This is a genomic window from Pseudoalteromonas neustonica (assembly GCF_001653135.1).
GTDB lineage: Bacteria > Pseudomonadota > Gammaproteobacteria > Enterobacterales > Alteromonadaceae > Pseudoalteromonas > Pseudoalteromonas neustonica.
Genome location: NZ_BDDS01000001.1, coordinates 115,343 through 346,028 on the forward strand (window position 1 = coordinate 115,343; position 230,686 = coordinate 346,028).

Annotated in this window: 194 protein-coding genes, 1 tRNA gene and 1 other RNA gene (1 of these 196 only partly in view); 122 read left to right on the forward strand and 74 right to left on the reverse strand. The window is 39.9% G+C overall.

Annotation, left to right across the window (positions count from 1 at the left end; genetic code table 11):
* On the forward strand, positions 1–139 hold the end of the coding sequence (locus A7967_RS00525) for a CinA family protein (protein ID WP_064435246.1). Its footprint begins 353 nt before the window's first position; only the last 139 of its 492 coding nucleotides appear in the window; its start codon lies beyond the left edge, outside the window; its stop codon occupies positions 137–139.
* A 65-nt stretch (positions 140–204) separates the two neighbouring features.
* Complete coding sequence (gene recA, locus A7967_RS00530) at positions 205–1,248, forward strand: recombinase RecA (protein ID WP_054204279.1); 1,044 nt, start codon at positions 205–207, stop codon at positions 1,246–1,248.
* Positions 1,249–1,648: 400 nt separating this feature from the next.
* On the opposite strand, the gene A7967_RS00535 is transcribed toward recA, so the two are convergent.
* Together A7967_RS00535 and A7967_RS00540 are read right to left on the reverse strand one after the other, a co-directional pair.
* Positions 1,649–3,778 (reverse strand): TonB-dependent siderophore receptor, encoded by a 2,130-nt coding sequence (locus tag A7967_RS00535; protein WP_054204278.1) that lies wholly within the window; start codon positions 3,776–3,778, stop codon positions 1,649–1,651.
* 156 nt (positions 3,779–3,934) lie between these two features.
* A complete protein-coding gene (locus A7967_RS00540) occupies positions 3,935–5,101 on the reverse strand; it encodes a DcaP family trimeric outer membrane transporter (protein ID WP_054204277.1) in 1,167 nt (388 codons plus the stop codon).
* A 298-nt stretch (positions 5,102–5,399) separates the two neighbouring features.
* Between A7967_RS00540 and acs the strand changes: the two genes are divergently transcribed.
* Together acs and A7967_RS00550 are read left to right on the forward strand one after the other, a co-directional pair.
* A complete protein-coding gene (gene acs, locus A7967_RS00545; protein WP_054204276.1) occupies positions 5,400–7,340 on the forward strand; it encodes an acetate--CoA ligase in 1,941 nt (646 codons plus the stop codon).
* Between the two features lie 97 nt (positions 7,341–7,437).
* A complete protein-coding gene (locus tag A7967_RS00550) occupies positions 7,438–8,091 on the forward strand; it encodes a response regulator transcription factor (RefSeq protein ID WP_054204275.1) in 654 nt (217 codons plus the stop codon).
* Between the two features lie 81 nt (positions 8,092–8,172).
* Here A7967_RS00550 and purU read toward each other — a convergent pair whose 3' ends face one another.
* The 3 genes from purU to A7967_RS00565 form a co-directional block, all read right to left on the reverse strand.
* Positions 8,173–9,003, reverse strand: coding sequence for a formyltetrahydrofolate deformylase (gene purU, locus A7967_RS00555; RefSeq protein ID WP_054204274.1), 831 nt, complete (start codon positions 9,001–9,003; stop codon positions 8,173–8,175).
* 469 nt (positions 9,004–9,472) lie between these two features.
* Positions 9,473–10,492: a helix-turn-helix domain-containing protein gene (locus A7967_RS00560; protein ID WP_054204273.1), complete on the reverse strand. Its 1,020-nt coding sequence runs from the start codon at positions 10,490–10,492 to the stop codon at positions 9,473–9,475.
* On the reverse strand, positions 10,489–11,409 hold the full coding sequence (locus tag A7967_RS00565) for a GGDEF domain-containing protein (RefSeq protein WP_054204272.1): 921 nt from the start codon (positions 11,407–11,409) through the stop codon (positions 10,489–10,491). Before A7967_RS00565 ends, A7967_RS00560 begins: the two co-directional genes overlap by 4 nt.
* A 325-nt stretch (positions 11,410–11,734) precedes the next feature.
* On the opposite strand from A7967_RS00565, the gene A7967_RS00570 reads away from it, so the two are divergent.
* The 4 genes from A7967_RS00570 (at position 11,735) to A7967_RS00585 (ending at position 20,248) form a co-directional block, all read left to right on the forward strand.
* Entirely contained in the window at positions 11,735–14,521 is a 2,787-nt protein-coding gene (locus A7967_RS00570) for a TonB-dependent receptor (protein WP_054204271.1), read from the forward strand.
* Positions 14,522–14,568: 47 nt separating this feature from the next.
* Positions 14,569–15,876 (forward strand): metallophosphoesterase, encoded by a 1,308-nt coding sequence (locus A7967_RS00575; RefSeq protein ID WP_054204270.1) that lies wholly within the window; start codon positions 14,569–14,571, stop codon positions 15,874–15,876.
* A gap of 164 nt (positions 15,877–16,040) precedes the next feature.
* Entirely contained in the window at positions 16,041–17,405 is a 1,365-nt protein-coding gene (locus A7967_RS00580) for a hypothetical protein (protein ID WP_054204269.1), read from the forward strand.
* A 110-nt stretch (positions 17,406–17,515) separates the two neighbouring features.
* Positions 17,516–20,248 (forward strand): DUF2339 domain-containing protein, encoded by a 2,733-nt coding sequence (locus A7967_RS00585; protein WP_054204268.1) that lies wholly within the window; start codon positions 17,516–17,518, stop codon positions 20,246–20,248.
* Between the two features lie 198 nt (positions 20,249–20,446).
* Here the strand turns inward: A7967_RS00585 and A7967_RS00590 are convergent, their stop codons facing one another.
* The gene (locus A7967_RS00590; protein WP_054204267.1) at positions 20,447–21,220 is read right to left on the reverse strand and encodes a hypothetical protein; all 774 of its coding nucleotides are present in this window, start codon (positions 21,218–21,220) and stop codon (positions 20,447–20,449) included.
* A gap of 245 nt (positions 21,221–21,465) precedes the next feature.
* Here A7967_RS00590 and A7967_RS00595 point away from each other — a divergent pair, with 245 nt between their 5' ends.
* Positions 21,466–22,068, forward strand: coding sequence for an alpha-ketoglutarate-dependent dioxygenase AlkB (locus A7967_RS00595; RefSeq protein ID WP_054454910.1), 603 nt, complete (start codon positions 21,466–21,468; stop codon positions 22,066–22,068).
* Between the two features lie 92 nt (positions 22,069–22,160).
* Here the strand turns inward: A7967_RS00595 and A7967_RS00600 are convergent, their stop codons facing one another.
* Positions 22,161–22,538 (reverse strand): hypothetical protein, encoded by a 378-nt coding sequence (locus tag A7967_RS00600; RefSeq protein WP_054204265.1) that lies wholly within the window; start codon positions 22,536–22,538, stop codon positions 22,161–22,163.
* 148 nt (positions 22,539–22,686) lie between these two features.
* Positions 22,687–26,127 (reverse strand): PAS domain-containing hybrid sensor histidine kinase/response regulator, encoded by a 3,441-nt coding sequence (locus tag A7967_RS00605; protein ID WP_064435247.1) that lies wholly within the window; start codon positions 26,125–26,127, stop codon positions 22,687–22,689.
* Between the two features lie 389 nt (positions 26,128–26,516).
* Between A7967_RS00605 and A7967_RS00610 the strand changes: the two genes are divergently transcribed.
* From A7967_RS00610 to A7967_RS00670, 13 genes are all read left to right on the forward strand, one after another.
* Entirely contained in the window at positions 26,517–26,780 is a 264-nt protein-coding gene (locus tag A7967_RS00610) for a DUF4212 domain-containing protein (protein WP_004586074.1), read from the forward strand.
* Between the two features lie 10 nt (positions 26,781–26,790).
* On the forward strand, positions 26,791–28,515 hold the full coding sequence (locus A7967_RS00615; RefSeq protein ID WP_054204263.1) for a sodium:solute symporter family protein: 1,725 nt from the start codon (positions 26,791–26,793) through the stop codon (positions 28,513–28,515).
* Positions 28,516–28,787: 272 nt separating this feature from the next.
* The gene (cspE, locus tag A7967_RS00620) at positions 28,788–29,000 is read left to right on the forward strand and encodes a transcription antiterminator/RNA stability regulator CspE (RefSeq protein WP_054204262.1); all 213 of its coding nucleotides are present in this window, start codon (positions 28,788–28,790) and stop codon (positions 28,998–29,000) included.
* A 108-nt stretch (positions 29,001–29,108) separates the two neighbouring features.
* Positions 29,109–30,947 carry a DUF294 nucleotidyltransferase-like domain-containing protein gene (locus A7967_RS00625; RefSeq protein WP_054204377.1) on the forward strand — a complete coding sequence of 613 codons (1,839 nt, stop codon included), beginning with the start codon at positions 29,109–29,111 and terminating at the stop codon, positions 30,945–30,947.
* A 33-nt stretch (positions 30,948–30,980) separates the two neighbouring features.
* Entirely contained in the window at positions 30,981–31,604 is a 624-nt protein-coding gene (locus A7967_RS00630; RefSeq protein WP_054204261.1) for a 3'-5' exonuclease, read from the forward strand.
* Positions 31,605–31,804: 200 nt separating this feature from the next.
* Entirely contained in the window at positions 31,805–32,065 is a 261-nt protein-coding gene (locus A7967_RS00635) for a hypothetical protein (RefSeq protein ID WP_064435248.1), read from the forward strand.
* A 159-nt stretch (positions 32,066–32,224) separates the two neighbouring features.
* Positions 32,225–33,241, forward strand: a complete 1,017-nt coding sequence (gene epd, locus A7967_RS00640; protein WP_054204259.1) for an erythrose-4-phosphate dehydrogenase — start codon at positions 32,225–32,227, stop codon at positions 33,239–33,241.
* A gap of 55 nt (positions 33,242–33,296) precedes the next feature.
* Positions 33,297–34,472 (forward strand): phosphoglycerate kinase, encoded by a 1,176-nt coding sequence (locus tag A7967_RS00645; RefSeq protein ID WP_054204258.1) that lies wholly within the window; start codon positions 33,297–33,299, stop codon positions 34,470–34,472.
* A 213-nt stretch (positions 34,473–34,685) separates the two neighbouring features.
* Positions 34,686–35,750 (forward strand): class II fructose-bisphosphate aldolase, encoded by a 1,065-nt coding sequence (gene fba / locus A7967_RS00650; protein ID WP_054204257.1) that lies wholly within the window; start codon positions 34,686–34,688, stop codon positions 35,748–35,750.
* 393 nt (positions 35,751–36,143) lie between these two features.
* Positions 36,144–37,076: a porin gene (locus A7967_RS00655; protein WP_054204256.1), complete on the forward strand. Its 933-nt coding sequence runs from the start codon at positions 36,144–36,146 to the stop codon at positions 37,074–37,076.
* Between the two features lie 279 nt (positions 37,077–37,355).
* Positions 37,356–38,045: a phosphate regulon transcriptional regulator PhoB gene (gene phoB, locus A7967_RS00660; protein ID WP_054204255.1), complete on the forward strand. Its 690-nt coding sequence runs from the start codon at positions 37,356–37,358 to the stop codon at positions 38,043–38,045.
* A gap of 70 nt (positions 38,046–38,115) precedes the next feature.
* Positions 38,116–39,435, forward strand: a complete 1,320-nt coding sequence (gene phoR, locus A7967_RS00665; protein WP_054204254.1) for a phosphate regulon sensor histidine kinase PhoR — start codon at positions 38,116–38,118, stop codon at positions 39,433–39,435.
* Between the two features lie 91 nt (positions 39,436–39,526).
* Complete coding sequence (locus A7967_RS00670; protein WP_054204253.1) at positions 39,527–40,495, forward strand: PstS family phosphate ABC transporter substrate-binding protein; 969 nt, start codon at positions 39,527–39,529, stop codon at positions 40,493–40,495.
* Positions 40,496–40,738: 243 nt separating this feature from the next.
* Here the strand turns inward: A7967_RS00670 and A7967_RS00675 are convergent, their stop codons facing one another.
* The 8 genes from A7967_RS00675 to sfsA all read right to left on the reverse strand — a co-directional run bounded on the left by A7967_RS00675 (position 40,739) and on the right by sfsA (position 47,365).
* A complete protein-coding gene (locus A7967_RS00675; RefSeq protein ID WP_054204252.1) occupies positions 40,739–40,978 on the reverse strand; it encodes a hypothetical protein in 240 nt (79 codons plus the stop codon).
* Between the two features lie 18 nt (positions 40,979–40,996).
* Positions 40,997–41,848 (reverse strand): pantoate--beta-alanine ligase, encoded by an 852-nt coding sequence (gene panC / locus A7967_RS00680; protein WP_054204251.1) that lies wholly within the window; start codon positions 41,846–41,848, stop codon positions 40,997–40,999.
* On the reverse strand, positions 41,848–42,642 hold the full coding sequence (panB, locus tag A7967_RS00685) for a 3-methyl-2-oxobutanoate hydroxymethyltransferase (protein WP_054204250.1): 795 nt from the start codon (positions 42,640–42,642) through the stop codon (positions 41,848–41,850). Before panB ends, panC begins: the two co-directional genes overlap by 1 nt.
* A 31-nt stretch (positions 42,643–42,673) precedes the next feature.
* Positions 42,674–43,159 (reverse strand): 2-amino-4-hydroxy-6-hydroxymethyldihydropteridine diphosphokinase, encoded by a 486-nt coding sequence (gene folK / locus A7967_RS00690; protein ID WP_054204249.1) that lies wholly within the window; start codon positions 43,157–43,159, stop codon positions 42,674–42,676.
* Positions 43,160–43,163: 4 nt separating this feature from the next.
* On the reverse strand, positions 43,164–44,516 hold the full coding sequence (gene pcnB, locus A7967_RS00695) for a polynucleotide adenylyltransferase PcnB (RefSeq protein WP_054204248.1): 1,353 nt from the start codon (positions 44,514–44,516) through the stop codon (positions 43,164–43,166).
* A gap of 507 nt (positions 44,517–45,023) precedes the next feature.
* A complete protein-coding gene (gene gluQRS / locus A7967_RS00700) occupies positions 45,024–45,962 on the reverse strand; it encodes a tRNA glutamyl-Q(34) synthetase GluQRS (RefSeq protein WP_054204247.1) in 939 nt (312 codons plus the stop codon).
* An 18-nt stretch (positions 45,963–45,980) separates the two neighbouring features.
* Entirely contained in the window at positions 45,981–46,424 is a 444-nt protein-coding gene (gene dksA / locus A7967_RS00705) for an RNA polymerase-binding protein DksA (RefSeq protein WP_054204246.1), read from the reverse strand.
* 224 nt (positions 46,425–46,648) lie between these two features.
* On the reverse strand, positions 46,649–47,365 hold the full coding sequence (sfsA, locus tag A7967_RS00710) for a DNA/RNA nuclease SfsA (protein ID WP_054204245.1): 717 nt from the start codon (positions 47,363–47,365) through the stop codon (positions 46,649–46,651).
* A gap of 90 nt (positions 47,366–47,455) precedes the next feature.
* Here sfsA and pepB point away from each other — a divergent pair, with 90 nt between their 5' ends.
* Complete coding sequence (gene pepB / locus A7967_RS00715) at positions 47,456–48,751, forward strand: aminopeptidase PepB (protein ID WP_054204244.1); 1,296 nt, start codon at positions 47,456–47,458, stop codon at positions 48,749–48,751.
* Positions 48,752–49,086: 335 nt separating this feature from the next.
* Positions 49,087–49,653 (forward strand): phosphoribosyltransferase, encoded by a 567-nt coding sequence (locus A7967_RS00720; RefSeq protein ID WP_054204243.1) that lies wholly within the window; start codon positions 49,087–49,089, stop codon positions 49,651–49,653.
* A gap of 73 nt (positions 49,654–49,726) precedes the next feature.
* Here the strand turns inward: A7967_RS00720 and A7967_RS00725 are convergent, their stop codons facing one another.
* The 3 genes from A7967_RS00725 to A7967_RS00735 all read right to left on the reverse strand — a co-directional run bounded on the left by A7967_RS00725 (position 49,727) and on the right by A7967_RS00735 (position 54,789).
* Positions 49,727–51,877: a YjbH domain-containing protein gene (locus tag A7967_RS00725; RefSeq protein WP_054204376.1), complete on the reverse strand. Its 2,151-nt coding sequence runs from the start codon at positions 51,875–51,877 to the stop codon at positions 49,727–49,729.
* Positions 51,878–52,039: 162 nt separating this feature from the next.
* Positions 52,040–53,653: a hypothetical protein gene (locus A7967_RS00730; RefSeq protein WP_054204242.1), complete on the reverse strand. Its 1,614-nt coding sequence runs from the start codon at positions 53,651–53,653 to the stop codon at positions 52,040–52,042.
* Between the two features lie 479 nt (positions 53,654–54,132).
* Positions 54,133–54,789, reverse strand: coding sequence for a Crp/Fnr family transcriptional regulator (locus A7967_RS00735; RefSeq protein WP_054204241.1), 657 nt, complete (start codon positions 54,787–54,789; stop codon positions 54,133–54,135).
* Between the two features lie 268 nt (positions 54,790–55,057).
* Between A7967_RS00735 and A7967_RS00740 the strand changes: the two genes are divergently transcribed.
* Positions 55,058–55,297, forward strand: a complete 240-nt coding sequence (locus A7967_RS00740) for a YgjV family protein (RefSeq protein ID WP_054454886.1) — start codon at positions 55,058–55,060, stop codon at positions 55,295–55,297.
* 6 nt (positions 55,298–55,303) lie between these two features.
* On the opposite strand, the gene A7967_RS00745 is transcribed toward A7967_RS00740, so the two are convergent.
* From A7967_RS00745 to A7967_RS00765, 5 genes are all read right to left on the reverse strand, one after another.
* The gene (locus A7967_RS00745) at positions 55,304–56,962 is read right to left on the reverse strand and encodes an amidohydrolase (RefSeq protein WP_064435249.1); all 1,659 of its coding nucleotides are present in this window, start codon (positions 56,960–56,962) and stop codon (positions 55,304–55,306) included.
* Between the two features lie 115 nt (positions 56,963–57,077).
* A complete protein-coding gene (locus A7967_RS00750) occupies positions 57,078–57,314 on the reverse strand; it encodes an EF-hand domain-containing protein (protein ID WP_054454883.1) in 237 nt (78 codons plus the stop codon).
* 9 nt (positions 57,315–57,323) lie between these two features.
* Positions 57,324–57,560, reverse strand: a complete 237-nt coding sequence (locus A7967_RS00755; protein WP_064435250.1) for an EF-hand domain-containing protein — start codon at positions 57,558–57,560, stop codon at positions 57,324–57,326.
* Positions 57,561–57,673: 113 nt separating this feature from the next.
* Positions 57,674–57,901, reverse strand: a complete 228-nt coding sequence (locus A7967_RS00760; protein WP_054204236.1) for a hypothetical protein — start codon at positions 57,899–57,901, stop codon at positions 57,674–57,676.
* 20 nt (positions 57,902–57,921) lie between these two features.
* Positions 57,922–58,149, reverse strand: coding sequence for an EF-hand domain-containing protein (locus A7967_RS00765; protein ID WP_054204235.1), 228 nt, complete (start codon positions 58,147–58,149; stop codon positions 57,922–57,924).
* A 327-nt stretch (positions 58,150–58,476) separates the two neighbouring features.
* Here A7967_RS00765 and A7967_RS00770 point away from each other — a divergent pair, with 327 nt between their 5' ends.
* From A7967_RS00770 to A7967_RS00785, 4 genes are read left to right on the forward strand one after another with little or no spacing between them, the layout of a single operon-like run.
* Positions 58,477–59,934, forward strand: coding sequence for a sensor histidine kinase (locus tag A7967_RS00770; protein ID WP_054204234.1), 1,458 nt, complete (start codon positions 58,477–58,479; stop codon positions 59,932–59,934).
* 1 nt (position 59,935) lies between these two features.
* Positions 59,936–60,448 (forward strand): hypothetical protein, encoded by a 513-nt coding sequence (locus tag A7967_RS00775; RefSeq protein ID WP_054204233.1) that lies wholly within the window; start codon positions 59,936–59,938, stop codon positions 60,446–60,448.
* Positions 60,449–60,450: 2 nt separating this feature from the next.
* Positions 60,451–61,800: a sigma 54-interacting transcriptional regulator gene (locus tag A7967_RS00780; RefSeq protein WP_054204232.1), complete on the forward strand. Its 1,350-nt coding sequence runs from the start codon at positions 60,451–60,453 to the stop codon at positions 61,798–61,800.
* Positions 61,801–61,821: 21 nt separating this feature from the next.
* Entirely contained in the window at positions 61,822–62,322 is a 501-nt protein-coding gene (locus tag A7967_RS00785; protein WP_064435251.1) for a DUF1543 domain-containing protein, read from the forward strand.
* Between the two features lie 30 nt (positions 62,323–62,352).
* On the opposite strand, the gene A7967_RS00790 is transcribed toward A7967_RS00785, so the two are convergent.
* Both A7967_RS00790 and A7967_RS00795 read right to left on the reverse strand, forming a co-directional pair.
* Complete coding sequence (locus A7967_RS00790; RefSeq protein ID WP_054454874.1) at positions 62,353–62,586, reverse strand: hypothetical protein; 234 nt, start codon at positions 62,584–62,586, stop codon at positions 62,353–62,355.
* Between the two features lie 266 nt (positions 62,587–62,852).
* Positions 62,853–63,809 (reverse strand): DMT family transporter, encoded by a 957-nt coding sequence (locus tag A7967_RS00795; RefSeq protein ID WP_054204229.1) that lies wholly within the window; start codon positions 63,807–63,809, stop codon positions 62,853–62,855.
* A gap of 248 nt (positions 63,810–64,057) precedes the next feature.
* Between A7967_RS00795 and proB the strand changes: the two genes are divergently transcribed.
* From proB to A7967_RS00825, 6 genes are all read left to right on the forward strand, one after another.
* Positions 64,058–65,161, forward strand: coding sequence for a glutamate 5-kinase (gene proB, locus A7967_RS00800; RefSeq protein WP_054204228.1), 1,104 nt, complete (start codon positions 64,058–64,060; stop codon positions 65,159–65,161).
* 467 nt (positions 65,162–65,628) lie between these two features.
* Positions 65,629–65,988 carry a glutaredoxin domain-containing protein gene (locus A7967_RS00805; RefSeq protein WP_054204227.1) on the forward strand — a complete coding sequence of 120 codons (360 nt, stop codon included), beginning with the start codon at positions 65,629–65,631 and terminating at the stop codon, positions 65,986–65,988.
* An 82-nt stretch (positions 65,989–66,070) separates the two neighbouring features.
* Positions 66,071–67,555 carry a glutamate--tRNA ligase gene (gltX, locus tag A7967_RS00810; protein WP_064435252.1) on the forward strand — a complete coding sequence of 495 codons (1,485 nt, stop codon included), beginning with the start codon at positions 66,071–66,073 and terminating at the stop codon, positions 67,553–67,555.
* A gap of 322 nt (positions 67,556–67,877) precedes the next feature.
* The gene (locus tag A7967_RS00815) at positions 67,878–68,579 is read left to right on the forward strand and encodes a DUF3581 domain-containing protein (RefSeq protein ID WP_054204225.1); all 702 of its coding nucleotides are present in this window, start codon (positions 67,878–67,880) and stop codon (positions 68,577–68,579) included.
* Between the two features lie 109 nt (positions 68,580–68,688).
* A complete protein-coding gene (locus A7967_RS00820) occupies positions 68,689–69,933 on the forward strand; it encodes a DEAD/DEAH box helicase (protein ID WP_054204224.1) in 1,245 nt (414 codons plus the stop codon).
* 231 nt (positions 69,934–70,164) lie between these two features.
* Complete coding sequence (locus tag A7967_RS00825) at positions 70,165–71,142, forward strand: sensor domain-containing diguanylate cyclase (RefSeq protein WP_054204223.1); 978 nt, start codon at positions 70,165–70,167, stop codon at positions 71,140–71,142.
* Positions 71,143–71,152: 10 nt separating this feature from the next.
* Here the strand turns inward: A7967_RS00825 and A7967_RS00830 are convergent, their stop codons facing one another.
* A complete protein-coding gene (locus tag A7967_RS00830) occupies positions 71,153–72,109 on the reverse strand; it encodes a methylenetetrahydrofolate reductase (protein ID WP_054204222.1) in 957 nt (318 codons plus the stop codon).
* Between the two features lie 247 nt (positions 72,110–72,356).
* Here A7967_RS00830 and A7967_RS00835 point away from each other — a divergent pair, with 247 nt between their 5' ends.
* The 3 genes from A7967_RS00835 (at position 72,357) to A7967_RS00845 (ending at position 77,440) form a co-directional block, all read left to right on the forward strand.
* Complete coding sequence (locus tag A7967_RS00835) at positions 72,357–75,242, forward strand: M16 family metallopeptidase (RefSeq protein WP_054204221.1); 2,886 nt, start codon at positions 72,357–72,359, stop codon at positions 75,240–75,242.
* A 594-nt stretch (positions 75,243–75,836) separates the two neighbouring features.
* Positions 75,837–76,655, forward strand: a complete 819-nt coding sequence (gene cysE, locus A7967_RS00840; RefSeq protein WP_054204220.1) for a serine O-acetyltransferase — start codon at positions 75,837–75,839, stop codon at positions 76,653–76,655.
* A gap of 110 nt (positions 76,656–76,765) precedes the next feature.
* Positions 76,766–77,440, forward strand: coding sequence for a hypothetical protein (locus A7967_RS00845; RefSeq protein WP_054204219.1), 675 nt, complete (start codon positions 76,766–76,768; stop codon positions 77,438–77,440).
* A 36-nt stretch (positions 77,441–77,476) separates the two neighbouring features.
* Here A7967_RS00845 and xseA read toward each other — a convergent pair whose 3' ends face one another.
* The gene (gene xseA / locus A7967_RS00850; RefSeq protein WP_054204218.1) at positions 77,477–78,811 is read right to left on the reverse strand and encodes an exodeoxyribonuclease VII large subunit; all 1,335 of its coding nucleotides are present in this window, start codon (positions 78,809–78,811) and stop codon (positions 77,477–77,479) included.
* A 135-nt stretch (positions 78,812–78,946) separates the two neighbouring features.
* Here xseA and guaB point away from each other — a divergent pair, with 135 nt between their 5' ends.
* The 5 genes from guaB to rimI all read left to right on the forward strand — a co-directional run bounded on the left by guaB (position 78,947) and on the right by rimI (position 83,149).
* A complete protein-coding gene (gene guaB, locus A7967_RS00855; protein ID WP_054204217.1) occupies positions 78,947–80,416 on the forward strand; it encodes an IMP dehydrogenase in 1,470 nt (489 codons plus the stop codon).
* A gap of 102 nt (positions 80,417–80,518) precedes the next feature.
* Positions 80,519–82,096 carry a glutamine-hydrolyzing GMP synthase gene (guaA, locus tag A7967_RS00860; protein WP_054204216.1) on the forward strand — a complete coding sequence of 526 codons (1,578 nt, stop codon included), beginning with the start codon at positions 80,519–80,521 and terminating at the stop codon, positions 82,094–82,096.
* Between the two features lie 154 nt (positions 82,097–82,250).
* Positions 82,251–82,327: transfer RNA gene (locus tag A7967_RS00865), tRNA-Trp, on the forward strand.
* A 65-nt stretch (positions 82,328–82,392) separates the two neighbouring features.
* Positions 82,393–82,701, forward strand: coding sequence for a hypothetical protein (locus tag A7967_RS00870; RefSeq protein WP_054204215.1), 309 nt, complete (start codon positions 82,393–82,395; stop codon positions 82,699–82,701).
* Positions 82,688–83,149: a ribosomal protein S18-alanine N-acetyltransferase gene (gene rimI / locus A7967_RS00875; protein ID WP_054204214.1), complete on the forward strand. Its 462-nt coding sequence runs from the start codon at positions 82,688–82,690 to the stop codon at positions 83,147–83,149. Before A7967_RS00870 ends, rimI begins: the two co-directional genes overlap by 14 nt.
* Here rimI and A7967_RS00880 read toward each other — a convergent pair.
* The gene (locus tag A7967_RS00880) at positions 83,135–85,813 is read right to left on the reverse strand and encodes an ATP-binding protein (RefSeq protein WP_054204213.1); all 2,679 of its coding nucleotides are present in this window, start codon (positions 85,811–85,813) and stop codon (positions 83,135–83,137) included. The two genes, rimI and A7967_RS00880, sit on opposite strands and share 15 nt — an antisense overlap.
* Positions 85,814–86,075: 262 nt before the next feature.
* Here A7967_RS00880 and prfC point away from each other — a divergent pair, with 262 nt between their 5' ends.
* From prfC to A7967_RS00900, 4 genes are all read left to right on the forward strand, one after another.
* Positions 86,076–87,659, forward strand: coding sequence for a peptide chain release factor 3 (gene prfC / locus A7967_RS00885; RefSeq protein WP_054204212.1), 1,584 nt, complete (start codon positions 86,076–86,078; stop codon positions 87,657–87,659).
* Between the two features lie 54 nt (positions 87,660–87,713).
* Positions 87,714–89,456, forward strand: a complete 1,743-nt coding sequence (gene argS, locus A7967_RS00890) for an arginine--tRNA ligase (protein ID WP_054204211.1) — start codon at positions 87,714–87,716, stop codon at positions 89,454–89,456.
* Between the two features lie 442 nt (positions 89,457–89,898).
* Positions 89,899–90,537, forward strand: a complete 639-nt coding sequence (pdxH, locus tag A7967_RS00895; protein WP_054204210.1) for a pyridoxamine 5'-phosphate oxidase — start codon at positions 89,899–89,901, stop codon at positions 90,535–90,537.
* Positions 90,538–90,543: 6 nt separating this feature from the next.
* Positions 90,544–91,317 (forward strand): TatD family hydrolase, encoded by a 774-nt coding sequence (locus tag A7967_RS00900; RefSeq protein WP_054204209.1) that lies wholly within the window; start codon positions 90,544–90,546, stop codon positions 91,315–91,317.
* On the opposite strand, the gene A7967_RS00905 is transcribed toward A7967_RS00900, so the two are convergent.
* The gene (locus tag A7967_RS00905; RefSeq protein WP_054204208.1) at positions 91,284–91,904 is read right to left on the reverse strand and encodes an AhpA/YtjB family protein; all 621 of its coding nucleotides are present in this window, start codon (positions 91,902–91,904) and stop codon (positions 91,284–91,286) included. The genes A7967_RS00900 and A7967_RS00905 overlap by 34 nt on opposite strands.
* A 133-nt stretch (positions 91,905–92,037) precedes the next feature.
* Here A7967_RS00905 and serB point away from each other — a divergent pair, with 133 nt between their 5' ends.
* Complete coding sequence (serB, locus tag A7967_RS00910; RefSeq protein ID WP_054204207.1) at positions 92,038–93,060, forward strand: phosphoserine phosphatase SerB; 1,023 nt, start codon at positions 92,038–92,040, stop codon at positions 93,058–93,060.
* Here serB and A7967_RS00915 read toward each other — a convergent pair.
* A complete protein-coding gene (locus A7967_RS00915; RefSeq protein WP_054204206.1) occupies positions 93,044–95,530 on the reverse strand; it encodes a PilZ domain-containing protein in 2,487 nt (828 codons plus the stop codon). The genes serB and A7967_RS00915 overlap by 17 nt on opposite strands.
* A gap of 379 nt (positions 95,531–95,909) precedes the next feature.
* On the opposite strand from A7967_RS00915, the gene radA reads away from it, so the two are divergent.
* Both radA and A7967_RS00925 read left to right on the forward strand, forming a co-directional pair.
* The gene (gene radA / locus A7967_RS00920) at positions 95,910–97,295 is read left to right on the forward strand and encodes a DNA repair protein RadA (protein WP_054204205.1); all 1,386 of its coding nucleotides are present in this window, start codon (positions 95,910–95,912) and stop codon (positions 97,293–97,295) included.
* Positions 97,296–97,395: 100 nt separating this feature from the next.
* The gene (locus tag A7967_RS00925; protein ID WP_054204204.1) at positions 97,396–98,328 is read left to right on the forward strand and encodes an aq_1923 C-terminal domain; all 933 of its coding nucleotides are present in this window, start codon (positions 97,396–97,398) and stop codon (positions 98,326–98,328) included.
* 138 nt (positions 98,329–98,466) lie between these two features.
* Here the strand turns inward: A7967_RS00925 and A7967_RS00930 are convergent, their stop codons facing one another.
* On the reverse strand, positions 98,467–98,880 hold the full coding sequence (locus tag A7967_RS00930; RefSeq protein ID WP_054204203.1) for a hypothetical protein: 414 nt from the start codon (positions 98,878–98,880) through the stop codon (positions 98,467–98,469).
* Between the two features lie 575 nt (positions 98,881–99,455).
* Between A7967_RS00930 and A7967_RS00935 the strand changes: the two genes are divergently transcribed.
* The 3 genes from A7967_RS00935 (at position 99,456) to A7967_RS23600 (ending at position 100,878) form a co-directional block, all read left to right on the forward strand.
* The gene (locus A7967_RS00935; RefSeq protein ID WP_054204202.1) at positions 99,456–100,151 is read left to right on the forward strand and encodes an aspartate/glutamate racemase family protein; all 696 of its coding nucleotides are present in this window, start codon (positions 99,456–99,458) and stop codon (positions 100,149–100,151) included.
* Between the two features lie 88 nt (positions 100,152–100,239).
* A complete protein-coding gene (locus A7967_RS00940; RefSeq protein ID WP_331458692.1) occupies positions 100,240–100,680 on the forward strand; it encodes a hypothetical protein in 441 nt (146 codons plus the stop codon).
* A gap of 15 nt (positions 100,681–100,695) precedes the next feature.
* Positions 100,696–100,878: a hypothetical protein gene (locus tag A7967_RS23600; protein ID WP_331458691.1), complete on the forward strand. Its 183-nt coding sequence runs from the start codon at positions 100,696–100,698 to the stop codon at positions 100,876–100,878.
* A gap of 130 nt (positions 100,879–101,008) precedes the next feature.
* Here the strand turns inward: A7967_RS23600 and A7967_RS00945 are convergent, their stop codons facing one another.
* Positions 101,009–101,311, reverse strand: coding sequence for a hypothetical protein (locus A7967_RS00945; RefSeq protein ID WP_054204201.1), 303 nt, complete (start codon positions 101,309–101,311; stop codon positions 101,009–101,011).
* Between the two features lie 511 nt (positions 101,312–101,822).
* Here A7967_RS00945 and A7967_RS00950 point away from each other — a divergent pair.
* The gene (locus A7967_RS00950; protein WP_054204200.1) at positions 101,823–102,281 is read left to right on the forward strand and encodes a hypothetical protein; all 459 of its coding nucleotides are present in this window, start codon (positions 101,823–101,825) and stop codon (positions 102,279–102,281) included.
* A gap of 487 nt (positions 102,282–102,768) precedes the next feature.
* Complete coding sequence (locus A7967_RS00955) at positions 102,769–103,419, forward strand: YceI family protein (protein WP_082379012.1); 651 nt, start codon at positions 102,769–102,771, stop codon at positions 103,417–103,419.
* Between the two features lie 217 nt (positions 103,420–103,636).
* Here the strand turns inward: A7967_RS00955 and serA are convergent, their stop codons facing one another.
* The 5 genes from serA to A7967_RS00980 form a co-directional block, all read right to left on the reverse strand.
* On the reverse strand, positions 103,637–104,866 hold the full coding sequence (gene serA / locus A7967_RS00960; protein WP_054204199.1) for a phosphoglycerate dehydrogenase: 1,230 nt from the start codon (positions 104,864–104,866) through the stop codon (positions 103,637–103,639).
* A 13-nt stretch (positions 104,867–104,879) separates the two neighbouring features.
* Complete coding sequence (gene rpiA, locus A7967_RS00965; protein ID WP_054204198.1) at positions 104,880–105,533, reverse strand: ribose-5-phosphate isomerase RpiA; 654 nt, start codon at positions 105,531–105,533, stop codon at positions 104,880–104,882.
* Positions 105,534–105,586: 53 nt separating this feature from the next.
* Positions 105,587–106,183: a 5-formyltetrahydrofolate cyclo-ligase gene (locus A7967_RS00970; protein ID WP_054204197.1), complete on the reverse strand. Its 597-nt coding sequence runs from the start codon at positions 106,181–106,183 to the stop codon at positions 105,587–105,589.
* A 19-nt stretch (positions 106,184–106,202) separates the two neighbouring features.
* Positions 106,203–106,760, reverse strand: coding sequence for a hypothetical protein (locus A7967_RS00975; protein WP_054204196.1), 558 nt, complete (start codon positions 106,758–106,760; stop codon positions 106,203–106,205).
* A 224-nt stretch (positions 106,761–106,984) separates the two neighbouring features.
* Entirely contained in the window at positions 106,985–108,505 is a 1,521-nt protein-coding gene (locus A7967_RS00980; RefSeq protein WP_054204195.1) for a S10 family peptidase, read from the reverse strand.
* Positions 108,506–108,779: 274 nt separating this feature from the next.
* On the opposite strand from A7967_RS00980, the gene A7967_RS00985 reads away from it, so the two are divergent.
* The 5 genes from A7967_RS00985 (at position 108,780) to mrcB (ending at position 114,573) form a co-directional block, all read left to right on the forward strand.
* Positions 108,780–110,012 carry a GGDEF domain-containing response regulator gene (locus A7967_RS00985; RefSeq protein ID WP_054204194.1) on the forward strand — a complete coding sequence of 411 codons (1,233 nt, stop codon included), beginning with the start codon at positions 108,780–108,782 and terminating at the stop codon, positions 110,010–110,012.
* Positions 110,013–110,188: 176 nt separating this feature from the next.
* On the forward strand, positions 110,189–110,527 hold the full coding sequence (locus A7967_RS00990; protein WP_054204193.1) for a P-II family nitrogen regulator: 339 nt from the start codon (positions 110,189–110,191) through the stop codon (positions 110,525–110,527).
* A gap of 9 nt (positions 110,528–110,536) precedes the next feature.
* Complete coding sequence (locus tag A7967_RS00995; protein WP_054204192.1) at positions 110,537–111,766, forward strand: ammonium transporter; 1,230 nt, start codon at positions 110,537–110,539, stop codon at positions 111,764–111,766.
* 177 nt (positions 111,767–111,943) lie between these two features.
* Positions 111,944–112,105: a YqaE/Pmp3 family membrane protein gene (locus tag A7967_RS22145; protein ID WP_082355624.1), complete on the forward strand. Its 162-nt coding sequence runs from the start codon at positions 111,944–111,946 to the stop codon at positions 112,103–112,105.
* An 86-nt stretch (positions 112,106–112,191) separates the two neighbouring features.
* Positions 112,192–114,573, forward strand: a complete 2,382-nt coding sequence (mrcB, locus tag A7967_RS01000) for a penicillin-binding protein 1B (RefSeq protein ID WP_054204191.1) — start codon at positions 112,192–112,194, stop codon at positions 114,571–114,573.
* 48 nt (positions 114,574–114,621) lie between these two features.
* Here mrcB and A7967_RS01005 read toward each other — a convergent pair whose 3' ends face one another.
* The 6 genes from A7967_RS01005 to A7967_RS01030 all read right to left on the reverse strand — a co-directional run bounded on the left by A7967_RS01005 (position 114,622) and on the right by A7967_RS01030 (position 123,531).
* A complete protein-coding gene (locus tag A7967_RS01005; RefSeq protein ID WP_054204190.1) occupies positions 114,622–116,463 on the reverse strand; it encodes a methyl-accepting chemotaxis protein in 1,842 nt (613 codons plus the stop codon).
* Between the two features lie 134 nt (positions 116,464–116,597).
* Positions 116,598–117,878 carry a glutamate-1-semialdehyde 2,1-aminomutase gene (gene hemL, locus A7967_RS01010; RefSeq protein ID WP_064435253.1) on the reverse strand — a complete coding sequence of 427 codons (1,281 nt, stop codon included), beginning with the start codon at positions 117,876–117,878 and terminating at the stop codon, positions 116,598–116,600.
* Between the two features lie 31 nt (positions 117,879–117,909).
* On the reverse strand, positions 117,910–118,926 hold the full coding sequence (locus A7967_RS01015) for an aspartate carbamoyltransferase (protein WP_054205533.1): 1,017 nt from the start codon (positions 118,924–118,926) through the stop codon (positions 117,910–117,912).
* A gap of 84 nt (positions 118,927–119,010) precedes the next feature.
* Positions 119,011–119,445: a CopD family protein gene (locus A7967_RS01020; RefSeq protein ID WP_054205534.1), complete on the reverse strand. Its 435-nt coding sequence runs from the start codon at positions 119,443–119,445 to the stop codon at positions 119,011–119,013.
* Positions 119,446–119,464: 19 nt separating this feature from the next.
* The gene (locus A7967_RS01025; protein WP_054205535.1) at positions 119,465–121,147 is read right to left on the reverse strand and encodes a chloride channel protein; all 1,683 of its coding nucleotides are present in this window, start codon (positions 121,145–121,147) and stop codon (positions 119,465–119,467) included.
* 503 nt (positions 121,148–121,650) lie between these two features.
* The gene (locus tag A7967_RS01030) at positions 121,651–123,531 is read right to left on the reverse strand and encodes a methyl-accepting chemotaxis protein (protein ID WP_054205536.1); all 1,881 of its coding nucleotides are present in this window, start codon (positions 123,529–123,531) and stop codon (positions 121,651–121,653) included.
* 99 nt (positions 123,532–123,630) lie between these two features.
* Between A7967_RS01030 and A7967_RS01035 the strand changes: the two genes are divergently transcribed.
* The 11 genes from A7967_RS01035 (at position 123,631) to A7967_RS01085 (ending at position 135,269) form a co-directional block, all read left to right on the forward strand.
* Entirely contained in the window at positions 123,631–124,824 is a 1,194-nt protein-coding gene (locus A7967_RS01035; protein WP_054205537.1) for a porin, read from the forward strand.
* Positions 124,796–125,617 (forward strand): substrate-binding periplasmic protein, encoded by an 822-nt coding sequence (locus A7967_RS01040; protein WP_054205538.1) that lies wholly within the window; start codon positions 124,796–124,798, stop codon positions 125,615–125,617. The genes A7967_RS01035 and A7967_RS01040 overlap by 29 nt, the downstream gene beginning before the upstream one ends.
* A 187-nt stretch (positions 125,618–125,804) precedes the next feature.
* Positions 125,805–126,638 carry a MipA/OmpV family protein gene (locus A7967_RS01045; RefSeq protein ID WP_054205539.1) on the forward strand — a complete coding sequence of 278 codons (834 nt, stop codon included), beginning with the start codon at positions 125,805–125,807 and terminating at the stop codon, positions 126,636–126,638.
* 11 nt (positions 126,639–126,649) lie between these two features.
* Positions 126,650–127,084, forward strand: coding sequence for a DUF3019 domain-containing protein (locus tag A7967_RS01050; protein WP_082379045.1), 435 nt, complete (start codon positions 126,650–126,652; stop codon positions 127,082–127,084).
* Positions 127,081–127,800: a winged helix-turn-helix domain-containing protein gene (locus A7967_RS01055; protein ID WP_054205540.1), complete on the forward strand. Its 720-nt coding sequence runs from the start codon at positions 127,081–127,083 to the stop codon at positions 127,798–127,800. The genes A7967_RS01050 and A7967_RS01055 overlap by 4 nt, the downstream gene beginning before the upstream one ends.
* A gap of 1 nt (position 127,801) precedes the next feature.
* Positions 127,802–129,094 carry an ATP-binding protein gene (locus A7967_RS01060; RefSeq protein WP_054205541.1) on the forward strand — a complete coding sequence of 431 codons (1,293 nt, stop codon included), beginning with the start codon at positions 127,802–127,804 and terminating at the stop codon, positions 129,092–129,094.
* Positions 129,095–129,401: 307 nt separating this feature from the next.
* The gene (locus tag A7967_RS01065; RefSeq protein ID WP_054205616.1) at positions 129,402–131,081 is read left to right on the forward strand and encodes a phosphoethanolamine transferase; all 1,680 of its coding nucleotides are present in this window, start codon (positions 129,402–129,404) and stop codon (positions 131,079–131,081) included.
* Positions 131,078–132,781 carry a ShlB/FhaC/HecB family hemolysin secretion/activation protein gene (locus tag A7967_RS01070; protein WP_054205542.1) on the forward strand — a complete coding sequence of 568 codons (1,704 nt, stop codon included), beginning with the start codon at positions 131,078–131,080 and terminating at the stop codon, positions 132,779–132,781. Before A7967_RS01065 ends, A7967_RS01070 begins: the two co-directional genes overlap by 4 nt.
* Positions 132,782–132,810: 29 nt before the next feature.
* Positions 132,811–133,209, forward strand: coding sequence for a diacylglycerol kinase (locus tag A7967_RS01075; RefSeq protein ID WP_054205617.1), 399 nt, complete (start codon positions 132,811–132,813; stop codon positions 133,207–133,209).
* 249 nt (positions 133,210–133,458) lie between these two features.
* Entirely contained in the window at positions 133,459–133,797 is a 339-nt protein-coding gene (erpA, locus tag A7967_RS01080) for an iron-sulfur cluster insertion protein ErpA (RefSeq protein WP_054205543.1), read from the forward strand.
* Positions 133,798–135,023: 1,226 nt separating this feature from the next.
* Positions 135,024–135,269 carry a helix-turn-helix domain-containing protein gene (locus A7967_RS01085; RefSeq protein WP_054205544.1) on the forward strand — a complete coding sequence of 82 codons (246 nt, stop codon included), beginning with the start codon at positions 135,024–135,026 and terminating at the stop codon, positions 135,267–135,269.
* A 96-nt stretch (positions 135,270–135,365) separates the two neighbouring features.
* Here the strand turns inward: A7967_RS01085 and A7967_RS01090 are convergent, their stop codons facing one another.
* Genes A7967_RS01090 through A7967_RS01105 form a run of 4 tightly spaced genes read right to left on the reverse strand, consistent with a single transcriptional unit; the run spans position 135,366 to position 139,136 of the window.
* Positions 135,366–136,757, reverse strand: coding sequence for an AmpG family muropeptide MFS transporter (locus A7967_RS01090; protein WP_054205545.1), 1,392 nt, complete (start codon positions 136,755–136,757; stop codon positions 135,366–135,368).
* A 50-nt stretch (positions 136,758–136,807) separates the two neighbouring features.
* Positions 136,808–137,428: a peptidylprolyl isomerase gene (locus A7967_RS01095; protein ID WP_054205546.1), complete on the reverse strand. Its 621-nt coding sequence runs from the start codon at positions 137,426–137,428 to the stop codon at positions 136,808–136,810.
* A 2-nt stretch (positions 137,429–137,430) separates the two neighbouring features.
* On the reverse strand, positions 137,431–137,982 hold the full coding sequence (locus A7967_RS01100) for a YajG family lipoprotein (RefSeq protein WP_212760619.1): 552 nt from the start codon (positions 137,980–137,982) through the stop codon (positions 137,431–137,433).
* Positions 137,983–137,987: 5 nt separating this feature from the next.
* Positions 137,988–139,136 carry a methyltransferase gene (locus tag A7967_RS01105; RefSeq protein WP_054205548.1) on the reverse strand — a complete coding sequence of 383 codons (1,149 nt, stop codon included), beginning with the start codon at positions 139,134–139,136 and terminating at the stop codon, positions 137,988–137,990.
* 42 nt (positions 139,137–139,178) lie between these two features.
* Here A7967_RS01105 and A7967_RS01110 point away from each other — a divergent pair, with 42 nt between their 5' ends.
* From A7967_RS01110 to nqrM, 11 genes are all read left to right on the forward strand, one after another.
* Positions 139,179–139,778, forward strand: coding sequence for an alpha-ketoglutarate-dependent dioxygenase AlkB family protein (locus A7967_RS01110; RefSeq protein WP_054205549.1), 600 nt, complete (start codon positions 139,179–139,181; stop codon positions 139,776–139,778).
* A gap of 59 nt (positions 139,779–139,837) precedes the next feature.
* Positions 139,838–140,149 carry a BolA family protein gene (locus tag A7967_RS01115; protein ID WP_054205550.1) on the forward strand — a complete coding sequence of 104 codons (312 nt, stop codon included), beginning with the start codon at positions 139,838–139,840 and terminating at the stop codon, positions 140,147–140,149.
* A gap of 100 nt (positions 140,150–140,249) precedes the next feature.
* Positions 140,250–141,443: an enoyl-ACP reductase FabV gene (gene fabV / locus A7967_RS01120; protein ID WP_054205551.1), complete on the forward strand. Its 1,194-nt coding sequence runs from the start codon at positions 140,250–140,252 to the stop codon at positions 141,441–141,443.
* A gap of 375 nt (positions 141,444–141,818) precedes the next feature.
* Complete coding sequence (locus A7967_RS01125) at positions 141,819–143,162, forward strand: Na(+)-translocating NADH-quinone reductase subunit A (RefSeq protein WP_054205618.1); 1,344 nt, start codon at positions 141,819–141,821, stop codon at positions 143,160–143,162.
* 3 nt (positions 143,163–143,165) lie between these two features.
* Positions 143,166–144,368: an NADH:ubiquinone reductase (Na(+)-transporting) subunit B gene (locus A7967_RS01130; RefSeq protein WP_054205552.1), complete on the forward strand. Its 1,203-nt coding sequence runs from the start codon at positions 143,166–143,168 to the stop codon at positions 144,366–144,368.
* The gene (locus tag A7967_RS01135; protein WP_054205553.1) at positions 144,361–145,110 is read left to right on the forward strand and encodes a Na(+)-translocating NADH-quinone reductase subunit C; all 750 of its coding nucleotides are present in this window, start codon (positions 144,361–144,363) and stop codon (positions 145,108–145,110) included. Before A7967_RS01130 ends, A7967_RS01135 begins: the two co-directional genes overlap by 8 nt.
* Positions 145,110–145,742 (forward strand): NADH:ubiquinone reductase (Na(+)-transporting) subunit D, encoded by a 633-nt coding sequence (locus A7967_RS01140; protein ID WP_054205554.1) that lies wholly within the window; start codon positions 145,110–145,112, stop codon positions 145,740–145,742. Before A7967_RS01135 ends, A7967_RS01140 begins: the two co-directional genes overlap by 1 nt.
* Before the next feature lie 10 nt (positions 145,743–145,752).
* On the forward strand, positions 145,753–146,361 hold the full coding sequence (nqrE, locus tag A7967_RS01145; RefSeq protein ID WP_054205555.1) for an NADH:ubiquinone reductase (Na(+)-transporting) subunit E: 609 nt from the start codon (positions 145,753–145,755) through the stop codon (positions 146,359–146,361).
* 19 nt (positions 146,362–146,380) lie between these two features.
* Entirely contained in the window at positions 146,381–147,610 is a 1,230-nt protein-coding gene (nqrF, locus tag A7967_RS01150) for an NADH:ubiquinone reductase (Na(+)-transporting) subunit F (RefSeq protein ID WP_054205556.1), read from the forward strand.
* Between the two features lie 102 nt (positions 147,611–147,712).
* Positions 147,713–148,741, forward strand: coding sequence for an FAD:protein FMN transferase (locus A7967_RS01155; RefSeq protein WP_054205557.1), 1,029 nt, complete (start codon positions 147,713–147,715; stop codon positions 148,739–148,741).
* An 82-nt stretch (positions 148,742–148,823) separates the two neighbouring features.
* Positions 148,824–149,036, forward strand: a complete 213-nt coding sequence (gene nqrM, locus A7967_RS01160) for a (Na+)-NQR maturation NqrM (RefSeq protein WP_054205558.1) — start codon at positions 148,824–148,826, stop codon at positions 149,034–149,036.
* 191 nt (positions 149,037–149,227) lie between these two features.
* Here nqrM and A7967_RS01165 read toward each other — a convergent pair whose 3' ends face one another.
* Positions 149,228–149,836: an FMN-binding negative transcriptional regulator gene (locus tag A7967_RS01165; RefSeq protein WP_054205559.1), complete on the reverse strand. Its 609-nt coding sequence runs from the start codon at positions 149,834–149,836 to the stop codon at positions 149,228–149,230.
* Position 149,837: 1 nt separating this feature from the next.
* On the reverse strand, positions 149,838–150,413 hold the full coding sequence (locus A7967_RS01170; RefSeq protein WP_054205560.1) for a GNAT family N-acetyltransferase: 576 nt from the start codon (positions 150,411–150,413) through the stop codon (positions 149,838–149,840).
* Positions 150,414–150,562: 149 nt separating this feature from the next.
* On the opposite strand from A7967_RS01170, the gene pdxR reads away from it, so the two are divergent.
* Positions 150,563–152,029: a MocR-like pyridoxine biosynthesis transcription factor PdxR gene (gene pdxR, locus A7967_RS01175; RefSeq protein WP_064435254.1), complete on the forward strand. Its 1,467-nt coding sequence runs from the start codon at positions 150,563–150,565 to the stop codon at positions 152,027–152,029.
* Positions 152,030–152,128: 99 nt separating this feature from the next.
* Here the strand turns inward: pdxR and A7967_RS01180 are convergent, their stop codons facing one another.
* The 7 genes from A7967_RS01180 to A7967_RS01210 all read right to left on the reverse strand — a co-directional run bounded on the left by A7967_RS01180 (position 152,129) and on the right by A7967_RS01210 (position 159,773).
* Positions 152,129–154,108 (reverse strand): methyl-accepting chemotaxis protein, encoded by a 1,980-nt coding sequence (locus A7967_RS01180; protein ID WP_064435255.1) that lies wholly within the window; start codon positions 154,106–154,108, stop codon positions 152,129–152,131.
* A gap of 207 nt (positions 154,109–154,315) precedes the next feature.
* On the reverse strand, positions 154,316–154,984 hold the full coding sequence (locus A7967_RS01185) for a hypothetical protein (RefSeq protein WP_064435256.1): 669 nt from the start codon (positions 154,982–154,984) through the stop codon (positions 154,316–154,318).
* A gap of 94 nt (positions 154,985–155,078) precedes the next feature.
* Positions 155,079–155,987: a histone deacetylase family protein gene (locus tag A7967_RS01190; RefSeq protein ID WP_064435257.1), complete on the reverse strand. Its 909-nt coding sequence runs from the start codon at positions 155,985–155,987 to the stop codon at positions 155,079–155,081.
* 53 nt (positions 155,988–156,040) lie between these two features.
* Positions 156,041–156,406, reverse strand: a complete 366-nt coding sequence (locus tag A7967_RS01195) for a PilZ domain-containing protein (RefSeq protein WP_054205565.1) — start codon at positions 156,404–156,406, stop codon at positions 156,041–156,043.
* An 88-nt stretch (positions 156,407–156,494) separates the two neighbouring features.
* Positions 156,495–156,980 carry a TlpA disulfide reductase family protein gene (locus A7967_RS01200; protein ID WP_054205566.1) on the reverse strand — a complete coding sequence of 162 codons (486 nt, stop codon included), beginning with the start codon at positions 156,978–156,980 and terminating at the stop codon, positions 156,495–156,497.
* Positions 156,981–157,117: 137 nt separating this feature from the next.
* Positions 157,118–158,791, reverse strand: a complete 1,674-nt coding sequence (gene ettA / locus A7967_RS01205; RefSeq protein ID WP_054205567.1) for an energy-dependent translational throttle protein EttA — start codon at positions 158,789–158,791, stop codon at positions 157,118–157,120.
* Positions 158,792–158,873: 82 nt separating this feature from the next.
* On the reverse strand, positions 158,874–159,773 hold the full coding sequence (locus tag A7967_RS01210) for a DMT family transporter (protein ID WP_064435258.1): 900 nt from the start codon (positions 159,771–159,773) through the stop codon (positions 158,874–158,876).
* Positions 159,774–159,938: 165 nt separating this feature from the next.
* Between A7967_RS01210 and metA the strand changes: the two genes are divergently transcribed.
* The 7 genes from metA to hrpB all read left to right on the forward strand — a co-directional run bounded on the left by metA (position 159,939) and on the right by hrpB (position 170,958).
* Complete coding sequence (gene metA, locus A7967_RS01215; protein ID WP_064435259.1) at positions 159,939–160,886, forward strand: homoserine O-acetyltransferase MetA; 948 nt, start codon at positions 159,939–159,941, stop codon at positions 160,884–160,886.
* Positions 160,876–161,943: a homocysteine S-methyltransferase family protein gene (locus A7967_RS01220; protein WP_054205570.1), complete on the forward strand. Its 1,068-nt coding sequence runs from the start codon at positions 160,876–160,878 to the stop codon at positions 161,941–161,943. Before metA ends, A7967_RS01220 begins: the two co-directional genes overlap by 11 nt.
* Before the next feature lie 10 nt (positions 161,944–161,953).
* Complete coding sequence (gene metH, locus A7967_RS01225) at positions 161,954–164,584, forward strand: methionine synthase (RefSeq protein WP_054205571.1); 2,631 nt, start codon at positions 161,954–161,956, stop codon at positions 164,582–164,584.
* Between the two features lie 292 nt (positions 164,585–164,876).
* Positions 164,877–165,233 (forward strand): hypothetical protein, encoded by a 357-nt coding sequence (locus tag A7967_RS01230; protein ID WP_064435260.1) that lies wholly within the window; start codon positions 164,877–164,879, stop codon positions 165,231–165,233.
* Between the two features lie 491 nt (positions 165,234–165,724).
* Entirely contained in the window at positions 165,725–166,606 is an 882-nt protein-coding gene (locus A7967_RS01235; RefSeq protein ID WP_054205573.1) for a transporter substrate-binding domain-containing protein, read from the forward strand.
* Positions 166,603–168,462: a tetratricopeptide repeat-containing diguanylate cyclase gene (locus tag A7967_RS01240; RefSeq protein WP_054205574.1), complete on the forward strand. Its 1,860-nt coding sequence runs from the start codon at positions 166,603–166,605 to the stop codon at positions 168,460–168,462. The genes A7967_RS01235 and A7967_RS01240 overlap by 4 nt, the downstream gene beginning before the upstream one ends.
* Before the next feature lie 72 nt (positions 168,463–168,534).
* The gene (gene hrpB / locus A7967_RS01245) at positions 168,535–170,958 is read left to right on the forward strand and encodes an ATP-dependent helicase HrpB (RefSeq protein WP_064435261.1); all 2,424 of its coding nucleotides are present in this window, start codon (positions 168,535–168,537) and stop codon (positions 170,956–170,958) included.
* 103 nt (positions 170,959–171,061) lie between these two features.
* Here the strand turns inward: hrpB and A7967_RS01250 are convergent, their stop codons facing one another.
* Positions 171,062–171,619 carry a TetR/AcrR family transcriptional regulator gene (locus A7967_RS01250; protein WP_167349688.1) on the reverse strand — a complete coding sequence of 186 codons (558 nt, stop codon included), beginning with the start codon at positions 171,617–171,619 and terminating at the stop codon, positions 171,062–171,064.
* Positions 171,620–171,850: 231 nt separating this feature from the next.
* On the opposite strand from A7967_RS01250, the gene A7967_RS01255 reads away from it, so the two are divergent.
* The 6 genes from A7967_RS01255 (at position 171,851) to A7967_RS01280 (ending at position 178,121) form a co-directional block, all read left to right on the forward strand.
* Positions 171,851–173,050 (forward strand): DUF1302 domain-containing protein, encoded by a 1,200-nt coding sequence (locus A7967_RS01255; RefSeq protein ID WP_064435263.1) that lies wholly within the window; start codon positions 171,851–171,853, stop codon positions 173,048–173,050.
* A gap of 9 nt (positions 173,051–173,059) precedes the next feature.
* Entirely contained in the window at positions 173,060–173,893 is an 834-nt protein-coding gene (locus tag A7967_RS01260) for an outer membrane lipoprotein-sorting protein (protein ID WP_064435264.1), read from the forward strand.
* Between the two features lie 9 nt (positions 173,894–173,902).
* Positions 173,903–176,533, forward strand: a complete 2,631-nt coding sequence (locus A7967_RS01265; protein WP_064435265.1) for an efflux RND transporter permease subunit — start codon at positions 173,903–173,905, stop codon at positions 176,531–176,533.
* Positions 176,534–176,806: 273 nt separating this feature from the next.
* Entirely contained in the window at positions 176,807–177,166 is a 360-nt protein-coding gene (locus tag A7967_RS01270; RefSeq protein ID WP_064435266.1) for a 5-carboxymethyl-2-hydroxymuconate Delta-isomerase, read from the forward strand.
* Positions 177,167–177,169: 3 nt separating this feature from the next.
* Positions 177,170–177,658: a GNAT family N-acetyltransferase gene (locus A7967_RS01275; RefSeq protein WP_064435267.1), complete on the forward strand. Its 489-nt coding sequence runs from the start codon at positions 177,170–177,172 to the stop codon at positions 177,656–177,658.
* Between the two features lie 49 nt (positions 177,659–177,707).
* Positions 177,708–178,121: a DUF4019 domain-containing protein gene (locus A7967_RS01280; RefSeq protein ID WP_054205582.1), complete on the forward strand. Its 414-nt coding sequence runs from the start codon at positions 177,708–177,710 to the stop codon at positions 178,119–178,121.
* A gap of 132 nt (positions 178,122–178,253) precedes the next feature.
* On the opposite strand, the gene A7967_RS01285 is transcribed toward A7967_RS01280, so the two are convergent.
* Entirely contained in the window at positions 178,254–178,910 is a 657-nt protein-coding gene (locus tag A7967_RS01285) for a hypothetical protein (RefSeq protein WP_054205583.1), read from the reverse strand.
* A 426-nt stretch (positions 178,911–179,336) separates the two neighbouring features.
* Positions 179,337–179,520, reverse strand: a non-coding RNA gene (gene ssrS, locus A7967_RS01290) — 6S RNA.
* A 194-nt stretch (positions 179,521–179,714) separates the two neighbouring features.
* Here ssrS and A7967_RS01295 point away from each other — a divergent pair.
* From A7967_RS01295 to A7967_RS01310, 4 genes are all read left to right on the forward strand, one after another.
* Complete coding sequence (locus A7967_RS01295) at positions 179,715–180,278, forward strand: UPF0149 family protein (protein ID WP_064435268.1); 564 nt, start codon at positions 179,715–179,717, stop codon at positions 180,276–180,278.
* A 65-nt stretch (positions 180,279–180,343) separates the two neighbouring features.
* The gene (gene pepP / locus A7967_RS01300) at positions 180,344–181,675 is read left to right on the forward strand and encodes a Xaa-Pro aminopeptidase (protein WP_064435269.1); all 1,332 of its coding nucleotides are present in this window, start codon (positions 180,344–180,346) and stop codon (positions 181,673–181,675) included.
* 9 nt (positions 181,676–181,684) lie between these two features.
* Positions 181,685–182,884: a 2-octaprenyl-6-methoxyphenyl hydroxylase gene (gene ubiH / locus A7967_RS01305; RefSeq protein WP_064435270.1), complete on the forward strand. Its 1,200-nt coding sequence runs from the start codon at positions 181,685–181,687 to the stop codon at positions 182,882–182,884.
* Positions 182,881–184,047, forward strand: coding sequence for an FAD-dependent monooxygenase (locus A7967_RS01310; protein WP_064435271.1), 1,167 nt, complete (start codon positions 182,881–182,883; stop codon positions 184,045–184,047). The genes ubiH and A7967_RS01310 overlap by 4 nt, the downstream gene beginning before the upstream one ends.
* Before the next feature lie 48 nt (positions 184,048–184,095).
* Here A7967_RS01310 and A7967_RS01315 read toward each other — a convergent pair whose 3' ends face one another.
* Positions 184,096–184,965, reverse strand: coding sequence for a helix-turn-helix domain-containing protein (locus A7967_RS01315; RefSeq protein ID WP_054205588.1), 870 nt, complete (start codon positions 184,963–184,965; stop codon positions 184,096–184,098).
* A gap of 256 nt (positions 184,966–185,221) precedes the next feature.
* Here A7967_RS01315 and A7967_RS01320 point away from each other — a divergent pair, with 256 nt between their 5' ends.
* The 6 genes from A7967_RS01320 (at position 185,222) to nagP (ending at position 195,823) form a co-directional block, all read left to right on the forward strand.
* A complete protein-coding gene (locus tag A7967_RS01320; RefSeq protein WP_064435272.1) occupies positions 185,222–187,858 on the forward strand; it encodes a TonB-dependent receptor in 2,637 nt (878 codons plus the stop codon).
* 44 nt (positions 187,859–187,902) lie between these two features.
* The gene (locus A7967_RS01325) at positions 187,903–189,435 is read left to right on the forward strand and encodes a tryptophan halogenase family protein (RefSeq protein WP_064435273.1); all 1,533 of its coding nucleotides are present in this window, start codon (positions 187,903–187,905) and stop codon (positions 189,433–189,435) included.
* A gap of 173 nt (positions 189,436–189,608) precedes the next feature.
* Positions 189,609–190,868, forward strand: a complete 1,260-nt coding sequence (locus A7967_RS01330; RefSeq protein ID WP_064435274.1) for an MFS transporter — start codon at positions 189,609–189,611, stop codon at positions 190,866–190,868.
* A 27-nt stretch (positions 190,869–190,895) separates the two neighbouring features.
* Positions 190,896–191,774, forward strand: a complete 879-nt coding sequence (locus tag A7967_RS01335; RefSeq protein WP_064435275.1) for an ROK family protein — start codon at positions 190,896–190,898, stop codon at positions 191,772–191,774.
* Positions 191,767–194,304 (forward strand): family 20 glycosylhydrolase, encoded by a 2,538-nt coding sequence (locus A7967_RS01340; protein ID WP_064435276.1) that lies wholly within the window; start codon positions 191,767–191,769, stop codon positions 194,302–194,304. Before A7967_RS01335 ends, A7967_RS01340 begins: the two co-directional genes overlap by 8 nt.
* Before the next feature lie 217 nt (positions 194,305–194,521).
* Positions 194,522–195,823, forward strand: a complete 1,302-nt coding sequence (gene nagP, locus A7967_RS01345) for an N-acetylglucosamine MFS transporter NagP (protein ID WP_054205594.1) — start codon at positions 194,522–194,524, stop codon at positions 195,821–195,823.
* A 568-nt stretch (positions 195,824–196,391) separates the two neighbouring features.
* Here the strand turns inward: nagP and A7967_RS01350 are convergent.
* Positions 196,392–198,542: a TonB-dependent receptor family protein gene (locus A7967_RS01350; protein ID WP_064435277.1), complete on the reverse strand. Its 2,151-nt coding sequence runs from the start codon at positions 198,540–198,542 to the stop codon at positions 196,392–196,394.
* Positions 198,543–198,874: 332 nt separating this feature from the next.
* Here A7967_RS01350 and A7967_RS01355 point away from each other — a divergent pair, with 332 nt between their 5' ends.
* On the forward strand, positions 198,875–199,972 hold the full coding sequence (locus tag A7967_RS01355; protein WP_064435278.1) for an alpha/beta hydrolase-fold protein: 1,098 nt from the start codon (positions 198,875–198,877) through the stop codon (positions 199,970–199,972).
* On the opposite strand, the gene A7967_RS01360 is transcribed toward A7967_RS01355, so the two are convergent.
* Positions 199,964–202,015, reverse strand: coding sequence for a winged helix-turn-helix domain-containing protein (locus A7967_RS01360; RefSeq protein WP_064435279.1), 2,052 nt, complete (start codon positions 202,013–202,015; stop codon positions 199,964–199,966). The genes A7967_RS01355 and A7967_RS01360 overlap by 9 nt on opposite strands.
* 40 nt (positions 202,016–202,055) lie before the next feature.
* Positions 202,056–202,901: a LysR family transcriptional regulator gene (locus A7967_RS01365; RefSeq protein ID WP_064435280.1), complete on the reverse strand. Its 846-nt coding sequence runs from the start codon at positions 202,899–202,901 to the stop codon at positions 202,056–202,058.
* A gap of 126 nt (positions 202,902–203,027) precedes the next feature.
* On the opposite strand from A7967_RS01365, the gene A7967_RS01370 reads away from it, so the two are divergent.
* The 5 genes from A7967_RS01370 (at position 203,028) to A7967_RS01390 (ending at position 209,128) form a co-directional block, all read left to right on the forward strand.
* Positions 203,028–203,627 carry a hypothetical protein gene (locus A7967_RS01370; protein ID WP_054205599.1) on the forward strand — a complete coding sequence of 200 codons (600 nt, stop codon included), beginning with the start codon at positions 203,028–203,030 and terminating at the stop codon, positions 203,625–203,627.
* Positions 203,628–203,813: 186 nt separating this feature from the next.
* Positions 203,814–204,896: a glycine cleavage system aminomethyltransferase GcvT gene (gene gcvT / locus A7967_RS01375; RefSeq protein WP_054205600.1), complete on the forward strand. Its 1,083-nt coding sequence runs from the start codon at positions 203,814–203,816 to the stop codon at positions 204,894–204,896.
* A gap of 217 nt (positions 204,897–205,113) precedes the next feature.
* Positions 205,114–205,503, forward strand: a complete 390-nt coding sequence (gene gcvH / locus A7967_RS01380) for a glycine cleavage system protein GcvH (protein ID WP_054205601.1) — start codon at positions 205,114–205,116, stop codon at positions 205,501–205,503.
* A gap of 175 nt (positions 205,504–205,678) precedes the next feature.
* Complete coding sequence (gene gcvP, locus A7967_RS01385; RefSeq protein WP_064435281.1) at positions 205,679–208,570, forward strand: aminomethyl-transferring glycine dehydrogenase; 2,892 nt, start codon at positions 205,679–205,681, stop codon at positions 208,568–208,570.
* 285 nt (positions 208,571–208,855) lie between these two features.
* Positions 208,856–209,128 (forward strand): hypothetical protein, encoded by a 273-nt coding sequence (locus tag A7967_RS01390; RefSeq protein WP_064435282.1) that lies wholly within the window; start codon positions 208,856–208,858, stop codon positions 209,126–209,128.
* Positions 209,129–209,467: 339 nt separating this feature from the next.
* Here A7967_RS01390 and A7967_RS22950 read toward each other — a convergent pair whose 3' ends face one another.
* A complete protein-coding gene (locus tag A7967_RS22950) occupies positions 209,468–209,716 on the reverse strand; it encodes a hypothetical protein (protein WP_157756397.1) in 249 nt (82 codons plus the stop codon).
* 265 nt (positions 209,717–209,981) lie between these two features.
* Between A7967_RS22950 and A7967_RS01395 the strand changes: the two genes are divergently transcribed.
* The gene (locus A7967_RS01395) at positions 209,982–210,467 is read left to right on the forward strand and encodes a hypothetical protein (protein ID WP_064435283.1); all 486 of its coding nucleotides are present in this window, start codon (positions 209,982–209,984) and stop codon (positions 210,465–210,467) included.
* Between the two features lie 527 nt (positions 210,468–210,994).
* On the forward strand, positions 210,995–211,969 hold the full coding sequence (locus tag A7967_RS01400) for a transposase (protein ID WP_064435284.1): 975 nt from the start codon (positions 210,995–210,997) through the stop codon (positions 211,967–211,969).
* Positions 211,970–212,312: 343 nt separating this feature from the next.
* Here A7967_RS01400 and A7967_RS01405 read toward each other — a convergent pair whose 3' ends face one another.
* From A7967_RS01405 to A7967_RS01415, 3 genes are read right to left on the reverse strand one after another with little or no spacing between them, the layout of a single operon-like run.
* Positions 212,313–213,560 carry a sensor histidine kinase gene (locus A7967_RS01405; RefSeq protein ID WP_054205609.1) on the reverse strand — a complete coding sequence of 416 codons (1,248 nt, stop codon included), beginning with the start codon at positions 213,558–213,560 and terminating at the stop codon, positions 212,313–212,315.
* Between the two features lie 4 nt (positions 213,561–213,564).
* Positions 213,565–214,257, reverse strand: coding sequence for a response regulator transcription factor (locus A7967_RS01410; protein ID WP_064435285.1), 693 nt, complete (start codon positions 214,255–214,257; stop codon positions 213,565–213,567).
* A gap of 3 nt (positions 214,258–214,260) precedes the next feature.
* On the reverse strand, positions 214,261–215,184 hold the full coding sequence (locus tag A7967_RS01415) for a dienelactone hydrolase family protein (RefSeq protein WP_064435286.1): 924 nt from the start codon (positions 215,182–215,184) through the stop codon (positions 214,261–214,263).
* A 451-nt stretch (positions 215,185–215,635) separates the two neighbouring features.
* Between A7967_RS01415 and A7967_RS01420 the strand changes: the two genes are divergently transcribed.
* The 6 genes from A7967_RS01420 to A7967_RS01445 all read left to right on the forward strand — a co-directional run bounded on the left by A7967_RS01420 (position 215,636) and on the right by A7967_RS01445 (position 223,914).
* Positions 215,636–216,334, forward strand: a complete 699-nt coding sequence (locus tag A7967_RS01420; protein WP_054205612.1) for a DUF805 domain-containing protein — start codon at positions 215,636–215,638, stop codon at positions 216,332–216,334.
* A 668-nt stretch (positions 216,335–217,002) separates the two neighbouring features.
* Positions 217,003–217,746, forward strand: a complete 744-nt coding sequence (locus tag A7967_RS01425) for a MipA/OmpV family protein (RefSeq protein WP_064435287.1) — start codon at positions 217,003–217,005, stop codon at positions 217,744–217,746.
* Positions 217,736–218,794, forward strand: coding sequence for an efflux RND transporter periplasmic adaptor subunit (locus A7967_RS01430; protein WP_157756398.1), 1,059 nt, complete (start codon positions 217,736–217,738; stop codon positions 218,792–218,794). The genes A7967_RS01425 and A7967_RS01430 overlap by 11 nt, the downstream gene beginning before the upstream one ends.
* Positions 218,794–221,838 carry an efflux RND transporter permease subunit gene (locus tag A7967_RS01435; protein ID WP_064435289.1) on the forward strand — a complete coding sequence of 1,015 codons (3,045 nt, stop codon included), beginning with the start codon at positions 218,794–218,796 and terminating at the stop codon, positions 221,836–221,838. Before A7967_RS01430 ends, A7967_RS01435 begins: the two co-directional genes overlap by 1 nt.
* Positions 221,838–222,512 (forward strand): response regulator transcription factor, encoded by a 675-nt coding sequence (locus A7967_RS01440; protein WP_064435290.1) that lies wholly within the window; start codon positions 221,838–221,840, stop codon positions 222,510–222,512. Before A7967_RS01435 ends, A7967_RS01440 begins: the two co-directional genes overlap by 1 nt.
* Position 222,513: 1 nt before the next feature.
* Positions 222,514–223,914 carry a sensor histidine kinase gene (locus A7967_RS01445; protein WP_064435383.1) on the forward strand — a complete coding sequence of 467 codons (1,401 nt, stop codon included), beginning with the start codon at positions 222,514–222,516 and terminating at the stop codon, positions 223,912–223,914.
* Between the two features lie 267 nt (positions 223,915–224,181).
* Here the strand turns inward: A7967_RS01445 and A7967_RS01450 are convergent, their stop codons facing one another.
* The 3 genes from A7967_RS01450 to A7967_RS01460 form a co-directional block, all read right to left on the reverse strand.
* On the reverse strand, positions 224,182–224,595 hold the full coding sequence (locus tag A7967_RS01450; protein WP_064435291.1) for a DUF6326 family protein: 414 nt from the start codon (positions 224,593–224,595) through the stop codon (positions 224,182–224,184).
* A 112-nt stretch (positions 224,596–224,707) separates the two neighbouring features.
* Positions 224,708–225,262, reverse strand: a complete 555-nt coding sequence (locus tag A7967_RS01455; RefSeq protein ID WP_064435292.1) for a hypothetical protein — start codon at positions 225,260–225,262, stop codon at positions 224,708–224,710.
* A 300-nt stretch (positions 225,263–225,562) separates the two neighbouring features.
* Entirely contained in the window at positions 225,563–226,366 is an 804-nt protein-coding gene (locus tag A7967_RS01460) for a DUF2306 domain-containing protein (RefSeq protein ID WP_064435293.1), read from the reverse strand.
* 232 nt (positions 226,367–226,598) lie between these two features.
* Between A7967_RS01460 and A7967_RS01465 the strand changes: the two genes are divergently transcribed.
* Together A7967_RS01465 and A7967_RS01470 are read left to right on the forward strand one after the other, a co-directional pair.
* The gene (locus A7967_RS01465) at positions 226,599–227,741 is read left to right on the forward strand and encodes a helix-turn-helix domain-containing protein (protein ID WP_244507082.1); all 1,143 of its coding nucleotides are present in this window, start codon (positions 226,599–226,601) and stop codon (positions 227,739–227,741) included.
* 57 nt (positions 227,742–227,798) lie between these two features.
* The gene (locus A7967_RS01470; RefSeq protein ID WP_064435294.1) at positions 227,799–228,386 is read left to right on the forward strand and encodes an acyl carrier protein phosphodiesterase; all 588 of its coding nucleotides are present in this window, start codon (positions 227,799–227,801) and stop codon (positions 228,384–228,386) included.
* Between the two features lie 134 nt (positions 228,387–228,520).
* Here the strand turns inward: A7967_RS01470 and A7967_RS01475 are convergent, their stop codons facing one another.
* The 3 genes from A7967_RS01475 to A7967_RS01485 all read right to left on the reverse strand — a co-directional run bounded on the left by A7967_RS01475 (position 228,521) and on the right by A7967_RS01485 (position 230,622).
* A complete protein-coding gene (locus A7967_RS01475) occupies positions 228,521–228,829 on the reverse strand; it encodes a hypothetical protein (protein WP_054203467.1) in 309 nt (102 codons plus the stop codon).
* A gap of 612 nt (positions 228,830–229,441) precedes the next feature.
* Positions 229,442–229,630, reverse strand: coding sequence for a hypothetical protein (locus A7967_RS01480; RefSeq protein WP_054203466.1), 189 nt, complete (start codon positions 229,628–229,630; stop codon positions 229,442–229,444).
* Between the two features lie 95 nt (positions 229,631–229,725).
* Positions 229,726–230,622 carry a LysR substrate-binding domain-containing protein gene (locus A7967_RS01485; protein WP_064435295.1) on the reverse strand — a complete coding sequence of 299 codons (897 nt, stop codon included), beginning with the start codon at positions 230,620–230,622 and terminating at the stop codon, positions 229,726–229,728.
* Between the last annotated feature and the right edge of the window lie 64 nt (positions 230,623–230,686).

Below are 230,686 nucleotides of genomic sequence, written 5' to 3' on the forward strand. Positions count from 1 at the left end.
CGGTTTAGTATGGTTTTGTATTAAAATTGGCAATAAAGTGTATTCTAGCCAACAAATATTTGCGGGCGGCAGAGCCGAAGTTAGGTCGCAAGCTATTGTTTATGCATTGAAAAGTGTTATTGAAAAGATAAATTTATAAAATAAGCTTGATACTGTGATTTCATACAGTATACTTGTCTGCATTAGCCGGATTTGGAGAGTAAAATGAACGATAACAAACAAAAAGCATTGGACGCTGCTTTATCTCAAATTGAGCGTCAATTTGGTAAAGGCTCAATTATGAAATTGGGTGATAACAAGGCATTAGACATTGAAGCAATATCAACAGGCTCACTAGGCATTGATATCGCGTTAGGCATAGGTGGTTTACCTATGGGGCGTATTGTTGAAATATACGGTCCTGAGTCATCAGGTAAAACAACGCTGACACTACAAGTTATCGCAGAAGCTCAAAAAGAAGGTAAAACATGTGCCTTTGTTGATGCTGAGCATGCTCTTGATCCAATTTACGCACAGAAACTAGGCGTTAATATTGATGAGTTATTAGTTTCACAACCAGATACCGGTGAGCAAGCACTTGAAATTTGCGACATGCTTGTACGCTCAAGTGCTGTCGATGTAGTCGTTGTCGATTCTGTTGCTGCACTTACACCAAAAGCTGAGATTGAAGGTGACATGGGTGACTCACACATGGGTCTTCAAGCACGTTTAATGTCACAAGCATTACGTAAGCTAACGGGTAATATCAAACGCTCAAACACGTTATGTATCTTTATAAACCAAATTCGTATGAAAATTGGTGTTATGTTTGGCAACCCTGAAACAACAACAGGTGGTAATGCACTTAAGTTTTACGCATCTGTTCGTTTAGATATTCGTCGTATTGGCTCTGTTAAAGAGGGCGATGAAGTCGTTGGTAACGAAACCCGTGTTAAAGTGGTGAAAAATAAAGTTGCACCGCCATTTAAACAGGCTGAGTTTATTATTATGTACGGCCAAGGTATCTCTAAACACGGCGAGCTTATTGATTTAGGCGTTAAACATAAATTGGTTGAAAAAGCCGGTGCATGGTACAGCTACAATGGCAGTAAAGTTGGCCAAGGTAAATCTAACTCAATTAAGTTTTTGAAAGAGAATCCTGAGATTTCAGATGAGATTGAAGGTAAGTTGCGTGATTTATTGCTATTAAAAGCAACCATTAAGCCTGACGATGAAGATGCTCTTTTAGCTGATGATGCAGAGCTTTAAACAGACTCAATAAGCTCGACTTGACCCGCGCTTAATATTAAAAAACCGCTAAATATAATTATTTAGCGGTTTTTTATTTTTACTTTTTGAGTAATGAGCTAGGGCGTGTTGACCTTTCGTGATTGATTTTGCAGCAGTATGTTTGGTATTTAGGCAAGGCAGAGCCTATGTCGTGTGGTTGTTCCCCATAAATAGGCGATAACGCAGTATAAATGCCAAACATGCGCTGCCCAAAGGGTTCTTCCTAGGGGCGATTGACTCTTTGTTGCTCGGTTTTTACTTAGCCCACTAGGTTACAAACCTCGCGCCGCGATTAAATCGCCCCTAGGTTGAACAAATTTCAATCCACAAAGGTCAACACGCCCTAGTGCTTTTTAATAAATAAAAAGCGTGTTAGTCATTATAGTTGCCAATTTACAGAGATGGCGTAACTACGTGGTGCACCGTAATAGCCTTGCGCCCAGTATAGGCTGTTAATGTATTTTTCAGAGGTAACATTATTAATGTTTAAAGTGACCCCTACGTTATCAGTAATTTCGTAAGTGGCCATTAAATCTAGTAGCCCATAAGCGCCTTGCTTTGTTGTAACGAGTGCATTATTGTTGGCATCACGCACTTGTACGCGCTTAGTATCATCTTGCCAGCGGTAATTTAAACCAAAGGTTAGACCTTCAATCGTTGGTACTTGATGAGTAATAGCAAGCTTAAATTGATTCTCAGGGGTGTAATCTTTAACTAAGTCATCACCTTCAATATTTACGCCACTGTAGCTAAAGCTTGCACTTAGATCGTCAGTCAATTTACCGCTGAGCTCTACTTCAAACCCATCACTATTAATGCCGTCAGCGCCATAAAAGCGCGTATCATCTGGCGATGAATTAGGAATAGCTACAGCAAGTCCTACTTGTTTGGCATCAAAGTATGCCAAAGTAATAAATAGATTATCTTCAAGTAATTGAGCTTTTAGGCCAACTTCACTGCTTTTACCTGTAATTGGATCTAAGTAGTCACCGTTAATGTCGCGTTGTGTTTGTGGCACAAAAGTTTCGGTGTAGCTAGCATAACTAGAAATACTCTCGTTGAAGTCATAAACAGCACCGAAGTAAGGCACTGTTTGCTCACTATCTTTCGCTTTATTTACGCCATAAGAAATACCATCAGTTTGCCAGTTAACTTGGCTTATACCTGTTAAGAAGTTAAATGAATCGGTGAGACTAAGTCGTGCTGATATATAAGCCGAGCGTTGTCTGTTTTTTACATCCCCACCACGTAAGCCTGCATTTAAAGTGGGTACTGGCGCTGATCCGTCCCAAGTATTTAAGTGATCAATACTAGGTGCTGGATTAGGGTGCTGCTGGTTTGCATCATATAGCGATGATTCGGTTTTTTTCATATCGGCTTGGTTTACGCCAAATGATAAATCATGCTCACGTGAGAATAAATCAAGTTTACCTGTGGCATATAAATCAAAAATATCATGCTCATCTTTATAATTATAATTGCTTGCTAAGCCAGATAGACCTGTTTGAGTTTCTTTATTTGGTGTGCCGTATACGTAAAATAAAGCCGACTCTTGCTCATTTTCTATATGGGCATAATTCGCTTTTATAAACCAACTAGCAGCAATACTTTGCTCAATAGATACAAATATTTGTTCAGCGGTATTGTTCCAGTATGACCAATCAGCGGCAGTGCTGGTTGATGAGTCATAATTTGTTGCTGTACCGTCAGTGTAATAAAGTGGCAGCGCACCCCATAGAGGACTATCAGCATCCTTTTTTTGATTAACGTAGTTAACAGATAAAAGAGTACTATCGGTTAGCTGTCCTTCGTAGGCTAGGTAATAAATAGTTTTATCTTGTTCATAACGATCTAGGTATGAATCTGTTTTTTGCTTAGTGAATGCGACGCGTACTGCATGGTCATCCGCTAAGGCTGTTGAGGCATCAAGCTCAAAACGTTTGTTATTCCACGAACCATAAGAAGCTGAAGCGCTAACTTTTGTTTGATAAGTCGGCTTTTTAAGCACCATATTAACAGTTGCTGATGGATTACCAGCACCGGTCATTAAACCGTTGGCACCGCGAACAACCTCAATACTTTCAAAAATTGATGTATCAAGCGTACCTTGAATAGAACCTAAATCTTGAGGCAAGCCCATACCATTTATTTGAAAATTTGTAATTTCAAAACCACGAGCTTTAAAATACGTACGATCTGTCTCTATTTGTTCAACGGTTACACCAGGTGTACTCTCTAACACTGCGTTTAAATTATCAAGCGAGAAGTCATCCATGAGTGCGCGCGAGATCACTGAAATAGACTGCGGCGTTTCTTTTATTGTTAAGCCAAGTTTGGTCGCTGATTGTGCATCTTCCGTAATATAGTTTTTGTGGTGTTGTCCATACACCGCGATTTTTTCAATATTCTCATCATTGTCTTTATTTTCAGTGGCTTGGCTGTAACTGCTGAGGGCTAAAGAGGTTAGTACGGCTAACTTAGATAAACGTAAAAATTGCGGGGCAGACATGTAAAGTTCCAAATAGTTCAAAGAAGCGAGTAATTTAATCTAAATGATAGTGATTTGCAATACCTGTTCTGTTTAAGTGGATAGTTAGAGTGGTATGGTTGGCAATAAAAAAGCGGCTAAAGCCGCTTAAAAGGAAGTAACAGGAAATAAATAATATTAAAATGCATATTTAACAGAAAATTGTAAGCGTTCCATATCACCATCAGAGCCGCTTTCTAGTTCGCGTTCGGCAACTTTTAACTCAGCACCAAATGTTAGCTTTTTAACTGGAGAATAAAGAATATTAGCGCTATAGCTTTGACTTGTTTTTGTTGGGTCGCCAGTTATCGCTAGTAAATCTGAGTTATTATCGGCTGAGAAGAATGAGTATAAGAATGTTGAACGCCATTGGTTATTCCATTGCTGTTGATAAGCAATAAAACCAGATGTTGAATCAATCGCATCGAGATCATCGCCATTAAGTACCGCACTATTAGCAACATTTAAACCAATATAGCGCCCTAAACCTTGGCCTTGGGTAAGCATAAATTTAAGATTGTTTTTACCAAAATTAACTTTACCAGAGGCGCTTACACCAAATGATGTTTCGTCTGCGTCAATGCCGTTTTGTTTGTAGCTAAGTTGACGTGCAAGCCCCGCAACCACAATCTCACCCCATTTTGCCTTGTGCGCATAGCGAGCTGTAAAATCAGGTAAAGATGCATCATCAATTGACGCTCTTGAACCACCTTGCATTGTTACTGTGGTTTCAGGGTTTTCTATAGAGAAAGACCAGCTACCCGTTGTGTATTTAACTTGAGCTTGACGAACAAATACAGTGCCCTCTGCTGGGCCTACAAAATCGAGTGTTTCAGGTAATGCCCCTACGTTCTGGAAGTTTGACCATGTTTGGCCAAATAACCAACCATCATAAGTAATAAATGCTTGGCGAACACGCGGGGCGTATGAGTTACTCACGCGCTCATTTCCGCCGGCAGCTGATGCAATAAAATCGATTTCAATTTTAGTTTTTATTTCTTTACCGTCATCTAGCGTTGTTGCAGTACCAAAGAAAAAGCGTGATTGGCGAGCATGCATATCAAATACTGGATCACTATCTACATCAGCACCCACAGGTGTCGTGCCTGGTACGTAAAAGTCACGACCAATGCTTCCGCCAGCTTGTACACCTGATGAGTAGTCACTCCACATAGCATCTAGCTTTACATAACCACCGTAAGTTACATCAGTATTACCAATGGTTGCAGCATGCGCGCTTGCTGATAGTGCGCATAGAACGGCTGTCGCGGTGAGGGTTTTTAATGCTGTTGTTTTTGTTGTCATAGTCAATGTCCTATTCGAGGCTGCTTGTTGCATTTTTGTAATACCACTTTTGATTAAGTACGCTTTTTACTCAATTACCTATTGGTCTATTAGACTAAGGTGGCATTATTACAGAGCATAAAAAGTACAAATTATTAACACACTGTATTAATGGTGTAAAAAGTGCGATAGTTTAGTATCTTTTTAGGTACATATAAACAATTAAAAGGCTCTACAACTAAGGTCTAATACTTTCACCTACGATGCTGGGTGATCCTTGGGGTAGGCCGATGGCAAGTAATTAAAAATGGAGACGACTATGTCACAAAGTATCTATCCAGTTCCTGCACATATCAAGAATGCAGCATTAGTTGATAACGATAAATATAATACACTTTACAAGCAATCTATTGATGACCCAGAAAGCTTCTGGGGTGAACACGGCAAACGCCTTGATTGGTCTACACCTTTCACTAAAGTAAAAAATACTTCTTTTGATAAAGGCCATATCAGTATTAAATGGTATGAAGATGGCGAACTAAATGCGTCATATAACTGTATAGATCGCCATTTGGCGACTAAAGCAGATAAAACAGCACTCATTTGGGAAGGTGATGACCCTTCACAAAGCGAACATATTTCTTATCAGCAACTGCATGATGAAGTTGCTAAGTTTGCCAATGGCTTAAAAAAATTAGGTGTACAAAAAGGCGATCGAATCGCTATATATATGCCAATGTCACCGCAAGCGGTTTACGCAATGCAAGCATGTGCGCGCTTAGGTGCAATTCATTCAGTGGTATTTGGTGGCTTTTCACCTTCAGCCATCGCTGATCGCATTAAAGATTCTGGCGCTAAAATAGTTATTACATCTGATGAAGGCCGCCGAGCAGGTAACACCGTACCGCTTAAAGCAAACGTAGATGAAGCCGTTTCACAACCATCAGTGACGACAATCGAGCACGTCGTCGTGCATCAGCTTACTGGTGGGGAAGTGCAGTGGAATGAACATGATGTTTGGTGGCATGACTTAGTTGCTGATGTACCTGCAGTGTGCGCGCCAGAGCCTATGAACGCAGAAGACCCGCTCTTTATTCTTTACACGTCGGGTTCTACAGGGCAACCAAAAGGCGTGGTTCATACCACCGGTGGTTACTTAGTTTATTCATCGATGACCCACGAATACGTATTTGATTTAAAAGAAGATGATGTTTTTTGGTGTAGCGCTGATGTAGGCTGGATCACCGGCCATAGCTATATTGCTTACGGGCCATTAGTAAACGGTTGTACGCAAGTATTGTTTGAAGGTGTGCCTACTTACCCAACAGCTGGCCGTATGGGTGAAGTCGTTGATAAGCATGGTGTAACAATTTTATATACTGCACCTACGGCAATTCGTGCATTGATGGCTAAAGGCGATGAACCTACAGCCACATCAAATCGCGATACTTTACGTATTCTTGGTTCTGTTGGTGAGCCAATTAACCCAGAAGCATGGACATGGTATTACGAAAGTATTGGTAAGAGTAATTGTCCGATTGTTGACACTTGGTGGCAAACTGAAACCGGCGGCATCATGATCACACCATTACCAGGTGCGATTGACATGAAACCGGGTTCTGCAACGCGTCCATTCTTTGGTATCGCCCCAGCATTATTTGATGCCGAAGGTAATACACTTGAGGGCGCGACTGATGGCAATTTAGTTATTCTTGATAGCTGGCCATCACAGGCTCGTACCGTTTATGGCGACCATGAGCGCTTTGAACAAACGTATTTCTCAGCGTATCCGGGTGTGTACTTTACCGGTGACGGTTGTCGTCGTGATGAAGACGGTTACTACTGGATCACAGGTCGCGTTGATGACGTGCTAAATGTATCAGGACATCGCCTAGGTACAGCAGAGATAGAAAGCGCGTTAGTTGCCCATGCCGCAGTTGCAGAGGCTGCTGTTGTTGGTTACCCGCATGATATTAAAGGCCAAGGTATTTATGTATATCTCACGCCAAACGAAGGCGTTACTGTTAGCGATGAACTGACCAAAGAGGTGCGTAACTGGGTGCGTAAAGAGCTAAGCCCAATTGCATCGCCAGATATGATTCAATGGTCACCTGGTCTACCTAAAACGCGTTCAGGTAAGATTATGCGTCGTATTTTACGTAAGATCGCTGCAAATGAGCATCAACAACTTGGTGATACCTCAACACTTGCAGATCCGGGCGTTGTTGATGAATTAATCGAGAACCGATTAAATCGTTAAATTTGCGTTAAAAACTTGATTAGAAGTTGATTCTAAACGTAGTATATCGGCTGTTGTCTACTTGATAGATAGCAGCCGAATTTATTAGGAGTGAACCATGAGTCAGTTTTTAATAGCGGATGACCACCCGTTATTTCGTGAAGCACTAAAAGGAGCATTAAGTTCAAAGTTTGATGATTTAGACGTTTTTGAATCAGATAGTTTTGATAGCACTTTGCAGGTACTTAGCGAACAAGAAGATTTAGACATCTTACTACTTGACCTACATATGCCAGGAAGCGGCGATTTATACGGCTTAATTCGCATTCGTGAAGACTACCCAAGCTTACCAATTGCAGTTGTATCAGGCAGTGAAGATATACATATTGTTTCAAAAGTCATGAGTTATGGCGCAATGGGGTTTATTCCTAAATCATCATCATCGGATGATATTGCCAGTGCAATTAACCAAATTTTGGATGGTGACGTGTGGTTACCGCTCGAACTAAAAGACAAAGTTGCAACCGTTGAAGGTGAAGATAAAGAGATCGCAGCGCAAGTTGCGTCGTTAACGCCCCAGCAGTACAAAGTATTACAATATCTACACGAAGGTTTACTGAATAAGCAAATTGCCTACGAACTTCATATTTCAGAAGCGACAGTAAAAGCCCACATTACTGCAATTTTCAGAAAACTAGGCGTTTATAACCGTACGCAAGCGGTATTGATTGCAGCAAAATTACAACTAGAACCGATTGAACCTGCACAATAAGTACACATTAATAATAACAAAAATAAAGAGGCGAACAGCCTCTTCATTTTCATTGGCATGCTATTTCCACAAACCAAGAGCTTAACTAAACACCACAGTACGATTACCATTAATAAACAGCTTGTGCTCAGACGCTAATTGTAGTGCCTTACAAAACACTGTTTTCTCGACATCTTTGCCCATCTTAGCCATCATTTCAGCTGTATTCGCATGATTTACATGAGTCACGTCTTGCATGATGATTGGCCCTTCATCAAGCTCATTATTAACAAAATGCGCTGTTGCCCCAATGATTTTTACGCCACGTTCAAATGCTTGATGATACGGTTTTGCACCAATAAACGCAGGCAAAAATGAATGGTGAATATTAATGATTTTACCGTCAAAACGACCAACAAACTCAGGGCTTAAGATTCGCATATATTTGGCAAGGCCAATAATGTCTGGTTTGTAACTAGCAATTAAGTCACCCACTTGCAGGTCGTGTTCAGCGCGTGATAACCCTTCATGGCTGACCACATGAAACGGCACATCAAAGCCCTTCGCCAATGGTGCTAAGTCAGGGTAATTAGCAATTACAGCCAATACTTCAATATTCAGCGCTTGCTCAAACTGCTTTAGCAATACGCCGCCCAAGCAATGCGCTTCTTTAGTGGCAAGCAACACGACTTTGGTTTTTTCGTCAGTATGCAGTGCTAATTGCGCGCCATCGGGTAGCAAAGCCTGTAATTGATTTAAAAAGTCAGGTGCTGGTGCGCCAGTTAATTCAGTACGCATAAAAAAGCGCTGGGCATCTTTATCTACAAATTCATTATTACGTGTAATATTTAAATTATGCTCGTGACAAAGCCCTGTAATTTTGGCAATTAAGCCCACATCATCCGCACATTGCGTTGTAAGTATTGTGTTCATTTCCCTCATTCCAATCCTATGATTAGTCGTTTTATTATTTGTTAATTTATCACGAAAACAAAAGGGGTTATAGCTTGTAAATTTTAGAGTAAATACAATAAGTACGCGGGATTGACGTGGTAGCTGCAATTTTATATCGGGTTAAATGCACCGGGGTTTCGTAAATATGCGAATATTTGGATTGGTACGGGGTAACCCTCTTAAAAACGCGGGGTAAACTCGCTGCTACTTTATATAAATACAACCCCCAATGGAGTAGTCGACGATGTGGCTCACTATGTTTGATCTTAATGGATTTACGACGATATAAGGGACATTGTTTATTAAATCGTTTTCATCACTAATTAGATTATAAACCTTACGCTGCGATTAAATCGCCCCTAAATTGAACGAATTTTAATCCGCAAAGTTCAACAAGCCCTAGTTAGATTTACTTTGCAGTTCTCACTTAAGTGCTTTTTATAATTATTCACAATGACTTAAGCTGGCAACGTAAGTTACTTGGTGTCATGCCTGTCCAGCGTTTAAATGCGCGCCTAAAGTTGGTCAGATCATTAAAGTTAAGCTCTATGGCGAGCGCTTCATTGCTTTGTGCAAGAGTTATGATATTAAACACTGCGGTTTGCCGCTTGATGCAATCTTGTAAAGCGATAAAACGCGTATGATGTTGTTTAAGCTTACGTTTGAAAGTTGCGGGACTCATAGCAAAATAATGCGCTACGGCCTCGAGGTTTTGCTGTGGCTGGGCTGAAATATAGTTACGAACCAATTGCAACCAAGGTGTGGCCGGTGATGTGTGCTGCATTAAGTTTGCTAATGATTGCTGGAGTAAGCTTGGGCAACTATCAATTAAATATTTGTTATAAAGCTCGTCACTTATACTGATCATAAATAATTGCTGCGAGAACTTACACTTTGCTTGCAAATTAACTTGGTATTGCTCTATATATTTGGGCTCAGGGTAAGGGAATGAGAAGCATAAGTCACTGTTATTACCAATGCGTGATTTGCACGTTGTTGCGATAAAGCTGGCAAATAGTTCACAGCAAAATTGTTCTACGGCGGTGTTAATAGCACCAAAGCTGAGGTTAATAATGAAGTGATGACGTCTGTGATGATGTCTATGCTGCGCATTAAATAAATTTAAGCCATGCAATGGAAATTGCAGTAATAATTTTTGTAGGCATTTTAAGCTCGAAGCTTGAGAGAATGCACTGTGTAAAGGGTTGTGGTTAAGTAGCTTACGGCCAAGTAAAAAACTAAGCTCGTGTTGCCAATCTAATTGCTGACAGTTTTCTTGTAAACGATAAAATTGAGCAACACTTACATTACTTTTACCTAGCTCAAAATCTTGATAAAAAAGCTTGGTCCCTTTTAATAATTTGTCTGGATGGATCCCACGGTGTTTGGCCAAGTCGACTAATTGAGCCGCCCAAGATTGTAATCCAGTACATGGTGTATCTATGTCGATTACTTTTTTAAAATTCACGCAGTTTGCTCAAATAAGCGTTTGTTATTTAATAAGCCTTTATGCAGCTTACTGAGTAAGGCAGATGTTGAATCATCGTGTTGCGCTGTAATTAAGCTTCGGTGCACTTTTTGTTTTATGTTGGTTTTTTTTGTACTTCCTTGAAACGAAAATGACTCTAGTGCATTAATAATTGAGCGACTTAATTCATCTGCCATATTTAAAGGCGTGTCAGGCAGTAATACAATAAAGCAGTCACTGGCATAGCGACAAACTAAATCATTCTTGCGTACATTTAGGGTTAATACTTGGGCAAATTCATGAAGTAATTTGTCGCCAGCTTTGGCGCCAAATTGACGGTTGAAACAGTCAAACTGAGCTATATCAAGCATCAATAATGAAAACCCATGCTCGTTATGATGCAGTAAATTGAGCTCTCTATTTATTTGACTTTTCATATAATCGGCGCTGGCTAAGCCACTGATTGCATCGCTGAGCTGGTGTTCTCGGTAAAAGCGCTCTCGGTTTCGTAGTTGCAGGTTTATGCTCATTTGTTCTTGATGCCAATGATATAGAGCAATGCTCATTAAAATCATGCCAAATGGCGCAGGAATAGATTCAATGGTACTCAACCATGCTTGATTTTTATCGTAGTTGACAAATTCATCAATAAAATCAAGAGTCATTGATAGATTCATAATAGCCAAACCTGCAAATAATAGGTTGGTTACTCGCCCTTTCGGTCTACTGAGTAAAATAAAGAAAATCCATAGCAAGGTCATGATTGTAATTCCCCCTTCACCAGCAACATCAAACCAATCAATATTATTATGCCCTTTGTAGTGCCCATAACTGAGGGTGAGTGTCAGTACGCAAATCAACATGGTCGCTAAAATAAATAACAGTGAACGGTGTAATTTTAAAAAGGTTAAATTCATGATGCGCTCATTAGGTTGGGTTTGGACGACAGAGTTTAAATACCACTAGGGTCATATTAGCTCACAGTGATGACATATTTTTTACTGACAGGGTGGGTTTATGCGGTTTTTATTGCAGTTACTGCGATTACCCCGCGTGGTTTGGGGGTCAAATTAGCTCATTTAACAAAAGTAACGGCGTTAAATACATCAAATAATCGCATTTAAAAGTAGTGTAACTAGCACTGACATATTTAGTTCATCTTTTACTTTTAGGGTGTTGCCGGTAGGCCACGTTGTGGCCGCTAACAACATTAAATTATAAGTCGCAATTAAGAGATCAACTATGAACCCCTTTAAATCGTCACCATTTATTAAATCGAGTATCGCTATTGCATGTTGTAGCATTTTATACGCAACACCAGTACTAGCTGATGGCAAAGTACAAGGGCGCATAACGGATGCTAGCCATAGTGTTTATTTTGGCGGGGCAAAAGTTACTGTTAAAGAGCTAAGCCTAAAAACAGTAAGTAGCCGCGATGGTACGTTTTCATTTAATAAACTCCCCGCTGGTAATTACACCTTGGTTATAAATTACATTGGAGCGGAGCGAGTTGAGCAGGCTATTACGGTTGTTGATAACAAAGTATTTGAAAAGCTGTTTGTTATCGGTGAGCAACAAGACGCGATGGATAACATTATTGTTTATGGGCAAAGCGCAGGGCAAGCGGGGGCGATTAACCGTCAAAAAAATGCAAATAATTTAAAGTCGGTGGTGAGTGCTGATTCAATTGGCCAATTTCCAGATCAAAATGCAGCAGAGTCATTACAGCGACTACCCGGTATTTTTATTGCCCGAGATCAAGGTGAAGGCCGCTTTGTTGGGATCCGTGGTATTGATCCTAATTTAAATAATGTCACAGTGAATGGTTTGAATGTCCCTTCGCCTGAGGCGGGTGTGCGTTCTGTAGCAATGGATGTGATCCCAAGTGAGCTCATTCAAAGTTTAGAAGTAAGCAAAACAGTTACGCCAGACATGGACGCCAGTGCCATTGGCGGCTCTATTGAAGTGAAAAGTTTAAGTGCTTTTGATAAAGCAAAGCAGAGCTATAGCTTTACAGCGCATGGGTCATATAACGAGTTAGAATCAAAAGCTAGCCCCAAGCTCTCCGGTAGTTATACCAATATATATGAGCTTGATGGCGGTGTTGATTTAGGTATAGCGACAGCGGTATCTTGGTTTAAACGTGATTTTGGATCACGAAATATAGAAACCGATGGCGGCTGGAGTGAATTTAAAGTTGAAGACGCAGCAACAGGAAATGATCTAACAATTATGGGTGCTGAAGAAATTGAGCAGCGCCATTATCAAATAACTCGAGAGCGTTTAGGCGCTGCGCTTAATGTTGATTTACATACGAGCGCGACGGATAAATATTACTTACGTACTTTGTACAGTGATTTTTCAGATGACGAATACCGCCAGCGAAACGAATATAAATTCAGTGATGGAAAATTACTGCAAAGTAGCGATACCACGGGAAGTTTTACTGGCGCAGAAATGGACCGCGACACGAAAGACAGATACGAAGAGCAAAGCATTTTATCAATGGTGGTAGGGGGTGAAAACCAGCTAAATAATTGGTTTGTTGAATACAATGTAGGTTATTCAAAATCTCAAGAAAAAGAACCAAACCGTCTTGATGTTACCTTTGCAGCAGAGAATATTGATATGGGTTACACCGCGCGTACTGATACGCCAATGCTAACTCAATCAGCTAATGCGCATGATTTAGCGCTGTTTGAAATGGACAAAGTTGAGGTTATTAATAATACTAGCGACGATGAAGAACTGAGCTTTAAGCTTGATTTTACGCGTGATTTTGTTTGGAAAAATAACAATGGCGAGTTTAAGTTTGGCTTTAAACAGCAGCGCCGTGAAAAACGTAACGATGTAAATGTAGCGATTTACGATGGCGATTTTTTAGATGCGATGGGCAATGATTTTGCAACTTTAGCGCCAGACTATGACTTAGGTAAGTTTGGCCCAGGGTTAAGTCGACATGCGATAGCTCAGTTTGTTAGTACAAATAAAGCGACGTTTGATTTAAACAGCAATGAATCTCGTGTTGAATCTGATGGTGAGAGCTATATAAGTAATGAAGATATTACAGCCGCCTATGCAATGATTAGCATGGATATAGATAAGTTACATATAGTGGCTGGTGTACGCTATGAAGCAACTGATTTTGATACTCAAGGTAATCAAGTGGAGTTAATTGCCGATGAAATTAATGACACGGAAAGCGTCACCACAACACCGTGGCAGGTTAGCAAAGATTATGATTATTTTTTACCAAGCTTAAATTTACGTTACAACATTAATGATAAATTGGTTACTCGGTTTGCCTATACCAATACCATTGCACGGCCTACATTTAGCGACTCCGCTGCTTATCAACTTATCGAGAGCGAAACCACCGAAGACGATGGCGTTATTGAAACGCAACGTAAAGCACAAGTTGGGAACCCCGATTTAAACCCATACGAATCAATGAATTTAGATGCATCAATAGAATACTATCCGGGCACGATTGGCGTGCTATCTGCTGGGGTGTTTTATAAAGATATTGATAACTTTATTGTGCAACAAGAAGTACAAGGAAATGTCGGCTGGGATGGTTTTGATGAAGTAGTCCAAATGGTCAATGGTGGCAAAGCCTCGTTAACTGGGGTTGAACTAAACTGGAACAAAACCTTTAAATCAGGCTTTTTATTAGGGGCCAACGGCACATTTATTAATGCTGATGACAAACTACCTAATCAAGCTGATACCGTCGCAAATGTGCTCATCGGTTTTGAGAACAATACAATCAGCACTCGCTTAAGTGCATCTTATAAAAGTAAGAGCTTTCAATTTGATGATGCAGATATGGCTGTATACGAAGACAGTCATATGCAGTTAGATTTAAGTAGCAAGTATTACTTTAGCGATAATATTAATGTGTACTTTAACGCGACAAACTTAACTGATGAACCATTGTATTTATATCATTCTGATAAGCGTTATAACTATCAGTATGAATCATACGGGCGCACCTTTGAGTTGGGCTTTACGTTTTCTTCTTTATAAAAATATTGATGAGCTTGCAATTATGCAAGCTCGCTATTGAGAATGTTATGAATAAATTAAATACAGTATGGTTGGTATTAAGTGTGTGCTTAGCCGTATCAGGTTGCACATATCAAAATGTAGATAAGCCAAAAAAGAGAAATATAGGCACCGCCGATATTGCATTCTTAGCGTTTGGTGATGGCGGGTACCATGTTGATTACCCAAAAATAAAGCACCTTAAAAATCCAAAGAACAAGCAGCAATTTATTGCAGCTGAGCTTAACGATTGGCTTGAAGATTACCGCCCCAGAGCTGAGTTTGATCATGCGCCTATTTATGTTTATCCCGGAACTGATATTGCAACAGAGCAAGGTGGGGCACAAGCGGTTGGCTTAGCTATGGCTCAGCTATGTAAAACCAAAGCGTGCCAGTTTGCTATTCAATTGGGAGATAACGTATACCCAGATGGCGCCGATGCCGATGACGGTAAAGACGATCAAAAGCGTCTGCACGATTTAGTGTATGCACCACTTAAACCGTTGTTTAATGTTGACCCCAATTTAGTTGTGTATTCAGCATTGGGTAATCATGACTGGAAAAGCTCGCGTAAAGGTGTTGCTTTACAAACACAGTGGATGGCAAAACAGGCCAATTTTTATATGGAAGAGCAAGGTTATTACAGTTATAAAAAAGGGGTTCCAGGTAATGATGTAGAGTTTTTTGTACTGGATACCAATATGCTGTTAGCAGGGCAGACATTCTATGAAGTACCACTGAATTCAGATGGCAGTGAAGGCGATGAGGGCCAAGCAATAGCAAATGGCACCGCCGAGCTTGAAGTTCATGAGCAGCATGAAGGCCCAAAAAATGGTGAAGACCTTAAACAACTCGCATGGCTAAAGCAAGGTATTGCCAACTCAACGGCGAAGTGGAAGTTAGTGTATGGCCACCATATTTTATGGTCAATAGGTGGTACAAAATACAGTGAAGGGCATGTATTAAGGCGTTTACTAATGCCTACACTATGTAAATATGCAGACGGTTATATTGCAGGACATGAGCACGATTTAGAGTTATTAACGGATGATTGTACACAGTACGACTCAGGCAATAGTCAAGGTAAGTTACCGTTGATCATCTCAGGAGCGGCTTCAAAAATGCGTGGTAAGCATACGCCGTTTGCGCAGTATCAAGCGCGTCAGTATCCTCAGTATGATTTAGTGTGGTCAAAGAGTTTTGTGTGGGGCTTTAGTCACATAAACCTTGATAATGAAGACGATCAACTTGATGTGAGTTTTTATACAACTGCGCGAGATTTAAGTGGTGAATTACAGTCAGAAGCTCAGTTTAGTTTTAATAAGCGCACGCAATAATTAAGCAATATCACTATGAGTAAATGTGCGATTTGTTTGCACATTTACACAGTTTTTAACAAGTATGTAAAGCTATGTAAGCGGGAGTAATGCTTTGTAAATCATGAAATTATTAACTTTATTAGGAGTCTAAAGCCGACTATAAACAATAAGGAATTGATTCCATGAATACCCCACTATTTAAAATTGCTTTAACAACAACGCTAATAACAACATTAACAGCTTGCTCGGGAGGAGATTCATCCACCAGCAAAAGTGGTTACATTCAACTTTACAATGGCTCATATAATAGCCCATACACACGCTTATTTATTGATGATGCTGAGCGTTCAGGTACAGACTTTGGCAATGTAACTACGCGCCATAATTACAGCACAAATAGTTATGATATTAGCCTACAGTATTTAGATGCAAACGACAGTTACATTACCATCAAAGAGCAAACCGTCGACGTAAAAGATAGCGTAACCCAATTATTAGTGATGAACAGCGACTTTGCTGAGCCAGCGATTAATGAACTCAGCGTACCCACCACAAGCGATGATGGTAAGTTAAATTTAGGTTTTTATAATATTGCAGGAGAGAACATCAGCTTTGATGTTTACTTAGCTAATGATGATGGACTGTTTGATACCGCAGAGTTAATAACGTCACCTACTTATTTAAATGAGCTAGATTTAAAAAGTATTGATGAAGGCTATTACACTTTATATCTCACGCAAAGTGGCGACACCAATGTTATTTTTGAGTCAGCTACGGTGTATTTAAACGACAATGCCAGCTATGTAATGATGATACGCCCAAGTTATGCTACGCAAGATGACGGTATCGCACTTGATATTGTGACCTCAAGTAATAGCGTGACACAGTTAAAGCATCAGGCAGCGCAAGGGCAAGTTCGTTTTATTAATACCATAGATGATTATTCCCAAACTCGCTTTACTGTAACCAGAGGCGCGCAAAGTTACCCATCTGAGTTGACTGCAAACGACACCTATTCCAACTACCTTGAGCTTGCACCTAATAGCTACAGTATTGCGATGACGAATGATACCGGTGATAACATTGTTGATAATTTTTTACTCACCCTTGAACGTGAGCAAAGTAACGTTGGACTTTTTTATACCGATAAAGAGTTTGGCCCACGAATGATGACATTAAAAGAAGATTTAACGCCAAGCAGTTATAGCCATAAAGTGACTGTTGTTAACTTATTAGATAGTTATGCAGGGCAAAATATTGTTGATGTCGATGTGGTCTTTACCTTAAACGGCGAAACGGTTGATGATGCAAAAAATAGAGTGACGGGTATTGATCAATACAGCCAAGAAAGCGTCGTTGTTGATAATGAAACTTACACCACCTATGTATTGTATGAAGATAACGGGCAGCAAATAGTGTTGATGCAGCAAGGTGATATGGATTTTAGCCAAGAGGGTAACTATATTTTAATACTTGAGCATGACGAAGCCAGTAGTACGGGCTATAAGATGACGTTAGAGCGCACTATTACGCAATCTGTCGAATAATTTAACGCAAATGAATTTCAGCGCTATAAAAAGTAGCGCTGATTTTTGTGTTTATATTAAATACACTTTACGTTATAACGGAGGTATTAAAGATATCCAAGGATTGAAAAATGGACGATGGTATAGCGCTAATTGTATTAGCGATACTAATTATATTGGCAGGTTCAATAGCAGGCTTAGTTGCTTTTTTTCAGCTCGGTGGGCTGAAAAATGAAATTACGGTATTAAAAAAGCAACTGGCTTATGTATTAAATCAGCAGAAAGATAGCGCGTTAGGTTCTAAAGATCAGAGTTTACAGCAGGATTCATCGCAGCTTAATAAGCAAAACACGGATATGCAAAGCGCTTATGCACACAGTATTTACCCGCATGATCCTGAGACAGACAATCCGGATATAACCAACACAGATGCAGCAGCCCATCAAACTCGCTCAGTGCAATCATTTGCAGTAGAGCCGCCGCAGAGTCCAGATACCTTCAAGCCAGTATCGCATGAACAAGCGTCTCCCTCATGCGTTAAAAAACAACCGTCTTTTTTCAACACCTTTTTAAGTCAATTTAAAACTCAGCTACAAGAAAATTGGATGACTTGGATAGGGGGGATTGCGCTAGCCTTCGGTGGAATATTTTTAGCTAAATACAGTTTAGAAGCGGGCTTATTGTCGCCTTCATTACGCATTACATTTGGCGCTTTATTTGGCGTGACACTCATTGGCCTGGCTGAATATTTACATAGGAAAGGCATTGTCTTTGAAGGGTTTAATAACTACGTGCCTGCGGCGTTAGCGGGAGGCGGTTTTATTAGCTGCTTTGCGTTAACTCTACTTGCATATTCAAGTTACGCAATGTTAAGCCCTACTGCAGCCTTTGTTATGTTAGCAGTTATAGCATTAGCGGCAAGTGTAATGGCGTTGCGTTTAGGGCCGTTATTAGCCGTGCTTGGCATTGTTGGCGCTTACAGCGTACCAATATGGGTTAATACAGGCAGTGGCAACCTTATGGCACTGCTTATGTATATTGGTTTTGTTACTTTATCGGCGGTACTGGTTGCGCAAAAAGTAAAACGCAATTGGTTGTGGTATTTACTTTGGACATGCCACATTGGTTGGTATTGGGTCGCATTGAGCATAATGAATACTCAGCAATATTACCTTGTAGGTGGGTTTGCGTTGTTATCTATTATTGGCCTGATTGCGATGGCGCGCTTAGGGTTAATGCTACGCTTACTCGAATACCGCCCGCATAGCCTTAAGCGATTACTTAAGTTATTGCCTGACAACCCATTATTATTGGCAATTGTAGTGCCGTTACTGCTTGCAATCGTGATGTCATTGGCCAGCATGCAGTGGCAAATTATAGGGCTGTGTACAATTGTTATGTTATTGTTTTTGGTTTTGCAAAATAGCCGATGGGATCTCTGGCAGGGGCTTGCATTAGTAGTTGCTGTGGTTTTAGTGATCACCCAACAGAGGCACTTTAATGGTGATGATCACTTATTTATATTTAAAGGTATTTATGGCTTAGGATTAATACTGGGCATTGGTTTTTGCTGCTATGGGCTTTATTTTGGTGCTCGTTATAGAAAACGCCTAACCTTTCATTTGCTGGCATCGTTTGGTGTGTTTGTTATGTTAGCAACACTTTACACGATTACCCCTGAGCAGGATTTAGATGTTGCATATCCAGTGTGGACAGTTATTTTATTACTGACCAGTGGCGTGCTAATTAAGCGCTCACAAGCCGCCAGTACTCAATGGCAACAATTTAGCTATTGGATTGGCGCGAATGCCAATATAACACTGTGTTTAACTATGCTATTAGCTGATAGTGGATTAACGCTTGCTCTAGCCATTCAAGTGCTCGTTATTAGTTATTTAGTAAAACGCCATAATGTGCCAATGCCGCATTGGCCAATTAAAGCGCTGGTGGCTGTGTTGCTTGCCCGTTTAACCTTTGCACCATGGATTGCAAGTTACTCTGACTTAACCTTGTTATCGTTACATTGGAGCGCGGTAGTTTATCCGTTATGCGTTGGGTTATTTTGGTTTGCGGCAAAACAGTGGCAACAAACTGGTATGAAAATCTGGCTCGAAGGCGCAACACTGCATTGTTTAGCACTGTTTATTACAACAGAGACCAGTTATCAGCTTGTTGGCCACTACCCACAGTTATCTTCATTAAGTTTTTATGAGCAAGTATTACTAAGCTGTAATTGGCTCGCTTTAGGTTGTGTTTATTTATATCGTTCACAAAGTGCAGGGCAGTTAGGGAAGCTTTATAAAGTGGCAGGCTTATCGCTTGCGGGATTAGCGGCTTTGTTGTTATTAAATACATCACTTGATAACAACCCTTTATTTGAGCGCCTATATATTGGCGAAACCCCAGTGTTTAACTGGGTGTTATTAACTTGGTTTGTACCAGGCTTACTTGCACTTTGGCTGGCTAAATTAGTTAAACCACTTAATACAACACTCAGTGCTATAGTCGTAGGTGTATCGGGGCTACTCGCGTTTTTAGCAATTAATGCGCTTATTCGTCAGTATTGGCAAGGTGCGTTTATCCACCTAGGAAAAGGTGCTAGTGATGCCGAGCTATACAGCTATTCTGTGATTTGGTTAGCCCTTGGCGCGCTAGTCGTTATTAGTGGTCATTTAAAACACCAATTGTTACTACAAAAACTGGGATTGGGTATTCTAGGCGCAGTCATTGTTAAAGTATTCTTAATTGATATGGCAAACCTAACGGGTTTACTAAAAGCAATTTCATTTATTGGTTTAGGGCTGTCTCTGGTGGCGTTGAGCTGGCTGTTTCAAAAGCTCAGAAGTAAAGCAGAAGTACATTAGCATGTACTTCTGCTACCACAACATAGAGACTTCAGCGTTTCACAGGGGGTTAATATCAAGGCGTTACTTTACAATAATGGCTTGCCTAAATAGCTTTTAACGTCAACTGAAATAGCATCTTGAACTGGCTTGGGTATACATGACGGATTATCGCTCAGCATCATTACTGAGCGATAAGTTTCAACAATAGAACTCGTTTTAAGGGTTTGCTTTTAATCGCTGTTCAAAACGCCTATATCTTTTCAGAGTGACTCGATTTATAGCGTGTAAATAAATATAAAACACAGCAAAATCGAATAAAAAATAGAATACAGCAATCCCCGTTGGTGGGTTACCGCTACTAGGTAAGCTTGCAATACTTGATAGGTTATTAGGCCACCACCAAGTACCCGTATATGTACCGACTAACTCTATATACAGCACCACATAAAACATCAGTAAGAAAAACAGTTGTGATTTTTTAGCCACTATTAAAAAGGCTAAAAATACCAAAGTGCATATAAATCCAAATACATCATTCTCAGCAAAAAACCAAAAAGTAGAGAATAGTATGATGCCAATTAACAAAATGATTTTTAGTTTTTTCGTATTTCTTAATATTAACGGTTTTCTAGAAGCGCGATACACAAGACCAAATATCATCCCATGACCAAATGCGACCCACAGTGGTATATTATCAAACCGATAGTGATACATATTTAAAACTAACGAAAATAAACACTCCCCTAAAAACCCAACTAAAATTCCAATTAACATGGCAGTACGAGTTCGGCTATTACAATGCAAAACCCCCACCATAAAAATAGTGAATACGGCTATGTTTGCTGTTAATTGACCATTGCCAAACGTTACATCGCCAGCAGGGCTATCCATCCAAAGAAATAACGGTATAGCCAGTAAAGCAGCAATTAATATTCTTAATTGTTGTAGTTGAACCATAATAATTGGCCGATTTAATAGATTACTTGGCATTAATAGAGCTTCTCATATGTTTTGCTTAGCGAATTAGAGGTGTCAGTGTTCGATAATTAAGAGTGCCTTAAGTTATATTGTAAAGGCTGGGCTACTCTACCTGAGACTATGACTTTCTTATAGTGTTGCACTTAAAATAATCAGTATTACTCATATTTAACTGAAGTAATAACCGTTGATATTACTTATCGCTACAAACTGCTAAGCTCTAAAAAGGATTTAAAATCACCGTTAAGGGTACGTGAGTGAAACTCCCATTAAATTGCGATGCACATTACTATTCACAGTTTATGCCTCGTTCGCAAAGTCGTGCAATATTTGACTGGTTAAGCGTACGCTTTGATCTGAATGAGCCAGAATTCATTGAAATGCCAGATGGTAGCGAAGTAAACATTTTTCCTTGGCGAATGATTTTTTTAGAGCCAAAATTAGAAAAATCTGGGCTTTTTTCTTCACACCATGGGCGTCATGCTGCTTGGTTTCCCCTTCTAAGTCGATTGCAACAGCAAATTGCTGAGCTTACGGGTGTCGAGTTTAGTGTTGCTGTGTGCCTTTATTATCCTGATGGAAAAGAGAGTTTGAGCTTTCACAGTGATTTACCTGCTTTTGGCCCCACAGATATTATTGCTTCAATAAGTTTAGGAGCCGAACGTGAATTTTTAATTCGAAGCCAAAATAATGACGAAGAGCAGCACTGTGTCACGCTCGAAGATGGCTCGCTATTAATAATGGGGGAAGATTTTCAAGATATGTATCAACACGCCTTGGCAAGCACGCCAAAAGCAATCGGTCCAAGGTTTAATATCTCATTTCGGCAATTTGCTTGGCCCAATGAAGTGAGCGTTTAATTTATACAAATTCTTATTAAAAACGTGATCGCTCTAGGGTATTAAACAATAGGGTTTAGGAAGACTGATGCAAGCTATCCTGATTTATATGTTTAGATGGCGCCAACTATACCCAAAACGCCAATAGGTAAAAGTAGTAACCACTGAGGTAATTTTATAAACGTATTAAGTTTGAAAAAGTACCAACCGACAGTAAAAAACACAAATGAAAAAATGATAAATGTTACAGATATTCCGATAACTACATTTTGAAATGAGTTCAAGTTAAACCAACCAACAAAAGTTAATACAAGCCCACAAATAACAAGAGTGGCAGATACCATATGCCAACAGGCCAGTAATGTTGCTTTAGGTATGTCGGGAAGATCTGATTTAAGAAAAGGTCTAATAGGATCCACTTGTCCAGCAAAAATATGCACGCAAGATGTAAATAAACCGATTATTCCTGCAATGAAAACCCAAGTATTCATACAAACTCCTTGTAATATAACAAAGTTAAAATAGCGCTAGCTTATGAGTGTAGCTCAAATAATATACAATTGATTAAATGACAAACAATGATAAATCGCAAGGAAAAAAATCAGGCAGAGCCTGATCTTTTTCCTAAAACCTTTTACATCAAGCACTGTGGTTAAGCAGTGCTTTTAACTTCCCTGGCTTGATTGGTTTAGATAAGTAATGGATGTTTGCAGCTTTAGTTGCTTGTTTTAGCTCGTCGTCGCGTACTGCGGTTATTAAAATTGCAGGTACTGGGCTTTGCCAAATCTCCCGTAAGGTTTTGATTAATGTAATGCCATCGCAGTCATGACCGAGTTGATAATCCATTAGAATGACATCGGGTGCACTATGCTGTTTGGCATACTCCAGCACGGTTTCTACTTGCTCAAATAACTGATAATTTGCCTGCCACTTTTGCAATAAACTGGCCATTGCAGTTAAGTTTTCAGGATCGTCATCAACGGCAATAATGTTCATTGCGGAGCGGTTTTCAAACAAGCTATTAGTGATGTTTTTTTGCTGTACAAATTGGCTATCACCATAGGGCACTTCAATGCTAAAGCGGCTGCCTTTATTTACGTTAGAATCCACTTCAAGGCGCAGGCTAAGTAAATCAACCATGCGTTTGACTACACCAAGCCCTAAACCAACGCCTTTGTTATCACCTGATTCAATACGGTAAAAGTCATTAAAAATCTTAGCTTGTTCTACTTTACTAATGCCGGGACCCGTGTCCCATACTTCGATGCGTAAATGGTGTTTGCGTTTGCGGCACGCCACTAATACTTTACCTTTTACGGTATATTTAACTGCGTTAGATACTAAATTTTGAATAATTCGGCGCAGATAGGTGATATCACTATGCACAATTAACTGGCCTGAACGTACATGGAGTTGTAGGCCTTTTTCACTTGCTAATATTGCGTATTCATTATGCAGCGGCGCTAAAATATCATCAATACTAAAATGACGTGGTGTGGGGGTCATGGCGCCTTGCTCTAGTTTGGCAATTTCAAGTAAAGCGGACATTAAATGCACAGTTGAATCTAAGCTAGCGCCAAGTTTTTCGAAGTTGTTGATATTGCTATCAGCAAGTGATTTTTCATCAATTGCGGCAAGGTAGAGTCGGGCGGCATTGAGTGGCTGTAAAATATCGTGACTTGCCAAGGCTAAAAAACGGGTTTTACTATCATTAGCTTGCTCTGCTTCACGCTTTGCTAAAGTGAGTGCTTGCTCTGTTTTTACGCGGCTTTCTATTTGTGCTTCGAGATCTTTGTTGATGGTGCGAATTTCTTGTGTGCGCGCTTCAATGCGGTTTTCTAAGTCCATATTGACTTCTTCGAGCGCATTTTGAGTGGCAATGTGGGTAGTGATATCTGAAAAGCTAGTAACAAAGCCGCCATCGGGCAGTGGGTTGCCAATCATCTCAAACACTTGGCCATTGCGACGGTGGCGAATAAAGTGATGTGAGCTGCCATTTTTTAAATGCTGCACGCGTTTATCAACTTGGCGGTCAATTTCGCCGGGACCACATTCACCGCGCTGTGCGTTATAGCGAATAATGTCTTCAATTGGTTGGCCTACCTCTAAAAAACCATCGGGGTAGTCAAACATTTCTGCGTAGCGTTTGTTCCATGCCACTAAATTAAGTTCTTTATCAACAACTGAAATACCATGGCTAAGGTTTTCAAGCGAGGTAAACAGTAAGTTTTGATTAAATTGCAGTGCTTGTGTGGTTTCATCAAAAAAGTTAACGACTTCTTCAAACGCCATGCGTTTACCTGATGCAACAGTATGGATCAATGCTTGCGCAGAAGATGCACCTAATACACCCGTGAGGGCGCGTTCGCAGTAAGCTATAAACTCAGAGGTGGGGTGAGTATTATTTTCGCCAAGCTGGTGATTAAGTGAAAACTGAGCCAATACTTGTTGACTGCGTTGAATACCTAAAAATGTTTGTAGCAGTATTTTAAAATCGTATACGGTGGCTTTTACGTTTTTGTTTAAGCGCCTTGCAAGCACCGCTTGCTCTTTGGGGTTAACAAAAGCAGCCGCTTGAATTTTGTCAATTAAGCGCTCATCAGCACCTAATGAAAAGCTAATATAGCAACCTATGTTGGCAAATAAAGCGATTAGAGTGCCACGGGTGATCAGGGTTTGCTGTAGTTCAGAATCCAAGGTATTACCAGCGTCTAATATCGGTAACATTAAAAAAAGTATCCAGCAAATAAAGCCTGCAAGCAATCCTGCATATACGCCATAAGCATGGCCTTTGCGCCAATATAAACCGCCAACAATAGCGGGCAGTAATTGGGTTACTAATGAAAAGGCGACTAACCCCATGCTGGCAAGTGCTTTGCCGTGGCCAAACCATTGCTGATAAAAGTACGATAAGATCAAAATACCGGCAATAGTAAAGCGCCGTACGAGCAGTATTTGTGGCTTATAGCTGCTGGTAATTAGGTTGCGTTTAAATTTACGACGTAGCATTAGCGGCAATACGACGTCATTAGAGATCATGGTGCTTAGCGTTAATGTGGCAACCACTATCATGGCTGTCGCGGCGGAGATCCCTCCAATAAATACAAACGTTGTGAGCAGTACATTGTCGTGCATCAATGGCAGGGCTAGTACAAAGCTATCGGGTGAAAAGCCATTACCAATACCAGGGTGAATTGCAGCAGTGGCAATAGGTAAAATCATTGCTGCGGTGAGCAATAAATACAGTGGAAATGCCCAGCGGGCGGTAAATAAATGGCGTTTGTCTTGGTTATCAACCACGGTAACGTGAAATTGTCGTGGCAGGCATATAATTGCAGCAGCTGCCATGAGCGATTGGCCAATAAAGTTAAAACTAAAAAAGTTAAAGTTGTTCCAGTGCTGCCAAATCGATTCTTGCAGTTGCGCTTGTCTGCCTGTGGGCAAATTATACAAGGTGTAAAGTGCTAAACCTGCCACAGCTACTAATGCGAGTAGTTTTATCAATGATTCAAAGGCTACAGCTAACATTAACCCTGAGCGATATTCGGTTACATCAACTTTACGAGTGCCAAAAAAGATCGCGAACATGGCCATGATCAAAGTGGCCGACAGTGCCACCATCGAACCTGATATTTTATTGTCGCTTTGCAGTAGTAAAAAGCTGTTACTTAGGGCTTTAAGCTGCAAAGCGATATATGGAATAGTGGCCAATAAGGCAATTACAGTGACCATAATAGCCGTGGTTTGGCGTTTACCGTAACGGGCTGAGATAAAATCAGCGATGGTGGTAATATTTTGCTTTTTACTCACCAGTACCAATTTACGTAAAAACCCTTGCCCAAAAAAGAACAGCAACGCGGGGCCAAGTAAAATAGGTAAGTAACTCCAACTGCTTGTTGCAGCAGTGCCCACTGAGCCGTAATACGTCCACGAGGTACAGTAAATACCCAATGAAAACGAGTAAACAAAGGGATGGTGGCTAATACGTTTTGCAAGCGGCGTGGTTTTATCACCCCAGTTAGCCAGCCAAAACAACACGCCAATGTATGCCAAAGCAACAAAAATAAGTGCAGCAGTCATGTTTTTATTCAATTTTTATTATGTTACTGCACACCATACCAGAAGTTTTTGCAGTTTTGAGCTGTCAATTCCACGCTTTAAAAAGTGATTTATTTAAGGTATTGATATTTATAGTTAATTTCAATGCTTGTAATTACATTAGACTAATGTCGCAGATCTGCCATATAGCGCTTGTGAATAATTAAAATCATTCCATAAAATAGTTAATGCTTTGATAAAAAAGGGCTTTTAATTGTTTTTAACAATTGGGTATTTACAGTTTGCGTAAACGTTAACTTATTGTTACGACTATGGTCTCAATTCAATGTTAAGGCTGCGTTGCTAAATTGGTTAGCGAAGAAAACAAAATACACACATCACTTTTTACAGATGTTAAAGAGGAAATAAAAATGGCTTTTAAAGATGAAGAACAAGCAAAAGCTTACTGGGCGGAAAACATTTCACTGCTGTTTAAATTATTAGCGGTTTGGTTTGTCGTGTCATTCGGGTTTGGCATATTACTGGTTGATGTACTTAATGAAGTACGCTTTTTTGGGTTTAAATTAGGCTTCTGGTTCTCCCAGCAAGGCGCGATTTACACCTTTGTGGCTTTGATTTTTGTGTACGTTTTCAAAATGAATACGTTAGATAAAAAATATGGCGTAGACGAATAGGAGCTAAGTAATGGATGTTCAAACACTCACGTTTATAATTGTCGGTTTAAGCTTCGCGCTTTATATCGGCATTGCAATTTGGGCCCGCGCAGGGTCAACAAAAGAATTTTATGTAGCAGGCGGCGGCGTACCACCACTTGCTAATGGTATGGCAACAGCAGCGGATTGGATGAGTGCTGCGTCATTTATCTCAATGGCCGGTATTATTTCTTTCGCCGGTTACGATGGCGGCGTTTACTTAATGGGTTGGACGGGTGGTTATGTACTACTTGCCATGTGTTTAGCACCTTATTTACGTAAATTCGGCAAATTTACTGTGCCAGACTTTATCGGTGACCGTTACTACTCACGCACGGCGCGCTTAGTGGCTATTTTGTGTGCCATCTTTATTTGTTTTACCTATATAGCAGGCCAAATGCGCGGTGTAGGCGTGGTGTTCTCTCGCTTCTTAGAAGTTGAAATTGAAACGGGCGTATACATTGGTATGGTTATCGTATTCTTCTATGCTGTACTTGGCGGCATGAAAGGCATTACGTATACGCAAGTAGCACAGTATTGTGTATTGGTATTTGCTTACTTAGTACCAGCCATCTTTATCTCTATGATGATGACAGGTCACTTCTTCCCACAAACAGGGTTTGGTGCAACGCTAATTGGTAGTGATGGTGTTTACGTACTTGATAAACTTGACGGCTTAAGTGCTGAGTTAGGTTTTGCACAGTATACTGAAGGCTCTAAGAGCATGATTGATGTATTTGCTATCACAGGTGCCTTAATGGTGGGTACTGCGGGTCTTCCACATGTCATTGTACGTTTTTTCACTGTGCCTCGTGTTAAAGATACGCGTATCTCTGCAGCATGGACTTTAGTATTCATTGCAATTGTTTATACAACAGCGCCAGCGGTTGCAGCATTTGCCCGCGTTAATATGGTTGATACGATTAACGGTAAAGACGGTGGCGGTACTGAATACGCAGAAGCACCGGCGTGGATCAAAAACTGGGAAAGAACAGGCCTAATTACCTTTAACGATAAAAATGGTGATGGCAAAATGTTCTACACAGCTGGTAAAATTGATGATCCAAACAGCGCTAACGAAGTTAATGTTGACCGCGACATCATGGTACTTGCTAACCCTGAAATTGCTAATTTACCAGCATGGGTTGTTGCGTTAGTGGCTGCCGGTGGTATTGCTGCTGCATTATCGACAACAGCAGGCTTACTATTAGTTATTTCGACCTCCGTATCGCATGATTTGCTCAAGCGAACTTTAAAACCAGACATCAGCGATAAACAAGAGTTACTCGCAGCGAGGTTGGCGGCTATGATCGCGATTGTAATATCCGCTTACTTTGGTATTAATCCGCCTGGATTTGTGGCGTCGGTGGTCGCATTTGCATTCGGCTTAGCTGCAGCAAGTTTCTTCCCGGCAATCATCATGGGTATTTTCTCTAAGAAGATGAATAAAGAAGGCGCTGTATTAGGCATGATCACAGGTATTACCTTTACCGCTGCTTATATAATCTTCTTTAAGTTCATCAGCCCAGAGCTTAATAGCCCAGAGCATTGGTTCTTAGGTATTTCACCGGAAGGTATTGGTTTAGTCGGTATGATCATTAACTTCGCAGTTGCTGCAATCGTTCTTAAATTTACAGCACAGACGCCGCTTGAAATTCAAGAAATGGTTGAAAGTATTCGTAACCCGAAAGGCTCTAGTGAAGCACACGATCACTAATAATTTACTTTATTAATGAGTATATTGATATACCCAAAAGCCCGACTTAAATCGGGCTTTTTATATTAAGGGGAATGCATGTGTTTACAATATACGTGTACCTGTTAATATCATATTTACATTTCACTGTTGGTACTGTTACCGGGACGTAAAGTCAGATAAATATTAAATTTATTATTTTCAGTACCGCATTCGTTAATTAATACTCAGGATATTGGGTAAAAAACGATATACAGCGTCAATTTTATTAATCAAATATAAAGGAATACAGCATGTCTAGCTCAACAACTGGGGTAGTAAAGTGGTTTAATGAAGAGAAAGGTTTTGGTTTTATTACTCAGGATAATGGCGGCGCTGATGTGTTTGTTCATTTTCGTGCTATTGCATCTGAAGGTTTCAAAACCTTAGCTGAAGGCCAAAAAGTGTCTTACGAAGTTGAGCAAGGTCAAAAAGGCCCGCAGGCATCTAACGTTTGTGCAATATAATCTTAATGCCTTTATTTGTTAGATGAAAAAGCCCGACTTAAGTCGGGCTTTTTATTTACTTCTGATAGCAGTACAGTAGTTATACGATTGTTTTTTGCGAGTACGGCTATGAATCATGAGCAACAGGAAGTCGCCCAATTTGTAATGGCGCAAACACCCTTTAATCATCTAGATGCATCGGTAACAGAATATTTTGTAAAGCACCTTGATGTGATTTACCTGACCCGTGAAAACCAATCGCAATGGTTACAGTCAGCGTCCCCTAAGTTATTTTTAATTCGTTCGGGCTTATATGATTTAGTTGATGCTAAAGGAGATGTGATCACTCGCTTAGCACAAGGCGATTATTTTGGTTTTCCTTCACTATTAACAGGGGAGGAGATTAAAAATCGCTTGGCAGTGCAAAAAGAGGGCATTGTTTATATGCTCAATCAAGACGCCTTTGATTACCTACGCCGCGAATATAAACCCTTTGAGCAGTATTTTGTGCGCGCACATGCGAACCGTTTGTTGTCATCGCATTATAAAAGTCAAAATGAGAGTTGGTCTGAGCGTAAAATTTCTGAGTTAATGTCGCGCAAGGCGGTTACTTTAGCGCCTGATGCGAGCATTCGCCAAACAGCTAAAAAAATGAAAAAACATGGTGTGTCATCAATCATGATCACTGAGTTTGAACGCTTAGTTGGCGTGGTAACGGATCGTGATTTGCGTAATCGTGTGCTAGCTGATGAGGTTGATCCAAAAGATGCCGTTAGCTCAATTATGAGCGCCAAACCGAAGTTTATTTTTGAGAATAATCGGGTGTTTTCGGCACTGCATTTAATGCTTAAACATAATATTCACCATTTACCAGTACTTGATGAACATCATAAAGCATTGGGGATGATCACCAGCACCGATTTATTACGTCAGCAAAAAAGTGATCCAGTACAACTGATTGGCCGCATTTATAAAGCGCACAGTGTGGCAGATCTAAAGCGCTACGCCGCTGAAGTACCAGAGTTGCTGCGTGGATTTTCTAATAACATTGACGACATCTCATTGATTGGCAAATTACTAAGTGGTTTAACTGACGCACTCACTTCTCGTTTAATTCACTTATTTCAAGAAGACAATGGTGCAGCACCAACCAGTTTTAGTTTTATTTGTTTTGGCTCCCAAGCACGCGAAGAGCAAACGTTGCATTCAGATCAAGACAACGGCTTATTATTACCCAATGATTTAAGTGCCCAGCATCAAGATTACTTTCGCCGTATGGGGGAGTTTGTGTGCGAGCAATTAGTGGAGTGCGGTATTAAACGTTGCCCAGGAAATATTATGGCTAGCAATGAATTATGCCGTATGAGTATTTCTAATTGGTGTGAGCGTTTTTTCAAGTGGATTAAAACCCCAACACCTGAGGCGATGCTTAACTGTAAAATATTTTTTGATTTACGCTTTATTGAAGGCTCAACGGCGCTTTATGCCTCGTTTTGCGAGCAGCTTACGCGCATATCACGCAATGAATTGTTTTATGCCGCGATGGCGACGGATATCAAATCTAATTCAGTACCAATCGGTTTGTTTAATCAATTTAAACTCGAAAAAGACGCTAAACAACATAAGTACATTGATTTGAAAAAACGCGGCGTGGTGATTATTAATGACATAGTGCGTTTATATTCATTAAAAGCGGGTATTCGCCGTGCAAATACCCAAGAGCGTCTAGATGCGTTACTTAAACATACATTATTGAGTAATCACGATGTGTATAACCTTAAAGATTGCTGGCGATTTTTAACGCAACTTCGCTTACGCACACAAATTAATGAAGAGGGTTTGCCGAGTAATTGTATTAACCCAGATAAGCTAAATTCGTTGGAGCGTCACCAACTCAAAGAGGCGTTTTACTTGGTGAAGCAAGCGCAGCAAGCGGCGGCATTTAAATTTGCGCGAGGAAGTTTATAAATGCAATTTATAATAAGTAGGATCAAAAGCTAAGTGGTTAAACGTTGGTTAAATCGCTATTTGAAACGTAAACAGTTGCTTGCACAGGCTGCACTTGAGCAACGTTTTATTGTAATTGATTTAGAGTTAACGGGGCTTGATCCTAAACAACATGAAATCGTCTCGGTTGCGTGGGTAATGCTCGAGCAGCAATGTATTAAGCTAAGTCAAGCAGAGCATCATATTAATAAAGGTGTAAAGCAGTTAGATCAAAGTCCTGTTTATCACGGTATTGCACAGCAAGATATCGCTAAAGGACTGAGCTTAAAAATGATTTTGACTCAGTTAAGTGCACATTTTGAAGATGCTATTTTAGTGTTTCATAATTCCACGCTCGATTGGGGGTTTTTAAAGCTCGCATATGCTGAGTTGGGTATAACGGTGCAACCAAAGTTAATTCTAGACACTTTTCAGATCGAAAAAAAACGCTTACATCAACAAGGTCACGATATTGCTTTGGATGAATTAACCTTGAGTGCCTGTAGGGAGCGTTATGAGTTACCCCATTACACCTGTCATCATGCATTGACTGACGCTATGGCAACCGCCGAATTATTGTTAGCGCAGTGTCATCAGATTAGTCGTGGGCAGGTACTAAAATTAAGAGAATTGTTATAAATTAATCCCTTAGTCAGCAAGCATACAGTTTACTGGATTAGGTATGTTTACATTAGATGAATAGCTGGTAAATATGTGTTCAAACAAGGCTTTAAGTACTAATTTAAAAGTGTAAAAATCAGGCTTTGTTAGTGCGGTTATTCGGTTTTAAGTTTGCTATTGTAGCGCGCTGTAATTCAATCTGTTGTTAGGTTTATCCTATGAAAAATAATTTAGTGCCCTCTTTAGTTGGTGTGTTAGTCAGTTTATTTTCCGTTTGGTGGTTACACGGTTTTTTGTTGGTGGATCGTTGTTTAGACAGCGGTGGCGCGATTGATCATAAAACCAACTTATGTATGGGTGAAAATGAGCAAGTAATAGAGCTGGCAACGTCATCAGGTATGTTAGTGATTTATTGTATTGTGATTATGTTTGTTTCTTTATTAACAGGTAGTTTGGTACGCAAGCTATTTAAGCGTTAAATAATTTAGCTTTCCTAGAAAATCGGGCTAGCCATAGCAGGTTAATTTTAAATTTCTGCTGTTAGCCTCTTATATTCAAAGTCTAGGTCGATTACAATACCGCCATCAAAAAGGCAGGTTGCCTTTATCTGCACGCAACTAGAGTGGATTTTCTATCTAATGGCAATCAAACTTGCAATAAATGGTTTTGGTCGGATTGGACGAAATATTGTCCGTGCCCTTTATGAATTAGGGCTTAGCGATGAGATCAAAATTGTTGCAATCAATGAGCTCGCAGATCCCCACGGGATTGCTCATCTTCTTAAATATGATACATCGCACGGGCGTTTTACGTTTCCTGTTATTTTAGGGGAAGATTCGCTGACGGTTGCTGGCGATACCATATCGTTATTTGCTGAGCAAAACCCAAGTGAATTACCTTGGCAATTACTTGATGTTGACGTTGTACTTGAATGTACTGGGGTTTATCACTCTCGAGAGCATGCGCAATTGCACTTAAATGCAGGTGCAAAAAAAGTATTATTTTCACAGCCTGCAGACGCAGACGTTGATGCAACTATTGTTTATGGCATTAATGATGATGAACTTAAAGCTGAGCATACAATTGTCTCAAATGGTTCATGTACCACAAATTGTATTGTACCCGTTATTAAGGTACTTGATGATGCGTTTGGTATAGAGTCAGGCGCTATCACGACTATTCATGCATCGATGAACGACCAACAAGTGATTGATGCGTACCATCACGATTTACGCCGTACTCGCGCTGCGAGCCAGTCAATTATTCCAGTTGATACTAAACTTGCCCGTGGTATTGAACGCATATTACCTAAATTTCATGGCCGCTTTGAAGCCATTGCAGTGCGCGTTCCTACAATTAATGTAACGGCGATGGATTTAAGTGTAACGGTCAACGCAGATGTCGACTTACAAGCTGTAAATAAAGCATTAAAAGCAGCGGCAAAGGATCGACTCGAGGGGATTTTAAGTTATACCGAAGAGCCATTGGTATCGGTGGATTTTAATCATGATCCGCATTCTTGTATTATAGATGGCACACAGACACGCGTTAGTCATAAACGCCTGATAAAATTATTAGTCTGGTGTGACAATGAGTGGGGGTTTGCCAATCGTATGCTCGACACTGCGCGTACAATGATGGCAATAAGTAACTAATTTATAATTATAAATCGTATTTTTTCAGCCAGTATCGTTAACTAAGGAGAAGTCCATGTCGGTCATAAATATGGCAGATTTAGATTTACACGGCAAACGTGTGTTAATTCGTGAAGATTTAAATGTACCAGTAAAAGCAGGTAAAGTGACCTCAGATGCGCGTATTCGTGCAGCACTACCGAGCATTAAATTAGCCCTTGAAAAAGGCGCTAAAGTGATGGTTATGTCACACCTAGGCCGCCCTACGGAAGGGGAACATGATGAAGCGTTTTCATTAGCACCAGTTGTTGATTATCTTAATGAAGCACTAGAGCAAAACGTGCGTCTTGAAAAAGATTATTTAAACGGTGTTGAAATTGCTGATAACGAAGTCATCGTTTTTGAAAATGTACGCTTTAATAAAGGCGAAGGCAAAAACGACGAAGTACTTTCTAAAAAGTTAGCGGCGTTATGTGATGTATATGTTATGGATGCATTTGGTACGGCTCACCGTGCTCAAGCGTCTACCCATGGCGTTGGTTTATTCGCAGATGTGGCCTGTGCAGGTCCATTATTAGCGGCTGAATTAGATGCATTAGGCAAAGCGCTTGATAATCCAGCTCGTCCACTTGTAGCAATTGTTGGTGGATCTAAAGTATCAACTAAATTAACGGTACTTGATTCACTGTCCACCATTGTTGACCAATTGGTTACTGGTGGTGGTATTGCTAATACTTTTATTGCAGCAGCAGGTTATCCAGTTGGTAAATCATTATATGAAGCTGACTTAATTGACGAAGCGAATAAATTAAGTGCAGCAGCAAAAAGTAATAATGGTGAAATACCGGTACCTACTGATGTCGTTGTTGGTAATGAATTTTCAGAGTCTGCGGTTGCAACATTAAAAGATGTTAGCGAAGTAACTGACACCGATATGATTTTTGATATTGGCCCTGATACGGCTAATAAACTTGCAAAAATTATTGCTAATGCAGGTACCGTGGTGTGGAATGGCCCAGTTGGTGTATTTGAATTTGATCAATTTGGTAACGGTACACGTGCAATTGCTCAAGCGATTGCTAACTCAAATGCATTTTCTATTGCTGGTGGCGGTGATACGTTAGCGGCGATTGATAAATATGGTATTGGCGATAAAATTTCGTATATTTCAACCGGTGGCGGTGCTTTCCTTGAGTTTTTAGAAGGGAAAAAATTACCAGCAGTTGCTATGCTAGAAGAGCGTGCTAAGTAAAATTAGTCACGGGCCAGTGTATTAACTTAGGTTTGTACACTGGCGATGATCAGATATTAAATACCTCTCACCCTAATTTAATAGCTGATTTGTATAACGGTAATTTTGGCTAAGCCTTGCTTATCGTGATGTATTGATTGCATCAAATTAAACTATCCCGTTCGAACTAGGTAGTAGTGTATGCACTGCTATCGACAATTTGGAGAATACCCAATGGCTTTAATCAGTATGCGACAACTTCTTGACCATGCAGCTGAACACGGTTACGGCGTGCCTGCTTTTAACGTTAATAACCAAGAGCAAATCCGCGCAATTATGATGGCGGCTGATAAAACAAACAGCCCTGTAATTGTTCAAGGTTCAGCAGGCGCACGTGCCTATGCTGGGGCACCTTTTATTCGTCATATGATTTTAGCTGCCATTGAAGAGTGGCCACATATCCCAGTCGTCATGCACCAAGATCACGGTACTTCACCAGGCGTTTGCCAACGTTCAATTCAATTAGGTTTTTCATCAGTAATGATGGATGGCTCATTAATGAGTGATGGCAAAACACCATCATCATATGAGTACAATGTTGATGTAACACGTAAAACAGTTGAACTAGCGCATTCATGTGGTGTGTCAGTTGAAGGCGAGCTAGGTGTATTAGGCTCACTTGAAACAGGTGAAGCGGGCGAAGAAGACGGTGTTGGCGCTGAAGGTAAACTGACCACAGAGCAAATGCTAACAGATCCTGAAGAAGCTGCTGACTTTGTAAGTAAAACGCACGTCGATGCACTTGCAATTGCTTGCGGTACATCGCATGGTGCATACAAATTCACTCGCCCACCAACGGATGATATTTTAGCGATTGATCGTATTAAAGCGATCCACGCACGTATCCCTAATACTCACTTGGTTATGCATGGTTCGTCGTCTGTTCCACAAGAATGGCTTGAGATCATCAACCAGTACGGTGGCGAAATCCCTGAAACATATGGTGTGCCAGTTGAGCAAATCATTGAAGGTATTAAGTTTGGTGTTCGTAAAGTGAATATTGATACCGATTTACGTTTAGCATCAACAGGTGCGATTCGTCGCCACCTTGCACTTAATCCAGCCAATTTTGATCCTCGCAAATATTTAGCTGAAGCGACCAAAGCAATGACAGATATTTGTATTGCACGTTATGAGTCGTTTGGCACTGCAGGGCAAGCTGATAAGATCAAACCAATTTCACTTGATGAAATGCACCTTAAGTATTTAACGGGTGAGTTAGATCCACAAATAAAGTAATGTAATTATTAAGTTAAAATTACATTAGCCAGTGAGGGAAGCCTCACTGGCTTTTTTGTGGCTGATCATTGGGGATCGATTTTTTACTAACTAATAAAGTAGGGATCATTCATTTACTAACTTTAGTTGTTTGGGATCAGATCTTTACTAAGGAGTTAAAGAATAATGGGCGTTTTCGCTTATAAAACAATCTAATTGAAGATGTGTAGTACTAATTATCAACAGCTTATGAAATGTCATTGGTAAAAATACGATCTCAGATCGTAATGTGTAGGTAAAATAATGATCCCAACCCGTTTATTACAGATCTAGTTGGGTGTAAATGATCCATTCATTTGACCAATAAGCATTTATAGACGACTTTTACATAAGTGAATTTAAAGGGATCCAATTATGGCTCTATGCTTTTTACGACTTTTTTGTATTATTACGGTGATATTTTCATCATATATATTGGCAGAGCCAATTAAAATCTATGGTCGAGCTCATTTAGGTTTATTAAATAGCGATATAGGGCAAGGTAATGAAACCTCTATAGAAAATTATTCATCCCGACTTGGTGTCAAAGGCTATACACAAATAGGCAAAAATTTAGAGGCCGTTTATAAATTTGAGTTTGCTGTAAATATTGATAATAACGCGGATACCCTAACGTCTCGAAATCAATATGTGGGGCTTAAAGGTAACTTTGGACAAGTTGTAATAGGTCGTCATGATACTGCACTAAAAGTATCACAGGGTAAATTAGATGTAATGAATGATTTTAGCGGTGATCTAAAGTCATTCTTTAATGGCGATAACCGCCTAGGTGATGTGATGCATTATAGTTCACCTAAGTTAGGTGAATTGCAGTTGATTGTTACCTATGTTGCAGATAAAAACGAAAAGCAAAATGATGAGACTGGGATATCAATGGCTGCTGTTTATGGCGACAGTAAGCTCAAGAAAACAACATATTATATAAGTGTCGCGCATGACAGTAAAGTCGCAGGATATGACATTAGCAGAGCAACAGTGCAGGGAAAAGTAGGCCCATTAGTGCTTGGTGCTATGTATCAAGAGGCTAAAAATATTGATACAGATATTAGTGCAGAAGGTTACCTAGTCAGTGCCTCTTATAAAATAGATAAATATAAATTATTAGCTCAGTATCAAGATAATGACGGTATATTTGGAAAATTAAAAGATTCGGGTACTGGTGCTTCCGTTGGGATCGAACGTAGTGTGTCTAAGAAAATACGTATGTATATGTGGTATACGCAGTTTTCGTTAGATGGCAAAAATAACCAAGATCACTTAGCGCTAACATTAAGGTATGATTTTTAAATTTATAGTTTTGCTGTGATTTAACAATAAAATTAGACCAATAATGGCCGACTAAAAAGCGATTTTACAGTAGTCGGTCCATATAATAAAAATAAGAATATAGTTACGGGCTTTATAATTTTTTAGGAAATATAAGAATATCCAATTAATTTGGACCTAATATAGGGTAAATAGTATTTTTTTTGCCCCCATTTCGATTTACACGTTACACTTTCATAAAAATGTCATACTTAGTCATAATAATGAAAACTAGTTCGATAACGAAAGAGATAAATTGGAATGTCACGTAAAGTACTTGTCGTCGATGACGAAGCACCCATCAGAGAGATGTTGGTTTTTGTATTAGAACAAAATGGTTTTCAAGCAATTGAAGCAGAAGATTATGATTCGGCTATTGCAGCTATGGTTGAACCTTATCCAGATATGGTATTACTGGATTGGATGTTACCAGGCGGAAGTGGAATTCAAATTGCTAAAAAATTCAAACAAAGCGAATATACCCGCCAAATCCCGATCATTATGCTCACAGCGCGCGGTGAAGAAGAAGACAAAGTACGCGGTCTTGAAGTGGGGGCAGATGATTATGTTACCAAACCATTTTCGCCAAAAGAGTTAATGGCACGTATTAAAGCGGTTATTCGTCGTGTATCGCCTACCTCATTAGAAGAGGCCATAGAAGTGCATGGTTTACGTCTAGACCCTATCTCGCATCGTGTAACCTCAGAAGGTAGTGAACTTGACATGGGACCAACCGAGTTCCGTTTACTACATTTTTTTATGACTCATCCAGAGCGTGTCTATAGCCGAGAGCAATTATTAGATAATGTATGGGGGACTAATGTCTATGTTGAAGATAGAACGGTAGACGTGCATATTCGTCGCCTGCGCAAAGCTATCGCACCGCTTGGACATGATCGTTTAGTACAAACTGTACGTGGTGCAGGTTATCGTTTTTCTAGTAAATTGTAAGTGTCACACAGATGACCTAGCGAATGTTAACATTGGCTTAAATTTACTTACTCTAAGGTAAAGTGAGTGTATGTATCGAGTTGTCAATAAACAGGCGTTAGCTAAACGTCTGTTTATCTATTTTCTACCTTTATTATTAATTGGCGTGCTTATTGGTGCGCCATTTTTGCTTTTATTTTTAGGCTCTTTTTCATTACTGATTTGGCATTATCATCAATTATATCGACTGAGTGATTGGCTATTGAATCAACGTAGTTTTAATCCGCCAGAGGGGGAAGGTGCATGGGAGCAAGTATTTGAAGGGATTTACCATCTTCAACATCGTAATCGTAAAAAACGAAATGAGTTGGCTGATTTAATTCGTCGTTTTCGTGATGGTGCAGAAGCAGTCCCCGATGCTGTAATCGTATTACAACGTGACCTAAGCATTGTGTGGTGTAATCAATTAGCACTTAAAGTACTTGGTTTACAGTGGCCGACAGATCATGGTCAGCGATTAGATAACCTTGTTCGCGATCCTAAGTTTGTAAAATATATGCATGCTGAGTCGTTTGATGAAGCGTTGGAATTAGAAAGTGGTCACAGTGTTGAGCAAGTCTTAGAATTTAGGGTGATGCCTTACGCCAGCTCGCAGTTAATGGTTGTTGTGCGTGACGTTACTCGCTTGAAGCAACTTGAGCAAATGCGCAAAGATTTTGTCGCGAATGTATCCCACGAACTGAGAACGCCTTTAACCGTTGTATCTGGTTATTTAGAAATGTTTGATGGCGATATGATGCCGCCGCCGGCAATGTGGTGTAAAGCACAAAATACCATGCTTGAACAATGTAAGCGCATGGATAGTTTAGTCAATCAGCTATTGTCTTTATCACGAATTGAAGGCGCCAGACGCCAAGATAACGATAAGCCAATTAATGTGCCACAGTTACTCACTTATATCCAAACAGAGGCACAGTCACTTAATCAAGATAAAGGGCATGAATTAATTTTTGATATAGACACTAACCTTGATATTAAAGGTTCAGAAGAAGAGCTTCGCAGCGCGTTCTCAAATTTGGTATTTAATGCTATTCATTACACTAAAGCTGGCGGGAAAGTTACAGTTAGTTGGCAGTACACAGAAAACCAAGCCCATTTTTCTGTAATTGATAACGGTGATGGTATTGCCCCAGAGCATATTAACCGTTTAACCGAGCGTTTTTATCGGGTTGATAAAGCACGTAGCCGCACTACCGGAGGATCTGGTTTAGGTTTAGCGATCACTAAACATGTATTAACACGTCATGATAGCCAATTGAAAATTAAGAGTAAATTAGGCGAGGGCTCGTGCTTTTCATTTTCCTTTAATAAGGATAAAACGGTTTTATTAGCCAATTTAGATAAGTCATAAAATTGTCATTTTAGAGTAATCTAACTGTCATGTGATGTCTTTACAGTAGAGCACAGTTAGAAAATGGGACGAACAAATCGGAGTAACCCCTATGAAATTTAAAAATTTAGTTGCCGCAATGGGTGTGGCTGTAACAACTTTTGTATCTGCACAAGCTATGGCTGTAGATTCAAGTATTCCTGAGTATCAAAAAACCAGTGGTATTTCAGGTAACTTTTCATCTGTGGGCTCTGATACACTTGCCAACATGATGACTTTTTGGGCAGAAGAATACAAACGTATCTACCCAAATGTAAACATTCAGATTCAAGCTGCGGGTTCTTCAACTGCGCCACCAGCCTTGACTGAAGGGACTGCAAACTTTGGCCCAATGAGCCGAAAAATGAAGTCAAAAGAAATCGAAGCGTTTGAAAAACGCTACGGTTATAAACCAACAGAAGTACGCGTTGCTATCGACGCATTGGCAGTCTTTGTTCATAAAGATAATCCAATTGAAGGTTTACGTATTGATCAAGTTGATGCAATCTTCTCTTCAACACGTAAATGTGGCGCAAGTTCACAAGTAAATCGTTGGAGTGACGTGGGCCTTGTTGGTGATTGGGCTGCTAAAGATATCCAACTTTACGGACGTAATTCAGTATCGGGTACTTACGGTTACTTTAAAAAGAAAGCATTGTGTAAAGGCGATTTCCGCAACAATGTAAATGAGCAACCAGGTTCTGCATCTGTTGTACAGTCAATTTCGTCATCAGTAAATGCAATTGGTTACTCAGGTATCGGTTATAAAACATCTGGTGTACGTACTGTACCACTGGCGAAGAAAGGCGATAACTTTGTTGATGCAACACTTGAGAATGTAGCAACAGGTAAGTATCCGCTGTCTCGTTTCTTATATGTTTATGTGAACAAGCATCCGAATAAGCCACTTGCTCCTATTGAAGCTGAGTTCTTAAAAATGGTGTTATCACAAGATGGTCAAAAAATTGTAGAGAAAGATGGTTATGTGCCACTTTCTGGAAAAATGGCGATGAGCGAGCTTAAAAAGCTAGGTCTTCTTTAAGCCCTAAAACATAAAAGTTAATAAAAAACCGCGTAATGTACATTGCGCGGTTTTTTTATATTGAAAAATAGATAATACCAATCGTGTTAAGTTACAGACTACTTATAGCGACAGGTAAATACAGTGATAACAAGGCAGAAATTTTGACATGTAGTTGTTACTACTTGAAAAATTACTAACGCTGTTAGTGCTTTATTTAGCCCGCTAGAATGGTTAAATATTTAAGTCGATTGGTATAATTGGTTATCTAACATTTCCTAACGCTTCTGCGTTTGTCTTGCATTGGTTATACGCTTCAATGCATTTTGTGCTGCAGACTTTATGAACTAAGCCTTCGCCTGTACTTTGTTGCTCACAATTGACTTCGCATTGATAGTTTTGCTGGGCACATTGTTGCATTTCGGGATTCTCAATTTGGTTTTGGCAACCAGAAAAAAGAGTAACGAACACAGCAACGCTTGATAACTTTATTAATGAATTCATTCTTATCCCTAATTATTGTTATGTAATATCAACTTGCAGGTTATCGATTAACCTAACGCTACCTAAATAAGCCGCAGTTAAAATCACTAGATTATTATCGTTAAGTGTAGCTTTTATTAAGGTGTCTCGCTGTGCTATTTCAAAGTAATCTGGTTTTAGTCCGCCATCTTGCAATTGTTGCTTTGCTTGCTCACAAACGCTAATAAAATCACGTTCACCATTGGTAAGCTGTTCTGCACACCAGTTAAGTGTTTTAAATAATATGGTCGCAGTTTCTTTTTGTTCAGCAGACAAATAACCGTTACGCGAGCTCATGGCAAGCCCTGATACTTCACGACTTGTTGCGACACCAACTACTTCAACAGGAATTGATAAATCACGAGTCATGGTCTTAATAACTTGCAATTGTTGGAAGTCTTTTTCACCAAAACAGGCAAAGTCAGGCTGCACTAAGTTAAATAGCTTAGTGACAACCGTTGCCACACCGCGAAAGTGACCCGGGCGAGAACCCCCGCAATAACCCATAGATATGTCAGGTACATCAACAAAGCTTTGTGCGCCTAAGCCGTTTGGATAAATTGCCTCAACACTCGGTGTAAATACGATGTCGGTTCCAAGCTCTGCAAGTCCCTGTTTATCTGCTGTAAGTGTGCGAGGGTAATTATCTAAATCTTCATTTACACCAAACTGCATAGGATTAACAAAAATGCTCACGACCACTTTATCGGCCATATTTTTGGCTTTTTCAACGAGTGAAAAATGACCTTGGTGCAAATTGCCCATCGTTGGCACTAATGCAACGCTTAACCCGGCCTGTCGCCATGCTTTAATTTGACTACGTAGTGATTTTATTTCAGTGATTGCCTGCATTATTTAAACTCGTGTTCTGTACTTGGAAATGCACCGTTTTTAACATCGGCACAATACTTTTTAACGGCATCTGGCATATTGCCAGTTTCGAGTAAAAAGTTTTTAGAAAATTTTGGAATGTAACCCGCTGATATGCCTACTAAGTCATGCATAACTAAAATTTGACCGTCAGTTAATTTACCTGCACCAATACCAATCGTCGGGATAGATAGTGCGTCAGTAATCAATTTTGCAAGTTCAGAAGGGATGCACTCAAGTACAACCATTTGCGCACCAGCTGCTTCAAGCGCTTTAGCATCATGAATCATTTTTTGTGCTTGTTCATCGCTACGGCCTTGAATTTTAAAGCCACCAAAAACATGGACTGATTGTGGTGTTAAACCTAAATGCCCACACACAGGAATACCTTGTTGAGTAAGAGCAACAATTGAGTCGTATAACCACTCACCGCCTTCTAGCTTTACCATATTTGCACCAGCACGCATTAACTCAGCTGCATTTTTACAGCTCTGTTCAGGGTTTGAGTAGGTCATAAATGGCATATCAGCAATAACAAATAAATCTCGGCTACCAGCGCGTACACTGCGAGTATGATAAGCAATATCCTGGTTAGTAACACCTAGCGTATCGTCACCGCCTTGCAAAACCATCCCTAATGAATCACCTACTAGAATAACGTCAACGCCGTTATCGTGAAATAACTTAGCAAAGCTGGCGTCATAGGCTGTTAATGCGGTGATTTTTTGTTGCTCTGCTTTCATTTTATTGAGAGTAGAAACGGTTATTTTAGACATAGTATCCTCGTTGGCGACGGCCTGTAATTAATTACAGAGGTAATTGTTGTAATTCGTTTAATGCCAAAGTAGCAGTAATACTTTTTAGTTTAGTACCATCTGGCAAAATAAGATCAGGGGCAACTTCTAATAGTGGGTAAACCACAAACTCGCGCTCGGTTAAACCATAATGAGGTATGGTTAAACGTTCAGAGTTTATGTGTTGATCACCAAATAATAAAATATCAATATCTAAGGTGCGGGCGCCCCAACGCTGTGCTTTACGTACACGCCCGTGCTCAAGCTCTATCTGTTGGGTTAAATCAAGTAACTGCTCTGGCATCAGCGACGTTTTAATTGTCGCAACAGCATTAACATAGTCAGGTTGATCTTGTGGGCCCATAGGTTTACTGGCGTAATAATGCGACACGTTGATAAAGTTACTCTGTGGCAACACTTTAAGTGCTGCCACTGCGTTATCAAGCTGGCTGCGAGGGGCATTTAAATTAGCCCCTAAACCGAGATAAACAATTTCCATTTAGTTACTCAGCAGGTTTTGGGCTACGACGGCGAGTACGACGACGGCCTTTAGGCGCGCCTTGACTACCAAGTGCTTTGACTAGTTCTTTTTGGCCGTTAATATCTTTAGCTAAATACTCCGTCCACCATTGCACAAGCTCAGTATGTTCTTGCTCACCGGCTTCAACACGTAATAATAAAAAGTCGTACGCAGCTTTAAAGCGAGGCTGTTGAGTTAGACGATATGCTCGTTGGCCAGCGCGTTTGTCCAAACGGTGCTGAATATGCCAAATATCTCTGGCGCCTAAAGTAAAGCGTTTAGGTACGGCAACATGTTGTGCGCTTTCGCTTAAGACTTTATTCATGCCTTGTTGAAAAGCATCGTACTCTGATAATTGTTCTTGCTGCTGTAATTGTTTGGTAATTTTTAAAAGTGGAAACCACAGCAAAGCAGCAAATACAAAAGCAGGTGTCACTTTTTTCTCTGCGTTGATACGTTCATCAGTATTACGGAACATTTGCTTAATAAATGCATGTTCAAAGCCATCTGGATTTTGTTCTAAAATACCATCTAAGGCAGGGAATAATGCATTGAATAACCCATATTTACGTAGCATTAAAAAGTTTGCTTCGGCTTTGCCGTTCAAAAATAGCTTTAATGTTTCTTCGTATAAACGCGCAGATGGGATGTTATCCAGTAAGCTGGCTAATTCGGTTAATGGTTTTTCGGTGTCTGGTGCAATACTCATATCAAGTTTTGTGGCAAAACGTACTGCACGTAACATACGCACAGGATCTTCTCGATAACGAGTTTGCGGATCACCAATAAGCTCTATTTGTTTTGCTTTAATAGCCGCAAGGCCATTGGCATAGTCATGAATTGAAAAATCATTAATAGAGTAATATAAAGCGTTGATTGAAAAATCGCGACGCTCAGCATCTTCTTCAATGTTTCCAAAAACGTTATCACGTAGTAACTGACCTTCGCCACTGGATTGACTGGTTTGATTTTTATCAACAGGCGCTTCGTGGTGACCACGCATAGTGGCGACTTCAATAATTTCACGGCCAAAAACAATGTGTGCTAAACGAAAGCGACGACCAATTAAGCGGCAGTTGCGAAATAGCTTTTTCACTTGTTCTGGGGTCGCGTTAGTGACTACGTCGAAGTCTTTAGGTTGTTGCCCTAACAAAATATCACGAATACAACCACCAACGAGGTAAGCGTCAAAGCCACCGTCTTTTAAACGATATAATACCTTGATTGCATTTGGGCTAAATTGTTTGCGGGAAATGCCATGCTCATTGCGTCCAATAATTAAAGGCTGCGCAGAGACTTGGGGCTGTTCGGTGTTTACTGTGGCTGATGGGCCCATAATTTGCCGACAAAATTGAAAAAGCTTGGAAATAATAGTCTGTCTCCTACAGAATTCGGTTGTTTGATGGGGATAACCATCAAAAATCAGATCAAGTATAGCTGTATTTAGTTATTAACTGCACGAGTAATGTGCATACTTGGCGATAAAACGCATTGGGCTTAAGGATGGCTATATACCCAAGCCATCTCAAAATGCGAGTTTCAGTTGGAATTAAAAGCGATTTAGGCAAGGCATTGATTGCAAGTAATGGTCATTCCTTTGCTAAAATCAATAACGCAGTATAAATCGCTTTTAAACCAACCCATTGGGCATTTCACAGGCACTTACTCTCATCGTTGTTACTTCTTAAAAGGGACGGCCATTATTGCAAAGTAACGCCTTGATATTAAGCCCCTGTGAAACGCTGAATTCTGCATCTTGAGGTGGTTTGGGTATAATATACCAGTACAGCTCAAAAATTAAGTTGAAGGTTTTAAAATTAACGCTTAAAAGTGATTTTTATCGCTATAAATGAGTAAACTGGGGCGCTTTACTCTGTAACTGTTGCGAAATTTGAATCTGCTGGACTTTTGGAATGTTTTGCAGGGTGTAATTGTTGATTGCCCAAGTCATCATTTCATCGATATTTAGTGAGAGTAGCTCAGTGCTAGGCGCTAAACCTAAAAACTCGAATGCATTTAATAGCGCCGGTTTTGGATTTTTTTTATCAATTGCTGGCGCATAGTTTTGCTTTGATAATTTAAAGCCTGGTTTGGCGACAGCTAAAGGTAAATGTGCATAACGAGGGGCGGGTTTATCGAGTTGCTTAAACAGGCTTAATTGGCGTGCTGTGGGCTCAAGTAAATCTGCGCCACGCACCACGTTGGTGATCCCTTGCTCAATATCGTCTACAACCACAACTAATTGATAAGCATATAAGCCATCACTGCGCTTTATTAAATAGTCTTCATGCGCGAGGGCGTGATCAACGTTAATGTCACCTTGAATCAAATCATTATAGTGGCAGGTGGCGTGGCGTTGTATTAATCGTAATGCGCTATTTTGTTGTGAGTGCTGTAAACTTTGGCAGTGGCCTTGATAAATACCACCTAAGGCTTTAATTTCTTTACGTGAGCAGTGGCATGCATAAACGCCTTGTTGGCTATTTAAATATTCAATGGTGTGAGCGTATAAGTGATGGCGCTTTGTTTGATAGGCAACGTCTTCATCCCACTGTAAACCATAGGCCTCCAGTGTGGTGAGAATATCTGTATCTGCACCCTCTATAACGCGAGTCGTGTCGATATCTTCAATACGCACTAACCAAGCACCTTGGTTACTTTTAGCGTCAAGGTAACTGCCCACAGCCGCCACAAGTGAGCCAAAATGAAGTGGCCCAGAAGGTGACGGTGCAAAACGACCGCGATAATTGCGCATTGGCGCAGTAACGGCTGTGGTAGACATTGATTTAATTACAGGTAATTAACCACGTCCAGATTGTTTTTCTTTGATTTCTGCAAGCGTTTTACAGTCTACGCATAAATCAGCAGTAGGACGTGCTTCTAAACGGCGAATACCAATTTCAATCCCGCATGAATCACAATATCCAAAATCATCTTCTTTGATAAGAATTATTGTTTTTTCAATTTTTTTGATCAGTTTACGTTCACGGTCACGAGTACGAAGCTCTAATGAGAACTCTTCTTCTTGTGCTGCGCGATCAACTGGATCAGGAAAGTTAGCTGCTTCATCTTGCATGTGCGATTTAGTACGGTCTACTTCGTTGCGTAAATCGTTGCGCCATGCTTCCAAAATAGTTTTAAAATGAGCGCGTTGTGCGTCATTCATATACTCTTCGCCCGGCTTTTCCTGGTATGGTTCTAATCCGGCCTGAGCCAACAACCCTAATTTTTTTTGGTCTGGCATAACTTTCTCCTAAATCCTTAATATAATACCCAGCTTTAGCCGGCGGCTATAAATAACAGAATCCTATGGCCTAGGCAAATTTATTTTTAAATTAATTGGCTGTACGTAAATCATATCGGTTGATTAAAAAGGGTACAAAGAGGGTGTAGGCTACTTTTTAACTTCAAACGTGATTTTTAACTTGCCTATTAATATGGGCAAAAGTACAAATTACAAGGCTTGTTTTAAATAAAAGGGATTTTATGTGTAATGTGGATCTCATTAGGCGAAATGCTCGCTTTATAAGCAAGTACTTCAACTCCTTTACTCATTGCTTCAGTTAATAGCTGCGCATATGTTTCATCAACATGCGCAGCAGCGCTTACTTGCTCTATACCTTGGTGTAAAACAGCAAAGAGTAATACAGCGCGATGGCCTTGCTCGACCATTTCAATTAACTCGCGTAAGTGTTTTTGCCCACGCAGCGTTTGTGCATCAGGGAAATAGCCCTGGCCGCTATTAGGTTCAGATTGACTTAGCAATGTGACCGACTTGACTTCTACATAGCACTGTGGCAATTGTTCATTGCGCAGCAAAAAATCAATGCGGCTATTTTCTTGCCCATATTTAACTTCCGCTTGTATGTTTGTGTAGTTGCACAATTCACCAATGAGTTGGGCTTGCAGCGCTTCTTCAACTACTTTATTCGCTATAGCGGTGTTGACGCATATAAAATGGTCGAATTGATTTTTAGTCAGCTCTAAAGAATGTGGATATTTTCGCTTAAGGTTACTACTGGTAGAATAGAAGGCTGTAAAACCAGGTTCAGCACAGCCTGTCATTTTACCTGTATTTGCACAGTGAGCTGTAAACTCTGTACTATCGTGAAGGCGTAAATCAGCTAAAAAGCGTTTATAGCGTTTAATTAATGTGGCGTGTTGCAGTGGCGTTGAATATTTCATTATTTTGGTTATTTAGTCTCAAGCAGTTGGGAAGTTGTTGTGGCTATAGTAAACTCAAAGTCACTATTATAAGCGCAAGAGTATTCTAACATGACTGAAAAATTTGTTGTTCAATTAAGCGAGCAGGGTGCTGCAGTGCATTGGGGCGAAACCGCTACATTATCTTTTAATGAGCAAGGTGCAAGCGTTCACTTAACAGAGCAAGACACATTAAAAAATGTTCAAAAAGCGGCGCGTAGCATTGCTAATCAAGGCATTAAAAATGTTGTTTTAGCTGGCGATACTTGGTGTACTGAGACGCAATGGGCGTTTTACCAAGGGTTTGTGTCACCTAAAACATTACACGGAGTTGAGTTTGCACAAACAACAAAGACCGACAGTAAAGAGTTAGAGTCGCTAAAACGCTCAGCAACATGGGCACGTGAAATGATCAACGGCACTGCTGATGACATCTTCCCAGAAAGCTTAGCTGGAAAAGCGGCTGAATTTATTCAGTCACTAGCACCAGAGCATGTTAGCTATCAAATTATTAAAGGTGATGCATTGCTTGAGCAGCAGTGGATTGGTATTCATGCTGTTGGTCGTGGAAGTGAGCGTCCTCCGGTTTTATTAGCACTAGATTACAATCCAACAGGCGATGAAAACGCACCTGTTGACGCAGCGTTAGTTGGTAAAGGTATTACATTCGACTCAGGTGGTTATTCTATTAAGTCGAGCGAAGGCATGCTAGGCATGAAATGCGATATGGGCGGTGCAGCAACGGTAACAGCTGGTTTAGCATTGGCAATTAGTCGTGGTATTGAAAAGCGCATTAAGTTGTTTTTATGTTGCGCTGAGAACATGATCTCTGGTCATGCTTATAAACTTGGCGATATTCTTACGTATAAAAATGGCACAACAGTGGAAATTGTTAATACTGATGCTGAAGGTCGCTTAGTGTTAGCTGACGGTTTAATGGCCGCAGGTGAAACAGGTGCACCATTGATCATCGATGCTGCTACGCTAACAGGCGCAGCCTTGGTTGCGGTAGGCCAAGAGTACAATGCGCTGTTTGGTCTAGATAAAGAGTTTGTACGTGAAGTAGAAGGCTTTGCAGAGCAAGAAATGGAAGCAGGCTGGCCACTACCACTTGAAAAGTGGCATCAACAAAACTGCCCATCACCTTATGCTGATACTGCAAATAGTCGAGCACAAAAAGGTGGCGGTTATGGTGGTGCATCAAACGCGGCTGGTTTCTTATCACGTTTTGTGCCAAATGATGGTAAAGGCTGGGTGCATATTGATTTAGCTGCAGCATTTAATATGGGCAGCACGAGTCAATGGGCTGCGGGCGCTACAACTGTTGGTATGCGAACAGTTGCACGTACGTTATTAGAAAAAGCGTAAATTATAGATAGTTGATTGAATCAACCGCATTCAGTCCTGTTAATTAATAAATGGCATTCAGCGAAAGTTGAATGCCATTTTTATAAAGCGTTACAAAAACCTTCAGAAACATTGCACTTATTACCCTATTACAAAAGCTGTTGATCAAGTAGCTGTGTTTCATTCTTTTGATAGCGGGCAGCCTGTTTTAGAGTAAAAACGTTAATGTCGAAAGTGAAACAAGCTTTTTCACGTTATTTACGATAAAATTCACCGCTACTAGCAGTTTAAGTACGCCATTATCTTTTTAAGATCGGCTACACTTAAATGATCTACTCACACTGGGAATTCTAATTATGTCAGATAAGTGCTACATCACAGCGCAACAATTACTTGAAGATTCATTTCGCGTAGCAGCGCAAGTTTACCAGGATGGCTTTCGTCCTGATTTTATTATCGGTATTTGGCGTGGTGGTGCACCTATTGGTATCGCAGTGCAAGAATATTACGATTATAAAGGCATAGAGACAGATCATATTGCGGTACGTACTTCGTCATATTACGGTATTAATAAACAATCGAAAGAAATCAAAGTGCATGGTTTACACTACATCATTGAAAACGCTAATGCGGGTGATTCATTGCTAATTGTTGATGATGTATTTGATTCTGGGCGCAGTATTTTTGCTCTTAAAGAAAAGCTATCAGAGCTAATGCGCTTAAACTTGCCGAAAGATATTCGTATTGCCTGTCCGTATTACAAGCCAAAAAACTCAAAAGTAGATATGAAACCAGATTACTACATTCATGAATCAGAAGAGTGGTTGGTATTCCCGCATGAACTATCAGGTTTAACACCGGATGAAATTATTGCAGGGAAAACAGATCTGGTGAAAATTCACGATATATTGCTTGAGAAATAGTACGATAAGTTGTTTAAATTAAAAAAGGCCTTTTAAAAGGCCTTTTTGTTCTAGAACTCAGATTATTTATAAGTTATTTAAACGTTTCAAAAGCTTCTTTTAATCTTGCTAGATGAGCATAAACATAGCTGCTCGATAAGCGATCTTGATTCAAGAAGTTTTTATCTATATCAATGCTTGAGCGAAGCGTCGTCGCACTACCAAAGTCAAGTTGGTTATGTGATTCGCCAATTCGGGTTTGAACGCTATGGTTCCAGCTATTGGTACCTTTTACTTGCCAGTTACCAGCATCCATATCTTTACGCGATGTTAATGGGATACTAAACCCGATACCCACTTTTTCTATCGTTGTATTACTGTATGTCAGTGCAACATTGGCATCACCAAACCAGAATTTAGTCTCTAGCTTAAAGCCACTATCTTCGTTCCAAAATTGCCCGCCTGAAACATGGAATGACACATCTTTTTCTGCCCAAAAATAACGGTATGAATACACTGAGTAATCACGTTTATCTGTGTTGTAATCTTTATACTCAAAGTAGCCTAGTTTAGCTTTTAACTTATGGCGGCCTTCAGGGCTTTGCCATACTGTTTCATTGGTAATACCCATGTAATCAAAGTAATCTTGGTAAAGACCAAATTGAGTTTGATTATAAATATTAAATGGTAGCGCGAAAGTCTGATACACGATGGCGCGTTTTATGCCAGTTTCTTGGCGAGAGTTTTGAAAGATTTTACCCTTTTCAAAATGGTCAGTGTCATGGACGTTTACCTGACCTGTCACGTTTATACCTGCCCCGTACCAAAGTGGCATATGCAAATCTGCTTGCAGTGCTAATGAGTAATCATATACGCCCAGCTCAGTTGCATACGTTGTTGCCAATGATGGTGTAAATGAAAGCCTTGGGACAAAATAAGGGCTTGTGCTTGGCGCATTGCCAGCCCATTTTACTGTAGGTAAATCTTGATCAGTAAACTCATTACTAATCAATAAATCTGGTGTGATGTTATCGTTTACAAAACGGCGATAATTATCTAATCGGCCTTTTATTTGTAGTTGAGGGATATCTTGTTTTGATAAACGCACTACAAATTCATTATCACTGTGATTAAAATGCTCTGTAATACGTCCTAGTACTAAACCTAGTGCGTCAATTTCATTGCGGTTAAACACAGAGTTTTCAAATTCGACAATGAGAAGTTGCGCGCTAGAAAGACCAACCCGAATATTTTCAAACCCATCATTTACGAGAGCGCTTTTTAAACTGTGTAATTGCTGATTTGTCGCTGACTCAGTTTGAATGCTCTCTGTCGTTGAGCTGACTGTTGCTGGCTGTTTATTAATATTAGGTTGATTGTCAGAGTAAGCCGTCACACTAGCAGGTTGTGGCTCCTGCGCTTTGTTTCTTAGTGTTTCTGTCGGTTGTACCCTTACTGGCGCTGGTTGTACTGGCGCTGGTTGCACAGGCGTATAGTTCGCTTGCGCTTCATCACTAAGAGGCATGCTAATGTTAACCCCCCAGTAAACATCATCATCGGCCAGTTCAGTGTTTGAATATAAACGGGTGTTAAATGAAACCGTCGCTAAATCGTATAACCATTCTTTTGGAACTGTTACACGTGCACCTACATTAAATGCCTCAGCATCATGCTCAGCAAGTACCGACAACCAAGTGAAAGGTTGATATTCAATGCCGGCAAATGCACCATCAAGCTGACCTGTTAGTGTATCAGAGGTGCCAACACCGGCACTAAAACGAAAATCCCACCACTGTTTAGAAGCAACAGCATAAAATGCTTCATAATTATTTGCTGCACCACCAAAATCTTTAGCGCCTACTGCAAGGCTAAACCAGTCTTTAGGGATAAAAGGAATTTGGTATTTAGCATTAAATGATAAATCGCGAATTTGCCCACGGCTACTCGAGCTAAATAAATTATCATGCATGCTTGATGAGGCGATACGACCACTGACTTCTAGTCCATCAAATAACCCTGCAGAAAAAGTGAAATTGTGGCCATCAGTGTATTTACCACGAATTTCTAGTTGGTTACTGTAACCTATATCAACAACTCCCTTATCCATAACGGACGCGGATGGTGTATGAAAAATACCAGTAAAACCGTTATATGCAATACCGTGATTGATAGGTTGTTCGGCAAAAGCTGAAGTACTTGCACTGAGTGCACAAAATGCTGCGAGGGCTGTTTTATTATAAGTCACGTGATTAACCAAAGTTGATTAAAATTAGGTTTTAAATCCTTAAAACCAGTTTATTCTAGTACTTTAACAATAAATGCTCTAAACAAAAAGTAACTAATTGAGCAGATAAACAAAAGCCGCGCTAATGCGCGGCTTTAAAAAGTTTACTTAAGACTTTAGCTATTAGCTTCCGCCAGTAGTACCAGTACCAGTACCAGTAACTACACGGTCTTCAAGAGTACAGTTATCACGAGCGATATTGAATGCAGAATCAGTACCGTTAGCTGTCACTGTAGTGCTTTGTAAGCCAACATTGATGCCAGTAGGAATTACTTTAACATCGTAAGTAACACCACTTTCAAGGCCTGTTAACGCGTAAGAGCCAGCTGTTTCAACAGCTGTAGAAATAGTTCTCTTAGTTTGAGAATATAAAACTACCGCACCAGTAAGTGGGAATGTTTTATCTTTATCAACTTCAGCGTTAGAACAGGTATATGTAACGTTTAAGTTCTGAGCCACGATAGTAACAGGGCTATCTAAAGCAACTGTAATTGCGCCACATAGGTTTGCATTAGCTACAGTGCCCCATACGTTACCATTTTTATCTTTAACAGATACGTTAGCAACAGCATTATCAGCTACAACACCTGCACCATAAAGGTTGCCTTGAGCTTTCTTAACTAGTTTCTTTTTAGAAACAGTTGAAGAATTAAGGTGTACATACAAGCCAGAAGCTGGAACAGCATCGCCTGTGAAGGTATAAGAAATAGGAGTGCTACATGCTGTTTGAGCTTCGCTTAGTGCAAAACCAGTTAAGTGGTCAGTAGCAAATTTAGCAGGTAAAGTTAATGCACCTGCAGCGCCTACAGTTGCCTGCTCTGCTTCATTAGCCCAAACGCCAGTTTCTTCATTGTATGAAGATACGTCAAATTTGTCACCCGCTTCAACCATTGAACCATCAATAGTTTTAAATGTAGCTGGTAAGTTAGCTGTCAAAGAAATGTTTTCTGAGAAACTTTTAATCTTAGTATCGCCAGCAAGCATTTCAACGCTCATATAAGCAGCTGGAACAACTACTTTAGTTGCGTCTGCATTAGTTAAGCCTTCAGGGATTAAGTCAACAGCAGCAGTTTTACCTGCAGCAGCGTTAATATCAGCAGTTACAACGTTAAGTGTAACTTCAGTACCCGTTACAGCATTACCTTCAGCGTCTTGAAGTTCTACGTCTGTGCCGATTTCAATTGTAGCAGCGCCAGCTGTTTCAGCTAAAGGAGCAGCAAGTTTACCGTCAGCAGCAGTAACTTTCTTATCTTTGATAAGTGTTACTTTATTTTCATCTAATTTAACTAGAGATACAATCGTATCAACTACTTCAGATTTGTCGCTTAAATCAACAACAACACTGTTTGAAGCATAACCTTCAGCTGTCACTAGTGCAGTTAGTTGAGTTAACTCTGCGCCTTCAACAAGGTTGAAAGTGAAAGAACCGTCAGTTGTAGCAACTTCAGTAATTGCGTCGCCATTAAGGGCAACAACATTAGCTGAAGCTACGCCTGCTTCTAAAAACTTTACAGTAGAAGCAACTACTTCACCAGTTTCAGAATCAACAACGTTACCAGCAACATAAAATGTAAGAGCAGCAGGTGTATCAGCAACAGGCGCTTTTACCGTTGGTACCGGTGGCTCTGGTGGTTTAACGTAATCATTATCGTCATTATCGCTAAAACAACCACTTAGAGTAGCTGTAAGACCAATTGCTAGAGCTAGCTTGGTGAGTTTAAATGTATTATTTCCCATAATAGTTACCTTTCTTTCCTTTCTCTTTGTAAAGTAAACAGACTTAATTGCAGTGCTATACATGTAGTAAAGTATCTGTCAATTATGACCTATAGCTCTAATACAATAATAAGTTAGTGAAGGATAAGCGCACATTATATATACGTCAAGTGAACGTTATATATACTTTTACTCATCACAAGAGAAAATCATTACCGCTTATATAGGTGAGTAAATCTTTTTTCTTATAATTGATATTTTGCGTCGATCCTTTAATTGGTGTACATGCTAAGGCAGAGCTGTGCATTTGTAAATGAAAAGCATCTATTTCATGATGACTATTTTACATTCTACAAGATAAATAATCAGTATAGGTACAAATTGCTTTCGCCTTAGCAGGCAATATTGTTTGGTCGTATTCTACATTAATAGATATGACGCTAAAATGAACGTTTGGTACTCATAAGTTCATCTTAGCTATATTTTTTATCCCCGTGTTACTACAATTGTGAAAAGCTATCTACGTAGTCGCTTAACTTTTCTAAATCCACCGCTTTTAGACCATCGCTAGAGCGTTCCACTAACCCTTTTTCTACTAACTCTGAAACAACTCTGCGATAAGCGCGCTCTGTAGTGGCAAACCGCTCAGCTTCAGCATTTACAGTGGGGTAAGCGCGTAGTAGGGTAGGGTTGTTGTTTTTGGCACGTAATAAACAATCTTTCGCTATGTTGTAGCCCAGTGGTAATAGCAGCTTATCTAGATTAATTTTTTGATTTTCTTGAAATTTAGCCGCAATGGTCTGCGCTGTATATAAACTTAACTCAGGTTTATCTAATAGTAATGCGCGCCAATGTTTTAGTTCAATTAAGTTATAACTAACGTCACTAAAGCAGGTAACAGTATAAATGCAGGGATTGTTATTCAGTGCTTCTATTTCACCTATCAACGTATTATTGCAATCGAGCTGCCCTAACAGCAGGCGACGACCATTACCAACATCGTAACTAAACGAAATTGTGCCGCTTCTTACTAACACTAATTTAGTAAGTGGTTGATCTTGGTGGATCAGCACTTCTTTTTTAGACTGCTGGTAGCGACTACCTGCAAAGGTAAGTAACTGGTCGACCAAATAACTAGAAAAATGATATTGAAACATCGATTGTGCTCTTCGGACAATTGTCCTATTTATTACACCTTAATGACGTTAGCATTAAGATTCTAAGAATTTACGCTAACTTACTAGCTGAGTTAACTACGGTTAATTGAGTTGAAACCTGATATCCCGTGTAATGATTATTAAAAGTATGCCCTCGAGCAACTTTTGGTTTTATGTAAGTTAGCTTTTTTATACTGTTGTGGCAATGTGTGGCCACTATAAAAACCACACAGCCTGCAATGCTAACCTAAACGAGTGGAGAGAACAAATGAGTTGGGAATATTTAGGCTATATAGCTTCCGCTTTACTTGTTGCCTCTTTGATGATGAGTGACGTAACCAAATTACGGTGGCTTAATCTAGTCGGTTGCATTGCTTTTACACTTTATGGTGTTGCTATTACTGCATGGCCTGTGGCTATAACAAATGGTTTACTCGCATTTGTAAATATCTATCACCTCATTAAGTTATCTCGCGAGCCAAAAAGCAGTATTACTATAAAAGACTAATCGATTTTATTCTTCTTTTTGAAGCGGTGTTCTTTGAAAGCGTAGCTTACCGGCAATCCACGTTTGCTCGACATTAATAGTAAAAATTTCTTGCACTGGCACTGTGAAGTAATCTTTATCAATTAAAATAAAATCAGCCCATTTACCTTGCTCTAAACTTCCCAATTTAAACTCTTGATGCGCAGCATAAGCACCGCCAAGCGTAAACGCGTGAAGCGCGTCTTCTCTGTTGAGCGCTTCGCTTACTCGCCAGCCTTGTGCGGGTAATTGATTGTGATCTTGGCGTGTTATGGCTGAATAAAGGCCATCAAAAGGGTTGGCAAGCTCGACCGGATAATCAGAACCAGCTGCAACTACAGATCCTTGTTTTAAAAACGTTTGCCATGCGTATGCGCCTATTAATTGCTGCTCAGATAGGCGTTGCTGCGCCATATGCATGTCAGAGGTAGCATGAACAGGTTGCATCGACGGAATTATTTTTAATGTTTTAAATCGAGCAATATCCTCTGGGGCAACAATTTGAGCATGCTCTATGCGGTTACGCAGTAAAATCCCCCCCGTTTTTTTAAATACATTTTGATATGCATCTAATACTATCCGGTTTGCCTTATCACCAATTGCATGTGTATTGGCACTAAAGCCACTACGAAAGCTTAATGTTAGTAGTTCTTCTAATCGCTGTTGAGTTTCGAGCATTAACCCTTGATGGTCAGTTCGATCAGCGTAATCAGCTAATAAAGCAGCACCGCGGCTACCTAAAGCGCCATCGGCGTATATTTTAACACTACGAATTGACATAAAATCATTTAGATCTTTGTAGCGGCCAGCTTTGAGCATCGTTTTAAAGTCAGGATCTGCTGCGCTGAGCATAGCAACAATTCGCAGAGGCAAAGTGCCAGCAGCAGCTCTGCTTTTATAAATTAGCCATGTTTGCTTATCAATCCCTGCATCATGGGTTGAGGTGATCCCTAAACTTAATAAATGTTGGCCTGCTTGATCTAAAGCCAAATTAACACTGTGATCTGATGGGGCAGGAATATGTGAAGTGATCAAGCTTTGTGCTTTATCAATAAAAATACCGCTTGGTTGAGCACTATGATCGCGAATTATCTCACCTCCATCGGGAGTGGGGGTTTTAATCGTGATATTAGCAAGTTCAATCGCCTTACTGTTAGCCCAAATTGCATGCCCATCAACCCGAGATAGTACAACTGGGGTATCTTTAATTATTTTATCTAAGTCGCCAGCGGTGGGAAATTGCTTATCGGGCCATAATTCTTGATCCCAACCTCGGCCAATGATCCAACTTTCTTTATTGCTTTTTGCAAATTCAGCAAGTGTGGTTTGTACTTGAACTATTGATTGACTACCTCGTAAATCTAATTGCGTTAAATTATTGCCTAAACCTATGACATGGCCGTGTGCATCAATGAGTCCAGGTAGTAAGGTTTGCTTTTTTGCATCAATACTTTGTGAGCCAGGGAAATTATTTTTAAGTTCATCGTCTCCGATTTTAACTACTTTGCCATCTTTTATTACTAACGTTGAAAACTGCTTTAATTCACCTTTATAAGTAGGAGTGTAACCATTGGCGTTGTATATCACAGTGGTTGATGCGAGGCTGGGAAAGGTAAGTGTTAAAAATAAAGGCAGTAAGCGTTTCATAGATTGTTCTTATTATTGTGTTTATTCAACATTAACAGAGAATCTCATCGCCGCAAGTTATTTTCAAAACACAGAATGCAATTTGGATAAGAAAAAAGGAGCAGAATTTGATCCTTTATTTACTAGCATATAGGGTAAATTCGCTTAGCGATAACTTATTATCTTTATCGGTATCATAACTTTTAAAACGTGACCAAAGAGCGGGATCTTTGGCTGATTCCGATCGCGTAAGCAGACCATCTTTATTTCGGTCTAAATTGTTGAAGATATCTTTGATTTTATCAGTTGTTGCAAAACTGCCACAACTAATGGTCAGTAGGGCTATTAACCCTAATTGTGTCTTGTACTTCATAGGCACTCACTAATAGAGATTGTTAGTTAAAAAATCTTTAAATTCCACAAGTGAAATCCTATTATCCTGATCTTTATCCCAGCGTTGGTAGTTACTAAGTAATTGTGGCTGAGGCTCTAATTCGTCTTGGGTTAAATAACCATCTTTGTTGTAATCTAGGTGATTAAAACGCTGCTTTACATCAAGTGCAGCAACGCCAAAGCTGCTTATTAATAACACCGAGCATATCAATGTTACACTTTTCATTTTTAATATCCTTTAAAAGAAGAAAGAGTAAAGTATTTGCCATAATTTAAATCCCAACAATAAATCCGTTTACACACTCCCTCCGGGATTATGGCAAATACTTTAACGTCTTTTTAAATTTTAAATTTAGAGAATTCTTGCTCAGATAAGTGTTCGTCTTGATTATCATCAAGATCACTAAATTGTTTAAACAGCGCCATGTTTTTTTTCGCTTCAAGCAGTGATATTTGCCCGTCAGAGTCAATATCTAATTTTGCAAATTTAACATTCAGTTGCGCTGCTAAAACGGTGGCGCTTATCATTAAAAAAAGCAGTGAAAATGCGGCGATAAGTTGTTTCATATCAGTTTTCCTCGTTAAAGTTATTGGAGAAATAGTTTAAATTCAGCAAGGGAAATTTGACCATCTTGGTCTTTATCAATTTGCTCAAAGCTTCCATGTAATAAGGCATCCTCAGATGCTTCGGCTGAACTTAAGCTGCCATTACCGTCTTTGTCTAATTCAGAAAACGTAATTTTCGCATCCATTGCAAAAGCGGCGCTACTGAGTAAGGTACTTATGCATACGCACAATACAGTTAATTGTTTCATGTGATGTCCTTATAATCTGAATCCAAACTTCATAATTACAAGTAGTAATACAAAAACGATGCCAACTATTTTTACTGTTTATTATCAGTGGTTTAAGGTTTTTCATTGGTGTGAAACTGAAATAATTACCCAGAACTGTGTCTTTTTTGCAACATAGCGCGAGGGAGAATAATAAATACTATTAAAAACATGCCATTAGCTTGTCTCAATTTTGCGTCAAGAAGCTAAGTGAGAAGAATTGATTTACCTCATTCATTATTTTTATTGATTCAGCTCGTGTATAAGTAGCAGATCAGATAATAAAGCATTTAAATGAAGGGAATAGCTATGCTGGTGCCGTTTGGTAAAAAGTACTCTGCAATACTTGCTTGGCGACCTAACTTAATCGGACAATTTTTATTTAGTACATTGCTATCTTTACTACCATTGTCATTAGTTGTGATTGTATTTTTAAACGCTTTAAATAAACAACTGGCTGTAACTCAGCAAATCGTAAGTGATAACTACCAAGTTACTAAATCGTTTAATAACCTAAAGCAAGAGCTTAACAGTCTTGAGCGTGCAACGCGGCAAAATTGGGTGTTAAAAAGTGACTCGTTAGATAAGTTGATAATAGATAAATGGCAATCATCTTTGGGCAATATCGATGAGCTTATGTTTATAAGTCCCGCATCTGAATATATTAATCAGTGGCAGCAATTGTCGCAGGCATTGCAGCTGGCACATGAGCAGTTAGTTATTCAGCAACGACAAGATGCCCAGTTATTTATTCCAATGAGTGAATTAATTACCAGCCAAGCCTTATGGCTAAAAGATCAAAATGAATTACAAATTACAAAAAACCAATTAGAACTAAAAGCATTACAAAACTCTTTTATTAACTGGTTAATAGCGTTAATTCCTTTGACGCTATTAGTTGGCGGTGGTTTTTTATGGCGTATTAGCGGAAGGTTAAAAGGGCTAACGTCAGTAATTGATAAGCTAGGGCAAGGACATTGGCAACAACAAATATCTGTACAAGGCTCAGCTGAACTAGTTGAGCTGGGAAACAAGTTGCAATGGGTGCAAGAACAGCTACATATTTTAGAGCAACAAAAAGATACTTTTTTACGTCACGTTACTCATGAGTTAAAAACACCGCTGGCATCTATGGTTGAGGGCACTGATTTATTGGCGGATGAAATTGTTGGTCCTATGAATACAGAGCAACAAGCGGTGCTTGAACTAATTACCCAAAGCACAGTGCGTTTGCGAGCAATGATTGACAGCTTGCTTAGCTACAATGCAATCAGAACAAGCAAAGAAAGTATTAATGAGATTGACTTTAAGCATCTCATTAATAAAATAAACAGTCATTTTGAGCATCGTTTATTAGCGCGAAATCAAACGATTAGTTGGCAATCGAGTTTACCTGAGCAGCCCATAGCAGTGGCTGCTGAACTCATTGAAATGATGTTGATTCAACTCATTTCAAATGGCTTGAAGTTCTCACCTACAGGCAGTGTTGTTAATATTACTCTTGGGTTGTCACAAAGTAACTTAACAATGGTTGTGAGCGACACCGGCTGTGGCATTAAAGACCAAGATAAAACACATATATTTAGCGCTTTTTATCAAGGTAAGCACGCTAAAGATATTAGTGCACAAGGCAGTGGTTTGGGACTTACCATAGTGAAAGAGTCCGTTGAGCAGTTAATGGGCAGATTAGAACTTGAAAGCAATGAGCCACACGGTTGTCGTTTTGTGATCCACATACCAATTAATGAAAAGCAGGGAGTTAAGTAGCATGGGCGTGCGCTTTAAAACCATTTTAATGGTTTATATTACAGTCTTAGGACTTGCAGGATGCGAGTTGATTAAACCATCAGTTAATGACAACGAGCAAGCGATTAAAGTTGTAGAACCCAACCCTAAGCCGCGACCAAAAAGTGAGCCCATGTATCCGCCTGCTGAGGTTGTAATTGGCTGGCATGCAAAAGCGTGTGGTGGTTTTAAGGCCACAGATACTAAGGCTGTTTATATTGGTGCGGCTGCAATTGAGCGTTACTTTGATTTTAGTTGTAAGAATAATTCGTTGGAGCCCACTAAAGTTTTAGCTAAATTACTGCAGTTGGATCAGGCTTTTTACTGGCCTGATGATATTAAACAGTACCTTTGGCTGCAAAAACAACAAATTAAGCAACAGATCAGTGCTCAAGAAGCACAGCAAGCACTGAATGATAAAATGCAAAAAACCATGTCATCACTGGCAACCATTGAGCAACAACTATTACTACGCGAAGAGACAAAGGAGCACTAATTATGTCAACAGAGCAAAACCAAGGTGCGCGCATATTATTGGTTGATGATGATACAAGCTTATTAAAGTTATTAGCTATTCGTATTGAATCCAAAGGCTACCAAGTAACGACCTGTGAAAGTGGCATGGCAGCGTTACAATTATTAAAAAACAACGTGTTTGATGCTGTTGTCACCGATTTAAGAATGGACGAAATGGATGGCATGGCACTTCACCGCCAATTGCAAAGTCGTTATCCCGCATTGCCAGTAATAATGATGACAGCTCACGGCTCGATACCCGATGCAGTGGAAGCAACTAAACAAGGGATTTTTGCTTTTCTTACAAAACCAGTCGATAAGGATGAGTTATTTGATAGCTTAGCAAAAGCTATTGAAATTCATGGTTTAGGTGCAGACGAAAACTCTAAAAGCAGCAATATAGTGACTCGTAGTGGTGCGATGCTACATTTGCTTGAGCAAGTTAAATTACTAGGCCCCACCCATGTAAATGTGCTGATTTCCGGTGCCAGTGGAACAGGTAAAGAGTTACTTGCCAACGCCATTCATCAATATAGCCACGCAAGTGAAGGCCCATTTGTAGCAATTAACTGTGGTGCTGTGCCTGGTGAATTGCTTGAGTCTGAATTATTTGGTCACAAAAAAGGGGCTTTTACGGGAGCTGTTAAAGATCATCAGGGACTGTTTCAGCAGGCGCAAGGTGGCACATTATTTTTAGATGAAATTGGCGACATGCCATTAAACTTACAAGTTAAGCTGCTACGTGTATTACAAGAAAAAACGATTCGCCCCGTGGGCTTTCAAGAAGAAATACCAATTGATGTACGTATTGTCTCTGCAACACATAAAAACCTACCCGATGCCATTGCCAATCAACAGTTTCGCGAGGATTTGTACTACCGCTTAAACGTTGTGAATCTTAAGTTGCCCCCGTTACGCGAGCGCCGAGAAGATGTTAGTTTACTTGCTCAATATTTTAGTGCCTCAATTGCAAAGCGAATGAACCAAAAAGAAAAGCGTTTTACAAACGATGCCATGCATGCCTTAGTGCGCCATGACTGGCCTGGCAATATTCGCCAATTACAAAACGTGGTTGAGCAAGTTGTTGCACTGACTCCCGGTGAGGTAATATCAGTTCAATTAGTTGAAAGTGCGCTCAATAGTAATGAAAGTAATATTGAACCACTATCGCTTAATGATGCTAAAAAAGAGTTTGAGCGCGATTACGTGATCAATACTTTAAAAATGGCGGGTGGTAATGTGGCAGAGGGCGCAAAGCTTGCAAAGCGTAACCGATCAGATTTTTATAAATTAATAAAAAAACACAACATTGATGTTGATAACATTATCTAACATTGAGGTTTAGGGGTGAAAATGCAGTTATTTATGGTGTACTTAGGTGGGCGAATTCAGGGTTGTCATATTGAAATGCACGATGTGCGTTTTGTTGTGGGTGAGTCAATTGAACACACTTATACAAAGCTAAAAAGCCAATGGGTGGGTGACAAAAACAGCGTGCATATGGATAGTTTTATGGCTATAAAACACATTGATGGCTTTGAGGTTAAAGTTGTTGATCATCCCGTAAAGCAAGTACAGCAACTGTATTTTGTTAATTTAGGTGCCTACCGGGCTGATAGCCTTGCTGAACAGCATGATTTTGCGCTGTATGTAGCCACTGACGCTGAGCAGGCTAAGCAACGCGCCAAAACGGATTTACTAGCAGGGCTAAGTCATATTCATAAAGATGATTTACACGATGTGGATGATTGCTTTGCTATTGATTTACTTGATAGCCAATTACATATTCAACTAACCCCTAGCGGCGAATCGCAAGCAATCAAACCTGATTGGTTTGGTTACCATATACTGTAATTTCGTTACAAAATGGGCAAAGTAGGTAATTTAGTCTTTATCGCTTTGCTCTTCACGCTCTTTGTCTTCGCTGTTGCTGGCAATTTTAAACGCTAAAATAACAAATCCAAACATCAGAAATGGTAACGCGGCAAGCATATACTCTATGATATTGCTATCTTGAAAACTCGCCTGTAACAAAAAGTGCCCAGCAATACACATTATGATCACGACCAGTAAAATTGGCAGTAAAATAAGTTCTTTTTTTGACGAGTGATTTTTCATTAGACAGCATAACAATTTAAGATGCGCCATTGTAGTGAGCGAACAGCCCCTTGGTCAAATAACTGCGTGGTAAATTCTCATTATATTGTGCTGTATCAAGGTTTTTGTATTCAATAGTAAGAATTTATCAGCTTTGTCGCTTTTGCCTAGTTGGTAATTAGGTGTTCCTATAAATTAATTCTTAGACAATGGTAGATTAGGTCGTATTTTACAGTGGTTGGCCGCATAACACTTTTTAGCACAAAGCGGCCTTACTTATTAATCTGTTATTCGTTGAACTCATTAGCGGTTGGGGCTGAATTGCGTTTGTGGTTGCTGACAGGAGGATTAGCGGTATCATCTTGCGTGATCGTAACGGCTAACTCCTGATGGCGTTGACTTATCATTACGCCAATAAAAACCACCGCAATACTAAGCCATTGTCCTAGGGTGAGTATTTCACCGAGAATAATTGCTGAAAGAATCAAAGTGAAAATAGGAATTAAATTTGAATATGCAGCAGCGGTTAATACAGAGACTTTACTAATCGCATAGTTATACAAACCATAGCCGCCGAGTGTTACGCATGACCCTAAGTATAAAATACTCAATAAGGCAGTCAGGTCATGTTGATTTTCACTCGGTAAATCAATAAAGAGTAGAAAGGGCGCAAAAAATAAACTGCCACTCACGCCTTGCAATGCAATAAGAGTTAATGGTGAGTAGCGTGCCACCAAATGCTTAACGCTGACGGTATAAAACGCTGCGCAGACCATCGCCAATAGCTCTAAAAAATTACCAAGCATTGGGTTGGGGGCTTGTTCTGATTCGGGTGACAGTAAAGTCAGTAAAATGCTGCCGCCAATACAAAATGTAAAACCAATTATAATCGCTTTGCTGATGTATTCTTTAAGCATGAAATAGGCTAAAAACGCCACTATGATCGGCAGGCATGAGACAATAACGCCGGCTTGTGATGCTGACGTATACTCCATTGCATGTCCTTCAAACAAAAAGTATAAGCACGGCTCTGCCAGCGACATACCTACTAAATACTTCCAATCACCGATGCGATATTCAAAACGGATAACATACCGCCACAAACATAAAGACATAATTAATGTGGTTAGCATACGTAAAAAAATCACTAGGGCGGGGTCATAGATAGCAATTGCGTACTTTAGCGCGATAAACGAGCTTCCCCATAAAAAAGTGGCGATAATTAAACATAAACTGGCTGGCATGACACTCGCTTGCTCTTAAATTAAAACAGGATCCTAGCATGTTAATAGCGCATGTTTGGCATTTATACTGCGTTATCGCCCATTTGTGGGGAGCAACCACACTCCATAGGCGCTGCCTTGCCTAAATACCAAACAGTCTGCTGTAAAATTAATCACGAAAGACTAGTGATATTGAATATTTTTAACTTGTTCAAAAAATGATAGCTGGTATAAATTAATTCATCATTATTTCATTCGTAGTAAAAAGCATGCAAAGGGCGCAGGTCATAGTTGTTAAGTTGGGAACTAGTGTACTCACCGGCGGTACAGATAAACTCGATAAAGCACACATGGTAGAACTTGTTCGCCAATGTTGTGAGTTAAAAAAACAAGGCCATCAGGTGGTATTAGTGTCAAGCGGTGCTGTGGCTGCAGGACGAGAGCAATTGATTGCTCCATGTGGGCGAGGAGTTATTGATAAACAAATGCTAGCGGCGATTGGTCAAGGTCAGCTTATTCATATTTGGCAAAGCTTGTTTGCTTTATATGGTGTGAATGTAGGGCAAATGTTGCTAACTCGTGCGGATGTAGATGATCGAGAACGCTACCTAAATGCCCGTGATACATTAACTGCGCTGTTACGTTATGACGTAGTGCCAATTATTAATGAAAATGATGCCGTTGCCACGACGGAAATAAAAGTGGGTGACAACGATAACCTATCAGCGCTGGTGGCTATTTTAGCCAATGCTGACAAACTCTTATTATTGACTGATCAAGAAGGCTTGTTTACCGGTGATCCACGCACTGATGCGAATGCCCAATTAATTGATGAAGTGCGTCATATTGATGATGAATTACGCCAGCTTGCAGGGGGAAGTGGCTCAAGCTTAGGCACTGGCGGTATGGCGACCAAACTACAAGCTGCTGATATTGCACGGCGAGCCGGTGTAGAGGTCATTATAGCAAGAGGCGCAGGTCAAAACGTTATTCTCAATTGCATGAGTGAACAGCTGCCCGGTACACGCTTTCTAAAATTAGTAGCGCCGCGAGATGGGCGTAAAAAATGGCTATTAGCAGGTCCTAAAAGTAACGGTCAAATAGTGATAGATGACGGAGCTGTCAGTGCTTTGCAACAACAAGGTGCGAGTTTATTGGCCAAAGGCGTTCGAGGTGCAAATGGCCAGTTTGAACGAGGTGCTTTGATTGATTTAGTTACCAGTGAGCAGCAGCTAGTAGCGAGAGGTTTAGTGCGTTTTAATAAACTTGAAATAGATAAAATAAAAGGCCGACATTCAAATGAAATAGCAGCTTTACTTGATTTTGATTGCGGTAATGAAGTTATTCATCGTGATGATCTGGTACTTTTTTAGAACATTTATTTATTTTTAACAAATTGAAAAAGCTGACCCTAATTTTATGTAAGTTTTAGGGCAGCTTGAAATATGGTTAACCCTTGCGGGTATGTGTGGATAGTTTAAATAACACTGCAAGGTGGTGAACTTGAGCTAGATAATGCACTTATGTCTTCGCTTATAAAGGTTTGAAAAGAAACGTTTTTGCGGTTTATGTCAATAATCACTTTAACCGTGACACTGTTTCCACATTTATTAATCCCCACACAAAGTTAAATAAAGTTAAATGTGGGTGATATGCTTTACTTCAGCGCTAATGCTTGTACGTTTTTTAATATAATCAATACATCAAGTGCAATTTAAATATACGCGAATAGGTAAATATTCCTATATTTACATCAAATAGAATTACTTATTTCCAAGTGACTTGGTAATTATGTGTGTTAAAATCGCGCCCTAAATTGTTGGTTACAAGGGCGAAGTAAATGAAGTTAGTTCGGTTAGTCTTAGGTAGTTTAATCTTGTTTTTTGATTTTGTTTTTACGCCACGTAGTAAAAAACGTCCCGCGCCAGAGCAAGCTCAATTAGATGAGCGCACCGCACAATTTAAATTGTATCAATTCAAAGCCTGTCCATTTTGTGTAAAAGTACGTCGCGCTATTAAGCGTGAAGGTTTAAAGGTAGACACACGTGACGCTAAAAATAATGAGCAGTATCGTCAAGAGCTACTAGAACAAGGCGGAAAAATAAAAGTACCGTGCTTACGTATAGAAGAAAATAATCAAGTTACTTGGTTATACGAATCAAACGATATTATTGCTTACTTAAATAAAGTAGCCGCATAATACCCCTGTATTCATTTTTATAGCGCATTTGCTATGTTGGCATTTAGCGCAATTTTATTGCCCATAGAAAGAGAACTTAACCATGACAATTCGCACACGTGTTGCACCATCACCAACGGGTGACCCGCATCTTGGCACCGCTTATATCGCCTTATTCAATTACTGTTTTGCCAAACAACAAGGTGGCGAGTTTGTACTTCGTATTGAAGATACCGACCAAGTACGTAGTACATCAGAATCAGAACAAGCTATTATGGATAGCCTTCGTTGGTTAGGCCTTCAATGGGATCATGGTCCTGATGTGGGCGGCGAATTTGGTCCTTATCGCCAATCAGAACGAAGTGATTTATATAAAAAATATGCGCATCAATTAGTTGACGATGGCAAAGCATTTTATTGTTTTGCAACCAGCGAAGAACTTGATCAAATGCGTGAAGAGCAAATGGCAGAAGGCCTACGCCCTAAATACGACGGTCGTGGTTTAAATCACACAGACGAAGAAATTAAAGCAAACTTAGCTGCGGGCAAACCTTACGTTATACGTATGAAAATCCCAAGCGAAGGTACCTTTAAGTTTAACGATTACTTACGTGATGAAATTGAGATCCCGTGGGAAAATGTTGATATGCAGGTTCTGCTTAAAGCAGATGGTTTCCCTACTTACTTTTTAGCGAATGTTGTTGATGACCATCACATGGAAATTAGTCATATTTTCCGTGGTGAAGAGTGGATCAACTCAGCACCTAAGTTATTAAAACTGTATGAAGATTTTGGTTGGCAAGCGCCAGTACTTGGCCATTTACCATTATTACGCAACCCAGATAAATCAAAGCTGTCTAAGCGTAAAAACCCAACGTCTATTAACTACTATAAAGAAATGGGCTACCTGCCAGAAGCGGTACTGAACTACTTAGGCCGTATGGGCTGGTCAATGCCTGATGAGCGTGAAAAGTTCACACTTGCTGAAATGATTGAAAACTTTGACATGAAGCGTGTATCGCTTGGTGGCCCTGTATTTGACGTAGACAAATTAAGCTGGTTAAACGGCATGTGGATCCGCGAAAATCTAACTGACGAAGAACTTGTACAGCGCTTTGTTGATTGGAAATTTAACGCTAAAATGCTCGCTAAAGTATTACCTGAAGCGAAAACGCGTATTAATACTTTGTCGGATATGGTTGATTTAGCTGGTCATTTTGTAGGTGGTATTCCAACTTACGATCCGGCTTTATTAACGGCAGGTAAAGCGGATGAGAATGTAATTCGCCAAGCTTTACAATTTTTTGTATGGCAGCTTGAAGGTTTACGTAGTTTTGATAAACCAGCTATTTTTGCTATCGCAAAAGAAGTGGCAACATTCCACGAGCTTAAAATTAAAGACTTTTTAGAGCCGATATTTGTAGCAATCACAGGCAAAACATCATCTACATCAGTGCTTGATGCGATGGAGATTTTAGGGTCTGACCTATCACGAGCTCGTTTACGTGTGGCACTTGCTCATTTAGGTATTTCTAAAAAGCAGGCTAAGAATATCGAGCGTGCGTATCGTGAATACCCTGCGAGCTAAAGATATGATCAAATAGCTGATAATACCCAAGCCACCTCAAAATGCAGAATTCAGCGTTTCACAGGGGCTTAATACCAAGGCGTTACTTTGCAACAATGGCAATCCCTTTTAATAAGTAACAACGATGGGAGTAAATTCCAACTAAAACTCGTATCTTAAGATAATTTGGGTATAAATATCAAAGCATTTTATAAATTTTAAAACCGAGGTTCTACATCTCGGTTTTTTATATTTGAAACAAAACTTTAACAGATTCGACCTCTATTTAATTTTTATCTGGTAGAATAACTCGGTTATAAGCAGTTTAAGCAGTGAAAAAACTATGTTAAGTCCTTTTTATCAGCAACATGCTGATTATGTTTCTATTTCTCGTGAGCAAGGTTGTCGTTTCGCCAAATGTATTGCTGATGATTACAATCCTCTTCATGATAAAGATGCAAAGAAATTTTGCGCACCAGGAGACTTACTTTTTTCATTAGTGCTAGACCGCTATGGTCTGAGTGAGCGAATGGAATTTACGTTTTCGGGTATGGTGGATGAAAATACTAAACTACACTTTCCAGAAGGTGCCGATGAGTTTGAAATAACCAGTGGTGATAAGGTTATTTTAAAGGTCAAGCGTGAAGGTAAAACCAGTCAATGCCCAACACTAACGAATAGTTTAATAAAAAATTATGTTGAGTTCTCTGGTACTACTTTCCCCCATGTGATTATTCCACTAATGGGTAAGCAAGAGGTAATGATTAACCCCGCACGACCAATGGTTATTTACGAATCAATGCTTATTAATCTTGATAATATTGATATTACAGCGCCTACACTTGAATTTGCAGAGCCAAGTTTTGAATACACAGGCAAGCGCGGTAAAATCACATTACGTTTTAACCTATTAGAAAATGGCGTTAAAGTAGGTTGTGGTGAAAAGCATATGGTGGTCTCAGGTATTCGTGAGTATTGCCAAACAACGGTTGATGATTTAATTGCGTTTTACAATGAACGTAAAGCAACTTTAAAACCAGCATAAAGCAACCATTTATATTAAGGCGCTAAATTAGCGCCTTTTTTATTGGTTAATTTACGAGGTGGCTGAATATGCGTACAATAGCGCTCTTTGTCATTTTAAAGCCAAGCCTATGTCTGCTACTACATTCTCATCACTTAATCTCGATCCGGTGTTATTAAACGCAATTGAGCAAAACAATTATACTCAACCTACCGCAATTCAACTCAAAACTATCCCCCTTATCTTAGCGGGTAGTGATGTAATGGGCAGTGCGCAAACAGGCACAGGCAAAACAGCCGCATTTGTATTACCGCTATTGCATAAGTTGCTAAACACGCCTAAAAAAGATGAGCAAGGCTTGGCTCGTGTTCTTATTTTAACGCCAACGCGTGAGCTGGCTCAGCAAGTGTTTGCCAGTTTTGAAAAGTACGCACAGGGCAGTGATATAAAAGGCGCTTTAGCTTATGGTGGTGCCAGTATTGGCCCGCAAATTAAAGCGATGAAAGATGCGCAAGTCGTAGTCGCCACACCAGGGCGTTTACTTGATCACATCATTAAAGGCAGCATTAAACTTTCAAGTGTTGATTCATTAGTCTTTGATGAAGCGGACCGTATGCTCGACATGGGCTTTATTGATGAGATAAAACGTATACTGCGCCATGTGCCGAGTGATCGCCAAACATTATTATTCTCAGCCACATTTGATGACAGTGTTTTTGAGCTTAGTAAAAAATTACTTAGAAACCCAGAACTCGTGGAAGTTGATAAGCGAAACTCTGCGGCTGTTGAAGTTGAACAGGTTATTTACGCGGTAGATGAAGACCGTAAGCGTGAGCTTGTATCACACATGATTGGCATGAAAAACTGGCGCCAAGTATTAATTTTTACGCGCACTAAGCAAATGGCCGATCAGCTCGCTAAAGAAATGTGTAAAGACGGTTTAAAAACACAGTCAATCCATGGCGATAAATCGCAAGGCGCACGCGATAGAGCTTTGTTAGATTTTAAAGAAGGTTCAACACGCGTTTTAGTGGCTACGGATGTAGCTGCACGAGGCCTTGATATTCCAGCGTTAAAATACGTTATTAATTTTGAATTACCTTATATTGCTGAAGATTATGTACACCGCATCGGTCGTACAGGGCGCGCTGGTGAACAAGGGCTCGCCATGTCTTTAGTAAGCCTTGATGAGCAATGGTTACTGGAAGAGATTGAAGTGTTACTTGATACGCGTTTAACACCACAGTGGCTAACAGGTTATGAGCCTGATCCAAACAAAAAGCCGAAAGATAATCGTAAAAATAGTAATAAATCCCGTAAAGAACGCGACAAAAAGCGTGTTTTGGGCAAAAAAACTCCAAACCGTCGTCGTTAGTAGTTTATATACCCAAATCACCTCAAGATGCAGGATTCAACGTTTCACAGGGGGTTAATTGAATCACAACAAATATCAAGGCGTTACTTTGCAAGAATGGCAGTCCCTTTTAAGAAGTAACAACGATGAGAGTAAGCGCCTGCGAAACGCCCAATTTTAACTCCAACTGAAACTCGCATCTTGAGGTGGTTTGGGTATACTCATATAAGGTTAATTGTGTGAGTATGTGCTATGTTTCAAAGCAACCAGTGGATTTTTACAGACAAAGATAATCAAATATCACTGCAGAAGTGGCAAAAAACAGTCGATTTAATGTCTGATCTATTTGCTGCGCCTGCGGGTTTTATTGTGCAAGCGATGCAAAGTGGTTATCGTGTTGTCATTGCCAGTGAACAGCAAGACAATCCTTACACTGCGGGTACTATGATCCCCCTAGAAACCAACATATTTTGTAAAAAAGTCGTACAAGATAATCATTCCCTCTATGTTAATAATGCCAGTAATGATGAATATTGGCACGACAACCCTGAAGTAAGCAAAGATGGGTTTGAATCTTATTTAGGCTTGCCTATTCATTGGCCCAATGGGGATGTTTTTGGCACTTTGTGTGTGATGGATTTTGAGCAGACAGATTATCAGCGAAATTACTTAGAGTTGATAAAACAATTACGGGATATGATTGAAGATGATTTATTCATGGTTAATAGTTTTGTGCAAATGCGCGAAATAGCCATGCTTGATCCCCTTACTCATATTTATAATCGGCGTGCAGTAAGTATTCTTTCTCAGCAAAAGCTAAATTTAGCGCAAAGGTTAGGTTTTGAGGTCTGTTGTCTATTTATCGATGTAAATGATTTTAAGTTACTAAACGATACGCATGGCCATGAGGTAGGTGATAAAGCATTGGTTGCATTAGCCGCAACGCTTAAAGAGTGCTTAAGAGAGGCTGATATAATAGGCCGCTTGGGGGGAGATGAATTTGTGGTTGTATTACAAACAAATGATACCAATGAACCACTTCAAATAAAGGCTAAGATAGTTCAAGGATATAATGCTCAATTAGCTAAGCTGTCTTTACCACCGTTGAGTATTAGTATTGGTTATGGATTTGCTGAGCACACCAAAGAAACGTTTGAAATACTACTCAATAAAGCCGATAAAGACATGTATAAAAATAAATTGGCGTTTAAAGCTGGGCAATTACTTTAAACGTAAGTTGTTAGGCTATTTGTTTTTCAGCTAAATTAAGTTCCATAGTCGCTTTTAATAAACGGTATAGGTTTATTGATGCGTCGATTTCTTCTTTGCGGTTAGTTAAGCTTTCAATATTTAAACCTAACGGCACCTCTAAATGTGCACAGCTTTTTAAGATCAAGTCTAAATTTTCGCGGCAAATACGCACAGACTCACTTAATGGGTTGTGCGAATCTAGCATGCGCCACTTTGTCGCTTCAGGCACTGATATACCTAACCACTCCATAAAGTCTAAGGTTTTTTCACTACCACACGGTGTAAACGTTAGGATAATGCGTTTTGGCTCAATATCTTGTGCTTTACAGCTACGTACATAACTGGTAATTAAATCAATGGTTGCTTGCGCGTCGTATACGGCTTGTGAGATAAAAAATTGACACCCTTGCGCCGTTTTCTCAAGCAGACGTTCATGTTCATTTCGCTTACTTGCATGACGTTCTGCAATCGTAACACCGCCTAAAAAGAAATCTTGCTGCTGTTCACTTAGGGTTTTATAAGCGTTAGGTAAGCTTAATTTAATATCGCCAGCAGACGATGGGCTACCTACTAGCACTAAGTTTTTTAAATCAAATTTTTCCTTCGTTTCGCTTAACCAATCTTTAAATTCAGCCACCCCGCGTTGTGCCACACTTTTATAAGTGATGACATCTTGGTGTGATAACTTACGTAACAAGTGACTGTACTCACGCGGGTCGACCGTTTGTTTAAAAGGGAATGGCCGTGGTTTTTCTGTGCGACTGCTTTCATCTTGAATGTCGTATATGATGACACCATCGTATTCAATTTCATGTAAACGAGCTAAAAGCTTTTGTGCAATGGTTTCAAGTTGAGTTTCATCAGTTCCAATACGTGGCGGAGTTGTACCAATTAAATACACGCCTTGATTGGTATCTTCGATTTTCTCTTGCAGTGATAAAGCCATAACTCTCATTCCAGCTGTTTAAATGTCTATACCAAACAATATAACAGCCATTTAGACGTCTAGATAGATTTTTTTAATGAAAGTTATTCAATTAATATGAAATTTATTCATGTTTGGCATGTAACTGAGTTTGTATATACACAACTGTTTACATAAATAGCTGCGCTAGGGCTCTCATATCTGCTCGCTTTATTGCATAATAAAATGACTAAAAACAAGAAATTTATTCAACTAACAAGGGATAGCAATGAAATTTAAATTATTAGCAACAAGCCTCGCGGTGACACTTGCACTAAGTGGTTGTGCGAGTAACTCAGGTTCAACTATGGTGAAAGAGGTTGAAATAACACAAACGGCTGCTAAAGCTGCAAATGATCGTGTGTTTTCACAAGACTACTTACTTGAAGAGTTAGAGAATGGTTTACGCGTCATGGTTGTTAAAACTGACTACCCTGATGTTGTTTCATTACAAATACCTGTCTCTGTCGGTTCACGTAATGAAGTTGAAGCAGGAAAAACCGGTTTTGCACACTTTTTTGAGCACATGATGTTCAAAGGATCTGAAAAATTTCCGCAAGATGTATATTCAGATATTTTAAAAAACTCAGGCGTAGATAACCGCGCGTATACAACAAATGATTATACTAACTACCATTTAAATTTCTCTAAGCAGCATCTTGATAAAGTGCTTGAGATCGAAGCTGATATTTTTCAAAACTTAAAGTATTCAGAAGAGCAGTTCCGTACCGAAGCATTAACTGTTAAAGGTGAGTACCTTAAAAATAATGCCAGCCCAGTACGCAAGTTACTTTCAGCTGTTCGTAATGAAGCATTCGAAAAACACACTTATAAACATACCACAATGGGCTTTTTTGAAGACATTGAAGCGATGCCTGATCAAATGGCCTATGGTAAAGAGTTTTTTGAGAAGTTTTATAAGCCCGAATATGTATCGTTAGTGATTGTGGGGGATGTCGATCCGCAAGAGACTATGGCAATGGTTAAAAAACATTGGGGTCAGTGGCAAAAGGGCGACTATGTTGCCGATATACCAACCGAGCCAAAACAACAAGCTGCTAAATATGTACATGAGCAAAATGAAGGCTTACCAGGGCATTGGTTGTTAGTGTCTTATAAAGGGGCAGCTTGGGAACCTAAGAAAAAAGACAGAGCTGCACTTGATCTTCTCTCTCAGCTTTATTTTTCAAGCAACTCAGAGCTATATCAAGAGTTAGTTGTTAACAAACAAATTGCTAGCCAAATGTTTAGCTACAACCCAGACACTAAAGATCCGGGTTTACTCCATGTGTTTGTAAAAGTTGAAAATGAAGAAGATTTAGCGAAAGCCCGCGAAGCAATTAATAATACTTATGCAAAAGCTCGTACAGAATTAGTTGATAGTCAAAAGTTAGCTGATTTAAAATCGAATCTTAAGTACAGCTTTATTAATGGTTTAGATTCATCTCAATCAATCGCATCAACACTTGCAAGTTACATGCATTTTGAGCGAGACCCTGAAGTTGTTAATCAGCTATATGCAACCGCTGACAGTATCAGTGCGCAAGATATTCAAAGCATTGCTAATAAATATTTTGTAGATAGCAGCCGTACAACCGTAACTATGTCTGCACTTGATAAAATTGCAGGGTTTGATCAAGAGGTTGATTTAAATACCTTAGTTGCTAGTCAGCAAACGGTTAAAGAACGCCATTTTAATGTGCTTGATAAAACCAATAGCTCACCACTGATTGATGTAAATTGGTTATTTCATACTGGCGCTGCGGCAGACCCTAAAGGTCAAAAAGGCGTAGCAGCACTAACAGCAGCAATGCTTGCACAAGGTGGCTCAGAATCTAAGAGCTATAACGATATCAAACAAGCGCTTTATCCACTGGCTGGCAGCTTTGGTTATCAATTAGATAAAGAAATGATTTCATTGCAAGGGCGTGTTCATAAAGATAATGCAGCAAAATGGTATGCGCTTGTAAGTGAGCAGTTACTTAATCCCGGTTTTAGAGAAGATGACTTTAAACGTTTAAAGAAAGAACTGATTGACGGCATTAAATCTGGCTTAAAAGCGTCTAACGATGAAGAGCTAGGTAAAGAAGTGCTTTATCACAAACTATATCAAGGCCACCCTTATGAAAGTTATAACTATGGTGACTTATCAGATCTAGAAGCGTTAACATTAAATGATGTAAAGGCGTTTTATGCTAAAGAATTTACTCAAGCCAAGCTTACAGTTGGTTTGATTGGTGCAGTGCCTGATTCGCTTAAAAACACCATGTTTGCGGATTTAAGCGCATTACCTAAAGGTGAGCAAAGCCGTTTATCAATTCCAGATGCACCAGAGTTAAAAGGTCACCACGCAACTATTGTTGAAAAGTCAGCACAGTCAACGGCGGTATCGTTTGGCTTTCCTATAGATACTATTCGTAGTAGCGAAGATTGGACTGCGCTTTGGCTTGTGCGTTCTTACTTTGGCGAACACCGCAGCTCTAACTCATATTTATATGAGCGCATTCGTCAAACACGTGGCATGAACTACGGTGATTACGCGTATATCGAGTATTTCCCTCGTGGTATGTATCAAACTAAACCTGATGCAAACCTAGGTCGTTCAGAGCAAATATTTCAAGTCTGGTTACGCCCACTTCGTTCAAATAACGATGCGCACTTTGCAACACGTACAGCGTTATTTGAACTTGATAAGCTGATCAAAAATGGCATGACAGAAAAAGACTTTGACGCAACGCGTAACTTCTTAATCAACTTTGTGCCACAAATGGTCGCAAGTCAAAATCGTCAATTGGGTTATGCGCTTGACAGTGAATTTTATAATACAGATACCTTCGTAAAATATGTAACCAGTAAGCTTGAAAAGCTCACTGTAGCTGACGTAAACCGCGTTATTAAAGCTAACTTACAAACGGATAATATTCAGTATGTATTTATCACAGGTGATGGCAAAGACATGCAAAAACGCCTAGCGTCAGAGCAAACATCGCCAATGGTGTATAACGCTGAAAAACCAGCTGAGTTAGTTGCCGAAGATAAAGTCATTGCTGATTATAAACTGGCAATACCAGCGAAAAATATTGAAGTACTTGCTGTAGATAAGGTATTTGAATAATCAATATTCAAATACCTAAGAAAGCTGCAGCTTAACTAAAGTGCCCCAATAATTGGGGCATTTTTATTTTGCCTATAACAAAGTAAGCCAATATACCCAAACCAACCCTTCGGGCATTTCACCGATACTCACTCTTATCGTTGCTACTTCTTAAAAGGGACGACTATTGTTGCAAAGTAACGCCTTGATATTATACCAATCGGCTTAAATATTTAACCATTCTAGCGGACTAAATAAAGCGCTAACTGCGTTAGTAATTTTTCATATATGACTGCATGGATGCAGGAGGTAGAGCAATGCAGGAGGTAGAGCAATGCAGGAGGTAGAGCAATGCAGGAGCAATTGCCGAGAACAACACCATGTCAAAATTTCTGCCTTGTTATCACTGTATTTATCTTTCGCTATAAATGGTCATTAACTTAACACGATTGGTATTAAGCCCCTGTGAAACGCTGAATTGTGCATCTTGAGGTGGCTTGGGTATAGATTAGTTATATATAATAACCAGAACAAATAACGGCTGTATTAACACATCAAGGTAGAAATCCGTTAGACTGAGGAAAAGCCCATCTAGGTATTAAATAAGGCAAACCTATGCGTCATGAAATTTGGCAACAGCTTCGCACTGAAGCAAAAGAAGTCGTTACCCGTGAACCTCTGTTAGCAAGTCATGTGTATTCATGCATTTTAAATCATGAGTGTTTAGGGTCTGCGCTGAGCTTTATTGTTGCTAATAAATTGTCGGACGCAGTGGTATCAGCATTTACCATTCGAGAATTATTTGATCAGGCCTTTGTTGATTGTGACCGAATGCTCACGCATGTTGCTCATGATATAAAAGCCGTTAAAGATCGTGACCCAGCTGCCGATACCTATTTAACAGTGATATTAAACTTAAAGGGTTTTCATGCAATTCAAGCACATAGACTTGCCCATTGCTTATGGCGCCAAAATCGTAAAGAGCTCGCGCGATTTATTCAAAGTCGTACCTCAGAAGTATTTGGCGTTGATATCCATCCTGCTTGTAAAGTCGGCCATGGTATTATGTTTGACCATGCAACTGGTATAGTTATTGGTGAAACAGCCATAATAGAAGATAACGTGTCTATCTTGCAGTCTGTGACGCTAGGCGGTACAGGTAATGAAAAAGGTGACCGACATCCAAAAATTCGTGCCGGTGTTTTGATTGGTGCAGGTGCAAAAGTATTAGGTAACATTGAAGTAGGCGAAGGGGCGCGCATTGGTGCAGGTTCGGTTGTTCTGAGTGCAGTACCTGCACATACGACTGTTGTTGGCGTTCCAGCTAAAATAGTGGGTAAACCAAACTGTCCCTGTCCGGCGAAAAGCATGAACCAAAACTTTTTAGATGCGGATGAGCCACAGAACGAATCACATACCAGTGCAATGTTATAAACCATACTTATTCAGGCTATCCCAAGGTGTGATCATCTTGGGAAATACAGTGATTTAGTAAAACCTCGATTACAAGCCGTGGTTAAGGGTAGTAAAGGAATTACCGCACAATGATAAAAAATATTTATCTTTCTTTATTATTGGCTTTTTTAGCTGGTGTAACTCTTACTTCTGTTTTTTTTGGATTTATCGCCTCCTCTCAATTAGCATTTTTTGAAGATGATGTTCAATCAGAGCAAGCGTTTCAAACATTTCTTAATGAGTCAGACTCAATTAAGCTTCCTCCTGCGCCTGTTAGTGCAACGCAAAGCCAAACAGATATTGCTGGAGTAAATATTTCAGCAATATCTGAATTAGTAAACCCTGCACCACTTGAAGCTCAGTTAGAAGAGTTGAGAGTTGAATTAGAAACACAGCGTAAGCTTGTAAAAGTATATGAAAAACGCCTCAATGCTCCCACCGATCTTGAACAGGCGTTACTAACCCAATTTGACGAACAAACACGTAACGAAGAGTGGGCTTATCGAACAGAGACCGCAATGAAAGACTTTTTGCAAACGGCCGATCTAAGCATCACCCCAGACATGGTAAATGCTCAGTGTAAAAGTTCGGTATGTAAATTTGACCTTTCAGCACCAAAAGATATGGATGATTTTAACCATATTCACTGGCGTGAGTTAAATGATAAGTTGGTAAAACAAGAATTTTGGCAACAATTTACCGTTAGTACATCTAAATCCAGCGATCGAGACTTTTCTTTACTGCTTGCTACAGAGTCAAAATAACCAATTGTGCAGCAAGCAAAGAGTCGTTTACTAAAGTTAACTAACGATAGATTGAATTACTCCATCAGCTAATTCTGTCACAAGTGAATCGCCTTTATTCACTTGTGACGTTGATTTTATTACACTTCCTTGCTTATTTTTAGTGATGCTATAACCACGGGCGAGCACATTTAATGGGCTAACTGACTCTAGTTTCCCTGCTTGCGTTGATAATTGGTTATTAGCATCATTTAGTTGCTGTTGCATACTTTGCTGAAGTCTTGCTTGTAATTGCTGCAATTGATGACTTGCTTGAGTAAGTTTACGATCAGGTGATTGCTGCATTAATCGTGGGGCTAAATTATTTAAACGACGCTCGTGTAAATAAATATGCTGTTGCATAGCTTGTTGTAGTGCCAAACTTAGCTCATCTAAGCGTTGTGATTGTTGATTTAACTGATTGCGCGGATGACATAGTGTTAAGCGGTGTTCAAGTGCGGTTGCAATGCTTTGCTTTGCAGATAATTGGTGTTTAAAGGCATTTGCTAAACGGTTTAACTGCTGTTGAATTTGGTTTGCAAGCTCGCTGCTGTTTGGACTTACAAGCTCCGCAGCTGCACTAGGTGTTGCTGCACGTACATCAGCTACATAATCACTTATCGTGGTATCAATTTCATGACCTACAGCGCTAATAATTGGCAGCTCACTGGCAAAAATAGCACGGGCAAGCAGCTCATGATTAAAACACCATAAGTCTTCCAGTGAGCCACCACCCCGGCCTAAAATAAGTACGTCGACTTCATTACGGGCATTGGCTATGTTTATTTTATCAATCAGTTGCAGGTGCGCCTCTTTCCCTTGCACCATCGCAGGGTAGATCACGACTTCAAGTTGTGGGGCGCGGCGTTTTAGAACCGTCAAAATATCTTTAATTGCTGCCCCTGTAGCGGATGTAATAATGCCCACACGATGCACAACAGATGGAATTGGCAGCTTATGTGCTGAGCTAAATAAGCCTTCAGCGGCAAGACGCATTTTTAAATCATCAAACTCTTGCTTTAATTGACCTTCGCCCGCGGCTTCCATATGTTCAACAATCAGTTGGTAGTCGCCGCGTGGCTCATATAAAGAAACACGCGCACGTACAGTTACTTGTGCGCCATTTATAGGGCGGTATTGTTGATTACGGTTGTTACCGCGCCACATGGCTGCTTTTACTTGGGCACGATCATCTTTGAGTGTGAAATACCAATGGCCAGAGGCAGGTGTAATGAAATTTGATATTTCACCCGTTAAATTTAACGATGCAAACCCTTGTTCGAGTACGGTTCTGATCTCTCTATTTAATCTAGAAACGGTATAAATCGTTTGCTGCTGGGATGTTACGGCCATAAAGCGACTCTAAAAAGCGATGATGACGGTATTTTATCATAAATATTTGTGAAATCTTATTTACTCGTGCCCATAACGCTGATAAAATTTGGCCGCAATTCCTTATACAAGATCCACATGTGAGAAGTTGCCAAAATGCTTAGAATTGCTAAAGAAGCTCTTACCTTTGATGACGTACTTTTAGTACCAGGTCATTCTACTGTTTTGCCACATACGGCAAATATTTCAACTCGCTTAACGCGTGGTATCAAACTTAACTTGCCGCTAGTTTCAGCATCTATGGATACTGTTACAGAAGCCCGCTTAGCGATTGCGCTGGCACAAGAAGGCGGTTTAGGTTTTATCCACAAAAACATGACTATTGAAGAACAAGCTAAAAACGTACGTAAAGTTAAAACGTATGAAGCCGGCATTGTTTCTTTTCCAGTTACAGTTACAGCGGATTTAACCATTGCAGATGCGATTGTACTTGCTGAAGAAAAGGGCTTTTCAGGCTTTCCGGTAACGGATGCTGAAAATGGCCTTGTGGGTATTGTTACCAGCCGCGACATGCGTTTTGAAACAAAACTTGAACAGCCAGTTTCAACGGTAATGACTAAAAAAGAAAAATTAGTCACCGTTAAAGAAGGTGCTGCACGTGATGAAATCTTAGGGTTAATGCACGAGCACCGTATCGAAAAAATCCTTGTTGTTGATGATGCGTTTAAATTAAAAGGCATGATCACAGTAAAAGATTATCAAAAAGCACAAGACAAACCTGATGCGTGTAAAGATGAGCAAGGTCGTCTTCGTGTAGGCGCTGCTGTAGGTGTCGGTCCTGGTACAGATGAACGTATTGCCGCATTAGTTGAAGCGGGTGTTGATGTATTACTAATAGATACTTCACATGGTCACTCTCAAGGTGTTATTGACCGCGTAGCTGCAACACGTCAAGCTTACCCAGACTTGCAAATAGTCGCGGGTAATGTGGCAACAGCTGAAGGCGCTATAGCGCTTGCTGATGCCGGTGTTGATGCCGTTAAAGTAGGTATCGGCCCAGGTTCAATCTGTACTACGCGTATCGTTACTGGTTGTGGTGTACCACAGATCACGGCTATTTCTGATGCAGTTGAAGGCCTAAAAGGTCGCGATATTCCAGTGATAGCTGATGGCGGTATCCGTTTCTCTGGCGATATCGTAAAAGCATTGGTTGCTGGTGCATCATGTGTAATGGTTGGTTCTATGCTAGCGGGCACTGAAGAAGCGCCGGGTGAAGTTGAACTTTATCAAGGTCGTTACTACAAATCATACCGTGGTATGGGCTCGCTTGGCGCGATGAACCAAAAAGAAGGTTCATCTGATCGTTACTTCCAAAAGTCAAACCAAGCGGACAAGCTAGTTCCTGAAGGAATTGAAGGTCGAGTGGCTTATAAAGGCCCAATCGCAACCATCATTCACCAACAAGTTGGCGGCCTGCGCAGTGCAATGGGTTTAACCGGTTGTGCAACTATTGATGAATTAAACACTAAACCTCAGTTTGTACGCGTTACTTCAGCAGGTATGGGTGAGTCACACGTTCATGATGTGCAAATCACTAAAGAAGCACCTAACTACCGCTTAGGTTAATCAATATATTATTGATATTACTGGGCTAGCTTTTGCTGGCCCTTATTTATTTTTAGTCATTCAGATACCCTGAGTGCCAGTTCTTGACTAACGAGACCCTCAATGAGCAAAGACATTCACGATTCACGAATTCTTATTTTAGACTTTGGTTCGCAATACACGCAATTGATCGCCCGCCGTGTGCGAGAAATTGGTGTTTACTGTGAACTGTGGGCATGGGACGTAACGGAAGAGCAAATCCGTGAGTTCAATCCACAAGGTATCATCTTATCTGGTGGCCCTGAGTCAACAACGTTAGAAAACAGCCCGCGTGCCCCTGAATATGTATTTAATGCCGGTGTACCCGTACTTGGTATTTGTTACGGCATGCAAACAATGGCGACTCAACTTGGCGGCAACGTTCATAGCTCTGATAAGAAAGAGTTTGGTTATGCGCAAGTTGAAAAAGTAGGCAATTGTGCATTATTTGATGCCATTGAAGACAGCATTACTGACGGCGGCGAAGGCATTCTAGATGTATGGATGAGCCACGGCGACAAAGTAATGGAAATCCCTGATACTTTCAAAACCACAGCTAAAACATCTACTTGCCCACATGCGGCAATGTCTAATGAAGAAAAACGTTTCTACGGCGTGCAGTTCCACCCTGAAGTAACACACACTCATCAAGGTCAGCGTTTATTAGAGCGCTTTGCTGTTGATATTTGTGGTTGTGAAAAATTATGGACTGCTGAAAAAATCATTGATGACGCAATCGCGCGAATTAAAGAGACTGTTGGTGAAGATGAAGTCATATTAGGTTTATCAGGCGGTGTTGATTCATCGGTTGTAGCTATGCTTATCCATCGCGCCATTGGCGACCGTTTAACCTGTGTATTTGTTGATAATGGTTTACTTCGTTTAAACGAAGGCCAACAAGTAATGGATATGTTCGGTAATAAATTTGGCTTGAACATCATTAAAGTAGAAGCTGAAGAGTTATTTTTAGCGGACCTTGCTGGTAAATCTGATCCTGAAGATAAGCGTAAAGCCATTGGTCATACGTTTATTAAGGTATTTGATAGCGAATCTAAAAAGCTTAAAAATGCTAAATGGTTAGGCCAAGGTACTATCTACCCAGATGTCATCGAATCAGCAGCATCAGCGACAGGTAAAGCACATGTGATCAAGTCTCACCACAATGTGGGTGGCTTACCGGATGATATGGAAATGGGCTTAGTGGAGCCATTACGTGAATTGTTTAAAGACGAAGTGCGTAAAATTGGTTTAGAGCTAGGTTTACCATACGACATGCTTTACCGTCATCCGTTCCCTGGGCCTGGTTTAGGTGTGCGCGTACTTGGTGAAATCAAAAAAGAATACTGTGATTTACTACGTCGTGCTGATGCTATCTTCATTGAAGAGCTACACAAAGCTGAGCTTTACCATAAAGTGAGCCAAGCGTTCACGGTATTCTTACCAGTTAAGTCGGTAGGGGTAATGGGTGATGCACGTAAGTACGATTGGGTTGTGTCGCTTCGTTGTGTAGAAACTATCGACTTTATGACAGCGCGTTGGTCACATTTACCGTATGAGTTCTTAGGTCTGGTTTCAAACCGCATCATTAATGAAATCGACGGTATCTCACGTGTTGTTTACGATATTTCAGGTAAACCACCTGCAACAATCGAATGGGAATAATTAAAACTTAGTAGCAAACTAGTTTGATAATTGATTGTAAAACGGCGAATTAGCATGCTAATTCGCCGTTTTGTTTATTTAAAAAGCAGTTGAACTAAAAGTGTAATTTTTTTCTTTACCTTTAGCGAAACTTCTCTATAATTCGTCGCATTGCAGGGGCGTAGTTCCAATTGGTAGAACAGCGGTCTCCAAAACCGATGGTTGGGAGTTCGAGTCTCTCCGCCCCTGCCATTTCTTCTTTACATCGTTTTTATTACTTCTTATATTGTTCTTGTTTTTAAATCTACTGAGTTGTTATGCATCCACGATACGCAGCTATTTTTGGTATAGAAAACCTTGAACTAAATCAACATTTTCGTCCACAGTCTATTGTTGAGCAATTTCCTGATCAAACAATGACGGCACCACAGGTAACTCTAGAGTTAAATCAAAAGCTGTTAGCAGATCTAAATCGTGCTATTGCACCAGAGCAAATTAAGCACGTAGTGCAAAGTGATACGCTAGCATGGCATGAAGGCCAGCTGAGTTTACCAAATCAACAGCTTAGTGCTGATAATAAACGCGCGCTATGGGCGCTGATGAGCATACACCTTGATAACCTTTGAATCTGTTACTGAATCATCTATTGACGCGCTAATGCGTGTTGAGAGTGCATGTCACAGCCATCCGTGGACTGTTAACACAATGAAATCATGTTTAGCTGGGCGCTACTTTAATTTAGCCGCGTTTAGTGAACAGCAAATGATTGGTTTTTACATTGGTGAGAAAGCAGGACCTGACTTTACCTTAATGGATATTTGCGTAGCACCTGATTTTCAGGGGAAAGGCATAGCAAAGCAGTTACTTACAGCATTTATTGAATATGGCGAAAAGCACAACGCTGAAAACTTATTCTTAGAAGTACGCGAAACCAACACCCGTGCAATTAACTTGTATGAACGGGCAGGCTTTAGTGAGATGTCAGTACGTAAAAATTACTACCCAAGTGATGACCCAGCAAAAAATGGTCATGAAGATGCAATACTAATGGGGCTCACTTTACTCTTTGGGTGATTTAGCTTGTTGTATCGTATATTTAATTGCTTCAATTAAACTCAATGCCAAATAGTCACGACGACTATGATCGCGCCCTCGCAAGTTATCCTCAAGAGTCGCAGCACCATGATGAATATTACTAAACCCAAAGCACCCAGCACTGCCTTTTAAGTTGTGTGCTAGTGCCCTGAGTTGATCCCATTCACCTGAATTATATAAATCCGTCACTTCAACTAGGTAATCAGGTAGTTTAGAGCGATAGTTTTCATTTATCTGTTGAAACTTATCGCTGTTGAGCAAGCTATCCCATTTGCTTTGACTGTCTTTTTCTATGTGTAAATAACTAACGAGTACGCTTTCAAGCGCATCTTTGTCGATAGGTTTTGCTAGTGCTTCATCGCAACCTGCTTTGAGGTAGGTGTCAACATCATGCTTCATTACATTCGCAGTAAGCGCAATAATAGGACCATCGTAAGCGGCGTGACGTAGCATTTGTGTGGCTTCTAAACCACCCATCACAGGCATTTGCATGTCCATAATAATGAGCTGATAGTCATTCACTAACGCCATTTCGACAGCTTCAGCTCCATTTTTTGCGATATCAGGCTCAAGCCCCCATGTTTGTAGTAATAACTTAATTAGCACTTGGTTATCAGGGTTATCTTCAGCAACAAGGATATTGGCATCAAAGCTATTAGCTGCAAAGGAAAGCTGCTGGTCTTTAGTGGGGGTTAGTTGCTCTATTGCTGTTAGCATTGCATGGGCATGCTCTGCATTTTCATCAAGGTGGCAGGCTATTTGAATGCAAAATCGACTGCCTTTACCCGGTTCACTTTCTAAATGAACATCACCGCCAAGTAATTGTGCTAAATTTTTGGAAATACATAACCCGAGACCAGTACCGCCAAAACGCCGCGTAGTCGTTGCATCGGCTTGTTCAAATGGTTTAAAGACTCGTTCAACTTCATGCTCTGACATGCCAATGCCGGTATCTTCAATTGCAAATTCAATAAATTGTTTATCTTCGAGGTATTTAATATCGAGGGTTATTTGCCCTTGCTCAGTAAATTTTACGGCATTACTGGCAATATTAATCAGAATTTGCTTTAAGCGAGTCGCATCGCTATAGATTGTTTGCGGTAAAGGTAATGTGTAATTTATTTCAAAAGTGAGCTGTTTCTCTTGCGCTAACGGGCGAATAATCGAATCTATATCATGGACTAATTCAACAACAGACAGCGGCTCACGTTCAACGGCTAGTTTTTCAGCTTCAATTTTTGATAAATCTAAAATATTATTAATTAGCTCAAGTAAGTGCTTTGAGTTACGTAAAATCGTGCTTAAATGCAATTCATCATTAACTGCTTTTTTTGTATGTAGCAGTTGCTCTGTAAAACCCATAATCGCAGTTAGTGGTGTGCGAATTTCATGACTCATATTCGCTAAAAAACGGCTCTTTAATTGGTTGGCTTGTTCCGCTTGTGCAATAGCCCCTTCAAGCTGGCTATTCATTGTTTCAAGCGCTTTAGTACGGCTCTCAACTTTATCTTCAAGGTGGTGCTTGTATTCTTTTAATTCATCTTGATAATGACGGATTTGGTTGATCATATGATTAAAATCATTAAATAAAACACCAACTTCATCATTGTTGTGTGCTGGTAAGTAAACTGATAAATCACCATCGCCAACGCGATGGCTCGCCGCACCTAGTTGCTCAATGGGATTGAGTAATAAGTTACGCACTACAATAAAAATAAGCAGTGGTAGCGTAACCACCGAAATAATTACAATTAAAGCTGTGATCAGGCTAATGGCTCTACCCGACTGATAAAGCAGTGCTTTTGGGATAGTCGATACGTAATAATAACCGCCACTCATTTGCACGGCATAAATCATTCGTTCAACCTTATCGATACTGGAGAGCTCTATGGTGGAGAGTTTACCTAAATCAGCTAATTCATGAATTTGTTTTAACTCATACTCACTGATGTAATTACCCCGTTTGTCATAATCTGAACTAAATAAAATTTTACCGTCGTTAGTTAATAATAAATTAAGTGTGTTGTTATAGGGGGCTTCTAAAATACTGGTATTTAAAATTGACGGCTCAACATGAACAATAATAAAACCTAATTGCTGAGGACGCTTTAAGTAATAATCAGCACTAAAAATACGTTGGATGAAATACAAGCTGGTGGTGCCATCTTTTTTTTGCACCATAAACTGTTGTTGGCCTAAATTACTTTGTAATACTTGATCGAAAAAAGGGTAGCTGTCAGGAGCTATATTTAAACTGCTAGAGTAATACGCGTCACTTTTACCATTTGGGGAAACTAAATTTACACTAATAATGTCTGGGTACGCTTCAGAATAACTGGCAAATACGTCCATTAATGCGCCCAAACGACGTGTGTAATTACCATTATAGCGAAGGTCGTCAGCGAGAAAGTCGCTTAAAACAGGGGAGGTTGACAGTAATTTTGTGGTGGAATGAAAGGAGTCAATGTAGTTGAACATTTTTTGCTGTTGTTGTTCTACAAAACGGCTCACGATAAGTTCAGCTTGTTTTTGTGTTGAACTAGTGACGTTAGTGAGCGTAAAGCCCCCTAAAAACAGTAACGGTAAGATCACCAACGGCGTGATATACCATAATAATCGTATGCTTAGCTTACTGGTTTTCATGCCCAAACAAAATATCCTCCATGTAATCCATCAATAGTATGCGCTAGTGTAAAATTACACAAGTTTAGCGCGTTGACTGCACCTACGTGCTTGGTGCAATTTGAAACAAAGTTATCAGCTAATTACTTACAATCGTTGCTTTTTTGGCTAAGGTAAACAAGGTATAATGCGGGTAATTCTATTTTATATTTACAGTGCGCAAAAAAGACCTTTGCTTAGGTTTGTTTTTAGTTGCGCCTTGTTCTGACTTAAAGCGGCTTACATGTCTAATTTATTAAACGAAATCAATACGCGACGTACGTTCGCAATCATCTCGCATCCAGATGCGGGTAAAACGACCATCACTGAAAAAGTGTTGTTGTTCGGACAAGCAATTCAAAAAGCCGGTACGGTAAAGGGTCGCGGTTCAAATCAACATGCTAAATCTGACTGGATGGAGATGGAAAAAGAGCGTGGTATCTCTGTAACCACTTCTGTAATGCAATTTCCGTTTAATAAAGCACTTGTTAATTTACTTGATACCCCAGGGCACGAAGACTTCTCTGAAGATACTTATCGTACCTTAACGGCTGTGGATTCATGTTTAATGGTTATCGATGCAGCTAAAGGTGTTGAAGCCCGAACTCGTAAATTAATGGAAGTAACACGTCTTCGTACCACGCCAATTGTTACCTTTATGAATAAATGTGACCGCGACATCCGTGATCCTATGGAGTTACTTGATGAAGTTGAAACAGAGCTAAATATTGCGTGCGCACCTATTACATGGCCGATTGGCTGCGGTAAAGAGTTTAAAGGTGTTTATCATATTCATCGTGGCGAAACCTTGTTATATAAAACAGGGCAAGGTCATATGATTCAAGAAGTGCGCAGTATTAAAGGGCTAGATAACCCCGAACTTGATGATGCAATTGGTGAAGAGTTAGCTGCGCAATTGCGCGATGAACTTGAGCTTGTGATTGGTGCATCAAATGAGTTTGATTTAGATCTTTTCTTAGCCGGTGAATTATCACCTGTGTATTTTGGTACAGCACTTGGTAACTTTGGTGTTGATCATGTTTTGACAGGTCTGACTGAATGGGCACCAACGCCATTGCCGCGCGAAACGGAAGACCGCACAGTTGTTGCAAGTGAAGAAAACTTCACAGGTTTTGTATTTAAAATTCAAGCAAACATGGATCCAAAACACCGCGACCGTATTGCATTCATGCGTATTGTATCGGGTAAATACAGCCAAGGCATGAAAATGAATCATGTGCGTATAGGTAAGCAGGTAAGCATTTCAGATGCCGTAACTTTTATGGCAGGTGACCGTGAGCGTGCAGCTGACGCCTACGCTGGTGACATCATTGGCCTACATAACCACGGTACGATTCAAATTGGTGATACTTTCACACAAGGTGAAAAACTTAAATTTACTGGTATACCAAACTTTGCACCAGAGTTATTCCGTCGTATTCGTCTGCGCGATCCATTAAAGCAAAAGCAATTATTAAAAGGCTTAGTGCAGCTATCTGAAGAAGGTGCAGTACAAGTATTTAGACCTCTCATTAATAACGATTTAATTGTTGGTGCTGTAGGTATATTGCAGTTTGATGTAGTAGTAGCGCGTTTAAAAGCCGAATACAACGTTGATGCTATTTACGAAAGTGTTAATGTAAATACGGCTCGTTGGGTGAGTTGTGATGATGTTAAAAAGTTTGAAGACTTTAAGCGTAAATGTGAAAGCAACCTAGCGCTAGATGGTGGCGATAATTTAACTTACATTGCCCCAAGTCGTGTAAATCTTAACTTATCGACTGAACGCTACCCAGAAGTGACGTTTAACCACACGCGTGAAAACTAAACAAAAATTCAATTTAAAGCCTGCAATAGCGGGCTGGTAAAGGTAATAAATTACATGAACATTCGTACGCTATTGATTGAAAAAGCCATCGCGGCAATGACGGGGGCAGGCTTACCTGCAGATACCAACCCTGCAGTCACACAAAGCACCCGCCCACAATTTGGTGATTACCAAATCAATGGTGCAATGGGCGCAGCTAAAAAAATGAAAAGCAACCCGCGCGAGCTTGCACAAAAAATAATAGATCATTTAGATGTAAGTGATATTGCAGAAAAAACGGAGATCGCGGGTCCTGGTTTTATTAATATTCACTTAAAGCCTGAGTTTTTAGCGCAAAGTTTAAAAGCGGCAAATCAAGATGAAAAACTGGCTGTTGCAGAGCATGCACAGCCACAAAAAGTTGTGGTTGATTACTCATCTCCTAACTTAGCTAAAGAAATGCACGTAGGGCATTTACGTTCAACGATCATTGGTGATGCAGTAGTACGTGCGCTTGAGTTTCGTGGTGACACTGTTATTCGCCAAAATCACATGGGCGATTGGGGTACGCAGTTTGGTATGTTGATTGCGCATTTAGAAGATCAAATAAGCCAAGGTGTTGATCTTGATACTGTTGCGTTAGCTGATTTAGAAACTTTCTATCGCGATGCTAAAAAGCGTTTTGACGACGAAGAAGGTTTTGCTGATAAAGCCCGTGACTACGTAGTAAAACTACAAGGCGGCGACGCTCATTGTGAAAAACTGTGGAAGCTGTTTATCGCAACATCTGTAAAGCATTCTGAAGAAGTTTATAAACGCTTAAATGTAACGCTTACGCCAGACGATATAATGGCTGAAAGCGCTTATAACAGTGAGCTTAATAACATTATTGCGTTATTAAAAGATAAAAATATTGCGGTTGAGTCACAAGGCGCACAGGTAGTTTTTTTAGATGAGCTGGCAAATAAAGATGGTGAGCCATCTGTATTTATCGTACAAAAATCAGGTGGCGGTTTCTTATACGCAACCACCGATTTAGCAGCTTGTGATTACCGTTCAAACAAGTTGGGTGCAGCACGTATCCTAATTTTTGTTGATGCACGCCAAAGCTTACACTTTAATCAAGTAGAGCTTACAGCACGCAAAGCCGGTTTACTTCGTGATGAGACTAGCTACGAATTTTGCCCTTTCGGCACCATGATGGGTGAAGATGGCAAACCATTTAAAACCCGTACTGGTGGCACAGTAAAATTAGCCGATTTACTTGAAGAATCAATTGTTCGTGCAACAGCAAAACTTGCTGAGCGTGAATCAGATTTAAGCGACGCTGAGCGCAGTGAAATTGCCCGTAAAGTTGGTATTGGCGCAGTTAAATACGCTGATTTATCTAAAAATCGTACCAGTGATTATATTTTCAACTGGGATACCATGCTCAGCTTTGAAGGCGCAACTGCACCTTACTTACAATACGCTTATACTCGCGTACGTAGCATTTTCCGTAAATCAGGTGTAGATGCTGCAAACCTAAATGCTGAAATAGCCATTGTTGAGCAGCAAGAAAAAGCCCTAGCACTTAAATTGCTACAATTAGAAGAAGTGCTTGATCAAATGATCAATGAGGCAACACCGCACGTATTGTGTAGTTACTTATACGAACTTGCTAGCCTATACATGACATTCTATGAAGCCTGCCCAGTACTTAAAGAAGGTGTAGAGCCAAGTGTACGCGACAGCCGTTTAGTGTTGTGTAATTTAGTGGCAGATACACTGCGTACAGGGTTGGATCTGTTAGGTATCGAAGTCATGGAGCAAATGTAACCACCGTCGTATTTTAACCTAATACTGCGTTGTCCACTCGATTGACCCTAATTACATACAACACGTATGCTCATAGGGCTCAATCGAATGTCCGCCTTGTTTTAGGCTAAATTACTTAGGTGGATTCTGCTGCTTGTAGGTTGGGTTGAGTGTTACGAAACCCAAAAATGCTAAGTCACATACAAAATACGTATGCTCCTTGGCATAAATAAACTCATTGCCTTGCTAGCGCTCCTACACTTGCAGATAATTTTAGGTGCTAGGTGCTAGGTGCTAGGTGCTAGGTGCTAGGTGCTAGGTGTAGCTTGACACTGAGCTGCAATTGCTTAATTTTGTAGCTGATAGCTGATAGCTGATAGCTGATAGCTGATAGCTGATAGCTGATAGCTGATAGCTGATAGCTGATAGCTGATAGCTGATAGCTGATAAAGAAGGATTTGATATGAAACTCGAAGATATTCGTCGTGAATACTTACAAGATGGTTTAAGCGAAGATAACTTGCTTGATTGTCCATTTAAACAGTTTGAAAAGTGGCTCGATAATGCTGTAACGGCTAATTTATCAGATCCTACAGCTATGGTCGTGGCGACGGTTGATGAAACAGGGCAACCATCGCAACGCATTGTATTGTTAAAGCATCTTGATGATGACGGTTTTGTATTTTTTACCAATACCGGCTCACGTAAAGCACAAGAGCTAAAAGGTAATAACAAAATATCATTGCATTTCCCGTGGCACACCATGGAACGCCAAGTGATTGTATACGGTGAAGCTAAACCATTGCCAACCGCAGCGGTTGCCAAGTACTTTTTATCACGCCCTAAAGAGAGTCAGCTTGCTGCATGGGCGTCTGCACAAAGTCGGCCTGTGTCATCACGAAAAGTATTAATGGAAACCTTTGCGAATATGAAAAATAAATTTGCGAAAGGTCAGATCCCTTTACCTGATTTTTGGGGCGGATACTGTGTTGTGCCAACTAAAATAGAGTTTTGGCAAGGCGGGGCGCATCGCTTGCACGATCGCTTTATGTATCAACGCCAAGCTGACAACAGCTGGCAAGTAACGCGTTTAAACCCATAACCAGTTATGGCGTTTATTGATTCCCACTGCCACTTAGATTTTGCTGAATTTGACGCCACGCGCGAACAACTCATTCGGCAAAGTTTAGAACTGGGAATTAATCATTTTATTGTGCCGGGTGTTAGCTTGGCACAATCTTATTCACTCACCTCTTTTGCTAAACAATACCCGAGCGTATACATTGCCATTGGTTTGCACCCTTATTTTATGGCTGAACACCGTGATGAGCATTTAGATGAACTTAACAAACTGGCTCACAAGCATAAAGATCAGTTAGTCGCTATTGGTGAATGTGGGATCGATCGTAGTATCGAAAATATAGCAAAGCAAACACAAATATTTGAATATCAAATTGAACTTGCTAATCAACTGAAACTCCCACTGATTGTACATCATCGGCAAAGTCATGATTTAATTGCGCAATCATTTAAGCGCTGTAAGCCTAAATTCGGTGGTGTTATTCATGCTTTTTCAGGCTCATTACAACAAGCAAATTCATACATTAAATTGGGCTTTAAACTTGGGGTAGGCGGGGTAATTACGTATGAGCGCGCGCAAAAAACACGTCACGTTATTGCTCAAATAGCGCCAGAGCATTTATTACTTGAAACGGATGCACCATCAATGCCGCTTGCGGGCTTTCAGGGGCAGCACAATACACCACTGCAATTACCATTAGTGTTTGATCAGCTTTGTCAGTTAAAACAAGTCACATCACTAAATAGGAATGATCTAAAACAACGCCTTTATGACTCGTGCTCAGCACTTTTTCGAATATAACGATTAACCTGCCAACGTTTTAAACCGCGCCCTAGTTGCCATGTAAAAATACAGGTTATAACCAGCATCAATAATACTTGGCGGCCTAAGTCATGAAAGTGGCTGTGGCTTTGTGCTATCGATGATCGCGTTAAATACGTAATGGATACAAAGCCAAGGGGGCGGTCATCATCGCTAATAACTGGTTCAACAAAGGGGGTTTTAAGTTTACTTATACCGGGAGTGGAATCTGGTAATTTACCTAATAAATGATGCGTTTGCCAATTAGCGCTGTTTGCAATAAGCACTCCTTGGTGATCATAAATCATTGCCGCAAGCACAAATTCGTCCTTACTAATATTATTGCAAAGCGCGTTTAGTGCGGGTTTATTTTTTTCAAGTAATGGGGTTTTTGCATTAAGCGCCATGAAGCGAGTTAAGCTTTTAGCGGTACTGTCGGCACTGTCATAAAGTAACTGATGGCTTTGAAAACTACTATTTATTGCAACCCAGCTCAACAGTAAAAAACATGCAGCAGCCAGACTCAAACGAACTAAGCGTTGCCTTTGAGATGCAGAAATAGGGTTTTTAAGATGGTTATTTTTCATAGTCACCGCTTGCGCTGCTGACAGCTTTTGCTTTTGATGTTACAACTAAGCCTAACTATAACCTTAAATCCCCCTCAATGGCGAATTTACTCTTAAGTCGCAGTTGAGACATTAGTATCATTATGGAGTCATCATGACATTGGAGCGCTTTGCGACCCTAACATCTGAGCAAGTGGCAATGCAGTTTTCGTTAGGACAATGGTATCGCGATCAGGGTGCGTTAGTAGAACAAACCAGCGCAGTGATTAATTCACAGGGAACATTCAGTATCGCCTTTGCAGGTAATTTTGATGGGCAAAAGCTCGTTAGTATTGCGGCTTTCTTAACTCAACATGGCTTTATTGTTAGTGCTGTATGTCGTTACCAGCCTGATCAAAAATTAACGCCTGCATGGTGCTTTTATAGTGATAAAAGCCAATTGACCATTAATCCGTTGTTATTAAATGAGTTTGCTCATCCGTTAGGTTTTCAGCTAGTACAAGTTAGCAAGCCACCTAGCTTAATACAGCCTGGTTTATTGGTTATGGATATGGATTCAACTGCTATTACTATTGAATGCATTGATGAAATAGCGCGCCTTGCAAATGTGTACGATGATGTTGCGGCGGTAACAGCGCAAGCAATGGCTGGAAAGTTAGATTTTAGCGAAAGCTTACATCAGCGCGTTGCCAAACTTACAGGTATTAAACAAAGCTTAATTGATGAACTTAAAAATAATTTACCTTTAATGCCCGGCATTCAAGCGCTATGCAAAGTGCTAAAACAACATAACTGGTATTTAGCAATTGCCTCTGGTGGTTTTGTGCCTTTTGCAGAGCAAGTACAAAGCATACTTGATTTGGATGAAGTGCATGCCAACGTATTGGAGTTTAAAGATAATCAGCTCACCGGCAAAGTACTTGGAACTATTGTTGATGCACAGCAAAAAGCGGTGGTGTTGACTAAACTACAACAGCAATTAAATTTGCCTGTACAGCAAACGGTTGCCATTGGCGATGGCGCGAATGACTTAACCATGATGGCTGCGGCAGGTTTAGGTGTAGCAGTACATGGTAAGCCAAAGGTGGTTGAGCAAGCTCAAGCTGCAATTTGCCAAGGATCGCTATTACAAATATTATACCTTTTGACGATCCCTGAGCTTAAGTTAAACGCTTAAGCCAAATTTGTTTGCGCTTATTCATTTGCTCTATTAGCTCAGCTGTAAAATCCAAGTGGCTGAGCGTTTCATCAGTTACATCTACCATGTCGCCAACACCTGCAACTGACCATAGCGCTTCCTCAAGATCTTTAGCTTTATGAAGCGCATATTGGCTCACGTATTTAAGCTCGTTTGATAAGTAATCTGTATCAGGGCGGCCAGTGCGAGAAATATATAAACGCATAACGAATACTAATTCAGATTTTAAGCCTTTCTTTAAAAATAAGTGCAAAGGTGAAAAGTTATCATCAGCAACACACTGGCTTTTAACGGCTTCTTGAAGTGTCGATTTTTTAGGATCAAAGCGAATAAACAGCGTAAATTGTAGCGGGGGATCTTGGCGACTACGATCTTTAATTAACGGAGTAATAATATCGGTAATTTGCTCTGTTGATAAAAAGGGATCAATTGTTGTGGTGTCATTAAGCAAACCGTAATTTTGTAAAATAGTATGCAGTGAGCTTGGGTATAGCCCATGACCAATTGCCCCTGTTTTGAAGTGCGCGGCTTCTTTATGCAAATAAAATGGGAATTGGCATACACTTTTAGTGACCATGTTTCTAAGCGCTGTAGACAAACCTGGAATTTTTGGCGCTTCTTCAGATACTTTTAGCTTATCTTTATTATTTTCAATTAACTGCGTGAAAAACTTTACACCCATATGCGGTAAATCAGCTATCCGCGTTGCTTTTAAATTAATTGTAGTAAGCGACTTACTTACAGCCATAACTTCATATTTCAATGCTGAAAGTTGGTATTTTTTAGTGATCTTTTGCAGCTCAGGCATGCTTAATTCAACAACATCACCTTTATTAAAGCTAACGGGTTGCTGGCACTCAATCTGTAGTCCCATGACCGAAAAATCGCGACTATGCGCTGTATAAACTTGCTCATCAGGCAAAGTGATCAAGATATCTGTTTTATAAAGGTAGCGCTTATGTGCGCGTAAATTTACATATTCTAAATCAACGGTTTCGAGCTTTGGCGGCGCTTTATGCTTACCATGACCAAAGCGCTTTAACTGATTTACCAAGCTTTTGTCATAACTAAAAGTTTGATAATGCGTTTGCTCAGCTTTAGTCCCTACAGACGTTAAAATCACTAAGTACTTAACGTCTTTCACCATCCCTTGCACGCGAGGAGTGGGGGGCTTATTTAATTTTTCGATGTCTTTGCCAGCGGTATTTGGCAAACTTAAAGGGATAAATGAATCATCGGGATGACTGGGCATCAGCTGTACTTTAAAGCATTGCCAGCTTTCTTTTTGACTGCCAAAACCAAAGAACAGCTGTTTTAATTCAGGTTCAGTGGCAAGCTCTGAGCGGGTTGCTGAATAATAATAAACTTTACCGCCAACAACATGGGTAAACGTATATAAATATTCTTCTTTTACTGGAGATGGGTCACTCAGTAATAAGTTTATCCGTTGTTGATTTAATATTGTGTATAAACAAGATAGTTTTCGCTCATCGCAGAAATAGCGCTGGATAAAAATATTATTTTCAGTGGTAAGCACTAAACTCGGGTATATTTTATCATCATGCTGGCTGAAGAAAGTAAATAAAGAAGTAACACGGGGAATATAATATTGCTCATAACCTTTAGATACAACAGCATCTAAAGTGTTATCTAAATTTACTTTATAGCGGCGTTTATTTCCATGGATAAAGCTTTCTAAGAATCCATCAAACTTTTCATTATTTTCAACAAATGTTCTTTTTAGGCGAATATGGTTAAAGTCAGCAGAAACTTTTTCAACGGCAACAACTTCGTATTGAATACCATTTTTTAAACCAAGTTCAAAATCTTGCTCAAGACCAACTAGCCGTAAGCCAAGTATTTGTCCTCGTTTGACATGGTAGCGAGGTGCGAGTTTTATTTTGGCGCCGCTTAACGATATATCAGACGTCGTGGCCGCAACCGTATTGCTTTTTTCAAGCTCAACAGTGATTTTAATTGAGTAATTCATCCGCTCTTCGCGGCGGCTCTCATAGGATGCAAACTTGATAACCTGACAATCAAAGTTCTGCTCTTCTTGATGCTCTGGCTGCTGGGCTAATTGTGCCGCTTTTTTTTGCATCACCCGATGGTTATTATCAGTATTCATTACGGCTTCATAAACAGCAAGCGTATAACCACCATGTCGTTCAATTGCTTTTTCAAACACTTCTATGGCTGTTTCATCCATAAAGTGCTGTTTACCTTCATATTCAAAAGGTTTTACTTGGCCTGTTACTTGGCCTCGTAAATCAATAAACCGGGCGATTGGTTGCGAAAGGCGAGACATTTCCATCTTGATCAAAAATTGCTCAGGCTTGGTTAAGCCCGCGGTTTTCGATTTAAAGATCGAGTCAAATTTGGAGTTACCTAAATATGATTTAAGTTCATCAACTAAACTTTCATATTTAAATAGTATGTCATCAGTCATTTATAAAACCATCACCGTCTATTCTAAAAAGTTGGTATACTATTGCGTTATAAATACGTTTATCTTAATGCATTATTACGACAATTTAAGTGTAGCGAGTATCCATCTTTAAGTTTTTATTATTATGAGATTGCCAAATTAATGACTGTTACTTCCAATTGCTTTAGTAACAAAATACTAAAGCAAAAAGCGTGCCCTAAAGCAAAAGTAACAAAATAGCTTTAATTATACTCCGATTGTGGCGCTGAATTGCGCTATTGGCAAGGGCAATGTTCGATGTTAAGGCAACGAAATAGTAAAATAAGCACCTAATCATAAATGAGTTTACTCAATATGCTTAGGGAGAATGAGCAAAAAGTTAGCAAAGTAGGCACTGTAAATGGCAAAAGCGGCAAAAATAGAATTTGTTTGTACCGAGTGCGGTATGAATTACCAGCGTTGGCAGGGGCAATGCCGTTGTGGGGCATGGAATACCTTAGCTGAATTCAAACCCTCTGCGGGGCAAAGTAAAAAAGCAGCTACACGAGCAGTTGTGGGTGGTTACGCTGGTGGTGTTGGTGGTGGCTCTAAAAAAATTAATGACATAACAACCACAGAGGCCGAAAAACAACTTACCGGTATTGGCGAGCTTGATCGTGTGTTATCGGGTGGTGTTACCACCGGTTCTGTAAATATTATCTCTGGCGACCCTGGGGCTGGTAAAACAACATTATTATCTGACTTAGTTGCGCGCATGTCACAGCGCATGCCTTCGCTATACTGTACCGCAGAAGAGTCACTGTCACAGTTTAAAAATCGTGTTAACCGCTTAAAGCTTGATTACAACCCTGATGAACTGTACTTATTATCAGAAACCAGTGTTGAAACCATTATCGAAGAGCTTGAAAAAAATAAGATTAAGTTTGCTGTTATCGACTCAATTCAAGCGGTTGTGACCGATAACGCAAATGGCAGCCCGGGTTCTCCATCACAAGTAAAAAGTGCCGCCCAAGCGTTAACGCAATACTGCAAGCAAAACGACGTTACTATGTTTATCATTGCCCACGTTAATAAAAATAACGAAATTGCAGGCCCGCAAACACTAGTTCACATTGTTGATGCATTACTGCATATAGACACAAACGATGGTCAAATACGCACCTTGCGCGCGAATAAAAACCGTTTTGGCGACATTGATACCGTGGGTATTTTTAGAATGTGCGAACGCGGCATGTTGAGCGTTGATAACCCTAGTGAAATATTTTTATCAGGTTCCAGCACTGACTCCCCTGGTTCAACGATCACCTGTATCCGTAAAGGCAATCGTAATCTGTTACTCGAAATACAATGCTTAACTACTGAAACAGAGGCCGAGTTTCCACAGCGAGTATGTGTTGGTTTGAATATGAATCGGATTAAAATGCTGACCGGTATTTTACGTAAGCACACTAAAACAAAGATATTTCACGATACGTTTTTTAACATTGTTGGTGGCCTACGCATCGATGAAACAGAAACCTGTATTGATTTAGCGCTAGTAACAGCATTACTCAGCAGCTTAAATGAGTTTGTTGTGCCGCGTACCACTTGCATAATGGGCGAGCTGAGTTTAAATGGTGATGTACGCCCAATAGACAGTGGCGTGCCCCGCGTTAAAGAAGCTGCCCAGCATGGTTTTACCGAAATATTTATTCCATTTCGCAATTACCATAAATCAATGGAAGGGCTGGGCGCTAAAATAACGCCAGTAAAAACAGTGCACGAATTACTTAGTTTAATAAATTAAGAGGGTATTTTTGTTACAATTACCAATAACGTCAGCTTACTTATAAATGCTATTGTAAGCACAAATTAATGATTAAAAAGAACAGTAATAAGGAAATAAAATGAAAAAATTAGCGATTGTTGCAGCTGTTGTTGCACTAGCTGTGGGTGGTGCAAGCTACGCAAACTATGCGCTTACCAAAGAAGTAAAAACAGAAGTAGATCGTCAGCTTGCTTTATTAGCTAAGCAAACAGGTTCAACTGCAACCTATGAAACATTATCAGCAAGTGTGTTTTCACAAAGTGTTGAATTATCAGGTGTTGAAATCAAAGGTTTTGATAACGAAAGTATTGCGCAAATAAGCAGTATTACAGTTGCAGGTTACGAGGTTGATAAAATAGCACCGCGTACAGAGCTGTCATTAAAAGGCTTTAAATTTAGTGATGCGTTTGTAGCGCAACTACCAAATGATGCAAATAACCAACTTGCCTCAGCAAGTTACGATTTACACACGCTAATGAACTACGACGAAAACTCTGGCGACAGCGATATTGCTTTTTCGCTCAACGCAAACCAGATTGTTGCGCTTAACTTTGATCTAGGTTTAGCTAAATCAAAAGCACTAATGGAAGCTTCACTAGCAATGGGTAAAATGCAACAAGCGCAAGGCACACAGGCGTTGCCGCTTGAGCAGCAATTACAGCAACAAACTTTATTAATGCAAGCTATCTCAGAACTTGAGCCTCGTAGTATTGAAATTAAACTTAATAACGAAGGCGAGTTTAAAGCCCTTATTGAACAAGTATTAAGCAAGCAAGGCATGACGCTAGAACAAATGCAGCAAATGGTTGAAATGCAGCTACAGCAAGCCCCTGTTAGTGACGAGCTTGCACAGGCAATTAGAGACTTCACACAAGGTTTAGGTTCATTAACAGTGTCAGCCAGTTTACCCGCAGGGCAAACAATGACAGAGATTAATCAGCAAATATTTACTTTGATGGGCCAACCAAACGAGCTAGCAGAGTTTATAAATTTAAAAGCGAAAGGTGAATAGATCGCAGAGTTATAAAAAGCTGTAAGTTGTAAGCGCGAGTATATCTCGCGCTTTTTTTAATATTTAATTTCTAAATTAAAATGCTCGTTTTTAACTCCACGCATACCTATGATAGATTAGCGCATAACGAAGTTTATTTTATTCAGAATATGGGATTGAAGAATACGGCTTATTATAAATACCGAAGGCACAATAATTGCTATTTTCCCAAGTACCGTCAGTATATAAAACCCTAGTAACACAAGCATTAGCATCAGCTAAAAACTCACCAAAACGGCCATTTTCATTAAATGTACAATATGATGACGTGCCGCATCGCCAAGTCCCTGAGTTAGATGCACTGTAACTCCAAGTAACCTCCTGGATAGGTCTATCACTAACAAACCTAAACGCAACACCTGGGCGAGGCGAATTTGTTGTGCTTGAACAATGATCAACTGAATACTCTTGCTGTGTAGGTGTGCCGTTTATCATACATTCAACATGTGCAGCTAAAGTCGAACCGCTATAGCCTAGTGAAAGTAAAGCCGTGGCAATAATTAACTTTTTCATCCATTTATCTCCTTGTTTATTAAAGTTCTATATTTATTGCATTTTTGTATCATAATGTAAATGGTTTTTGTTCTTCTTATTGGTTCTTGAGGGTGGAACCATCATTTTTTAGTATTGATTATGTGCTAATTAAAATCGGGTGTGAATACGTTTTCAATGTTGCCTTGTTTTCTTTAAGTTTTTGTATTTTATTGTTTTAAATTGAATTTTGGCTCGTGATTAAAACAACCTGGATTTCATAAATAGCTAGGTGAAGGCCTTGTGATAGGTGTGTTTTTTATAGGGAATAAATTTGTTAATTACTTGTGGTTTTGGCTGGTTTTTTGTACTGATATGTTAGAGGTAAAGTGAATATGTGTTAGGTTTTATGTTCAAAATGTAGGGGCACTATAAATGCGATTGATTTGAAAGAGTAAGTGCTTTATCACATATATAAAAGATAAGGCGTTTAAATAAAGACCGTTAACCTTATTTTTTGTGCTTTCTTCTTCGTTTAATAAAGCCTGTGACTATACTTAGCTTAAAGCTGAGCAATGCCTACTAATTAGGTTTTATAATAAAAATTGGTGAAATTAATGAAAACGATTGGACTTTTAGGTGGAATGAGTTGGGAGTCAACCTCAAGCTACTACACATTAATTAATCAAGGCGTTAAAGCTAGGCTTGGTGGCTTGCATTGCGCTAAGATTTTTCTACACAGTGTTAATTTCGATGATATTGAAAAGCTTCAACATGAAGGTAATTGGCAAGAAACAGCTAAAATATTGACGAGTGCAGCTAAATCAATCGAGCAAGCGGGCGCTGATTTTTTAATGATTTGTACCAATACGATGCATAAAGTGGCACCTGATATTGAGCGAGAGCTATCGATTCCAATTTTGCACATCGTTGATGCAACAGCGCAATTTTTATTGCGTGATAATATTAGTAAAGTAGGGTTGTTAGGTACGCGGTTTACAATGGAGCAAGACTTTTATAAAGGACGTATCACCGATAAGTTCGCAATTGATGTGGTTGTGCCCAATAAAGCGGATCAACAAATTGTGCATGATGTTATTTATAATGAATTGTGCCAAGGAACGATTAACCCACAATCTAAAGTTAAATACATAAATATTATTAACGCGCTTGCTAGAGAAGGTGCTCAAGCAGTGATCCTTGGCTGCACAGAAATAGCTTTGCTCGTACAGCAATGCGATACAGATATTATCTTATACGATACAACACAAATACATGCAACTTTGGGTGTAGAGCTGGCATTGGCTGAATAGGTAAGCTAATCGATATTTTAATGAGACCCTTAGCTAGAACGCCTTAATATTTAGCGTTTAATCTGCTTAGGTATAAAAGAGGATGTTTATGCAAGCTAAATATGAATGGAGGAAAAAAGAGAAAGCGCTGTACCTTCCAAAAAATCAACCTGAAATAATAGATGTGCCTGAGTTCAAGTTTATTACAATCGAAGGCACAGGCAGTCCGGCAAAAAGCATATTCACTGAAAAAATTGGCGCTTTATATTCGTTAGTCTATACGATAAAAATGACACTAAAGAAAATGGATGTGACACCAAAGGGTTATTATGACTTTACGGTATATCCTCTGGAGGGCGTTTGGGGCATTAATGAAGCTGCAAAAGCGAACTTTACCGGTGAGATCAACAAAGACGACTTTGTATATAAATTGATGATACGCCAACCCGATTTTGTGGATGAATACTTCTTTAAAGAAATGCTTGAAGTGGCAAAAGCAAAGAAGAAAAATCCATTATTAGCGCAGCTAAATTTTGAACGTTCGCCTTAAGGTCTTTGCGTACAAATGTTGCATTTAGGCATTTTTGAAGATGAATCAATCAGCTTTAAAAAAATGGAAGAGTTTGCAAAAAATGCAGGCATTGGGCGGCAATCCAAAATACATCGGGAGATATATCTGAGTGATCCCCGTAAAGTTGCACCTGAAAAACTTAAAACAGTATTGAGGTTTCAAGCGCAACGAATATAAAATGTTTAGGTAAAAGCGAAGCCCTAATCGTTGTTTTTAAGTTATTACGGCAGATAAATGGCCAGTCTCACTTGTCACTAATAACAAAGTGTATGTTATAGGTCATTCCTTCACTAACTCGGCCATAAGTTTATTGCGCTGTTCTTTGTTCAGTTAAACTCAAGCGTTTATGTGAGCTGTAAACATGTTGTTGTGAATTATTTAAAATTAGGAATGCATCAATTTCTACAGAGAATAACGACGATAATGGATTAATTTCTAGCACGCCATAATCACCTAAGTTTGCACATACGAGTGCTATTTTACCATTTGCGAACAAGCTAAAATCGTGATCACGTAAATCACCGTCAACATATAATTTTACGCCGCGCATCCAAGAATTAACGACTTTAATAGTGTGACCTTTAACTTTAAATAAAAACTCTTTTCTCATAGTGAGATACCATTTTTTTTAACGTTTAACGAACCTGTAGAACCACTCGTTTTGAATTTGTTTTTTGTTAGTGTATCAGCGATAGGGGAGTTCCTATTTTGATACAAATATCGAGTGAAATAATAAACTGAATGACGGTTTAGATCAAATTGCAGACGGTTAATAATTATGATGTCTGAAGTCAGGGTTTGACCCCTTTGGTTTTCAAATATTGCATTTAGGCATTTTTGAAGACGAACCAATCAGCTTTAAAAAATGGAAGAGTTTGCAAAAAATGCAGGCATTTAGCGCCAATCCAAAATACATAGGGAGATATATCGAAGTGATCCTCGTAAAGTTGTACCTGAAAAGCTTAAAATAGCATTGAGGTTTCAAGTACTTCGAACATAAAATGCTTAGGTAAAAGCCAAGCCCTAATCGTTATTTTTAAGTTACTGGGTTTAATTGTCATTCTGATAGCGAAGTGGCATTTTTTAATCACTCAAAAGTATCAATTGCGAAAGGTTATTAAATGAAAATAGTTATATTTTTTATCATATTGGTTGTTTCTTTCAACGTTTTTTCAGACATGAAAATAAGCACTCCTTATGTCAGTATTATCAACTTAATAAGTTCTCCAGATGAATATAATAAAGTCGAAATTAAGGTTGCTGGGTACTTCCTCAAAACAGAAGAAGGTAATTTTTTATGCCTAAATATGGCTTCTTGCTTTAGTCGAGGTAAAGAAAGAATCAGTATTAGAGGTTTATCTGATCTCGATGTATTAAAAATTAATAATTGCCATATCGGCCTCACAGGTAAATACCTCTCATTGAATAAAGCAGCCCAAGGTCACTGGCCACTTATTGGGTTTATGGATGTTACAAGGGAATATTCAATGTCTTTTTATAATGGCTACGAAATTGTTAATAATTCATGTGAGCTATTTAATCAATTTCAAAAGATTAAGTATCCAAAAGAGAAAAGGTAACGTAAATGTAAGTAGCTCGTTTTTAGTGTTCACAGTGGTCTTGTTTTGCGGCATTTCTTTATGATAAGCCTATTAATTAATAGACGGGGAATTGGCGGCTTTTACTCCATCATGAATATAAAAGAGAGGTGAAAATGGAAAATATGAGGCATTATATACCCAAGCCACCTCAAGATGCAGAATTCAGCGTTCCACAGGCGCTTAATATCAAGGCGTTACTTTGCAATAATGGTCGTCCCTTTTAAGAAGTAACAACGTAGAGAGTAAGCGCCTGTGAAACGCCCAGAGGGTTGGTTTAAAAGCGATTTATACTGCGTTATTGATTTGAACAATAGAACCACTATTATTTGCAATCAATGCCTTGCCTAAATCGCTTTTAACTCCAACGACGCTCGCATTTTGAGGTGGCTTGGGTATAATTTTGATTTTATGCAAAATAACGTTTTGTTTTACCAATACTTAACACATCACTAATGGCTTAACTACTATGAACTCAGCATTAAAAAATACAATGCGAACATTTATACATTCGGTCTCAGTCATGTGCGGTGCGCTGTTACTGACAAGTTGTGTGAGTTGGATTGCACCCACTGTTAAATCTGAGTTGATAGCGCTTCAAGCAGGTGAATATCAGCTAGATAATCAACATGCTGCATTAATATTTAAAATCCAACATTTAGGGTTATCAACCTATGTAGGACGTTTTAATCAATTTGATGCACAACTGAACTTTGATCCTAATAATATGGCTGTCGCGTCATTAAACGCAGTGGTGGATATTAGCTCTATCGATATTAATAATACTGAGTTAGCAGAAACCTTACAAAATAACACTTGGTTTAACAGTGAACGCTTTCCACAAGCATCATTTACTAGTCACACCGTTACGGTTGTATCTGATACCAGTTTTAATTTCTCAGGCGATTTAACGCTTAGAGGCGTTACTAAACCAGTGACGTTTAAAGCCACATTTCACGGTGGAGCAGACAACTGGATGACAGGGAAATACACCATTGGTTTTAGCGCGGTAGGTCAAATAAAACGTTCTGACTTTGGTATGGACAGTTATATACCGATTGTTGGGGATCACATTGATTTAGAAGTTTATGCGGAATTTCTTAATGTTGGCAAGCAGTAAGAATAAAGTAGGTAGCTGCTAAATCGTCAAGAGTGAAATGTGTAAACTGCATGTCGTAGATAGTCGCTTAAATGAATAATTTCAATAAAATCAAGCTGGATTTCTTCATTATGTTTAATGCTCTGCTCAGGTTTTGAAAGACGATTGCTAATCTAAATAAAAGCCGTGCTTAACTTAACAGGCACGGCTTTTATGCTTTTCGCTTACAGCTTAGCTTTTAGTGCAAAATTCTCGCTCTAATCGTTCCCTCTACTGCACTTAATTCTTTAAGTGCGACTTCAGAGTGATCGGTATCCACATCTATTACAACATAACCAATGGCTTCGTCTGTTTGTAAGTATTGCGCGGCGATGTTGATGCCGTGCTGGGCAAACGCTTGGTTAATTTGTGTTAGTACACCAGGGCGATTGTGGTGTACGTGTAATAAGCGGCTACGATTTGCAAGCTCTGGTAGCGATACTTCTGGGAAGTTAACAGCAGTAATTGTTGAGCCGTTATCTGAATATTTCGCTAATTTACCGGCAACTTCAATGCCGATATTTTCTTGTGCTTCTTGTGTTGAACCACCAATGTGCGGTGTTAAAATCACGTTGTCGAATTCACGCAGTGGCGAGATAAATTCATCTGCGTTAGATTTTGGTTCAACAGGGAATACATCAATGGCTGCGCCACTTAACTTTTTCTCTGTAAGGGCTTCGGCTAGGGCGTCAATATCAACCACAGTACCGCGAGAGGCGTTGATTAATATTGCGCCTTGCTTCATTACTGAAAGCTCAGCTGTGCCAATAAGGTTTTTGGTTTGCGGTGTTTCTGGTACGTGTAGGCTTATAACATCGGCGCGTTGTAATAATTGCGTTAAGTTATGCACTTGCTTGGCATTACCTAGGCTTAGTTTGTCTTCGATGTCAAAAAACTCAACATTCATGCCGATATTTTCAGCCATAATACCCAGTTGAGTACCGATGTGGCCGTAACCAATAATACCGAGTGTTTTACCTCTTGCTTCAAATGAGCCATTGGCCGTTTTTAACCAGCCGCCACGGTGTGCAATGGCGTTACGCTCAGGAATACCACGGAACAACAGGAGTATTTCACCTAGTACAAGTTCAGCAACAGAGCGAGTGTTAGAAAACGGCGCGTTGAATACTGCAATACCGCGCTGGCGGGCTGCATTTAAATCAACCTGATTGGTGCCGATACAAAAACAGCCTATCGCAACGAGTTTATCTGCGGCTTCTAAAACAGCTTCTGAGATATGAGTACGAGAACGAAGGCCGACAAAATGCACATCTTTAATACGCTCAATTAGCTCATCTTCAGGTAACGATGTTTTTACGTAATCAATGTTGCTGTAACCATTACGTTTAAGTGTTTCAACTGCACTTTGGTGCACACCTTCAAGCAAGAGAATTTTAATTTTGTCTTTTGCTAACGATACCTTACTCATATCCTCATCCTATTTATTTAATTTGTGGCCCATTTTTGGTGCCTATAATGACTTTATCTGCACCGCGATGGGCAAATAAGCCGTTAGTTACTACACCAACAATTTGATTAATTGTTAGCTCTAATTCTTTTGCTTGAGTGATTGATAAATTGTGAACGTCTAAAATGACATTGCCATTATCAGTCACCACTCCATGGCGATAAACAGGGTCGCCGCCAAGCTTTAGTAATTCACGGGCTACATAGCTGCGCGCCATTGGAATCACTTCGACTGGCAGTGGAAACTCACCAAGTGTGTCGACTAGTTTCGTATCATCAACAATACATACAAACTGTTTAGCCACGGCTGCAATTATTTTTTCGCGGGTGAGAGCTGCGCCGCCGCCTTTGATCATTTCGTTTAGGGTGTTGATCTCATCAGCGCCATCTATGTATACATCAAGGCCATCTACATCGTTTAATTCGTATACTTCAATGCCTAGTTCTTTTAACTTTGCAGTTGATGCATCAGAGCTTGAAACCGCACCTTTAATGGTGTCTTTTATTGTGCCAAGGGCGTCAATAAAATGATTTACCGTTGAGCCGGTGCCAACACCTACTATCGTGTTTTCTTTTACAAACTCTAGGGCTGCCCAAGCAGCGGCTTTTTTTAATTCGTCTTGTGTCATAGTTTTATGCTCTATAGGTGGAGTTGCTAAACGTTAGTATACAAATTAATTGCTTACCAATGATAGATTTTCTGTGGTGTGATTATGAACTTTAGTGGTACATCCCACGATTCAATTGGTAAATTTTCCACATGTTGGCATTGATGTGCAAGGCCTATTAGTTGTGGTTTTTGCCAATTTTCTTTTTCGTAGCGCGCCAACGTTTTATCATAAAAGCCACCCCCCATCCCTAAACGGTTGCCGTGGTCATCAAATGCAACTAATGGCATAAGTAGATAATCAAGCTCTGCAAGTGGGCATATCTGACTACAATTTAACTTAGGCTCCAAGATACCATAGCGATTTGGCCTCATGGGTGAATTTTCTTCATAGCGCTGAAAGTATAAAGTAGTGCCGTTAAATGGGTGAATGATAGGGAGGTAGGTGGTGTGGTTTTTAGACCAAAGGTCTTTTATTAACAATGATGTATCTAATTCTGAATCATTACTTAAATATATACCTATATGGGCATTTTGAGTTGTTTTTTGTAGTTTTAAATGTTGAGTAAAATTCACTTTGAGCGCAGAGGCTGCAATTTTTTGTTCATTATTTGACAGTGAATTGCGTTTTCTTCGGGTTTCTTGACGGATTGTGGCTCTTTGTTGGCTCATTTTAAGCGTATATTACCTTTTAACTATCCAAAATATTAAAAAAATCAGGAAACAAAAACGATAAGCCCAATACAATTAATAGCAGGATCACCATCGATATCAGTGAATATAATAAAATATTACTGCGTTTTTTTACCGGGGTTGTTAGTTCGTCATCGATGAGTAAGTCGTCATCTTGCCAATCATCGGTTTCATCTTCTAAAGGTTGTTGTGCTGTAGCAGGTAAACGCTGTTCTAAGTCGTCGAGCTTTTCTTCTATACGAATTAAGCTGCTTGTAATGTAATCAAGGGCATTAAAAATACGTTCGTCACGTAAGCTTGCTGTGTCGTTATTATTTGTTGCCGAGGCTGAATTATTTAGTGGCAGTAACTTGCTTGTGATACCAACACTGGCAAGTAACTTGGCTTGTTTTAATGCTTTTTCTTTTTCACATGGTGCAAATAGAGGTTTGTTGTCAAAAAAGGCAGCGACTTTGCTTGTGGGGGCTTTTAGCTTTGTAGCTAATTGGGTGATCGCTTGTGTTTGCTCTGTATCTGGCGCTAGCCCTGCAAACATGACACGGAAGTTTTCTGCCATTTGTGTTTTCCAAAAACGTGAGATCAATAGTTTGAGTATATACCCAAGCCACCTAAAGATGCGAGTGTCGTTGGAATTAAAAGCGATTTAGCCAAGGTATTATTACACAAGGTAACGCTTTGACCCTAAGCCCTTGTAACATCCTAAATACGCGACTTGGGTAGATCAAAATCATGGGTGAAAAAAAGCCCGCAATAAGCGGGCTGTTGTAAACGTTAATACGATTAGTATTTTGCAGCTTGGCCTTCTTTAGGCAATGCTTTGAGCATAAAGTCACGTAAATCGTTATTTGAACTTTCTAAATCGGCATGACGTAGGTACATCATGTGGCCACTACGGTAGCCTTTAAAGCTTAAACGATCGCGCATTTTACTGCTTGGATCGAGCTGCCACATAGTGTATTTAGCATCAAAGTAGTTTGTTGCGCCATCGAAGTAGCCGGCTTGAACAAGTACATTAAGATATGGGTTTTGTGCCATTGCTAAACGTAGGTTCTCGCCTGTTTTGTTATTACTGCGATCCCACGGGTGAACATTACCAAACAAGTTGTATTTTATGTCTGTTTTATAGTTAAGCTCTTCACGAAGATAATGGTTAATGGCCGGTGTAAATGAATGCAACCACGACGTTAGCTCAGGCCAATAGTCAGGTGATTCGCCAGCGTCACGTTTATCAATTCCTAGGTAACGTGAATCTAAACGCCCCAGTGTTTGCCCGCGTTCACGTAATAGTTCTTTCCAAAAGAAGTTGTTTGGAATATCAAGGTTGTTTTGCTGAACAAATTTTTCAGATACCCCTGCATAAAGCGCCATTTGTTTAATAATCGCGTTCTTTTCTTCATCACCAATAAAACCACCTTTGGCAAGTGCAGGAATTAGTTTGTTGATAGTAAAATTTTCTACCTCAGGCAGTAATTCATCTAGATCTTTAGCTTGTAGTTCCGGGCTTAGTGCTTTGTGATACCAGGCAGTGGCAGCAAAATATGGCAGGCGGTTAGCGGCTTTTACTGGGCCATCGCGTTTAATCCCAATATCAGTAGGGGACACTAAAACAACACCGTTGATGTACATCCATTGACGATTTTGTAGTTCATGAGCAAGGCCAGATACACGCGTAGTGCCGTAGCTTTCACCGATTAAAAATTTTGGTGAGCGCCAGCGTTCATTACGATTTACAAAAGTATTTAGCCATTCTGCTAAGTATTTTATGTCGGCATTTACGCCAAAAAACATACTCTTTTGTGCATCTTTGCTTAATAATTCGCCTTTTTCATTTTCAATTACCCGCGAGTACCCTGTATTTACAGGGTTTACGTAAACTATGTCAGCAACATCAAGCACAGAATATGGGTTGTCTTTAACGCCATAAGGTTGAATTGGGTAACCTTCGTCATCAATTTTTAATACGCGTGGTCCAGTATAGGCTAAGTGCATCCATACAGATGCAGAACCTGGTCCGCCATTGAATGAAATTAGTAATGGGCGCTTAGTGCGATCATCGACCTTATCTCGCTCGTAGTAAGTGTATTGCAAGGTGGCAACCGCATCGCCTTTATCGTCCCACACCGGCTGTGTACCTGTGGTAGCGGTATAAGAAAAACGCTCACCATTAATACGCGCTTTATGTTGAGTTACAACATTACTGTCAACGTCGATTCGGCGTTGATTGTCTGTGGCATAACTACTGGTTGTTACACTTACTGTTAGTGCGGCCAGAGATAAACTAATGATACTGACAAGCTTCATGGGGGATCCTTTAAACGAAAGTTAGCCTATTAAAGATAATTTTTTAGAAAATAACAAAGGTAATGAGACTAGCTACCAGTATTAATCGTTAAGAGGCAGAAGTTTATATTAGCTTTTTTCAAAGAAAGTATGCTTTATGCGTATATTAACCTTAATAGATTTTGATTATTACAAGAGTGGAGTATATTCCATGCTAAATTATTACGTTGTGCTTTGTTGTTTCTTAGGGAAGGGATAAAACAAGCAAAATCCATCTGCAGTATAGAGAAGATTTATGCAAAGAGTTTTAGTGGTTGAAGATAGTAAAGTTGTTCAGCAAGTGTTGCGCCATTTAGTTGCCCACTACCTTAATGTAGCAGTTGATTTTGCTTGGTCACTAGCAGAGGCTAAAGAATATATAAGCAATCAAAACTATACTTTGGCGCTTGTTGACTTAACTCTTCCCGACGCAATGAACGGTGAGGTTGTTAAATACACGTTGGAAAAAAATGTTCCTACAGTTGTTTTAACTTCAAAAATTGATGAATACAAGCGCCAAGAAATGCTCGAGATAGGGGTTGTTGATTATGTTATTAAAGACAACCGTGATTCGTATCATTACGCTGTAAAATTGGTTGCACAATTATTACGTAATCAAGGATGTAAAGCATTAGTTGCTGATGACTCGTTACTAAGTCGTTCATTGATGAAACAAATGCTAGAAAAGCAGTTGTTTGATGTACAAGTGGCCCATGATGGTGAAGAAGCGCTAAAAATTCTAAAAAAAGACGCTGAAATTAAACTACTCATGACTGATTACGCTATGCCTACTATGGATGGTTTTGAATTAGTTAAAGCGGTGCGCAATTTTAGAGGGCGTGATGATTTAGCCATCATAGGGTTATCTGGGGCTGGCAAACATGGCCTATCAGCACGCTTTATAAAGTATGGCGCTAATGACTTTTTAACAAAGCCATTTATGAACGAAGAGTTCCATTGTCGGGTATTGCAAACAATGGAGCAACTTTCGTTAATCGCAGATATTAAAGAAAGTGCATATCGTGATGATTTAACTGGTTTATATAATCGACGTTACTTTTATCAATTTGCAGAGTCGCTTTTAAAGGAAACAGCACGTAAAAATAGCTTAGCATTGCTGGATATTGACTTTTTTAAAGCGATTAATGACAAGTTTGGTCATGAAGCGGGCGATCAGGCATTAAAGCAAGTTGCGTCTTTATTACGCAGCTCTTTCAAAGGTTTTACGGTAGCGCGTGTAGGAGGTGAAGAGTTTGCAATTGTGTTGGCTGACATCAGTTTAGAGCAAGCATACCCGCTACTTGATGCATTTAGATCACGCCTTGCTGCGTATGACTTTGTTATAAATGGTCAGTCATTTACCATTACGGTAAGCATTGGCTTAGCAAACTTTCAAAATGTAACATTAACGAGTGCGATGCGCTTGGCAGATAAGGCGTTATATCAAGCAAAAGCGCAAGACAGAGATTGTGTTGTACAACAAAGCTAGTGTGCTGCACCAGCACTGTAGAAATGTTAATAAAACGCACCTATATGGTGCGTTTTTTATTGCTTAAAATTAACTTTAATTAATAAGCTCTTGTTTAGTAAGAGCTTTAAATAGTGGCACAAAGGTTGGATTATCTAAGGAAACAGGATAACAATAAGCGTCCGAAGGGGGCCACTATGAAAATGATTAGTGCAATAATAAAGCCATTTAAACTGGATGATGTGCGAGAAGCATTGGCTGATTTAGGCATTGAAGGAATGACCGTTGTTGACGTTAAAGGGTTTGGCCGTCAACGAGGGCACACCGAGTTATATCGCGGCGCCGAATATCAAGTCGATTTTATTCCAAAAATAAAGATCGAAATTGCTACTCGTAGCGAAAATTGCCAACGTGTTGTTGAAACCATTACTAAGGTTGCTTCAACAGGAAAAATAGGTGACGGCAAAATTTTCGTTTACGACTTGGATCAAATTGTCCGTATTCGTACGGGTGAATTAGATGAAGAAGCAATTTAAGGGGGCTTTATGGAAAACACGATTATAGAACTCAAATTCTCGTTAGATACATTTTATTTTTTAATCTCAGGTATTTTAGTGATGTGGATGGCTGCAGGTTTTGCCATGCTTGAAGCCGGTTTAGTGCGTTCAAAAAATACCACTGAAATTTTAACTAAAAATGTGGCGTTGTATGCAATCGCATGCACCATGTTTTTACTGGTTGGCTACAACATTATGTATGTAGACAACACTGAAGGTGGCTTAGTCCCTTCGCTTGGCGCATTAATAGGCACGCAAGCTGCTGATGCAGATCATTCTTTGGAGTCAGACTTCTTCTTTCAAGTTGTATTTGTAGCAACTGCGATGTCAATTGTATCGGGGGCTGTTGCTGAGCGTATGAAGTTATGGGCTTTTCTTGCATTTGCAATTGTATTAACCGGTTTTATCTACCCGATTGAGGGCTATTGGACTTGGGGTGGAGGGTTCTTATCTGAAATGGGTTTTGTTGACTTTGCAGGTTCTGCGATTGTGCACGGTACAGGTGCAGCGGCGGCGCTTGCAGGTGTATTAATGCTTGGTGCTCGTAAAGGTAAATACGGTAAAAATGGTGAAATTTATCCAATTCCGGGTTCTAACTTGCCGTTAGCAACATTGGGTACGTTTATTTTATGGATGGGATGGTTTGGTTTTAACGGTGGTTCTCAGTTATTAATTTCAGATGCAGCAAATGCAACTGCCGTAGGCAAAATATTACTAAACACCAATGCCGCTGCGGCCACTGGCGCAATTGCAGCGTTGTTTGTATGTAAAGTGCTATGGGGTAAAGCAGACTTAACAATGGTGCTTAACGGTGCATTGGCAGGACTCGTTGTGATTACGGCAGACCCCTTATCACCTTCGCCGGTAATGGCGTGTTTATTGGGTGTTTTAGGTGGCTCACTCGTGGTATTTAGCATTGTAGCGCTGGATAAAGTTAAAATTGATGATCCCGTTGGTGCAATTTCAGTTCATGGTGTATGCGGGGTACTTGGTATCATGCTAGTGCCTGTTACGAATGCAGAGGCAACCTTTGTTAATCAGTTAATTGGTTTGGTGTGTATTTTAGGGTTTGTATTTATAGCGTCAGTCATTGTATGGACTGTTTTGAAGAAAACCATAGGTATTCGTGTCACAGAAGAAGAAGAGTTAAATGGAATGGATCAGCACGATTGTGGTATTGATGCTTATCCTGAGTTTGTCTCTGTGCGTGGTAACTAATCAGTAATAGCAAATTTAAATAATTGTGTGTTCAAAACAAAGTCCTAACTGCGGTTAGGGCTTTTTTGTGCGACAGACAATAAAGACACGGAAAAATCAGAACATTCGCATAGGAAAAATAACGATTACTGGCTATGCTTAGGTCAAAATTATTACCAAACTATAATAAGGATCCTTATGGATAACAAATTAGTACTGATCATTTTGTCGTTATTTTTACCACCGATAGCTGTATTTTTAAAAGCGGGTGTGGGTAAAGATCTCATCATTAATATCGTTCTATGTTTTATCTTTTTTATACCTGCCGTGATCCATTCACTTTGGTTGTGTACACGCTAAGTTTCAGTGACTGTTAATTTTACAGGTGTTAATATTGTCGTCATTACCTCTGTAAAATTAACTTCTGGAAATAAATAGCAACGTCAATGACTGATAAAAAAGACTCGCGAACAACAAAAACGTCTTCAAAACGCCCTGCAAAAAAAGAGCCAAGCTCGACACCTAAAGCCGCAAAAAAAACGGTGAGTAAAACCACTGCCAATAAAAAAACTGAAGCTAAAAAGAACGCGTCTGAAAATGTTAAAAAGCGCAGTATTGGGCGTAAGCTATGGTCTATTTTCTGGAAGTTAACTTTAGCGGGTATCGTCGCTATGAGTTTATATTTGATTTATCTTGATGCAAAGGTAACGCGCCAATTTGAAGGTAATAAATGGCAACTGCCTGCGCAAGTATACGCCAGAGCAATGACATTTTATCCAGGACAGTTTTTATCTAGTGACGAAGTTATTTGGGAGCTCAAACGCTTAAGTTATTCTTCCGTTAATAAAATAAGCCGTACTGGGCAATATATTAAAGGCCCAGACAGTATCAAAATTTACCGTCGTGAGTTTGATTTTTATGACGGGTTTGAGCAAGCGAGTGAAATTGAGCTGCGTTTCGCGGGGCAAAAACTGGCGACGATTAAAGATAAGTTTGGGCGCCGTGTTAATTCAGCGCGTTTGGAGCCGGTGCAAATAGCACGTATTGGCAATGACTCAAAACAAGATCGCGAATTTGTACCACTTGATAAATTCCCGCCAATGCTAAAAGATACCTTGCTGGTGGTTGAAGACCAAAATTTTTATAAACACCATGGTGTGTCTGTGTGGTCAATTATGCGTGCTTTGTATAGTAATATTAAAGCCGGTCGTACGGTTCAAGGTGGCAGTACGTTAACACAGCAGTTAGCTAAAAATATTTATTTGACCCGTGAGCGCACGCTGGTGCGTAAATTCAACGAAGCACTCATTGCTTTAATTTTAGACTACCGTTATTCAAAAGATCAGATCCTAGAAGCCTATTTAAACGAGGTATACCTTGGTCAATCCTATAACCAAGGTGTTCATGGCATGGGGTTAGCGTCAGACTTTTATTTTTCAAAGCCCGTTGATGAACTTGAGTTTGACCAAATAGCCTTACTGGTGGCAATGGTTAAAGGTCCGTCATATTACAACCCGCGTCGTTATAGTGAACGGACGATGGAACGCCGTGACTTAGTATTGCGTTTAATGGTCGAAAATCAATTAATTGATACCAGAGAGTACCGTGCAGCGCTAAAGCGTCCTATTACTGTGTCACCAATGAAAGACAGCATTACAAAATCATACCCGGGTTATTTGGAGTTAGTTGATCGTGAGTTGAAAAAACTATTACCTGATCAAGAGGTGCTAGATGCCGGTGTGAGGGTGTTTACCTATTTTGATTTGCAAAAACAAGCTGCGATGGAAGAGGCAATAGCAAATAGTTTACCGTACTTAGAGAAGCGCTCAACGACAGAGCAGTTAGAAGCGGCGATGATCTCAGTTAATGTAGAAAAAGGCGGTGTATCGGCTTTAGTTGCGGGACGTGATCCGCGCTTTTTAGGGTTTAACCGTGTACTTGATACTAAACGAAATATTGGTTCATTGGTGAAGCCTGCGGTATATTTAACGGCACTTAGTTCGCCTAATTATAACTTAGCCACCTTGTTAGATGATTCACCTTTGCAGGTGACAAATGAGCAAGGAAAAGTATGGCAGCCTGAGAACTTTGATCGTCAGTTTCGTGGTATGTTGCCGCTTTATAAAGCGTTTAGTCAAAGTATTAATATTCCAGCAGTGAATTTGGGCTTGGATGTTGGTGTTGATAACGTCGCCGATACACTTAATAAACTGGGTGTTAAAGAGCAAATAGATCATTATCCTTCACTATTATTAGGTGCACTTGAAATGTCGAGCTTTGAGGTGGCGCAGCTTTACACCACGCTTGCAGCTGACGGTGAATACCGAGCGCTGACATCGATTTCAGCAATGACTGATTCTGTAGGCAGTGTTTTGTATTCACATAAGGTGAAATCACAGCCAAGGTTTGCAAAAGACGCCATGTACATGACCAAGTATGCGATGAAGCGAGTGACAAAAGATGGTACCGCAAAACGTTTAAATGCCCATTTTCCGTCAATTCAGTTAGCGGGTAAAACAGGCACGAGTAATGACTTGCGTGATAGCTGGTTTGCAGGGTTTGATCAAAATACAGTAACGGTCGCATGGCTTGGTCGTGATGATAATAAAAGTACGGGCTTAACAGGCAGTGTAGGGGCGCTTGAAGCGTATATCCGTTATCTTAAACCGCTTAACCCACAAGCAATTGCCGATACACGTCCTGCTTCGATTCGCTGGGCATTTATTAATGAACTGACAGGAAAACAAGCACCACCGGGATGCGGTAAAGTTATTCAACTACCACTTAGGGTTAGCGAGTTCGAACCAAGGCCAAGTTGCCAGCGTTAAGTCTCTAAGTAAAAAAGCCAACATAAGTTGGCTTTTTTATAGCATACATTAAGATTTAAAAAATCGCATTGCATCGGATAGTAGCTCTGAAAGCTGACTAATTTTTTTCGCATCACATAGGCTAGACTGCGCAGATGTTTGGGTTTGCTCTGCTAAGTGACTAATTTGTTGGGCATCGTTTAACGCTTGGGTTGTTGCTTGGGATTGTAATTGCACACGCTGCGCAATTTGCTCACCTTGTACTTTGATCTCTTGCATGCTTTTTTCTGCATTTTGTAGCACATTATTAGTGTCATTTGCTGACTGCACTGAGTGCACCATCTTCTCTACACTTGAACGCATTTTTTGTTGTGTATCATCTGATGCTTGCTGCAATGAGCTGATAATTTGGTGTATTTCTTGAGTTTGTGCCTGTGTACGTAAAGCAAGTGTTCGTACTTCATCAGCAACAACAGCAAAACCACGGCCTTGCTCTCCAGCGCGCGCTGCTTCAATAGCGGCATTTAGCGCTAATAAGTTGGTTTGATCAGCTATTTCACTAATACCTTTACTTACATTACCAATATTTTGGCTATCCACGGCTAGGCGATCGAGTGCTTGTTGGTTTTCGCTAAACTCCACTTGTAAGTCTTGCATATACTGAGCAAGCTCCATGGTGTTACGCGAGCCTTCTTTAACATGTTGGGCTGCATTTTGCGCAATTAACATTGCTTGATTTGCTGATTCTTCAACAGCATGAGCACTGTCTGACATATCACTTAATGCGTTGTGAATTGTATTTACACGCCCTTGTTGCTCGCTTACATCATGACTTGTTTGATGGCTTGCTTGTTCAAGTGATACCGTAGCGCTGCTTAAATCTACGGTTGTTTTTTTTACTTCTGCTAATAGATTACTAAATGCTTTTAGTAATGCATTGTAACGGGCTGTAATAATGCTCATTTCATCACTGCCGATAGATTCTAATCTAGCACTTAGATCGCCATTAGCAGCTTGTTCTGCTGCGCCAGCAAATCGGGTAATACCATCCACTACAGCAAAATAAAAACCAATTAATAAATAAAATGCACTCAACAAACTTAATATTGAAGCAATTAATACAATGTTTCTGATCCATTGTTGCTGCTGTAACTTGTCAGTAATTAGTTGCTCAAGTGTTGGCACACTTTGCTTTATAAGTTCTTTGATATTGCTGGTGACTGCTTGATGTAATTGAGAAAACTCGGCCTGTGTTATTTCTAAATTATCGGGCTCTAATAGTTTGCTGTCGATGGCGCGCTTAAAGTTAAGGGTACTTTGCTGTAGTTTATTTATCAAAGGAGTTAAAATTTTACTCACTTGTTTGTTGGCCGTTGTGGCTACTAATAAGGTTTTTTCAATGTTTTCTTCATACTGAGGTAAGGATTTAGATAAATTTGACAGCGCTATAAATGTGTCAGGAGTAAAGCCTTGATTAGTTAAAACTGTATTTGCGCTATTGCTTGTTAAATTAACTTGTTCTATTAAAGCTGGGATGGGAGATACCAGTGCGCGGTTCAAGTAAGCACTGGCTAAATGATCATCCACAGCGAGTTGCGATTGGATAGAGACTAATTCAAGCGCATCCTTGTTTTGAGAGTCACTAACTTGATAACCGAAGCTGCGAGCAATAGCAGCATTTTTATTTGTTTGGGAGTTCATTTGGTTTTCGAGTAAAGCACTGTAACTTTGTAAACCTTGACGTTTCATTGTTGAAACATGAATACTATCGGTTAATAACGAGAGTAAGAAGAATAGGCTAACACTTAGGGGAACTAATAAAATACCAAATACTAGACTAATTTTAGTTTTGTATTTTAAATTTGCCATCAAGTTGATAGCAGGGGAAGTTGCGCGTCGTAGTCCTGACATAGTGCTCTCTTGTTATAGGCAAAATAGTGAATGCTGTTTAGTAAGACCTAGCTTACTTGCAATATCATTCATTAATATTAGCCTATAAACAAAAAAAGCCCTTACGGGCTTTTTAATTACACTAAAACTAATACTTATAGTTTAGCAAAAGCGCGCTGTGCAGCGGCAATCGTATCTGTAATCTCTTGCTCTGAATGCTCAGAACATACAAAACCTGCCTCAAATGCTGATGGGGCCAAGTAAACGCCTTCTTCAAGCATTAAGTGGAAGAACTTTTTAAAGCGCTCTAAATCGCATTGTGTAGCTTGCTCGTAAGTGGTTACTTTGTCTTGATCAGTAAAGAAAAAGCCATACATGCCACCGGCATAGTTAGTTGTAAGGGCGATACCTGCAGCTTTTGCTGCTGCTTCAAAACCCTCACAGATTGCTTTACTTTTCGCTTCAAGCTTAGCGTGTAGGCCTTCAACGCTAAGTAGCTCTAGCGCTTTCAAACCTGCGGCCATTGCAATAGGGTTACCTGAAAGAGTACCCGCTTGATAGACAGGGCCAACTGGAGCTATGTAATCCATGATCTGCGTTTTACCACCAAACGCGCCCACAGGCATACCGCCGCCAATAACTTTACCTAAACAGGTTAAATCAGGGATGATGTTGTAATAAGCCTGTGCGCCGCCAAGTGCTACGCGAAAGCCGGTCATTACTTCATCAAAAATAAGCACTGATTTATATTCATCACATACTTCACGCAGGCCTTCTAAGAAGCCAGGAACAGGAGGAATACAGTTCATGTTGCCGGCCACTGGCTCTACAATAATACACGCAATTTCATCTGCATATTTTGCAAAAATGGCTTTCACTTCATCAAGGTTATTAAACGACACTGTTAATGTGTGCTTAGCAAAATCTTCAGGAATACCCGGTGAATTAGGCACGCCCATAGTTAATGCACCTGAGCCTGCTTTCACTAGTAGTGAATCAGCATGACCGTGGTAACACCCTTCAAATTTAAGTATTTTGTCACGGCCAGTAAAGCCACGAGCTAAGCGAATTGCGCTCATGGTGGCTTCAGTTCCTGAGCTTACCATGCGAACTTTTTCGATTGATGGAACTAGCTCTTTTACTTTTTCGGCCATTAATATTTCAGCTTCGGTAGGTGCGCCGTAACTTAGGCCATTTTCTACCGCTTCAAGCACTGCTTGCTTAATTGCAGGGTGATTATGGCCCATAATCATCGGACCCCATGAACCTACATAATCAATATAACGATTGCCATCGGCATCGAAAGTAAATGGGCCTTGTGCGCTGGTAATAAATAGCGGTGTGCCGCCAACGCCATTAAAGGCACGTACTGGTGAGTTAACACCACCCGGAATAGATTGTTGTGCGCGGGCAAATAAATCTTGGCTAATTGTCATGAAAAATCCTATTAAGTTGTCACTTTAAAAATTAACTATCGCGTTTGCGGCTAAACCAAGGCACTGCAACTTCGTATTGCTCTACTTTATCGGCAACATCAAGTGTAAGTGCAAACAGAGCCATGCGAATTAATACGCCATTTTGTACTTGACGAAAAATTGCTAAGTTGTCATTTAGGTTTAAATCGTTATCGAGCTCATTAGCTTCCATACGACTATCTCGCGGCAGTGGGTGCATTAAAATAGAGTTGGGTTTGCAATGGGCATTATAAATAGATTGACTAATTCTAAAGCCACCACGGTATTTGTTTGCTTCTTCTTGTGATGGGAAGCGCTCTTCTTGAATACGTGTTTGATAGACAATGTCAGCGGCTAAATTGCCTTCCATTTTATCAACAATTTCTATTTTATGACCCGCATTATCAACAGCATCCAAAATGTAGCTTGGCATTTGTAAGCCGTCAGGTGCGACCATCGAAAACTTAATGTTTTTATAATGACACAGTAGTTTTGATAACGAATGCACCGTACGGCCATATTTTAAATCGCCAACAAGGGCGATGTGCATACCATCAATGTTTTGATCAAAGCGGTGAAGTTCACGTTCAATAGTCAGTAAATCAAGTAGTGCTTGTGTCGGGTGCTCGTTTGGGCCATCGCCGCCGTTTATGACAGGCACTGAGCAACCTGTTGCAAATTCAGCAACTGAGCCTGAATCAGGGTGGCGCATGGCGACTGCATCGGCATAAGCTGAAATAACACGAGCGGTGTCATAGAGCGACTCGCCTTTGGCAAGAGCTGAACTTTGCATACCGGTTGTTTCGCGAACCAAACCGCCTAATAAATTAAAAGCAGTACCAAAACTTACGCGAGTACGCGTACTTGGCTCAAAGAATAAGTTTGCTAATATTGCCCCTTCAAGCACGTTTGTGCGTTTTTGCTTTTTAGCATATGGCTCCATTTTCTTTGCAACTGCAAAGATACGTTCAATACAGTCACGATCAAGCTGATTGACCGAAAGAATATTTTCACCTTGGAAACTTAACATGGGGTTATTCCTATCACATTGAAAAGGGGCGCGATCTAACCATCAAAGATGGGCACGCAATCGCGCGGTACTATAGCAAATTTTTTATAAACTTGGTTTAGTTATGGCTAAAAATACGATGACTAATAGCGCTAACACGGGCAACTCATTAAAAATACGATAAAAGCGATCACTGCGTGTATTACGGTCATGTTTAAAATCAGCGAGTAATTTAAAGCAATACGCATGGTATATATACAGTGCGATGACGAGTACTAATTTGTAATGCAACCACATGCTGTATTTAAACCATTCCCGGCCATATTCAACAATGAGTAGTACACCAAATACGGCTGTTAATATGGCAAAAGGGGTTACAAAATAGAGCAAGCGACGCTCCATCACTTTAAGCATAGAATTACAGGCTCGTTCTTCACTCATGGCGTGATAAACAAAAAGGCGTGGTAAGTAAAATATGCCGGCAAACCAGGCAATCATAAAAAATACATGTAAGGCTTTATAAACCAGTAGCGCGCTCATAGTGTTCTCTTATTTTTTGTTACAGTAAGCTATTACGTATAGTAAGGATATGGCGGATCTGATCCCAGCGCATAATTCCCATAATTTGTTGGTTATCGAGTAAGTTATAAATATACACAGCACCGCTGCGCTTATCTTTTAGTAAGTCAAATACATCAGCAAGTGTTGATTGGCTACTAACGCCTTGTAAGTTAATGTAATTTATTGATATATTTTGTTCTGACATTAAACTTAAATCGTATTCAGCTAAACGGTAGCCATTTTCAGTATCGTAAACAATCAAGGGAGTTTGACTACTCACAGCATCAAGGCTGGTTTTAATTTGTTCTTTATCCGCGGAGTAGAGCAATTTAAAGTTTTCATCCATTTCATCCATCACCCCCACTTTTTGTAATGCCTCAGTGGCAGGGGATACATGATACGACAAACCTTGAAAATCTAATTGCTGCAAGAAAATAGAACGATTACCAAAAATTTGTAATGCAGTGACGTAGGCTGTCGAAATAACCAGCATAGCAGGGACAATAATCTCAGGGCTTGAGGTCAGTTCCATAACGGTTGTTAAAGCGGCAAGCGGGGCATGCAGTGTGGCAGCGAGTAAGCCTGCCATGCCTAATACGCTATAAGTGCCGGCTATATCAGCACCGGGGCTAATAAATTGTGCAAAAAATGCCATGAGAGTGCCCATTAATACACCCAGTCCAATAACTGGGCCTATAATTCCACCGGGGATACCCAATCCAATCGCAAATAAGGTGGCAAGCAACTTAGCAATTAAAATGGTTGTTAACAGTTGTACATCATCAGGAGATTCAATTGCAATAGTAATAGCGCTCATACCAGAGCCCATAGCTTGAGGGACCGTATAAGCAATAGCACCTGCAATTACGCCAGCCAATAGTAAGCGTGGGAACATACTTAGGGGTTTAAATGTGCGAATTATCATCATCAGGTTTTGATTAAACGCAAAAGCAACCGCGCCTAAAGCCATCCCAAAAATGATTAAAAATGGGTAATGCCAACCGCTTAAGGGGTTAACAACAATAAGCGCAAGCTCAGAGACATCACCAAATACAAATTGAGTGGCAAGGGCCCCCGTTACGGCGGCAAGCATAATGGGGACGAATATGTGGATTTTATACTCTCTGAGCACCACTTCCATCACAAAAATGACGGCTGCTAGTGGTGTATTAAATGAAGCGGCAATACCTGCTGCAACACCACAACCGCTTAGCGTGCGCATAGCATTGTGAGGTAAGTGCAGTTTATCAGCAAGCAAGCTCGCGCCCGTTGCACCTAGATGTACAGAAGGCCCTTCCCGTCCAACAGAAAAACCACTAATTAACGCCAATGCACCACCGACAAATTGATTAACCGTGTTATATAACGGCATTTGCCCGTAGTGACGTTTTATGCGATGGATAACAAAGGGAATACCTAAGCGATAGTGTTTAAAGCCTGTTAGGGCTGCAAATAAGGCAATCAAAAAGGCCGCGCCAATTGGCATTAATACCCGTTCAAGGGTTGGCAGTGTTGTAAAGTCATCAGGTGTTTCAAGAAATAAACCTTGAAAGAATAGAATTGTTAAACGAAATAAGATGATAAAAAACGCAGCAATTAAACCAGCACATACACCTAGTAAGCACAGTTGCACCGATGTTTTTGGCTTAGCCAAGCGACGCCTAAGCGTTTCAAGCCACATGCATTTTTCCTCGCCACCCATTTAGGCGGGCAGTTTATCAAATGTACGGCAGTAAGTCCTTTTGATTTTTGAATTATCTACGGGTAACCTCTGATTTTATCAGACTCATTTCAAGGGCATAAGTACGGGGGGATGGGGGGATTTATTAGTGGTAAATAGACGGCTTAGTGCGCCGTATTATTAATACAGTTTCAATATGCAGAAGGTGAGCTTGCAGGTATATTTATGCCCAAACCACCTCAAAATGCAGAATTCAGCGTTTCACAGGTGTTTAATATCAAGGCGTTATTTGCAGTAATGGCAGTCCCTTTTAAGAAGTTACAACGATGAAAGTAAGCGTCTGTGAAATGCCCAAAGGGTTGGTTTAAAAGCGATTTATACTGCGCTATTGATTTTAACAAGGGGGCAACCATTATTTACAATCAATGCCTTGTCTAAATCGCTTTTAATTCCAACTGACACTTACATCTTGAGGTGACTTGGGCATATACCATCAAGTTTAATTACACAATAAATTTTTTCAGTAAATCTTGCTGAGCATTTACGTTTTCAGCTAGATTTGTATTGGTTTCAAATTGCTCTTTAGCAAATTCATCCACTTGCACACTAATATCTTTAATATTAATTGTATTTTTATTAATTTCTTCAATAACCGTGCTTTGCTCTTCAATCGCGGCAGCTATTTGAAAGTTCCTATCCATAATGTCTTTAACTGACATAGAAATAGTGTTTAAAGATTGATTGGCAACCTCAGTTTGCTCAACACACTGCGATGCCTTTTGCTTACTTTGCTCCATAGCTTGCTGTACTTTTGATGAAAACAGTTGAATCTGCTCAATCATTGCTTTTATTTCTGTTGTTGAGCTTTGCGTTCTTGAGGCTAAGGTTCTTACTTCATCGGCCACAACCGCAAACCCGCGCCCTTGCTCCCCAGCTCTTGCTGCTTCAATTGCTGCATTTAGTGCAAGCAAATTGGTTTGCTCTGCTACGTTATTTATTACAGAAAGTATTTGCTCAATACTATTACTGTGTTCCGCTAATTGATTACTCAGTTCTTGGGAGTTAGAAATTGAATCCGATAGATTAGTAATATCTGATGTGGTTTTTTCAAACAAGGTTTTACTTGAACTCGTTGAATCATTTACCAAGGTTACTGATGTTGCAGCTTCTTGTGCGCTGGAGGCAATTTCAGATGAGGTGGTGCTCATCTCATGCATCGCAGTGGCTAGACTATCAATTAATTGGTATTGTTCGTTCAGGGAGCGGCTTGATTCGGTTGATAATGATTTTGCTGCTGCACTTTGCGCTTCAACACTATTCGCTTTATCAATAACGCCCGTCACTAATATCTGTAATGACGATAAAAAGCGATTAAAACTTTTAGCTACCACGCCACACTCATCTTCTGTAGTTACTGTTAATCGTTGAGTTAGATCTCCGCCACCAGAGGCAATTTCACTGATTGCATGCTCTAGTTCATCTAGCGGTCTTAATAGTATTGTTGCCAATGTTCTGATGACCAACACACAAAAAGCAATACTTAAAATAGCAATGAAAAAGGTACGTGTTGTAAAGACAGTTAGGGATTCATACACTTTATCTTTATCAAGTAGCATGGCTAAAGACCAATCAACGCCAGCGTTATCACTTAAGGGATAAAAGTAGAGTAACTTTGTTTGCCCTTCGTGCTCAATCTCTAAAATTTGCTTACTTTCAGTTGGGGATTTTTGGTAAATATTTTGAGTTTGTTTATTGCTGAGGCTGGTGGTCGGGTGAGTAATAATCTTACCTGTGCCATCGACAACAAATGCTAAACCATTGCCGTTAAAGTTAATGGTATTTACGCTATCAGCAATGGCATTTAAGCTCAAGTCACCACCAATAACACCTTGAAAACCACTAGAAGTGTTAATTGCAGTGACAACTGATAATAATAGTTCGTTTGTAGCAGCATCAACATAAGGTGCGGTAAATGAGATCGCATCGTTGTTTTGCACTAACTTGTACCATGGTCTTTCTTTAAAATCGATACCAGGTGGATTAACCCTCTGTTTATCATTAGAGCGAAGCCCTTTTTCATCGCTTAGCGTACCAAACATTAATGAAAAATCATCTGAAAAGGCTGGGTTTTCTAACCCAGCTTGAAAATTATCTTTAGAGAAGTCTGATTCAATCTGCTTTTTTAAAACATTAACTTGTGCTGATTTACTAACCAGCCAATTGCTAATGCTTTGTGATAACAGTGATGCATTATCCTGCACATACGCGTCGGTGGACTTTTTTAGCGTTTGTTGTACAAGTAAGTATGTTGTTGTTGCAAGTAGTGAAATAACGATAAATACCACTATGCCTGAAGCGATGGAGAATTTAGTTCTGATTTTCATAATATTTCACTTTTTGACTGAATAAGAACGAGTGTTTTTTGTTATGTATATATAAACATAGTCTACACTTAGGAAAAGTTTAAATGGTAAGGCGCATTCATGCAAATAAAGCTCATCTGCTTTTTGTTAACTACATCTTGCTCGTTTTCAGTATACGCTCAAGATGAACAACAAGAACTAAAAAATTTAAAATTACAGCTAAATAAAATCAGCGCGCAATTAGCCGCTTTAGAGTCATTAACACTACAGTTTGAGAGTATCAGTAAAAGAATTGAGGTGCTTGAAAATAAAAAACAGGGTTCTTCTGTTGCGTCAAATGTCGCAATAATCCCCCCAATTACTGATTTGCAATTACCTGTATCATCACCTGAGGCTATTAAAAAAGATGTTAAAATTTACGCAACAATAAGACCAACACTCGGATATATTGATGAAGACAACGAATCTCAATGGGATGTAAGAGACGCACTTTCTCATGTTGGTATTAAATCAACGGTAGAATTTAACGACCAATGGCAAGGGATTCTCCATGGTGAGTGGGGCGTTGATTTATCAAATAATGGTGATTTTGGTAAAGCTAGGCAAGTCTATGTTGCTTTGGATAGTCCTTATGGGAAGGTTGGTATAGGCAAACAGCGCCCAGCTCAGTACCTGTTTATTGCTGAGTACGTCGATATTTTTAACCACGGTAATAGCCCGTTTGCATATGATCCTGAAAGTCTCTTTTTTGTAAATAACCTGCTTACTTATCAGATAACGCAAGGTGATTTTACGTGGATGCTGGTTAGCCAATTTAATGGCGCACAAGGCGATAATAAAAGTGACCTTATCAATGGTGGGGTAAGTTATGATAAAAATAATTTACATGTTGCTTTGACGTATACAAATAAAGGTATCTATGAAAATGAACAAGCGTTGGGAGATAATAATATTGTTGCTGGATCAGTAGCTTACTCTTTTGATAGTGGTTTGTATTTTGCGCTGGGATATCAAGCAAAAGAATACAATAGAGACTTAAGCCTGGATAGAGACGGGCATACACTTGATGTATCAATGGCTTATCCGCTGAGCAAAAATTATAAAGTAAAAATGGGTTATTTTGATTTTGATGATGGACACCAAGCCGATCAAACGCAAAACTATAATGGCGCAAATTTAACGCTTGAATGGTTGCCTGCAGAAAACTTACGTTTACATGTTGAATACCTTTACCGAGACTTTGATTATTTAGCTGACTTTAGTTCATTATCAGTAGGGTTTCGCTATGATTACTCACAAAAGTGGAGTTACTAATAGTAAAAACATGCATATTTTAAAAAAGCGTTTAATACTGATTACGGGCTTACTCATGCTGATGTGTGCATTTACAAGTCATAGCAACGTAGATGTTACTATTTTAGCTGATGATGATTATCCGCCGTATAGCTATTTAGAAAATGGTGAAGTAAAAGGGATTTATATTGATTTATTGAGACGTGCTAGTACTCAATTAAAGCTAGATTATCACGTTAAAATAATTCCAACACCATGGAAAAGAGCATTACTTACCGTTAAAAAAGGCGATGTTATTGGCGTGGTTCCTCCGTATTTACATTATGATTCAAGGCCTTTTATTTCGTCATATTCGGTGGCGTTAGGGACCGAATTTGTGGTGACTTATTGTCGTGAAAATGTTGATTTAAAAGCTGCATTAAATTTAGATTTACCGGTTAATAAACCTGTTCATTTAGGAATGAATGCTGGTTATTTACTGCTGGATGAACGTTATAAACAAGCAATTGCACGAGGGCGAATCCAGTTATGGGAAAATAAAAGCACCGCAGCGAATGTAATCAAATTACTTACCAATAAAATAGATTGTTACGTCAACGATAGAAAAGCCACACAATATGAACTAAACAGCATAAATAAAACTTACCCGCAATATAATACGGTTACAGTTATAGAAAAAGATGAGCTTAGTCATAGAACCGCGCACATAGGATTTAGCCGTGAGTTTAGCTATCCATATAAAGACGATTTTATAAAAAGAATGAATAGAGCGTTGCTTGATGTGATGAATGAAACAGGGAAAGTTAAAGAGTGAGTGTTTTGATAGTTATGCGGTTTTTGTACATTGATTAGATTAAATGCATCGTTTATTATTTCGGGACTAGTTTTATAAAAAATAACAAAGCCTACATTTTGTTACAAACGCAGCATCTTGATACGTTTTTTTGATTATCAAAGAATATAATGAATGGGTGATTAATCAATAAGGAAGTCGGCGCGTAATGTGTTTATCTGTCAAACATCTCCTATCTGCAGTTGTTTTATCTTTTTTGTGTTCATCTTTTAGTTATGCCGCAGATTTAACCAGAGAAATAAGTCTAAATATTGATCAAGGTAGTGCCCCTGAGAACTTCTTTGAAGTTGGTTTAAGCTTGAGCACATTTAATCGTTCAACGATTAATGCTCATGACGACGATCTCGACCTCGGTACCACACTCATTGGCAGTTATAATTGGCACAACTTCTTTATCGACTTTGCTAACCAAGCACCTGACTCGCTTGTCTTTGGCTACACAGCTTACGCTGAAAATAATTGGTCATTTGATATTGTTTTTACCGGGCCGGGAACAGGTTTAAGAAAAAAAGAGAATCAAGTTAATTTTGAAGGTATTGACGATCGAGATGTCAACACCATGCTCGGTGGTAGAGTAACGGGTTATATTGGTGAGAATGTTGTGCAATTCACTCTTAAGCAGGGTTTAACGAGTGAAAATAGCGGTACTATTGCCTCGGCTCTTATTGGGCGTAACTGGCAAGTGAGGAACTTGAATTTTCATGGCTTATTTGGATTGTCGTTTAGAGACGCTAAGCTCAATGATTATTATTATGGTGTGTCAGAAGATGAAGCCGCCCGAACTAACTTCAAACCATTTACAGGTAAATCAACACTTAATTTTGATTCGTCACTAGGAGTAACCTATCCACTTTCAGAAAGTTGGTTATTCCGCTCTGAAATATTTGTAGGGTCAGAGTTTGGGTACAACGAAAGCCCATTATTTAATAAGCAAAAAGACATTTATACTGGCATCAGTTCAAGCATTAGTTATGTATTTTAAGTGAGTAAATCATGATACTAACTAATCAAAAAAATCTACAGAGTAAAGTGTTTATATACTTAAGCTTATTGTTACTATGTCAACTGATCACGAATAACGCGTATGCTGCTAACCATACGTTACCTAATGAAAACAAATTGCTTGTGACGCCTAAGCGTTGTGTTGCACTGCGAAAAGGGCAGACGTGTTACCAGCAGGTCACGTTTAAATGGCATCAAGTAGAACTTGGGGATTATTGCTTAGTAGAGTTATCGACATTGCATAGATTAAAGTGCTGGACGAAAATAAATAATGGTGAATTTAGTTTTGATTTTCAATCAGATAAAACACGTCATTACGCCCTGCGAAAAAGCAAGCAAGACAGCAATCTCGCTACCGCGATTATCACTGTGTCATGGGTATTCGAATCCTCTAAACGGCCCAAATCAAGTTGGAAGTTATTTTGATTGAAGAAATACCCCGCCAGCACATCATGCTAGTTGAAGATGATATGTCATTGGCTGAGTGGTTTAGTGATTATTTAACAGAGCATGGTTACTTAGTAACTTTGGTTAATCGAGGGGATGTAGCGGTTGAATTGATTAAGGCCGATATGCCAGAGCTTGTTGTGCTAGATATTATGTTGCCTGTAAAAGATGGTTTTGATGTGTGCAAAGAGGCTCGTAACTTTTATCAAGGACCCATTTTAATGATGACAGCCCGTGATGATGAAATGGACGAAATATTAGGGCTCGAATTAGGCGCTGATGATTATGTAACCAAACCGGTGAAACCGCGGGTATTATTATCTCGAATTAAAGCTTTACTACGGCGCGTAAAAACCAATGCTAACACAGCAAATGTAAGCGAAAACCAAATACAGCTTGGCCAGCTTAGTATTAATGCTAACTCTCGGGCAACTAAACTACACGGACAGTCTGTCGCTATTTCATCTAACGAATTTGATTTACTTTGGTATTTAGCGCAATCAGCGGGGCAAGTGGTTAATCGCACGGAATTGTTTCACCAGTTAAATGGTATTGACTATGATGGATTTGACCGCCGTGTTGATATTGTTATATCTAGATTACGTAAAAAGCTTGGTGATGACGCCAATAATCCATACAGGATCAAAACCGTGTGGGGTAAAGGTTATTTGCTTGTAGCCGACGCTTGGTCTTAATGTGAAGAAATTAACATTCTCATTGGTTATCGCAATATTTACCGCCATCATCTTTTTAGGTTGGGGCTTAGATAGTTTTTTTAATGAATACCAAGATAAAAAGCACACGGATGAATTTAGCACTTATAAGCAAATAATTACCTCATTGGCGAATACACTTGAAAAAACCGACAACGTTGTACAATTTGTAGCAATGTGGCAACAGCAAAACCAACAGCAACTGACGTTAACGCCTTTAACTGAGTTTCCTTTACCAATTAGCTTAAGAAAAAGCTTTAATCAGGGGGATCCACTGGTTCTTGAATCAGCTGAGTTGATCACCGTGAATAAGCTATTACAGTCTCAGCAGCAAGTATTGACACTGGGTATCCCACAACAAGCCAAACAACAAGATAATCTTGCTCTACAAATAATTTTAACAACCGTATTTTATGCAGGGATTCTACTGTGTGCCTTCATTTGGCTTTACCCTTTAGTTAAGCGGTTACAGTTACTCAGAAGCACGGCAAAACGCTTTGGTGAAGGGGATTTCTCTGCTCGTATTAGGGTTTCAAACTCATCTTACATAGTTGATATTGAAAATGAGTTTAACTTTATGGCTGAACAGATAAACACGTTGATTAAAGATAATAAATTATTAAGTAATGCGGTGTCACATGATTTACGAACCCCGCTAGCGCGATTGCGTTTTGGTATTGAAGCCTTGGGTGAAACAAACAATCCAAAAAATAAAGAAAAGTATGTCCGTCATTTGAGTCGAGATATTCAAGAGATGGAAAACCTCGTTGCCGTTTTACTTAATTACGCCAGCTTAGAGCAAAAAATGATTAAAGTTAAACGTTTACCGCTTAATTTAAATACCTTGATAAAATCAGTTGTGTGCAGTCTCACTTCAAGCGATGTTTGCTCGGTTGCAATGGATATAACCGAATTAGCCAAGGAAAAAATAGTCATCGATGGTGATGAAAATTACTTATCTATGCTAATTAATAATCTACTGTCAAATGCACAGCAATATGCTACTAAGCAAGTAAAGATAACAACGCAGCAAACACGCAATAATGTGGTTATGTGTATTGCAGATGATGGCCCTGGTATTTCAAAAGAAATGCGCGAACAAGTATTTAAGCCCTTTACTCGAGGAGAAAGCAACGCTATACAGCAAGGTTATGGCATGGGGTTGGCAATCGTTGTGAGAGTTGCTGCGTGGCATGGTGGTAAAGTATCTATTAGCCAGTCAGAGCTATTAGGGGGAGCTAAGTTTACGGTGGTATTTAACCGAACACCAGCCTAATTAGACGAAAAACTCATCGTTATAAACTACTTAACCTGAGTTTAGGGTGCTTACTCAGATACTGTATATCCAATACTCCCTTTAAAAAGTTTAGCGGTTTAAATTAGCTTTTTAAAGCATTGAATATAAAAAAGTTGTTATCAAGTTAAATCCCTCAATAAAAGAGCTGAACACAACAAATTCCTACATAAAGCTACATTTTATAAATTTGTAATGTGTACCTGTACACATTACAACATCTTCATACAGCACTCATTTTTTCATCACGCTAAGCTATTTTCCTACAATGGAATTGGCTATAAAAATCATGCAAAAAAAAACATTTACTTATTTATTATCAAAATTTTACTTATTAAATGAACGGCTCGAAGAGGTTAAAAAACGACTTGTTATTTCCCCTTTTATTTTATTGCTTGTCAGCTGTGTATTTATCGTTTTAATGGCGAATACGGTGTTCTTTGACAAGCTTGATGCTTTATATCCTTGGCAAGGAAATCTAAGTTTTATTATCTCGTTAAGCTTGCTGCTTTTTAGTCTGATTATTTTCGTTATGTTTGTTCTTAATATTTTGCTACCAGTCAAAATAGTGGTGTTGGTGATGCTATTGATTGCTGCAATGGTTGATTATTATGGCGTTGTGTTAGGGGTGCTGATAGATAAAACGATGATCCAAAATATTGTTGAAACGAATTTCGCTGAAGCACAAGAAATAGTTAATTTAGGGTTGTTCAGTAGAATCATTTTTATGGCGATTTTACCCGCAGCCCTATTGTTGTTAATTCAAGTGAAAAGAACTACTTGGCAACAGCGGTTACGTCAGCAAGTTTTGAGTATTACGGCGATTATGATGTTGATCCCCATACTTATCGCGCCTTTTAGTGCTCAATATACTAGCTTTTTTCGCCTACATAAGGAGCTGCGTTATTATACTAATCCTTTATATCCAATTTATTCAGCACTAGATTATTTAGCCGAACAAATCGTATCGGTAAACACCAAAGAGTTTAGAACTCTCACGACGAAAATAAGCAAAAGTAGCAGTACATTAAAGCCTAAATTAATGATTTTAGTGGTCGGTGAGGCGGTCCGAGCTGATCACCTTACTTTAAATGGCTATCCTCGTGACACAACGCCAAATATGTCAAAGCAAGTGGGGTTAATTAATTTTAGCCAAGTGAGCTCTTGCGGTACATCAACCGCTGTGTCTGTGCCTTGTATGTTTTCATTCTTCGGTCGCGATGATTTTACTGTGAGTGAGGCTAAGAGCACTCAAAATATCCTTGATGTACTCGCTGCAAGCTCAGTACGAGTAAGTTGGCGCGACAATAATTCTAGCTCAAAGGGGGTTGCTGATAGGTTGGCGTATCAAAGCTATCGCCGTTCAGAGGTTAATACACTATGTGATGTGGAATGCCGCGATGTTGGCATGTTGGTCAATTTACAGCAATACATTGACCAACAAACCCAAGACACACTGATTGTTTTACATCAAATGGGTAATCACGGACCTGCTTATTTTAAGCGTTATCCAGCTGATTTTGAATTTTTCACACCTGCTTGCGAATCGGCAGAGCTATCAGAGTGTAGCAAACACGAAATAGTTAATGCATATGACAATGCCATTCGTTATACGGACCATTTTTTGGCAGAAGTAATCAAACTTTTGCAAGCCAATGCTGCGCAATATAATACCGTGATGTTGTATGTCAGTGATCATGGCGAGTCTCTTGGTGAAAATGGGCTTTATTTGCATGGTATGCCTTATGCATTTGCACCGGATGCACAAACCCATGTGCCAATAATTTCTTGGTCTTCTGCGCCTTATATTGATATTGAAAAAACAAAATTGCACCAAGATCACGCTCATTCACATGATGCAATTGCCAATACACTCCTCTCGCTGTTTGAAGTAAAGGTCAATATAGCTGACGAGTTTAAAGTTACCCCGCCTCTTTTTTATCTAAAGCCAGAAGGGGGCAATAAATGAAAACTATAAGCTTGTTTTTGCGGCTACAGGTATGTGTATTTTATTTAGGGGGCGAGCTGAATAATTGTTTAAAAAAACTAACTAAGAAAAGCATTAAACTAAGCTTTATCATATTGTTTATTAATAGTATTACGATAAGTAGTCAGGAGGTTGAGTGTACAGCAGTTGCCGCTAGTGAAGAGCCATTTACGCTTGATAAGCTTACTTTTGTTAGTCACCCTTTGTTTGATGAAACACAATCCAATAGCTTTTATATACATAGCTTAGCGAATTGGTTACATATTAATACCCAGCAGCACGTTGTGAAAAAACTACTTCCTTTTGTACAAGCTGAAGTCATTTCTCGCGCGCAGTTTGTTGAGGCTGAACGTATTCTAAACCAATATTCATTCTTACGTAAAAGCCGAGTCAGCTTAGTCGCAGGTTGTGAGGACTCGCTAGAAAATGAACTTAAAGTTGAAACATGGGATACCTGGTCACTCGTACCGTATATCAGTTTTGGCCGACGAGCAGGCAATAATAAATATGCCTTTGGTTTTAAAGAAGATAACTTTCTCGGTCTAGGTATTCATGCTGGCGTACAATATAAAAAAGACCATTTGCGTTCAGGCTATCAAGTTACTTTCAGCATGCCGCTTAACTTTCCTAAGCAATCAACTCTAGAATTTGAGTTTGCTGATAACGATGATGGACAAAAGACCTATTTAGCTTATTCAAAGCCTTTTTATCAGCAATCATCAAAGCAGCAACATTCTGCATCGATATTCAAGGAGAATCGCCGCGACAGCATTTATCAAAACGGGACTTTAGCATGGCAATTTTCTCATGATGTTGACCAGTTTGCTCTGGCATATGGGCATTTAATTACCCAGCATAAATTAAGCGCCGCACGTATGCATTTTGGAATGAATAAAGAGCGACATCATTTTGAAAATTTAAACAGCACAATACTCACTGAGCTACCATCAGATAGAGGCTTTACCTTTCCTTGGATAGGCATGGAGTATAGCCAAGCAGACTATCAGACATTTTCTAATATTCGTTTTATTGATCATCGCGAAGATATTAATTTGGGCTGGCAATTGATGAGCAAAATAGGAGTGGATATTAGCTCATTAAATTCAGACGACAGCAAAGGTATTCACGTTGAAAATATTCTGTCAAAAGGTGTGCAATGGCAAAATACGCTCATCCTGCTCTCTACTAGTAATAAAGTTTATTGGCGCAAAGATCAACCCAATCATCAGGCGTTAGCTACTGAATTAGAGGTGTATCAATATCTAACCCCTCGTTGGGCTGGTTATTTTAAAGCGCAGTGGCGAGCAGAAAAAAATCAATATTACGATGAACCGCTTACTTTAGGTGGAGACACTGGAGTTTGTGGATATGCACAGCAATATCAACATGGTGACAATCTATGGTCAGCAACCGCAGAGCTACGTTACAACCCTCATTGGGAGTTGTATCAATTAGTCAATGTTGCTTGGGCGGCATTTGCTGATAGCGGTAAAGCATGGGGTGAATCATTTGCGACTAACAGTACTGATGAAACACTGCAGAGCATTGGCATTGGTGCAAGATTATTTTCATCACATTCAAGTGAAGGCAACGTGATCCATATGGATATTATAAAACCACTTACAACAGGTCGTAATGTGGATAGTTGGCAATGGCGCGTGCAAGTAAAGCAGAGCCTTTAAATTTATTTCAGTTAACAGAAGGAAAAGTGATGAAAAACGTCAATACGATACATAGTGTGAACAAACCAAACGGCAAAGGGTTTACTCGAATCATCAAAGCGACACATTGCTCATATAAAGGCGTGATAGCCGCATGGCAGCACGAATCAGCATTTAGACAGGAGCTTATTATGAGTATAATATTGCTGCCTTTTGCTGTTGTGTTGTCATCATCTATTAGCCATTTATTTTTATTGATCAGTAGTTTGGTATTTATTTTATTTGCCGAAATAATTAACTCAGCTCTTGAGGCGCTGGCTGATGCAGTAACATTAGATCACAATATATTGATTGGTCGAGCCAAAGACATGGGATCAGCTGCTGTTTTTATCGCGTTAGGTTTATTCTCAGCGGTGTGGGGATATGCCATTTACAGTTATTCATTTTAATAATGAGCAGTGTTTAAAGAGTAAACCACAAGCAGTGCTATTTTTGACTTAAAACGATGGGCGGTTACTTTAGGGCGTGTTAACCTTTCGTGATTTATTTTACAGCAGTGTGTTTGGAAATTTCAATCCACAAAGGTTAACACGCCCTAATCATTTATAGGTATTCGCGCTTAGTAAATAAACGCTATACTTGATTAAAACACTCGGGTATTAGATAATCCGATCAATGTAGGAATTGAGGGTCTTGGTATGTCAGAAGAATTACCGATTAAGTTTAGCGATGCAGCTGCGGTTCGTGTTAAACAGTTAATTGATGAAGAAGAAAACCCTGAACTAAAACTGCGTGTTTATGTAACCGGCGGTGGTTGTTCTGGTTTCCAGTATGGTTTTACTTTTGATGAAAAAGCAAACCCAGGCGATTTAGAGATCGTAAAAAATGGCGTCACCTTAGTGGTTGATCCAATGAGTATACAGTATTTGGTTGATGGTGTAGTTGATTACACTGAAGGACTTGAAGGCGCACGCTTTTTTGTTTCTAACCCAAATGCAACAACCACCTGCGGGTGTGGCGCTAGTTTCAGCGTTTAAATCGTTATTTGTATACGAAAGCCGCTTAATAGCGGCTTTTTTATTGCTTAAAATCTATAAAAAGTGGTAAACGCAAAGGTTATTATCGTAAAGCCTTAGATTTTTTATTACACCTAAAAGGAAGCGCTGGGCTGAAAATATTTACTCAGTAGCAAGACTCACAGGCAAAAGTAAATAGTCTGCGTAGGCTGATAAAGTTGTAAATTATAAAGCTTAGTGGCTCAAAATATAAAAACACTGTTATTTTACGGCAAATCAGAACTCGATAAATTGTGCAGCAGCATTTTGAATGATTTAGGTGATTACACTAGCGAAGATTGTTGTGAATAACAATATGATACTAATAGTCACTTATAATGTCTTACGCAGGCGCGGAAGCTTTGCTCGATTTTTACTTATTCTCACATGGATGTGAGCCAGTAGAATAACGCAGGAGCAGTTATCGAGCCCGCTAGGTTATAAACCACGCGCCGCGATTAAATCGCCCCTAGATTGAGCAAATTTCAATCCACAAAGGTCAGCACGCTCTAAAGGTATTACAGATCAATATTGATTTATTTAATAGAACAATCGATTTTGGCACTCCTTCAACATAATAGTCAATACAACGAGCCAGTGCAGTGGCTGTGCAGGGTTTAACCTTTGCCACCGTTTTAACCCTTATTTTACTCATTTCTTTTTAATGTTACGCGAGTGTAGTTAAGTGGAAATTGACTAAGTCACTCACTATTTATGGTGAGTGACTTGTATCATTAAAATAAAGAAACTTAATACAAGGGTCGAAAATACTAATATGTATATAAACCCTTTTTTTCCCTGCTTGATTGGGACACCATTTTTGTTAAGAAAAAAGTACCAAATAACGCATAGGATAATAGGTAATAAAAACAGTAAACGAAACATTTCTTGTTCTCCGAGTTAAATATGTATTTTTGTTTGATTTTAAGTTGTTGATTTTTAGTGTTTAAATTTATTATCCTAAAAATAGTTTCATTATATAAATAATTTGTTACATTAAAGAGGAACGAATCATTAAATAGGTCTATTGTTGCTCATTTTGCAACTCATGTATTTCTTGTAATAACTCGTTCCTGTAAAAGGTTCTTTTTTGAAATTAGTTATTTCACATGAGTCTGAATAGTATATAATGTATCCAAGAGTGAGACGGGCAAAATTTCACTTTTAGACTAAATTAATTTTAAATCATCTAGTAGGAGATGTTTTTTATGATGGGTAAAACAGTTTCTTCAGAAGAAAACTCAAGATTGACTAAGTGGCTAAAAAGCAAACGCCATGAGAAAGGTCACACTATGCGTAGCCTGGCACAAGTACTAGGTACTCCGCATTCATTTATTGGTAAAATCGAAAATCAAGAGCGTCGCTTAGATGTAATTGAATTCTTGCGCTATTGTGATGCGTTAGAAGTTGACCCATATGAAGGGTTAGGTTTACTAAAAGAAGATCAGTTATAAAAGCTTAGCGCGTTGTTAAGCTGTTTATAATAGAAGTGCAAGGATGCACAGTATTTGTTTAATCCTTGCCCCATGTTATTTTAATTATCACCACATCTAAATTATCGTTCCGCTTTTACTATGATAACTGTTTTCTAATTGATAGAGCTTATGTCTTATTAGGTATAAGAATATTAATGATGGTAGTACCATCAACGCCGTTAGAATAAAGAATAACGACCAATTTCCACCTAACCAATCATCAATCACTACACCACTGTAACTTGAAAGTAAGGTGCGCCCTAAATTCCCCAATGATGCTAATAATGCATAGTGAGTGGCACTAAATGCACGATCGCATAGCATAGATATAAACGCTACCATAGCGACTAGCGACCATGCTTGAGTGAAGCCATCAACAATAATAGCCATCGCATATAAGTGCTCTTGTGGGCCTGCTAGTGCGATCCATGAGAACATGAGGTTAGACGCTGCCATTGCAACACCACTAATAAATAAGCCTTTTACGATCCCGTATTTATGGTTAAAAATACTGCCTAAAAACGCAAAAACAATTGTAATTATGCCTGTTCCTAATTTTGAGTAGTTTGCTATTTGTGTATTAGAAAAACCAACTTCTTTATAAAACACGATCGACATACGCGCTAAAAATGCTTCACCAATTTTAAATAAGAAGATAAAAGCAAGTAAGGCGAGCGCTGTTTTTACGCCATTGCGTGCAAAGAAGGTTTTAAATGGGTCGATCACAGTGACAGCCAACCATGCAAATATTTTTGACATATGGTTGTCGTGAGTGGATGCCAGTTTTGCTTGATAAATGCGTTCAAGCTCAGCGTGTACTGCTTCGCGGTTCGATTTCGGCTCTTTAGCCCAAAAAACACAACTCATAAGTAGCAGCATTAACCCTGCTAAAAAGTAATAGACTTGTGGCCAGTCAATATTTGGCATATCAGCCATATAAAATGGAATTGCACCGAGTAGTGCATAACCACTCCACCATCCTGAGGTTGCCATAGCCGCAGCCGCAGTTGCTTTATGGCTTTCGTTTTCATCGAGGGTATCTATACGAAAAGCATCAATAGCGATATCTTGAGTGGCAGAAGCAATGGCAATGAGTAAACATAAAGCCGCAGCGATACCTAAATGCGCCGTAATATCGAGTCCCGCGAGCAAGATGACGCCAAGTAAAATAAAACACTGGCAAAATAAGATCCAACTGCGTCGTTGACCGAGCCAGTTATAAAGTAGAGGAAGTTTGACTCTATCGACCAAAGGGGACCATAAAAAGTTAATACTGTATGCGCCAAACACTATACCAAATAGACCGATCATACTTCTGCTAAGGCCCTCATCTTTGAGCCATGCTGACATAACAGAGCCGATGAGAACCCATGGAAAGCCGCTACTCATACCAAAAATGAATACGTTGATCAGACGTTTGTCTTTAAAGTAAGAAAAATATTCAGAAATAGATAAGTTGCTTTTCATAACGCCTTCATTGGCAAAGTTGTAGGGGCTGTGAGCCCCATGATTAAGTATTACAGAGGAGTGGGCTCTAATACGGCAATATTTAAAATAATAATGGGTTCTTTAGGCACAAAATCATAACCAATTTTTTCATTAAAACCGGTTTCAACTTGCATAATTTTATCGAGTGTTTCGTATCCATCCATCACCATGCCAAATACTGAAAAACCCCATTCTCTACCAGGATTTAAATGATCATTATCATCCATATTGAAAAAGAACTGACGAGTCCCTGAGTGTGGCTGACGATCTTGATAAGCCATAGCAATGCTGTACATATCGTTTTTTGAACCGTTACCGCTTTCGTTAAAAATTGGCTCACCTTCATAAACGCCATCGTACTCTTTATCGTAGCCACCGCCTTGTATTACAAAGTCACGTTCGTTTTCAACGTCACGTTCTACTCGGTGGAATACAGTGCCTTTATAGCTGCCGTCCATTACATAGGTGAGAAAGTTATTAACTGTAATTGGCGCTTTTGAGCGATCCATTTCAATAATTACTTTTCCCATTGTGGTCGTGATTTCCACGCGTGGAAACATATTATCTTTTTGCACAAAACGTCCCTCAGTCGCAGCAATGGGGTTTTGACTAAACACTAATAATGCACATAATAAAAATAGACGTTTCATACTTAACCTTCTAAAAATGCGAGTAATTCAGGATCTGATACCATGCGTGTTATTAACTGCACAGTCAACTTATTGAGCTGACCTTCAACTTTAGCTCTGTCGTGACTTAGTGGGCCATCAAAATTGGCTGTACCGCGGTAAACTTTACTAAAATTACTATCGCTACGAATAACTCGCACGCCTAATTCAACTTTTGCATTGCTAGTGTGAGAAACCATTTTTTCGCTCACAACGGCTTGCAGGGTATGAATATCCACTTCAAAACGCGTGGTTGCAAGGTTCGAAATGCTGGCACCATTACGACTTAATGCGCTATCTAAGGCACTTTTTAATGATGCAGTCAGCCCTGGGCTGGCAATAGTTTGAGTTTTGTCTGATTTGATTAACTTTAAGGTGGCTGGATCGCCACGTAAATCAATCACACTGGTGCTCACGCTATTATTTATTGAGCTTAATTTCCCCCCTTGATAGACCGGGTTTAAGATCATCTGGTTAGGCTGACTACTACAGGCCGACAGTGCTAATAAAGCACAGCAAGGCAAAATGTATTTCATCACTTTTATAACATTCCATCATTTTTGGTTGCACTTAATACGACAAACTTTTTATTTGAACCGAGCAACTGACAATTACCAAACATGCGATTTAGTTTATCGTGATAGTCTAAATGGCGATTACCAATAATGCGTAATTCACCGCCATTTTTTAACGTATCCTTAGCTTGTTTAAACATTTGCCATGCGATGTGATCGGTAACCGCTTGCGCTTGATGAAAAGGCGGATTACATAGCACGATATCAACACTTTCACGTTCAAAACCAGTTAAGCAATCGTTTTCGATGAATGCACATTGTTCAAACTTGTTTTCCATATTTAGCTCAACGGTTAAACGTGCTGATTCAACAGCCATATATGACTCATCAACAAACGTGACTTCTGCATTAGGGCAGCGTGATAAAGTCATTAAACCAACAACACCGTTACCACAGCCCAAATCAATAATACGTTTAGCTTTATTGGTTTGCGGTAAGTAATCAAAAAAGAATCTTGCACCAATATCCAGCGAGTCGCGAGAGAACACATTCGCATGATTACTAATGGTAAAATCAGTTCCCTCAAGAGGCCAGCTCACAGGGAAGTCTGCAGGCTTATAACCGCCTTGTGCTTGGCTAATTACCAAACGTGATTTTTTCACAGCTAAACTGGTTTTTGTTTCACCAATAAATTGTTCAAATGCTTTAATGGTCGAGTTATGTACGTCTTTCGTTTTAGCTGCACCAATAACCGGTGTTCCTGGTGCAAGCACTTCACTGAGTTCTGATAGCTGGTATTGTAAAAAAGCTAATGTGCGCGGCACTTTTAAAATAACTAAGTCAACTTGTTCAGGCAAAGCAGATAAACTATCTAGTTGGCTAAATGTTGTGCTTGGAATTTTATTTTCTGCTAAATTATATGCCGCTGCTTGGTGACTAATATAAGAGTCGTTTACTGAACAAACTGTTAACTGTTGTTTGCTAAAATAACAAGATAACGCGCCAAAGCTATCATTTAGGATCAGCAAAGATCGACAATCAGGATAATGCTCCGTAACATAGTCAATTAGGTACTCGTCAGCAGAATCCCAAGCTTGTAAGCTGCGATTTTTTTGATCGAGAGGAAAACGTTCAAGAGTAAATTTTTTATCGCCGAACTGTGCTTGCGTGGTCATAATAGTTAGTGATCAGTAATCAAATGATAGGTAAATTCTAACATGCAACGGCCAAACGCCAACCCCCAACAGTTACCAAATGGCTTTTCTTATCAAAGAATGACGCTGAGTGCGCAAAAAAGTCTCAATTTATTCTATCATTTACAGCAAAATTTACCTTGGCAACAACCCAGTACAACAGTATATGGACGAACAGGCCCAATACCGCGCTTACAATGCTTTATCAGTGATAATGAGATTGAATATGGGTACTCACACAGTAAATTAATTATCGAGCCTTGGCCTGTTATTTTATTAGCTATGCGAGAACGTTTAGAGCGTCATTTAAAGCAGCCTTTAAATTCATTACTTGTTAATTATTACCGCGATGGTTGCGATACGATGGGCTGGCACAGTGATGACGAAATTGAACTAGGCCCAAAGCCAACAATCGTTTGTGTTTCACTTGGCGCCGAGCGGGTGCTAAAGCTTAAGCATAAAGCGACAAATAAAGTAACTGACTTAAAGTTACACAGCGGCAGTACTTTAATAATGCATGGCGATAGTCAGCGTGATTACCAACACGCCATACCAAAACAAACAACCTTAGCTCACCCCCGTATAAGTTTGACTTTTAGATACATTTTACCAACGCCTAGCTAGCCAATTTATAGGCTTACTTGTTATAGTGAACCTATAAACATGTTTTTAAGTGACTAATTATGTCAATGCAACAGCAAATTGAAACCAAACTAGCAGATGCGATTGCTTGCAAGCATCTAAATGTAGTGAACGAAAGCCACATGCATAGTCGTGGTACTGACTCTCATTTTAAAGTTATAGTAGTCAGTGAAGAGTTTAGCGGTAAGCGTTTGCTGCAACGTCATCGTCAAATTAATGAGATTTTAAAAGATGAGTTGGCTAATCATATTCACGCATTGGCAATTCATACATTTACACCGACAGAATTTAGTGAACATAACGGCCAAGTTGCTGACTCGCCAAATTGTTTAGGTGGATCAAAATTAGATTAACGGCCAGGTCTGAGAGTAACTATTACTGATCAGACCTGTATTTTTACAATTAGCCTTTAAACTAGCGCTAATTTTTATTGAGATAGATATAGGATGATCAATGGTCATTAAGCCTAAAATTCGCGGTTTCATCTGTACTAACGCCCACCCAGTAGGTTGTGCAGAGCACGTACAAGAACAAATTAACTATGTAAAACAGCAAGGCGCATTAAAAAATGCACCTAAAAATGTGTTAGTTATCGGTGCGTCAACAGGCTATGGCCTTGCATCTCGTATTACTGCTGCATTTGGTGGCGGTGCTAAAACATTAGGTATCTTCTTCGAAAAAGAAGGCACAGAGCGTAAAACAGGTTCAGCTGGTTGGTATAACACCGCTGCATTTCAAGCCGCAGCTGACGCTGAAGGCTTATGGTCTAAAAATATTAATGGCGATGCGTTTTCAAACGAAATCAAACAAAAAGCGATTGATACAATTAAAGCTGATTTAGGTAAAGTTGATCTAATCATCTATAGTCTTGCATCTCCTCGTCGCACAGATCCAAATACAGGTGAAGTGTATTCTTCAACACTTAAGCCAATTGGGAATGCAGTTACGACCAAAAACTTAAATACATCAAAACGTGAAATTGACGACATTACAGTCGAGGCCGCAAATCAAGATGATATCGACAACACGATTAAAGTGATGGGTGGTGAAGATTGGGAAATGTGGATAGAAGCACTTAAAGAAGCTGACGTTTTAGCTGATAACTTTAAAACCAGTGCTTATACATACATCGGTAAAGAATTAACGTGGCCAATATATGGTCATGCGACAATTGGTAAAGCGAAAGAAGATCTAGATCGCGCAACAGTTGCTATTAAAGAATCAACCAAAGCATTAAATGGCGAAGCATACGTATCATCATTAAATGCGGTAGTAACGCAAGCAAGTTCTGCTATTCCTATTATGCCGCTTTATATCTCTGCTTTATTTAAAGTAATGAAAGCGGATGGAACATATGAAGGCACGATTGAACAAATTCACGCATTGTTCACTGAAAATTTATATGGCGAGTCACCACGTTTTGATGACGGTGGTCATTTATTCCAAAACTACAAAGAGTTGGAAGATGATGTTCAAGCCCGAATTCAAACAGTATGGGATTGCGTAACAACAGAAACAATTGACGAATTAACTGATTACGTGGGGTACCACAATGAATTTTTACGTTTATTCGGTTTTGGTATCGACACAGTTGATTACGAACAAGATGTAGATTCAGTAGCACCAATCGCAAACATGATAGATTGATCAATAATCATGAATAGAAAAGTCGCTTAGGCGACTTTTTTTGTCTTTAAGTTTTAATTTTTGATTAATTGCTGTTTAATTTTCATCCTACCTCGCAAGCAATAGCACTTTGGTCTATATTGAATTTTATTCAAATGCATCTATTGAGCTAAATAAGCGCTCCTGTCGTATAAATTTCATATTTAGACTCGCATAGTGACCCTGATTGATGTTAAAATTCGGGCAATATATGTGAGAAGTTTTTTACTGCGTTGCTTGTCTTGTAATTTGACAGGTGGTTCTTTGTTATCTTGAATTTAGCTTGAGATTACTAAAAGAAGCGACGTGGTTGGTTCGATTTTTCAGTTTCTTTCCGTTAATGTAGTGCAAGTGCGTATGATCAACATAAAAAAAGGTCTGGACTTACCCATAGAGGGCGCACCTCAGCAAGTTATTCATGATGGTTCTACCGTCAAACGTGTAGCTGTGCTAGGTGAAGAGTTTATTGGTATGCGTCCAACCATGCATGTTCGTGTGGATGACCAAGTTAAAAAAGGCCAGGTACTTTTTGAAGATAAAAAGAACCCAGGTGTATTATTTACTGCCCCAGCTTCTGGTACAGTAAAAGAAATTAATCGTGGTGCAAAACGTGTGCTGCAATCTGTCGTTATCGAAGTAAACGCCAGTGAGCAAATCACCTTTGACTCTTTTTCGGCTGAGCAGCTTTCGAGCCTCGATCGTGAAAAAGCCAAAGAAGTACTTATCCAGTCTGGTCAATGGACAGCACTACGTGCTCGCCCATTCAGCAAAGTTGCCGCTGTGGATGCAAATCCTAGCTCTGTCTTTGTTACTGCAATAGACACTAACCCTTTAGCTGCAGATCCTGCGGTTATTATTGCTGAGCATGTGCAAGCATTCGAAGCAGGATTAGCTGTTGTATCGCGTTTGACCGATGGTAAAGTATTTGTTTGTAAACAAGCAGGTAGCCAAGTACCTAGTTCATCAATTCCTCAAGTAGAAGTACATGAGTTTGGTGGCGTACATCCGGCTGGCCTTGTTGGCACACATATCCATCACTTAGACGCTGTTTCTGCTAGCAAACAAGTTTGGCATATTGGTTACCAAGACGTTATCGCCTTTGGTAATTTATTCCTTACTGGTGAAATCTTCACAGATCGTGTTGTTTCGCTTGCTGGTCCGCGTGTTAAAAACCCACGTTTAGTGAAAACTCAATTGGGTGCAGCATTAGATGATTTAGTTGCTGGCGAATTAGAAGATGGTGATAACCGTGTTATTTCTGGTTCGGTATTAGCGGGTGCTACTTCTGCTGGTCCGCAAGCATTCTTAGGTCGCTACCATGTTCAAGTATCTGTATTACTTGAAGGTCGTGAGAAAGAGTTGTTTGGCTGGATCCGTCCAGGTAGTGATAAATTCTCTGTGACACGTACTTTCTTATCACACCTTACGCCGAGTCGTTTGTTCAAAATGACAACGTCAACAGGTGGTTCAAAGCGCGCCATGGTTCCACTTGGTAACTATGAGCGAGTTATGCCTTTAGATATTCTACCTACGCTATTATTACGTGATTTAATTGCACGTGATTTAGATGGTGCAATTTCTTTGGGTGCGCTTGAACTTGATGAAGAAGATTTAGCGTTATGTACCTTCGTTTGTCCAGGCAAATACGAGTATGGTTCAATCCTACGCGATTGCTTGACTACGATCGAGAAGGAAGGCTAAGAGATGGGTTTAAAGAAATTTCTAGAAGATATCGAGCCGCATTTTGAAGCCGGTGGTAAACATGAAAAATTCTATGCGCTGTATGAAGCAGCTGCAACTATTTTTTATACCCCGGGTTACGTAAATAAAGGCGCGACACACGTTCGTGACAACATCGACCTAAAACGCATGATGATTTTAGTGTGGATGGCGACGTTCCCTGCAATGTTTTTTGGTATGTTCAATATCGGTCATCAGGCCGCTGGTGCATTAGCACAAGGTTTTGAGCTAGCAAATACTTGGCAAGTTGGCCTGTTCCAGATGTTTGGTGGTGAATTAACCGCTGCTTCCGGCTGGGGCGCTAAAATGTTTTACGGAGCCTGTTTCTTCCTACCTATTTACGCAGTAACATTTGCTGTAGGTGGTTTTTGGGAAGTTATATTTGCTTCAGTGCGTAAGCATGAAGTTAACGAAGGTTTCTTCGTAACCTCTGTTTTATTTGCACTTATCTTGCCTGCAACCATTCCTTTGTGGCAAGTTGCACTAGGTATTACATTCGGTGTAGTAATCGCTAAAGAAATTTTTGGTGGTACTGGTCGTAACTTCTTAAATCCTGCATTAGCTGGCCGTGCGTTTTTATTCTTCGCATACCCTGCACAAATCTCAGGTGACACAGTATGGACAGCAGTAGACTCGTTCTCTGGTGCAACTATGCTAGGTCAAGCGTTTGTTGGTTCTCTTGATTACAGCAACATAGCTCTTTGGTGGGATGCGTTCTACGGTTTCATTCAAGGTTCAGTCGGTGAAACATCTACCCTTGCAGTGATGATTGGTGGCTTGTTCTTAATCTACGTTCGAATTGCTTCTTGGCGCATTGTGCTAGGTGTATTCTTGGGTATGGTTGCAACAGCATTCTTATTAAATGCAGTTGGATCTGACACTAACCCTGTATTTGCAATGCCTTGGCATTGGCACTTTGTACTTGGTGGTTTTGCTTTTGGTATGTTCTTTATGGCGACAGACCCAGTGTCAGCGGCATTTACAGATAAAGCAAAATTTGCGTATGGCGCACTAATTGGCGTAATGGTTGTAATGATCCGTGTAATTAACCCTGCATTCCCAGAGGGTATGATGCTAGCAATCTTATTTGCTAACTTATTTGCACCATTATTCGATCACTTCGTAGTGCAGGCTAATATCAAGCGGAGGTTGGCACGTAATGTCTAGTAATAACGAATCAATCGGCAAAACGCTATCTGTTGTTGTAGCACTATGTTTAGTGTGTGCAATCATTGTATCGTTTGCTTCAGTTCAGCTTCGCCCATTGCAGCAAGCTAACAAAACGCAGGATATTCAAAAGAATATCTTAGCAGCAGCGGGTATCGATGCTGTTGAAAATATCTCTGATACTTTCAATGCAAAAATCGAAGCGCGTGTTGTTAATATGAAAACTGGTGAGTTTGTTGACACTGACCCAAATACTTTTGATTTCGAGAAAAGTAAATTTGACCAAAAAATTAGTTTTGCACTAAAAGCAAACGGTATCAAAGATATCGCAGGCATTCAGCGTATGACTACAGAGTCACCAGTTTACATTTCTAAAAAAGCTGACGGTTCAACTGATGCAATCATTTTACCAATCCAAGGCTATGGTCTTTGGGGTGTTATGTATGGCTTTGTTGCACTTGAAAGCGATGGCGAAACAGTTAAAGATATTAACTTTTATAAGCATAATGAAACACCTGGCCTGGGTGGGGAAATTCAAAACCCACAATGGACTGCTTCATTTCAAGGTAAAGCATTACCCGTTGATATAGTAAAAAGCGGTGCTAAAAATGAACATCAAATTGATGGTCTATCAGGTGCAACTTTAACCTCAAACGGTGTTGATCATGCAATTGACTTCTGGACTGGTGAAAACGGCTTTGGCCCTTTCCTAGCGAGAGTACGTGAAGGAGCATTGAAATAATGGCTGATACAAAAGAAATGAAATCGGTTCTGTTTGGTCCGGTCTTTGCTAATAACCCGATTGCGCTCCAAGTTCTCGGTGTTTGTTCTGCGCTTGCGGTAACATCTAGCTTAAAAAATGCATTAATCATGTCAATTGCATTGACCTTGGTAACGGCTTTTTCAAGTTTATTTATCTCAATGATCCGTAACCAGATCCCGTCATCTGTACGTATCATCGTGCAAATGACTATTATTGCGTCATTGGTAATTGTTGTTGACCAAGTACTACAAGCGTTCTCTTATGCTACGGCAAAAGAGCTATCTGTATTCGTTGGCCTAATCATTACTAACTGTATCGTAATGGGTCGTGCTGAAGCATACGCGATGAAGTCGCCGCCACTTATGTCGTTCCTTGATGGTATCGGTAATGGTTTAGGCTACTCAGTTGTGCTACTGACAGTTGGCTTTATTCGTGAGCTATTTGGTAAAGGTACATTGTTTGGTGCTGAAATCATCCCTCTTGTACAAGATGGTGGTTGGTATCAACCTATGGGTCTATTGATTTTACCGCCTAGTGCATTCTTCATCATTGGTTTATTCATTTGGGTACTTCGTACTTATAAGAAAGACCAAGTAGAAGCGAAAGGGTAAGGGGCAGACTGTGGAACATTATATAAGTTTATTCGTAAAAGCAGTTTTCATTGAAAACTTAGCTTTAGCCTTCTTCCTAGGTATGTGTACTTTCCTTGCAGTATCAAAGAAAGTAACAACGTCTATCGGCCTAGGTGTAGCAGTTATCGTGGTACTGGGTATCTCAGTACCAGTTAACAACTTGGTTTATCATGCAGTTCTGGCACCTGGTGCACTTGAGTGGCTTGGTTACCCAGAAGCGGATCTTAGCTTCTTACGTTTCTTGACATTCATCGGTGTTATTGCAGCACTTGTACAAATTCTTGAAATGGCATTAGATAAGTTCTTCCCAGCACTTTATAACGCGTTAGGTATCTTCCTACCATTGATCACAGTTAACTGTGCAATCTTTGGTGCAGTATCTTTCATGGTTGAACGTAACTATAACTTCACTGAATCAGTGGTTTATGGTATCGGTTCTGGTGTGGGTTGGGCGCTGGCAATTACTTTACTTGCTGGTATCCGTGAGAAAATGAAGTATTCAGACGTGCCAGACGGCCTACGTGGTTTAGGTATTACCTTTATCACTGTTGGTTTAATGGGTCTTGGCTTTATGTCATTCTCTGGTATTTCACTTTAATAGGTAGCGAGGATAAATCATGAGTTATGAGATTTTCTTAGGCGTTGGTGTTTTCATCGCTATCGTTGTACTGCTAGTTTTAGTCATCATTGGTGCTAAATCTAAGTTAGTTGCAAGCGGTGACATCATCATCGGCGTAAATGGCGATCCAGAGAAAGCCATTACAACATCAGCAGGTAGTAAGCTATTAGGTGCACTATCTGAGTCAGGTATTTTCGTATCATCTGCATGTGGTGGCGGTGGCTCTTGTGGTCAGTGTCGTGTACACATTCACTCTGGTGGCGGCGATATCTTACCAACTGAACTTGATCACATCTCTAAAGGTGAAGCCCGTGAAGGCTGTCGTTTAGCGTGTCAGGTAAATGTTAAAAACGACATGGAAATTGAACTTGAAGAGTCAATTTTCGGTGTTAAAAAATGGGATTGTGAAGTTATCTCTAACGATAACAAAGCAACGTTCATTAAAGAGCTTAAACTACAAATACCTGATGGCGAGTCAGTACCGTTTCGTGCCGGTGGTTATATTCAAATTGAAGCCCCTGCACATCACGTTAAATATGCTGATTTCGATGTACCTGAAGAGTACCGTGGCGATTGGAACCATTTTGGTTTCTTCAAGCTGGAGTCTAAAGTAGACGAAGAAACAATTCGTGCTTACTCAATGGCTAACTACCCAGAAGAAGAAGGCATCATCATGCTTAACGTGCGTATCGCTGCGCCGCCTCCAAGAGACTTAAGCTTACCTTGTGGTAAAATGTCATCGTACATTTGGTCACTTAAAGAAGGTGATAAAGTAACTATCTCTGGCCCATTTGGTGAGTTCTTTGCAAAAGATACTGACGCTGAAATGGTCTTTGTTGGTGGTGGTGCTGGTATGGCGCCTATGCGTTCACATATCTTTGACCAACTTAAACGTTTGAACTCTAAGCGTAAGATGAGTTTCTGGTATGGTGCACGTTCTAGACGTGAAATGTTCTACGTTGAAGATTTTGACGGCTTAGCCGCTGAAAACCCTAACTTTGTATGGCATACAGCGCTTTCAGATCCACAACCAGAAGATAACTGGGAAGGCTATACTGGCTTTATCCATAACGTGTTATTTGAGAACTATCTTAAAGAACATGAAGCGCCGGAAGATTGTGAGTTCTACATGTGTGGTCCTCCAATGATGAACGCTGCTGTTATCACTATGTTGAAAGACTTAGGTGTTGAAGACGAAAATATCTTATTAGATGATTTCGGTGGCTAACACCCATATCAAAACAATTTAGTTTTGGTTAGAATATCAGCCTCGTAGTAACTAATGCTACGGGGCTTTTTTATATTTAAAATTTAACCTGAGTAGGCTGCTATGAATAGAGTTTTTCACCCGCAGGCATTAATTGCCATATTTTTTCTTACTCTCACTTTACTCATATCTGGTTGTGGTAAAAATGAGCCGCAAGAGTTATACCTTGAAGGTAAAACGATGGGCACAACTTATCACATTAAAGTATTTGCCGAGCAAGAAAAACTAGCCTCGCTTAACTTGTTGCCTGAAGTAACACAGTTATTGAAAGACATTAATTTATCCATGTCTACGTACATTAAGGACTCTGAAATAAATCAATTTAACCGTTTACCAGCAGGCGAAGTAATGCCTATCAGTAGTGACTTTAGAGCTGTAGTCAGTGAATCAATTCGCTTAGGGAAATCAACTAAAACCCTTGATGTGACTATGGGACCATTAATTGATTTATGGGGTTTTGGCCCTGATAAAAAGCCCACTAAGCGACCAACTAATGAAGCACTGTTAGCAATGATTGCTAAAATTGGTGTTGATAAGTTGATATTAACAGATCAAGGTTTAGCTAAATCAATCGATGGCTTAGCGCTATCATTTTCTGCCACGGCAAAAGGCTATGGTATTGATAAGGTAGCAGAGTTACTAGAGAGCCATGGCTTAACGAACTACATGGTTGAAATTGGCGGTGAGCTTAGAGTTTCAGGTAAAAAGCCTAATGATCTAGATTGGCGTATCGCTATTGAGCAGCCTGATACCGAGCTCGGTGTTCGCAAAGTACATAAGGTTTTGGCTCCAGGAAATAATGGTATTGCTACCTCGGGTGACTATCGTATTTTTTACGAAATGGAGGGCGTGACTTACAGCCATTTAATCGATCCAGTAACGGGTATGCCAAGTCGTCATGATCTTGTTTCTGTGACCGTGTTACACCCATCAGCAATGACCGCAGATGGCCTTGCAACAGCATTGACTGTAATGGGGATGGAAAAAGCAAAAGCTTATGCACAGGAGCATGATTTACCCGTTTATCTGATTGCTAAATCAGAAGATGGTTTAGTCACTTATTCTAGCCCTGCATTTAAACCCTATTTGTAGCGCGGTTTAAATCAGTTTATAATACAGTCAGCCCAGCAACTTGTTGGGTATTATTTTATTGCTGATCAATAGGGGCTAAGCAATGTCACTTTTTCTTCTTACTTTTGGTTTACTACTTTTAATCGTCGCTGCGATGGCTGTGGGTATGGTAGTACAAAAGAAATCTATGGCCAGTAGTTGTGGCGGTCTTGGCTCTGTAGGCATTGATAAAGCCTGTGATTGCGATGACCCATGTGACAAGCGCAAAAAGCGGATGGCCAAAGAGCAAGTTTGGAAAGAAAACCAAATATTATAAGCTGTGGCAGATAAAACTACAGATTTAAAAACGCCTTTAAAAGGCGTTTTTTGTTTTACTTGCACATTTAACGACCACACCTCAATCAATATCTAAATCGCTTTTAAGTCCAATGACACTCGCACCTTCAGGTAACTTGGGTATCTACGAGTACATCAACTTACCGTTTTAAAACCTGATTAAAACGAGTATCAATATGTTTTTATCAAATTAGCAATACTTACTTTATTGATTAATATTAGGTTATTTTTTATTTCTTCTCTAATTATCGTAGCCTTATTTTGACTTAGCTTAAAATTACCTTTCCAGCTTGTCGGTTTAAACTCTATAAAGCTAAGCTCTTGATACATAGTATTACGATGTTGTTGTGGTACATCATTAAGCTGCCATACCGGGTTTTCATTCGGTGTAAATTCTTGCTCAAAGTGAGTAGTAAGCCGTTCCATTATTGACTCTTTTTGACTAAGCTTCTGAATGATATGCACATTGGCTGTGACTAAAACAGAGGAATATAACCAGCTTGGTAATGTTTTATTCTTTGAATAGGAGGGGGATAAATAGCAGTCATCACCCCTAAACAGTAAATTTACTGATTGACCATCAAGCAGTGAAAGAGGGTTATATTTAGCAACATGACCAATAAATATATCGCGTTGAGCATCAAATAATAATGGTATGTGGCAAATATCATTCAGGCTACATTGCTTATTAGGCATTAAAACGCTGGCTAACGGGTAAGTATTAACAAGAGCATGTAACTGTTCTATATTAGGTTCTTGAAAGTGAGGAGCAGGGTACATATTATAACTTACCTTCTAGTTGTAATTTTATAGCGGCCCATTGCTCATCAATGATGCTGAACTTGGCGGTGTTTCGGTATGAGCCATCAGTAAGTCGCCTATCTTTATAGCTAATGCCTTCAAAGCGGGCACCTAGTCGAGCAATTGCGTTACGGGATGTGATGTTTTTTTCATGGGTATTAAACGCAACACGTACCAACCCTAAAGTTTCAAATGCGTAACGCAATAGCAAATATTTGGCGTGGGTGTTTATGTAACTACGTTGAAAATTTTTACTAATAAATGTGTGGCCAATTTCAGCAATGTCATTTTGACTATCTAATCTGAATATGCGTGTAGTGCCTACAACGTGCTTTGAAGCTTTATCAATAATGGCAAAGACTACTTGTTCTGTAGGGTTAAACTGTGCGGTATTGATAAACCAATCATATAGAGTTTCTGTCGTTCGAGTGTAATTCATTAATACCCAGCGCCATACTTGTGGATCTTGCCCTGCAAGGCTTAAACCTTTTAAATGAATGTCGCGTAGCGGTTCCAAAATAACTTTATTAGTTTGATGTGTTTGCTGAGTAAGCATAAAGCGCCTTATTATTGGTTATTGCAGACTATTTAAAACAAATAATGTACGCTTATTTGGTCATGTTAAAACAACCAGTTTTTAGTTTTTTGATAGACCAGTTTTAGCGTGAAAGGATTATGTGAACAGTTATACGGAAGGAATAAAGTATGCAGCCACTTGATATTAAATTGGATTTGCCAGGCAAAGCTAAGTATCTGCAATTAGCACAGGGATTGCGAACAGCAATTATTAACGGGGATGTTGCGCCTGGGAGTAAGCTTAGCTCCGTCCGAAAAATGGCGGATATATACCAGTTAAATCGTCATACGATTATGAATGCACTTCAATTATTAGTTGCTGAGGGGTGGCTAATATCAAATGAGCGCTCAGGGTATCGGGTGACAGATAGTTTACCTATTCAAAGCAGCATTGGCGTAAAAACTGCACCCGCCTTGCAGCCTACACCTTATCAATTCGCTAACACACTTGAAGTGCCTAACGTTGGTATGGATTTAAATGCTTATAAATATAATTTTGCAGGGGGGCTACCTGACTTAGCAAGTTTCCCTCAAAAAGAGTTTAAACGTGCAATTAGCCATGTGTGTGATCATATCGACATTAGTAAATTACACTATGGAGAAGTAAGCGGTTGCGCTGAACTAAAAGTACAGATTAAAGAATATTTACATAAAACACGTAACTTAGATACGGACGATATTCTGATCTGTAATGGCTCACAAGAGGCATTATTTTTAATCGCTAAAGCATTTATAGCAAAGGGCGATAATATTGCTGTTGAAACGCTAGGATACCCACCAGCAAGAAAGGCATTTGCTGCATGTGGCGCGCAATTGGTCGATATAAAGCAAGACGATGAAGGCTTATGTGTCGATGATTTAAAAGCCCAGCTTATGCGATTCCCAATAAAGATGCTGTACTTAACACCGTTGCATCAGTACCCGACCACAGTGACTTTATCGCCAACACGGCGCTTACAGATTTATCAGTTGTGTTATTCCCATAATGTGATGATCATTGAAGATGATTACGACCATGAATTTCACTATCGCTGTAAGCCATTACAACCTATGGCTGCGGATGACCCTGCCGGCATTATTATTTACGTATCGACGTTTTCAAAAATTATGTTCTCAGCAGCGCGTATTGGCTATATCTGCGCAGCTCCTGAGGTGATAGTGCAATTAACCGCCTGGAAGCAGCTGATGAATCATAAGAACGATGTAATTATGCAATTAGCAGTAGCACATTGGATGAAAGAGGGCGGCTTTGAGCGCCATTTAAAGCGCATGACTAAACTGTATAAGCAACGCTATGAAGCGATGGATAGCTACTTAATGCAGCTTCAAGCACAAGGTTATCCTATTGAGTACATAAAACCAGACGGTGGTATGGCTATTTGGGTTAATTTTAATAAAAATACGCGCGATTTAAAAACTGAATTAGCAAAGCAATGCGTATATATACAAACCGAGAGGGAGTTTTATTTTACCAACTCAGTACGTAGCTTAAAGCCTGCAAACCTTAGCTATATACGACTTGGCTTTGCTGGGCAATCGAATGAAAGTATGCAGCTAGGCCTATCACTTATTATACAACAGACCTATAAGCGCTAAGATGTTTTAACAGTCCCGGCAGTAGTCATGCTCTACACAAAGGCAACAGCAGCTCTTTGATTACAACTAAGGTTGCATAACAGCTGTCATTTTTTGTTGCTATGATAATTTAAAATCATGCGTTATTTTTTGCAATTGTTTGCTGAGTTGATCCAGCTCTATACTCGCAGCGGATACTTGATCAGCTCCTACCGCGTTATCAATAGCAGCTTGTTTTATCGAGTCAATGTTATGGGTTATCTCTTCAGACATACTGCTTTGCTCATGCGCTGCTGTTGCAATGATTTCAGCTCGACGAGCTATATAGTCTATTTGTTCAACACTCTGTTTTAATAACTCAGCACTGTGATTTGCTGTTGTAATCGTTGATTCTGTGGCATCTATAGATTTATGTATTTCAACAACGGCTTGTTGTGTACCTGCTTGCAGTAATTCAATCATGTTTTCTATATCGGCTGTTGAATTCTGTGTTTTTTTAGCTAGTTGTCTAACTTCATCAGCAACAACGGCAAAACCTCGACCATGCTCTCCTGCTCTAGCTGCTTCAATGGCTGCATTAAGTGCTAAAAGGTTTGTTTGGTCTGCGACAGAACGGATAACCTCAAGTACTTTATTAATCGTTTGTGCGTTACCCTCGACGCGTTTGATCACTACTTCCGTATTATTTATTGTATGCTCAAGTGAACTCATTTTTACAATTGTTTGTTGTAAATGAACATCTGCAGAGTATGTTGTTTCTTTAGCTTTAATACTTAAATCAGCCACAGCGCGAGCATTTTCAGATACTTCTTCAATAGATGCGTTTGTTTGTGAAATAGCATTGGCAACATGTTCAATGCTTGCATGTTGTTCTTGTAAGCTTGCATTTGATTGAGTACTTGCAGTACTCGTTTGCGCTGCGGTGGATGCAAGTCTGTCAGTTGCTTGGGATATTGTGCTTATTGTTTGGTGCAAATAGGTATTCATTTTCGCCATAGCACCGTATACACCAATCTTAGGAGTATCTAAATCAAACACCTGACTTAGATCACCGCTTGCGATGCGTTTACTGATTATCTGCATTTGTGCAGGCTCACCACCGAGGGGTTTAATAATAGAGCGAGTAATACTCAGTGCGGCAATAATTACGACAGCAAAGGAAAGTAGGGCAATGGTGCTTATTATCCAATATAAAGAATAAATAGGAGCGAATGCTTCAGCTTCATCTATTTCGGCAAGTAGAGCCCAATTTAATCGCTCAAATTTAAAGGGTTTAAAAGCGGACAGAACAGGGTTACCGTTATAATCCATAATCATTTGCGTGTTTGTATGGCCTTGAAGGGCATTATGAACTGCAACGGTATCTACGCCATTATTTTTTACGTTACCGGCAAAGCTAGCAACAACAGAGTGGCCAATTGGATCTAGGTAAGAGTCTGAACGCATTAATAAATCGTCACCGACTAAGTATGACTCGCCTGTTTGCCCCATTCCATCACGTGTTTGCATAATATTATTAATTGCGTCAATGGATAGTTGCAGTGCAATAACAGCAACGACTTCGCCATTAATTATAACCGGTTGACCAATAAATGCCGCAGGCTCATCGTTACTCGGTGCATATTTTGAAAAATCAATTATTTCAAATGAGCGAGTTCTTAAAGTTTTGTTGAAAAGTGTTGCTAGGCCTGAAGTTTTATATGGCCCAGTTGTAAGACTAGTTAAATAATCAGCCTCCTTTGTTACTGTGTAATCTATAAAGCCCGTAGGGCTAATTAAAAATAAATCATAATAACCTTTATCAGTTATAAACCCATCGAACCACGGATGATTTAATGCAGCAAGCTCTGATAGTGATAAGTTGGAATTATGCTTGGATAGGCTTTCAAAATTAGTTGTTAATAAGTTCATATCTGATTTTGTGGTTTTAAAATAATCTTGAAGTTGATTGCTTTTGATATGACTTATAGATGAAAGTTGGTTATACGTTTGTTTTTCTAATGCTTGGGCAGACAGATATAAAGATAATATCGATACAATGCCTGCTGGGAGCAAACCTAAAAGCAAAAAGGAAAGTAATAATTTAGTTTTAATAGCCATTGTTGTACCGATTATCGATGAGTATCGCGTGAATTTACACGACTGTCCCTCTTTTTATAACAATCTGTACATTATTATTGTAAATGAACGTTAATGGTTTTTTTAAGTGTTTGATTTGTATGTTTATAGTCTTAATTTTAGAGGCTTTTAAAGTCGTATAATTACTTTAAAAGCTTTTGGTTATACTTTACTTAAAAAGTGATTAAGCTATTGAAAATCTTCACTATCAAAATACAACGGCTTTAAAGTGCCGCAGTTAACAAATTTATATGTGAGTTCACTTTCTTTCGGTACACGTTTAGATGTGCGGAACTTTTGCATGCAGGCATTGGTTAAGTCGGCAAAAATGAGGTGATTAAAACTCGGGGCTTGGGTAATTTTGTGGATGTAAATTCGTTCACTATTTTTAAGAGTGATCATATCGTATTCTTGCCATTGAGAGGATTCTGCCAAGTCTGTGAGTTCGCGTGCGTAAAGTTGTTTACTCATAACGATTGCTCTATCTGAATAAACTAAACTGCCACCACGCTTGTAATGACCTTCATAAACATCAGCTGTAATTGTTATCTCTTCACCACGCATTAAATGTTGAATATTAAATGGTTTTGGTTTGATGGTGATGAGATCAGCGTCACGCACTAGGCTTAAAAAAGCAACATCAGGATTATCAATTTGATATACCACTTGAACATCATGAGGCAGTTTATACGTCGGTAGGCTAATAGCAAAAATACGTGAGCCATGATTCACAAGAACCATAGCATGCTCTGCACTGTAAGCGGGGTTCATTGGTGGGAGTTCTTCTTTTACAACTTCTTCTTCGGCGGTAGTAAAAGTACTCATAAAGGCAAATAATAAAATAAGCGGCAGTCGCATAGTAGTCTCAATCAATATATTAATTTAAATTGTAGTAAAAAATCGCTGTAAAAGCTGCTTTTAGTCACGTGTTTTGTAAGTCTTGAATGTTTATTTAAAAACGCGCAGCCTGCTCTACAACAATAGCATGACGTTTTGCAAGACGCAGGTGATCTCTGTCATAACCGCCGCCAATGACAGTAGCCACCGGCGTATTATGTTCTATACAGCGTTTTAGTACTAAATTGTCGCGTTTTTCTATGCCTTGCCAACTAATATCAAGTTTACCTAAACCATCTTGCTGCCACACATCCACACCTGCGTCATAAAGTACTAAATCAGGGTTAAGCTCTTTTAGTAAAAAGCGCAACGTATCATCAACAATACCTAAGTATTCGTTGTCTTGCATATTATTAGCTAAACCAATATCTAGGTCGCTCGCTGATTTACGAAACGGGAAATTCTTTTCACAATGAATCGAGCACGTATAAGCATAAGGTTGATGCTGCAACATCGCGGCAGTACCATCACCTTGATGTACATCAAGATCAAAAATAAGCACGTTGGTAATTTCACCAGATTGTATAAGCGTTTGCGCGGTAAATGCTAAATCATTCACCATACAATAGCCTGAACCAAAGTCAGTATGCGCATGATGCGTGCCCCCAGCTAAATGACAAGCAATACCGTGTTGCAAAGCAAGACGTGCGGTTTTTAAAGTGCCTTGCGGGGCGGTGAATGTGCGCGCCATTAACTCATGTGACCAAGGCAGCCCAATACGGCGCATGGCTTTTTCATCCAATCGATTATACCAAAGATCATTTATATAGTTATGACAATGGATCAGCTCAAGTGCCTCTGGTGTGCCTAATTCAGGTTTAACTAAATTATTAGTCACTAAGCCGAGTTGTTTAACATAGTCGTGTAAATGCGCAAATTTACTCATCGCAAAGCGATGTTTAGGATCAAAGTTAAATGAGTAGTTTGGATGGTATACCAAAGGTAAATCTGGGTTTAAAGTCATAACGGCGCTATGTAATCAGTTTACGCTATGGTAATCAACAAACCTTTAACAGTCTATTCTTGTTCGTGAATAAGCATCGCGAGTTCACGGTGGAGTAAGGCGTCATCTGCGAGGTTTAACTCAATTAAACGTTTTAGATGAGTAATACTGTCAATATCAATATGCGTACATTTTAAGCCAATATGATGCTGCTCTATATGACAAATAGTGACAGCCATTTTAATTTCAATATCGCTTTGCGGTAAAGTAAAGCATAAATGACCTGTAGCGTTTTTATTTGCAGTGAACGCATCACATCGAGTAATAAGCGCACCGTGCAACGAAATATCTAATAATTTGCACGGGTATTGATTATCGGCTAAATCTAATTGGGCAGCAGTTGAAAATAAAACACGAGAAAATTGGCGGCGGTTCTTCATAATTCAACATACCTTTATTTGTGGCTAAAATGATGTTCGCTCATAACTTAAGCATAGTCGCTAAAGTTATGATAGGCCAGAGTTAGTCTTAGGGTTTAACTAGCTTTGCTGCTGTTTTATAAAGAATAGGATCTTGGGGGTCTGATGTTGTGGTAGCAAGTACAACCTTGCCTAATTTATTGATAAAAAGCGTAGTGGGTGTACCACGAACTCCTAATAATTCTGCACTGTCATCTGCATTTATTGCGGTTTGAAAATGATGACCACGCGAAAGTAATGATTGAGCGGGGTTAGCGTCTTCATCTTCACGAAAACTCACAGCAATTACTTGCAGGCCCTGAGATTGATATTTTAGATGAATTTTATCCAGTCCAGGCTGCAATTTTTTACAATACGGACACCATGTTGCCCAAAAATGTAAAATAAACGGTTTGCCTAATAGGTCTTGGGTTTTAATTTGGCTACCATCTGCCATATTAAAGGTCAGCATCGGTAATTTGGGGGATTGCTCAGTCTCGGCGGCGAAGCTTAATAAGCTCATGCTTACTAAAATCAGTGCAAATAAGTATTTCATGGTGATTATTTTATAAAGTGAAGATACTTAACTAGAAAGGCGCAAGCGTTTATTTCTTTCAAAAATAAAAAGCCCCGCGTAAATGCAGGGCTTAAAATATGTTTAGAACCTAGAACCTAGAACCTAGAACCTAGAACTTAACCAATCTTTTTATACTTAATACGCTTAGGTTGTGTAGCTGCCGACCCTAACGTCTTTTTAAGCCATTCTTCATACTCAGTGTAGTTACCATCAAAGAAGTTTATTTGGCCTTCATCACGGTAATCAAGAATGTGTGTTGCAATGCGGTCTAAAAACCAACGGTCATGCGATATACACATAACACAACCTGGGAATTCTAAAATCGCATTTTCAAGAGCACGTAATGTTTCAACGTCCAAGTCATTGGTTGGCTCATCCAGTAGGATTACGTTGCCGCCCGCTTTTAAAAGCTTAGCTAGGTGTAAGCGGTTGCGCTCACCACCAGATAAGTCTTTAACAAACTTTTGCTGATCGTTGCCTTTGAAGTTAAAGCGGCTAACATACGCGCGGCTTGGAAATTCAAAATTACCAATCTTTAACACGTCTTGGCCATCAGCAATTTCTTGGAAAACTGTATTGCTGTCATCCATATTGCCACGGAACTGATCAACGGTTGCCAGTTCAACTGTTTCACCTAAGCTGATTTCGCCGCTGTCTTGTTGCTCTTCACCACTAAGCATTTTGAATAAAGTTGATTTACCCGCGCCATTAGCACCGATAATGCCGACAATGGCACCTTTTGGCATAGTGAAACTTAAATCATCAATCAGTACGCGATCACCAAAGCTCTTTTTCAAGTTTTTAACTTCTATTACTTGATCGCCTAAACGTGGTCCAGGTGGAATAAACAGCTCGTTAGTTTCATTACGTTTTTGGTAATCAGATTGCTGCATTTCAGTAAACTGTGCCATACGTGCTTTAGACTTAGCTTGACGACCTTTTTGATTTGAACGTACCCACTCAAGCTCTTGTGCAATTGATTTTTGACGTGCTTTTTCAGATTTCTGCTCTTGTTGTAAGCGGGCATCTTTTTGCTCAAGCCACGATGAGTAGTTACCTTCCCATGGAATACCTTCACCACGGTCAAGCTCTAAAATCCAACCTGCTACATTATCAAGGAAGTAACGGTCATGCGTTACCGCCACAACTGTGCCTTCGTAATCATGTAAGAAGCGCTCAAGCCACGCGACAGATTCTGCATCCAAGTGGTTAGTTGGTTCATCGAGGATAAGCATATCTGGTTTTTCAAGTAATAGGCGACAAATAGCAACACGACGACGCTCACCACCAGATAGGAACTCAATTTTAGCATCCCATTCAGGTAAACGTAGCGCATCAGCAGCACGCTCTAATACGTTATCAATGTTATGACCATCGTGAGTTTGAATGATTGCTTCAAGCTCACCTTGCTCTTTAGCTAGTGCATCAAAGTCAGCACCTTCCATTGCATATTCGTTATATACTTCATCAAGGCGGTTTAGCGCGTTTTTAACTTCGCTTACTGCTTCTTCAACAATTTCACGTACTGTTTTACTTTCATCTAAAATAGGCTCTTGCGGTAGGTAACCAATTTTAGTGCCCGGTTGAGGGTATGCTTCACCTTCAAATTCTTGGTCAAGGCCTGCCATAATACGTAGTAACGTTGATTTACCAGAACCGTTTAAACCAAGTACGCCAATTTTTGCGCCAGGGAAAAAATGCAAAGAAATATCTTTTAAAATAGTGCGCTTAGGCGGCACAACTTTAGATACTCGACTCATCGAGAATATAAATTTATCAGGTAAAACCATGGAAGGAGCCTTCAAATAAGAATAAAATTTTTAATGCTCTATTGTAGAGTCTCAATGGCTAAACAGTCAACGCATCAGCACGTTAATTAGCAAGCAATACACCTACGCCAATAAGCGCAAGTAGGCCGCCAAGTAGCATTTTATTGGTAACAGGCTCACGCTTAAAAAAACCAATACTCATTACAATCAATGGGGCGGTAGCAAAAATGGTCTGTGCTATCGCAGGATCGGTGTATTTTACGGCGCCGAGTTGCAGCCACAAACCTAAAAAAGTACCTAAAAATACAGCAACAAAAAACCAGTGTTTACCGCTAATCCCTTTTAATGTGAGTGCTTGTTTAAAATCACTGCTTTTAAACATTGCAACCACTAATGCAACAGTAAGTGTCCCCGATGCAAGCCTAATTAATGCAGCCCATAAGCTGCTCATCTCTTCGTTATTAAGCGCTCCTTTTGACATTACCATTCCAAGGGCTTGGCATATTGCGGCAGCAAGTGCGCACAAAACACCAACGCGATAATGTTTATTATCAACACTTGGTAGTCCTTTTGCGGGCTTAATCGCAATTACAACACCCACACTGGTTAATGCAATACCAAACCAAGCAAAGGCTGATAAGTAATGGCTTAACAGAATAATATTAAAAATACCAACCAAGGCCGGGGCTAAAGACTCAATAACTAATGTACGCGCTGGGCCTATATTACGTAGTGCTGCAAAATAAGCGCTGTCACCAATAGCAATACCAATAACTCCGCCCGCAATGAGCCACAGCCAGCTGGTAATCTGGGTTGGTATAGCAAAATCTTGAGTAATGATAAGTGTAACTAGCATCAATGCACTCGCGAGCACACCTTTACTAATATTTAATTGCATTGGGGTTAAGTGATGACTAAAACCTTTATATAAAATAGTTGATAGCGCCCACACCAGTGCCGCAAGTATCGCTAATAACTCACCTAAACCAAGCCAATCAAACACAATTTCACCTTGTAGTTAAATTAAGAAGGGCATTATGGCGAGCTTGTTTAAGAATGCAAAAAATTGTTTAATTAAATTCATTTGGACATCTAAACATCTAGAGGTTGAAATTTCCAGCTATCCGTTCATAATTAGCCATTGGTTAAAAATACCTTGGAGATGAGTATGCCTATTACCGTTAAAGATGAATTGCCCGCAATTGCGAAGTTACGTCAAGAGAACGTATTCGTAATGCCAAAAAGTCGTGCGAAAACACAAGAAATTCGCCCTATGCGCTTGGCTATTTTAAACTTAATGCCTAATAAGGTTGAAACCGAGGTACAATTCATTCGTTTACTTGCTAACTCGCCTTTGCAAGTTAATGTAGAGCTATTACGCTTAGATACCCATCGTAGTAAAAATACCTCAGAGCAGCATTTAGATACTTTTTATCGTTATTTCTCTGAAGTGAAAGACAGTAACTACGATGCATTATTAATTACTGGTGCGCCATTAGCGCATTTAGAATACGACGACGTAGCCTACTGGGATGAACTAAAAGTGATTTTAGACTGGGCAGAGCAGCATGTAACGTCAACGTTATTTTCGTGTTGGGCGGCCCATGCGGGTTTATTCCATCATCATAATTTAAAGCGTGAACTTAAAGAAAATAAGCTGTGTGGCGTGTTTACTCATAAATGCTTTTTTGAACATGGCGCACTTACGCGCGGTTTTGATGACACCTTTGTAGTGCCACATTCTCGTTATGGCCACATCGACATTGAAAAAATAAATGCGTGTGATGATTTAGTCGTGCTGGCAGGTTCAGAGCAAGTAGGCGCTTACTTAATAAAAAATAAATCAGGTAGCCAAGTTTACCTAACAGGCCACCCTGAATATGATGCACATACATTAAAGGGCGAATATCAACGTGATTTAGCAAAAAGCCCTGATGCGCCGATGCCAGAAAATTATTTTCCAGATAACAACCCAGATAACGAACCGTCGAAAACCTGGCAAAGTCATGCTTTTTTGCTTTTTTCGAACTGGTTAAATTATTATGTGTATCAAACCACACCCTATGATATTAATTTAGTTAGCCAAGACGTAAGGACTAACAACTATGCCGAATAATTTAGAAAACAAAAGTGCCGAGTTAATTGACGCGCTAAAGCAGCGTATTTTAATTCTTGATGGTGCAATGGGCACTATGATCCAAGAACATAAACTCGAAGAAGAAGACTACCGTGGTGAGCGCTTTAAAGACTGGCATGTATTAATTAAAGGCAATAATGACTTATTAAGCCTTACGCAGCCAAAAATTATTGGTGATATTCACCGTGGTTTTTTAAGTGCGGGCGCCGATATTATCGAAACCAACACCTTTAACTCGACCACTATCTCAATGGAAGATTACGACATGGCGAGTATCAGCCGTGAAGTAAATTTAGAGTCTGCAAAATTGGCACGCAGTATTTGTGATGAATTTACAGCTAAAAACCCAGCAAAACCTCGCTATGTTGCGGGTGTGCTTGGGCCAACATCTAAAACCTGCTCGATTTCACCTGATGTAAACGATCCCGGTTACCGTAATGTAACCTTTGACAAGCTGGTCACTGCATATGTTGAATCAACCCTTGCGTTAATGGAAGGCGGTGCAGATCTTATTCTAATCGAAACCATTTTTGATACACTGAATGCAAAAGCCGCCTCGTTCGCAGTAGAGGAAGCGTTTGAACAAGCGGGGCGTAAATTGCCGGTAATGATCTCAGGGACTATTACCGATGCATCGGGGCGTACCTTATCAGGGCAAACAACCGAAGCGTTCTATAATTCGATTCGCCACATTAAGCCAATTTCAATTGGCCTAAATTGCGCACTTGGCCCAGACCTATTACGCCAATACGTAGAAGAGCTATCGCGCGTATGCGAAACCTTTACCTCGGTTCACCCTAATGCTGGCCTGCCAAATGAGTTTGGTGAATACGATTTAGAAGCGCCAGAAATGGCCGCTGAGATTATCGATTGGGGTAAGTCTGGCTTCATCAATATAGTGGGCGGTTGCTGTGGTACTACACCTGCACACATAAGAGCCTTTGCTAAAGGGCTTGAAGGTGTTAAACCGCGTCCGTTACCAGAGCTTGAAGTGCGTATGCGTTTATCTGGCCTTGAAGCCTGTAATTTAAATTAGGATATCTGACATGAGTCAAAAAATAGCTGTATTTACAAACGTCGGCGAACGTACCAATGTTACAGGTTCTGCCATGTTTAAGCGTTTGATCATGGAAGAAGATTTTGAAGCTGCACTCACCGTTGCCCGTGAACAAGTAGAAAATGGCGCTCAGGTAATTGATATCAACATGGACGAAGCCATGTTGGACTCAAAAGCCGCAATGGTTAAGTTTTTAAACTTAATCGCCTCAGAGCCTGACATATCACGCGTGCCAATCATGGTCGACTCCTCAAAATGGGAAGTCATCGAAGCAGGCTTAAAATGTATTCAAGGCAAGGCGATAGTAAACTCTATCTCTTTAAAAGAGGGTGAAGAGCCGTTTATTCGCCAAGCAAAAATAATTAAGCGCTTTGGCGCGGCCGCCGTGGTAATGGCGTTTGATACGCAAGGTCAAGCAGAGACCGCCGATAGAAAATTCGAGATATGTGCGCGCAGTTATAAAATATTAGTAGACGATATTGGCTTTGCTCCCGAAGATATTATTTTCGACCCGAATATATTTGCCGTAGCCACAGGTATTGAAGAGCACGACAATTACGCTGTTGAGTTTATTGAAGGTACACGTCGTATCAAAGAGGGATTACCGCATTGTAAAGTGTCAGGCGGTGTATCAAATGTATCGTTCTCATTTCGTGGTAATAACCCAGTACGCGAAGCCATTCACTCAGTATTTTTATACCATGCAATTCAAGCAGGTATGGATATGGGCATCGTCAATGCAGGGCAGTTAGCCGTGTATGATGATATTCCAGCAGAACTTCGTAAAGCGGTTGAAGACGTAGTACTCAATACCGACCCAGGCGCAGGTGAACGTTTAGTTGAGTTGGCACCAAAATACTCTGGCATGGCGCAAGCAGAACGCGTTGAAGATTTAGAATGGCGCACATGGCCAGTTGAAAAGCGCTTAGAACACGCCCTTGTTAAAGGCATTACAGAATATATAGATGTAGATACAGAAGAGTGCCGTGCGGCTGCCGACAAACCTATTCACGTAATTGAAGGGCCGTTAATGGACGGCATGAACGTGGTGGGCGATTTGTTCGGTGCTGGTAAAATGTTTTTACCGCAAGTAGTTAAATCAGCTCGTGTAATGAAACGCGCGGTAGCCTACCTAGATCCATACATTGAGCTTGAAAAAGAAGAGGGCTCTACCAATGGTAAAATAGTGATGGCAACGGTAAAAGGCGATGTACACGACATTGGTAAAAACATCGTTGGTGTTGTTCTACAATGTAATAACTACGAAGTTATCGACTTAGGCGTAATGGTACCTGCAGATAAAATACTGCAAACCGCCATTGATGAAAAGGCTGATATAATCGGTTTATCAGGCCTGATCACGCCATCACTTGACGAAATGGTACACGTAGCCAAAGAAATGAAACGTCGAGGTTTTGAACTGCCGTTACTCATTGGTGGCGCGACGACCTCAAAAGCGCATACAGCAGTTAAAATAGAGCCGCAGTATGATAAAGGCGTCGTCTACGTTAATAACGCCAGCCGCGCAGTTGGTGTTGTATCCAACTTATTATCAAAAGAAATAAAGCCCGGCTTTTTAGAAAAAGTCAGCGCTGAATATGTCAAAGTACGCGAGCAACAAGCCCGTAAAAAGCCACGTTCAAAACCGGTAACTATTCAACGCGCCCGCGATAACGCCGCGCAACTCGACTGGGATAATTACACGCCACCGGTGCCTAAAAAACTCGGTGTTACTGAGTTTAAAAATGTATCAATCGCAACATTGCGCAAATACATTGACTGGACGCCGTACTTTATGACGTGGTCAATTGCTGGTAAATATCCACGTATAATGACCGATGAAGTCGTCGGTGAGCAAGCGCAAAGCTTATTTAAAGACGCCAACGACATGTTAGACGACCTTGAAAAATCAGGGACGTTGCAACCATTAGGTGTATTTGGTTTATTTCCAGCTAACCGAGTGGGTGATGACATTGAAATCTATACTGACGAGACCCGCAAAGAAATACTCACTACGTCTTGCCACTTACGTCAGCAAACTGAAAAAACCGACTTTGCAAACTACTGCCTAGCTGATTACATTGCACCAAAAGGGACACCTGATTACTTTGGTGCGTTTGCAGTGACCGGCGGTTTAGAAGAAGATGCGTTAGCGGATGCGTTTGATGCTCAGCAAGATGATTATAATAAAATTATGATCAAAGCCGTGGCTGATCGCTTAGCCGAAGCCTTTGCTGAATACCTCCATGAGCAAGTACGTAAAGAATATTGGGGCTTTGCACCAGATGAAAATCTTGCCAATGACGAACTAATACGCGAAAACTACCAAGGTATTCGCCCAGCTCCAGGTTACCCAGCATGCCCTGAGCACACCGAGAAAAAGAAAATCTGGCAATTACTCGACACAGAAAAACGCATTGGCATGCAGCTAACTAGTTCCTACGCCATGTGGCCAGGTGCGGCAGTATCAGGTTGGTATTTCTCTCATCCTGAGGCTAAATACTACGCAGTAGCGGCGGTACAACGCGATCAGGTTGAAGATTACGCCAAGCGGACCAACATGACGCTGGAAGAAGCTGAAAGGTGGTTATCGCCTAACTTAGGGTATGAGCCGGACTAAGGTCGTTGTAAACTTTAAGCAGTGAATTATAAGTAAAAAAGCGAGTCAAATTAGGCTCGTTTTTTTATAAAGTAATTGCGAGAATACAAAGTTTTCTGGTTTTTTCCTCATATCATTATTACTGGCCTTTTTGGACTAAATAACAAAGGGGATTTTATTACCAAGAAAAACAATTATTTACAATAGGTTTGTTTAGTGGAATTATTAAACGATGGAGTGGAGGTCATTTGGGGTGTCTAAAATATCAAAGTGGTATTTGAGAAGCTCTTAGGCCAAATTAATAAGGAATATTGTGGCTATAAAAACTAATCAATCAAGTGCAATTAAAGATGAATTTAACTTTTCGACTCTGGGTATCTGGATAAAACTTTATTTGGTTGCACTTTGTGCTTTTTCATTAATACTTTCTATTGTAATGGTGAGTATAGTTATTAAAAAGGGAGGCGTACACCCAACAGCACTAGTTGCTGCAGTAAGTGGTCTTTGTGGCTATGCTTATTGGCATTTATGGGCTGTATCTAGAAGAAAGGTTAAGCATATAACTACTTTAGCCGTGCTTAACTTAATAATAGGTGGAAATATTCTTGGCTGTTTAATGATGTTTTTTATTCGCCAATCCGTGGTTAAAGAAATCTCCAGCAATAAGTAATTAATGATAAATCCGCGAATTTATATTTGTCTAATAGCCCCATGAGCTAGCCCGTGAAAACTACTAGAGCTAGCTTACTCCATGTGGGCAGATACTGCAGTTTCGGGCTACACCCAGAAGAAAAATACAACGCAATAGTAGCGGTGCAACGTGATTCAGGTCGAAAGGAGAAACAAAATTGGAATATAGGGTCACCCGTCTGAGTCAAATTATTTAGGTATTTTTTAATTTTTTACGGTACATTTTTATTTTTACGCACTCCTTAAAGTAGTTAAAATTTATATGCGTCATGTTTAATTAGCTTGTTACGTATTCTTCACTAATCAAATTAAAAACTGACTATACGGTATTAAGTTGTAAATAAAGTAATAGCTCTAGTTGTTTTTCGCTACAAAATACAACACTTGTTAACATTTTATTGGTTGTTACTGTATAATTAAGCTGCATTGGATATTTACCTTTGCGGTTTTTTTATCTCTAGGGTTTTGTTTATGAAGTGCTTTCTATTTTTATTTTTGCTGCTCAGTAGCCAGTTAAAGGCGCAGCAACCACTTATAATCGATATTATCAGCAGTGAAAACTTTAGTGAGCGTTATACGGCTTTTTTAAATGGTCGCGATGTAATGGATGTTACAGATTTTAATCCGAGTACAGATGGTTCACATCTTGAGATTGTTGAAATGATATTGCTCCAGCAAGCGCTGTATTTGGGAGGGGAAACTAAAAAAGTGGTATTTCGCCCGCAAACTTGGGTAAATTCGACGGAGTTTGATTCTTTAATTGACGGCAGTAGTTTAATGCTCGCACGTACCATCTGGCACGAAGACTTACTGGATTATCGAGGCTCTCTTTATGTAAGTGATGCCGTTATAGAGTTTGGCCAATATGAAGCTGGTTTATATGTATCAGTAGATAATAAACGCGCGCAGGAATTAAAGCCTTCAGAGTTAAATCAATTGACGGTTGTAGTCAACCCACGTTGGCATGTCGATTGGCGAGCGTTGGTAAATACCCCGATAAGCGTAATTAGCTATATTGGTCCTTGGGAAGATATGTTAGCCATGGTTGAAACACAGGTTGTAGATGCAATGATGATCAACTTTAGCGTTAGCGATCATTTAGATCTTAATTTTGAAGGCAAGCTATTCACACCACTAAAAAAATTAAAAGTAATTTTACCTGATACACGGCATTTTGCTGTGAGTAAAGCTCACCCTCAAGGCAAGCAGGTTGCCCAGGCATTAAAGCGCGGTTTGAAAGTATTGACTAAGCGAGGAGTGATCAAAAAAGCCTTGCAGCAATCGGGCTTTATTAACCAACAAACAATTGATTGGCAAGTGATAAATCAACAAATGATAGTGCCTAGATTATGATAAGAAAAACGTGTTTATTTTGTTTATGCTTTATTTTTATTATTCATACAGGCGTATTGTTTGGATCGACAGATGCCGAAGATAAGGAACAATTAGATTTTTATTATGCCAAGCTCAAAGCGGATGTAAGCATTGATAACACGCTGCATGTTATGACCTATTTAGCGCGGCTACGTCAACTTTCTATTAGCCAAAATGCCAAAGAGATTGAAATAGAAAGCTACTTTTTAGAAGCGATGATTAAGCGTCGTTATGGTGCTTACGGAGACGGTGTAAAATTAAACCATTACGCTCTTAAATTGGCTAAATCGGCTGGCAATGAGGAGTATACAGCGTGGGCGTATTTGCATTTAGCACATTTAGAGCTTGAATTAGAACGTTTCACGTTAGCGCTCGATTATATTCAATATCCAATTGATTTTTATAAAAATAACAATGCAAACTATGCTGCTTTGATGTTTCTTTGGCAAAGTAAAATATATTTAAGAATGGGAAGTTATTACCAAGCATTACAAGCGAATAGTGAAGCCTTGAAGGTCGTAACAAGCTCTATGAATATTTATTCTGAATTAGCTATTAATCAGGCTGAAATTCTACTTAAACTGGGTAATATCGAGGCCGCAAAATTAGCATTGAGTTTGGTTGACTTAAAAAAATTAGGTGGCTCAAAAGCGCGTATCAAATTGCATTATTATTTAGCATTAGCCAATAGTCATTTACAGACTGGTGGCTTAAACCAAGCAATTGAAATTGCATTGGCTCAATTGGAAAACCCTATTAACCTTCGCTTTTTAGAAGAACAAGCACGGTTACAATATTTAATTGCTATCGCGTATCGCCAGCAGAGTGATTATAAATTAGCGTATAAATATTTAAAACGTTACGCATTAAGCAAAGATGCGCTTAGTTTACAACGTCGTAACAATAAAGTACTCCAACTTGAATCTCATTATAAATTTGATTTACAAAATCAGGAGCTTAAGTTACTTGGTAAAGATAATATTTTAAAGGAACAGCGTTTAGATCAGCAGCAACAAGCGTTTACTAATCATAGATTGCAACAACAGCGATGGGTGCTAGGTGCCGTACTATTGTTTAGTATAGTTGGCTTTGTTTATTGGCGATGGCAGAACCAACGCTATCTAGTGGTATTAAAACAACGGGTAGCCGAACGAACGCAAGAGTTGGCCAAAAGTAATGAGCGTTTAAAGGCAATGAGCTTTACTGATAGTTTGACGGACTTACATAATCGCCATTATTTTTTTAGTGTTATTAATGAGTTACTAGTAGATTTTAATTCATTGCCTGATAATACTGAGCTTCAACGTTTAGTGTTCGCATTAATTGATATTGATAAATTTAAAAACATTAATGATAGCTTTGGGCACAGTGTTGGGGATCAAGTTTTGGAACAATTTTCTCACTTATTAAAGCAACAAGTACGAAGCGATGATTTACTCATACGATGGGGTGGTGAAGAGTTTTTACTTGTAATGAAAAACACCAGTTATGATGAAGCTGCGCATACTGTTGAGAAAATACGCGCCGAGATTGCTGATCACTTGTTTACGTTAAATAACGGTGAAAGTTTGCATGCAACATGCTCTATTGGTTTTGCTAGTTATCCATTACTAGGCACTAAGCCTCAATTATTTAGTTGGGAGCAAATAATTGAACTTGCAGATGGCGGTTTATATTTAGCTAAAGAGAACCAGCGTAATGCATGGGTTGGCATTAAAGCAAGTGACTCAACTTCGCATCAGCAAAGCGAAGATGTCGTTAAAAATTACCGCGTGTATTTAGAACAGCGCACGCTACATGTTACTACTAACATTGAAAGAACATTAAAATATTAGTCTAAATGGAATTAACCTAAGGCGTTTATGGGTATACTGCTGGGAATTAAAAAGTTATAAAACGGTCTCTTTGTGCTACCTGTTGAAGAAGTTTACCCACAATTAGTTACTACGTTACACGATAACCCTATCGCATTATTACAAGCACCACCGGGTGCAGGTAAGTCAACGTGGCTGCCATTACAATTAATGCGCGACGGGCACTTTAAGCGCATTGTAATGCTAGAGCCACGACGCTTAGCAGCGCGAAATATTGCTAATTACTTAGCGCAATGCCAAAACGAAAATGTGGGTCAAAGTATTGGCTTACGTATTAGGCAAGAAACCAAAGTCAGTGCTAATACATGCCTTGAAATAGTCACTGAGGGTATGCTTACCCGCATGCTACAAAACGACCCTGAGCTCAGTGATGTTGATTTATTGATCTTTGATGAGTTCCATGAGCGCTCGATAGCCGCAGATACGGCATTAGCATTTGCACTCGAATCGCAAGCCGCGCTTCGTGATGATTTAACTATTTTACTGATGTCGGCAACCCTTGATAGTGAACGCTATCAGCATTTTTTTGATTGCCCAATTATTCGCTCTAGCGGACGCAGTTTCCCCATTGACGAAGCCTATATACCGGTTAAAGATGAAAGTCGCTGGCTTGATGCTATTCCTGCTGTTATCAAACACGCATTAGATGAACAAGCGGGGAGTGCATTAGTGTTTTTACCCGGTCAGCGAGAAATAAACCGCGTACAGCAAGCGCTCGCTGATTTGCCCGCTGATTGCCATGTATTTACTTTATTTGGTGAGCAAGATAAAAGCGCGCAACAAGCTGCGATTGCTCCTGCACAAAAAGGCACGCGTAAAATCGTCCTGACAACCAATGTCGCTGAAACCAGCTTAACCATTGAAGGTATTCGAATAGTGGTTGATAGCGGCAAACGTCGCGTTGCCAGTTTTAATCTAAAAACGGGTGTGACAGAGCTCACCACACAAAGTATTTCACGTTCATCGGCAGTGCAACGGGCAGGGCGGGCTGGGCGAATTGAGCCCGGAATTGTCTACCGGTTAGGATCAAAACAAACTTTTGAGCGGCGTAATAGCCACGACGCACCTGAAATTTTAAGTGCTGATATCAGCCAGTTACTATTAGAGGCTAAATGTTGGGGAGCTGAGCTAAGTGATTTAAGCTTGTTAGATAGACCGACAGAGCAGCAAGTTCAGCAAGCGACTAAGTTATTGCAAATGTTAGAAGCGCTCGATAGCAATAACAAGTTGACCTCACTTGGCACCCAAATGCTGGGTTTTGGTGCGGATATTCGCTTAGCGCACATGCTAATTAAAGCAAAGCAGCTAGAGTCGAAAATGCCGGGTATTTATACCTTAGCGGCGTATTTAGTTGCCCTGCTAGAAAGCCGTGTCAATCACGTTGCAGATTTAAGTTTAGCGCTGCACAGTCAACATGCGCGGCCACACCCAATATTTAAACAGCAACTTAAGTTTTGGTTAAAACGTTTAAAGCTAAATGAAACACGCGAACTAAAAACCAATTATTTAGCTTTGCTGGTGGCATTAGCCTTCCCAGATCGCCTGGCTAAAAAGCGCGGCAATGGTTATTTACTTGCCAATGGCGCAGGTGCTGAGTTAAATACAGAGTACTGGCATAACGATGATTACCTTGCCATTGCTAATATGGGGGGGTATAAAGGCGGCCGCATTTTTTCCGGCATTGTGTTTACTCCCACAGAGATAGAGAATGATCTAGGGCACTTATTTAGTGAACAAACCCGCTGTGAATTTGATGAAAAAGCAGGACGTTTTATTCATCAAGATGAAGTGAAGCTAGGAGCAATAACAGTGTCGAGTCAGCCAAGTAAACACCGACTTGATAAAAGTGAGCGTGCAAAAGCGTGGTTAGCGTTATTTCACAAACAGGGTTTTGAATTATTTAATGAGCAAAATGACAGTGATCAGTTACTCACACGTATGTGTTTAGCCAGTCGTTTAATACCTGAGCAGTTTCCTGTAATAACTAAGCAAGACTTAATCGATAACGCACAAGCGTGGTTAAGTGTTTATCTTGAAGATATAAAAACGTTAGAACAACTCAAAAAATTTAATTACTTTAGTGCGTTGCAAAGTTGCTTTAATTGGCAGCAGCAAAGTGCATTAAATGATTTATTACCATTGAGAGTCACAGTGCCTAGTGGCTCAAATGTGCGGATTGAATATCAGCTTGATGGCCCCGCTAAACTCAGTGTACGTATGCAAGAGGTGTACGGTATGCTTAGCACACCGTTATTAGCACAAGGTAAGTTACCATTATTGATGGAGCTACTATCACCAGCAAGACGACCATTACAACTGACACAAAATCTCGCCAACTTTTGGCAAGGTAGCTATCGCGACGTGCAAAAAGAAATGAAAGGCCGTTATCCAAAACATTTTTGGCCTGATGATCCAGCAACCAGTATTGCGACCAGTAAAGTAAAAAGTAAGATGTGAAGTCGTTGTTAGTTTACTTAAGGTTGAACTAAAGATTGGTCGAAAAGTCACCTCAGTTTAAGCTGAGGTGCTTTATCTCAGTGCTTGATAGCTAATCACTATTTTAACCTTCAAACAGCTGATTTATAATTAGCTCTTTAACTTTTTCTTTCTCTAGCGGTAGCAAATTGGAGGTAATTGAAAACCCCTCAATAAAAGGGATGAGCAATGATACCAATTCTTTGCTTCTTTGCTCCTGAAAACCGAGAGAGATTAGGAGTGTAATGAGTTCATTACTGCATTGCTGATAGTAATTATCAAGACTAGCCTGTACCTTTTCTGAACGGCATGCAATGGCCCAAATTTCTCGAATCACTTCGCACCAACCTTGAAGATCATCGAGTGAAAGCAAGTTAATCATATAACTTTTTATAGCGTCAGGGTTATTTTCCACATTACTCTCTTGGACTGAGCTGCGAATATGACTGAGGCAAATTTCGAGATATGAATCAATAACACTACTAATTAAGCCGTCTCTATCACCAAAGTGATACTGTACATTACTTAAAGTAACGCCGCTTTGTTCAGCAACTTTCCTTAATGTCACACCGTGATTGCCATGTTCAGAGAGCATTTTTGTCGCGGTCTTAATAATTACTTCTTTATTCGATTTAATTTTCATCACAGCCATTCTCTTAATTGATTTCCATATCTTTTATTGTTGCTTAGTTGTCATTCGAGCAATCATAACATAGCGCATCAAGTAGGTTTATCAGTAAACAATATATTTCGTTTTTATAACATTGGGTTGACACTTTAGGTCGGTTGACCTAGTGTGTGTATACTTTCTGTTTCTCTATAAGGAAATTACAGTGGGAATTAAGTACATTGTGATTATTGACGGTGGCAGCTCATGCACAGGTTAGTATTGATTGCTGTATGCAGCGTAAGTAGTAGTAGCTACGCCAATTTGTATGTTCAACCTAATCTAACAAGTAGCTTTGGTTACAACATTGCAGAAAATTATGCTACAGAGCAAAGAATTGCGGTTGGGACAAAACTTGAATACAGCACTGAGCAGTTGAGTTTTACCTTTGATGGCAGGTTAGAGCATGACTTTGTCTACAGTGATAATGAGCGTTTTAGCATTGCAGCCGAAGATCAATATGGATCGCGAGCAATTATCGAAGAGGCGTATGTTTCAGGGGAATTAGGCCTGAGCTTTTGGTCATTTGGTTATCAAAAGGTAGTGTGGGGCGAAGCCGACGATTTACGTATTGTTGATGTTATTAATCCATTGGATTTTAAAAGCTTTATTTTGTTTGATATCGACGATTATCGTGTGGCTGTGCCAATGTTAAAAGTGGACTATGAGTACGATAACGGCGATACGTTAAACTTTATTACCACTATTGAACAACGTAGTAATGAATACCCAGCCTCGGGTGCAGAGTTTGGCAATAACTATTACCCAAATAGTGAAAGCAGTGAGTGGGGGAAGTACGAACTAGGTTTGCGTTATAACATGTTTGTTCATGACACAGATATCAGCTTGTACGCATTTCACGGTTACCAAGATGATCCCGTATTGAATGCAACGGCTAGTGAACGGCCTGACTATTCCTATGAAAAGTTTTCAATGCTAGGAACTAGTTTGAGCAAGCCAATAGATGCCTTCGTGCTTCGGACTGAGCTTGCCTACTTTGATAATTACACAGTTAATGATAGTGCGTTACAGCACAAAGACGTCAACAAGTTGGAAGCATTAGTGGGCTTGGATTATCGCTACAAAGATTGGACTACAACAGTTCAGTATACCAATCAATTGCTCAATGGTTGGCAACCCACGTATATGATCCCTGAATCTGCACCAATTTACACAGCCTCAGCAGAGCGGGGTTTCTTTGCTAATCAAGTTTACTTACGCGCGGCATTAAGTTACGTCGATAACCAAGGTGGTGGGCTTTTATCCCAGCTAAAACTAACTTACAAGCCCAATCAATATTGGCTACTAAAGCTAAACCTCGATCTCATCGATGGTGAGCAAGCGAATTATTTAGGTGCACAGCAGCAGCGTGATCGCATTTGGCTTGCTGCAACATATTATTTTTAAGGAGAAAAAATGAAACTAACACATATTTTGGCCTCAGCTGGCATTTTGTTAAGTGTATTTGCAGATGCTTCGGCTAATGACGCAAATAACATTTTACAACAGGTGCGTGATCGCAATGACGGTAAAGATTACATGTCCACGGTGACTTTGAAAACGCTAAGCGATGATAGTCTGCTTAATCAGCGACAGTTTTATATGTTGCAAAAAGATATAGATCAAGACGAAGTAATGGTTTTGGCTATCAAAGCCCCCGCAGATGTGCGCGATATTAGTTTTTTGATGCGCAGCTTTGATGAAGGTACGGCGCAGGAAGACGAGCAGTGGATGTACCTTCCGGCATTTAGAAAAGTAAGACGTATTTCTGCGACGGATAAACGTGGCGCTTTTATGGGCAGCGAATATTCGTATTACGATTTAGATAAATTGCGCGTCACTGATTTTGACTCAAAAATTGTAAAAAGCGAAAGCGTAAATGACGTTGAGACACATGTCATTGAGCGTACTCCAAAATCACAAGATGTTATAAATAAGTCGGGATACTACAAGTTGGTAACTTGGGTTGATAAAGACAGAAAGTTAATTTTGAAACAGCAATACTTTGATGCAAAAGGTATTTTATTCAAGCAACTGAATGTTGGTAAAGTTGATAAAATTCAAGGGTTTTGGACGATTACGGCATCAACTATGACAAATTTTATTGAAAATAAAAAAAGCACTTTTTTGTTTCATGAGACGCTTTATAACCAAGGTATTGAAGATGCCATTTTCAGAAAGTCGAAACTTAAACGAGGCATAAAAGACAGCGATGTTGCAGAGTTAATTAAAATCTCTGAATTAGAATAAGGAATTGACATGTTAGAAAAATATCTAGATTTTGTGTTTAAGTACCCAAAATCAATATTAGCCTTGCTAGTACTTATTACAGCTTACTTTCTGGTTGCTTCTGCTAATTTGAGTGAAGATAACAACCCTTATTTTTTACCGCAGGATCACCCTGCTCGCAGTACAATTTTTGACTTAAGAGAGGAGTTTACGGGCACATACGACTCTGTAATGATCGCTCTGCACAATGATAATACAGTTTTCAATCAAGCTTCGATTAACGCTATTTTTGATCTATCACGCGCAGCTGAAAGAATGAACTACGTTGATCAAAGCGATGCGCAAATGCTTAAAGAGCTGCAATCTGCCTACCCAGAAAACCGTCAACTAATAACCAGTATTGATGTAATTTTGGCGGATGGCATGACCCCAAATGACGGTTTACTCGCGCGTGAACTTGTCAGTCAATCAGCTACTTGGCAATTGACAGACAAGCAGCAACGCAATTTACGAGTTTTTGCTGAACGCATTGACCCCGTTAGAGAAATGGCGGGTTTGTCATCAACTGAAAATGTCTTTTTAGATGAACATGGTACTATGTTTGCGCAAGAAACAGTGAATCAGCGCAATCAAGATATCGAGTTTGTTAAAAATGCAGTCCAAGATAACGAGCTCATTGAGTATGGTCCAATTTCACCGGATGGAAAAGTTGCACTTATTGTTGTTGAGTTAAGTATTTTAGAAGATGATGCCATTGGCCAAGTGCGTGCATATGAGGCGTTTAAACAGCTTGTTAGTGATTACCAAGAGGCTCACCCTGAACTTAAAGATGATATTTATATCAGTGGAGTTCCGGTATTTTTTGCTGCACAAAAGCAAGTGATAGACCACGACTTTGCGACTTTACTGCCGATCGTTATTTTATTAATTACGGTAATTTTAGCGGTATTCTTTAAGACCATTTTAGGTGTTGTTATCCCCTTAATAAACGTTGTGATGTGTACAGTGTGGACAATGGGCATGATGGCCATTGTAAATGCGCCATTAGATGTGATCACCGCCATCCTGCCGGTATTTTTATTAACCATCTGCTTATCTGATGCGATACACGTTATGGCTGAGTATTACCATCAGAAGAAAATCAATAAATCTCGCTTAGTGGCTATTCGCAAAGCGATGATCTTAATGGTGTCCCCAGTTGTATTAACCACAATAACAACCTGCTTGACCTTTACAATGTCAACGTCATCTAGTATTGAAAGCTTGCGCAACTTTGGCTTGTTTATATCGTTTGGTATGTTTGTTGCGCTGATTATTTCTTTATTATTGATCCCAGCTTTACTCGCTCTTTTCCCGAACAAAGACATCATAGCGACACCACAAACAACACAAAGTAGTGGTGATGTGAGTGAAAAATATTTTATTAGTCGCTTACTTGTGCGCACGTTAACACCTGTTATGGCTAATCGAAAAGTGTTCTCAGTGGTTTTTCTTGGGCTTTTTGCTGGCTCTTGCTTTTTGGCTTCGCAAGTGCGTGTTGATGATATGGGATCGGGTTACTTTCCAGAACAAAGTGATTTTAGGATCTCCGACGATTTTATAAATAATCACATTGCGGGTACCAGCCCTGGTTGGATCGAAGTGGATACAGGTATAAAAGGTGGTGCATTGACTCTTGAAGTTGCACATTTTATTGACCAATTAGAGCAACACATTCATCAGCACAGTACAGTGAATTACAGCTACTCTTTGGCGCGCTATGTAAGGCGTATTAATTACACATTGAATGACTTTGATCCTCAGTACAATCGTCTACCCAATGAAGTTGAGCGCTTTACTGAAATTGATGAAGATACAAAGCAAACTTATGAAGTTGAAATTGCCGGCAGTGATATCATCAGGCAGTCTATTTTAATGTTTGAAAATAGTGGCGGTTCTGATGTCACAAATGTACTAAACGAAGACTTTTCTAAAACCGTGTTGCTTTACACACTAGGAACAACGGTGGCAAATGACTATCAATCTTTCTTAGATCACACTTTACCATGGATTGAAAAAAACAAACCGGAAGGAGTGAAAATTACACACGCAGGTTCGCCAATCATATGGACTGCTGTGTTAGATGCGTTAGTGAAAAGTCAAACTGTGAGCGCTTCTATTGCATTAATAACAGTGTTGCTTGTCATGATCATATGGTTTAAATCGATTCGCCTAGGTTTAGCAGGCACCTTGCCTTTATTGTCTACAGTGATGATTTATTTTGCATTGATGACGGTATTAAACATTGAGCTGAACATCGGGACGGCCATTATTTCATTTTTAGTACTTGGCATTGTTGATTACTCAGTGCATTACATCTTGAGGATCCAACATGAAATACAAAATGGTCACAGTATTAACCACGCCTTATTAAATGCAATGAGGGTAAGTGGCAGGGCGATTATTGCTAATGTCTTGGTGTTCAGTATTGGATTTATTGCTTTGTTGTTTTCTCAGCACAAAGCACTGATTGATCTAGGTACATTAGTGGGGTTATCACTGCTAATTAGCGGTATGGTTACGTTATTTGTCATTACTTTATTCGCACCTTGGTTTTTCAAGGGGGAGCTTAAAGCCAGTGAATCACAAAGCGCAGTCGGGATATTGACCCCTGAAAGTTAAAATATAAAGACTATATGCTAGCCTAGATAAAATAATAAAGCCGTATCGGGTGATGCGGCTTTAGATTAAAGTGAGAAGAGGTAAAATACACTCTACTAAAGGTAAAATCCTGCATTTTGAGGTGGCTTAGGTATAACACCATCTCGTTTTCCTTATATACTCATACATTTTCTTTGATAGCTCTATAATAAAATTAACTATAATGCAGTGCTTTATGATAAAAAAGATAAGTTAAATTAAATACTTATTTTTTCATAAACAAGGAGTTATTTAATGCCACATTTTATTATCGATTGCTCGCAGAGTATCTTGGCCTATCATGATGAAGATACTATTAATGAGCAAATTTACCATACTGTAAACGCCTCGGGGTTGTTTGCTGAGCATGAAATTAAAGTCAGGGTAAACCCGTATAATCGTTATTTAGTGGGCAATAAACAGCACGAATTTATCCATGTTTTTGGCCATATAATGGAAGGTCGAACAACGGCTCAAAAAGCTGAATTATCAAAAGTGATAGTGACCAAACTTACTCAGATGTTCCCGCATATCGATAACATTGCGATGAATGTGAGTGACTTTGAAAAGGCCACTTATTGTAATAAAAATCAACTCGAAAATAAGGAAGTATAATACGTGATCAAGCTCAGGTCATTTCAACCAAACGATGTCTTATTGCTTATTAAGTATCTTAATAATTTACAAGTTACTCACTTTTTATCATCGAAAATACCTAGCCCATATACTGAAGAGGATGCGCGCTGGTGGATTGAAAAAGGCTGCATATTAAGTAACGCATGGGCGATTGAACTCGATGGGCAATGTGTTGGTTGCATAGGAGCAATGAAAGGAGAGTTTGAATATAGTAAATCAGCCGAAATAGGCTACTGGCTGGCTCAAGAATATTGGGGGCAAGGAGTTGTTACAACAGCTTTAGCGTTATTAATTGCACAACTACAAGCAACTGAGGTTGTGCGTTTGCATGCCGTTGTCTTTGAAAATAACTTACGTTCAGCAAAGGTGCTTGAAAAAAATGGTTTTTTGAAAGAGGGCTGCTTACATAAAGCTATATATAAAAATGATCGTTTTTATAATGCACTAATTTACGGCAAAGTTGTACAGTAATATATTTTAATTTAATGCGCTTATAATACATAATAAAAAGGAACTTTAAATGAGAAATCTCATCGCTATTTTATGTTTAATTACAGCTACGCTCTCTTGGGCGCAGGCACCTAAAGTTATCGATGTGTCAAAAGAAATTGAACCGACTACAAGCTGGTTAGAAGAGGTTGATAGTGGTAAGTATGCAGCTAGCTGGCAACAGGCGGGTGCGTTTTTTCAAGAAAATGTCCCCCAGACACTTTGGGTATCTAAGCTAGAGCAAGTTCGCAGGCCACTTGGCGCTGTTAAATCTCGTGAAGGCGTGAGCCGTCAAGTATTAACCTCCATACCACAATTACCAGATGGTGATTATGTGATTTTAGAGTTCCAAACTGATTTTGAAAATAAAGCACAATCCATTGAAACAGTGATGTTAAAAAAATCTGCGGAGCAATGGTCGGTAATTGGTTATTTTATTCAATAGAAAATACTTAATCTATTATTTAGATATTTATGATGGAAACAATCGCGAGCTGGGCTTAATTCTAGGGGAGGGGATAGAGTTAATCTACATACTAACAGCCTTACAAGCATATGCTTGTAAGGCCATAAATGCTTATTTTTTGCCGATTAATTCTTCGACAATTGCATTCATTTCAAGTGGCATTTGCGCCAAGATAGACTCATTGTCATTAGCTAGAACAAGATCTTTCTCGATATAAGAAACAACCTCTAGATCTTTAACGTTAATAATTCCTCCAAATGCAGTAACGCGTCTTACGCCAGGGACTGGAATACCACCGCTGCTATCTACGTGAAGAACAATTACATTTTCAAAAGAAAAGTTTTTATCATCAATAACACCAGAGCTCTTTAACGCTTTAGTTAGTTTATCCATTGAGTACTGTAAGTCGGTTGCTATTCTTTCACCATAGTAATTGATTTTGTAATCACCTTTATTTGCGCCTCTACGCATACTTTCGCCAAGTGTCCATGACAGATTGCCTACTACGCTATAAAGTTGCTGTGCAGAAATAACAGAAGCACCATACTTACCAGCTACACCAGCTGTAATAGCTAGACCAACCTCAGTATCATTTCCAGGTACGCCGTGTAGTGATACTGGGAAAATTAACGCTGGGTTATTGGTTGATATCGCGATAGGTAGTTCGTATTTATCATTTGTTTTTAGTTCAGTTGACATACAACCGGTTAAAACAAGAGTGGCAGAAAGAGTAACTGTAGTGAGTAGTTTTTTTAGATAAGCGGACATATTGGTTCCTTTTAAATATTTATTTGCTTCCATGGGCGGCGATTATACAAATGAATTATTATTAGGCAATTATTAAGTTTTGAAAAAAGATGGCAAGGAATATATTATTCAGTAAATCACAATTAATTTTACCTGCGAGTGCTGCAAATTAGCCTGTTTAATTTATTTTATTGACTTAAAGGGGATAGGTTTTAAAGGTGAAAAAATTTCACGTTAGTTGCTTTTGTGTTTGTTGTTATGTTATATTGTAGCGTTTTGAGTTTTGTTCGCAAGCTATTCTCAATATAAATGAAACTATTTTTAATTTTTAAATTTAATTATCAATTAGTTTAACGGAAACAGATTAGCAATAAGGGAAAAATACGACATATAACTTTTACTAACTATTTATGTATTAACGTAGTAGAGCTTAAGTGAAGTAGTAAGGTGTTCCCCAAGTATGCGGCACTCGGTATTAGTCCTGAAACCAGAAGGTCTCAGGGCGGGAATCTGCGGTTTGCCGTAGGCTTCTCGGTACATGCCGAGCTTGCACAATAGCAGACGAACAGAAACCCTAACATAAAATTTATCGGCTCAGGGACTTAACCCAGCTCCAACACCCTAGGGAACAAATTAAGTATATAAGACATAAGCCAATCCTTACACCCCAAATTCAAAATAATTGTACTGTTCGAAGGTTTTTTCAGCATTGGTAACTGACTATTTACTTTTCGGATTGCTTTTTGACCTCAATCATACAATTAATTGGAGTTGCTATTTATCGAGTGGTAGCATTAACTTAATTAGCCAAGTGAAGATGCCAGCATGAACGAATTACCAGATTACCAGCAAGTCCAATTACTATTGGAAAAAAACGAAATTTTTGTCACTCCTTCAGAAGCGCATGGCGTGATCAGTGGGTTATTAGCCTGTGGTTTGAGTATTGAAGCCAAAGAGTACCTAGGCTTATTAAGCGATGTGTTTAATGATGGTCAATCATTTAGCCATGATCTGAAAGAATTTTTTGCTGTTATTTATAAGCAAGTCGTAGAGAGCTTTAACGATGAAGAATTTCAATTTGATTTATTTTTACCAAGCGATGACGAAACTTTAGTCGATCAAGCCAATGGTCTAGTGTCTTGGGTTGCAGGATTTATGCTTGGTTTTGGCTTAAAGCAAAAAGACTATGGCAAATTATCAGCTGACGTCAAAGAAGTGATCAGTGATTTTAGCGAAATTACCCGCTTAGATACCATGTTTGACGAAACTGAAGAGGACAGCCAAGCATTGCACGAAGTGATTGAGTATGTGCGTGTATCTGCACTTTTATGCTTTGCGGAACTTGGCCAAGAGCCAGCGCCAAAAAGCACTAAAAAAACACTTCATTAAGTGACAACATACCTTAATGTTAAAATGTACCTTAACGTTAAAAAACACTAAAAGCAGGGTTTACAATGCCAACAGTTAGTATAGAAAAAGCAGAGTTTAAAGCACGCAGAGAGCGTTTACTGGCCATGATGGAGCCAAATAGCGTAGCAATTATTCCAGCGGCAAACGAAGTAACTCGAAGCAGAGATACTGAGTATGCGTTTCGCCAAGATAGTGACTTTTTCTATTTAACTGGTTTTAATGAACCCGATGCTGTGTTGGTACTGAGTCCAAGCAGTGAAACACCAAGTACGTTATTTTGTTTGAACAAAGATAAGTTGGCAGAAATTTGGCACGGCCGACGAATCGGTTTTGAAAAAGCCAAAAAAGATTATTTATTCGACCAAACATGTGCACTGAGTGAGCTAACTGAACAATTATTGAATTTGGTGAACGGCCAGCAGATTTTATTTTATGCACAAGGCACTTACCCGCAATTTGACGATAAAGTGTGGGAATTATTAAATACCCTACGTGGCGCACCTAAAAAAGGTTACAAAGCACCGCACACTATTAAAGATATTCGTGGTTTAGTGCACGAAATGCGATTATTTAAATCGCCAGCTGAAGTGCGCATTATGCGTGAGTCTTGTGAAATAAGTACACAAGGTCATATGCGTGCTATGCAATTTGCAAAGCCCGGTGCTACTGAGTATCAATTAGAAGCGGAGCTTCATCATCATTACGCAATGCATGGTGCACGCCATCCTGCGTACGGCACTATTGTTGGCAGTGGCGATAACGCTAATATATTGCATTACACCGCAAACAGCGATGTGCTTACCAATGGTGATCTAGTGCTGATTGATTCTGGTGCAGAACTACACGGTTACGCGGCGGATATTACTCGTACTTTCCCAATCAATGGCAAATTTAGTGAACCACAAGCCGCGCTTTATACAATTGTACTTGCTGCGCAAGAAGCGGCATTTACTGAAGTAAGACCCGGTGGTACGCTTTCAAAAGCAAATAAACTGGCTATGAAAGTACTTACGCAAGGTTTACTTGATTTAGGTATTCTGCAAGGCGATTTACAAGAGCTGTTAGACAATCAAGCATGCAAAGCATTTTATATGCATGGTCTAGGTCATTGGCTTGGTTTAGATGTACATGATGTAGGTGATTACAAAAAAGACGAAAAAGAACGCCCGTTTGAACCTGGTATGGTATTGACTATAGAACCTGGGCTTTATATTAGTTTAGATGCTAAAGCACCTGAGCAATATAAAGGCATTGGCATTCGTATTGAAGATAATCTGTTAGTGACTGAGCAAGGTCATGAAAACCTGACAGCGAGTGCGCCCAAAAGTATCAGCGAAATTGAAGCCTTAATGAAAAAACAAGCAACTAATCGCTAGGAGCAGCGCGTGGCAGAGCAGTTTGATGTAGTTATTGTTGGTGGCGGTTTAGCGGGTGCCAGTTGTGCGTTAAGCTTGGCTAAACATGCGCCAAACCTCAGCATTGCCGTAGTTGAGGCTAATCAAATAAATGCTGACTATCACCCTAGTTTTGATGATCGTAGCATTGCGCTAGCCCAGCAATCTGTACAGTTTTTAAAGGGGTTACAGGTGTTTGACCCCGATATTGGTTTTGCTACTGCGATTAAAAAAGTATCCGTATCGGATCGTGGGCATTTTGGAAAAACTCATATTAATTGTGATGAGTTTGCTCAACCTGCACTGGGTTATGTGGTTGAAGTTAATCCATTTGGCCGCTCACTTCATAATCAGCTCACCAATTCACACATTAAACTGTTTTGTCCTGACAGTATCGCGAGCTTAAACTACACAAGTGACAATGCACAGATCACCTTACAATCAGGCAATAGTTTAAATGCCAAGTTAGTGGTTGTTGCCGATGGAGCGCAGTCGCCAACGCGCGAATTAGCGAAGATAGACTTTGCAACCCAGCCATATTCGCAAGGGGCAATCATTGCCAATATCGAAGTGGCAGATGGCCACCATAATCATGCCTTTGAACGCTTTACTGAGCATGGGCCAATGGCATTATTACCCATGAGTAATAACCGTTATTCGTTAGTGTGGTGTATGGATAAAACGGATATTGACGATCACCTAAAGCTAAGTGAAGATGCTTTTATTAATGCTCTACAAAGTGCGTTTGGCTATCGTGGCGGGCTATTTAGTAAAGTGGGTATGCGCGCAAGTTACCCGTTAGTGTATGGCCGTGCAGAGTCTTTTAGTAGTCATCGAACAGTACTTATTGGCAATGCTGGGCATGCAATTCATCCTATTGCAGGACAAGGATTTAATTTAGGTTTGCGTGATGTACAGCTGTTATGTGAGCTAATAACAAGTGAATTAGTAAAAAGTGAATCAGCAATCGGCAGCTACGCATTTACACGTGAATATGCCAAGCAACGTAATCAAGATATTAATACCGTAATGACGCTAACGGATTCTTTAGTGCGGTTATTTTCAAACTCATCACGGGTACTGGCATTTGGCCGCAGCTGCGGTTTATTCTCCATGGATTTATGTTCCTCATTAAAAACCCCATTGGCAAAGCAATTAATGGGGCAAGTAAAACAAGGTAAACGACTATGAAGCAAGCACAAGTATGTGTTGTGGGCGGTGGCTGTGTAGGCTTAACGCTCGCATTAGGGTTAGCCAAAGCGAATATCAGCGTGGTCGTAATAGATGCTGCGTCAAAGCAGGTATTGCCTGGCGATGAATATGGTTTACGAGTAAGTGCATTAAGCCTTGCTAGCCAAGCGTTATTTGAATCCCTCAATGTATGGCCAGAAATTATAGCAAAGCGGGCGCGCGCTTATACCCATATGGATGTACGCGACCAAGACAGTTTTGGTAAAATTGCTTTTAACAGCGATGAGCTAGATTTACCTCATTTAGGCCATATAATCGAAAACGATGTTATTCGTTATGCATTGATCAAAGAGCTAGAAAATCATAGCCAAGCAACTTTATTATTTGATACTCGTTACCAACAAATTCATCAAAGTGACAATGACGTATTTGTTACTTTAGATTCAGGGGAGCCGGTGATAGCGAAATTACTGGTGGCGGCTGATGGTGCAAATTCAGCAATTCGCAAACAGTTTAACTTGCCAATTACCTTTAAAGATTACGACCATAACGCTATTGTCGCGACGGTTAAAACCGCTGAGCCACATAATAATATAGCTCGCCAAGTATTTTTACCAACAGGGCCATTAGCATTTTTACCATTGCCAGATGCCAACACTCATTCAATTGTATGGTCAACAAGTCCTGAGCACTGCCAAACGTTATTAGCAATGGATAACAACGATTTTAATAAAGCGATAATGGCCGCTTTAGATAGCCAATGTGGGTTATGTGAAGTGCAAAGTGAGCGTGCTGCGTTTCCATTAACAATGCGTTATGCGCAAACGTGGGTAGAAGGTAAAGTAGTGTTAATAGGCGATGCTGCCCACACCATTCACCCGTTAGCTGGGCTTGGTATGAATTTAGGCCTCAAAGATGCCGCTTACTTAATTGAGCTGCTAAGCCAACAACATAAAGAGTTTGCAAGTTCACGTACTCTGCGTGATTACGAACGCACCCGTAAACTCGACGCGCAAAAGCACATAGCCATGATGCAAGGCTTAAAAGAACTTTTTGAAGGCACTAACCCGCTTAAAAAACTAGTGCGAGGGGTGGGTTTAAGTTTAGTTGATAACCTAGGCCCAATTAAGCATCTGTTTGCAAAGCAAGCGATAGGGAAGTAAGGGTAGTTTGCGAGAGTAAGGCTTTTGAGGGCAAGGTTAGTGGCTTTTTTATACGAGTGACTTTTGCCTCAGGCGTTTTCTGTATTCACTCGGTGTTGCGCCTTTTAGCATTAAAAAGCGCCGATTAAAGTTTGAAATATTTTTAAATCCACATTGGTCGCTAATGGCGGTGATTGATCGGTTTGTATTAATTAATTCTTTACACGCATGACCAATTCTCAATTGGTTAATAAACTCTGTTAATGTGCGCTCCATGCGTTTTTTAAAAAAACGATGAAAGTGGTTGGTACTCATATGCGCCATAATAGCCAACTGCTCGGCGCACAATGTTTCAGTATAATGTCGGTAAATATAATCTATTACTTTATCAAATTTATCGTGCGCTTGATGGGTGTGCGTTGACACGCTAAAGGTTGAACTCGATAACATTCTTGCGCTGTGCTCTTTGCTCATTTCCCTTAATAATGCAAGCAACCCTAGATATTGTTCAAAAGGTTCGCTGGCTTCAATTTTTTCAAAGTATTGCTTGGCAATGACCGCTGTTTGCCTTGAAAATTTAAGCCCTCGTTGTGATGCAATCAATAGTGCTTCTAAAACAGCTAATTCAGGGTGGTTACTGACATGTTGGCTAAGCCATTTTTTTGGTATTTGCGCTACATGCACAATTTGCACACTGTTATCTGAGTTGGGGGATGATTGCCAAGTATGCGGTAAATCAGGGCCTAAAATGACTAAATCAAGATCATCATACGGTGCAATATAATCACCAATATGGCAAACGCCTTGGCTATTGAGCGTTAAACAGATCTCAAATTCAGGATGGTAGTGCCAGTTAAAAGGGATGTAATCTAAGCTGTACTTACAATATCGCCATGATGAGTTGTTGCTTGGGATGACCTTTTCACACATTGCCCGCATGACTTAATTCCTAGGGTTATTATTCTCGCTTCTATTTGAACAATTTATACTCTTAGGTGTGATACTTATCTATTCATAATTAGTATTAACCTATCGTTATGTTGTGTGATTTATGGTTTTTTAGCTCGATTTTTCAACATTCCTACAAATTATCCGATCGAAAAGTATCATAACTGGTGAGAATTGTACCTCTTAGTACGTGTTGTGCACGGTAGTCTAGTTTCGCTATCAAAAACAATAAATAGAGGGACTAGGAATGAAAAGCACAAACAACAAGGCACCATTAAAATTGTCAACATTGGCGATATGTATCTCAGCGTTATATATCACCCCGATGACATTTGCAGCAAATGAAACACAAGCAGAAAGTGACATTGAAACCATTGAAGTGCGTGGCATTCGCCGCTCACTTGAAGCATCAATGAACACTAAACGTTTTGCCGATGGTGTAGTTGATGCGATCACCGCAGAGGATATCGGTAAATTTCCGGATAAAAACATTGGTGATGCGCTGCAACGTATCTCGGGTGTCACGGTTGACCGCCAATACGGTGAAGTAAATGGTGTGACTATTCGAGGTACTGCACCAGAGCAATCAAGAGTACTGTTAAATGGGCAAACTGTTGCAAGTACCTCATGGTACGACTTAGGCCCAGCCACTCGTACTTTTAATATGGAGCTGTTATCAGCCGAGCAAGTATCGGGTGTTGCAGTGTATAAAACCCCTGAAGCAAACATCGAAGAAGGCGCTCTCGGTGGTACGGTTAATTTAACGACACGTAAGCCGCTTGATTTAGATTCTAATACGCTAATGGTATCAGCTGAGCTGGCACAAAGTTCATTGTATGATGAAACAGATCCTGGCGCATCAGTTCTGGCTAGCTGGAAAAATGATGACGAAAAATTTGGTATTTTAGCGGCGTATTCTTATGAGCAATTAACTTCTGGGCGTCATGTACTTGAGTCAATTGGTGGATATTACGAGTACTTTGCAGCAGATCAAGCAACAGGGCAAGATTCAACCGTTGGTGCATGGAGCCTAGGGTCGCAGGCATTTAAATCAGAGCGTGAACGTACCAGCGCACAATTAACAGCACAGTTTGCGCCAACTGATAACCTGGAGTTTGTACTTGATTATTTTCGCTTTGAATTTGATAACCCGCATGTAAACCATAATTTTTTAACAGTTGGCGCGCGTGGTGCGGGCTCTACCAACGTAACTAATAATGGATTAGGCGGTACTGAACGAGCAACTATTACACCTGCGTATGCCTCTATTATTTATAACCCAGTAGTACGCAATGCGGTTAATATGAAAGCGGATGTACTTAATTTATCAGGTAAGTATCAAGGTGACGGTTTTGAAGTAAGTGGTGTGATTGGTAAATCTACATCAGACGGCGGCACGCAATTTGGCGCATCATCTTGGTGGATCCCAGCTTCAGATGAAGGCGGTAAAATAGGCGATCCGGCATTTCCAAATGGCCAAAACAGCACAGATGGCGGTTTTACTTATGATGCTACTGGCCCATATCAAGTATGGTTAACATCCCTTGATGCTACAGATGCAAGCAAGTTTAAGCATGCACAAGAGGCTAATTTTGACACCACAGTACAAGAGCATAATGTAAGTTACGCACAGGCTGACCTTAAATTTGAACTCGATGGTGACACCTTTACCGCAATTAAAGCGGGTATCAAATTTAATAGCAGCGAATTTTCACGTGTAGCTTTTAATCGTAACCCAGATGAAGTGCTCGGTTTTGTTCCTGATGGTAATCTAGCAAATTGGAGTGATGGTGTATTATCTGGGCTACATTCTCAAAGTGCTGGACATACATTAAATGCGTATGCGTCACTTGATACAAATAAGTGGTGGGACTTTATTAGTGGTAAATACGCGGCAGGCGAGTTAACAGAAGTTGCCAACCTAGGGAATACGTTCTCGGTAGATGAAGATATTATCGCTATTTACGCTAAAGCCGATTTTAGCGGCGAAAACTATCGGGGTAATGTTGGCCTGCGTTATGTAGAAACAGAGCAAACCTCCAGAGGTTATGCAGGTGGTGCCGTTTATAACAAGACCGTTGATTATAGTAACCTGCTACCAAGTGTAAATTTTGCCTATGACTTATCGGATGAGATTATTTTACGTGCTGCTGCATCGCAAGTTATGTCGCGAGCAAACTACAGTGATTTAAAACCAGGCTTAGCAATTAACGCCAACTTTGGTAGTGCGACTGGCGGTAACCCAGATCTAAAACCATACGAAGCAAACCAAGCTGATATCGGGATTGAATATTACTTTACTGAAGCATCAATGGCCTCCGCTGGGTTTTTTACCAAACAAATTGACAACGTTGTCTTTTCAACTGAAGGCGTTGAGTTTGTTGATGGGTGTGGTGCAAGTGCGGATCTGTACGATAAATGCCGCGTTACTCGTCCACGTAGTAATGGCGAAGGCTCTGTAAATGGTCTTGAGTTACAACTACAGCATAGTTTTGATAATGGTTTTGGTGTAGTCACCAACTACACCTATGTAGACAGCGAAACAACTACACCAAGTGGCTCTAAAGAAATGGTGCCTGGGGTGTCTGAAAATAGCTTTAATGCATCACTTTTCTTTGAGAACGACATAATAATTACCCGTTTAGCTTATAACTGGCGTAGTGAATGGATTGGTGTTGGTGCAGCGCAAGCGGTTAAGAATGATGATTATCAGCAACTTGATGCTTCTATTATTTGGCATGCGATGGAAAACTTAGATGTTAGTCTGGAAGGCGTAAACTTAACTAACGAAGTAGTGCAATCATACGATACTAACTTTGCTTTAACGCAAAATACCATCGAGTTTGGCTCACGTTATTACCTTGGCGTAAGTTATAAATTTTAATAAGGATAAAAGGCCGCCGTTTGGCGGCCTTTTATATTTAACTTATGGCAATCATAAATAAATTAGTTATCTTAGGTGGTGGTAGCGCAGGATGGATGTGCGCTGCGTATTTATCTAAACAGCATCCAAAGCTGGATATTACGGTTGTTGAATCAAGTAAAATTGGCAGTATCGGTGTTGGTGAAGGTTCAACACCACACTTAAAAACGTTTATGGATACATTGGGGGTTAGTGAACAGCAATGGATGCCTCAGTGTGATGCAAGCTACAAAGCCGGAATTTATTTTAACAATTGGAATGGTGATGAACGCCGCTATTTTCACCCGTTTTATAGCCAAATGGATGAAAAAACGGCCGAGGTATATTGTGTAAATGCCAATGCCAGAAGGCGCGGCAATGGTGATTGGCAAGCACCCGATGATTACTTTTTAACAGGCCACATAGCAAAACACAATTTAAGCCCAAAAGTGCATACGCCAATGCTTAAAGAGCAAACCTATGGCTATCATTTTGATGCCACTAAACTTGCTGCTGTATTAAAAGCCTATGCGCAAGAAAAGGCCGTTAAACATATTGATGGTGAATTTAGCCAAGCGCAGTTAAGTGAGTGCGGCAATATTGTCGGCATTACGCTTATTGATGGTCGACAGGTTAACGGTGACTTTTTTATTGATGCTAGCGGCTTTAATGCATTATTAATTGAGCAAACTCTAAAAACCCCTTTTAACTCATTTGCGAATGAGCTACTTAACGATAGCGCAGTCGCTGTAGCAACTCCTGTAACTGCGGATGGCGTTATTTCATGTGCCACCCAATCAACAGCGTTAAGTGCTGGATGGTCTTGGCAAATTCCCCTCACCAGTCGCACTGGTAACGGCTATGTGTATAGCTCAAAACACATCACTGGCGAACAAGCCCAGTCTGAACTTGCAGATCAATTAAATATAGATGCACAAAATAGCGCTTTTCGGCATTTAAAAATGAAAGTGGGGTGTATGCAGTCAGCTTGGCAAAAAAATGTCATGGCGATTGGTTTGGCGCACAGTTTTATTGAGCCTATTGAAGCGACGTCTTTGATGGTGACTCAGCACAGTATTAAATTATTTAGCCAAGCATTAGTAAAGCTGCAAAACAACGAGCAACCATTAGCATTGACCGAGCACGTTAATCAGCAATTACATCAATTAGTGTACGGGATTAAAGATTATGTGGTGGCGCATTATGCAACCAGTCAGCGCACCAACAGCAGCTATTGGCTAGCTGCAACGCAATTAACGCATAGTTCCAACGCATTAAAATCATTATTAATCGCATGGCTTAATGGCGATGATTTTGACGTTTACTTATCAAAGCATGCTCAACAACAGGTTTATTTTAGGCCAAGTTGGTATTGCTTGCTCGGTGGTATGGATTTTAAAAGTGAGCGTTGTCAGCAGGTATTTGATCCCGCATCCACTGCAATAAATAATGCGGCAAAAGCATATTTAAATGAGTTGTGTGATCAGCACTGCGAACCACATGCAAAGCAACTGCATACGATGAAAAATCAATATAGCACATCGGCTAAAGTGGGTTGAAAAGTACCAATAAGCCGTAGAGCAGTGCCGCATGGTTTATTTTAAAGTGGCAGACTTAACCAATTAAGAGTGGTGATTAACTATTCCCTTGAATCATTTTGTTTGTATGCCCACGAACAGATTGTAATCACCACTTTTTTTATTTTATTTGTAGACTTTCAGGTAGCACAATTATGAAAAAAAATTATTTGATAGTATTAATGGTACTCAGTACTTTTTTTGTTATTTCATTTATAACGAACTTACTTGCGCCGATATTCCCGGCTTTGATCCAAAGTTACGATATTGGTTTAACCCTAGCTGGCTTTTTCTCGTTTGCATTTTTTATTGCCTATGGTGTGATGTCGATCCCAGCAGGTTTATTAGTGCAAAGCTTAGGTGAGAAAAAGGTGATGCTGATTGCATTCTCATTGGCACTATTTGGTAGTGTGCTATTTGTTAGCATGCCTGTTTTTGCAGTGGCAATGTTAGCGTTATTTTTAATTGGCACCTCCATGGCGCTGTTGCAGGTGGCCATTAACCCGCTACTAAGGGCAAGTGGTGGATCTAAACATTTCGCTGTGTTTTCGGTGGCGGCGCAGTTGATGTTTGGTGGCGCGGCAACGTTATCACCGCTGGTGTATAGCGCACTTATTAAAGCTGATGCACACGCACAGGGTCAAAACTGGTTGTTGCAATTAGTGCCCGCAGATATGACGTGGCTAAGTATGTACGTATTATTTGCACTGCTATGCGTGGTGATGCTGGTGGTTATCAGTGTTGTTCCTATGAAAGAAAAGGCGCAAGCACAGAGTACGCAACAAAACAGTATCAAACAAAGCCTGCAATTATTTAAAGATCCAACCGTGATCAAATTCTTTTTTGCCATCGTGGCTTATGTCGCTCTTGAGCAAGGCGTGGCTAATTCAATTTCAGTATTTTTACAAACCTACCACCAACTTGATCCAAATACACAAGGAGCCCAAGTGGTGAGCCAATTTTGGTTATCATTGACGTTAGGGTGTTTGCTTGGGATCGTGTTATTAAAATTCTTCGATGCTAAACATGTCTTACTGGCTTTTAGTGTTGGTGCGGTGATAAGTCTACTAACGGCATTATTTGCAGGAACTGAGTTGGTTTTATGGGCGTTTCCTGCGGTTGGATTTTTCTTATCAATTATGTGGTCAGTGATATTTTCGTTGGCATTAAACTCGGTTGCAAAAGGGCATGGCACGGTATCAGGCATTCTATGCACCGGGATTGTGGGTGGTGCGTTTGCATCGCCTATAGTCGGAGCGATGAGTGAGCTGACAGGTAGCTTGCAACTATCATTATTACTGTTACTTATACCACTTGGTTATATTTTAAGTGTGGGTATCTGGGCTAAGCCTCTTATTGCTAATCACACGTTTAAACGTAATTCACAAACAGCAACACTTGCTGAAAGTAACTAATTTAACTTGATGACAAAAGAGGCTGTAATGTCACAAACTTTATTATGTGTTGACCTAGGTGGCACTAAAGCACTAGTAGCAAAAGTAACCGCTAATGGTGTAATTGAAAAACGTTATTTTGACGTGGATGGCGCTGCAAGTAAGCAGCAAACAAACGATTTTTTATGCAGTATTATCAGTCAAGTTATTGATCAAACATGCATGGGTATAGTGATTGGCGTGCCCAGTATGGTCGTGATGAAAACAGGCGAAGTAATTGAAACGGTTAATATCCCTAATTGGAAAAACGTACACCTAAAGCAATTGTTAAACACGCACTTTAAATTACCTGTGCTTGTTCATAACGATGCCAATTGTTTTGCTATGGGAGAATTTACCCAAGGTGACTTTAAATCAGATACGAATCTAATTGGAATTTGCTTAGGCACGGGCCTTGGCGCAGGGTTGGTGTTAAATGGTCAGCTATACACTGGCAAGCATTCCGCCGCTGGCGAGTTTGGTAGTTTTACTTATCAGCAAGGTATTATTGAGCATTTTACCTCAGGGCAGTTTTTTATTAATCAAGGTACAACGGGTAAACAAGTTTACCAAGATGCCCTTGATGGTGATGCACATGCGCTGCAGTTATTTGATGAGTTTGGCATGCACTTAGCCAATGCAATAAGCCACGTAGTTCTGGCGTTTGACCCTGATGTTATTGTACTTGGTGGCTCAGTTGCTCAATCATCGGCTTTCTTTTTACCGAGTTTACATACCCAGCTAGCCAAGCTTGTTAATCCGGTTATTTTACAGTCGTTAGATATTCGTATCAGTGAACTAGGGGATAACGCGCCATTACTGGGCAGCCACGCCTTGTTCATGCACGAAATTATCAGCGATCAGCCACTAGGAGCCAACTATGCGTAAATTTTTATTATTTATGGCTGGGGCATGCTCGGCCACAGTAATGGCTAAAGCACCAACACAAATTGAGCTAGATACGTTAGCACAGCAGTTATCGGTAAATTATGAGCTACTATCAGCAAAACCTGATGTGTGCCCAGCACCGCATCAAGCGCAGTGCTACTTATCACGGTTAACATTGAGCGCTCCTTACGACGTAAAAAGTAATAGCTGGTCTGTTTATTTTAGTCAGTTAATGCCAATTTACAGCACTGACTCAGCGCAATTTAGCATTACTCATATTAATGGTGATTTACACCAAATTAAGCCCACAGCAGCGTTTACTGGCTTTAAAGCAAATACGCCAATCAGTATTGAGTTTTATACTCAAGAGTCACAAATTACCCGCTCAGAGTTTATGCCTAACTACATGTTGGCAAGTAGCGGTTTAAAAAGTCGGGTTATTGATAGCACTAAGACCACCTTAGACCCTGATACAAAGCTTGAGTTGCAACCTTATTTAGCCCCATTTTTAACACTTGAACAATTACAAACGAGTAAAGATGATGCCACGGTGTGGATGGGGGCTGAGTATTTATATCAAAATGAAACAAAGCCTACATTAAGTAAAGCGCCGCTTAGTGTGATACCAAAACCGGCTGATTTAACTGTATTAATAGGGGAAGTGGTCGATTTAAGTCAAGGCCTAAACTTACAATTAGATGATACCAATCAAGCGCAGTTAAGCGCGGCGCTCACGCGACTAACAAGCTTTGGTATCAAGCAACACAGCCAAGGTATAGCTACCACAATTAATTTTGATCTACCGGGTAATGTGCCCGAAGCCTATACCCTTAGTATGCAACATGATCAAATAGCGATCAGTGCAAGCAGCCTATCAGGCGTGTTTTATGCTCTACAGAGTATTGCTGGATTAGTGAGCCTTGAGAATTTAACCATACCCGCGCTCAAAATTACTGATGCACCACGCTACCCATTTAGGGGCATGCATATTGATGTTGCACGTAATTTTCGCTCAAAAGCATTTATTTTAAACACCATAGAGCAAATGGCTGCTTATAAGCTAAATAAACTGCACTTACATTTAGCTGATGATGAAGGGTGGCGATTAGCGATTAAAGACTTGCCAGAGTTAACTGAAGTAGGCGCAACACGCTGTTTAGATTTAACCGAGCAAGCGTGTTTATTACCGCAACTAGGCGCGGGGCTTAATAAGGAGGCAGCGGTGAATGGCTATTACAGCCAAGCTGATTACATTGAAATATTAAAATATGCCCAAGCGCATTTTATTGAAGTGATCCCATCCCTTGATATGCCAGGGCATTCACGCGCTGCAATTATCGCGATGGAAGCGCGTTTTAATAGTTTAACAGCACAAGGAAAAAGTGCACAGGCACTCAAGTATCGTTTGGTGGAGCCTGCTGATAAAACTAACTACAACTCTATTCAGCACTATAACGATAACACGCTCAATGTGTGTTTAGACTCAACCTATCAATTTATAGATAAAGTACTTGATGAAGTAAACGCGCTGCATGTGCAAGCTGGGGTACCTTTTAAAACCTACCATATAGGTGCTGATGAAACCGCGGGTGCATGGGTTGATTCGCCAAGCTGCAAAGCAATTAAGCAACAACAACCAGAGTTACATTCATTTAATGGCTACTTTATTGAAAAAGTGAGTAGCCTAGTGGCTGGTAAAGGCTTAAAAGTAGCTGGGTGGAGTGACGGTATGAGTGATGTTGCACTTAAGAACATGCCCAAAACTGTGCAATCAAATGCATGGGCAACGCTCAGTGAAGAGGGTCATCAAGTTGCACACCGTCATGCTAACCAAGGTTGGGATGTGGTGCTATCAAGCCCAGACGTGACCTATTTTGATTTTCCTTACCAGTCACATCCGCAGGAGCCGGGCAATCACTGGGCAAGCCGCGCTATTGATAGCAAAAAAGTATTTGGGTTTATGCCTGATAATTTACCTGCACATGCTGAAATTTGGCAGTCAGTAAAATCACAGAACTACAGTGCTGATGACCGCCAGAGTATTCGCACTAAAGAATTTCATGGCCTACAAGGGCATTTGTGGTCAGAGTTATTGCGCAGTGACCGTCAGGCGGAATATATGCTTTATCCTCGACTGCTGGCGTTAGCTGAACGTGCTTGGCATAAAGCACCATGGGAACTTGAATATAAGACGCAGGGAGTTAAGTACGATCAAAATACAGGGCACTTTAAAACAGCATTAAAGCAGCAAAAAGAGGCTGATTGGCAACGTTTTGCAGCGTTAGTTGGCTTTAAAGAATTAGCTAAGTTGGAACAAGCAGGGCGCTTTTATCGTATTCCAAGTGTTGCTGCACGCGCCATTGATAATAACGTTGATGCATTTATTCCTTATCCAGGGCTTACAATTGAGTACCAAAACAGTGGTGGGCAGTGGCTTAAGTATCAAGCCGATAGCAAGCCAGTATCAGCACAGCAGGTACGTGCAATATCAGTTAATGGTTTGCGTAAAGGACGAGCATTAGAGCTATAATTAACATGTTTGATGAGTGAATAAAAAGCCGTGCGAGTCTTAATCGTGCGGCTTTTTAGTTTTTTGGTTGGTCTAAAATGATAGCGCTGTCATTTTTGTTGGTGTATGATTAATTTTATGTAATAAAAATGGTTTTAGTATTGTATGCCTTGTTTTTTAAAGCTTTTACAGTGTAATACTAAAATAATTAATTAAAATAAACAGTTGAGATAAAATTATGGAAGCAACCGTCGAGTGTGACGCAAACACAAAGCATAGTATTTGGCTGCCAATGACATTGGCCGGGTCAATGTTCTTTATTCTAGGGTGTATAACCTGGTTGAATGGCGCAATAACCCCGTTTTTACAACAAATGCTAGTGTTATCACCATTGCAAGCATCGTTCATTATTTCATCGTTTTATATTGCTGTAACAGTCGCAGGTATCCCATCTGCAATGCTTATAAAGCGTGTTGGCTATAAAAATGGTATGGCGATAGGGTGTGCGATAATGGCTGCTTCGGCGCTAATGTATATACCTGCCGCTAAAATGCAAATGATCGAAATATTCTTATTTGCACAGCTAATGATAGGTGTAGGCCAAACTATTTTACAAACCGCGATCAACCCGTATGTGGTTAAAATGGGCTCTGAGAAATCTGCTGCAGTACGTGTATGTATTATGGGCTTATTAAATAAGTTTGCTGGTGTAATTGTACCGGTACTTTTTGCAGCCGTAGTCGTAAGCGGCGTCGTTGCTGACGGTGAACAGTTATCACAAGCACAAAAAGATGCGATGGCGAATAGCTTGATCCTACCTTATATCGGTATTGCTGGTTTAATCTTTCTATTTGCATTATTTGCTAAGTTTGCACCATTACCAGATTTAGTATTCGAAGAATCTGAAGGTAACGGCAAAGGTGAAGTAAAAGAAGCGTTAAGCCACCCACACCTAGCGTTAGGCGTTATTGGTATTGCCTTATATGTAGCCGTTGAAGTTATCGCAGCAGATACTATTGGTTCATATGCACTACACTTAGGAATTGCTGATTACTCTGTTATGACTTCGTATACTATGGCGTGTATGTTAATTGGTTATGCTATTGGTATTGCACTTATTCCACGTTTTATGTCGCAGCAAAATGCACTTGTTATGTCAGGTATTGCCGGTATTGTGACTGTGCTTGCCGTAGTTATGGGCAGCAACGATTCGTTTATTATTGCTAACTTATTACTTGTACCATTTGGTGGCCCTGAGTTACCTGATCCATTGTTATGTATCGCATTACTCGGTTTTGCTAATGCAATGGTTTGGCCTGCAATTTGGCCGTTGGCACTTGCAGGGCTTGGACGTTTAACGGGTACTGCGTCTGGTTTATTAATCATGGGTATTGCGGGTGGTGCATTAGGTCCATTACTTATAGGATTAGGTAACGTAGCCGGTCTTGGTTCTCAAGGTGCTTATATCGTGATGATCCCAAGCTATATCTTCATTTTATTTTATGCCCTAAAAGGCCATAAAATGAGAAGTTGGAAATAGTTAAGTTATCTAGCTGCAGGCTTGAATAAAGCTAGCGAGTTCGGTGATAAAGAGCGTGGTTTTATACCGCGCTTTTTTATGCCTTGAATTTGAGGTAATGATCAAAATTGGCTAGATGCTTACATGTAGTCTTGATGTAGGTTGGGCTTTAGCCTAAAAGGCGCTGAGGTTTGAAGTTACTAATAGGTTTAATCTACGCGCTGTTTTCGCGATAAATCACGACCTACAAGTGGATCTGTGTTTAGTTGTTGGAGCGATGTAGGTTGAGCTTTAGCCCAAAATGCACCGAGGTTTGAAGTTACTAATAGGTTTAATCTACGCGCTGTTTTCGCGATAAATCAAGCCCTATAATTGGACCTGTGTCCAGTTGTTGGGGCGATATAGGTTGAGCTTTAGCCCAAAATGCACTGAGGTTTGAAGTTACTAATAGGTTTAATCTACGCACCTTTTCATGTTCGTGATAAATTACGCCCTACGATTGGTTCGTCATTATCGTAATAAATAATAGTAACAAAAAAGCCGTGTTTGATTTATCAAACACGGCTTTTAATATTTTTAGCTGTTACGCTTAAAACGCGTAGCTATAACCCATTTGGATTGTACGTGGCTTACCAGGCTGGATGCCGCCGTTTGCGCGGTTAGCGATGTAAGTGTTATCAAACAAGTTATCAACCGTTAGGTATACTTTTTGATTGTCATCAATTAAGTATTTAGCGGCTAAATCCCACACTACACGGCTGTCGATTGCATTTAGGCCGTCAGCACTTAAATCAGCGTGCGCGTCAGATACATAACGTACTTGCGTATCAAATACGAAGCTTGAAAGCGCTGCGCCGAATGAAAGAGCAAGTTGATTTTCTGGAACGTAAGGCATTGCATCGCCTTTATTTACTTGACCCCAGATATCTGATGCAAAGTCATTTTTAAACTGTGAGTCAGTGTAAGTGTAAGTTAAACGTACTGGGAATGTTGCGCTGTCAGTTTCGAAAATACGACCTGCTGAGAACTCAAAACCAGATACTTCTACTTCACCGTAGTTATATTGGTCACCAATGTTCTCATCACTACAACCGATAGATGCAGTACAGTTACCGTGCATATTGCTGTAATCAGAGAAGAAAGCAATGATTTCACCATCAAAACCAGCTACGTTATAACGGCCACCAAACTCGATGTTTAAGCTTTCTTCTTCTTCTTGGTCAGCATTACCAGGTGAAGCTGGTGCATAACCTTGCTGAATACCAGCAAGTAACGTTAGGCTATCGCTCACAGTATAAGTTGCACCAAGTGAAGGTACTAAGATCTGTGTATCGTTAGAGATATTTTTAGTTAAACCATTTTCACGTTTAGGGTCAGATTTAGACCACTCTTCACGAGTAATAGTGATGTCTTCATAACGAAGGCCAGCATTAATAACTAACGCATCGATTGTCCATTCATCTTGAATGAATAATGTCGTTGCTTCAGCGCTATCAAAGCGGTTGCTGTTTGAACCAGGCGCACCAGCACTTGTTAGTGTCATTGAAAGGTCTTGGTTAAGCGTGTATTTGTCTTCCCACTGGAAACGGTCCATTTCATCTTGATGATGACGTAAGCCTACAGTGATGTAGTGATCGCCTGCTGGAATGTGTAGTTCAGTTTGAATACCTTTTGCCTGGTAGTCACGGTTATTCGCTTTAACGCCAATACCTTCAATGCCTTCAGCTCTTGGTGCAGCTTCAAATTCACTGTACTGCGCTAAGTAGCTTTCGCTTACTTTGCTTGCTTTATACCAGTTACGATGAAAATCATTTAAGTAAGCTGTTGCTAAAAATTCATAGCCAGCACCAAAACGGTATGCATAGTTTAATTGGTATGCATTATGTTGCGTGTTCATTTGGTCTTTTTGCGACGCAGCATAACGACGATTCGGCGACGCTTGATAATCAGCCTCAGTTAAACCCATGTAAGTTTCGTCAGATTGCTCATCAGAGTACTTAATTTTCATTTCTAGGTTATGTGCGTCGTTTTCGCCAAATTTGTAACCAAATTTAAGTAATACGTCGTTCTTTTCAAAACCAGTGTTGTCGCTACCTACTGGTAATTCTTTAAAGCCATCAGCGCCATAGCTGAAAACTTCAATTAGGGCAGCTGCATTATTTTTTTCTTTACCGAAGTACGCATGGCCTTTATAAAAACCATCAGTACCAAGTTCTGCATTAACTAAACCATTAGAACCTTCTGTTGGTAAGCTACGTGATACTAAGTTTAAAACACCGCCCGTAGTACGAGGGCCATATTTAACAGATGCTGCGCCTTTTAATACTTCAACTGATTGCATACGACCCATAGTAGGGAAATAGTAAGCTGATGGAGCAGAATAAGGAGCTGGAGCGGCTAGTACGCCATCTTCCATTACAGAAATTTTATCGTTACGGCCAGTACCTGTACCACGCATACCAATGTTAGGGCGCAGACCGTAGCCGTCTTCTTCTTGAACATATACACCAGGTACTGAGCTCAATACGCGTGAGATATCAGTGTACTCAAATTTTTGTAGCTCTTCATCACTGATAAAAGTAGCTGAACCTGGAATGTCGTTAATAGCTGCTTGTGAGCCAATCACGGTGATTTGTTCAAATGCTTGCTCTTTTTCAGTTACATCTTTAGCAATAGCACCTGCACTTAGTGATAAGGTAATTGCTGCAGCAAGAGTAGAAACAATAAACTGAGATTTCATTGAATATCCTGTATGTTTAATGGAAACAAAAATAATTTACTAATTTAAACACGGTAACAAATACGAATCAATGTCATTGCATATTATATTATGTCATTTTTTCGAATATAGGTGTTTAGTATTAATATATGAGGTCAATCAATACTTCAAAATCAATACTAAAGTGCTGCTCGTGATTTTTCTTTGTTCAAACTACATGTTTAACGATTAAGTGGTTTTGTTTAAGTAAGCTTACTTAAGTAAAACAGTAAAGCATCAGTTTTATATCACGTCTTTATCAATCAAATAACTTGCTAATAGGTAAGATGAAAACTCTATTCAAAGGAGTTTATATGAAAATTATTTTAGCTATTTTTTTATGCCTGTTATGTAACATTACATATGCAAGTACCATTCAGTCGGGTTTAAAAGTACTGAGTATCAAATCAGCTCATTTATCTAAGCCAATCGAAGTTGAGATTTATATCCCCAATGGTTACGATGAAAAGAGAGTTACGCCTTATCCATTACTAGCAACTAGCGCTGGTGATAGCCGTATCGCTATGTTACAAAGCCAAATTGATTGGTTGAGCCATGTTGATTTTGGGCCTATGCCCAAGGTAGTGATGGTGCGAATTCCTAATATTGAACGCTCAGATAAAGCGAATTACAGCGATGATGAGCTACTAGCGACAATTTTGCACACCGAAGTTTACCCTTATATACGCGCAAACTTTAATGTTGCATTTTTTACATTAATAGAAGGGTTTTCTACGGCTGCAAATAAGGCATTAGCATTATTTGCTAATTACCCGCAGCATTATCAAGGGGCGATAATCATAAGCCCCGCACTTGAGCTTGCTGATACAGTGTGGCACGACAAAATTAATCAATCCTTAAAGCAAAATTTGGCGAATAGGGCGTTGTATTTGTCATTGGGTAATTTTGCAGGCAATCGTCTTTATTTTACTGCTTTGAAAAAATATGTCAGTAGTGCAAGTAATCACAGTGTATTTGAAGATCTTAGTCAAAAAAATTACTTAAGCACCGCAGTACTTGGGTTTAACAATGCAGTAGAGCACTTATTTGCAGATTTACAGATTGTAAATTTTGAGTTGTTTGCACAATCAGGCATTAAAGGTGTGCTAGGTTATCATGAGCAGTTGCTTAAAAAATACGGCTACCCACACTCTCCCAATAACAATTTGGAAGGGCTTGCCGATCACTACTTTACCCATCAACAAGTCGATAAAGGTTCACAAGTCTTTACCTACTTGATTAAAAGCAATCCAGAGAATGCAATTTATCGTTTGCGCCATGGGCAAGCATTACTTAAAGCAAGTAAGCCAGGCGATGCTAAACCCATTTTAAATAAAGCCCTATTAATGGCTAAAAAGCAGCAAAATCAAGAGCTGATAAACTACATCAGTGAGTTACTTAACTCACTGTAACAAAGGTGGCTGTTGTAGGTTTATTTTAATTTTAACGAGGTTAGCTTTCTTTGCCATTGGCGTTGTTGCTAACAGCGAAAATGGCGCTAACTTAAAATCACTGGCTAGTAAGGTTTTTTCGTCATACGTGCCCAGTACTGCGATGGCTTTTTGCGTGGGATCGTATGCGTAAATATGTTGATTTTTATCTGCCACTATTAGTTTATTATCACGGTAATAAAAGCGCCAATGCAGGTGTATATTTTGTAAGGCGCTAACCTGTTCTAATGCGTTATTTTGCAACTGCTGAATAATAGGGTGCTCAGTGGTTGCAGCAAATAGTTGGCCAGTATTGGTTATTTGCGCCCAATGTATAGGCCCTCTAAATAAAACGGATGCTGTCATACTATTTAGATCCAATTTTATTAGTTGCTTTGTGTTGCGTGTGCGAGCTAACAAAAATGGCGTATTCAGTTGTGCGCTATGTTGAAATAGTAGATCAATCGAGGTTTGCAGCGAAAATGTACTTACAACACCGCTCAAATCAACACGGTTTAAACTGTCATCACTTAAAAACCACAGCGCTTGACCATCAGCGTGCCATGTAAAATGCTCAATAGGGTGCATAAAGGTTAATTGTTTTGCCCCTTTAGAATTTACAAACCATAGCTGACGCTTGCCTGTACGCTCTGATAAAAAAGCAATGCCTTGATCAAGCTGCATACTACGAGGCTGGTATTGAGCGCTTTGTTCTAAAAATTCGCTATCGGCAATGTAAGTATCGTAAAAGCCCTTCGATGTTGAAAAGCGTCGCTCTAAAATGGCTTGATCTTGGTATGACTGCGTGGCTAATAGTGTGTGCGTATCAATTACATCAGTAAGTGTCACATTGTTATTACCCAAAAACGGAGTTTGTGTAGCAAGCTGGCCATTTTTATATACATATAATGTATTGTTATGAGTTTGCAGTTGCGTGTTTTTGCTTAATGGCTGCATTGGAGAAGCGTGAAGCTGTGAGTAAGTTAAAGCTTCAGCACTCATTGTTGTTAGTTGGTTGTTTTTAAGGCTCATAAACCACACCATAGGTATATTACTATCAGTTAAGCCACCGAGTAATAAAACGGGCTGATCTGAGTTGGTTTTATCAATATTGACCCAGCCGATAGTGTTCAAGTTATATGGCAAGCCAGTTATGTGTGTGTGCTGATCTGAATTGACAGTCAAGCGTGTTAATTGTGTGTCGGATACTAGCAATGCAGTGCCAGCATCAAGCCACAAAGCTTGCTTAATATCAGGCGGTTTACACTGACCAATCAGCTGAGTAACAAAAGGTGGCGATAATTGAATTGTTGTTAATTGGCTGCATTTTACTTTATTAGGCTGATTTATTTGTTGGCTGATAAGTACTGTATCGCCCTGATCATTAAACACAGGAGAGGTGTAAAAATCTGCCGACTCTAAAAGTGTGCTCGTGCGCCCAGTTAGCGTATTCAACAACATTAGTTTATCAGTATATTTAGGCTGTGGCGTGTCAGCTTGTTCAATATACGCGTATAAATGCTGGTGGTTTTGACCCTCAAGTTCTGCTGCTTGATTATAAGTCACAGGTGAAATGTCAGTGACGGTTAATATGCTCTTTGCTGTAAAAAAATTGCGCACAGGGGATGCGTATAAAAAAATGATTACAGTTGCTACCGCCATTAATGCAAAAACACTGGGTAAAACAACACGCTTATTGGTGTTAAATAAAGCTTGCTGAGGCGCTGATTGAGTCTCTTTTAATGAAAGCCGATAACCGCGTTTAGAAAATGTTTGAATTAAAGTTTTGTTGTCATCGTCCAAATGCTTTCGTAATTGCGTAATACAGCGCTGTAACGCGTTAGGAGCAACAACACTTCCAGCCCAAATAGTATCAAGCAAGTATTGCTGCGACACTAACTCACCCTTAGCTTGGTATAGGCTATTAAATACAGCTAATACTTTGGGTTCTAGCTGCGTTATTTTACCCTGCGAATGTAGCTCGCCAGTCGTTGGGTTGAGCTGCTTAGCGTTTATATTTATCATTTAAACAGTGTCTTATTATTTTTGTTGTTTAATCTGGAGTTTAGCTTAAGCGTAATGTTATAAACTCAGCGAGTTTGTCTACGGCGTGTTCAGGCTCATCGGCACGTTTTATTAAGCTAATACCTATTTGGCCAAGTTCTGGCAGTTGCTTGGTTTGTAACTGATAACTTAGCTCATTCGGCACGGTACTTTTTGCCAGTACAGTGATCCCCAAACCTTCTTTTAATGCGGCGGTTAAGCCGGTCAAATCAGCGTTGCTGTAAATAATACGGTATTTAATCCCCGCTAATTGTAAGGCTTCAATAGCGCGACGGCGATATATACAACCCTCCGGCGCAGTTACTAGCGTGATGACCTCATTTTGTGCAAGCGTTAAATCGCCAACCCACACTAGCTGGTCTTGCATAAATACAGGGAATTTTTCAGAGTTTAAATCTTCATTAAGCGCAAGCACCAAATCAAACTGATCTTGGCGCGCAACGGAGAGCAAATGTTTACTTAATCGTGATTTAACCTCTAACGATACATCAGGGTAGAGCGCCACAAAATCGCCTATAATGGCAGGCAGTATGCGGGCTGCAAATTCACTGGGAATACCCAAACGTATTTTTCCTGTCACATTTTCGTTAGTGAACAGCTGAAGAATCGCATCATTTTGCTGTAACATCTGCTTGGCAAGTGGCAGTAGAAGCTCACCGTACTGATTAAGTACTTGGCGCTGACCTTGTTTTTTGAACAATTTACGACCAAGCACATCTTCCAAGCGTTTAATTTGCAAGCTTACCGCAGGTTGCGATAAACCCAGTAATTCTCCCGCTTTGGCAAAGCCGCCCACTTCAATTACGGTTACTAAGGTACGTAGGCTGTCTGTTGAAATATTCTTCATATAAAAAAATTCAATTTATAGGGTTAAATACATAAGCATTATTTATCAATTGATAAATAATTACAATTTGTTGTTGCCAGCCACCCGCAATATACTTTTGAGACTAATGATTGATAGGTGTCGATAATGACTTTTACTCCAATAATGTTTGCTCGCCATAGCCAAGTTGACGTGCCAGATAGCAACCTGCTTGAGGCTAATACCAACAACATGGTGATAGATTTTAGCGGCACTGAAGCAATCCCATTTTTAACCACTATATTAGGGTTAGATATTAACAAGCTAACCGCCAGTGGGTTAGGTATTAAAGGTACGTTAGACGGTGACTTAAATAGCACGTATAGCTTTGCTTTATATTATTTTAGTGAAACTGCCTTTAGATTTGTGTTGCATAGCGACGGCGCAACACAATTACAAGCACTGATCAGTGAGCAGCAGCTTCGCTACGATATTGAATTTGTAATACGCAAAGAATTAGCTACTTTATTATTATGCGGCGAACATGCTTTTGATGCCTTAATCGAGGCGTTCAAGCTTACACCAGGCTTACGTTTATCAGATATTAATAGCTGCTATGGTGCGCAAAGTGGCGATGTATTTATTACCGCCATTGAAAAGCAATCACAGCAGTATTTTCAGCTGGTGGCAAAAGCGCCAGAGCTTGCTAAATGGCAAGCGCATTTACAGCAGCGCGGGTTTGATATGTCACTCCCTGAAGTTGCCTAAACATTAATTAATAAACTGGCTTGCGTATTATTCACTTGCCAGTTTTTTGTAGTTTATTTGAAAGAACAAATCGCAATTTGGGTGTCAGTGCAGTACAACTTATGTATAATCGCCGCCCATGTTATTCCCCCTCATTAAATTGAGGCCACGCCCAAAATTGGGTTTATTATAAAGTGAAGGAATATTATGACTTCTAAAACTGTTTTACATGCAAAGCACCTTGAATCAAACGCAAAAATGGTTGATTTTCACGGCTGGGAAATGCCTATCAACTATGGTTCACAAATCGAAGAGCACAACGCAGTGCGTACCGATGCAGGCATGTTTGACGTTTCACACATGACGATTGTTGATGTCAAAGGCGAACAAGCACAAGCATTTTTACGTAAACTAGTTGCCAACGATGTTGCCAAGTTAACAGTCCCTGGTAAGGCACTTTACACCGGTATGCTTAACGAGCAAGGTGGCGTAATTGACGATCTAATCATTTATTTCTTCTCAGACACTGATTACCGCCTAGTTGTTAACTCAGCGACTCGCGAAAAAGATTTAGCCCATATGGCTAAAGTTTCAGCTGATTTTGCCGTTGAAGTGACAGAGCGTCCAGAATTCGCAATGATTGCAGTACAAGGCCCAAATGCTAAAGCAAAAACAGCCACACTTTTAACCACGGAGCAACAAGCTGCCGTTGAAGGTATGAAGCCATTTTTTGGTGTGCAAGTAGGTGATTTATTTATTGCCACAACAGGCTATACTGGCGAAGACGGTTACGAAATTGTAGTACCGAACGAACAAGCGGCTGATCTATGGCAACAACTGCTAGATGCAGGTGTTAAACCGGCAGGTCTTGGCGCACGTGACACACTACGTTTAGAAGCAGGTATGAACCTTTACGGCCTAGATATGGACGAAAGCGTTTCACCACTTGCAGCTAACATGGCGTGGACTATTGCGTGGGAACCTGAAGATCGTGACTTTATCGGTCGTGATGTATTAGTTCAGCAACGCGCAGAAAAAAGCACTGACAAACTAGTTGGCCTAGTGCTTGAAGAAAAAGGCGTATTGCGTAGCGGTTCTAAAGTAATTGTTGATGGTGGCGAAGGGGTTATTACCTCTGGTACTTTCTCACCTACTCTTGGTTTTAGTGTTGCCCTTGCACGTGTACCACGTTCAACAGGCGAAACAGCCCAAGTAGAAATGCGTAAAAAATTAGTTAACGTAAAAGTAGTTAAACCAAGCTTTGTACGTAACGGTAAGTCAGTACTTTAAAGTATAAATTAAAATTTGGTGTTATCACCCAATAATACCAATCATGTTGAGTTATTAACCACTTATAGCGACAGATAAATAGAGTGATAACAAGGCATTAATTTTGATATGTAGTTGTTCTACCTGATAAATTAATAACGCAGTTAGCGCTTTATTTAGACAGCTAGAATGGTTAAATATTTAAGTTGATTGGTATCAAAACCAAAGGATGAATAAAATGAGCAATATCCCTAGCGAGTTAAAGTATGCCTCTTCACACGAGTGGGTTCGCAACGAAGGCGACGGTACTTTCACTGTAGGTATTTCTGAGCATGCACAAGAACTTCTTGGCGACATGGTATTTGTTGAACTACCAGAAGTGGGCGATGCAGTAGACGCTGGCGAAGATTGTGCAGTAGCAGAATCAGTAAAAGCAGCTTCAGACATCTATGCACCAATCAGTGGCGAAATCGTTGCAATCAACGAAGACCTAGAAGATGCACCTGAAACTGTAAACAGTGATGCTTACGGCGACGGTTGGTTATTCCGCATTAAAGCATCTGACGAGTCTGAGCTAGAAAACCTGCTTGACGCAGAAGGCTACGCACACTCGATCGACGAAGACTAATAATTAGTTTTATTCGATATTAAAAGCCCCGTTATACCAAATGCTAGCGGGGCTTTTATGATTTTACTGCTTACCTTCCATACAGTGTAAGTTATTAAATCAAAAGCTTTTAAGTTATTACTGGTCACCCATTAGTAGTAACCATTTATTTTTTGGATCATAGGAATCTGGACAAATGTCAAACGCCACATCTCTTGAACAATTAGAGCAAACGCAAGATTTTATTCGCCGTCATATTGGGCCAAGCCCAGCACAAGTAAGCGATATGCTAAGTGCTCTTGGAGTATCGAGTGTTGAAGAGCTGATCGATCAAACTGTACCTGCAAGTATTCGTTTAGAGCAGGGCCTTACAGTGGGCGAAAGCCGCACTGAAGTTGAAACACTAAGCTACTTAAAGTCTGTAGCAAGCAAAAATAAAGTGTTCAAATCTTACATTGGTCAAGGTTACCACCCAACTCATGTACCACACGTAATTTTACGTAACGTACTTGAGAACCCAGGTTGGTACACAGCGTACACTCCATATCAACCAGAGATTGCTCAAGGGCGTTTAGAGTCATTATTAAACTTCCAAACTATGACCCTAGACCTAACGGGTCTTGATTTAGCAAGTGCATCGTTGCTTGATGAATCAACGGCAGCCGCAGAGGCCATGGGCCTTGCAAAGCGTGTTTCTAAAGCTAAAAAAGCAAACGCATTTTTCATCGCAGATGACGTACACACACAAACAATCGACGTTGTTACTACACGTGCAGAGCAGTTTGGTTTTGAGATCATCGTAGGTAAAGCTGCCGACGCTGTGAACCACGAGATTTTTGGCGCGTTATTCCAGTATCCGTCAACGTCAGGTGAAATTGTTGATATCACAGATTTAATCGCTGGCGTACAAAGCAAAAAAGCGATTGCCTGTGTTGCAGCCGACATAATGAGCTTATTACTACTAAAAGCACCGGGTAAACTGGGCGCAGACGTCGTACTTGGTTCAGCGCAGCGCTTTGGTGTACCAATGGGCTACGGCGGTCCTCACGCTGCATTTTTTGCAACGCGTGACGCGTACAAACGTTCATTACCAGGTCGTATTATTGGTGTATCAAAAGACCGTTTAGGTAACGATGCGCTACGTATGGCAATGCAAACGCGCGAGCAACACATTCGCCGCGATAAAGCCAACTCAAACATTTGTACAGCGCAAGTATTACTTGCCAATATGGCAGCGTTTTATGCGGTGTACCACGGCCCACAAGGCTTAAAAACTATCGCACAGCGTATTCATCGCTTTGCCGATATTTTAGCTGCAGGCCTACAAGCTAAAGGCGTAGCACTTAAGCACAGCACATGGTTTGATACCCTAACGGTTGTTAGTGATAACAAAGACGACGTAACAGCGCGCGCTGTAGCAAACGGCGTTAACTTTGCAACTAACCACGCTGGCGAGTACTCAATTGCAGTATCAGAAACCACAACCCGTGCAGATGTTGCTGAGCTTTTCGACATTATCCTAGGCGAAGGCCATGGTTTAAGTGTTGACGCAATTGCAGCCGACATCGAAGCGAATGGCAGCGAGTCAATCCCTGCAAGCTTAGTACGCGATGACGAAATTTTAACGCACCCTAACTTCAATTCGTACCACAGCGAAACTGAAATGATGCGTTATATTAAGCGTCTTGAAAGCAAAGATTTATCATTAAACCATTCAATGATCTCGTTAGGTTCATGCACCATGAAACTAAACGCGACTGCTGAGATGATCCCAGTTACATGGCCTGAGTTTGCTAACCTTCACCCATTCTGCCCGTTAGACCAAGCAGCAGGTTACCAAATCATGATCAACGAATTACATGATTGGTTGGTTAACATTACAGGTTACGATGCGGTATCACTGCAGCCAAACTCTGGCGCACAAGGTGAATACGCAGGTTTAATCGCGATTCGTAAATACCACGAGTCTCGTGGCGATGCACACCGTAACATTTGTTTGATCCCAAGTTCAGCGCACGGTACTAACCCTGCATCTGCACAAATGGCAAGCATGAAAATCGTGGTTGTTGATTGTGACAAAAACGGTAACGTTGATATGGCTGATCTTAAAGCGAAAGCCGAAGAAGTATCAGAAAACCTATCGTGCATCATGATCACATACCCGTCTACGCACGGTGTATACGAAGAAACAATCCGTGAAATTTGCGACATCGTGCACGAGCACGGCGGCCAAGTTTACATGGATGGCGCAAACATGAACGCCCAAGTAGGTGTTACAAGCCCAGGCTTTATCGGCTCTGACGTATCGCACTTAAACCTACATAAAACGTTCTGTATTCCGCACGGCGGCGGCGGTCCAGGTGTTGGCCCAATCGGTGTTAAATCACACCTAGCTGAATTTATGCCTAACCATAGCGTAATTAACGTACCAGGTACTAAAATTGGTAACGGTGCAGTATCTGCAGCGCCATACGGCTCAGCGGCAATCTTACCTATCTCATGGGCTTATATCACCATGATGGGTAGCGAAGGCCTTAAACAAGCGACTGAAATGGCGATTGTAAGCGCTAACTACTTAACTCATGAGCTAAGCGCGCACTTCCCAATTTTATACCGTGGCCGCAACAACCGTGTTGCTCACGAATGTATTGTTGACTTACGTCCACTTAAAGAGCTTTCAGGCATCACTGAAATGGACGTAGCTAAGCGCTTACAAGATTACGGCTTCCATTCACCAACTATGTCGTTCCCAGTAGCGGGCACATTGATGATTGAGCCAACTGAGTCTGAGTCTAAAGTTGAGATCGACCGTTTCATCGAAGCGATGGTGTCAATCAAAGGCGAAATCGATAAAGTGATCTCTGGCGAATGGTCTATCGAAAACAACCCGCTAGTGTTTGCACCGCACACACAAGGCGACGTACTTGGTAACGAGTGGGATCGTGCATACGACCGCTTCTACGCCGCATTCCCAGTACCTGCAGTGGCAAAAAACAAATTCTGGCCTACAGTAACGCGTATCGATGACGTATACGGCGACCGTAACCTAGTGTGTTCATGCCCAGCGGTAGAGACATACCGTGATTAATAATTTTTAGAATTCCTATTAAAGATTGGGAATTTATAAAATTTTAAAAGCCGTTGCACAAGTGTAGCGGCTTTTTTGTGCGTGGTGAAAAACCATTTAAAATGCTTATGTAGGTTGGGTTGAGTGAAACGAAACCCAACGATTCTCCAATATCATTACCAGCTCCCAAGCACGCAAATATGTATTGTTTGTAGGTCGCTCTTTAGGGCGATAAGTGAATTACACCACCGAGATCACAGAGGCGCTTCGCTGCACCGAGGTTAAATATTGTTGTAGGAGTCGAGCTTGCTGGCGCGTGGGTTTGTAGGTTGGGTAGAGTGCAACGAAAGCCAACGATTCTCAAATATTATTACCAGCTCTCAAGCACGTAAATATGGTTTGTTTGTAGGTCGCTCTTTAGGGCGAAAAAAGCGAGAAAATGAATTCACCACCGAGAGCACAGAGGCGCTTCGCGTTGCATCGAGGTTAAAGGCGGTTGTAGGAGTCGGCTTCAGCCACGAATGGTTGGTAGGTTGGGTAGAGTACAACGAAACCCAACGGGTTTGGTTTAAATCGTAGGTCGCTTTTTAGGGCGATAAGTGAATTGCACCACGGAGTCCGCAGAGGCGCTACACGCTACACTGAGGCTAAATATTGTTGTAGGAGTCGGCTTCAGCCACGAATGGTTGGTAGGTTGGGTAGAGTACAACGAAACCCAACGGGTTTGGTTTAAATCGTAGGTCGCCCTTTAGGGCGAAAAGTGAATTTCACCACAGAGAATTCAGAGGCGCTTCGCGCTGTACAGAGGTTCTGTAGGAGATGGCTTTAGCCACGAATGGCTTAACACGAGTGATTGAGTTAATCACTGTAGGCGCGTGGGTTTGTAGGTTGGGCTTTAGCTCAAAAAGTTGTTTCACCTTAGCTGATGGTTTTTACTGCTAACTTGTTAATTTTTGTCGGGATAAATCCGCGACCTACATTAGAAACCTTATTCAAAGTTTTTTGCCAGATTGCTGGCGGCAACCAAGGGGCGGCTGCCGCCGACCGCCCCTTGGAACCCCGCGGCACCCCGAGCATCACGCTTAATCCTTCAAAACACAATTGATGTGAACGTAAGCGCCGTGTAATCGCCATCCATGGCGAAGTCACGGCTTTCATTTCATCCATGAAATGAATTACTCATCAATTGCTTATTTTCAGGGCGTGATGACGGGGAGGGTGTTAAGCGTGAAATTGGTGTTTGACTTAGGAAGTGTGAATTCAAGCCCACGGATTGTGGTCTAAGTCAGCTATGCATTTCTTAATTTTAGTATTTTATTATTGTTTCGAATTGGGTACTATTAACGCAAAATAATTAAAACTTTAAAATATGATGAGATCTCTAAAAAGTACAGTATTTGTTATTGCTACGCTTCTTTTATCAGCATGTTCTATGATTCAAGAAAAACATATAGATGGACAGAGTATAAGTAATTCTGAAGGAATAGTTGTTACAAACTTAATTTCAAATACAGATGAAGTTGGTAACATATTTGTTCCTCATTTAAAATATATAGCGGTTTACCAAGGGGAAAGTAATGATGCCGGTGTTTCAAAAAATGTAGAATTCACACCTGATAAAAATGGCGATCATAATATTTTCAAACTTCCAGTTGGTCATTATAAATGGTGGCAAATAGTATTTGGTAACCACTACTTCCTACTGGATAGAAATGAAGGTTTTGAAGTTAAAGAAAATACAGTTACTTACATTGGTGATTTAAAAACTATCATAGACTATGGGTTTATGAGTATCAGCGCTGAAAATGATGTTATTGATAAACAAGAAGAAATCACTAAGTTCTTGTTAAATAACTACCCCAAATTAATGAGTGAAAGCGTTTTCGAGAAAAAGTTAACTATACTGGAATCTATTTAGGCGTAAAATTTATTTCGCGCGTAATAACGTTTGTTGTAGGTCAGGCTTTAGCCTGAAAGTATTTTACAGGAGTGTATCGGGATAAATCCGCGACCTACATTAGAAACCTTATTCAAGGTTTATTCGCGCTGGCGACAGCCAAAGAGGGATCGGTTTTCAAATTGATTCTGCTGCAAGCAATTCATCCCTGAAGCTGGGTTCCTGTCAGCATCCATGCTTCCACTTCCTCGCGCTGCGAAACTTCGTTTCGGTCACTCGTCACCCAGCGGCGCCCCGAGCACCACGCTTAATCCTTCAAAACACAATTGATGTGAACGTAAGCGCCGTGTAATCGCCATCCATGGCGAAGTCACGGCTTTCATTTCATCCATGAAATAAATTACTCATCAATTGCTTATTTTCAGGGCGTGAAAACCAAAGGGGTCAAATCTTGACTTCAGACATCAATGAAAACCAAAGGGGTCAAATCTTGACTTCAGACATCAAAGGTCTAGATTTATAATTTACAGCTTATTGAGTGAATTGCTATGTCTAGGCCGCTGCGAATAGAGTATGAAAATGCGTTTTATCATGTAATGAATCGTGGAAGAGGGCGTGAAAATACCTTTTTAAACGATGACGACTTTAAGTATTTTTTATATTGCATTGAGCAAGCAAGCCTTCGCTTTAATATTGAAGTGCATTCATATTGTTTAATGACCAACCATTACCACCTACTAATCAAAACCCCCGATGCTAACTTAGGTAGAGCCATGAAGCATATTAATGGCCTTTATACTCAATACTTTAATCGAACACATAACACAGATGGTGCGCTGTTTAGAGGGCGATATAAAGCGGTTTTGGTGGATGCTGATAACTACTTGTTGCATGTTAGTCGGTATATTCATCGTAATCCAATTGAAACGAGCACCCCGCTGGTAGATGACCTTGCTAAGTATCAATGGTCTAGCTATTCCGCTTTCATTAAAAGGGTAGCTGTGCCTAAATGGCTCGTTCGAGATTTTATATTTTCGCTCCAAGGCAAAAAGCGTAAATATGTAGCTTATAAGCAGTTTGTGGAGTTTGAAAACGGTGAAAAAATAAGCGCTTTTTATAATGCTAAAAAGTTATTGTCGGTTCTGGGCTGTGAGGACTTTATTGAAAATATAAATGACCATATCGCATCACCAAATAGTGAAAGTAAGCTTGTTGTTAAAAAGTACTCAGCAGATGATGTAATTGCTTACCTAGCTCAATACTTTAGTGTTGAAGTAGATGATATAGTAATGGTTAAAAAGGGGCGAAAAGAGAAAAACTTACCCCGTTGGTTTGCCATTAAATTGTGCCAAGACTTATCGGGATTAAATTTGCAGGCATTAGCAGGTATCTTTAATGTTCAGCATTATTCAGCTATATCCAAAACTGTCGGTAGGTTGAATGCATTAATGCTTGAAGATAAGAAGGTTAAATTACAATACGAAAAACTTCGAGATTGTTTGATGTGTGAAGTCAAGATTTGACCCTTTTCTTCTTTTCTTCTTTTTAGTGCGATAAGTGAACTTCACCACTGAGATTATAGAGGCGCTTCGCGCTGCACCGAGGTTAAATATTGGTTGTAGGAGATGGCTTTAGCCACGAATGGTTTACACCAATGTTAGAGTTAACCACCGTAGGCGCTAAGCTTGCTGGCGCATGGGTTTGTAGGTTGGGCTTTAGCTGCGAATGTTTCTACCCGAGCATCACGTTATTACCTTCAAATCACAACTAATGTGGTTTAAGGTTTGGTGCAATTGGAACCTGAATTCGGGTTATTAGAAATTTTACGTAATTTGTTGGGATTGAGTCCTGGTAAACGTAGACAGGTTACTTAAATGTGATGATAAATTCACTTCCCGCTTTTGTGGAGTTTAGGGCGTAATCAATCGATAAGTGCTCGCATAAGCGTTTGACAATATTAAGCCCCATGCCTAATCCTTGGCTTTCATTGCCTTTTACACCAGCGTCAAAAATGTGTTGTTCTATATTCGGGCTAATCCCGCCGCCACAGTCACGCACTGAAAGTGAGCTGTCTTTATATTCGATTTCGATAATGCCTGAATGACTATATTTAAACGCATTGCCTATCAGGTTGTTTAATAAAATAAGCAGGGGTGGTTCGCCTATAGGGGCTATTTGTTGTGGTTTAATGTTAACGGCTAGTTCAATGCTTTTACCGGCCAAGTAATGGTGTTGCTGTAAAATACTTTGTTCGACCAGCGGGAGGATGCGCGTTTGAGCTGGTTGGCTGTTTTCTTCTCGAGCTAAGGCGAGTAAGGCTGTTAAACTTTGTTCAATTTGTTTTTGAGCATGTTCAACTCGGGCAATGAGATCTGTTTGCTTTTCAGTGAGTTTGGATTGTTTTAACAGTGTAATTGCACCTTGGCTTATCGTGACGGGGGTTCGTAGTTCATGGGATATATCTCGGGTGAATAATTGTTCACGTTTAATAAATGCGTGTATACGTGTAAGTGCTTGTTCAAGCGCATTGGCAAAGGTTCCAATTTCACTGTTTTTGAAGCGCTCGGCAAATCCATTGGGCAGTTGTTCAACAGGGGCTTGTTCAATAATAGTAATTAATTCATCAAGGGGTTTAAATAAGCGCTTAGCAATGAGGTAGGCTGTAATTCCCATCAAAATAGCAATTACAGAGACAAAAGCAAAAATAACAAATAAATAAGAAAGCAGTTCGTTTTTAACACTACTAACAAATAGTTGATCACTAACGTCTGCGAGTAAGTAGCCATGTTCAAATTGTTTTAAATGAAAATGCTCACCGTTAGCTAGGGGGATTTCGGTTCGATGAGGGTGTTGAGTTAAAAATTGCTTTATATCAGCAGGTAGCTCTGAGTACTGTGCATAAAACGAAATAAAGTCGAATCGAGGTGCCACGGCATTCCCTTGTGCTATTTGTTGGTTAATAGCGTGGCTTTCAATATCGATAAAGGTATTAAAAAAGTGGTCTTCAACATGATAGGCAAATACAAAGCTCATTAAGCTGTATAACACGCTGATCAGCGCAGTAAGGGCAATAAATAACCCTATAATTCGTGTGCGTAACGGGTGTTTTCTCATGGGGTCAACCATTTTTTATATCTAAGCAAAAACCAATTCCATGCATTGTTTTAATGAGTGGAGAGGTAAAAGGCTTATCAATTACTTTACGTAACTGATAAAGGTGTGACCGAAGGGCATCTGAATCGGTATGTTCATCCCCCCATATTTTGTCACATAGTTCAGTGCGGCTTACGACGCTGGGGTGAGCTTGCATCAAAATATGTATTATTTGCCATGGGATAGGCTGTAGCTTTAAAGCTAACCCGTCACGTCTAACCTGTTTTGTTTGGTTATCAAGTTGGAGTGGCCCTACAGTAAGGGTCGATTGCATCGGTTGTATATGCCGTTTGACGAGCGCATTGCAGCGTAGCCAGAGTTCTTCTAAATCAAATGGCTTTGTTAGGTAGTCATCTGCGCCGAGCTCAAACCCTTCTCGTTTATCTGCTAATGAATCGCGTGCTGTCATCATGATAATAGGGGTATAGCGTGTTGCGTGCTGGCGTAGTTGCTGACAAACCCCTAAACCATCAAGTTTAGGGAGCATAATATCAAGAATTATACAGTCATAATACTGCTCAATGGCGAGCGTTAAGCCGAGCTGACCATTATCGGCAAAATCCATCACCGTGCCATATTGCTGAAAATAATCAGCAATATTGAGGCTTATTTCGGGGTTGTCTTCGATAACTAATATTTTTAGTTCTTTGTTATGCATGTCTCACAGCCAGTCAGTTAAGTCATCGACATAGTTTGAAGGCAGAATATGGCTACTGTCAAAGCGAAAGTGCTTTTTATTTTCACTCGGTATCAGATTGAATAACATGCTGTTTTGTTGTTTGCTTGCGTATTCGTCATCGTCCGCTGTAAGTAGCCAGACTTTGTTGTTAGCCAGACCTATTAACACATTCTTAGGCGCAACCAGTGCTGTTTTATCATCTAGGTGGGGAGGAACAATGGCTGCTACATTATTGATACGTGGGTCGATACCCGCCAATAATAAGCTTGCTTGCCCACCCATACTGTAGCCCGCAACATTTATACGCAACGGGTCAAACTGTGGCTGCTGCGCTATCCAATCAAGGAGCACGCGGTGATCTTTGACTGTATCGGTGATCAGCGCTTCATACGGGGCTTTGTCACCGAAGTAATGTAAATCCATCATCACGTCACGTATAGAGTAGTTAGGGTCTTTACGAAGGCCGTGATTACGAGCGTCAATGGCTATGACGGCGTAGCCTTGTTTGAGTGCTTGTTGCGTGATTTTATCAACAGATGTAATTGTTGGGCGGGTTCTAAAGCTATCTTGAAACCACCGTATTTGACTCCGACCCAGTGCATGTATACCAATTAAAACGGGCATGGGCTGCGTTGAATTAGCATGCGTTACAGGGTATTTGATTCGACCATTTACAATTTGACCATCGAAGCTTTGGTAAGTAAATTCGTCATAGTTGTCTTCAATTTTAGTTTGTTGCCAATGTAAATCATTACCTGCTTGGTAAGCATAATGCGCTTGTACTTGCTCATAGCTTACTTGATAAGGTGTCAACGAGAAATGAAAAAACCAGCCCCCGCCTGCAAGTAATATAATTATGGCAGTAATAAGCGTGTAACGAAGAATGTTATTTTTAATGAATGGCATAAGGTAAACCTCTTTTGTTTTATTGGTTAAACGGTAACAACGCAGGTGTGAAATAGATGTGAAGAGCAATAACTTTTTTTGCAAAAGAGACTTTAATTTTAAAATCACACTCGCTGGTTTTAAATAAGTTTGTGTATAGCCATTTTGTTCACCTCAAACGCACACACTTTTATGAGTGAGCATAAAAAAGGGCAGGCACATATTTTGTCAGTAAATTTATCCTTATTATTTGCACACTGTTAATTACAGGACTTGGAATTGTGCAGCTTGGAAGGGGTTTTAGGCAAAAAAGCTAAACTAGGCGGGCACTTTGTTTAATAATATGTTTTTTAATAATTTAATGAAGGCACAACTGTTCAGCCTGCGCCTTTGTACCGTTTCATATTGTTGACAAAAAATTTGAGTCGGGTAGCCTACATTTCACTTTAATATGCACACTACAAGGACTGTAATGTTTTGTAATACCGAACTCGATTGTCTTCATGATTCAATCAACATTGCTTATTATTTATCTGAGCCTCTTTTTTATATTTGTTTTTTAGCTATTAGCCTGTCTTTAAAAAATATACCAGGGCGCTATTGGTTGGTGAGCTTTCTCGTTTGCTGTTTAGTCTCATCAGCTTTTTATAACATGTATCCCCTTGCGGGGAGCTTTCTTCCTTTCTCCATTGAATATTATCAAGCATATCTACTAACCGCTCGTTTAATATACAACTTTAGTGTTTTTATATTACTGCCTGCATTTTTATTTAATTTATGGAGTAGCAAAGTGCTTAATACTTCTGCTGCGAGCATTCTTTTATCATGGCGAGGTCGAGTAACGCGAAGTATTTATTGGTTTGTTGCTGTGTCTAATGCCGTTTTGTTTATATCAATTATTCATGGACTATCTAATATGGGGGATTACCCTATGGAAGAAACGTGGTTCTCTACAGGGCTTATGTACTTAACCTTGTTTGTAGTATTAGGGTGCTTGATTTGGATAAATCTTATGGTGACAATTAAGCGTTGGCATGACCTTAATATATCTGGCTGGATGACGTTATGCTTTTTAATTCCTTTTATTGGCTCGATTAGTTGTATTATTTACTTAGGTTTTGCGAAAGGTAAGCTGAAGGCAAATCGTTTTGGTGAAGCGCTCACTCAATAAAGTACAACAGCTAAGCTAATAGGTGAGTATTTAGCTCAATGCGAGAGTGAAAATTACGAAGGTTACACCTGACTTCATTTATATAAATAAAGTCAGGGTTGTTAATCTACCCAGCGGCTTTATATCTGCACTGTATATATATTACTTCTAAAATAACCCTTCTCTTTAAAGTGTGTGTTTTTACTAATCCCCGGTTAGTGAAAAAGCAAAGTGTGCGTATCAACTGCAAGAAAACAATCAAATAAGCTTGGACACACGTTACTCCTACAGTATCTTCAGTAGCATTTAAAACAGCTAGCAGGTGCGCAGTAAGATGTCTGAAGTAACCTGTTTGATAATATACTCAATTTAAACATTGCCTTAAGGTAATAATTTATATTCCTATAATTTATCGTGTGGCGATTGTGTACTTGTCCAAAATGAGTGAAAGAGTGCAATATCAAGGCAGAAATTATGACATAGGGTTATTTGTGAGATGTTATTTAGATGAGGCCTGCTTAATTGTTTGAGGTGATTAACTTAATTAAAATTTTGAATGTATTGGCTTTTGGTGGGGCTCTTTAATTTTTTATTTCTGTTGTCTTAGAGCAAAATAATCCTGAACTGTAATGTTCAGGAAAGTTACAGTTATTATGGTATAGCCAGATTTAATCAATTTGGATATACCAATGAATAAAAAACTACTTCCTTTAAGTTACTCACTTTTACTTTTAAGCTTTGGTGCCAACGCGCAAGAGGCTCAACAAAATGAGCTTGGTATTGGCCTAGCTGTAATATCACAAAATGCTGGTTATGATATAGGCGCCGAAAGTAACGTTGTACCAGCATTACTTATTAATTATGGTGATTTTAGTCTGCTTGGCCCAGAAGTTAAATATAATCTACATCGAGGTGATGAATTTACATTTGACCTTACCGGCTCTATTCGTCTTGACGGTTATTCAGCAGATGATGACAAGTTTTTTACCGGTATGAAAGATAGAGATTCAACCATAGATTTGGGCTTTGCCTTGGAGTACGAACTAGGGCCGGTAGATGTTGGTTTTAGCATGGCAGCTGATGTGTTGGGCAAGCATGAGGGCTATCAAGCCGGTCTTACCTTTGGTCATAATTTTAAATTTGAATCTACCATGTTAACGCCTTTTATTGGGCTGGAATATCAAAGTGAAGAATTAGTCGACTATTACTATGGCGTGCGTCAAGAGGAAGTAACCACCACGCGTGATTTTTACCAGGCAGATGCAGCAACCCAAGCGGTTGCTGGTTTAAGAGGTATGTGGTGGTCAGGCCCGCATCATAGGGTGATTTTTAGATTAGAGTACTCAGTATTAGGCAGCAGTATAGAAGATAGCCCCCTTGTTGATGGTAGCAATAGTTATGAGTTTATTATGGGTTACGCTTATGTTTTCTAAAGCTAGCCCCATGCTCTGTGGATTTTTAGCTTGCTTAGGTCTTTTGTTATCACCGCTTGGCCAAGCAAAAAGTGTTACTGATGCTAATATTGGGCAAGAGCGTATAAGTACATTTTTCACTGGCATCATTGAAGGTCAACAGTCGGTAAGTTTACGCTCTATGCAAGCAGGGAGAGTTATTTCTTTGTCTTTGCTAAATGGCAGTACCGTTAATAAAGGCGATATCATTGCCGAAATTTATTCGCCCGAGTGGGCGGATAACTGGCATCAAGCGCAAGCTAATTACCGAGAAAAAAAAGCTAATCTCATTCATGCGCAAAAAGAGTGGCAAAGAGCAAACTCATTACATCAACAAGGTTTACTCGCGCAGACTGATGTTGATAACTTAGAAGCAAGCTATTTGGCAACAAAAGCGGGTTTAGCTGTTGCGCAAGCGCAGGTAAACAGCAGCAATAATCGCTATCAAGAGCGCTTAATTCGCGCTCCTTTTTCAGGATTAGTAAGTCACCTTCATGTTCGACAAAGTGACTACCTTAATACGGGTCAGTCTGTACTTGTTTTAGATGAAGTTAAACGCCAAAAGGCCCGATTCGAGTTACCTGAGCGTTTTGCCATTTCCTTATCATTAGGTCAACAAGTCACCTTAACTATCCCTGCTTTAGGGCTGCATCAACAAGTGCTTATTACCGAGTTGGCTCGACCAAAAAAAGGCGCTAGTCGATTGTTTGAAGTAACTGTCGCTTTAAGTCAAGCGCAGCATAAATTCATAGGGTTACAAGCGCAGCTGAGGATTAATTCTGCGGAGGTTTTATACCGTGTAAAACAGTCTTCACTTCAATATGATTTGGCTGGCGAAGGCTATGTTTATGACGATGTAAAACAAACGAAAATCGGCGTTATTGTTGAAGCAATCAAAGGTGATTACCTGCTATTGCGCGCTATATCAGCACAGGTAGATTTAGCGAGTTGTTGCGCAAACACCATTATGGCTGAAAGCACGACGGCTTGGGTGCTGAATGATATCGACAAAAGTCGAGGGCTGCACTAATGTTTGCTTGGCTATTTAATGACAGGTTAGTGCTGTCAACAGCATGCTTATTAGTGCTTCTAGGTAGCGTGAGTTGGTTTAATATTTATAATCAAGAAGACCCAACGTTTCCATACCGCTCAGCTCACATCAACTTTAGTTACCCTGGGGCTACTGCGGCAGAAGTGGAAGATAATGCTATTAAAGTGATCGAACGTCAGTTAAGTGGGTTGGAAGACTTAGTCCAGATAGATAGCAGTAGTTTACCTGGTCAAGGAGTTATCTCACTTGAGCTGGCAGGGCATATTTATGAAACGGACCTTGCTTGGCAGCGTATTCGTAATGAAATTGCAAAACTTACTGATGTGTTACCATCAGGTGTTAGTCAACTTACTTTAAATGATCGTATTGGTGATACGCAAGGCATTGTACTGAGCATTCAAGCAAAAGAAAGTCACTCGGTGCTTGAACAACGTGCTGCGGCACTCTCTATTAAAGAAATGCTATTACAAGTTAGTGGAATACGTAATGTAGAATTAGTTGCTGATCCGGGTCGGCGAGTCAATTTAACTTACACCGCACAACAGCAGTTATCGTCAGGTATTTCCCCTTTAGGTATCGCATTATTAGTTAGCGAACAGAACGTGTATCGTCCAGTAGACAGTTTACGTAGCCTCGAATACTTAAATCCTGTGCAATCTCCAGGTGGACTAACTGATAGCGCCCAAATAAATAGTTTGGCGATAAATAATAAGCAAGGACAAAATTTTATTCTAGCGCAACTGCTATCTGTACAAGAGCAGCCAGATGAATTTGCTGACATTGGCTTTAGATTTAATGGTAAAAGCAGTATAGGCCTGGCTATTACCTTGGCTCCAGATAGTTTACGGGTGACTGACTTTATTAGCCGATTTGATCACGCCCTGCTAAAAATAAACCAAGCTTATCCAGAGTTAGTAATTGAGAAAGTGTTTTTCCAGCCACGTTGGACCAATGAACGACTAACGGGGTTGTCTTGGTCATTACTATTTAGTTTTGTACTGCTCGCGTTAGTGTTATTTATATTAATGGATTGGCGCTTAGCGTTAATGGTGTCGGTGGCTATTCCTGTATCTACGGCAACTACTATCTTAATTTATGGTGGTTTATTTAATGGCGTATTAGAGCAAATGTCTATGGCTGGTTTAGTGATCAGTTTAGGCTTAGTGGTTGATAACAGTATTGTCAGCGCCGAATTAATGCAACGCTACCGTCAACAAGGCATGTCTGCATTAGCAGCGTCAAAGCGCACCATCAGTGAATTAACCAAACCATTATTATGTGCCTCGTTAACCACCATAGCGGCTTTTTTACCTATGTTATTGGCTACAGGTGACGTTGCCGATTTTGTTCGTACCATTCCTGTTGTAGTCATTACCGGCATTGCCAGCAGTTTGTTTGTTGCACTGATTTTGGTACCCGCTTTAGGTCGGCATTTACTTAAGGTCAAAAGTAGTCATACAGGAAGTGAATTGGGCATACGCTTTATTGAAAAAATAATTAGCGCACCCAAAACCAGTTTATTATTTTGTTTTATCATTTTAGCTGGGCTCTCGGGTAGTCAAGCTTGGGTGGGTAACGAGTTTTTCCCTACAACATCACGTACTACTGCTTATATTGACATTGAATTACCCGCGGGCAGTAGCTACCAAAGCACACTTACTCAGGTAAAAATGACGGAAAAATTACTTAGAGGTAATGAAAGCATCACTGACATTGCCAGCTTTATTGGTTATTCAGGGCCGGGCTTTTATTACAATCTTAATACCTTGCCAAGACAAAAACATATGGCTCGTATCGCTTTTCATACCAAGCATGGTGCTAATACACGAGATGTAGTTCGATCGTTAAATACAGCACTTGATGGTTGGCAAAGTAATGCATATATCCGCGCGAAAGAGTTGGGGCAGGGGCCGCCGATTGATAGCCCCATTGAAATATTTATTAATGGTAATGATCGTAAACAGTTAGCACAGGCCAGTGAGAAAATACGCGAATTGTTAATTGCGCATGATCAAACAATAAATAGCCGTATTCTTTATAACGAAAGAGTTACTGCAATGAAATATCGCTTTGACCGAATTGAAATGAACAAGGCCGGTATAAGTAATCAAGATATTGGTAGTTATTTGCAATGGTTAAGTGAAGGGTACTTGGCGACGGTAATCAATGACAATGGTTATGCCGTGCCCGTTTACATCAAAGCTTCCGAAAAAGACACAACTCACAGCAGTAACCTAACGAGTATTACCTTAGTTAATGAGCGCGGACAATGGCCTATCAGTTTGTTTGCTCAACCCTATTTTAGTTCTGAATCGCCGCAGTTATTTCGTCGAAATATGCAAGCGAGCATGGCAGTACGTGCCGACTTACTTGTTGGTGCAAACGATGACAGTGTATTAGAGTCACTGGCGATTAACTTGAAGACGATATCCGATGACTTTAATGTTGAAATTAGCTTTGGTGGTGAAGGCGAAGAATCAAGTGATGCCAACAGTGCAATCATGAAAGCTTTGCCCGTCGGTTTACTGCTCTTGGTCACTTGTTTGTTAGCGCAATTTGGTTCTATTCGTTTAACCTTCATTATTTTGCTTAGTATTCCTATGGCTGTTTTAGGTATTTATCCCGGCTTAGCGTTATCAGGTAAAGCATTTGGTTTTATGGCCTTGCTGGGTGTATTAGGGTTAGTTGGCGTGGTGGTAAATAATGGCATTGTATTGATTGATAAATTTTTATCTGAAATTAATCAAGGCCAAAAATTAGAGGCTGCCCTTATTAATTCGGTCATTTTACGCATTCGACCCATCTTATTAAGTACGTTAACAACAGTCCTAGGTTTACTGCCTCTGGCGTATTCTAGCAGCCCATTGTGGCCACCATTGGCATGGGCTATGATGAGCGGCATGATATTTTCGACTCTTCTAACCTTAATTGTTGTTCCTTGTGCAACCAAGTTGGTTTGGTCTAAAAAGCAAACTAAAGCTGCACAGAGTGATAAAGTTACTCTGGCTGTAGAGAGGTATTAATGCGAATTTTAGTGGTAGAAGATAATATTCAGGTTGCAGAATTATTAAAGTTGGCTTGTTTTAAACTAAATGCTCGTAGTGATATAGCAGTAACGGGCAAACTAGCCTTGGCTATGTGCGCAGCCACACGCTTTGACGCTATTATTTTAGACTTAGGTTTACCCGATATGGACGGCATGCAGGTATTAGCTAGATTGCGTCACCTTAGTTGCACCACGCCAGTGTTAATCCTGACAGCGCGTGGTAGTTTGCAAGACAAAATTGAAGGCTTGGATGGTGGTGCAGATGACTATTTAGCAAAACCATTTGCTACAGAAGAGTTATTGGCAAGACTCCGCGCTTTATTACGCCGCCCTGACCATTTTACTGGTAATCAGTTATGCCATGGCAATATGGTTTTAGATCTGAGAACGTCACATTTATCGGTTGAAGGTGCGCGTGTTGAGTTGGGGAAAACCGAGTTTTCTATCCTCAGCTACTTGTTACGCAATACCGGCCTTACGGTGTCAAAAGACGCTATCATCAGCAGTTTATTTGGTTTCGATGATGATATCAGTGAAAATGCCGTGCAAGTTGCTGTGCATAGATTAAGGAAGAAGCTATTGCAACACAAAGCCTCTTTTAATGTGAAAACGCTACGTGGAATCGGTTATGTTTTACAACATGAAGCATAATATGAAGTCATATTTTCACAATAATATTACGCGATTAAAAAACTACCGCCATTCACTAACTTATACCCTGTTAAAGCATTATGTTTTGGCTGGTTTGATATTGTTTCTTAGTGTTGCAGCCGTTTATGCATATTGCTCTACCAGTTCCTTTGCCAGTATTGCGGCTAATGAAGCTTCAAAAGAGCTTGCGTTTGATATTCATGATGCGTTAACCATGGATGAACAGGGGGATTTGACTGTTAACCTTAGTGAAGTTTCTCAATGGTCTTATGATGCTTTATACAGCAATATTGGCTTTAGGGTCGTAAGCCAAACCTCTTTAAAGGAGCTAATAAAATCTGCACCACTAGAAGAAAAGTATAAAACGCTACTACATTATGTACCGTTGAATATACCCGAAGGAGGGGTAACCTTAGCGTCTGATTTAGGTGAGGTTATTGGTTTTCGTCATGCAGACAGTATTAATGGCCTGCCGATTTATATTGATGTAGTGCGTAGTGATCGTTTAGGGAAATTTGCCGAAGAAGCGGTTTTACCAGCCATTATTAATAGTATGTATTTAGCCGCAGGCACCTCTTTGGCACTATTTATTGCGGTTTGCTTCTTCTCCATAAATAGTATCACTAAAAAAATTCGTAGTATTTCGATGCAAGCAAATCAAATTGAGCCAGATCAGATGGAAAAGCGACTGCAAGTTGAACATGTACCAAATGAAATACAACCACTTACGGAAGCAATGAATAGAGCATTAGATAGAGTTGAATTAGGTTTTAATCAACAAAAACGCTTTGTCGCCAATGCTGCCCACGAATTACGTACGCCGCTAACTATTTTACAGGGACGAGTAGAGCTTAATGATATTCCTGAGGTTATCAGGCAGACGTTATTAACTGACATTACCTATATGAGTCGATTAGTTGAACAGCTGTTGGATTTATCTCGGGCGCAAAGTCAGCACAGTTATTCTACGCAACAAGTCAACTTAGCAGAGGTAATGTCGCAGGCATGTCAAATGCTAGGACCAATGGTTTTAAGTCTTAATAAAGATCTTGAACTGATAGTAAAAGATCAAGATTGTTATGTTGAAGGTGATAAAGCTTCATTAACCATAGCCTGTAAAAACTTACTTGAAAATGCACTTAAATACTCCCCCAAACAAGGTAGAGTAATTGCTGTAGTCGCCAATAATAGCATCAGTGTTAGTGATAATGGCACTGGTTTTAATGACGTAGATAAAGAGATGGCAACGCAAGTATTTTGGCGGAAGGGCCAGTCAGATAATAAAGGTAGTGGTTTAGGTTTAGCTATCGTTGATGAAATCTGCCGAGCACACCAAGGACGCTTAATTATTGATATTTGCCCAGAGCTTAACGGTGCACTTATGCGGTTAGATTTTAGCTAAGCTGAATACGAAATAATGAATGTTAATTGGCAAAATAAATTCATGGATAATGTTTTTTTGCATAAGCTTTTGATTTTGATTTTGATTTTAATTTTTAAAATGGGTGGTTTACTCACTGCGTTAAAAATCACTTATATAGAATAACTATATAAGTGATTTTGCTTTGTTATTGAGCTGTTTTTATATCGCTATAATATACTCAGGCCACCTCAATGTGCAGGATTCCGCATTTCACTGGAGCTTAATATCAAGGCGTTCCATTATTTATTAGGCATTTGACTCTTTTGGCCAAGTCCATGCGAACCAAACAATTAGCAAAGTTAAAATAGCTTCAACTGCTGCATACATTTTATAAAAATACCACCCAGCTACATAGGTAAGATAACCTAACATTAGTGTCATTATTAAACCGACAAGAATGTTTAAAACTCTATTAATAGTCGCTGGTAATAGTATGGATAAGCAGATCATTAAACTGGTTACTAACATTATTGATGATAAACCCAGTAAAACACCTTGGTCACCTGAGCCAAAAAGAGTCGTGCCATTTATCATGCTTTCTAATTTTTCGGGCGTATATAGTTCGAAGTAGTCACAATAAATATACAAAGACATAGCGGACGCCCATATTGCGCTAAGTTTTATTTTTATATTTACTTCGTATTCTGATAGTTTCAACATTACAAATCACCTTAAATATTTCTATATAGTTTAGATTTATGTCTAACGCCCCGCACATGCGCGCGAACTTGTGAGCTCGCAGACCCCGAATGAGGTGGATTGTTAGGCTAGACTACAGCGGTTTCGCCCTGATAACTCGAAAAACTAATGGCTTTATATATACGTGAGAAAACCATGAAATCCCCGCTATTACCAATATACCTATAAGCGGAATTATTGCTCCAGTAGAAACTATTGAGCCAAATACATAACCAAAAATACACTCAGTTCTGTATATAGGTAGGAATAAACCGACTACTACCAAACCTAAAGACAAGTAAATTGCAACGTTTTCGTAGCCAGCACTAAAACTGAGTGACTGTACAAAGCTCAAGACCAGCATGCAAAAAAAACCGATGAGTAAGACTCGTAAAATTTTTGCCCTTACTAGCGCGTCATCAGGTTGAAGAGTTACACGCTTCTCTATCCTTACTGTAGAAAGCCAAGCCAAGAATGGAAGGATTAATAATCCCCACCAGTTTGATATTGAAGGATAATCAGAGCGGTGCAACAAGTGATGGCTCAATATTCCACCATTTAAATGCTCCCATAATAGATGTGCCGCTACAAAAAGTATGGTAGCTGCAATCACGTAGTATTTTAATTTTTTTGAATTGCTTTTAGTCATTTTTATTCTCGAGTTTAAGTGTGTGCCTAACGAGCCGTAGAATAACTCGTTTTTAATTTATTTTTATTGATGTATCGTCCATACCTTGCTAAGCGGAAATAACCAAATGGATTAAATGTTTACTTTACATATCAACGTCTTGTTTTTACAGTTTGTTGCTCATTTAGTTAATTGCTATGTCTAGACCGCTATGAATAGAATACGAAAATACACTTTTTAATTGATGACTATTTTAAGTGTTTTTTACACTGTATTTGTCCATCTGCTTCGGCTTCTCTTCTTCAATGGTTATTGATTATGTTAACTAACTATCGCCGGATACCATTCGGCTAGCCCGATCCCAAATAAACCCACCAAGAATATAATGGATATCAACACCATTAAGCTTGCTGTGGCGATTGTAATAATTTTATTAGTTGTAGTTTCGGCATGTCTTACCAGCTCAGCAATTAGTAAAGGGATTACATAAGAGCAAATACTTACAGCTAGCACGGTTGGACCGGTAAACGTTGTGGTATCAACTCCTAAAGTACCAAATAGTAAGAACCAAGCAAAAATCATCAACCGAAAAAACAGTACACCATTAGCTGCGAGGTATAAGCGTATTGCCCATATTTTATGAAGGCTAATATTACGTTTCTTGGCGGCTCTAACAGCTAATATGCTTGATAAAATAACCACGCAACCACCAAATATAGTTAGTCCTTGCATTAAGGTGTTGCCGACGGTTCCTCTGGCTATCATAAGGTACATACCTGCTACAGAGATGGTACAGGCAAACAATACGAACACGCGGCCATTATAGCGATGAAACTTAGTATACTTTGCTCTTATTGCGGGTATGAGCTGTAAGCTACCGCCAATTATCATCACTATGGCGAGTAATACATGTACCGCATACATTGAATTACCGATGGGGTCGCTGGCAACATAGGCGGTGCTATTTAGGCGACTCCAGCCAGATATTCCCGTAGTGATCCCCGTGAGCCCGTACCCTAAGGCGAGGTAAGTAACAAAGCAGATTTGTGCCATCAATAGGCACGTAAACCATATTTTTTTACTGTTATTGAGCAGTGTATTTGGTGTTATTTTAATTTTAGGCATTGGTGTTTTCTTTTTATCAATGATACAGATAACACCAATATAAAGGGCTTGTAGGGCGGTTTCTTATCAAATTCGGAATTTGAGCAACGATATATTGATAAATTTTTGCAATTAGCGAGGGCGGTATAGACATATTCACTAACAAAGTTTTTTTGCCAATATGTATGTTAATTTGTACTATGTAATTCAGGCCACGTTGTTTGTTAAAACGTCATTTTAAGAGCACGCTATTATGCAAAATTATTCCCCTTATTATCTTCTTCTTTTTGTTTGTATGGGGTTAATGTTTTTAAATGCGTTGAAAAAAGATAAGCAGCTGGTTCATTATTTATTTGTGGTATTTTGTGGCTCCCTTTGTATGGTGGGGGCGCAAAAAATTAGTGCACCAAGCTTGGGGGAATATCAGTATTTTATTGGCTTGTTTACTTGTGCAACATGTAATGCATCATGGTTAATATCACGGGCTTTATTCCGTGAGCATAACCCTATTTCACGCAGACATGTGGCAGTGGCTGTAACCATCGCGCTGTTGATCATGTTTAATCAAACATGGCACTATTTGGTTAGCCTTGATCCGCAAGCACTTTCTAGCAGTCATGTAATGTGGCGGTTAAAACAAGGCATGAATGAAATAACAGGTTTACTTTCATCGTGCATTTTAGTGCTTTCTTTTTGGGAGTCGATGAGAGGCTTTAATAGCAAAACACACGCTCAAAAAGTGCAATCAGTGATTTTTGCTAGTGCCTACTTTTTAGCTGTTTTTAATGCCAGTATATTACCTGTATTTATATTTAGCCCAGCTGAAATTGAGCTTTATAACCCCATAATTATTACTTCATCTGCGCTGTTAATTGTATTAGCGATGCAAGCAGTCATGGCACTTCAAGCAAGTATCTCCAACAAGCAAACATCACCTCAAAATTATGAGAGTGAGGTTGGTTTTGATAGCGATGAAGTAAAGCATCTTAGCAATAGCACTCATCATCAAGAGCAAGTACCGACTGAGTTGATAGCTGGTATTTCTGAACTCATAAACAAAAAAAAGCTATTTTTACAAACGAATCTTAAAATTTCAGATTTTGCGCAAGCGCTGATGGTGCCTGAATATAAAATTAGCCGGGCGATTCGCTTTCACTATAAAGTAGCTAATTTTAACCTGTTTATTAACCAATACCGTGTAAATTATGCGAAAGCGTTATTAGCAAGTGAGCAAGCTAAAGAGTGGAGTATTTTGAGTATTGCACTTGAGAGCGGCTTTTCGTCTCTGGCGACCTTTAACCGGGTGTTTAAAGCTATCGTAGGGAGTATTCCTAATGAATATCGAAAACAAAATAGTGACTATCAAAGTCCGATCCTTGCAGGGCTGGTTGAGTAGATACTTATTGATTCTTAGTGATATGCATTAGGTTGTATTAACTATCGTAGGACTGTTTTGAATTATTTAGCCCACCTTTATTTAGCAAAACCTACTGCCGACTCACATTTTGGGAATTTACTGGGAGATTTTGGTGGCCAACGGCAGTTAACACAGATACCCACCACGGTTAAAAATGCGCTAGATAATCATTATTTAGTCGATAAATTCACAGATTCACACCCTTTTGTAAAAGAAGCGAAGCAGTATTTTTCTCCTAAGCGTAGGCGCTTCGCAGGGGTTGCGATTGATGTGTTGTTTGATCATTTTCTTATTCAGCATTGGCATACTTTTAATCAACAACCACTAAATGACTTTAAGCAAACCAGTTATGGGCTTTTGGGTAAACGTATACCCGTTATGCCAGCGCGAATGCAGCGCGTAGTAACCAGCATGACAGAAAACGATTGGTTTAAAGAGTACGAAACTGTCGATGGGGTGGGGCTGGCGCTTGATAATATTGCTGCGCGGATTCGTTTTACTAACACCTTTACTGGCGCTGCTGAAGATATTACCCGTTATTACACTGAATTAGATGCTATTTTTTTAGCATTCTTCCCTGAGTTGATTAAGCATGTGAATCAATGCGCTCTTGAGGGAGCTTAAGATGGTAACGTAAATGTAGGTCAGGCTTTAGCCTGAAAGTTATGTGAGGTAGAGGTATCGCTTGGCGGAATTAATTTTGACCTAAATAAAAAATAATTCCGCTAAAATCGTCTTGATTGATGGCTAAACCTGGCTTACTCATCAGGCCCTTTTAACGTGAAAACTAAATGCCTACGCATGTCTTTTAAAATAACGCCTTTTTTTAACATCGCGCCACTTAAGCGTTTTTGCCATTTTAATAGATCGGGTTCTGCCGCTTCTAACGATTGCTGATCTTCAAACTGGAAGCACAGTAGCAAAGAACTTGGAAATAAGTGATATTGCACATCAAACCAGCATTGTAACATGCCAGGGATTTCAGTACGGGCTTGTTCTTCAAGTGTATCAGCAGTTTTTATTACCACTGCTTGTTGTTTTATTTGCACTGCAGAAAGTTTTTTCATCGTTTTAATCCAATTAGAGGCTAAAAATGCAGCCAGATAAGTGGATTATAACCGAGCTTGCAGAGTGCCAACAACTTTAAGCAAGAGTTAAGCTAAATCTTATCCAAAAGCTAAGTCATATGGGCTATTTGTTGTAGGTGCAGAACTTGCGAATTGGTGGCTAATTTACTGTGATTTATTATGAAAAAAGGTGTATGAAATAAATCTATTTGCAACTTCAAATCTCGTGCTTTTGGGTTGAAGCCGAACTTGCGGTTTAACACGAGTCTATTGCAGTTCGATATTTATCACGACAAATTAGCTCCACAATGTAGAGGAAGTGATAATACCAATCTGCATAAATATTTGAACAGTTTAACTAATTAAATCAAGGTTATAACGTTGTTAAATTTTTATTTAAACCAACCCTTTGGGCGTTTCACAGGCACTTACTCTCAGCGTTATTACTTCTTAAAAGGGATAGCCATTGTTGCAAAGTAACGCCTTGATATTAAACCCCTGTGAAACGCTGAATTCTGCATCTTGAGGTGGCTTGGGTATATAAAACAGCTACAACGCAAATATAAACACTATGATCCAGGTGGTTGTTTTGATAAAACCAGACCTTTTGCCCTAAGTGATAAATCGCACCAGCTTATCATCACAGTAAACAGCAATAAGTAGCAGTACAAGGGCAAGTAATGGTACATAAATAAACGAGGCTACTACGTCACCTCGCATAACGACGTTGAGTATCAACGGCATCAGGATGATCACAGTGGCGATGATGCGATAACAGATCAGTAAGGCTTTATTGAGCATGGGCTATTCATTGTGTTTGCTAATATATGGGCTATTTTAGAAACAAATGGTTAGCGGCACAAAAGGATAATATTCACTCGATGAGTGAGTCATACTCATCTATTGCGTGGCAGTAGGTCTGACTTTTTTAGCCAATTGATAAAACATTGAATATCGTGGCGTTCAGCATCTTCTTGTCGATAAACTGCATACAATGATTTTGGGTAGGGCATAAATTCATTAAATGGTGCGACAATCATCCCGCGACTCAGTGACGTATTTTCAATAGGAAACATGGCAAGCGTCATACCTAATCCTTGTGTGGCAGCATTCATTGCAGACTCGTAATCATTAAATGTAAGTGAGCGTTTGCTACTGTTGAGTGTTACCCCCATGGCTTTTGCCCATTGCTGCCATGCGTCGTCAATATAGGTAAAGTCAATTAACGGTAATTGACTAATATCTGTTAATAATTGAGGTTGGTGTTGATTGGCAAAGGTGGGTGAGCATACTGCTGCCACTTGAATATCGACGAGTTTTTGCGTCATAGTATTAGGCCAATTACCATCACCTAGCCTAATCGCTAAGTCGATATCATCGTAGCGCAAGTCCGACAGCTTATTCCCTATTTCTATTTTGATTTCTATATCTGGATGGGCAGCTTGAAATGCACCAAGTTGTGGGATAATAATGTTACTGGCTAAGGAAGTGAAACAAGATATTTTAAGGGCAGGGGACGAAAAGTGGTGCTGCAACTTTTTAGTACCATCTTCAAACTGGGTTAGCCCTCGCTGCACATATTTTAAATACATTTCGCCTGCTGCATTGAGTGCTACACCACGGCTTTTTCGTTGAAACAAAGCAAACCCTAAATGCCCTTCAAGCGCTTTTATTTGGTGGCTAACAGCTGATGGAGTAATGAATAATTCTTCACTGGCGGCTTTAAAGTTTTCTAGACGTCCAGCGGCTTCAAAAATACTTAACAGGTGAAGGGGAGGGTATTTATGTTTCATTTATAATGATGCCTAGCTGCAATTTACTCAAGCATAAATTAAAAACAGCAATAGGTGAATATAA

What these genes read in the sequence shown, in the direction of transcription:
- recA (WP_054204279.1), top strand. Translation starts at nt 205, where the DNA reads ATGAACGATAACAAACAAAAAGCATTGGACGCTGCTTTATCTCAAATT.
- A7967_RS00535 (WP_054204278.1), bottom strand. Translation starts at nt 3,778, where the DNA reads ATGTCTGCCCCGCAATTTTTACGTTTATCTAAGTTAGCCGTACTAACC.
- A7967_RS00540 (WP_054204277.1), bottom strand. Translation starts at nt 5,101, where the DNA reads ATGACAACAAAAACAACAGCATTAAAAACCCTCACCGCGACAGCCGTT.
- acs (WP_054204276.1), top strand. Translation starts at nt 5,400, where the DNA reads ATGTCACAAAGTATCTATCCAGTTCCTGCACATATCAAGAATGCAGCA.
- A7967_RS00550 (WP_054204275.1), top strand. Translation starts at nt 7,438, where the DNA reads ATGAGTCAGTTTTTAATAGCGGATGACCACCCGTTATTTCGTGAAGCA.
- purU (WP_054204274.1), bottom strand. Translation starts at nt 9,003, where the DNA reads ATGAACACAATACTTACAACGCAATGTGCGGATGATGTGGGCTTAATT.
- A7967_RS00565 (WP_054204272.1), bottom strand. Translation starts at nt 11,409, where the DNA reads ATGAATTTAACCTTTTTAAAATTACACCGTTCACTGTTATTTATTTTA.
- A7967_RS00570 (WP_054204271.1), top strand. Translation starts at nt 11,735, where the DNA reads ATGAACCCCTTTAAATCGTCACCATTTATTAAATCGAGTATCGCTATT.
- A7967_RS00575 (WP_054204270.1), top strand. Translation starts at nt 14,569, where the DNA reads ATGAATAAATTAAATACAGTATGGTTGGTATTAAGTGTGTGCTTAGCC.
- A7967_RS00580 (WP_054204269.1), top strand. Translation starts at nt 16,041, where the DNA reads ATGAATACCCCACTATTTAAAATTGCTTTAACAACAACGCTAATAACA.
- A7967_RS00585 (WP_054204268.1), top strand. Translation starts at nt 17,516, where the DNA reads ATGGACGATGGTATAGCGCTAATTGTATTAGCGATACTAATTATATTG.
- A7967_RS00590 (WP_054204267.1), bottom strand. Translation starts at nt 21,220, where the DNA reads ATGCCAAGTAATCTATTAAATCGGCCAATTATTATGGTTCAACTACAA.
- A7967_RS00600 (WP_054204265.1), bottom strand. Translation starts at nt 22,538, where the DNA reads ATGAATACTTGGGTTTTCATTGCAGGAATAATCGGTTTATTTACATCT.
- A7967_RS00605 (WP_064435247.1), bottom strand. Translation starts at nt 26,127, where the DNA reads ATGACTGCTGCACTTATTTTTGTTGCTTTGGCATACATTGGCGTGTTG.
- A7967_RS00610 (WP_004586074.1), top strand. Translation starts at nt 26,517, where the DNA reads ATGGCTTTTAAAGATGAAGAACAAGCAAAAGCTTACTGGGCGGAAAAC.
- A7967_RS00615 (WP_054204263.1), top strand. Translation starts at nt 26,791, where the DNA reads ATGGATGTTCAAACACTCACGTTTATAATTGTCGGTTTAAGCTTCGCG.
- cspE (WP_054204262.1), top strand. Translation starts at nt 28,788, where the DNA reads ATGTCTAGCTCAACAACTGGGGTAGTAAAGTGGTTTAATGAAGAGAAA.
- A7967_RS00625 (WP_054204377.1), top strand. Translation starts at nt 29,109, where the DNA reads ATGAATCATGAGCAACAGGAAGTCGCCCAATTTGTAATGGCGCAAACA.
- A7967_RS00635 (WP_064435248.1), top strand. Translation starts at nt 31,805, where the DNA reads ATGAAAAATAATTTAGTGCCCTCTTTAGTTGGTGTGTTAGTCAGTTTA.
- epd (WP_054204259.1), top strand. Translation starts at nt 32,225, where the DNA reads ATGGCAATCAAACTTGCAATAAATGGTTTTGGTCGGATTGGACGAAAT.
- A7967_RS00645 (WP_054204258.1), top strand. Translation starts at nt 33,297, where the DNA reads ATGTCGGTCATAAATATGGCAGATTTAGATTTACACGGCAAACGTGTG.
- fba (WP_054204257.1), top strand. Translation starts at nt 34,686, where the DNA reads ATGGCTTTAATCAGTATGCGACAACTTCTTGACCATGCAGCTGAACAC.
- A7967_RS00655 (WP_054204256.1), top strand. Translation starts at nt 36,144, where the DNA reads ATGGCTCTATGCTTTTTACGACTTTTTTGTATTATTACGGTGATATTT.
- phoB (WP_054204255.1), top strand. Translation starts at nt 37,356, where the DNA reads ATGTCACGTAAAGTACTTGTCGTCGATGACGAAGCACCCATCAGAGAG.
- phoR (WP_054204254.1), top strand. Translation starts at nt 38,116, where the DNA reads ATGTATCGAGTTGTCAATAAACAGGCGTTAGCTAAACGTCTGTTTATC.
- A7967_RS00670 (WP_054204253.1), top strand. Translation starts at nt 39,527, where the DNA reads ATGAAATTTAAAAATTTAGTTGCCGCAATGGGTGTGGCTGTAACAACT.
- A7967_RS00675 (WP_054204252.1), bottom strand. Translation starts at nt 40,978, where the DNA reads ATGAATTCATTAATAAAGTTATCAAGCGTTGCTGTGTTCGTTACTCTT.
- panC (WP_054204251.1), bottom strand. Translation starts at nt 41,848, where the DNA reads ATGCAGGCAATCACTGAAATAAAATCACTACGTAGTCAAATTAAAGCA.
- panB (WP_054204250.1), bottom strand. Translation starts at nt 42,642, where the DNA reads ATGTCTAAAATAACCGTTTCTACTCTCAATAAAATGAAAGCAGAGCAA.
- folK (WP_054204249.1), bottom strand. Translation starts at nt 43,159, where the DNA reads ATGGAAATTGTTTATCTCGGTTTAGGGGCTAATTTAAATGCCCCTCGC.
- pcnB (WP_054204248.1), bottom strand. Translation starts at nt 44,516, where the DNA reads ATGGGCCCATCAGCCACAGTAAACACCGAACAGCCCCAAGTCTCTGCG.
- gluQRS (WP_054204247.1), bottom strand. Translation starts at nt 45,962, where the DNA reads ATGTCTACCACAGCCGTTACTGCGCCAATGCGCAATTATCGCGGTCGT.
- dksA (WP_054204246.1), bottom strand. Translation starts at nt 46,424, where the DNA reads ATGCCAGACCAAAAAAAATTAGGGTTGTTGGCTCAGGCCGGATTAGAA.
- sfsA (WP_054204245.1), bottom strand. Translation starts at nt 47,365, where the DNA reads ATGAAATATTCAACGCCACTGCAACACGCCACATTAATTAAACGCTAT.
- pepB (WP_054204244.1), top strand. Translation starts at nt 47,456, where the DNA reads ATGACTGAAAAATTTGTTGTTCAATTAAGCGAGCAGGGTGCTGCAGTG.
- A7967_RS00720 (WP_054204243.1), top strand. Translation starts at nt 49,087, where the DNA reads ATGTCAGATAAGTGCTACATCACAGCGCAACAATTACTTGAAGATTCA.
- A7967_RS00730 (WP_054204242.1), bottom strand. Translation starts at nt 53,653, where the DNA reads ATGGGAAATAATACATTTAAACTCACCAAGCTAGCTCTAGCAATTGGT.
- A7967_RS00735 (WP_054204241.1), bottom strand. Translation starts at nt 54,789, where the DNA reads ATGTTTCAATATCATTTTTCTAGTTATTTGGTCGACCAGTTACTTACC.
- A7967_RS00740 (WP_054454886.1), top strand. Translation starts at nt 55,058, where the DNA reads ATGAGTTGGGAATATTTAGGCTATATAGCTTCCGCTTTACTTGTTGCC.
- A7967_RS00745 (WP_064435249.1), bottom strand. Translation starts at nt 56,962, where the DNA reads ATGAAACGCTTACTGCCTTTATTTTTAACACTTACCTTTCCCAGCCTC.
- A7967_RS00750 (WP_054454883.1), bottom strand. Translation starts at nt 57,314, where the DNA reads ATGAAGTACAAGACACAATTAGGGTTAATAGCCCTACTGACCATTAGT.
- A7967_RS00755 (WP_064435250.1), bottom strand. Translation starts at nt 57,560, where the DNA reads ATGAAAAGTGTAACATTGATATGCTCGGTGTTATTAATAAGCAGCTTT.
- A7967_RS00760 (WP_054204236.1), bottom strand. Translation starts at nt 57,901, where the DNA reads ATGAAACAACTTATCGCCGCATTTTCACTGCTTTTTTTAATGATAAGC.
- A7967_RS00765 (WP_054204235.1), bottom strand. Translation starts at nt 58,149, where the DNA reads ATGAAACAATTAACTGTATTGTGCGTATGCATAAGTACCTTACTCAGT.
- A7967_RS00770 (WP_054204234.1), top strand. Translation starts at nt 58,477, where the DNA reads ATGCTGGTGCCGTTTGGTAAAAAGTACTCTGCAATACTTGCTTGGCGA.
- A7967_RS00775 (WP_054204233.1), top strand. Translation starts at nt 59,936, where the DNA reads ATGGGCGTGCGCTTTAAAACCATTTTAATGGTTTATATTACAGTCTTA.
- A7967_RS00780 (WP_054204232.1), top strand. Translation starts at nt 60,451, where the DNA reads ATGTCAACAGAGCAAAACCAAGGTGCGCGCATATTATTGGTTGATGAT.
- A7967_RS00785 (WP_064435251.1), top strand. Translation starts at nt 61,822, where the DNA reads ATGCAGTTATTTATGGTGTACTTAGGTGGGCGAATTCAGGGTTGTCAT.
- A7967_RS00790 (WP_054454874.1), bottom strand. Translation starts at nt 62,586, where the DNA reads ATGAAAAATCACTCGTCAAAAAAAGAACTTATTTTACTGCCAATTTTA.
- A7967_RS00795 (WP_054204229.1), bottom strand. Translation starts at nt 63,809, where the DNA reads ATGCCAGCCAGTTTATGTTTAATTATCGCCACTTTTTTATGGGGAAGC.
- proB (WP_054204228.1), top strand. Translation starts at nt 64,058, where the DNA reads ATGCAAAGGGCGCAGGTCATAGTTGTTAAGTTGGGAACTAGTGTACTC.
- A7967_RS00805 (WP_054204227.1), top strand. Translation starts at nt 65,629, where the DNA reads ATGAAGTTAGTTCGGTTAGTCTTAGGTAGTTTAATCTTGTTTTTTGAT.
- gltX (WP_064435252.1), top strand. Translation starts at nt 66,071, where the DNA reads ATGACAATTCGCACACGTGTTGCACCATCACCAACGGGTGACCCGCAT.
- A7967_RS00815 (WP_054204225.1), top strand. Translation starts at nt 67,878, where the DNA reads ATGTTAAGTCCTTTTTATCAGCAACATGCTGATTATGTTTCTATTTCT.
- A7967_RS00820 (WP_054204224.1), top strand. Translation starts at nt 68,689, where the DNA reads ATGTCTGCTACTACATTCTCATCACTTAATCTCGATCCGGTGTTATTA.
- A7967_RS00825 (WP_054204223.1), top strand. Translation starts at nt 70,165, where the DNA reads ATGTTTCAAAGCAACCAGTGGATTTTTACAGACAAAGATAATCAAATA.
- A7967_RS00830 (WP_054204222.1), bottom strand. Translation starts at nt 72,109, where the DNA reads ATGGCTTTATCACTGCAAGAGAAAATCGAAGATACCAATCAAGGCGTG.
- A7967_RS00835 (WP_054204221.1), top strand. Translation starts at nt 72,357, where the DNA reads ATGAAATTTAAATTATTAGCAACAAGCCTCGCGGTGACACTTGCACTA.
- cysE (WP_054204220.1), top strand. Translation starts at nt 75,837, where the DNA reads ATGCGTCATGAAATTTGGCAACAGCTTCGCACTGAAGCAAAAGAAGTC.
- A7967_RS00845 (WP_054204219.1), top strand. Translation starts at nt 76,766, where the DNA reads ATGATAAAAAATATTTATCTTTCTTTATTATTGGCTTTTTTAGCTGGT.
- xseA (WP_054204218.1), bottom strand. Translation starts at nt 78,811, where the DNA reads ATGGCCGTAACATCCCAGCAGCAAACGATTTATACCGTTTCTAGATTA.
- guaB (WP_054204217.1), top strand. Translation starts at nt 78,947, where the DNA reads ATGCTTAGAATTGCTAAAGAAGCTCTTACCTTTGATGACGTACTTTTA.
- guaA (WP_054204216.1), top strand. Translation starts at nt 80,519, where the DNA reads ATGAGCAAAGACATTCACGATTCACGAATTCTTATTTTAGACTTTGGT.
- A7967_RS00870 (WP_054204215.1), top strand. Translation starts at nt 82,393, where the DNA reads ATGCATCCACGATACGCAGCTATTTTTGGTATAGAAAACCTTGAACTA.
- A7967_RS00880 (WP_054204213.1), bottom strand. Translation starts at nt 85,813, where the DNA reads ATGAAAACCAGTAAGCTAAGCATACGATTATTATGGTATATCACGCCG.
- prfC (WP_054204212.1), top strand. Translation starts at nt 86,076, where the DNA reads ATGTCTAATTTATTAAACGAAATCAATACGCGACGTACGTTCGCAATC.
- argS (WP_054204211.1), top strand. Translation starts at nt 87,714, where the DNA reads ATGAACATTCGTACGCTATTGATTGAAAAAGCCATCGCGGCAATGACG.
- pdxH (WP_054204210.1), top strand. Translation starts at nt 89,899, where the DNA reads ATGAAACTCGAAGATATTCGTCGTGAATACTTACAAGATGGTTTAAGC.
- A7967_RS00900 (WP_054204209.1), top strand. Translation starts at nt 90,544, where the DNA reads ATGGCGTTTATTGATTCCCACTGCCACTTAGATTTTGCTGAATTTGAC.
- A7967_RS00905 (WP_054204208.1), bottom strand. Translation starts at nt 91,904, where the DNA reads ATGAAAAATAACCATCTTAAAAACCCTATTTCTGCATCTCAAAGGCAA.
- serB (WP_054204207.1), top strand. Translation starts at nt 92,038, where the DNA reads ATGACATTGGAGCGCTTTGCGACCCTAACATCTGAGCAAGTGGCAATG.
- A7967_RS00915 (WP_054204206.1), bottom strand. Translation starts at nt 95,530, where the DNA reads ATGACTGATGACATACTATTTAAATATGAAAGTTTAGTTGATGAACTT.
- radA (WP_054204205.1), top strand. Translation starts at nt 95,910, where the DNA reads ATGGCAAAAGCGGCAAAAATAGAATTTGTTTGTACCGAGTGCGGTATG.
- A7967_RS00925 (WP_054204204.1), top strand. Translation starts at nt 97,396, where the DNA reads ATGAAAAAATTAGCGATTGTTGCAGCTGTTGTTGCACTAGCTGTGGGT.
- A7967_RS00930 (WP_054204203.1), bottom strand. Translation starts at nt 98,880, where the DNA reads ATGAAAAAGTTAATTATTGCCACGGCTTTACTTTCACTAGGCTATAGC.
- A7967_RS00935 (WP_054204202.1), top strand. Translation starts at nt 99,456, where the DNA reads ATGAAAACGATTGGACTTTTAGGTGGAATGAGTTGGGAGTCAACCTCA.
- A7967_RS00940 (WP_331458692.1), top strand. Translation starts at nt 100,240, where the DNA reads ATGCAAGCTAAATATGAATGGAGGAAAAAAGAGAAAGCGCTGTACCTT.
- A7967_RS23600 (WP_331458691.1), top strand. Translation starts at nt 100,696, where the DNA reads ATGTTGCATTTAGGCATTTTTGAAGATGAATCAATCAGCTTTAAAAAA.
- A7967_RS00945 (WP_054204201.1), bottom strand. Translation starts at nt 101,311, where the DNA reads ATGAGAAAAGAGTTTTTATTTAAAGTTAAAGGTCACACTATTAAAGTC.
- A7967_RS00950 (WP_054204200.1), top strand. Translation starts at nt 101,823, where the DNA reads ATGAAAATAGTTATATTTTTTATCATATTGGTTGTTTCTTTCAACGTT.
- A7967_RS00955 (WP_082379012.1), top strand. Translation starts at nt 102,769, where the DNA reads ATGAACTCAGCATTAAAAAATACAATGCGAACATTTATACATTCGGTC.
- serA (WP_054204199.1), bottom strand. Translation starts at nt 104,866, where the DNA reads ATGAGTAAGGTATCGTTAGCAAAAGACAAAATTAAAATTCTCTTGCTT.
- rpiA (WP_054204198.1), bottom strand. Translation starts at nt 105,533, where the DNA reads ATGACACAAGACGAATTAAAAAAAGCCGCTGCTTGGGCAGCCCTAGAG.
- A7967_RS00970 (WP_054204197.1), bottom strand. Translation starts at nt 106,183, where the DNA reads ATGAGCCAACAAAGAGCCACAATCCGTCAAGAAACCCGAAGAAAACGC.
- A7967_RS00975 (WP_054204196.1), bottom strand. Translation starts at nt 106,760, where the DNA reads ATGGCAGAAAACTTCCGTGTCATGTTTGCAGGGCTAGCGCCAGATACA.
- A7967_RS00980 (WP_054204195.1), bottom strand. Translation starts at nt 108,505, where the DNA reads ATGAAGCTTGTCAGTATCATTAGTTTATCTCTGGCCGCACTAACAGTA.
- A7967_RS00985 (WP_054204194.1), top strand. Translation starts at nt 108,780, where the DNA reads ATGCAAAGAGTTTTAGTGGTTGAAGATAGTAAAGTTGTTCAGCAAGTG.
- A7967_RS00990 (WP_054204193.1), top strand. Translation starts at nt 110,189, where the DNA reads ATGAAAATGATTAGTGCAATAATAAAGCCATTTAAACTGGATGATGTG.
- A7967_RS00995 (WP_054204192.1), top strand. Translation starts at nt 110,537, where the DNA reads ATGGAAAACACGATTATAGAACTCAAATTCTCGTTAGATACATTTTAT.
- A7967_RS22145 (WP_082355624.1), top strand. Translation starts at nt 111,944, where the DNA reads ATGGATAACAAATTAGTACTGATCATTTTGTCGTTATTTTTACCACCG.
- mrcB (WP_054204191.1), top strand. Translation starts at nt 112,192, where the DNA reads ATGACTGATAAAAAAGACTCGCGAACAACAAAAACGTCTTCAAAACGC.
- A7967_RS01005 (WP_054204190.1), bottom strand. Translation starts at nt 116,463, where the DNA reads ATGTCAGGACTACGACGCGCAACTTCCCCTGCTATCAACTTGATGGCA.
- hemL (WP_064435253.1), bottom strand. Translation starts at nt 117,878, where the DNA reads ATGACAATTAGCCAAGATTTATTTGCCCGCGCACAACAATCTATTCCG.
- A7967_RS01015 (WP_054205533.1), bottom strand. Translation starts at nt 118,926, where the DNA reads ATGTTAAGTTTCCAAGGTGAAAATATTCTTTCGGTCAATCAGCTTGAT.
- A7967_RS01020 (WP_054205534.1), bottom strand. Translation starts at nt 119,445, where the DNA reads ATGAGCGCGCTACTGGTTTATAAAGCCTTACATGTATTTTTTATGATT.
- A7967_RS01025 (WP_054205535.1), bottom strand. Translation starts at nt 121,147, where the DNA reads ATGTGGCTTGAAACGCTTAGGCGTCGCTTGGCTAAGCCAAAAACATCG.
- A7967_RS01030 (WP_054205536.1), bottom strand. Translation starts at nt 123,531, where the DNA reads ATGAAAATCAGAACTAAATTCTCCATCGCTTCAGGCATAGTGGTATTT.
- A7967_RS01035 (WP_054205537.1), top strand. Translation starts at nt 123,631, where the DNA reads ATGCAAATAAAGCTCATCTGCTTTTTGTTAACTACATCTTGCTCGTTT.
- A7967_RS01040 (WP_054205538.1), top strand. Translation starts at nt 124,796, where the DNA reads ATGATTACTCACAAAAGTGGAGTTACTAATAGTAAAAACATGCATATT.
- A7967_RS01045 (WP_054205539.1), top strand. Translation starts at nt 125,805, where the DNA reads ATGTGTTTATCTGTCAAACATCTCCTATCTGCAGTTGTTTTATCTTTT.
- A7967_RS01050 (WP_082379045.1), top strand. Translation starts at nt 126,650, where the DNA reads ATGATACTAACTAATCAAAAAAATCTACAGAGTAAAGTGTTTATATAC.
- A7967_RS01065 (WP_054205616.1), top strand. Translation starts at nt 129,402, where the DNA reads ATGCAAAAAAAAACATTTACTTATTTATTATCAAAATTTTACTTATTA.
- A7967_RS01070 (WP_054205542.1), top strand. Translation starts at nt 131,078, where the DNA reads ATGAAAACTATAAGCTTGTTTTTGCGGCTACAGGTATGTGTATTTTAT.
- A7967_RS01075 (WP_054205617.1), top strand. Translation starts at nt 132,811, where the DNA reads ATGAAAAACGTCAATACGATACATAGTGTGAACAAACCAAACGGCAAA.
- erpA (WP_054205543.1), top strand. Translation starts at nt 133,459, where the DNA reads ATGTCAGAAGAATTACCGATTAAGTTTAGCGATGCAGCTGCGGTTCGT.
- A7967_RS01085 (WP_054205544.1), top strand. Translation starts at nt 135,024, where the DNA reads ATGATGGGTAAAACAGTTTCTTCAGAAGAAAACTCAAGATTGACTAAG.
- A7967_RS01090 (WP_054205545.1), bottom strand. Translation starts at nt 136,757, where the DNA reads ATGAAAAGCAACTTATCTATTTCTGAATATTTTTCTTACTTTAAAGAC.
- A7967_RS01095 (WP_054205546.1), bottom strand. Translation starts at nt 137,428, where the DNA reads ATGAAACGTCTATTTTTATTATGTGCATTATTAGTGTTTAGTCAAAAC.
- A7967_RS01100 (WP_212760619.1), bottom strand. Translation starts at nt 137,982, where the DNA reads ATGAAATACATTTTGCCTTGCTGTGCTTTATTAGCACTGTCGGCCTGT.
- A7967_RS01105 (WP_054205548.1), bottom strand. Translation starts at nt 139,136, where the DNA reads ATGACCACGCAAGCACAGTTCGGCGATAAAAAATTTACTCTTGAACGT.
- A7967_RS01110 (WP_054205549.1), top strand. Translation starts at nt 139,179, where the DNA reads ATGCAACGGCCAAACGCCAACCCCCAACAGTTACCAAATGGCTTTTCT.
- A7967_RS01115 (WP_054205550.1), top strand. Translation starts at nt 139,838, where the DNA reads ATGTCAATGCAACAGCAAATTGAAACCAAACTAGCAGATGCGATTGCT.
- fabV (WP_054205551.1), top strand. Translation starts at nt 140,250, where the DNA reads ATGGTCATTAAGCCTAAAATTCGCGGTTTCATCTGTACTAACGCCCAC.
- A7967_RS01125 (WP_054205618.1), top strand. Translation starts at nt 141,819, where the DNA reads ATGATCAACATAAAAAAAGGTCTGGACTTACCCATAGAGGGCGCACCT.
- A7967_RS01130 (WP_054205552.1), top strand. Translation starts at nt 143,166, where the DNA reads ATGGGTTTAAAGAAATTTCTAGAAGATATCGAGCCGCATTTTGAAGCC.
- A7967_RS01135 (WP_054205553.1), top strand. Translation starts at nt 144,361, where the DNA reads ATGTCTAGTAATAACGAATCAATCGGCAAAACGCTATCTGTTGTTGTA.
- A7967_RS01140 (WP_054205554.1), top strand. Translation starts at nt 145,110, where the DNA reads ATGGCTGATACAAAAGAAATGAAATCGGTTCTGTTTGGTCCGGTCTTT.
- nqrF (WP_054205556.1), top strand. Translation starts at nt 146,381, where the DNA reads ATGAGTTATGAGATTTTCTTAGGCGTTGGTGTTTTCATCGCTATCGTT.
- A7967_RS01155 (WP_054205557.1), top strand. Translation starts at nt 147,713, where the DNA reads ATGAATAGAGTTTTTCACCCGCAGGCATTAATTGCCATATTTTTTCTT.
- nqrM (WP_054205558.1), top strand. Translation starts at nt 148,824, where the DNA reads ATGTCACTTTTTCTTCTTACTTTTGGTTTACTACTTTTAATCGTCGCT.
- A7967_RS01165 (WP_054205559.1), bottom strand. Translation starts at nt 149,836, where the DNA reads ATGTACCCTGCTCCTCACTTTCAAGAACCTAATATAGAACAGTTACAT.
- A7967_RS01170 (WP_054205560.1), bottom strand. Translation starts at nt 150,413, where the DNA reads ATGCTTACTCAGCAAACACATCAAACTAATAAAGTTATTTTGGAACCG.
- pdxR (WP_064435254.1), top strand. Translation starts at nt 150,563, where the DNA reads ATGCAGCCACTTGATATTAAATTGGATTTGCCAGGCAAAGCTAAGTAT.
- A7967_RS01180 (WP_064435255.1), bottom strand. Translation starts at nt 154,108, where the DNA reads ATGGCTATTAAAACTAAATTATTACTTTCCTTTTTGCTTTTAGGTTTG.
- A7967_RS01185 (WP_064435256.1), bottom strand. Translation starts at nt 154,984, where the DNA reads ATGCGACTGCCGCTTATTTTATTATTTGCCTTTATGAGTACTTTTACT.
- A7967_RS01190 (WP_064435257.1), bottom strand. Translation starts at nt 155,987, where the DNA reads ATGACTTTAAACCCAGATTTACCTTTGGTATACCATCCAAACTACTCA.
- A7967_RS01195 (WP_054205565.1), bottom strand. Translation starts at nt 156,406, where the DNA reads ATGAAGAACCGCCGCCAATTTTCTCGTGTTTTATTTTCAACTGCTGCC.
- A7967_RS01200 (WP_054205566.1), bottom strand. Translation starts at nt 156,980, where the DNA reads ATGAAATACTTATTTGCACTGATTTTAGTAAGCATGAGCTTATTAAGC.
- ettA (WP_054205567.1), bottom strand. Translation starts at nt 158,791, where the DNA reads ATGGTTTTACCTGATAAATTTATATTCTCGATGAGTCGAGTATCTAAA.
- metA (WP_064435259.1), top strand. Translation starts at nt 159,939, where the DNA reads ATGCCTATTACCGTTAAAGATGAATTGCCCGCAATTGCGAAGTTACGT.
- A7967_RS01220 (WP_054205570.1), top strand. Translation starts at nt 160,876, where the DNA reads ATGCCGAATAATTTAGAAAACAAAAGTGCCGAGTTAATTGACGCGCTA.
- metH (WP_054205571.1), top strand. Translation starts at nt 161,954, where the DNA reads ATGAGTCAAAAAATAGCTGTATTTACAAACGTCGGCGAACGTACCAAT.
- A7967_RS01235 (WP_054205573.1), top strand. Translation starts at nt 165,725, where the DNA reads ATGAAGTGCTTTCTATTTTTATTTTTGCTGCTCAGTAGCCAGTTAAAG.
- A7967_RS01240 (WP_054205574.1), top strand. Translation starts at nt 166,603, where the DNA reads ATGATAAGAAAAACGTGTTTATTTTGTTTATGCTTTATTTTTATTATT.
- A7967_RS01250 (WP_167349688.1), bottom strand. Translation starts at nt 171,619, where the DNA reads ATGAAAATTAAATCGAATAAAGAAGTAATTATTAAGACCGCGACAAAA.
- A7967_RS01255 (WP_064435263.1), top strand. Translation starts at nt 171,851, where the DNA reads ATGCACAGGTTAGTATTGATTGCTGTATGCAGCGTAAGTAGTAGTAGC.
- A7967_RS01260 (WP_064435264.1), top strand. Translation starts at nt 173,060, where the DNA reads ATGAAACTAACACATATTTTGGCCTCAGCTGGCATTTTGTTAAGTGTA.
- A7967_RS01265 (WP_064435265.1), top strand. Translation starts at nt 173,903, where the DNA reads ATGTTAGAAAAATATCTAGATTTTGTGTTTAAGTACCCAAAATCAATA.
- A7967_RS01270 (WP_064435266.1), top strand. Translation starts at nt 176,807, where the DNA reads ATGCCACATTTTATTATCGATTGCTCGCAGAGTATCTTGGCCTATCAT.
- A7967_RS01280 (WP_054205582.1), top strand. Translation starts at nt 177,708, where the DNA reads ATGAGAAATCTCATCGCTATTTTATGTTTAATTACAGCTACGCTCTCT.
- A7967_RS01285 (WP_054205583.1), bottom strand. Translation starts at nt 178,910, where the DNA reads ATGTCCGCTTATCTAAAAAAACTACTCACTACAGTTACTCTTTCTGCC.
- A7967_RS01295 (WP_064435268.1), top strand. Translation starts at nt 179,715, where the DNA reads ATGAACGAATTACCAGATTACCAGCAAGTCCAATTACTATTGGAAAAA.
- pepP (WP_064435269.1), top strand. Translation starts at nt 180,344, where the DNA reads ATGCCAACAGTTAGTATAGAAAAAGCAGAGTTTAAAGCACGCAGAGAG.
- A7967_RS01310 (WP_064435271.1), top strand. Translation starts at nt 182,881, where the DNA reads ATGAAGCAAGCACAAGTATGTGTTGTGGGCGGTGGCTGTGTAGGCTTA.
- A7967_RS01315 (WP_054205588.1), bottom strand. Translation starts at nt 184,965, where the DNA reads ATGCGGGCAATGTGTGAAAAGGTCATCCCAAGCAACAACTCATCATGG.
- A7967_RS01320 (WP_064435272.1), top strand. Translation starts at nt 185,222, where the DNA reads ATGAAAAGCACAAACAACAAGGCACCATTAAAATTGTCAACATTGGCG.
- A7967_RS01325 (WP_064435273.1), top strand. Translation starts at nt 187,903, where the DNA reads ATGGCAATCATAAATAAATTAGTTATCTTAGGTGGTGGTAGCGCAGGA.
- A7967_RS01330 (WP_064435274.1), top strand. Translation starts at nt 189,609, where the DNA reads ATGAAAAAAAATTATTTGATAGTATTAATGGTACTCAGTACTTTTTTT.
- A7967_RS01335 (WP_064435275.1), top strand. Translation starts at nt 190,896, where the DNA reads ATGTCACAAACTTTATTATGTGTTGACCTAGGTGGCACTAAAGCACTA.
- A7967_RS01340 (WP_064435276.1), top strand. Translation starts at nt 191,767, where the DNA reads ATGCGTAAATTTTTATTATTTATGGCTGGGGCATGCTCGGCCACAGTA.
- nagP (WP_054205594.1), top strand. Translation starts at nt 194,522, where the DNA reads ATGGAAGCAACCGTCGAGTGTGACGCAAACACAAAGCATAGTATTTGG.
- A7967_RS01350 (WP_064435277.1), bottom strand. Translation starts at nt 198,542, where the DNA reads ATGAAATCTCAGTTTATTGTTTCTACTCTTGCTGCAGCAATTACCTTA.
- A7967_RS01355 (WP_064435278.1), top strand. Translation starts at nt 198,875, where the DNA reads ATGAAAATTATTTTAGCTATTTTTTTATGCCTGTTATGTAACATTACA.
- A7967_RS01360 (WP_064435279.1), bottom strand. Translation starts at nt 202,015, where the DNA reads ATGATAAATATAAACGCTAAGCAGCTCAACCCAACGACTGGCGAGCTA.
- A7967_RS01365 (WP_064435280.1), bottom strand. Translation starts at nt 202,901, where the DNA reads ATGAAGAATATTTCAACAGACAGCCTACGTACCTTAGTAACCGTAATT.
- A7967_RS01370 (WP_054205599.1), top strand. Translation starts at nt 203,028, where the DNA reads ATGACTTTTACTCCAATAATGTTTGCTCGCCATAGCCAAGTTGACGTG.
- gcvT (WP_054205600.1), top strand. Translation starts at nt 203,814, where the DNA reads ATGACTTCTAAAACTGTTTTACATGCAAAGCACCTTGAATCAAACGCA.
- gcvH (WP_054205601.1), top strand. Translation starts at nt 205,114, where the DNA reads ATGAGCAATATCCCTAGCGAGTTAAAGTATGCCTCTTCACACGAGTGG.
- gcvP (WP_064435281.1), top strand. Translation starts at nt 205,679, where the DNA reads ATGTCAAACGCCACATCTCTTGAACAATTAGAGCAAACGCAAGATTTT.
- A7967_RS22950 (WP_157756397.1), bottom strand. Translation starts at nt 209,716, where the DNA reads ATGGATGAAATGAAAGCCGTGACTTCGCCATGGATGGCGATTACACGG.
- A7967_RS01395 (WP_064435283.1), top strand. Translation starts at nt 209,982, where the DNA reads ATGATTCAAGAAAAACATATAGATGGACAGAGTATAAGTAATTCTGAA.
- A7967_RS01400 (WP_064435284.1), top strand. Translation starts at nt 210,995, where the DNA reads ATGTCTAGGCCGCTGCGAATAGAGTATGAAAATGCGTTTTATCATGTA.
- A7967_RS01405 (WP_054205609.1), bottom strand. Translation starts at nt 213,560, where the DNA reads ATGAGAAAACACCCGTTACGCACACGAATTATAGGGTTATTTATTGCC.
- A7967_RS01410 (WP_064435285.1), bottom strand. Translation starts at nt 214,257, where the DNA reads ATGCATAACAAAGAACTAAAAATATTAGTTATCGAAGACAACCCCGAA.
- A7967_RS01415 (WP_064435286.1), bottom strand. Translation starts at nt 215,184, where the DNA reads ATGCCATTCATTAAAAATAACATTCTTCGTTACACGCTTATTACTGCC.
- A7967_RS01420 (WP_054205612.1), top strand. Translation starts at nt 215,636, where the DNA reads ATGTTTTGTAATACCGAACTCGATTGTCTTCATGATTCAATCAACATT.
- A7967_RS01425 (WP_064435287.1), top strand. Translation starts at nt 217,003, where the DNA reads ATGAATAAAAAACTACTTCCTTTAAGTTACTCACTTTTACTTTTAAGC.
- A7967_RS01430 (WP_157756398.1), top strand. Translation starts at nt 217,736, where the DNA reads ATGTTTTCTAAAGCTAGCCCCATGCTCTGTGGATTTTTAGCTTGCTTA.
- A7967_RS01435 (WP_064435289.1), top strand. Translation starts at nt 218,794, where the DNA reads ATGTTTGCTTGGCTATTTAATGACAGGTTAGTGCTGTCAACAGCATGC.
- A7967_RS01440 (WP_064435290.1), top strand. Translation starts at nt 221,838, where the DNA reads ATGCGAATTTTAGTGGTAGAAGATAATATTCAGGTTGCAGAATTATTA.
- A7967_RS01445 (WP_064435383.1), top strand. Translation starts at nt 222,514, where the DNA reads ATGAAGTCATATTTTCACAATAATATTACGCGATTAAAAAACTACCGC.
- A7967_RS01450 (WP_064435291.1), bottom strand. Translation starts at nt 224,595, where the DNA reads ATGTTGAAACTATCAGAATACGAAGTAAATATAAAAATAAAACTTAGC.
- A7967_RS01455 (WP_064435292.1), bottom strand. Translation starts at nt 225,262, where the DNA reads ATGACTAAAAGCAATTCAAAAAAATTAAAATACTACGTGATTGCAGCT.
- A7967_RS01460 (WP_064435293.1), bottom strand. Translation starts at nt 226,366, where the DNA reads ATGCCTAAAATTAAAATAACACCAAATACACTGCTCAATAACAGTAAA.
- A7967_RS01465 (WP_244507082.1), top strand. Translation starts at nt 226,599, where the DNA reads ATGCAAAATTATTCCCCTTATTATCTTCTTCTTTTTGTTTGTATGGGG.
- A7967_RS01475 (WP_054203467.1), bottom strand. Translation starts at nt 228,829, where the DNA reads ATGAAAAAACTTTCTGCAGTGCAAATAAAACAACAAGCAGTGGTAATA.
- A7967_RS01480 (WP_054203466.1), bottom strand. Translation starts at nt 229,630, where the DNA reads ATGCTCAATAAAGCCTTACTGATCTGTTATCGCATCATCGCCACTGTG.
- A7967_RS01485 (WP_064435295.1), bottom strand. Translation starts at nt 230,622, where the DNA reads ATGAAACATAAATACCCTCCCCTTCACCTGTTAAGTATTTTTGAAGCC.